The 227858-nt window shown below is 68.8% G+C and carries 193 protein-coding genes, 12 tRNA genes and 1 other RNA gene (1 of these 206 only partly in view); 127 read left to right on the forward strand and 79 right to left on the reverse strand.

Going from position 1 to position 227858, the window contains the following annotated elements:
• Window positions 1-277: 277 nt before the first annotated feature.
• Window positions 278-3742: a transcription-repair coupling factor gene (gene mfd, locus ASD69_RS01720; protein WP_056173186.1), complete on the reverse strand. Its 3465-nt coding sequence runs from the start codon at window positions 3740-3742 to the stop codon at window positions 278-280.
• A gap of 573 nt (window positions 3743-4315) precedes the next feature.
• On the opposite strand from mfd, the gene ASD69_RS01725 reads away from it, so the two are divergent.
• Together ASD69_RS01725 and ASD69_RS01730 are read left to right on the forward strand one after the other, a co-directional pair.
• Window positions 4316-4789: a MarR family transcriptional regulator gene (locus ASD69_RS01725; RefSeq protein WP_056173191.1), complete on the forward strand. Its 474-nt coding sequence runs from the start codon at window positions 4316-4318 to the stop codon at window positions 4787-4789.
• A 128-nt stretch (window positions 4790-4917) separates the two neighbouring features.
• Complete coding sequence (locus ASD69_RS01730; protein WP_056173195.1) at window positions 4918-5343, forward strand: organic hydroperoxide resistance protein; 426 nt, start codon at window positions 4918-4920, stop codon at window positions 5341-5343.
• Window positions 5344-5405: 62 nt separating this feature from the next.
• On the opposite strand, the gene ASD69_RS01735 is transcribed toward ASD69_RS01730, so the two are convergent.
• Together ASD69_RS01735 and ASD69_RS01740 are read right to left on the reverse strand one after the other, a co-directional pair.
• Window positions 5406-6455: a class I SAM-dependent methyltransferase gene (locus ASD69_RS01735; RefSeq protein ID WP_056173199.1), complete on the reverse strand. Its 1050-nt coding sequence runs from the start codon at window positions 6453-6455 to the stop codon at window positions 5406-5408.
• A gap of 156 nt (window positions 6456-6611) precedes the next feature.
• Entirely contained in the window at window positions 6612-7166 is a 555-nt protein-coding gene (locus ASD69_RS01740) for a GNAT family N-acetyltransferase (RefSeq protein ID WP_056173204.1), read from the reverse strand.
• A 50-nt stretch (window positions 7167-7216) separates the two neighbouring features.
• Between ASD69_RS01740 and ASD69_RS01745 the strand changes: the two genes are divergently transcribed.
• The 4 genes from ASD69_RS01745 (at window position 7217) to ASD69_RS01760 (ending at window position 10109) form a co-directional block, all read left to right on the forward strand.
• Window positions 7217-7567, forward strand: a complete 351-nt coding sequence (locus ASD69_RS01745; RefSeq protein ID WP_056173206.1) for an MmcQ/YjbR family DNA-binding protein — start codon at window positions 7217-7219, stop codon at window positions 7565-7567.
• A 91-nt stretch (window positions 7568-7658) separates the two neighbouring features.
• Window positions 7659-8573 (forward strand): cation diffusion facilitator family transporter, encoded by a 915-nt coding sequence (locus ASD69_RS01750; protein WP_056173211.1) that lies wholly within the window; start codon window positions 7659-7661, stop codon window positions 8571-8573.
• Window positions 8574-8682: 109 nt separating this feature from the next.
• A complete protein-coding gene (locus ASD69_RS01755; protein WP_056173213.1) occupies window positions 8683-9663 on the forward strand; it encodes a DUF1963 domain-containing protein in 981 nt (326 codons plus the stop codon).
• A complete protein-coding gene (locus ASD69_RS01760) occupies window positions 9663-10109 on the forward strand; it encodes a GNAT family N-acetyltransferase (RefSeq protein ID WP_056173216.1) in 447 nt (148 codons plus the stop codon). Before ASD69_RS01755 ends, ASD69_RS01760 begins: the two co-directional genes overlap by 1 nt.
• Before the next feature lie 19 nt (window positions 10110-10128).
• On the opposite strand, the gene rlmJ is transcribed toward ASD69_RS01760, so the two are convergent.
• Window positions 10129-10992, reverse strand: a complete 864-nt coding sequence (rlmJ, locus tag ASD69_RS01765; RefSeq protein WP_056173218.1) for a 23S rRNA (adenine(2030)-N(6))-methyltransferase RlmJ — start codon at window positions 10990-10992, stop codon at window positions 10129-10131.
• A 189-nt stretch (window positions 10993-11181) separates the two neighbouring features.
• Between rlmJ and creB the strand changes: the two genes are divergently transcribed.
• The 5 genes from creB to ASD69_RS01790 all read left to right on the forward strand — a co-directional run bounded on the left by creB (window position 11182) and on the right by ASD69_RS01790 (window position 16494).
• Entirely contained in the window at window positions 11182-11859 is a 678-nt protein-coding gene (creB, locus tag ASD69_RS01770; RefSeq protein ID WP_056173221.1) for a two-component system response regulator CreB, read from the forward strand.
• 9 nt (window positions 11860-11868) lie between these two features.
• Window positions 11869-13317: a two-component system sensor histidine kinase CreC gene (gene creC / locus ASD69_RS01775; protein WP_056173224.1), complete on the forward strand. Its 1449-nt coding sequence runs from the start codon at window positions 11869-11871 to the stop codon at window positions 13315-13317.
• A gap of 183 nt (window positions 13318-13500) precedes the next feature.
• On the forward strand, window positions 13501-14877 hold the full coding sequence (gene creD / locus ASD69_RS01780; protein WP_056173226.1) for a cell envelope integrity protein CreD: 1377 nt from the start codon (window positions 13501-13503) through the stop codon (window positions 14875-14877).
• A gap of 127 nt (window positions 14878-15004) precedes the next feature.
• Window positions 15005-15613 (forward strand): GNAT family N-acetyltransferase, encoded by a 609-nt coding sequence (locus ASD69_RS01785; RefSeq protein WP_056173229.1) that lies wholly within the window; start codon window positions 15005-15007, stop codon window positions 15611-15613.
• Complete coding sequence (locus ASD69_RS01790) at window positions 15610-16494, forward strand: carbon-nitrogen hydrolase family protein (protein ID WP_056173232.1); 885 nt, start codon at window positions 15610-15612, stop codon at window positions 16492-16494. Before ASD69_RS01785 ends, ASD69_RS01790 begins: the two co-directional genes overlap by 4 nt.
• A gap of 139 nt (window positions 16495-16633) precedes the next feature.
• Here ASD69_RS01790 and ASD69_RS01795 read toward each other — a convergent pair whose 3' ends face one another.
• Complete coding sequence (locus ASD69_RS01795) at window positions 16634-17176, reverse strand: phosphatase PAP2 family protein (RefSeq protein WP_157499095.1); 543 nt, start codon at window positions 17174-17176, stop codon at window positions 16634-16636.
• Between the two features lie 5 nt (window positions 17177-17181).
• Window positions 17182-18363: a glycosyltransferase family 1 protein gene (locus ASD69_RS01800; RefSeq protein WP_056173238.1), complete on the reverse strand. Its 1182-nt coding sequence runs from the start codon at window positions 18361-18363 to the stop codon at window positions 17182-17184.
• Window positions 18364-18557: 194 nt separating this feature from the next.
• Between ASD69_RS01800 and ASD69_RS01805 the strand changes: the two genes are divergently transcribed.
• The 6 genes from ASD69_RS01805 (at window position 18558) to mdoH (ending at window position 27923) form a co-directional block, all read left to right on the forward strand.
• Window positions 18558-18968 carry a GntR family transcriptional regulator gene (locus ASD69_RS01805; RefSeq protein ID WP_056173241.1) on the forward strand — a complete coding sequence of 137 codons (411 nt, stop codon included), beginning with the start codon at window positions 18558-18560 and terminating at the stop codon, window positions 18966-18968.
• A 36-nt stretch (window positions 18969-19004) separates the two neighbouring features.
• Complete coding sequence (locus ASD69_RS01810; protein ID WP_056173244.1) at window positions 19005-19934, forward strand: ABC transporter ATP-binding protein; 930 nt, start codon at window positions 19005-19007, stop codon at window positions 19932-19934.
• A 28-nt stretch (window positions 19935-19962) separates the two neighbouring features.
• The gene (locus tag ASD69_RS01815) at window positions 19963-21780 is read left to right on the forward strand and encodes a hypothetical protein (RefSeq protein WP_056173246.1); all 1818 of its coding nucleotides are present in this window, start codon (window positions 19963-19965) and stop codon (window positions 21778-21780) included.
• 82 nt (window positions 21781-21862) lie between these two features.
• Window positions 21863-24028 (forward strand): prolyl oligopeptidase family serine peptidase, encoded by a 2166-nt coding sequence (locus ASD69_RS01820; protein WP_157498900.1) that lies wholly within the window; start codon window positions 21863-21865, stop codon window positions 24026-24028.
• 473 nt (window positions 24029-24501) lie between these two features.
• On the forward strand, window positions 24502-26022 hold the full coding sequence (locus tag ASD69_RS01825; protein WP_056173252.1) for a glucan biosynthesis protein G: 1521 nt from the start codon (window positions 24502-24504) through the stop codon (window positions 26020-26022).
• Window positions 26019-27923, forward strand: coding sequence for a glucans biosynthesis glucosyltransferase MdoH (gene mdoH, locus ASD69_RS01830; protein WP_056173254.1), 1905 nt, complete (start codon window positions 26019-26021; stop codon window positions 27921-27923). The genes ASD69_RS01825 and mdoH overlap by 4 nt, the downstream gene beginning before the upstream one ends.
• 48 nt (window positions 27924-27971) lie before the next feature.
• On the opposite strand, the gene ASD69_RS21635 is transcribed toward mdoH, so the two are convergent.
• The 7 genes from ASD69_RS21635 to ASD69_RS01865 all read right to left on the reverse strand — a co-directional run bounded on the left by ASD69_RS21635 (window position 27972) and on the right by ASD69_RS01865 (window position 36468).
• Window positions 27972-28184: a hypothetical protein gene (locus ASD69_RS21635; RefSeq protein WP_157498902.1), complete on the reverse strand. Its 213-nt coding sequence runs from the start codon at window positions 28182-28184 to the stop codon at window positions 27972-27974.
• Between the two features lie 240 nt (window positions 28185-28424).
• Entirely contained in the window at window positions 28425-28799 is a 375-nt protein-coding gene (locus ASD69_RS01840) for a hypothetical protein (protein WP_056173259.1), read from the reverse strand.
• Window positions 28800-28895: 96 nt separating this feature from the next.
• Window positions 28896-30425 (reverse strand): exopolyphosphatase, encoded by a 1530-nt coding sequence (gene ppx / locus ASD69_RS01845; RefSeq protein WP_056173262.1) that lies wholly within the window; start codon window positions 30423-30425, stop codon window positions 28896-28898.
• Window positions 30422-32521, reverse strand: coding sequence for a polyphosphate kinase 1 (gene ppk1 / locus ASD69_RS01850; RefSeq protein WP_056173265.1), 2100 nt, complete (start codon window positions 32519-32521; stop codon window positions 30422-30424). Before ppk1 ends, ppx begins: the two co-directional genes overlap by 4 nt.
• Window positions 32522-32561: 40 nt before the next feature.
• A complete protein-coding gene (gene phoR, locus ASD69_RS01855) occupies window positions 32562-33911 on the reverse strand; it encodes a phosphate regulon sensor histidine kinase PhoR (RefSeq protein WP_056176400.1) in 1350 nt (449 codons plus the stop codon).
• An 11-nt stretch (window positions 33912-33922) separates the two neighbouring features.
• Entirely contained in the window at window positions 33923-34630 is a 708-nt protein-coding gene (gene phoB / locus ASD69_RS01860) for a phosphate regulon transcriptional regulator PhoB (protein WP_055909545.1), read from the reverse strand.
• 194 nt (window positions 34631-34824) lie between these two features.
• Window positions 34825-36468 (reverse strand): M48 family metalloprotease, encoded by a 1644-nt coding sequence (locus ASD69_RS01865; protein WP_056173268.1) that lies wholly within the window; start codon window positions 36466-36468, stop codon window positions 34825-34827.
• A gap of 231 nt (window positions 36469-36699) precedes the next feature.
• Between ASD69_RS01865 and grxC the strand changes: the two genes are divergently transcribed.
• The 3 genes from grxC (at window position 36700) to ASD69_RS01880 (ending at window position 38781) form a co-directional block, all read left to right on the forward strand.
• A complete protein-coding gene (gene grxC, locus ASD69_RS01870; RefSeq protein WP_056173270.1) occupies window positions 36700-36987 on the forward strand; it encodes a glutaredoxin 3 in 288 nt (95 codons plus the stop codon).
• A gap of 191 nt (window positions 36988-37178) precedes the next feature.
• Entirely contained in the window at window positions 37179-37514 is a 336-nt protein-coding gene (locus ASD69_RS01875) for a carboxymuconolactone decarboxylase family protein (RefSeq protein WP_223621702.1), read from the forward strand.
• Window positions 37515-37767: 253 nt separating this feature from the next.
• Entirely contained in the window at window positions 37768-38781 is a 1014-nt protein-coding gene (locus ASD69_RS01880) for an isocitrate dehydrogenase (protein ID WP_056173276.1), read from the forward strand.
• 93 nt (window positions 38782-38874) lie between these two features.
• On the opposite strand, the gene ASD69_RS21640 is transcribed toward ASD69_RS01880, so the two are convergent.
• Complete coding sequence (locus ASD69_RS21640; RefSeq protein ID WP_157498904.1) at window positions 38875-39465, reverse strand: hypothetical protein; 591 nt, start codon at window positions 39463-39465, stop codon at window positions 38875-38877.
• A 178-nt stretch (window positions 39466-39643) separates the two neighbouring features.
• On the opposite strand from ASD69_RS21640, the gene ASD69_RS01885 reads away from it, so the two are divergent.
• Window positions 39644-40987: a Na+/H+ antiporter NhaC family protein gene (locus ASD69_RS01885; protein WP_056173281.1), complete on the forward strand. Its 1344-nt coding sequence runs from the start codon at window positions 39644-39646 to the stop codon at window positions 40985-40987.
• Window positions 40988-41051: 64 nt separating this feature from the next.
• Here the strand turns inward: ASD69_RS01885 and ASD69_RS01890 are convergent, their stop codons facing one another.
• Complete coding sequence (locus tag ASD69_RS01890) at window positions 41052-41810, reverse strand: Bax inhibitor-1/YccA family protein (RefSeq protein WP_056173284.1); 759 nt, start codon at window positions 41808-41810, stop codon at window positions 41052-41054.
• A 155-nt stretch (window positions 41811-41965) separates the two neighbouring features.
• On the opposite strand from ASD69_RS01890, the gene ASD69_RS01895 reads away from it, so the two are divergent.
• The 4 genes from ASD69_RS01895 to ASD69_RS01910 all read left to right on the forward strand — a co-directional run bounded on the left by ASD69_RS01895 (window position 41966) and on the right by ASD69_RS01910 (window position 42402).
• Window positions 41966-42042, forward strand: a tRNA-Pro gene (locus ASD69_RS01895).
• Window positions 42043-42083: 41 nt separating this feature from the next.
• Window positions 42084-42160, forward strand: a tRNA-Arg gene (locus ASD69_RS01900).
• A 39-nt stretch (window positions 42161-42199) separates the two neighbouring features.
• Window positions 42200-42276: transfer RNA gene (locus tag ASD69_RS01905), tRNA-His, on the forward strand.
• A gap of 50 nt (window positions 42277-42326) precedes the next feature.
• Window positions 42327-42402, forward strand: a tRNA-Lys gene (locus ASD69_RS01910).
• Window positions 42403-42666: 264 nt separating this feature from the next.
• Here ASD69_RS01910 and ASD69_RS01915 read toward each other — a convergent pair.
• The gene (locus ASD69_RS01915) at window positions 42667-43989 is read right to left on the reverse strand and encodes a VCBS repeat-containing protein (protein ID WP_162250598.1); all 1323 of its coding nucleotides are present in this window, start codon (window positions 43987-43989) and stop codon (window positions 42667-42669) included.
• A 1011-nt stretch (window positions 43990-45000) separates the two neighbouring features.
• On the opposite strand from ASD69_RS01915, the gene ASD69_RS01920 reads away from it, so the two are divergent.
• Window positions 45001-45489, forward strand: a complete 489-nt coding sequence (locus ASD69_RS01920) for a hypothetical protein (protein ID WP_157498906.1) — start codon at window positions 45001-45003, stop codon at window positions 45487-45489.
• A gap of 1265 nt (window positions 45490-46754) precedes the next feature.
• Here ASD69_RS01920 and ASD69_RS21645 read toward each other — a convergent pair.
• Entirely contained in the window at window positions 46755-46949 is a 195-nt protein-coding gene (locus tag ASD69_RS21645; protein WP_157498908.1) for a hypothetical protein, read from the reverse strand.
• A gap of 156 nt (window positions 46950-47105) precedes the next feature.
• Here ASD69_RS21645 and ASD69_RS01930 point away from each other — a divergent pair, with 156 nt between their 5' ends.
• The 6 genes from ASD69_RS01930 to ASD69_RS01955 all read left to right on the forward strand — a co-directional run bounded on the left by ASD69_RS01930 (window position 47106) and on the right by ASD69_RS01955 (window position 53068).
• Window positions 47106-49190, forward strand: a complete 2085-nt coding sequence (locus tag ASD69_RS01930) for an alkaline phosphatase D family protein (RefSeq protein ID WP_056173294.1) — start codon at window positions 47106-47108, stop codon at window positions 49188-49190.
• A gap of 126 nt (window positions 49191-49316) precedes the next feature.
• Window positions 49317-49832: an HIT family protein gene (locus ASD69_RS01935; protein WP_056173297.1), complete on the forward strand. Its 516-nt coding sequence runs from the start codon at window positions 49317-49319 to the stop codon at window positions 49830-49832.
• Window positions 49833-49956: 124 nt separating this feature from the next.
• Window positions 49957-50412 carry a hypothetical protein gene (locus ASD69_RS01940; protein ID WP_157498910.1) on the forward strand — a complete coding sequence of 152 codons (456 nt, stop codon included), beginning with the start codon at window positions 49957-49959 and terminating at the stop codon, window positions 50410-50412.
• Between the two features lie 177 nt (window positions 50413-50589).
• Window positions 50590-51225, forward strand: a complete 636-nt coding sequence (locus tag ASD69_RS01945) for a GNAT family N-acetyltransferase (RefSeq protein ID WP_056173303.1) — start codon at window positions 50590-50592, stop codon at window positions 51223-51225.
• Window positions 51226-51436: 211 nt separating this feature from the next.
• The gene (locus ASD69_RS01950) at window positions 51437-52054 is read left to right on the forward strand and encodes a hypothetical protein (RefSeq protein ID WP_157498912.1); all 618 of its coding nucleotides are present in this window, start codon (window positions 51437-51439) and stop codon (window positions 52052-52054) included.
• Window positions 52055-52171: 117 nt separating this feature from the next.
• A complete protein-coding gene (locus tag ASD69_RS01955; protein ID WP_056173309.1) occupies window positions 52172-53068 on the forward strand; it encodes a sterol desaturase family protein in 897 nt (298 codons plus the stop codon).
• On the opposite strand, the gene ASD69_RS01960 is transcribed toward ASD69_RS01955, so the two are convergent.
• The 4 genes from ASD69_RS01960 to ASD69_RS01975 form a co-directional block, all read right to left on the reverse strand.
• On the reverse strand, window positions 53065-53748 hold the full coding sequence (locus tag ASD69_RS01960) for an AraC family transcriptional regulator (RefSeq protein ID WP_056173312.1): 684 nt from the start codon (window positions 53746-53748) through the stop codon (window positions 53065-53067). The genes ASD69_RS01955 and ASD69_RS01960 overlap by 4 nt on opposite strands.
• Window positions 53749-53954: 206 nt before the next feature.
• Window positions 53955-54959 (reverse strand): NADP-dependent oxidoreductase, encoded by a 1005-nt coding sequence (locus tag ASD69_RS01965; protein ID WP_056173315.1) that lies wholly within the window; start codon window positions 54957-54959, stop codon window positions 53955-53957.
• Window positions 54960-55073: 114 nt separating this feature from the next.
• Entirely contained in the window at window positions 55074-55898 is an 825-nt protein-coding gene (locus ASD69_RS01970; RefSeq protein ID WP_056173317.1) for an oxidoreductase, read from the reverse strand.
• 91 nt (window positions 55899-55989) lie between these two features.
• Complete coding sequence (locus tag ASD69_RS01975) at window positions 55990-56571, reverse strand: TetR/AcrR family transcriptional regulator (protein ID WP_056173320.1); 582 nt, start codon at window positions 56569-56571, stop codon at window positions 55990-55992.
• 362 nt (window positions 56572-56933) lie between these two features.
• Between ASD69_RS01975 and ASD69_RS01980 the strand changes: the two genes are divergently transcribed.
• From ASD69_RS01980 to ASD69_RS02040, 13 genes are all read left to right on the forward strand, one after another.
• Window positions 56934-57821 carry a methyltransferase domain-containing protein gene (locus tag ASD69_RS01980; protein WP_056173323.1) on the forward strand — a complete coding sequence of 296 codons (888 nt, stop codon included), beginning with the start codon at window positions 56934-56936 and terminating at the stop codon, window positions 57819-57821.
• Window positions 57822-58015: 194 nt separating this feature from the next.
• Window positions 58016-58330 (forward strand): hypothetical protein, encoded by a 315-nt coding sequence (locus ASD69_RS01985; protein WP_056173326.1) that lies wholly within the window; start codon window positions 58016-58018, stop codon window positions 58328-58330.
• 89 nt (window positions 58331-58419) lie between these two features.
• Window positions 58420-58505: transfer RNA gene (locus tag ASD69_RS01990), tRNA-Leu, on the forward strand.
• A gap of 35 nt (window positions 58506-58540) precedes the next feature.
• A complete protein-coding gene (locus tag ASD69_RS01995) occupies window positions 58541-59170 on the forward strand; it encodes an alpha-ketoglutarate-dependent dioxygenase AlkB (RefSeq protein WP_056173329.1) in 630 nt (209 codons plus the stop codon).
• Window positions 59171-59341: 171 nt separating this feature from the next.
• Window positions 59342-60640 (forward strand): trigger factor, encoded by a 1299-nt coding sequence (tig, locus tag ASD69_RS02000; RefSeq protein WP_056173332.1) that lies wholly within the window; start codon window positions 59342-59344, stop codon window positions 60638-60640.
• A gap of 166 nt (window positions 60641-60806) precedes the next feature.
• A complete protein-coding gene (gene clpP, locus ASD69_RS02005; RefSeq protein WP_056173335.1) occupies window positions 60807-61433 on the forward strand; it encodes an ATP-dependent Clp endopeptidase proteolytic subunit ClpP in 627 nt (208 codons plus the stop codon).
• Between the two features lie 186 nt (window positions 61434-61619).
• Window positions 61620-62912 (forward strand): ATP-dependent Clp protease ATP-binding subunit ClpX, encoded by a 1293-nt coding sequence (clpX, locus tag ASD69_RS02010; RefSeq protein ID WP_056173339.1) that lies wholly within the window; start codon window positions 61620-61622, stop codon window positions 62910-62912.
• A 247-nt stretch (window positions 62913-63159) separates the two neighbouring features.
• Window positions 63160-65592 carry an endopeptidase La gene (gene lon / locus ASD69_RS02015; RefSeq protein ID WP_056173342.1) on the forward strand — a complete coding sequence of 811 codons (2433 nt, stop codon included), beginning with the start codon at window positions 63160-63162 and terminating at the stop codon, window positions 65590-65592.
• Window positions 65593-65813: 221 nt separating this feature from the next.
• Entirely contained in the window at window positions 65814-66086 is a 273-nt protein-coding gene (locus ASD69_RS02020; protein WP_056173345.1) for an HU family DNA-binding protein, read from the forward strand.
• Window positions 66087-66097: 11 nt separating this feature from the next.
• Window positions 66098-66172, forward strand: a tRNA-Val gene (locus ASD69_RS02025).
• A gap of 80 nt (window positions 66173-66252) precedes the next feature.
• Window positions 66253-66329, forward strand: a tRNA-Asp gene (locus ASD69_RS02030).
• 109 nt (window positions 66330-66438) lie between these two features.
• Window positions 66439-66515: transfer RNA gene (locus ASD69_RS02035), tRNA-Asp, on the forward strand.
• A 196-nt stretch (window positions 66516-66711) separates the two neighbouring features.
• Window positions 66712-68703, forward strand: coding sequence for a peptidylprolyl isomerase (locus ASD69_RS02040; RefSeq protein WP_056173348.1), 1992 nt, complete (start codon window positions 66712-66714; stop codon window positions 68701-68703).
• A gap of 942 nt (window positions 68704-69645) precedes the next feature.
• Here ASD69_RS02040 and ASD69_RS02045 read toward each other — a convergent pair.
• The 3 genes from ASD69_RS02045 to gloB all read right to left on the reverse strand — a co-directional run bounded on the left by ASD69_RS02045 (window position 69646) and on the right by gloB (window position 72561).
• Window positions 69646-70437, reverse strand: a complete 792-nt coding sequence (locus ASD69_RS02045) for an enoyl-ACP reductase (protein WP_056173351.1) — start codon at window positions 70435-70437, stop codon at window positions 69646-69648.
• A 127-nt stretch (window positions 70438-70564) separates the two neighbouring features.
• Entirely contained in the window at window positions 70565-71785 is a 1221-nt protein-coding gene (locus ASD69_RS02050) for a lytic transglycosylase domain-containing protein (RefSeq protein ID WP_056173353.1), read from the reverse strand.
• The gene (gene gloB, locus ASD69_RS02055) at window positions 71782-72561 is read right to left on the reverse strand and encodes a hydroxyacylglutathione hydrolase (protein ID WP_056173356.1); all 780 of its coding nucleotides are present in this window, start codon (window positions 72559-72561) and stop codon (window positions 71782-71784) included. The genes ASD69_RS02050 and gloB overlap by 4 nt, the downstream gene beginning before the upstream one ends.
• A 122-nt stretch (window positions 72562-72683) precedes the next feature.
• On the opposite strand from gloB, the gene ASD69_RS02060 reads away from it, so the two are divergent.
• Genes ASD69_RS02060 through dnaQ form a run of 3 tightly spaced genes read left to right on the forward strand, consistent with a single transcriptional unit; the run spans window position 72684 to window position 74627 of the window.
• The gene (locus ASD69_RS02060) at window positions 72684-73385 is read left to right on the forward strand and encodes a methyltransferase domain-containing protein (protein ID WP_162250599.1); all 702 of its coding nucleotides are present in this window, start codon (window positions 72684-72686) and stop codon (window positions 73383-73385) included.
• A 44-nt stretch (window positions 73386-73429) separates the two neighbouring features.
• Window positions 73430-73888: a ribonuclease HI gene (gene rnhA / locus ASD69_RS02065; RefSeq protein ID WP_235567166.1), complete on the forward strand. Its 459-nt coding sequence runs from the start codon at window positions 73430-73432 to the stop codon at window positions 73886-73888.
• Between the two features lie 19 nt (window positions 73889-73907).
• Window positions 73908-74627, forward strand: a complete 720-nt coding sequence (gene dnaQ / locus ASD69_RS02070; protein ID WP_056173365.1) for a DNA polymerase III subunit epsilon — start codon at window positions 73908-73910, stop codon at window positions 74625-74627.
• A gap of 299 nt (window positions 74628-74926) precedes the next feature.
• Here the strand turns inward: dnaQ and ASD69_RS02075 are convergent, their stop codons facing one another.
• Window positions 74927-75631 carry a PP2C family serine/threonine-protein phosphatase gene (locus tag ASD69_RS02075; RefSeq protein ID WP_056173368.1) on the reverse strand — a complete coding sequence of 235 codons (705 nt, stop codon included), beginning with the start codon at window positions 75629-75631 and terminating at the stop codon, window positions 74927-74929.
• A 270-nt stretch (window positions 75632-75901) separates the two neighbouring features.
• A tRNA-Ser gene (locus ASD69_RS02080) sits at window positions 75902-75992 on the reverse strand.
• Window positions 75993-76088: 96 nt separating this feature from the next.
• On the opposite strand from ASD69_RS02080, the gene ASD69_RS02085 reads away from it, so the two are divergent.
• From ASD69_RS02085 to ASD69_RS02095, 3 genes are all read left to right on the forward strand, one after another.
• Entirely contained in the window at window positions 76089-76499 is a 411-nt protein-coding gene (locus ASD69_RS02085) for a DUF6165 family protein (protein WP_056173372.1), read from the forward strand.
• A 13-nt stretch (window positions 76500-76512) separates the two neighbouring features.
• Window positions 76513-77181 (forward strand): hypothetical protein, encoded by a 669-nt coding sequence (locus ASD69_RS02090; RefSeq protein ID WP_056173375.1) that lies wholly within the window; start codon window positions 76513-76515, stop codon window positions 77179-77181.
• Window positions 77182-77555: 374 nt separating this feature from the next.
• The gene (locus ASD69_RS02095; RefSeq protein WP_157489220.1) at window positions 77556-78566 is read left to right on the forward strand and encodes a hypothetical protein; all 1011 of its coding nucleotides are present in this window, start codon (window positions 77556-77558) and stop codon (window positions 78564-78566) included.
• A 248-nt stretch (window positions 78567-78814) separates the two neighbouring features.
• Here the strand turns inward: ASD69_RS02095 and ASD69_RS02100 are convergent, their stop codons facing one another.
• Window positions 78815-79879, reverse strand: coding sequence for a glycosyltransferase family 9 protein (locus tag ASD69_RS02100; RefSeq protein WP_056173381.1), 1065 nt, complete (start codon window positions 79877-79879; stop codon window positions 78815-78817).
• A 22-nt stretch (window positions 79880-79901) separates the two neighbouring features.
• On the opposite strand from ASD69_RS02100, the gene ASD69_RS02105 reads away from it, so the two are divergent.
• From ASD69_RS02105 to ASD69_RS02130, 6 genes are all read left to right on the forward strand, one after another.
• Entirely contained in the window at window positions 79902-80651 is a 750-nt protein-coding gene (locus ASD69_RS02105) for a 3-deoxy-D-manno-octulosonic acid kinase (protein ID WP_056173383.1), read from the forward strand.
• Window positions 80651-81409 (forward strand): MBL fold metallo-hydrolase, encoded by a 759-nt coding sequence (locus ASD69_RS02110; protein WP_056173386.1) that lies wholly within the window; start codon window positions 80651-80653, stop codon window positions 81407-81409. Before ASD69_RS02105 ends, ASD69_RS02110 begins: the two co-directional genes overlap by 1 nt.
• Window positions 81410-81432: 23 nt before the next feature.
• Entirely contained in the window at window positions 81433-82437 is a 1005-nt protein-coding gene (gene moaA / locus ASD69_RS02115; RefSeq protein WP_157499097.1) for a GTP 3',8-cyclase MoaA, read from the forward strand.
• A gap of 74 nt (window positions 82438-82511) precedes the next feature.
• Window positions 82512-83024, forward strand: a complete 513-nt coding sequence (gene moaC / locus ASD69_RS02120) for a cyclic pyranopterin monophosphate synthase MoaC (RefSeq protein WP_056173391.1) — start codon at window positions 82512-82514, stop codon at window positions 83022-83024.
• A complete protein-coding gene (locus ASD69_RS02125) occupies window positions 83021-83263 on the forward strand; it encodes a MoaD/ThiS family protein (protein ID WP_056173394.1) in 243 nt (80 codons plus the stop codon). Before moaC ends, ASD69_RS02125 begins: the two co-directional genes overlap by 4 nt.
• 15 nt (window positions 83264-83278) lie before the next feature.
• Window positions 83279-83698, forward strand: coding sequence for a molybdenum cofactor biosynthesis protein MoaE (locus ASD69_RS02130; protein ID WP_235567127.1), 420 nt, complete (start codon window positions 83279-83281; stop codon window positions 83696-83698).
• A gap of 582 nt (window positions 83699-84280) precedes the next feature.
• Here ASD69_RS02130 and ffs read toward each other — a convergent pair.
• Together ffs and ASD69_RS02135 are read right to left on the reverse strand one after the other, a co-directional pair.
• An RNA gene (gene ffs / locus ASD69_RS21005) (signal recognition particle sRNA small type) lies at window positions 84281-84377 on the reverse strand.
• Window positions 84378-84458: 81 nt separating this feature from the next.
• Window positions 84459-84551, reverse strand: a tRNA-Ser gene (locus tag ASD69_RS02135).
• Window positions 84552-84772: 221 nt separating this feature from the next.
• Between ASD69_RS02135 and dnaX the strand changes: the two genes are divergently transcribed.
• From dnaX to ASD69_RS02160, 5 genes are all read left to right on the forward strand, one after another.
• On the forward strand, window positions 84773-86668 hold the full coding sequence (dnaX, locus tag ASD69_RS02140; protein WP_056173400.1) for a DNA polymerase III subunit gamma/tau: 1896 nt from the start codon (window positions 84773-84775) through the stop codon (window positions 86666-86668).
• 89 nt (window positions 86669-86757) lie between these two features.
• Window positions 86758-87078, forward strand: a complete 321-nt coding sequence (locus tag ASD69_RS02145) for a YbaB/EbfC family nucleoid-associated protein (protein WP_056173402.1) — start codon at window positions 86758-86760, stop codon at window positions 87076-87078.
• A 19-nt stretch (window positions 87079-87097) separates the two neighbouring features.
• Window positions 87098-87334 carry a hypothetical protein gene (locus tag ASD69_RS02150; RefSeq protein WP_056173406.1) on the forward strand — a complete coding sequence of 79 codons (237 nt, stop codon included), beginning with the start codon at window positions 87098-87100 and terminating at the stop codon, window positions 87332-87334.
• 10 nt (window positions 87335-87344) lie between these two features.
• Window positions 87345-87941 carry a recombination mediator RecR gene (recR, locus tag ASD69_RS02155; protein WP_056173409.1) on the forward strand — a complete coding sequence of 199 codons (597 nt, stop codon included), beginning with the start codon at window positions 87345-87347 and terminating at the stop codon, window positions 87939-87941.
• A 101-nt stretch (window positions 87942-88042) separates the two neighbouring features.
• On the forward strand, window positions 88043-88396 hold the full coding sequence (locus ASD69_RS02160) for a histidine triad nucleotide-binding protein (protein ID WP_056173411.1): 354 nt from the start codon (window positions 88043-88045) through the stop codon (window positions 88394-88396).
• Window positions 88397-88636: 240 nt separating this feature from the next.
• Here the strand turns inward: ASD69_RS02160 and ASD69_RS02165 are convergent, their stop codons facing one another.
• The 4 genes from ASD69_RS02165 to ASD69_RS02180 are packed head-to-tail and all read right to left on the reverse strand — an operon-like array spanning window position 88637 to window position 93003.
• On the reverse strand, window positions 88637-89137 hold the full coding sequence (locus ASD69_RS02165; protein WP_056173413.1) for a Slp family lipoprotein: 501 nt from the start codon (window positions 89135-89137) through the stop codon (window positions 88637-88639).
• Window positions 89134-91113, reverse strand: a complete 1980-nt coding sequence (locus ASD69_RS02170; RefSeq protein WP_056173415.1) for a DUF3488 and transglutaminase-like domain-containing protein — start codon at window positions 91111-91113, stop codon at window positions 89134-89136. The genes ASD69_RS02165 and ASD69_RS02170 overlap by 4 nt, the downstream gene beginning before the upstream one ends.
• Window positions 91106-92071, reverse strand: a complete 966-nt coding sequence (locus tag ASD69_RS02175) for a DUF58 domain-containing protein (RefSeq protein WP_056173419.1) — start codon at window positions 92069-92071, stop codon at window positions 91106-91108. Before ASD69_RS02175 ends, ASD69_RS02170 begins: the two co-directional genes overlap by 8 nt.
• Window positions 92072-92076: 5 nt before the next feature.
• The gene (locus ASD69_RS02180) at window positions 92077-93003 is read right to left on the reverse strand and encodes an AAA family ATPase (protein WP_162250600.1); all 927 of its coding nucleotides are present in this window, start codon (window positions 93001-93003) and stop codon (window positions 92077-92079) included.
• Window positions 93004-93250: 247 nt separating this feature from the next.
• Between ASD69_RS02180 and ASD69_RS02185 the strand changes: the two genes are divergently transcribed.
• A complete protein-coding gene (locus ASD69_RS02185) occupies window positions 93251-95083 on the forward strand; it encodes a glycosyltransferase family 39 protein (protein WP_056173426.1) in 1833 nt (610 codons plus the stop codon).
• 46 nt (window positions 95084-95129) lie between these two features.
• Here the strand turns inward: ASD69_RS02185 and ASD69_RS02190 are convergent, their stop codons facing one another.
• The 3 genes from ASD69_RS02190 to ASD69_RS02200 all read right to left on the reverse strand — a co-directional run bounded on the left by ASD69_RS02190 (window position 95130) and on the right by ASD69_RS02200 (window position 96713).
• A complete protein-coding gene (locus tag ASD69_RS02190; protein WP_056173428.1) occupies window positions 95130-95648 on the reverse strand; it encodes a tetratricopeptide repeat protein in 519 nt (172 codons plus the stop codon).
• 94 nt (window positions 95649-95742) lie between these two features.
• Complete coding sequence (locus tag ASD69_RS02195) at window positions 95743-96336, reverse strand: Maf family nucleotide pyrophosphatase (RefSeq protein WP_056173431.1); 594 nt, start codon at window positions 96334-96336, stop codon at window positions 95743-95745.
• Between the two features lie 11 nt (window positions 96337-96347).
• On the reverse strand, window positions 96348-96713 hold the full coding sequence (locus tag ASD69_RS02200) for a hypothetical protein (RefSeq protein WP_056173434.1): 366 nt from the start codon (window positions 96711-96713) through the stop codon (window positions 96348-96350).
• Window positions 96714-96839: 126 nt separating this feature from the next.
• On the opposite strand from ASD69_RS02200, the gene ASD69_RS02205 reads away from it, so the two are divergent.
• The 13 genes from ASD69_RS02205 to ASD69_RS02265 all read left to right on the forward strand — a co-directional run bounded on the left by ASD69_RS02205 (window position 96840) and on the right by ASD69_RS02265 (window position 108095).
• The gene (locus ASD69_RS02205; protein WP_056173437.1) at window positions 96840-97367 is read left to right on the forward strand and encodes a YceD family protein; all 528 of its coding nucleotides are present in this window, start codon (window positions 96840-96842) and stop codon (window positions 97365-97367) included.
• A gap of 85 nt (window positions 97368-97452) precedes the next feature.
• Window positions 97453-97647 carry a 50S ribosomal protein L32 gene (gene rpmF / locus ASD69_RS02210; protein WP_056173439.1) on the forward strand — a complete coding sequence of 65 codons (195 nt, stop codon included), beginning with the start codon at window positions 97453-97455 and terminating at the stop codon, window positions 97645-97647.
• A 205-nt stretch (window positions 97648-97852) separates the two neighbouring features.
• Complete coding sequence (locus ASD69_RS02215) at window positions 97853-98848, forward strand: beta-ketoacyl-ACP synthase III (RefSeq protein WP_056173443.1); 996 nt, start codon at window positions 97853-97855, stop codon at window positions 98846-98848.
• A 188-nt stretch (window positions 98849-99036) separates the two neighbouring features.
• Complete coding sequence (gene fabD, locus ASD69_RS02220; RefSeq protein ID WP_056176403.1) at window positions 99037-99984, forward strand: ACP S-malonyltransferase; 948 nt, start codon at window positions 99037-99039, stop codon at window positions 99982-99984.
• Window positions 99985-100092: 108 nt separating this feature from the next.
• Window positions 100093-100839, forward strand: coding sequence for a 3-oxoacyl-ACP reductase FabG (gene fabG / locus ASD69_RS02225; RefSeq protein WP_056173446.1), 747 nt, complete (start codon window positions 100093-100095; stop codon window positions 100837-100839).
• Between the two features lie 117 nt (window positions 100840-100956).
• Window positions 100957-101196, forward strand: a complete 240-nt coding sequence (gene acpP, locus ASD69_RS02230; RefSeq protein WP_031373652.1) for an acyl carrier protein — start codon at window positions 100957-100959, stop codon at window positions 101194-101196.
• A gap of 162 nt (window positions 101197-101358) precedes the next feature.
• Window positions 101359-102597, forward strand: a complete 1239-nt coding sequence (gene fabF, locus ASD69_RS02235) for a beta-ketoacyl-ACP synthase II (RefSeq protein ID WP_056173449.1) — start codon at window positions 101359-101361, stop codon at window positions 102595-102597.
• A gap of 193 nt (window positions 102598-102790) precedes the next feature.
• On the forward strand, window positions 102791-104146 hold the full coding sequence (locus ASD69_RS02240; protein ID WP_056173452.1) for an aminodeoxychorismate synthase component I: 1356 nt from the start codon (window positions 102791-102793) through the stop codon (window positions 104144-104146).
• On the forward strand, window positions 104143-104985 hold the full coding sequence (gene pabC / locus ASD69_RS02245; RefSeq protein WP_056173455.1) for an aminodeoxychorismate lyase: 843 nt from the start codon (window positions 104143-104145) through the stop codon (window positions 104983-104985). The genes ASD69_RS02240 and pabC overlap by 4 nt, the downstream gene beginning before the upstream one ends.
• Window positions 104982-106127 (forward strand): endolytic transglycosylase MltG, encoded by a 1146-nt coding sequence (gene mltG, locus ASD69_RS02250; RefSeq protein WP_056173459.1) that lies wholly within the window; start codon window positions 104982-104984, stop codon window positions 106125-106127. The genes pabC and mltG overlap by 4 nt, the downstream gene beginning before the upstream one ends.
• Window positions 106124-106762 carry a dTMP kinase gene (tmk, locus tag ASD69_RS02255; RefSeq protein ID WP_056173462.1) on the forward strand — a complete coding sequence of 213 codons (639 nt, stop codon included), beginning with the start codon at window positions 106124-106126 and terminating at the stop codon, window positions 106760-106762. Before mltG ends, tmk begins: the two co-directional genes overlap by 4 nt.
• A complete protein-coding gene (locus ASD69_RS02260; RefSeq protein ID WP_056173464.1) occupies window positions 106759-107733 on the forward strand; it encodes a DNA polymerase III subunit delta' in 975 nt (324 codons plus the stop codon). The genes tmk and ASD69_RS02260 overlap by 4 nt, the downstream gene beginning before the upstream one ends.
• Window positions 107730-108095 (forward strand): PilZ domain-containing protein, encoded by a 366-nt coding sequence (locus ASD69_RS02265; protein ID WP_055909722.1) that lies wholly within the window; start codon window positions 107730-107732, stop codon window positions 108093-108095. The genes ASD69_RS02260 and ASD69_RS02265 overlap by 4 nt, the downstream gene beginning before the upstream one ends.
• A 632-nt stretch (window positions 108096-108727) precedes the next feature.
• Here ASD69_RS02265 and ASD69_RS02270 read toward each other — a convergent pair.
• A complete protein-coding gene (locus tag ASD69_RS02270) occupies window positions 108728-110779 on the reverse strand; it encodes a 3-hydroxyacyl-CoA dehydrogenase NAD-binding domain-containing protein (protein WP_056173466.1) in 2052 nt (683 codons plus the stop codon).
• Between the two features lie 240 nt (window positions 110780-111019).
• On the opposite strand from ASD69_RS02270, the gene rpoE reads away from it, so the two are divergent.
• The 9 genes from rpoE (at window position 111020) to recO (ending at window position 119849) form a co-directional block, all read left to right on the forward strand.
• Window positions 111020-111622 carry an RNA polymerase sigma factor RpoE gene (rpoE, locus tag ASD69_RS02275; RefSeq protein ID WP_056173469.1) on the forward strand — a complete coding sequence of 201 codons (603 nt, stop codon included), beginning with the start codon at window positions 111020-111022 and terminating at the stop codon, window positions 111620-111622.
• Window position 111623: 1 nt separating this feature from the next.
• On the forward strand, window positions 111624-112490 hold the full coding sequence (locus tag ASD69_RS02280) for a sigma-E factor negative regulatory protein (protein ID WP_056173472.1): 867 nt from the start codon (window positions 111624-111626) through the stop codon (window positions 112488-112490).
• A gap of 142 nt (window positions 112491-112632) precedes the next feature.
• Entirely contained in the window at window positions 112633-114147 is a 1515-nt protein-coding gene (locus ASD69_RS02285) for a DegQ family serine endoprotease (RefSeq protein ID WP_056173474.1), read from the forward strand.
• Between the two features lie 107 nt (window positions 114148-114254).
• Window positions 114255-116048, forward strand: a complete 1794-nt coding sequence (gene lepA, locus ASD69_RS02290) for a translation elongation factor 4 (protein ID WP_056173477.1) — start codon at window positions 114255-114257, stop codon at window positions 116046-116048.
• Window positions 116049-116153: 105 nt separating this feature from the next.
• The gene (gene lepB, locus ASD69_RS02295) at window positions 116154-116939 is read left to right on the forward strand and encodes a signal peptidase I (RefSeq protein ID WP_056173480.1); all 786 of its coding nucleotides are present in this window, start codon (window positions 116154-116156) and stop codon (window positions 116937-116939) included.
• A gap of 64 nt (window positions 116940-117003) precedes the next feature.
• A complete protein-coding gene (locus ASD69_RS02300; RefSeq protein WP_056173483.1) occupies window positions 117004-117387 on the forward strand; it encodes a DUF4845 domain-containing protein in 384 nt (127 codons plus the stop codon).
• A complete protein-coding gene (rnc, locus tag ASD69_RS02305) occupies window positions 117374-118042 on the forward strand; it encodes a ribonuclease III (protein ID WP_235567167.1) in 669 nt (222 codons plus the stop codon). Before ASD69_RS02300 ends, rnc begins: the two co-directional genes overlap by 14 nt.
• Before the next feature lie 54 nt (window positions 118043-118096).
• Window positions 118097-118993, forward strand: a complete 897-nt coding sequence (era, locus tag ASD69_RS02310; RefSeq protein WP_056173489.1) for a GTPase Era — start codon at window positions 118097-118099, stop codon at window positions 118991-118993.
• Window positions 118994-119087: 94 nt separating this feature from the next.
• Window positions 119088-119849 (forward strand): DNA repair protein RecO, encoded by a 762-nt coding sequence (recO, locus tag ASD69_RS02315; protein WP_056173492.1) that lies wholly within the window; start codon window positions 119088-119090, stop codon window positions 119847-119849.
• Between the two features lie 83 nt (window positions 119850-119932).
• Here recO and ASD69_RS02320 read toward each other — a convergent pair whose 3' ends face one another.
• The gene (locus tag ASD69_RS02320) at window positions 119933-120670 is read right to left on the reverse strand and encodes a response regulator (protein WP_056176405.1); all 738 of its coding nucleotides are present in this window, start codon (window positions 120668-120670) and stop codon (window positions 119933-119935) included.
• Between the two features lie 46 nt (window positions 120671-120716).
• On the opposite strand from ASD69_RS02320, the gene ASD69_RS02325 reads away from it, so the two are divergent.
• The 3 genes from ASD69_RS02325 (at window position 120717) to rlmD (ending at window position 124899) form a co-directional block, all read left to right on the forward strand.
• Window positions 120717-122756 (forward strand): hypothetical protein, encoded by a 2040-nt coding sequence (locus tag ASD69_RS02325; protein WP_056173495.1) that lies wholly within the window; start codon window positions 120717-120719, stop codon window positions 122754-122756.
• A 35-nt stretch (window positions 122757-122791) separates the two neighbouring features.
• A complete protein-coding gene (locus ASD69_RS02330) occupies window positions 122792-123397 on the forward strand; it encodes a YdbL family protein (RefSeq protein ID WP_056173498.1) in 606 nt (201 codons plus the stop codon).
• Between the two features lie 146 nt (window positions 123398-123543).
• Entirely contained in the window at window positions 123544-124899 is a 1356-nt protein-coding gene (gene rlmD / locus ASD69_RS02335) for a 23S rRNA (uracil(1939)-C(5))-methyltransferase RlmD (protein WP_056173500.1), read from the forward strand.
• 98 nt (window positions 124900-124997) lie between these two features.
• Here the strand turns inward: rlmD and ASD69_RS02340 are convergent, their stop codons facing one another.
• Together ASD69_RS02340 and ASD69_RS21650 are read right to left on the reverse strand one after the other, a co-directional pair.
• Complete coding sequence (locus ASD69_RS02340) at window positions 124998-126329, reverse strand: S8 family serine peptidase (protein WP_235567128.1); 1332 nt, start codon at window positions 126327-126329, stop codon at window positions 124998-125000.
• Window positions 126330-126962: 633 nt separating this feature from the next.
• A complete protein-coding gene (locus ASD69_RS21650) occupies window positions 126963-127298 on the reverse strand; it encodes a hypothetical protein (protein ID WP_157498914.1) in 336 nt (111 codons plus the stop codon).
• A gap of 21 nt (window positions 127299-127319) precedes the next feature.
• Here ASD69_RS21650 and ASD69_RS02345 point away from each other — a divergent pair, with 21 nt between their 5' ends.
• The 12 genes from ASD69_RS02345 to ASD69_RS02400 all read left to right on the forward strand — a co-directional run bounded on the left by ASD69_RS02345 (window position 127320) and on the right by ASD69_RS02400 (window position 141592).
• Entirely contained in the window at window positions 127320-127835 is a 516-nt protein-coding gene (locus tag ASD69_RS02345) for a CYTH domain-containing protein (protein WP_056173507.1), read from the forward strand.
• A 271-nt stretch (window positions 127836-128106) separates the two neighbouring features.
• Complete coding sequence (gene nagZ / locus ASD69_RS02350; RefSeq protein ID WP_056173508.1) at window positions 128107-129102, forward strand: beta-N-acetylhexosaminidase; 996 nt, start codon at window positions 128107-128109, stop codon at window positions 129100-129102.
• Entirely contained in the window at window positions 129102-129671 is a 570-nt protein-coding gene (locus ASD69_RS02355; RefSeq protein ID WP_056173511.1) for a hypoxanthine-guanine phosphoribosyltransferase, read from the forward strand. Before nagZ ends, ASD69_RS02355 begins: the two co-directional genes overlap by 1 nt.
• A gap of 1 nt (window position 129672) precedes the next feature.
• The gene (locus ASD69_RS02360) at window positions 129673-130446 is read left to right on the forward strand and encodes an S-methyl-5'-thioinosine phosphorylase (RefSeq protein WP_056173514.1); all 774 of its coding nucleotides are present in this window, start codon (window positions 129673-129675) and stop codon (window positions 130444-130446) included.
• Window positions 130447-130638: 192 nt separating this feature from the next.
• Window positions 130639-130845, forward strand: coding sequence for a cold-shock protein (locus tag ASD69_RS02365; protein WP_056176409.1), 207 nt, complete (start codon window positions 130639-130641; stop codon window positions 130843-130845).
• A 121-nt stretch (window positions 130846-130966) separates the two neighbouring features.
• A complete protein-coding gene (locus ASD69_RS02370) occupies window positions 130967-132208 on the forward strand; it encodes an NAD(P)/FAD-dependent oxidoreductase (protein ID WP_056173517.1) in 1242 nt (413 codons plus the stop codon).
• Between the two features lie 74 nt (window positions 132209-132282).
• Window positions 132283-133920 carry an acyl-CoA dehydrogenase family protein gene (locus ASD69_RS02375; RefSeq protein ID WP_157498916.1) on the forward strand — a complete coding sequence of 546 codons (1638 nt, stop codon included), beginning with the start codon at window positions 132283-132285 and terminating at the stop codon, window positions 133918-133920.
• 71 nt (window positions 133921-133991) lie between these two features.
• Window positions 133992-134450, forward strand: coding sequence for a L,D-transpeptidase family protein (locus ASD69_RS02380; RefSeq protein ID WP_056173518.1), 459 nt, complete (start codon window positions 133992-133994; stop codon window positions 134448-134450).
• A gap of 432 nt (window positions 134451-134882) precedes the next feature.
• Window positions 134883-136088: a S1 family peptidase gene (locus ASD69_RS02385; RefSeq protein WP_157498918.1), complete on the forward strand. Its 1206-nt coding sequence runs from the start codon at window positions 134883-134885 to the stop codon at window positions 136086-136088.
• 448 nt (window positions 136089-136536) lie between these two features.
• Window positions 136537-137706, forward strand: coding sequence for a S1 family peptidase (locus tag ASD69_RS02390; protein WP_056173524.1), 1170 nt, complete (start codon window positions 136537-136539; stop codon window positions 137704-137706).
• A 536-nt stretch (window positions 137707-138242) separates the two neighbouring features.
• On the forward strand, window positions 138243-139475 hold the full coding sequence (locus tag ASD69_RS02395) for a S1 family peptidase (RefSeq protein ID WP_082576216.1): 1233 nt from the start codon (window positions 138243-138245) through the stop codon (window positions 139473-139475).
• Between the two features lie 935 nt (window positions 139476-140410).
• Window positions 140411-141592 (forward strand): S1 family peptidase, encoded by a 1182-nt coding sequence (locus tag ASD69_RS02400; protein ID WP_056173529.1) that lies wholly within the window; start codon window positions 140411-140413, stop codon window positions 141590-141592.
• Between the two features lie 59 nt (window positions 141593-141651).
• On the opposite strand, the gene ASD69_RS02405 is transcribed toward ASD69_RS02400, so the two are convergent.
• From ASD69_RS02405 to ASD69_RS02425, 5 genes are read right to left on the reverse strand one after another with little or no spacing between them, the layout of a single operon-like run.
• The gene (locus tag ASD69_RS02405) at window positions 141652-142020 is read right to left on the reverse strand and encodes an MmcQ/YjbR family DNA-binding protein (protein ID WP_056173531.1); all 369 of its coding nucleotides are present in this window, start codon (window positions 142018-142020) and stop codon (window positions 141652-141654) included.
• A gap of 20 nt (window positions 142021-142040) precedes the next feature.
• Window positions 142041-143822: an ABC transporter transmembrane domain-containing protein gene (locus tag ASD69_RS02410; RefSeq protein ID WP_056173534.1), complete on the reverse strand. Its 1782-nt coding sequence runs from the start codon at window positions 143820-143822 to the stop codon at window positions 142041-142043.
• On the reverse strand, window positions 143819-144421 hold the full coding sequence (locus ASD69_RS02415) for a YigZ family protein (protein ID WP_056173537.1): 603 nt from the start codon (window positions 144419-144421) through the stop codon (window positions 143819-143821). Before ASD69_RS02415 ends, ASD69_RS02410 begins: the two co-directional genes overlap by 4 nt.
• 10 nt (window positions 144422-144431) lie before the next feature.
• Complete coding sequence (locus tag ASD69_RS02420; protein WP_056173541.1) at window positions 144432-145487, reverse strand: hypothetical protein; 1056 nt, start codon at window positions 145485-145487, stop codon at window positions 144432-144434.
• Entirely contained in the window at window positions 145484-146038 is a 555-nt protein-coding gene (locus ASD69_RS02425; RefSeq protein ID WP_056173542.1) for an RNA polymerase sigma factor, read from the reverse strand. Before ASD69_RS02425 ends, ASD69_RS02420 begins: the two co-directional genes overlap by 4 nt.
• 313 nt (window positions 146039-146351) lie before the next feature.
• Here ASD69_RS02425 and ASD69_RS02430 point away from each other — a divergent pair, with 313 nt between their 5' ends.
• Window positions 146352-149147 (forward strand): EAL domain-containing protein, encoded by a 2796-nt coding sequence (locus tag ASD69_RS02430; protein ID WP_235567168.1) that lies wholly within the window; start codon window positions 146352-146354, stop codon window positions 149145-149147.
• Here ASD69_RS02430 and ASD69_RS02435 read toward each other — a convergent pair.
• From ASD69_RS02435 to xseA, 4 genes are all read right to left on the reverse strand, one after another.
• Window positions 149137-151071 carry a VWA domain-containing protein gene (locus tag ASD69_RS02435; protein ID WP_235567129.1) on the reverse strand — a complete coding sequence of 645 codons (1935 nt, stop codon included), beginning with the start codon at window positions 151069-151071 and terminating at the stop codon, window positions 149137-149139. The two genes, ASD69_RS02430 and ASD69_RS02435, sit on opposite strands and share 11 nt — an antisense overlap.
• 352 nt (window positions 151072-151423) lie before the next feature.
• Window positions 151424-152896: an aldehyde dehydrogenase family protein gene (locus ASD69_RS02440; protein WP_056173548.1), complete on the reverse strand. Its 1473-nt coding sequence runs from the start codon at window positions 152894-152896 to the stop codon at window positions 151424-151426.
• A gap of 41 nt (window positions 152897-152937) precedes the next feature.
• On the reverse strand, window positions 152938-154584 hold the full coding sequence (locus ASD69_RS02445) for an acetolactate synthase large subunit (RefSeq protein WP_056173551.1): 1647 nt from the start codon (window positions 154582-154584) through the stop codon (window positions 152938-152940).
• Between the two features lie 299 nt (window positions 154585-154883).
• On the reverse strand, window positions 154884-156239 hold the full coding sequence (gene xseA / locus ASD69_RS02450; RefSeq protein ID WP_056173553.1) for an exodeoxyribonuclease VII large subunit: 1356 nt from the start codon (window positions 156237-156239) through the stop codon (window positions 154884-154886).
• A gap of 147 nt (window positions 156240-156386) precedes the next feature.
• Here xseA and ispG point away from each other — a divergent pair, with 147 nt between their 5' ends.
• From ispG to ASD69_RS02475, 5 genes are all read left to right on the forward strand, one after another.
• A complete protein-coding gene (gene ispG, locus ASD69_RS02455) occupies window positions 156387-157658 on the forward strand; it encodes a flavodoxin-dependent (E)-4-hydroxy-3-methylbut-2-enyl-diphosphate synthase (RefSeq protein ID WP_056173556.1) in 1272 nt (423 codons plus the stop codon).
• Between the two features lie 22 nt (window positions 157659-157680).
• Window positions 157681-158361, forward strand: a complete 681-nt coding sequence (locus ASD69_RS02460; RefSeq protein ID WP_056176419.1) for a phosphatase PAP2 family protein — start codon at window positions 157681-157683, stop codon at window positions 158359-158361.
• A 309-nt stretch (window positions 158362-158670) separates the two neighbouring features.
• Entirely contained in the window at window positions 158671-162000 is a 3330-nt protein-coding gene (locus tag ASD69_RS02465; protein ID WP_056173559.1) for a S8 family serine peptidase, read from the forward strand.
• Window positions 162001-162109: 109 nt separating this feature from the next.
• Entirely contained in the window at window positions 162110-163798 is a 1689-nt protein-coding gene (locus ASD69_RS22925; protein WP_056173561.1) for a YadA-like family protein, read from the forward strand.
• Between the two features lie 263 nt (window positions 163799-164061).
• Complete coding sequence (locus ASD69_RS02475) at window positions 164062-164523, forward strand: hypothetical protein (RefSeq protein WP_056173564.1); 462 nt, start codon at window positions 164062-164064, stop codon at window positions 164521-164523.
• Between the two features lie 131 nt (window positions 164524-164654).
• Here the strand turns inward: ASD69_RS02475 and ASD69_RS02480 are convergent, their stop codons facing one another.
• The 9 genes from ASD69_RS02480 to ASD69_RS02520 form a co-directional block, all read right to left on the reverse strand.
• Window positions 164655-165263: a hypothetical protein gene (locus ASD69_RS02480; protein WP_082576220.1), complete on the reverse strand. Its 609-nt coding sequence runs from the start codon at window positions 165261-165263 to the stop codon at window positions 164655-164657.
• A 15-nt stretch (window positions 165264-165278) separates the two neighbouring features.
• Window positions 165279-166682: a pectin acetylesterase-family hydrolase gene (locus ASD69_RS02485; protein WP_056173568.1), complete on the reverse strand. Its 1404-nt coding sequence runs from the start codon at window positions 166680-166682 to the stop codon at window positions 165279-165281.
• Between the two features lie 283 nt (window positions 166683-166965).
• Window positions 166966-167853: a DMT family transporter gene (locus ASD69_RS02490; protein ID WP_056176425.1), complete on the reverse strand. Its 888-nt coding sequence runs from the start codon at window positions 167851-167853 to the stop codon at window positions 166966-166968.
• A 20-nt stretch (window positions 167854-167873) separates the two neighbouring features.
• Window positions 167874-168920, reverse strand: a complete 1047-nt coding sequence (gene murB / locus ASD69_RS02495) for a UDP-N-acetylmuramate dehydrogenase (protein WP_056173570.1) — start codon at window positions 168918-168920, stop codon at window positions 167874-167876.
• Complete coding sequence (locus ASD69_RS02500; protein WP_056173573.1) at window positions 168917-169972, reverse strand: quinone-dependent dihydroorotate dehydrogenase; 1056 nt, start codon at window positions 169970-169972, stop codon at window positions 168917-168919. The genes murB and ASD69_RS02500 overlap by 4 nt, the downstream gene beginning before the upstream one ends.
• A 115-nt stretch (window positions 169973-170087) precedes the next feature.
• Window positions 170088-170405 carry a hypothetical protein gene (locus ASD69_RS02505; RefSeq protein ID WP_056173576.1) on the reverse strand — a complete coding sequence of 106 codons (318 nt, stop codon included), beginning with the start codon at window positions 170403-170405 and terminating at the stop codon, window positions 170088-170090.
• Between the two features lie 51 nt (window positions 170406-170456).
• The gene (locus ASD69_RS02510; RefSeq protein WP_056173579.1) at window positions 170457-171197 is read right to left on the reverse strand and encodes a metallophosphoesterase family protein; all 741 of its coding nucleotides are present in this window, start codon (window positions 171195-171197) and stop codon (window positions 170457-170459) included.
• Window positions 171198-171253: 56 nt separating this feature from the next.
• Window positions 171254-172786 (reverse strand): aldehyde dehydrogenase family protein, encoded by a 1533-nt coding sequence (locus tag ASD69_RS02515; protein WP_056173582.1) that lies wholly within the window; start codon window positions 172784-172786, stop codon window positions 171254-171256.
• 80 nt (window positions 172787-172866) lie between these two features.
• A tRNA-Arg gene (locus tag ASD69_RS02520) sits at window positions 172867-172943 on the reverse strand.
• A gap of 290 nt (window positions 172944-173233) precedes the next feature.
• Here ASD69_RS02520 and ASD69_RS02525 point away from each other — a divergent pair.
• Window positions 173234-173707: a hypothetical protein gene (locus ASD69_RS02525; protein ID WP_235567130.1), complete on the forward strand. Its 474-nt coding sequence runs from the start codon at window positions 173234-173236 to the stop codon at window positions 173705-173707.
• A gap of 673 nt (window positions 173708-174380) precedes the next feature.
• Window positions 174381-178514 (forward strand): autotransporter domain-containing protein, encoded by a 4134-nt coding sequence (locus tag ASD69_RS02530; RefSeq protein ID WP_157498920.1) that lies wholly within the window; start codon window positions 174381-174383, stop codon window positions 178512-178514.
• A 114-nt stretch (window positions 178515-178628) separates the two neighbouring features.
• Here the strand turns inward: ASD69_RS02530 and ASD69_RS02535 are convergent, their stop codons facing one another.
• The 4 genes from ASD69_RS02535 to ASD69_RS02550 form a co-directional block, all read right to left on the reverse strand.
• Window positions 178629-180467, reverse strand: a complete 1839-nt coding sequence (locus ASD69_RS02535) for an ABC transporter ATP-binding protein/permease (protein ID WP_056173590.1) — start codon at window positions 180465-180467, stop codon at window positions 178629-178631.
• An 83-nt stretch (window positions 180468-180550) separates the two neighbouring features.
• Window positions 180551-182080, reverse strand: a complete 1530-nt coding sequence (locus ASD69_RS02540) for a S8 family serine peptidase (protein ID WP_056173593.1) — start codon at window positions 182078-182080, stop codon at window positions 180551-180553.
• Between the two features lie 114 nt (window positions 182081-182194).
• Entirely contained in the window at window positions 182195-182617 is a 423-nt protein-coding gene (locus ASD69_RS02545) for a winged helix-turn-helix domain-containing protein (protein WP_056173598.1), read from the reverse strand.
• Window positions 182614-183912 (reverse strand): FAD-dependent monooxygenase, encoded by a 1299-nt coding sequence (locus ASD69_RS02550; protein WP_162250601.1) that lies wholly within the window; start codon window positions 183910-183912, stop codon window positions 182614-182616. The genes ASD69_RS02545 and ASD69_RS02550 overlap by 4 nt, the downstream gene beginning before the upstream one ends.
• A 140-nt stretch (window positions 183913-184052) precedes the next feature.
• On the opposite strand from ASD69_RS02550, the gene ASD69_RS02555 reads away from it, so the two are divergent.
• From ASD69_RS02555 to ASD69_RS02570, 4 genes are all read left to right on the forward strand, one after another.
• Entirely contained in the window at window positions 184053-184802 is a 750-nt protein-coding gene (locus ASD69_RS02555; RefSeq protein ID WP_056173603.1) for a response regulator, read from the forward strand.
• 10 nt (window positions 184803-184812) lie between these two features.
• Window positions 184813-186591: an ATP-binding protein gene (locus tag ASD69_RS02560; protein WP_056173606.1), complete on the forward strand. Its 1779-nt coding sequence runs from the start codon at window positions 184813-184815 to the stop codon at window positions 186589-186591.
• 355 nt (window positions 186592-186946) lie between these two features.
• Complete coding sequence (locus ASD69_RS02565) at window positions 186947-187894, forward strand: AraC family transcriptional regulator (protein ID WP_056173611.1); 948 nt, start codon at window positions 186947-186949, stop codon at window positions 187892-187894.
• A gap of 70 nt (window positions 187895-187964) precedes the next feature.
• Window positions 187965-190757: a TonB-dependent receptor gene (locus ASD69_RS02570; protein ID WP_056173614.1), complete on the forward strand. Its 2793-nt coding sequence runs from the start codon at window positions 187965-187967 to the stop codon at window positions 190755-190757.
• Window positions 190758-190909: 152 nt separating this feature from the next.
• On the opposite strand, the gene ASD69_RS02575 is transcribed toward ASD69_RS02570, so the two are convergent.
• Window positions 190910-191929, reverse strand: a complete 1020-nt coding sequence (locus ASD69_RS02575) for a FecR domain-containing protein (RefSeq protein ID WP_056173618.1) — start codon at window positions 191927-191929, stop codon at window positions 190910-190912.
• A complete protein-coding gene (locus tag ASD69_RS02580) occupies window positions 191926-192477 on the reverse strand; it encodes an RNA polymerase sigma factor (RefSeq protein ID WP_082576222.1) in 552 nt (183 codons plus the stop codon). Before ASD69_RS02580 ends, ASD69_RS02575 begins: the two co-directional genes overlap by 4 nt.
• A 215-nt stretch (window positions 192478-192692) precedes the next feature.
• On the opposite strand from ASD69_RS02580, the gene ASD69_RS02585 reads away from it, so the two are divergent.
• Window positions 192693-195746, forward strand: coding sequence for a TonB-dependent receptor (locus tag ASD69_RS02585; protein ID WP_056173623.1), 3054 nt, complete (start codon window positions 192693-192695; stop codon window positions 195744-195746).
• A 90-nt stretch (window positions 195747-195836) separates the two neighbouring features.
• On the forward strand, window positions 195837-196988 hold the full coding sequence (locus ASD69_RS02590) for a metallophosphoesterase (protein ID WP_056173626.1): 1152 nt from the start codon (window positions 195837-195839) through the stop codon (window positions 196986-196988).
• 21 nt (window positions 196989-197009) lie between these two features.
• Here ASD69_RS02590 and ASD69_RS02595 read toward each other — a convergent pair whose 3' ends face one another.
• From ASD69_RS02595 to rnd, 9 genes are all read right to left on the reverse strand, one after another.
• Window positions 197010-197738 carry an FKBP-type peptidyl-prolyl cis-trans isomerase gene (locus ASD69_RS02595; protein WP_056173629.1) on the reverse strand — a complete coding sequence of 243 codons (729 nt, stop codon included), beginning with the start codon at window positions 197736-197738 and terminating at the stop codon, window positions 197010-197012.
• Window positions 197739-197790: 52 nt separating this feature from the next.
• Entirely contained in the window at window positions 197791-199443 is a 1653-nt protein-coding gene (locus ASD69_RS02600) for a multicopper oxidase domain-containing protein (protein ID WP_056173632.1), read from the reverse strand.
• 289 nt (window positions 199444-199732) lie between these two features.
• Window positions 199733-200182: a DUF1801 domain-containing protein gene (locus ASD69_RS02605; protein ID WP_056173635.1), complete on the reverse strand. Its 450-nt coding sequence runs from the start codon at window positions 200180-200182 to the stop codon at window positions 199733-199735.
• A 174-nt stretch (window positions 200183-200356) separates the two neighbouring features.
• The gene (locus ASD69_RS02610; RefSeq protein ID WP_056173638.1) at window positions 200357-200575 is read right to left on the reverse strand and encodes a hypothetical protein; all 219 of its coding nucleotides are present in this window, start codon (window positions 200573-200575) and stop codon (window positions 200357-200359) included.
• A gap of 89 nt (window positions 200576-200664) precedes the next feature.
• Entirely contained in the window at window positions 200665-201075 is a 411-nt protein-coding gene (locus ASD69_RS02615) for a VOC family protein (RefSeq protein WP_056173641.1), read from the reverse strand.
• Between the two features lie 42 nt (window positions 201076-201117).
• On the reverse strand, window positions 201118-201552 hold the full coding sequence (locus ASD69_RS02620) for a helix-turn-helix transcriptional regulator (protein WP_056176431.1): 435 nt from the start codon (window positions 201550-201552) through the stop codon (window positions 201118-201120).
• Window positions 201553-203442: 1890 nt separating this feature from the next.
• Entirely contained in the window at window positions 203443-205608 is a 2166-nt protein-coding gene (locus ASD69_RS21660) for a hypothetical protein (RefSeq protein WP_157498924.1), read from the reverse strand.
• 184 nt (window positions 205609-205792) lie between these two features.
• Window positions 205793-205868: transfer RNA gene (locus tag ASD69_RS02630), tRNA-Ala, on the reverse strand.
• Window positions 205869-205905: 37 nt separating this feature from the next.
• Window positions 205906-206991 (reverse strand): ribonuclease D, encoded by a 1086-nt coding sequence (rnd, locus tag ASD69_RS02635; RefSeq protein WP_056173647.1) that lies wholly within the window; start codon window positions 206989-206991, stop codon window positions 205906-205908.
• A gap of 157 nt (window positions 206992-207148) precedes the next feature.
• On the opposite strand from rnd, the gene ASD69_RS02640 reads away from it, so the two are divergent.
• Window positions 207149-208984 (forward strand): formylglycine-generating enzyme family protein, encoded by a 1836-nt coding sequence (locus ASD69_RS02640; protein WP_082576225.1) that lies wholly within the window; start codon window positions 207149-207151, stop codon window positions 208982-208984.
• 88 nt (window positions 208985-209072) lie between these two features.
• Complete coding sequence (locus ASD69_RS02645; protein WP_056173652.1) at window positions 209073-210005, forward strand: M48 family metallopeptidase; 933 nt, start codon at window positions 209073-209075, stop codon at window positions 210003-210005.
• Between the two features lie 699 nt (window positions 210006-210704).
• On the opposite strand, the gene phbB (ASD69_RS02650) is transcribed toward ASD69_RS02645, so the two are convergent.
• From phbB (ASD69_RS02650) to gluQRS, 4 genes are all read right to left on the reverse strand, one after another.
• Window positions 210705-211445: an acetoacetyl-CoA reductase gene (phbB, locus tag ASD69_RS02650; protein WP_056176436.1), complete on the reverse strand. Its 741-nt coding sequence runs from the start codon at window positions 211443-211445 to the stop codon at window positions 210705-210707.
• 98 nt (window positions 211446-211543) lie between these two features.
• Window positions 211544-212044 carry a polyhydroxyalkanoate synthesis repressor PhaR gene (gene phaR, locus ASD69_RS02655; protein ID WP_056173655.1) on the reverse strand — a complete coding sequence of 167 codons (501 nt, stop codon included), beginning with the start codon at window positions 212042-212044 and terminating at the stop codon, window positions 211544-211546.
• Window positions 212045-212289: 245 nt separating this feature from the next.
• Complete coding sequence (gene phbB / locus ASD69_RS02660; RefSeq protein ID WP_056173658.1) at window positions 212290-213030, reverse strand: acetoacetyl-CoA reductase; 741 nt, start codon at window positions 213028-213030, stop codon at window positions 212290-212292.
• Window positions 213031-213073: 43 nt separating this feature from the next.
• Window positions 213074-213997, reverse strand: coding sequence for a tRNA glutamyl-Q(34) synthetase GluQRS (gene gluQRS, locus ASD69_RS02665; RefSeq protein ID WP_056173662.1), 924 nt, complete (start codon window positions 213995-213997; stop codon window positions 213074-213076).
• Between the two features lie 197 nt (window positions 213998-214194).
• On the opposite strand from gluQRS, the gene htpX reads away from it, so the two are divergent.
• The 4 genes from htpX to ASD69_RS02685 all read left to right on the forward strand — a co-directional run bounded on the left by htpX (window position 214195) and on the right by ASD69_RS02685 (window position 216760).
• A complete protein-coding gene (htpX, locus tag ASD69_RS02670) occupies window positions 214195-215103 on the forward strand; it encodes a protease HtpX (protein WP_056173664.1) in 909 nt (302 codons plus the stop codon).
• A 190-nt stretch (window positions 215104-215293) separates the two neighbouring features.
• On the forward strand, window positions 215294-215932 hold the full coding sequence (locus ASD69_RS02675; RefSeq protein ID WP_056173667.1) for a TetR/AcrR family transcriptional regulator: 639 nt from the start codon (window positions 215294-215296) through the stop codon (window positions 215930-215932).
• Complete coding sequence (locus ASD69_RS02680) at window positions 215929-216465, forward strand: DUF6151 family protein (protein ID WP_056173670.1); 537 nt, start codon at window positions 215929-215931, stop codon at window positions 216463-216465. The genes ASD69_RS02675 and ASD69_RS02680 overlap by 4 nt, the downstream gene beginning before the upstream one ends.
• The gene (locus ASD69_RS02685; protein WP_056173673.1) at window positions 216458-216760 is read left to right on the forward strand and encodes a hypothetical protein; all 303 of its coding nucleotides are present in this window, start codon (window positions 216458-216460) and stop codon (window positions 216758-216760) included. The genes ASD69_RS02680 and ASD69_RS02685 overlap by 8 nt, the downstream gene beginning before the upstream one ends.
• A 245-nt stretch (window positions 216761-217005) precedes the next feature.
• Here ASD69_RS02685 and ASD69_RS02690 read toward each other — a convergent pair whose 3' ends face one another.
• Window positions 217006-219081, reverse strand: coding sequence for an EAL domain-containing protein (locus tag ASD69_RS02690; protein ID WP_056173676.1), 2076 nt, complete (start codon window positions 219079-219081; stop codon window positions 217006-217008).
• 62 nt (window positions 219082-219143) lie between these two features.
• Window positions 219144-220175 carry an EF-P beta-lysylation protein EpmB gene (epmB, locus tag ASD69_RS02695; RefSeq protein WP_056173678.1) on the reverse strand — a complete coding sequence of 344 codons (1032 nt, stop codon included), beginning with the start codon at window positions 220173-220175 and terminating at the stop codon, window positions 219144-219146.
• A gap of 217 nt (window positions 220176-220392) precedes the next feature.
• Here epmB and efp point away from each other — a divergent pair, with 217 nt between their 5' ends.
• From efp to ASD69_RS02730, 7 genes are all read left to right on the forward strand, one after another.
• Window positions 220393-220959 carry an elongation factor P gene (gene efp, locus ASD69_RS02700; protein WP_055909928.1) on the forward strand — a complete coding sequence of 189 codons (567 nt, stop codon included), beginning with the start codon at window positions 220393-220395 and terminating at the stop codon, window positions 220957-220959.
• Window positions 220960-221336: 377 nt separating this feature from the next.
• Window positions 221337-222677 (forward strand): TRZ/ATZ family hydrolase, encoded by a 1341-nt coding sequence (locus ASD69_RS02705; protein WP_056173681.1) that lies wholly within the window; start codon window positions 221337-221339, stop codon window positions 222675-222677.
• Window positions 222678-222723: 46 nt separating this feature from the next.
• Window positions 222724-223473, forward strand: coding sequence for a bifunctional 2-polyprenyl-6-hydroxyphenol methylase/3-demethylubiquinol 3-O-methyltransferase UbiG (gene ubiG / locus ASD69_RS02710; RefSeq protein ID WP_056173683.1), 750 nt, complete (start codon window positions 222724-222726; stop codon window positions 223471-223473).
• Entirely contained in the window at window positions 223470-224156 is a 687-nt protein-coding gene (locus ASD69_RS02715; RefSeq protein WP_056173686.1) for a phosphoglycolate phosphatase, read from the forward strand. Before ubiG ends, ASD69_RS02715 begins: the two co-directional genes overlap by 4 nt.
• Entirely contained in the window at window positions 224153-224911 is a 759-nt protein-coding gene (locus ASD69_RS02720; protein WP_157498926.1) for a squalene/phytoene synthase family protein, read from the forward strand. Before ASD69_RS02715 ends, ASD69_RS02720 begins: the two co-directional genes overlap by 4 nt.
• Before the next feature lie 147 nt (window positions 224912-225058).
• Complete coding sequence (gene folE2 / locus ASD69_RS02725) at window positions 225059-225991, forward strand: GTP cyclohydrolase FolE2 (protein ID WP_235567131.1); 933 nt, start codon at window positions 225059-225061, stop codon at window positions 225989-225991.
• Window positions 225992-226556: 565 nt separating this feature from the next.
• On the forward strand, window positions 226557-227858 hold the 5' portion of the coding sequence (locus tag ASD69_RS02730) for a diguanylate cyclase (RefSeq protein ID WP_162250602.1). Its footprint extends 261 nt past the window's final position; only the first 1302 of its 1563 coding nucleotides appear in the window; its start codon is at window positions 226557-226559; the stop codon falls past the right edge of the window.

Here is a 227858-nt window from a genome sequence, read left to right on the forward strand (position 1 = left end):
ACCCTACGGGGGGCGTGGGGTGTGGTGGTAACCGCACCGGCGTTGAGTGCGGTGCATGGCGATGGTGCGGTTCGCCTTTGGCTCACCGCAGCCTACGGGAGGCGTGGGGGGGCGGTGGTAATCGCACCGGCGTTGAGTGCGGTGCATGGCGATGGTGCGGTTCGCCTTTGGCTCACCACACCCTACGAGGGGCGTAGGGTGTGGTGGTCACCGCACAGGCGTTGAGTGCGGTGCGTGGGCGATGGTGCGGTTCGCCTTGGCTCGCCGCGCCCTACGCTCAGGCCGCCTGTCGCAGCACCGTCAGCAAACCCTTGGCCGCGGCCAGGCGTGCGGGCGCGTCGGGCAGGTCCAGCTTGATCTTGAGTTTGTCGGCGCCGTCCATCTGATACAGCTTGGACTGCGTCTGGATCAGGCGGATCACCGCCATCGGATCCACGTTCGGCTTTTCGACGAACTGGACCCGGCCGCCCTTCTCGCCCAGGTCGAGTTTGCGGATGCCCAGCTCGGTCGCGGCCAGCTTGAGCTCGGCGACCGCGAATAGATGCTTGGCCGCGTCCGGCAGCAGGCCGAAGCGGTCGATCATCTCCACCTGCAGTTCGCGCAGCTGGTCGACGTCGCGCGCGCCGCTGACGCGCTTGTACAGGGTCAGGCGGGTGTGCACGTCGGGCAGGTAGTCGTCCGGAATCAGCGCCGGGATGTGCAGCTCGACCTCGGCGCCGCGCGCTTCGGTCGCGTCCACGTCGGGCAACTTGCCCTGGCGGATCGAACGCACCGCGCGTTCCAGCAGTTCGGTGTAGAGGCTGAAGCCGACTTCCGCCATCTGCCCGCTCTGGTCCTCGCCCAGCAGCTCGCCGGCGCCGCGGATCTCCAGGTCGTGGGTGGCCAGGGTGAAGCCGGCGCCCAGTTCGTCCATCGCCGCGATCGCGTCCAGGCGCTTGCGCGCATCGGCGGTGATCGAGCGCTTGTCCGGCACCACCAGATACGCATAGGCGCGGTGATGCGAACGGCCGACGCGGCCGCGCAGCTGGTGCAGCTGGGCCAGGCCGAACTTGTCGGCGCGGTTCATGATGATGGTGTTGGCGTTGGGGATGTCGATGCCCGACTCGATGATGGTCGAGGCCAGCAGCACGTTGAAGCGCTGCTTGTGGAAATCCAGCATCACCCGTTCCAGCTCGCGCTCGGCCATCTGGCCGTGGGCGATGCCGATGCGCGCCTCCGGCACCAGTTCCTGCAACTGGCGCTGCATGCGGCCGATGCTTTCGACGTCGTTGTGCAGGAAGTAGACCTGACCGCCGCGCGCGAGCTCGCGCTGGAAGGCCTCGCGCAGCTGGGCGTCGTCCCAGGGCACCACGAAGGTCTGCACCGCCAATCGGTGCGCGGGCGGGGTGGCGATGATGCTCAGGTCGCGCAGGCCGGCCATGGCCATGTTGAGCGTGCGCGGAATCGGCGTGGCGGTCAGGGTCAGCAGGTGCACGTTGGCGCGCAGCGCCTTCAGCGCTTCCTTCTGGCGCACGCCGAAACGTTGCTCCTCGTCCACGATCACCAGGCCCAGGTCGGGGAAGCGCACGTCCGGCTGCAGCAGGCGGTGGGTGCCGACGATCACGTCGATCTTGCCCTCGGCCAGCTTCTCCAGTTCGGACTTGATCTCCTTGGCGGTCTTGAAGCGCGACAGCACTTCCACGCGCAGCGGCCAGTCGGCGAAGCGGTCGCGGAAATTGCGGTAGTGCTGTTCGGCCAGCAGGGTGGTCGGCACCAGCACCGCGACCTGCTTGCCGGCCGCGGCGGCGACGAAGGCCGCGCGCACCGCGACCTCGGTCTTGCCGAAGCCGACGTCGCCGCAGACCACGCGGTCCATGGGTTGGCTGCTGCCCAGGTCGCGGATCACCGCCTCGATCGCGGCGTGCTGGTCCGGGGTTTCCTCGAACGGGAACGCGGCCGCGAACGGCTCGTACATCACCCGGTCCAGATCCAGCGCGAGGCCGGCGCGGGCCTGGCGCTTGGCCTGGATCTCCAGCAGTTCGGCGGCGACGTCGCGGACCTTTTCGGCGGCCTTCTTCTTGGCCTTGCTCCATTGCTCGCCGCCCAGCGAATGCAGCGGCGCGGTTTCGACCGAGGCGCCCGAGTAACGGCTGATCAGGTGCAACTGCGCGACCGGCACGTACAGACGGTCGCCCTTGGCGTATTCGATCTCGAGGTATTCGCCGGGCTGGCCGCCGGCTTCCAGCACGATCAGGCCGCGGTAACGGCCGACGCCGTGGTCCTCGTGCACGATCGGCGCGCCCTCGGACAACTCGCCCAGGTCGCGGATGATCGCTTCGGGTTCGCGCCCGACGCGCTTGCGCCGGCGCGGCTGCGAGGCGCGTTCGGGGAACAGCTGGCGTTCGGTCAGCGCGGCCAGCGCCGGATCGGTCAGGGCGAAGCCGTCGTCCAGCGGCGCCACCGCGATCGCGAAGCGCGCATCGCCGGCGGCGAACGCGCTCCAGTCGCTCAGCACCTGCGGGCGCAGCTCGGCGGCCTGCAGCAGTTCCAGCAAGGCTTCGCGGCGGCCGGCGCTGTCGGCGGCGATCAGCACGCGGCCGCGGTAGCTACCCAGGAACGACTTCAGCGCCTGCGCGGGCGCCGCATCCTTGGCCGCCAACGGCAGCGCCGGCGCCGGCTGGTCGCCCAGCGCGAGCGCGCGCTCGCGCTGCGGATGGCCTTCGCCGCAGACCTCGACGCGCTCGCCCTGGTTGAGGCGTTCGCGCAGCGCGTCCGGCGACAGATACAGCGTGTCGGGCGGCAGCAGCGGCCGTTCCAGATCGTGGCGACGCTGTTCGTAGCGCTCACCGGTGTTGATCCAGAACTGTTCGGCCGCTTCCAGCACGCCCTCGCCCAGTACCGGCAGCGCGCTCGCGCCGAGGTAGTCGAACAAGGTGGCGGTTTCGTTGAAGAACAGCGGCAGGTAGTACTCGATGCCCGACGGCGCGATGCCGGCCTTCAAGTCCTGGTACAGGCCGCTGCGGCGCGTATCCAGATCGAAGCGATCGCGCAGCGCGTCCAGCGCGCGCTTGAGCGAGGCCTCGTCCAGTGGCACTTCGCGGCCGGGCAGCAGGCGCACCGCGTCGAACTTGTCCAGCGAACGCTGCGACTCCGGATCGAAGGCGCGGATGGTCTCGATCTCGTCGTCCAGCAGCTCGACCCGGAACGGCGTGTCCGCGCCCATCGGATAGACGTCGAGCAGGCCGCCGCGTACCGCGAAGTCGCCTGGGTCCAGCACCTGCGGCACGTTGCGGTAGCCGGCCGATTCCAGGCGGCGCTTTTCCGCGTCCATGTCCAGGCGTTGGCCGACGCGCACGTCGAAACTGCCGCCGACCACATGCTTCAGCGGCGCCAGGCGTTGCAGCAGGGTCTGCACCGGCACCACCACGATCCCGCGTTGCAGAGTGGGTAGACGGTGCAGCGCGGCCAGGCGCTGCGAGACGATGTCCGGGTGCGGACTGAACTGGTCGTAGGGCAGGGTTTCCCAGTCCGGGAAGGGCAGTACCGGCAGTTCGTCGTCGCCGCCCAGCAGGGTGCGCAGGTCGGATTCCAACTGGTGTGCGGCGTGGTTGTCGCGCGCGATCGCCAGCAGCGGGCCGGCATGCGCGGCCGCCGCGGCGGCCAGGTGGAAGGCCAGCGCCGAGGGCGACACCGGCGCGCGCCACCAGGCGCGTTGTTGGCCGGCCTTGGGCAGCGGCGGAGCGGGGAACGGGAACTTGGGCATCGGGTTCGGCGGACGCTGGATCGATGAGGACGGAGGGCGAGGGCGCTCGTCGCGGCGGCAGGCCAAAACGAGTGCAGCGCCGGCAGCCTTCGCCGCCAGCGCAATGGGCGCCGAGTGTACGCGAGGGCGGTGAGCGGCCCGTGCGTATTCGGGGGACTTCCTTGTACGCGGCCGGCGTCGCAGAGCGTGAGACGGGCGAGCGCAGGCGCTGTCGTGCCGATTCGTTCCGGGGCGAGGCTGGGGCTGAGGGCCTTCTGCGGGAGCGCCTTCCGGGGGGCGGCTTTTCTTAGGACGGCTCTATGCGAGAGGGCTGTCTTTTGGAGGGCCCCTGTGGGAGGGCTCTCTAGTGGCGTGGCTCGCTGTAAGAGCGGTTCTGTGTAGAACCGGCTCTCTGTGGGAGCGGCTCTCTGTGGGAGCGGCGTAAGCCGCGATCGCGAGAACCGAGCGGCGGCGCTGCTTGGAGGGCGCAATCGCGGCTTACGCCGCTCCCACAGGAAGCGGGGGCGGGCGAAATTTATCTTTCATTCATAAAATAGCTTGCTATTAAATAGCGCGCTATGTAAATTACGCCCCATGAACACGCAGCCCGCCGCCCCGAACGCACAGCCCCCGCAGGCCGCCTCGCTGAAGCTGGACGACCAGCTCTGCTTCGCCCTGTATTCGACCTCGCTGGCCTTGAACAAGGTTTACCGCAAGCTGCTGGCGGGCCTGGGCCTGACCTATCCGCAGTACCTGGCGATGATGGTGCTGTGGGAACGCGACCAGCTGACCGTCTCGGAGATCGGCGAGCGCCTGTATCTGGATTCGGCCACCCTGACCCCGCTGCTCAAGCGCCTGCAGGCCGCCGGCCTGATCAACCGCACCCGCGCGCGCGAAGACGAGCGTCAGGTCGTGATCGCGCTGACCGAGGCCGGGCGCGCGCTGCAGGAACCGGCACGCGCGGTGCCGATGGGCATCTTCGGCGCGGCCGGCTGCGCGCCCGAGCAGCTCGGATCGATGAAGGCGCAGCTGGAATCGCTGCGCGGCAATCTCATGCAGCACCTTTGAACCGGCTAGCGGCGCGGGCGCCTGCGCGCACGTCGCCGATCGAGTCCCGCCGTACGCAACACCCGAACACCTTCGAAACCGGCGACGGTTTCGTCCACCCAACGCCCCCACCACCTAGGAGTCCGATCATGTCCCTCGACCAAGTCCTCTACACCGCCCATGCCACCGCCACCGGTGGCCGCGACGGCCGCGCCGTGTCTTCCGATAACGTGCTCGACGTCAAGCTGACCACCCCGCGCGAACTCGGCGGTGCCGGCGGCGATGGCACCAATCCGGAGCAGCTGTTCGCGGCCGGCTATTCGGCCTGCTTCATCGGCGCGCTGAAGTTCGTCGCCGGCAAGGAAAAGATCGCCCTGCCCGCCGACACCTCGATCGAAGGCGCGGTCGGCATCGGCCCGATCCCGGCCGGCTTCGGCATCCAGGCCGAGCTCAAGATCTCGCTGCCGGGCCTGCCGCGCGAGCAGGCCGAGGCGCTGGTGCAGAAGGCGCACCAGGTCTGCCCGTACTCCAACGCGACCCGCGGCAACATCGACGTGACCCTGACCATCGTCTGATCGCGTCCATCGCCCGCGACACCCGATCCCGGCGCGGCGACGCGCCGGGATTTTTTTGAGCGCTAGGGCCGCGCTTCCAGCACCAGGTTGAAGGGCGTCTGGGTGGCGCGCCGGAACTGGCTGAAACCGCCCTCGCTCATCACCTGCTGCAGGCGCGCCTGTCCGGCTTGCGCGCCCAGCGCCGGGCCGTGCCGCGCCAGCGACACCGGCACGCAGATCTGCGAGGACGCGCCGTAATAGACCCGCCCGACCGGATTGAGGTTGTCCTCGACGCGGTCGCCGGCGAAGGGTTCCACCAGCAGGCAGTGGCCGTCGGGCTTGAGCGCATCGCGCGCGTGGCGCGCGGCGCCGACCGGATCGCCCATGTCGTGCAGGCAGTCGAAGAAAGCGATCAGATCGAAATTGCGGCCGCTGTAGCTGGTGGCGTCGGCGACCTCGAAATAGGCGTTATCGATGCCGGCCTCCTGGGCGCGACGGCGCGCGGTCTCGATCGAGGCGGGGTGGTAGTCGTAGCCGATGAAGCTGGTGTTCGGAAACGCCTTGGCCATCAGGGTGGTGCTGGCGCCGTGGCCGCAGCCGACGTCGGCGACCTTGCCGCCCCGGCGCAGCTTGTCGAGCACCCCATCCAGCGCGGGCAGCCATTCGCCCAGCAGGTGCGCGTTGTAGCCGGCGCGGAAGAAGCGTTCGGTGCCGTGGAACAGGCAGGGGTGGTGCTCGCCCCATTCCATGCCGGCGCCGCTGCGGAAGTTGTCCTTGGTGCGTTCCAGCGCATGGAACGCGGCCTCGACGATGGAGTAGGCGCCGGGCAGATCGACCGGCCCGCCCGGGTCCGCCAGACACAGCGCCTGCTCCTCGCTGAGCCGGTAGCGCCCGCTCGCCGCGTCGTACTGCACGTAACCGCCAGCGGCTTGATTGCCCAGCCATTCGCGCGCGTAGCGCTCATGGGTGCCGGTGCGCGCGGCCAGTTCGGCCGGGCTCAGGGCGTCTTGGGCCAGCGCCCGGTAATAACCGAGCTGATCGCCGATCAGGACCAGGCTGGCGCTGATGGCCGCGCCCAGGTCGCCGACCGCGCGGCCCAGGAATTCGTTGAGGCGTGCTTCGTCGATGCTCATATCCGCGTCCAGCCCGGTCCGTCCGTGGATGCGCGGCACGGCCTGCCGCCAGTCCCTTGCACGCTAGCCAACGCGATGAGCGCGCAGGCACGGACAGCCACCGGTCGGTGAGGCGGGGAAGCAGGGGCGGGGGCGGCGCGACGGGCGCCGCGGGTGTCACTCCGGGCTGGGCTTGCGCAGGTCCAGCGAGACCCGGATCAGGCCGGGCGCGTCCTGCTGGAATTCGCGCTCGAAGCCCAGCGACTGCGCCAGCGCGATCATCGCGTGGTTGTGCTCGAACACGTCGCCGTAGATGCGCTCGACCTTCTTGCCGCGCGCCCACTTCACCAGCCGCGTCATCAGATAGCGGCCCAGTCCCATGTTGGCGATGAAATGGCTGACCAGGATCGCGAATTCCGCGTCCTTGCCGTTGTCGTCGATGGCCACGCGCGCCACCGCGCCGACCAGGGCTTCGCCGGGCGGCAGCGGTTCGGCCGCGACCAGGGCGAATTCGGTCTTGGGATTGATCCGGGTGAAGCGCTCGGCCATCTCCGGGGTGAGCTCCTTCAGCGCGTAAAGAAAACGCTGACGAACCTCATCGGGTTGCAATAAGCCGAAGCCCGCGCGCAGCGGCTCGGCGTCCTCCGGTCGGATCGGACGGATGAGCAACTCGCGTCCGTTGGGGAGACGCTGACGCTCGTGCCAAGGCGGGAGTCTTTCGCGCGCGGCCATGCCCGGATATTGGCACACTGGAAGCCGTTGCGGCTTCATTTCGGGATCACATGGACGAAAAAACCTTGCGCGCCTGGGTCGGCGCCTGGCCCGGGGTGGTCGAAGACCTGAAGTGGAAGGAGGTGACGGTCTTCAGCGTCGGCGGGCGGATGTTCTGTGCCTGCCGGCTGCAGGGACCGGAGCCGGGCGGGCTCAGTTTCCGGGTCGAGGACGAGCGTTTCCTGGAGCTGACCGAGCGCCCCGGCTTCCGCCCGGCGCCGTTCCTGGCCCGCGCGCATTGGGTCAACGTGCTGCAGCCGCAGCGCCTGCCGGCGGCCGAGCTGCAGGCTTTGCTGCGCCGCAGCTACGAGCTGATCCGGGCCCGCCTGAGCAAGAAGCTGCAGCGCGAACTGGCCGATTGACCGGCCGGCCGCAACCGCCACGCGCGCCTCCGGGGCGCGCAGGCGCGGATGCTAGACTCCGCCGCTTCCGAACCTCACGAGCAGGACGACCATGGCAGGTGGTGGTGATTCGACCCGCGCGATTCTGTTCGCGCTGGGCGCCAATTTCGCGATCGCGGTGGCCAAGGGCGTGGCCGCGTTCTTCACCGGTTCCAGCGCCATGCTGGCCGAGACCGTGCACTCGCTGGCCGACTGCGGCAACCAGCTGCTGTTGCTGCTGGGCCTGCGCCAGGCCAAGCGCCCGCCGTCGCCGGATTACCCGCTGGGCTACGGCAAGGCGATCTATTTCTGGTCCTTCCTGGTCGCGGTGATGCTGTTCACCGTCGGCGGCATGTTCTCGCTCTACGAGGGCATCCATAAGCTGCAGCACCCCGAGCCGCTGAAGCAGTGGTGGTGGGCGGCCGGCGTGCTCACCTTCGGCATCGCCGCCGAGGCGGTGTCGATGCGCGCCTGCCTGGTCGAGGTCAACAAGGCGCGCGGCAGCCGCAGCCTGTGGCAGTGGTTCCGCGAGAGCCGCCAGGCCGAACTGGTGGTGATCTTCGGCGAGGACCTGGCCGCGCTGCTGGGCCTGGTGTTCGCGCTGGCCGCGGTGATGACCGCGGTGATCACCGGCAACCCGATCTGGGACGCCATCGGCACCATCGCCATCGGCGCCCTGCTGATCGTGGTCGCGGTGTTCGTGGCGATCGAGGTCAAGGCGATGCTGATCGGCCAGAGCGTCGATCCGGCGCGTCAGCAGCAGATCCGCGACTTCCTCAACGGCCGCCCCGAGATCGCCCAGGTCATCAGCGTGATCACCCTGCAGCTGGGCAACGAGGTGATGGTGTCGGTGCAGGCGCGCATGCGCGAAGAGCACAGCGTGCCCGCCCTGACCGACCAGATCAACGTGGTCGAACGGGCGATGAAGCAGGCCTTCCCGGAAGTGCGCTGGAGCTTCTTCGAGCCGGATACCAAAGCCGGTCTCTGACGCCGCGACGGCTGCGAACGAAGACGCCACGGGGCACAAATCCCGTGGCGTTTTTCATGGCCGGCGCTGGGCGATAATCGCCGCGATCGGGCAGGGAAGGGACGCGGGCATGAAAACGCTGCATGCGGTGTTGTTGTCGACGGGCTTGGTGGCGGCGGTCGGCGGGGTGGTGGCGTACGCCGCCTACGCCTACACCGCGGAGTTGCGGGGGCGGATGCATGACGCGGTGAGCGCGGCCCCGCCCAAGAAAGCGGACCCCGCCGCGCAGGCGCTTAGCGAGCGTGCGGCCGAGGAGCTATTGGCCTCGCTGCGCCCGCGCCTGGCCGCGAGCGAGCGCCCGGTGCGGCATATCGCGCTGACGCCGATGGCGCAGGACCAACTCAAGGCCAGCAAGGTCGGCGGCCGCGCCTACTGGGCCGCGGGCCGCGACTATCCGCGCGATCCCGGTGGCCGGCCGCTGGTGCTGCTGGCCCAGGTCGACCTGGCCGAGGCGCGCTTGGACGGCGCGCCGCAACAGGGCCTGTTGCAGTTTTTCATTTCCGACAGCGGCGACTATTACGGCGCCAACTTCGACGACCCCAAGCACGACGGCATGGACGCGTTGAGGCAGGCGCGGGGATTTCGCGTGGTGCATTGGCCCGACGCGAGCGCACCGGCGGTGGCGCCGCCGGCTCGGCCCGGCGGCGAGCAGCGCCTGCCGTTCGAACCGGACCAACCTCGACGGATGCGCTTCATCGCCGAGCGCGAAAGCCTGGGCAGCAACGACAGCGGCTGGCCCGCGGCGATCGGCGAGTCGCTGGACGAGCGCGTCGAGGCCTACGTGCGGGCGCATCCCGAGCAGGACAGCGATGCGCTGACCGACGCCCTGTTCGAGCGCTTGTCGCGCAGCGGCCACAAGTTCGGCGGCCACCCGGACTTCACCCAGAGCGACCCGCGCGAGGCCGGCGACCGCCAGGTGCTGTTGCTGCAGCTCGACAGCGACGAGGTCATGATGTGGGGCGACTCGGGCATCGCCAACTTCTTCATCGACCCCGACGATCTCAAGCGCGGCGAGTTCGGGCGTGTCGCCTACCACTGGGATTGCTATTGATGCGATTGCGACGGTACCTGCCGGCCGATCGCGCGGCCTGCCTGGCGCTGTTCACCAGCAACGTGCCCGACTACTTCGCCGAACTCGAACGCGCCGATTTCATCCAGACCCTGGACGAAATCGACGATTACTTCGTGATCGAGGCGCCGGGCGAGGGCCTCGTCGCATGCGGCGGCTACGCGGCCCTGGACGACGCGCCCGAGGTCGCCGGCCTGTGCTGGGGGATGGTGAGGCGCGACCTGCACCGGCGTGGCTACGGCGAGCATCTGTTGCGAGAGCGTCTGCGTCGCATCGCCGCCGAGCCGGCGTTCGAGCGCATCGTGATCGAGACCACTCAATTCAGTCGCGCATTCTTCGCTCGCCACGGTTTCGTCGCCACGCGCGAGGTGGCCGACGGCTTCGCGCCCGGCTACGACCTGGTCGAGATGCAGCGGCCCGCGCGCTAGCCGACCAGCCGCGACGCGCTCAGGCGTCGGTCCGCGCCAGCCACTGCAGTTGCGAACTGGCCGCCGGGGTTTCGCCCAGAGCCTTGCTCAGCAGGGGCAGCACCGCGCCCAGGGTCTGGTCCACCTGATACGGCGGATTGACCAGCAGCAGACCGCTGCCGTTCATGCGCAGCGGCGAATCGTCGGCGCGCACCAGCAGCTCGGCGGCCAACACCGACTTGGCCGGCAGCGCGGCCGCGCGACGATAGAACGGCTGCAGCGAGCGCCGCAGCTTGATCGGATACCACAACGCGTAGCAGGCCTGCGGCCAGCGCCCCAGACCCTCACGCAGGGCGCCGATGGCGGTGTCGAACTCCTCCAACTGCGCCTCGTAGGGCGGATCGATCAGGACCAGACCGCGGTTGTAGCGGGTGGCGCCGATCTTGGGCGGCAGCAGAGCCTTCATCGCGGCGTAGCCGTCGCGCTGGTGCACGGCCATGCGCGGGTCGCGGGCGAAGTTGTGTTCGAGCTGGGAGGCTTCCTCGGGTTGCAGCTCGCAGGCGGCGATGCGGTCGTCGGCGCGCAGCGCGTGCGCGAGCAGCCAGGGCGAGCCGGGGTAGGCGGCGCTGCCGTGCTCGGCGCGACAGGCCTTGACCGCACCCAGATAGCGCGCGATCGCCGGATGCTTGGGCGCCTCGGCCAGCAGGCGGGCGATGCCGCCCTCGGCCTCGCCGGTGCGCAGCGCCGAATTGCCGTCCAACGGGTAGAGCCCGCGCCCGGCATGGGTGTCCAGCGCGAACAGCGGCGCGGGCTTGACCGCGAGAGCGTCGCACAGCACCAGCAGGGCGACGTGTTTGAGCACGTCGGCATGGTTGCCGGCATGGAAGGCGTGGCGGTAGTTCATTGGAGCCGGGATTCGGGATTCGGGATTGGGGATTTGGGATTTGGGATTCGCAAGAGCCAAGTCGGGCGGCAAGGGCTGCTGAGCCTGGGCGGCGACTCGCACCATACAGAACCGGCACCCGCTGAGCCTAGCGATTATGCTTTGCCGTAACGAATCCCCAATCTCCAATCCCGAATCCCGGCCTTCCACATGCCCCGCATCCTGCTGGTCGACGACGAACCCGCGATCGCCGCCACCGTGCTCTACGCGCTGCGCGCCGAGGGCTTCGAGGCCGAGCACTGCCTGACCGGCGGCGAGGCCCTGCGCGAAGCCCAGCGTCAGGCCTACGACCTGGCGGTGCTGGACGTCGGTCTGCCCGACATCGGCGGCTTCGCCCTGTGCCGCGAGCTGCGCCGCGAGCGCGACCTGCCGGTGATCTTCCTGACCGCGCACGATGCCGAGGCCGATCGCATCCTCGGCCTGGAGATCGGCGCCGACGACTACGTGACCAAGCCGTTCTCTCCGCGCGAACTGGTCGCGCGCGTGCGCGTGGTGCTGCGGCGCGGGCGCGCCCAGGCCGAGGCGCCGGCCGCGGCCGAGGGCGCGTTCCGCCACGATCCGGAAGGCAAGCGCATCCGCTACCGCGGCCAGCCGCTGGACCTGACCCGCTACGAGTACGGCCTGCTGGCCGCGCTGCTGCAACGGCCGGGCGCGGTGCTGTCGCGCGCGCAGCTGATGGACCGGGTCTGGGGCGACGCCCTGGACAGCGGCGACCGCACCGTCGACACCCATATCAAGACCCTGCGCGGCAAGCTGCGCGAGATCGACGGCGAGTCCGATCCGATACGCACCCACCGCGGACTGGGCTATTCGCTGGATGCGAACTGAGCCGCGCGCATGAAGATCGGGTTGCGCATTTTTCTGGGTTACTTCTGCATCGTCGCGCTGGCCGCGCTGCTGCTGACGCGGGTGTTCCTGGCCGAGGTCAAGCCCGGCGTGCGCCAGGCGATGGAAGACACCCTGGTGGATTCGGCCAACGTGCTGGCCGAACTGGCCACCGACGATTTCATCGCTGGGCGCATCAACGACGGCGCCTTCGCCCGGCGCGTGCGCGAGCTGCGCGGGCGCGACTTCGGCGCCGAGATCTGGGGCTTCGGCAAGCGCGCCACCAACTACCGTCTGTACATCACCGACGCGCGCGGCATTGTGGTGTTCGACAGCGACGGCCGCGACCTGGGCCGCGACTACTCGCGCTGGAACGACGTCTACCTGACCCTGCGCGGGCGCTACGGTGCGCGCTCCACGCCCAGCGATCCGGACGATCCCAACTCCAGCGTGATGCACGTGGCCGCGCCGATCCGCGACCCGGCCGGCCGCATCATTGGTTCGCTGACCGTGGCCAAGCCCAACCGCACCATCGCGCCCTTCATCGAGCGTAGCCAGCGCGTGGTGCTGCGCTGGGGCGGCGTGCTGATGGGCACCGCGCTGCTGATCGGCCTGTTCGCGGCCTGGTGGCTGTCGCGCCAGCTCAACGGCCTGCGCCGTTACGCGCACGCGGTCAGCGCCGGCCGCCGCGCCGAGCTGCCGGCCTCGGTCGGCGAGTTCGGCGAACTCGGGCGCGCGCTGGAGAGCATGCGCACCCAGCTCGAGGGCAAGCAGTACGTCGAGCAGTACGTGCACACCCTGACCCACGAGATGAAGAGCCCGCTGGCGGCGATACGCGGCAGCGCCGAGCTGCTGGAAACGCGGCCGGGCGAGGCGCCGATGGCGGAGGAGGACCGCGCGCGCTTCGCCGCCAGCATCCGCCGCCAGAGCGACCGGCTGGCGCAGATGATCGACAAGCTGCTGGCGCTGGCCGCGGTCGAGCACCGCCAGCGCCTGGACAACCCCGAGCCGGTGGACCTGGCCGCGATCGCGCGCGAGGCCGCCGAACAGTGCGCGCCGCGCCTGGCCCAGGGCGGCTTGCGCCTCACGCTGGACCTGGCAGAAGACCTGCCCACCCTGGACGGCGACCCCTTCCTGCTGCGCCAGGCCCTGGTCAACCTGATCGACAACGCCGCCGATTTCTCGCCCGCGCAAGGCGAGATCGCGCTGCGCCTGTACCGCGACGGCGAGGCCCAGCGCGTCGACGTCGGCGACCGCGGTACCGGCGTGCCCGAATACGCGCTGCCGCGCGTGTTCGAACGCTTCTACTCGTTGTCGCGCCCGGCCGGCGGCAGCCGCAGCAGCGGCCTGGGCCTGTGCTTCGTGGCCGAGGTCGCGGCCCTGCACGGCGGCCACGCCGCGCTGAGCAACCGCGATGGCGGCGGCGCCCTGGCCAGCCTGGTGCTGTCGCGCGGCCTGTAGGCCGCGCGAGGAGTGAGCTTAGAGGAGTGAGGAGTGAGCGAAAGCCGCTAGCGCACTCGCTCGCTCCTCACTCATCCACGCTCACTCCTAGCCCCAACACTTCACCATCGCTTCACCGTTCCCCCATCCTCCCCACCCAGGCCGCGCCCATCCTGCCGTCACCGCAACGACAGGAGAGGGGACATGCGACTTTGGTTGAAAATATTCTTGGTGCTGGGCATGACCCTGGCGATCCTGATTCCGCTGCTGCTGATCCGCGGCGTGATCAACGACCGCCAGAGCTATCGCAACCAGGCCGTGGCGACGATCGCGCGCAGCTACGCCGGCGCCCAGGCCTTCACCGGCCCGGTGCTGGTGGTGCCGTACACCGACTTCATCGAAACAGACGAGAAGGACGAGAAGGGCTTCGTGCGCCGGGTCGTGCGCGAGGAAAGCAGTCGCTGGACCTATTTCCCGACCACCCTGGACGTGCGCGGCCCGCTCAAGCCCAGCACGCGCCGGCTGGGCCTGCACGAGGTGCGGGTGTACGAGTGGCAGGCCCAGGCCAAGGCCGACTTCCGCGCCGAGCTGCCCAAGACCGCGCTGCCCGCCGGGCATACCCGCAAGATCGGCCGGCCCTGGTTGAGCTACGGCTTCGCCGACGTGCGCGGCCTGCTGTCGACGCCGGCGCTGCGCATCGACGGCGCCGCGGTCGAGGTCGAGGAGGGCATGGGCAGCCGCGACGGCGGCGGCGTGCACGCGCGTCTGGCGGTGCCGGAGCCCGGCCAGGTGTTGAACCTGCGCACCCAACTGGACTTCAACCTCGGCGGCACCGAGTCGCTGGCGCTGGTGCCGCTGGCCAAGAGCAACCGCTTCGCGATCCAGTCCAGCTGGCAGCACCCGCGCTTCGGCGGCAGCTTCCTGCCGCGTACCCGCGACATCGGCGCCCAGGGTTTCAACGCCGACTGGCAGGTGTCTTCGCTGGCCACCAGCGCGCAGCGCCAGTTCCTGGACGGCAAGACCGTGCCCAGCGTGGAAGGCGGCGAGATGAGCGGCGGCGAACGCGCCGACACGGTCGCCACCGGCGGCATCGATGCGGTCGCCGTGGCCCTGGTCGATCCGGTCAACGTGTACTCGCAGGCCGATCGCGCCAGCAAGTACGGCCTGCTGTTCGTGCTGCTGACCTTCATCGGCTTCTTCATCTTCGAACTGATCAAGCAACTGCCGATCCACCCGATCCAGTACGGCCTGGTCGGCCTGGCGCTGGCGATCTTCTTCCTGCTGCTGGTCAGCCTCAGCGAGCACATCGCCTTCGCCTGGGCCTATCTGGCCGCGAGCGTGGCCTGCATCGGCCTGCTCGGCTTCTACCTCAGCGCGGTCTTGCGCAGCGTCGGCCGCGGCCTGGGCTTCGCGGCGATGCTGGCGACCTTGTACGCGGCGCTGTACGGCCTGCTGGTGTCGGAGGACAACGCGCTGGTGATGGGCGCGGGCCTGCTGTTCCTGATCCTGGCCGCGGTGATGGTGATCACCCGCAAGGTCGACTGGTACCAGCTCGCCGGCTCGCGCCCGCTGGCGCGCTGATTCGGCGATATCGCGGCCGCGGGCAGACGCCCGCGGCCGCACTTTGTGTCATGGCCGCCGATCGGGTCGCTGCTGCGCCGGTCGGCCGCCGAGTGTCCCGTGCTGCGCTTGGCCTAAACTGCCTGTCATGAATGCGTCCCCGATCGAAATACGTTGCGTCGTAGGCGAGGCGATCGCCCCCTACCTGGACGATCTCGCGCGGCTGCGCATCGCGGTGTTCCGCGAGTGGCCGTATCTGTACGACGGCGACAGCGACTACGAAGCCCAGTACCTGCAGACCTATCTGCGCTCCTGGCGCAGCATCGCGGTGCTGGCCTTCGACGGCGACCAAGTGGTCGGCGCGTCCACCGGCCTGCCCCTGAGCGACGAGTCCGACGCCTTCCGGACGCCGTTCGCCGACAGCGCCTTCGATCCCGAGCGCGTGTTCTATTGCGGCGAGTCGGTGCTGCTGCCGACGTATCGCGGGCGCGGCCTGGGTCATCGCTTCTTCGACGAGCGCGAAGCGCATGCGCGCTCGCTGGGCGGCTACGACTGGACCGCCTTCTGCGCGGTCGAACGCGCCGCCGACGACCGCCGCCGGCCGCCGTTTCAGCGCGACAAGGACGAGTTCTGGAGCAAGCGCGGTTACCGTCGGCAGCCGGAACTGCGCGCGAGCCTGGCCTGGCGCGAAGTCGGGCGCGGCGAGGTCGCGCACACGCTGGGCTTCTGGCTGCGTGCGCTGGAGCGTCAGCGTTGAAGGTCGCGGTCGCCAAGTACCGCATCGGCGCGCCGCGCAGCTTCGCCGAGTTCGCCGACAAGCAGGCGCGCTGGCTGGGCGAGGCCAGGCGCGCCGGCGCCGAACTGGCGGTGCTGCCCGAATACCTGGCCCTGGAGCTGGGCGCGAGTTTCGGCGCCGCCACCCAGGGCGATCTGCACGCCTCGCTGATCGCGATCCAGACCTATCACGACGCCTGGCGCGAGCTGTACGGCCTGCTCGCGCGCGAGCTGCGCATGCACGTGGTCGCCGGCAGCTTTCTGCTCGACAACGGTCGCGGGCGCTATCGCAACCGCAGCTATGCCTTCGCGCCCGACGGCGGCGTGCTGTGGCAGGACAAGCTGCAGCTGACCGGCTTCGAGAAACGCGCCGCGGTGATCGAGGGCGGCGATGCCTTGCGCGTGTTCGCGCTGGGCGAGACGCGCGCGGCCATCGCGGTCTGCTACGACATCGAGTTTCCGCTGCCGGTGCGCGCCCAATGCGAAGCCGGCGCGCGCGTGCTGATCGCGCCCAGCTGCACCGACACCGAGGCCGGCGCCACCCGCGTGCGCGTGGGCTGCCTGGCGCGCGCGTTGGAGAACCGTTGCTTCGTCGCCCAGGCGGTGACCGCGGGCGACGCGGCCTGGAGCCCGGCGCTGGACACCAACACCGGCGAAGCCGCGATCTATGCGCCGATGGACGTGGGCCTGCCCGCGGACGGCATCGTCGCGATCACCCGCGGCGATCAGGCCTGGGCGGTGGCGGACCTGGATTTCGCCGCGCTGGACGCCAGCCGCGCGCAGGCGCAGGTGGCGAACGATCGCGACTGGGCGGGGCAGAGCGCGCCGGCGATCGAGCGGGCGGCCTTGATGGAGTGGGGTTGAGGCCTAGAGGCTCTCCGGGCCGCCCCTTTTCCCCCGCGCGCTTCTAGCCCCTCTCCCGCCTGCGGGAGAGGGGTTGGGGTGAGGGCCGCCGCAAGCGAACGAACGCACAGCCAATGACGCGCGAGAGAAGCGCCCCACCTCAACCAAACAACGACACCCCAGGCACCAACCACAACGACAGCCCCGCCAAGGCACTCCCGATCGCCGTCGCCGCCAATACATCGCTGGGGTAATGCAGCCCCAGCACCACGCGCGACAAGGCGACGCTGGCGGTGAACGGCACCAGCAGCCAGGCCAGCACCGGGTAATGCGCCATCGCCACCAGGCTGAAGGCGACCGCATGCAAGGTATGCCCGGAGGGGAAACTGAATTCGTCCAGCGGCGCGACCCAGGCGTGGATGCGGGTGTCGGACGCGAACGGGCGCGGCCGCCGCGTCCAGCGCTTGAGCAGCTTGTATAGGGTCAGCGCGATCGCGCCGGTGGCGGCCAGATGGGCGGAGGCCAGCAGGCCGGCGTAGCCGTCCACCACCACCAGCGTGCCCATCAGCAGGTACCAGAACACCCCGTCGCCGAGGCGGCTGATCGCGGCGAAGTAGGCGCGCGAGCCGCTGCGCTCGCAGACCCGGTTGGCGCGCAGGCACCAGCCCGAATCGCCGGCGTTGAAGCGTTTGCGCAAGGGCATGCGGTTCATACGACCTCCCGTTCGTCTTGTACGGCCAGGGTGTTGCCGTGCCGCGGCGGGCGGCGTGGCGCGGTCTCGGCCAGTCCGCTCAGCAAGGCATCGAAATCGGCGGCGACCTGCTCGGGTCGCAGGCCGGCGATCGCGGCGCGGCCGGCGCGCGCCATCGCCGCGCGCAGCGCGTCGTCGCCGCCGATGCGCGCCGCGGCGGCGATGAAGCCGGCCTCGTCGCCGTCGGCGATCGCGGCGCCATGCTCGCCATCGCGCAGGTGCTCGTGCGCGGCGCCGTAATCGAACGCGACCGTGGGCACGCCGCTGGCCATGGCTTCCAGGGTCACGTTGCCGAAGGTCTCGCTGCGGCTGGGGAACAGGAACAGATCGCCGCTGGCGAAATGCGTGGCCAGATCGGCGCCGCGCTGCACGCCGCAGAACGCGAAGTCGGGTTGCTCGCGTTGCAGCCTGGCGCGCTCGGGGCCGTCGCCGACCCAGACGAAGCGCGCCTCGGGCCGCTGTTGCTGGAGCGCGCGGAACGCGCGCACGGCCAGGTCCAGATTCTTCTCCGCTGCGATCCGGCCGACGTAGATCGCGGCCACGCCGCCGTCGGGGATGCCCCAGGCGCGACGCAGCGCCTCGCTGCGCCGGCTTGGCTCGAACAGCGCGGTGTCGACCGCGCGCGGCAGCCGCACCACATTCTCGAAGCCTTGCGCGCGCAGGAACTCGGCCAGCTCGCGGGTCGGCACCAGGGTGGCGTCGGCGTCGTTGTGGAAACGCCGCATCCAGCGCAGCGCGGTGCCGACCAGGAACGGCGCGCCGTAGTCGCGCATGTATTCGTCGAAACGGGTGTGGAAACCGGTGGCGACCGGAATGCCCAGGCGCCGCGCCGCGCGCAGCGCCGACCAGCCCAGCGGACCCTCGGTGGCCACATAGATCGCGTCGGGCGCCTGCGCGCTCCAGGCCTGGATCAGGCGCCGGGTCGCCGGCAGGCCCACGCGCAGACCGGGGTAGCGCGGCAGCGGCAGGCTGCGCAGCAACAGCTCGTGTTCGGCGCCGCTGCGTTCGTGGGCCTGGCGCGGGCGCACCAGGTCGACCCGATGCCCGCGCGCGCGCAGACCCTGTTCCAGACCTTGCACGGTCAGGGCCACGCCGTTGATCTCCGGCGGGTAGGTCTCGGTGACGATCGCGTAGCGCATGCGCGGCTCCCGGTTTGGGCAAGCCTGTTGGAAAGGCGTTAAGCGGCCATGTCAGGGCCATGACCGCGCCATGACGCGCGATGGCCGGGGTTTGCGACGAAACGCCGGATACGCCGACGAAGCCGATTGACAGGGGAGGTCGTTTCGACTGTACTAGTCACAACAGTACAGTTAGTACAGTCCAGGAGCGCCCCATGGCCCGCACCCGCCCGCTGATGATCCAGATCGCGACCGGCGATCCGCGCCCGATCGGCAAGCAGATCGCCGACGCGGTGCGCATGAAGATCGCCACCGCCGAACTCGCGCCCGGCGACCAACTGCCCAGCGTGCGCGGCCTGGCCCAGCAGCTGACGATCAACCCCAACACGGTCGCCAAGGTCTACGCCGAACTCGCCGCCGAAGGCTGGCTGGAGGCGCGCCAGGGCCTGGGCCTGTACGTGGCGCCGGTGCGCCAGCGCCTGAGCGAACCCGAGCGCGAGCGCCGCCTGGAAGAAGCCGTGCAGCGCTTCATGCAGGACGTGATCGGGCTGGGTTATGCGCCGGAGGAACTGCAGGCGCGCCTGCAGCGGGAGTTTCTCGCGCTGGTTCCGCGCAAGACCGCCTGACCCCCGATGCCCGCCTCCGATCCCAGGCCCGCCGCCATGTCCGATAGCCACGACTACGTGATCCAGACCCGGGGGCTGAGCAAGCGCTACGGCCGCAAGCTCGCCCTGGACCGCCTCGACCTGTGCATCCCGCGCGGCCGCATCCACGCCATCGTCGGCGCCAACGGCGCCGGAAAATCCACCTTGTTCCGGATCCTGCTCGGCTTCCTGCCGCCGACCGCCGGCTCGGCCAGCATCCTCGGCCGCGACAGTCAGCGGCTCACCCCCGGCGACCGCGAGCGCATCGGTTTCGTCAACGAAGAGCACACCCTGCCGGGCTGGATGCGGGTCGCGGCGGTGGTGGACATGCACCGCCGCCAGTACCCGCGCTGGAACGAAACCGCGTTCCGCGGCGTGCTCGATCATTACCACGTGCTGCCCGAACAGAAGGTCGGCCAGCTCTCGCGCGGCGAGCGCGCGGGTCTGAACCTGGCGATCGCGTTGGCGCAAGGGCCGGAACTGCTGGTGCTGGACGAACCCACCCTGGGCCTGGACGTGGTCGCCAAGCGCGCCTTCCTGGAGTCGCTGATGTACAGCAACGCCAGCGACGATTGCACGGTGGTGTATTGCTCGCACCAGATGGAGGAGATCGAGCGCGTCGCCGACAACCTCATCATCCTCGAGCGCGGTCAGCTCAAGAACATGTCGGCGCCCGAGGACTTCTGCGCGCGCGTGCGCCACTGGGTCGCCGACATTCCGTTCAAGGGCCCCGATCCGCGCACCGTGCCGGGCCTGCTGCAGTCGCAGCGCCTGGACGGCCTGCACCACTACCTGGTGCTGGACCAGGACGAGGACTTCGCTGAATTCCTGCGCGCCAGCGGCGCGCGTTCGGTGCAAAGCATGCCGGTCAGCCTAGACCGCGCGGTCAACGGCTTCCTGGCCAAGAACCACGCCGCACCGGCCGCCGCCGCGGACGCGGCGAGCTGACGCGGCCGCCATATTCGGGGACTACGCCATGTGGGATTTGTTCAAGGCCGAACTGCTGCGCTTCCGCGCCTGGGCCATCGCTTACGCCGCCGTGCAACTGGTGGTGCTCGGCTTCATGAGCCGGGTCGTCGATCTGGCGCAGCAGTCCTACCTGGTCTACCAGGTCATCGGCATCGTCTACGCGGTCAGCGGCTTGCTGCTGGGCCTGTACCAGATGGGCGGCTACCGACGTCCGAACGCCTGGTTGAACCTGCTGCACCGGCCGCTGCCGCATGCGCGCGTGGCCTTGGCCCTGGTCGGCGCCGGCGCGCTGCTGCTGGCGATCGCGGTGCTGCTGCCGTTGCTGCTGGTCGCGGCCTGGCAGGAATTCATGACCGCGCGCGTACTCGATCTGCGTCACCTGCTGCTGGCCGCCTCCGGCCTGCTGCTGGCGCTGTGCGCCTATCTGGCCGGCGGCTACGCGATGCTGGCCGACAAGCGCTACGGCTGGTCCGCGCTGGTGCTGGTGTTCGGCTTGCTGATCGCGCGCGCCACCGGCCTGGGCGCGATCGCGCTGCAGCTGTACCTGCTGATCGTGTTGGCGGCGATGTTGCTGATCGCGTTCAAGCCCGACCTGAGCGCGCCGCCGCGCAACGCCGCCGCCGCCTTGCTCACCGCGATCCCGCTGCAGTTCGCGCTGTGGTTCGCGCTGGTGATCGTCGGCTTCGGCGTCGAGTTTGTATGGATCGCGCAAGGCTCGCATCCCAACAACATGGCGGTGGCGCCGCCGGGCGGCGAGAAGGAAGCCGAATTCTCCGAAGGCAGGGACCTGATGCGCATGGGCCTGGCCGGCAGTCGCGACCCGCAGGCCGAACTGTGGCGCGAGCAGGCCCTGATCTCGGAGATCTACGGCACCGGCCCCGGACTGCGCGGCTTGCCGCAACGCAACCAACTGACCAACCGCGAGCCGATGGAGTTCGACGACGAGACGCAGCGGCAGCGCTGGGTATTCAGCCACGACCGCATGCGTTTCGAGGGTTACAGCCTGGTCGACAAGCGCGCGGTCGGCAGCCTCGGCGTCGACGGCGACGCCGCCTTCCCGCAACCCGCGCAGCCCGGTCCCGAGGGCCTGTTGGTCGCGCGCGATGCGGTCTATCAGTACGACAGCGACGCGCGCCGCGTGTTGCCGCGCGCGCGGCTGCCGCGGGGCGAAGTTCTGACCGGCCTGGACAAGGTCGGCGACAGCGCGGTCCTGTTGAGCGATCGCGCGCTGTACTTCTACGACCTGCGCGAGCTGGACAACGACGACGGCGTGCTCAAGCCGCGCCAACGCGTGGCGCTGCCGGGACGCAGCGGCGATCTGGTGCGCATCGATCTGATGGAGCTGCTGGACGGCTATCTGGTCTCGTTCCTGTTTACCTACGCCTCGCACAACGCCGAGGGCGTCTTGCCCTACCAGCAGTTGCTGCGCGTGGACGACGCCGGCCGGACGACGCCGGTAGCGCGCCGACAGCTGAGCCTGGATTACCCGATCGCCTGGCGCTACCAGAACTGGTACACCTCGCCGCTGTTGTATCGCGCGCAGAAGGCGCTGCTGGCTCTGCACTCGGGCTATCTGCCCGAACGCGACATGGCGACGCCGCAAGCACCGCGCACGGCCCAGTGGATCGCCGGCGCCTTGTTGCTGCTGTCGGTGTTGGGGGCGCTATGGCGCCTGCCGCGCACCGCCTTGTCGCGGCCGGCGCGGATCGCCTGGCTGGCGGCCTGCGCGGCGCTCGGCCTGCCGGCGCTGATGAGTTTGTGGCTGATCTACCGGCCGCGCGAAACCCTGGACGAGTTGCCATCGGCGCAAGCGGCGATGGCCTAGGCCGTCGCTCGCCGAGCCAGCACCGACCGATCAAGAACATTCAACCGTGGGCCTGCCCAGGCGGGCCCCGCAGGAGAGGCCCATGAGCCCCAGTACGATCGCGCCGTCGGCGCGAACGCGCCCGCCTGCGCGTGCGCCTCACCCACCCTGGTGGCGCACCGTGCTGCGCGACGCGCTGATCATGGCGTTGCTGTGCGTGTGCGCACGCGCGCATGCCGACGAAGCCGCGCAGCTGCGCGCGGCGGTCGCCGTCGAGCGCGCACGCAGCCCGGCACCGAGCTACGCGCGCGCGGAGTTCCTGGCCCGCCCGGCGCTGCTGGGCGCCTGGCTGGCGCCGGACGGTCGCAACGTCGCCTACCTGCTCCAGGGCGAGCGCAACCGCGGCGTCTGGCTGCTGCCGACCGCGGGCGGCGCGCCGCGACGGTTGCTCGCGCACACCGAAGCCCAGGCGCTGAGCTGGTCGCGCGACGGGCGCTGGTTGTTCCTGCAGTCCGCGCAGCAGTTGTACGCGTTGGCCACGGCGGGGCAGCGCGGCTCGGGCGCGATCGCCAAACTCGGCGGCCGCTGGGAACGCAGTTTCGAAGCGGTGGACCCGGCCCTGCCGGCCGCCGCGATCGTGTTGGAAAGCCCGCCACGGGTGTCGCGGCTGGCCAAGCGTTGGCGGCTGTACCGCGTCGACACGCAAGGCCGCCAGACCTTGCTGCACGAGTCCGTCCAGGAGATCGTCGACAGCACGTACGACAGCGACGGGCGCCTGCGCTATCTGACCCTGGTCGAAGGCGAGGGCTATGCGCTCTACCGCAAGGAAGGCGCGCGCTTGCGCGTGGCGATGCGTTGCACGCGACTGCAGCGCTGTTCGCCCTTGGCCAGCGACGGCGCAGGCCTGTGGCTGAACACCACGGTCGGTCATGGCTATCTGCGGCTGGCGCGCCTGGGCGGCGACGGTGTCGTGCGCACCGTGCATGCCGATCCGCGCGGCGAAGCCGACCTGGATCAGGTCGTGCTGGATCCGCTCAGCGGACTACCTTTGATCGCCAGCTATCGCAGCACGGTGGCGGCCAACTACGGCCTTACCGCCGAGGCGCAACGCCGGGTCGCGGCGATCGAGCGCCGCTATCCGGGGCGCAACCTGCGCATCGAAGTCGGCAGCGGCGCCGGCGCGCACTGGCTGGTGCACGAGCGCGCGGGCTCGCAGAAGGGCGAACGCCTGCATCTGTACGATCCCGCCGGCGCAAGCTTCCGCGAAATCCTCGCCGACGCCGGGTTCCGTCATGGCCGCCAGACGGTGGCGCGAATCCCGGAGTCCGCCTTGGCGCGCAAGATCGCCTTCGCCTACCGCGCCTCCGACGGCATGCGCCTGCACGGTTTCGTGTCGGTGCCGCCGGGCGTGGACGTCGCGCGCGCGCCCTTGGTGGCCAATGTGCACGGCGGTCCCTTCAATCTGACCCGGCCGGAGTTCAGCGCCCAGACCCAATTGCTGGTCAATCGCGGCTATGTGGTGTTCGAGCCCAATTTCCGCGGTTCCACCGGCTACGGCCTGGACTACATGACCGCCGGCCGCGGCGACTTCGGCAATGGCCGCGTGCAGCGCGACATCGTCGAGGGCGTGCGCTATCTGCTCGCTCAGGGCATCGGCGACGGCGAGCGCGTCGGCATTGTCGGCGCTTCCTTCGGCGGCTACTCGGCCCTGCAGGGCGTGACCTTCCAGCCGGAGCTGTTCAAGGTCGCGGTGGCCGCGGTGCCGCCGGCGGACTTCGGCTGGGTGCTGCGCTGGTACGCGCGCAGCCAGGACCAGTTCGCGCGCGGCATTCCGATGTCGACCACCATGCGCTTGCTGGCGCTGGATCCGGCCGACGCCGCGATCGCCGAACGCCTGCGCGCGCAATCGCCGGTCGCCAACGCGCAACGCCTGCGCCGCCCTGTGCTGCTTTTGGCCGGTGGCGACGACGAGCGCGTGCCGATCCGCAGCGTGCTGCATTACGCTGCTACGCTGCGCGCCCTGGACAAGGACGTGAGCCTGTTCGTGGACGCGCAGGGCGGCCATCAGCTGGTCGATCCGCGCACGCGCGAAGCCTATCTGTTCCTGCTGGAAAGCCTGATGCACCGTCGCCTCGGCGGCGCCGCGCCGCGCGCGCCGGATGCGCAGCTGCGCGCGCACCTGCGCAAGAACCTGCGCCTGGCCGGCTCCGATCTGGCCGAGCTGGGCGCCGCGACCGCCGCGTCAACCGCCGTCGCCAGCGCGCGTTGACGCCAGGTCGCCGATTTTTCGAACCGACGCGAAATCGTCTTGGTTCGTCCCCCAAACCCCAGCGCAAGCCGGGGTTTTTTTATATCTCGCCTTTGGGAAGGGTGGATCAACGGACGAGCGCCACATCCATGTCTCCCCCTTTGAAGAGGGGGGATTAAGAGGGATTCGCTCCGGCTCCGCAGCACAGCCACGCCAGCACCGCCTCAAAACCAACAAGCGCCACGCCCATATCTCCCCCTTTGAAGAGGGGGATTAAGGGGGATTTGCTCTAGGCTCCGCGGCGCGCCCACGCCAGCACGTGTTCAAAACGAACCACCGCCATGCCTGCGTTGCTCTTGCGCGCCGCCGCGCACCCTGTAAACGATTACTTGCAATCGAAGGCACATTTCGAGGCTGAAACCCGCCACAAATCGCGGTGGCCTTAACAACTCACTCCCTACAATCGCGTCCAGACGCTATTGGAAGGAGCGCGCATGCGCCGAAGAGAAGTGATCCTGGCCGGATTGTCGTGGCCCGTGCTGGGCCTGTGGGGCGCGAACGCGCTGGCGGCCGAACCCGCCGCGACGCCCGCCGCCGCATTCGGCGAGGACACCGTGCCGGCGCTCGCGCGCGCCCTGGCCGCGCAGCCGTTCAAACCGCAGTCCAAGCAGCTGCCGGCCTCGCTGGAGAAGATCGGTTACGACCAGTACCGCGGCATCCGCTACAACCCCGATCAGGCGCTATGGCGCGGTCTGGGGCTGCCGTTCCAAGCCCAGTTCTTCCATCGCGGCTTTTTCTTCCGCGACCGCGTCGACGTGTACGAGGTCGAGAACGGCCGCGCCCAGCCGGTGATCTATAAGCCCTCGCAGTTCCGCTTCGAGGGCGTGAGCGCGCCCAGCGAGAACGATCTGGGCTACGCCGGTTTCCGCCTGCACGCGCCGCTCAACCGGCCCGAGTATTTCGACGAAGTCTGCGCCTTCCTCGGCGCCAGCTACTTCCGCGCGGTCGCCAAGGGCCAGGCCTACGGCTTGTCCGCGCGCGGCCTGGCGATCAAGACCGCCGATCCGGCCGGTGAGGAATTTCCGGTATTCCGCGCGTTCTGGCTGGAGCGGCCGGCGCGCGAGGCGCGTCGCGCGGTGGTGCACGCGCTGATGGACAGCCCCAGCGCCGCGGCCGCATTCCGCTTCGAGATCGTGCCCGGTGTCGAGACCGTGTTCGACGTGAGCATGCGCCTGTACCCGCGCGTGAGCCTGGACCGCGCCGGCATCGCGCCGCTGACCAGCATGTACCAGTTCGACGCCAACGACCGCAACGGCATCGACGACTACCGCCCCGCCGTGCACGACTCCGACGGCCTGGCCTTGATCAACGGCCGCGGCGAACAGATCTGGCGCCCGCTGCACAATCCCGCGGTACTGCAGGAAAGCGCGTTCGAGGACCGTGCGCCGCGCGGCTTCGGCCTGATGCAACGCAAGCGCGAGTTCGCCGACTACGCCGACAGCGAAGCCCACTACGAGCGCCGGCCCAGCCTGTGGGTGGAGCCGGTCGGCGATTGGGGCGAGGGCAGCGTGCGCCTGATCGAGATTCCGACCGCGGACGAATTCCACGACAACATCGTCGCCTACTGGCGCCCGACGCAGGCCCTGGCGCCCGGGCGCGAGCACCGTTTCGATTACCGCCTGCATTGGTGCGACCGCCACGAATGGCTGCCGCAGCTGGCAACGGTTACCGGCACGCGCATCGGCGCGGGCGGCAAAGGCGCGCGCCGGATCGTGATCGATCTGGCCGGCGGCGCGCTGGCGCGATTGCCGGCCGGCAGCGAACCGCGCGCGGTGGTGTCCGCGTCCAAGGGCCGGGTCGCCAACGTGGTCGCGCACGCGATGCCGGCGCCCGGCAGCTGGCGCGTGGCCTTCGAGCTCGAACCGGGCCAGGAGCGCAGCGTCGAGCTGCGCATGCGCCTGGAAGACGCGCGCGGCGCCTTGTCCGAAATCTGGCTTTACCGTTGGACCGCATGAGCACGACGGGCATGCACGCGAGCGTCGCCGACGTCGCCCCCATCCTGCCGCCGGAAACGCCGCTGGAGATGCCGATCCAGTCGCTGGGCGAGGGCGCGCTGGCCAATCCGCGCCTGCCGACCGAACCGCGCGGCATGGCCTGGCGGCGCGCCTACATCGTCGGCGGCTCGGCGCTGCTGACCCTGATCGCGGCCTACCAGATCTGGTGGGTGCTGCGCGGCAACGGCATCAACGTGCTCGAGGCGCTGCTGCTGGTGCTGTTCGTGGCCTTGTTCGCCTGGATCGCGCTGGCCTTCTTCAGCGCCCTGGCCGGCTTCGTCCAGATCGTCTCGCGCCGGCGCGCGCGCCTGGGCCTGGGCGACGGTGGCGCCTTGCCCGAACCGGGCGTGCGCACCGCGCTGCTGATGCCGACCTACAACGAGGATCCGCAGCGGCTGATGGCCGGCCTGCAGGCGATCTACGAATCGGTGGCGGCGACCGGCCATCTGGACCGCTTCGATTTCTTCGTGCTCAGCGACACCACCCGCGAGCCGATCGCACAGGCCGAGCGCGAGGCCTTCGCGGCCCTGCGCGAACGCACCGGCGGGCACGCGCGCCTGTACTACCGGCGTCGCGACGACAACGCCGAGCGCAAGGCCGGCAACATCGCCGAATGGGTGCGCCGCTACGGCGGCGCCTATCCGCAGATGCTGATCCTGGACGCCGACAGCCTGATGACGGGCGAGGTGATCGTGCGTCTGGCGGTGGCGATGCAGGGCCATCCCGACGTCGCCCTGATCCAGACCCTGCCGATGATCGTCAACGGCAACACCCTGTTCGCGCGCATGCAGCAGTTCGCCGGACGCGTGTACGGGCCGGTGATCGCGCACGGCGTGGCCTGGTGGCACGGCGCCGAGAGCAACTACTGGGGCCACAACGCGATCATCCGCACCGCCGCTTTCGCCGCCCACGCCGGCCTGCCCGAACTGCGCGGCTATCGGCCGTTCGGCGGCACCGTGCTCAGTCACGATTTCGTCGAGGCCGCGTTGCTGCGGCGCGGCGGCTGGGCCCTGCACATGGTGCCGGGACTGGCCGGCAGCTACGAGGAGGGCCCGCCCTCGCTGACCGACATGCTGGTGCGCGACCGCCGCTGGTGCCAGGGCAACCTGCAGCACTCGGCGGTGCTGCCGGCCAAGGGCCTGCACTGGGTGAGTCGCTGGCACCTGCTGATCGGCATCGGCCATTACTTCACCGCGCCTATGTGGGCGATGCTGATGCTGATCGGCCTGGCGATTCCGCTGGAGCGCGCCGGTTTCGTCTGGGGCACGCTTTCGCTGCCGGGCTTCTCGCCCACCCGCTACTGGCGCGAGCAGGATCCCGAGCGCTTCACCTGGGTGTTCGTGGCGACCATGGCGGTGCTGCTGGCGCCCAAGCTCATGGGCTATCTGGCCTCGATGACCGACGGCGCGACCCGGCGCGGTTGCGGCGGCGCGCTGCGCGCCCTGCTGAGCATGCTGCTGGAAACCCTGCTGGCCGCGCTGATGGCGCCGGTGACCATGTACGTGCAATCGCGCGGCATCGCCGAGGTGCTGGCGGGCAAGGATTCGGGCTGGGAATCGCAGCGCCGCGACGACGGCACCTTGCCGCTGTCGGGGCTGGTGCGCAGTTACGGCGGCTCGACCCTGCTGGGCGTGCTGGCGCTGGGCATGTCCTATGCGGTGTCGCCGTCGCTGGCGGCGTGGATGTCGCCGGTCATCGCCGGCTTGCTGTTGGCGATCCCGATCGTGGCCCTGACCTCGGCGCGCGCGCCGGGGCGCTGGTTGCGCCGCGTCGGCATCTTCCGCACGCCCGAGGAGATCGCGCCGCCGCAGGTGCTCAAGCGCGCCGCGGAATTGCGCAAGGCGATAGCGCCGCAGGCCTGAGTCGCGGACGGCGCGCCGCTGCGGCGGCGCGCGGCCGCGCCGCGGGACTCAGGACTTGCAGTCGGTGCTGTCCCCTACCGCCATCGTCGAGCGTTCGTAGCCGGCCTTGCGGATCGTCGCGTACGCCTGCGATACCTGCTCGAACTGAGCGCCGTGCGCGCACAGGATCACCTGGGTGGTCGCGGCGGGCCCCAGCGTTTTCATCGCGGTCGCCAAGTCGATCGTTGCATCCGTGCCGCGAAAGCGGCCGTCGGCCAGCATGTGCAAGGTCTGTGTTTTCAGCGCAGGCCGTGGCGCGCTAGCGGTCGGAAGCTTCACTTCGACCTGGCCGTCGCCGCAGCCGGTCAGCGCGACGGCGCAGCCCAGCAGCGCGAGGGCGAAAACGCGAGAGTATCGATTGGACACCCGGATCCCCGATTCGTTGAGCTCGTCGCGATCCTGTCATCCGGACTTGGGCCCGCGCAAGCGCGCGGTCGGGCCGGTCTGCGCGCTGTGGCGCCGTTAGCCGCAATCCGCGCCGCCGCCCTTGAGGGTGATGCGTTCGTAGCCGCCGGCTTTGAGCGTGCGCAGGGCGAAGGTGATGTAGCGGTAGTCGATGTCGGCCTTGCAGCCTTGCAGGATCACTTCGGTGGTCGCGGCCGGGCCCAGAGCGCGGATCGCCAGCGGCAGTTCGACCGGGCCCTGCGGGCTGTACACGCGGCCGTCGTCGAGCAGGAGCAGGGTGCGGCTGGCGGTCGCCCCGTCCGCAGCCGGTGCGGTGGTCTTGGACGGATCGGCGTCGCCGACTTTCTGTTGAGCGTCGCAGGCGCCCAGCGCGGAAGCGACGAACATCAGCGTGCCCCAGGCCAGGGCGGAACGAAGGCGGGAAGGCTGCATGGGCGGATCCGGGGGGCGCTGACGGTCGGCATCATCGGCGAGCGCCGCCGCGCACGCAATCGCGCGCGCGTGATCGCGTTCGCAATACCGATAGCCTCAGGCCGCCAGCAGCTTCAGCGCGATGCCCAGCCCGGCCGCGTCCTGCGGCTCGCCCTCGAGGTCGGCGCGCACCAGCGGGCGCGAATCCAGCCAGCGCTTGGACACGGTCAGGGTCAGGGTGTTGCCCTCGGCGTGGGCGTCCAGCTGCGGGATCGGATCGCCCTCGTGGGCGCGGTGCAGCAGCACCGCCAGACGCAGCAGGGCGGCGCTGCGGCGTGCCGGAGCCAACAGGCGATCGGGCAGGGCGTCGAAGGCGCTCTTGGGGATGCCGCGGCGATGCGTGCGCATCAGCGCGGCCAGGAACTGCTGCTGCTGGCGCGAGAAGCCGGAGATGTCGGAGTGCTCGACCACGTAGGCGCCGTGCACGTGGTACTGGCTGTGCGCCAGCGCCAGGCCCAGTTCGTGCAGGCGGGCGGCGCGTTGCAGCATCAGGCGGTCGTCGGGATCCAGCGCCCAGGCGCCCGCGACCTGATCGAACAGGCGCAGCATGGTCGCCTCCACGCGCGCGGCCTGGCCCTCGTCGATGCCGTAGCGCTGCATCAGCGCGGCCACCGAGGCGTCGCGCGGATCGTCGGCGCCGCCGCGGCCGAGCATGTCGTAGAGCACGCCTTCGCGCATCGCCGCCTTGCTCACCGCCATCCGGCTCAGGCCCAGGGCGTTGAACGCGGCTTCCAGCACCAGGATGCCGCCGGCGATCACCGGGCGGCGGTCGGCGGACAGGCCGGGCAGGTCGATCAGCTCGATGCGTTCGGCCTGCAGCAGACGGTCGCGCACCTGCGGCAGGGCCTCGGCGGTGACCGCGCCCTTGGTCAGCTTCATTGCCGCGCAGATCTCGCCGATCGCCTTGTTGGTGCCCGACGAGCCCAGCGCTTCCTGCCAGCCCAGCGCGCGGTAGGTGCCGGCGAACTGCTGGAACTCGGCGGTGACTTCGGTCAGCGCGTCGCGCCACTTCTTCTTCGACAGCTTGCCGTTCTCGAAGAAGCGGCGGGTGGTGGCGATGCAGCCCAGCTGCAGGCTTTCGCGTTCGATCGCCTCGAAGCCGGTGCCGATGATGCACTCGGTGGAGCCGCCGCCGATGTCGATCACCAGGCGCAGCTCGCCGGGCTTGGACGGCTGGGCGTGGGCGACGCCGAGGTAGATCAGGCGCGCCTCTTCGCGGCCGGCCACCACTTCGATGGCGTGGCCCAGCGCGGTTTCGGCCGGCATCAGGAAGCTTTGCGGCGCGGCCAGGCGGCGCACGGTGTTGGTGGCGATAGCGCGCACCCGTTGCGGCGGCACGTCGCGGATGCGCTGGCCGAAGCGCGACAGGCATTCCAGCGCGCGCTGGCGCACTTCCGGGGCCAGGCCGCCCTTGCGGTCCAGGCCCTCGGCCATGCGCACGGTCTCGCGCAGCCGATCGACGATGCGCAGCTGGCCCAGCACGTAACGCGCGACCACCATGTGGAAACTGTTCGACCCCAGGTCGACGGCGGCGAGCAGGTCGCCGTCCTGGAGCGGCAGGGCGGTGGTCGGGTAGGCGTCGTTCATCCGCAGATTTTCGCCAATAAAGTGGCTTGTGCGGAATGGGGCATGGCGTCGCCTTGCGGCACGACCCGCTCGTACTCGCCGTCGGCGCGCAGTTCCCAGGCGCTGAGGTTGTCGGCCAGGTAGTTGCTCAGGGCTTCGTCGTAGACGCGCTCGGCCAGGGCCGGGTCGAGGATGGGGAAGCCGGTCTCGACGCGGCGCAGCAGGTTGCGTTCCAGCCAGTCGGCGCTGGAGCAGAACAGGTCGGGTTCGCCGTCGTTGCCGAACCAGTAGACGCGGTGGTGTTCGAGGAAGCGCCCGACGATGGAGCGCACCCGGATATTGTCGGACACCCCGGGCACGCCCGGGCGCAGGGTGCAGGCGCCGCGCACGATCAGATCGATCTGCACGCCGGCCTGCGAGGCCTGGTAGAGCGCGCGGATCACCTGCGGCTCGTTGAGGGCGTTCATCTTGGCGACGATGCGGGCGGGGCGGCCGGCGCGCGCGTGCTTGGTCTCGCGGTCGATGCGCTTGAGCACACCCGCGTGCAGGGTGAACGGCGATTGCAGCAGGCGCTTGAGCTTCAGCGACGGCGCCAGGCCGGACAGCTGCTGGAAGATCAGGTGGACGTCGTTGCCGATGTCCGGGTCGGCGGTGATCAGGCCGAAGTCGGTGTAGGCGCGCGCGGTGCCGCTGTGATAGTTGCCGGTGCCCAGGTGCACGTAGCGGCGCAGCTTGCGGCCCTCGCGGCGCACGATCAGCAGCATCTTGGCGTGGGTCTTGTAGCCGACCACGCCGTACACCACCTGCACGCCGGCTTCCTGCAGACGATCGGCCAGGCCCAGATTGGCCTCTTCGTCGAAGCGCGCGCGCAGCTCGACCACCACGGTGACGTCCTTGCCGTTGCGCGCGGCCTGGACCAGCTGCTCGACGATGGGCGAGTCCTTGCCGGCGCGGTACAGGGTCTGCTTGATCGCCAGCACGTTCGGGTCTTCGGCGGCCTGGCGGATCAGCTCCAGCACGGGCGTGAACGCGTCGAAGGGATGGTGCAGCAGCACGTCGCCGTTGCCGACCTTCTCGAACATGCTCTCCACGCCGGGCAACTGGCGCTGCTGGTAGGGCGGGAACTTGAGTTCGGGGCGCTGGACCAGATCGTAGACCTGGATCACGCGGTTGAGGTTGACCGGGCCGTTGATGCGGTACACCGCGTTCTCGGGCAGATCGAAATTCTCCAGCAGGCTGCGCACGATCGGCTTCGGGCACTGCTCGGCGATCTCCAGGCGCACCGCGCGCAGGTAGCCGCGGCCGACCAGCTCGTCGCGCAGGGCCAGGGCGATGTTGTCGACCTCTTCCTCGTCCACCAGCAACTCGGAGTTGCGGGTCACGCGGAACTGGTAGGCGCCCTTGACGTCCATGCCCGGGAACAGCTCGTCGACGAAGGTCGACAGCACCGAGGACAGGAACACGAAGTCGTGCTTGCCGCCGGAGACGTTCTCCGGCATCTGGATGATGCGCGGCAGGGAGCGCGGCGCGCGCACGATGGCGAGGTTGCCGGCGCGCCCGAACGCGTCCTTGCCTTCCAGCACCACCACGATGTTGAGCGACTTGTTGAGGATTTTCGGGAACGGATGCGCCGGGTCCAGGCCCAGCGGCGACAGCACCGGCATGACTTCCTCGCGGAAGTAGTTGCGCAGCCAGCGGGTCTGGGCGGCGTTCCAGGAGTCGCGGCCGAGCACGCGCACGCCGGCGTCGCGCAGGGCCGGGCGCACCACCTCGTTCCAGCACTCGTACTGGGCCTTGACCAACTCGGCGGCGCGGTCGTGGATGCGCGACAGCACGGTCGCCGGCGGCAGGCCGTCGGCGCCGGGGATCAGGCCCAGGTCCTGGGCGTGGCGCAGGGTGCCGGCGCGGATCTCGAAGAACTCGTCGAGGTTGGTGCAGGAGATGCACAAGTACTTCAGGCGCTCCAGCAGCGGCACCTGCGGATCCTGCGCCTGCGCCAGCACGCGGAAGTTGAAGTCCAGCTGCGACAGCTCGCGATTGAAGTACAGGCTGTGATCGCGCAGCGGATCGCCGTCGTGATTGGCGTCGGGCGGCGCGGTGGTGAGGGCGGCGTTCATGGCGGACTCGAGGTTCACGGGTGGGGCGCGCTGGGAAAGATCAGGGCAGGGCGTCGGGCAGGGTATCGAGATAGGCGAGGTCGCGGCTGCGCACGCGGTCGACGCCGAAGTGGCAGGCGAAGTTGCTGCCGCGGCCGACGTCGCTGGCGATCTCCAGGCGCGCCTGGTGCAGGTTGAGCACGTGCTTGACGATGGACAGGCCCAGGCCGGTGCCGCCGCTTTCGCGCGAGCGGCTGGTGGACACGCGGTAGAAGCGTTCGGTGATGCGCGGCAGGTGCGCGGCCGGGATGCCGTAGCCGCTGTCGATCACTTCCAGCACCACCCCGCGTCCCATGCCCTGGTCCTCGGGGCGGAAGCGGATGCGGATCGAACCGCCGGCCGGGGTGTAGCGGATCGCGTTGCTGACCAGGTTGGAGAAGGCGCTGTGCAGTTCCTTGTTGGAGCCCCACAGATCGACCCCGGCCAGGTCCTCCATCGCGATCTCGTGGCGGCCCTGGCTCAGCGCCATCGCCTCGCGCTTGAGCGTGGACAGCATCGACGACATCGACACGGTCTCTTCGGCCGGCAGGCTGTCCTGCGACTCCAGCCGCGACAGCATCAGCAGGTCCTCGACCAACTGGGTCATGCGCTGCGACTGGCGCTGCATCTCGGCCAGCATCGGCGCCCAGTCCGGGTGTTCGCTGGGGTCCAGCATGTCCAGGTAGCCGTGCACCACGGTCAGCGGCGTACGCAGTTCGTGGGAGACGTTGGCGACGAAATCGCGGCGCATCTGCTCCAGCTGCAGCAGGCGGCTGACATCGCGCGCCACCAGCAGCCACAGGTTTTCCGAATAGGGGATCAGGCGCAGGCTCAGGGTCGCGGCCGGATTCCATGGCGAGGCTGCCTCCAGCGGTTCGGCGTTACGGCCCGCGGCCAGCCAATGCGCCAGCTGCAGCGGCTGCAGCTTCTGCGACAGCGAGCCGCCGATATCGCGCGGGTAGCGCAGGCCGAGCAGGCCGTTGGCGGCTTCGTTGAACCACTGGATGCGCTGGCTGTTGCGCTCCACCACCACGATCGCGTCGGGCAGCGCGGCGGCGGCGGCGCGGTAGGCGCGCAGCATTTCGATAAGGCGCCGCTTGCGCCCGCGCATCTCGGCCTGGCTGCGGTGCAGCAGGCGGTCGAGTTCGTTCCAGATGCCTTCGCCCAGCGGCGGGGTCAGGCGCTGGCGCGCGGTCAGCCGGATCAGCACGCTGCGCAGGCGCCAGTAATGCCAGGCGACCACGCCCAGCGCGGCCAGGGTCACGACCGGCCAGGGCTGGCCGATCAGCAGCCCGACCACGGCCGCGGCGACCAGGATCAGCAGCAGCTGTCCCAGGGTGCGGAACCAAGCGGATCGGGCGCGGGGTGGCATACCCGCCAAGCTTACGCGGCGAGTGAGGCAGAAAAACGATAACCGGCGCCGCGTACCGTCTGGACCATGCCGTCCAGGCGGTGCGGTTCCAGGGTTTTGCGCAGGCGGCGGATATGCACGTCGACCGTGCGCTCTTCCACGTAGACGCTGCCGCCCCAGACGTGGTCGAGCAGCTGGGTGCGCGAATACACGCGCTCCGGATGGGTCATGAAGAAGTGCAGCAGGCGGTACTCGGTGGGGCCGATCTGCACCGCCTGGTCGCCGCCGTCGCCCTGGGCGAACACGCGGTGGGCGGCGCCGTCGATGCGCAGCGGGCCGATGCCGACGCTGCCGTCCTCGTCGTCCTCGCGCGAGCGCCGCAGCACGGCGCGGATGCGCGCCAGCAGTTCGCGCGCCGAGAACGGCTTGACCACGTAGTCGTCGACGCCGGCTTCGAGGCCGCCGACGCGGTCGTTTTCTTCGCCGCGCGCGGTCAGCATGATGATCGGGATCTCGCGGGTCAGCGATTCCTTGCGCCAGCGCCGGGCCAGCTCCAGGCCGCTGGTGCCGGGCAGCATCCAGTCCAGCAGGATCAGGTCGGGGACGCGGTCGGCGATCGCCGCCTGGGCCTCGCGCGCGTCGCCGGCATGGATGGGGTCGTACTCGCCCTTGCGCAGGGCGAAGGACACCATGTCGCGGATGGCGGGTTCGTCTTCGACTATGAGAATGCGCTTCTGCACGCGGTCACCGGGGGAGTGGAGGCGGGGCTTGGAACAGCCGCTGCAAGCAGGGCTGCCTGAGACCGCGCCAGTACACTACCGTTTTGTGACGTCCGCGTGACACTGTCTTAAAGGCCGGGATTCGAGATTCGGGATTTGGGATTTGGTGGGCAAATCGTCACGGCCGGCGGTTGCGAATCCCGAATCCAGGCGCGTCAGCGCCTGCGTAGGTCCTCGTCCTTCACGCCTTGGCGCCGCAGCTCCAGCACGGTCGGGGTGATCGCGGCGATGCGCGCCTCGATGCGGGCGCGGGCGTAGTAATCCAGCTCGGGGCGCTTCTTGAGCGTGTTCAGCTGGACCAGGGCCTGCTCCGGGCGTCCGCCCAGGTAGGCGGCTTCCGCGTAGGCTTCGCCGGCACGGACCGGGTCGCCCGCGATCTCACAGGCGCGTGCGAACGCCTGCTGGAACAGGGCGTCCTCACTGGCGCTGCCCAGCAGCGGGCGCAGCACGGCCTGGGCGCGCTTGCCGGATTCCAGGGTGTTGCGCTCCGACAGGGTGCGCGCATAGGTCAGGGCCACGGCGCGGTTGTTGGGCATCTGCCGCAGCAGGGATTCGAAGCGGGCGTCGGCGGAGGCGACCTTGCCGCTCTGCGCCTCGGCCTCGCTCAGGGCCAGGCTCAGCCACAGGTGGCCGGGGTACTTGTCCAACAGCTCGGCGAACACCGGCGCCGCGGCGCCGGCCTGGTTGGCGCGCATGCGCGCCACCGCCAGCCCGTAGCGCTGGGCCTCGTCGAGCTTGGCGCCCTTGCCCAGACGTTCGTACTCGGCGATGGCGTCGCGCGCCGACTCGGCGCTGAGCACGCGCATGCGCTCGCGCGCGAATTCGAACAGGCCGGTGTCGCCGCCCGACAGCGCATAGCCTTGCAGGCGCAACGCACTGGGCAGCAGCGGGTTGTCCAAGCCGCGCGCGTCGCCGGGCAGGCTGTAGCCGTTCTTGGGGATGCGCTCGCTGCGGGTCGCGTTCGGGGTCGAAGTGGTCGCGATCACCGTGCTTTGCGCGATCTGCTCGGCGCGCGCCTTGGCCTCGCTGATGCGAGTGGTGGTGACCGGGTGGGTCAGCAGGTAGTCGGGGGTGGGACCGAAGTAGCCGGCTTTGTTGCTGCGCGACTTGGCCTGCATCTTGGCGAAGAAATCGGCCATCGCGGTCGGGTCGTACTGGCTGCGCGACAGGGTCTGGATGCCCAGGCGGTCGGCCTCGGACTCGTTGGAACGGGTGTAGTCGATCTGGCGCTGCTGCATCAGGCCCATCGCCGACACCATCGCCGCCTGGGCGGCGTCGTCGGCGGAGTTTCCGCCGGCGGCCTGGGCGGCGACGATCGCGCCCAGCATGGCCAGCAGGATCGGCAATTGGTCGCGCTGGGCGCGTTCGACCCCGCGCAGCACGTGCTGCTGGGTGACGTGGGCGATTTCGTGCGAGAGCACGGCGGCCACCTCGTCCTCGCGCTCGGCCGCCAGCACCAGGCCGACGTTGACGCCGATGTAGCCGCCCAGGGTGGCGAAGGCGTTGATCTGGCGCTGGCGCATCACGAAGAAGGTGAAGGGCTGGCGCGGGCGGTCGCTGCTGGCGGCCAGGCGGGTGCCCAGGGTGTCCAGCCAGCTGTTGATCAGCGGGTCTTCCAGCAGATAGTCGTAGTGGCGCAGCTGGGCCAGCATCATCGCGCCGTATTCGCGCTCCTGGGCCGGGGTCAGCAGTTCGCCCGCGGACGAGCCGATGTCGGGCAGGCTCGATTCCTGGGCCGGCGCGCAGAGGCTGGCGACGGCGATGGTGATGGCGGCGGAAAGCAGGGCGATGCGGCGCAAGCGGGTGTTCCTCGGTCGCGGGGTGGTCGCGGGCGGCAAGTGCACGTTCGCACGGCAGAATGCGGCCCGCCACGTCCGGCGGTGTGAATCATCCATTAATTCGCTACCGTCCGAGGGCGCATGGAGGGGGGCGGTGGACGACAGCGTTCCGCAGGCGCGCTTTAATGGCGCACCCTGCGGGCCCATAGTCAGACCGCAACCCCCCCGCCGAGTTTCATCAGGAGAACCGTCTTGAGCGTCACCGATACTGCGCCGTCCGAAGCGCCCGAGAAGATCGTGATCTACACCACCGCGATCTGCCCCTATTGCGTGGCCGCGAAGAACTTCCTGAAGAGCAAGGGCGAGTCGTGGACCGAGGTCCGGATCGACCTGGACCCGGCCCAGCGCGAGAAGATGATGAGCCTGACCCGGCGCACCAGCGTGCCGCAGATCTTTATCCGCGGCACCCACGTGGGCGGCTACGACGACATGATCGCCCTGCATCGCGCGGGCGGGCTGGAGCCGCTGCTGGCGGGGTGAGTGGGCGCGATCGGGCGGCGCTGCCGCCTACGCCCGCGAACACCCGCCCAGGGATGGACGGGCCGGACCATCCGCAAGCCGGACCATAACGCCATGAACGGCAAGCGCGCCCCATCATCGAAGGAGTTTCCGTGAGCAACGACAGTACCGAAAGCGACCGCGTCGCCGAGTTCACCGCGTTCCGCAAGCGCATGAACGAACGCATCCTGGCCGAGCCCAACCAGGTCGTGCGGCGCTTCTTCGCCCTCGACACCCAGACCTATCAGCCCGGCGCGCTGGACCTGAAGACCAAGGAACTGCTGGGCCTGGTCGCCTCGATGGTGCTGCGCTGCGACGACTGCATCAGCTACCACGTCGCCCAGTGCAAGGACGCCGGGGTCAACCGCGACGAAATGTTCGAGGCCTTCTCGGTCGGCCTGGTGGTGGGCGGCTCGATCGTGATCCCGCACCTGCGCCGCGCGGTCGATTTCCTCGACCGGCTGGAGCAGGGCGAGGCCGCGGCGCCGGCGGGGCACGATCACGGCTGAGGCCCGTCCATTACCTGACCTGTGGGAGCGGCGTAAGCCGCGATTGGGCCTCCAGCTTGCGTCGCAACCGGCGGCCTATCGCGGCTTACGCCGCTCCCACAGGGGCGGTGCGCGCCGGATCGGGCCGTCCGCCACCCCGACCATCGTCCAATACGCCGCCGAATGCAGGGACGGGCCGCTTCCGGCATAATTACGGGGCTCAACCTTGCGCCGCGCCGCTTGCGCCGCGCCCTATCGCTGGAAGAACTCCCTCATGACGCAAACCATTACGGTCATCCGTGGCGACGGCATCGGCCCGGAGATCATGGACGCCACCCTGCACGTGCTCGACGCCATGAACGTCGGCCTGTCCTACGAATTCGCCGATGCCGGCCTGGTCGCCCTGGAGAAGCACGGCGAGTTGCTGCCGGCCTCGACCATGGACTCGATCCGCAAGAATCGCATCGCCCTGAAGAGCCCGCTGACCACGCCGGTCGGCGAGGGCTTCAGCTCGATCAACGTCGAACTGCGCAAGCGCTTCGACCTGTACGCCAACGTGCGTCCGGCCAAGTCGTTCCCGAACACCAAGTCGCGCTTCCCCTCGGGCGTGGACCTGATCACCGTGCGCGAGAACACCGAAGGCGCCTACATCGGCGAAGGCCAGTCGCTGACCGCGGACGGCGAAACCGCCACCCTGGTGCAGAAGATCACCCGCCGCGGCTCCGAGCGCATCGTGCGCTACGCCTTCGACCTGGCCCGCAAGACCGGCCGCAAGAAGGTCACCGTGGTGCACAAGGCCAACATCCTGAAGTCGACCTCGGGCCTGTTCCTGAAGACCGCGCGCGAAGTGGCGCAGCAGTACCCGGACATCCAGTGCAACGAGATGATCGTGGACAACACCTGCATGCAGCTGGTGATGCGTCCGGAGCAGTTCGACATCATCGTCACCACCAACCTGTTCGGCGACATCATCTCCGACCTCTGCGCCGGCCTGGTCGGCGGCCTGGGCCTGGCCCCGGGCGCCAACATCGGCACCGACGCGGCGATCTTCGAAGCCGTGCACGGCACCGCCCCGGACATCGCCGGCCAGGGCAAGGCCAACCCCTGCGCCCTGCTGCTGGGCGCGGCGCAGCTGCTCGACCACATCGGCCAGCCCGAGAAGGCGACCAAGCTGCGCGAGGCCATCATCGCCACGCTGGAAGCCAAGGACTCGCTGACCCCGGACCTGGGCGGCGAGGGCAACACCATGTCCTTCGCCAAGGCGATCGCCAGCCGCGCCATCGCCTGATCCAGGCCGACGCGGTACCGCCACGGGGCGCCTTCGGGCGCCTCGTTGCGTTTGCGGCCAAGTATTTCAGGGTGCTAGCAGAAGCTCTGCGTTCTAAACAATTCGTTGTCCCGCAAGATCTAGGGTGTCTAGAAGGAACATTATCCTATTAACTTTTACAGACAATCCACTTTTGTTTTCGTATGCATACCTCCACTCGACGAACGCGTCATTTATCTCCGTGAGAAATAGCTCTATGTCCGGTTGCGCCCCCTCTAAGTCATGGCGTGACTCCACGGCTAGGTATGCTATTGCGATTTCTTCAATTGCCGCCTGTGGGAGGCCTCTGTACAGATCAGCCAGTTTGTGTCCGCGGAGGCTTGTCCCATGTTCGCGAGCAAGGGCCTTTATGTAAAGTTCGAGTGCGAATGCCGCATTCGTAACAAAGGGGGCTAGATATGCTGCAGATTGGGTGCGAAGAAGGCCGATCGTATCGTAGATGTGGTGAGTTACCTTCGAGAATGATCGGGCTTGCTTTCTAATGCTAAGGGCTGCGCTGTCCTTCTTTGTTCCTAATCCAAGATTATTGAAAAGCTCGTCAGCAAGTTTTGCATCTTCAAGCGGGTCGCCAGTACTTGTGATTTCCCCAATAACGTCGCCGTTCGCCGTATGCACTTTAAGAATTTTTCCCTTGTAAGCGCTCAAATTGGCTCCTCCAGCTGATGGATTGATCGTAGATGGGCTGAGCGTGCGGGGCGGGAGGCAATTTTGCTCCTGTTCAGGTACTAACTAAGCCCATCTTGGCACGCGAGCATTGGCACTCGACATCGGTGATGTTGCACTGCAAAATTAAGTCGATTATTTGCTCCATACGGATGAAGCGATGAATGCCCCGGTCCGCCCCAGCGCGCTCGCGCTGACGCCGCTGCTGCTGTTCCTGGCGCTGTTCTTCGGCGCGGGGATCTACTTCACCACCCACGGCGAGGCGATGGGCTTCTATCAGTTGCGCGCGCCGGTCGCGATTCTGCCCGCGCTGGCGCTGGCGGCGTTCATCGCCTGGCGTCGCAAGCTCAAGCCGCTGGAAACGCTGCTGGAGGGCATGGGCGACAGCAATGTCGTGCTGATGTGCCTGATCTTCCTGCTCGCCGGCGGTTTCGTCGAAGTCTCCAAGGCGATCGGCGCGGTCGACGCGATCGTCTCGCTGGGCATCGGCCACGTGCATCCGGCCCTGCTGCTGCCCAGCCTGTTCCTGGTCGCCGGCTTCATCTCGCTGTCGCTGGGCACCTCGATGGGCACCATCGCCGCGGTCGCGCCGATCGCCCTGGGCGTGTCCGACGCCTCCGGCCTGGATCGCGCGCTGGTGCTGGGCGCGGTGATCGGCGGCGCCACCTTCGGCGACAACCTGTCGGTGATCTCCGACACCGCCATCGTCGCCACCCGCACCCAGGGCTGCACCATGCGCGAGAAGTTCCGCGAGAACTTCAAGCTGGCACTGCCGGCCGCGTTGCTGACCCTGATCGTGCTCGGCTTCGTCGGCGAAACCGCGCCGGTGGCGCCGCTGGAGCCGGTTTCGGCCTGGCTGATCCTGCCCTACCTGATCGTGCTGGGCATGGCCCTGGCCGGCGTCGACGTGATCGTGGTGTTGAGCGTGGGCCTGCTGGTGGCCGGCGGCTTCGGCTTCTTCCTGGCCGACGACTTCGGCCTGGCCGCCTACGCCGGACACATCTGGGACGGCTTCGAGAGCATGATCGAGATCACCCTGCTGTCGCTGCTGGTCGGCGGCCTGGGCGCGCTGATGAAGGCCACCGGCGGCCTGGCCTGGCTGGCCCAGGTGATCGGCAAGTTCGCGCGCGGCCACAAGAGCCGGCGCGCGGGCGAGGTCAGCATCGCCGCGCTGTCGGCCACCACCGACGTGTTCACCGCCAACAACACCGTCGCGATCCTGATCAGCGGCGGCCTGGCGCGCGACATCGCCCAACAGCACGGCGTGCCGCCGGCGCGCGCGGCCAGCGTGCTCGACATCTTCGCCTGCGTGACCCAGGGCATCCTGCCCTACGGCGCGCAGATCCTGCTGGCCGCCTCGCTGGGCGCGGTCTCGCCGCTGGCCCTGGCCGGCAGCGTGCACTACAGCTGGCTGCTGGGCGGCATCACCATCCTGGCCATGCTGTGGTCCTCGCGTAAGCGCGCGCCGCAACCCTTGCCGCAGGCGGCCGAAGAGCGCGGCTGAGGGCAGGGCGGAGGCGAAAAAAAGGGGCGCGATCGCGCCCCTTTCTCGTTTCCCGCGGCGTCGCTCAGTTGCGCGACTGCAGCTTCGACAGCAGACGCAGGAACTCGATGTACAGCCACACCAGGGTGACCATCAGGCCGAACGCGGCGTACCACTCCATGTACTTAGGCGCGCGCTGCTCGACGCCGGTTTCGATGAAGTCGAAGTCCAGTACCAGGTTCAGCGCCGCCACCACCACCACGAACAGGCTGAAGCCGATGCCGATCAGGCCGGACTCGTGGATATAGGGCATTTCCTTGCCGAACAGGCGCATGCCGAAGCTGACCAGATACAGCACGAAGATGCCGCCGGTGGCCGCGGCCACGCCCAGCTTGAAGTTCTCGGTGGCCTTGATCAGGCCCGAGCGGTAGGCGAACAGCAGGGCGAACAGGGTGCCGAAGGTCAGCATCACCGCCTGCATCACGATGCCCGGATAGCGCGCCTCGAACACCGAGGAGATCGCGCCCAGGAACAGGCCCTCGACCAGCGCGTACGCCGGCGCGGTCACCGGCGCCCAGGTCTTCTTGAAGATCGTCACCATCGCCAGGACGAAACCGCCCAGACCGCCGATCAGCATGAACGGCATCAGGCCGGTCGCGCCCTCGGTGGTGATGGTGATCTGGCTCCAGGCGTAGGCGGCGGTCAGCACCGTCAGCAGCAGCAACAGGCCGGTCTTGTTGACCGTGCCGTTCAAGCTCATGGCCTGACTGTCGCCCTGTACTACCGTGCCGCTGGCCAGGTCCAGGAAGGTGGATTCCTTGAGTGCCGGATTGCCGCTGCGCATGTTGGTCGCCCCTGTAGTCCTGAATGAACGGTTGTTCACGATGCCGGGAGCATACACGCAGGCCGCTTTAGCCGACGCCTCGTTGACAGCAGCGATGGCGCCGCCCAAACTAGTCGGCCTTTCGCGGCGTTGGCGCGCAACGAGAGTCCCGGCTTCGGGGTATAGCTCAGCCTGGTAGAGCGCCAGCTTTGGGAGCTGGATGTCGTGGGTTCGAATCCCTCTGCCCCGACCATCCGCTACCGGGCTGGGGCGTCAGTTAAGATGTTTGGACTGGCGCCCGTAGCTCAACTGGATAGAGCACCGGCCTTCTAAGCCGGTGGTTGTGGGTTCGATTCCCGCCGGGCGCGCCAAATTCGCAAGCGATTTACGTTGTATGTCTACGTTTTACGGTGGCTGTAGCTCAGCTGGTTAGAGTACTGGATTGTGATTCCAGATGTCGGGGGTTCGAGTCCCCTCAGCCACCCCATTGTTGTAAGGACCGAAAAGCTTCTGCTACAATTTCGCTCCTGATGTATCGGGCCGTTAGCTCAGTTGGTAGAGCAGTTGACTCTTAATCAATAGGTCCAAGGTTCGAATCCTTGACGGCCCACCAATACAGAAAGCCCCAGCGGAAACGCTGGGGCTTTTCTTTTTCCTGTGTGGGGAGCGCAGTCGGGCGTGCCCGGCAAGGCGCTTGCGGACCTTGGGTTCCGCGCCGGGGCAGTTGATCGAGCGCGTGACAGAGAGGGCGGCACTTGTGTCCGCTCCAACCCAAAGCGGACATCCAGAGGATGTCCGCCTCTGACGCTCAGCCCATGTCCAGCCGTGACCGTCCTACGTGCCGATTGCTCCGCATGGGCGCAGATCAAGGTGGTGCCTACGGATCCCGAACAGGTACGCCTGCCCGGTTCGGCAGCGGCGCGCCACGGACACGGTATCCATTGCCTTCAAAGCGCGCGCGAACACCTCGTATCACGCCTTCTCCGACGTTCGCGCTCACATCGCTGTTGCGCTGAGGTGCAAGCGGAGACGCCAGTCCCGCCACCACGAGCCCCGAACCTTCCACCGCGACTGCCGGCAACCGGCAATCGGCAATGCGTGGGCGGACGATGCAACCTTGACCGTACAGCAGCACGGGCGACTGGCTCCATCGAGAGACCACCAGATCGCCACACCCGTCATGGTTGAGGTCGCCTGACGCAAAGTAGTTGGACCGGCCCATGTACTGATAGGCGTTGATGAGGGTCTCGGGCGCGAGCCCAGTGCCAGTTTGAAGGTAGTACCCGACGTAGTCCCATCCGCTGTGCGCGATCGCTAAGTCGGTCCGGCCGTCACGGTTGAGGTCGCTAGCAATCAGGGGGCCGGGAGCGGTGAGCCTGGCGACGCCAACGCTCGACATGAGGTTGCCGTGCGAATCTTGTAAATACAGGCGCAGGTTTGCTTCATTCTTTGCTTCGTCCAACATCAGGTCACCGCGACCATCCGCGTTGAAATCGCCAACAGCGAGTGATGCGGCAGGGTTGGAGCCCAGCGGCAGGGATAGCACCACCGGTGCGGCGTACCCCCCTGATGCAAGCGCTGGGTAGATCCGGAATTCCTCCAGCGGTCTGTTGAAGATCGTGGCGAGAATGAGATCGTCCAAGCCGTCGCCGTTGACGTCGCCGGTCGTGCGAACGGCGGACGAGGGCAATGACAGTGTCGAAGTGCGGCCAATGCCGCCAGAACCGCCATGGACGACCGTGGCCGAGGTGTCGCTTGAGTCGACGAGAACGTCGAGGTAACCATCGCGATCGACGTCAGTCACGACCAGTTCGTGGGGGTCGCCGGCTGCGGCCGCGCTCGAGGTGAACGTGCCATCTGCATTCGAGCGAAGCATCATGACGTCATTGCGAGCGGTAGTAATGATGTCGCCTACACCGTCGCGGTCCAGGTCGGCGATCAGGAGCTGGTAGTCGAATTCGTTGCCCCACTCCGTGATCTTGACTGCCGCGTCAAGGCGGCCGTCGCTGCGCTGGTACGCGACGTAAACCCGCATGCGGCTATCCGCCGAGTTGGGCGCAACGCGCGGGGAAAGGAACACGAGGTCGTCCCGTCCATCGCCGGAGACGTCGCCCACAGCGATGGACTGCGCCGTAGAGGTCGCCGGATCCGAGAGGAATTCCGGCGCAGTCATCGAGTAGGACTGCTGCTCGAGGGACATCGTCAGCATTGAAGTAGAGGCGGCGCCTACCCGGTGGTACGGGCGTGCGTTAAGCGTCGCACCTGCCCTCGGGCGCACCCTGGTCGTCGGATCTATCCATGGATGGGCGCTAGGGGGCGCACTTGCCCACGGGCCTGGGCTAGAGGTCGCGTCTGCCCGCGAGCGCGCGTTAGACGTCGCGCCTGCCAGAACGCTGGCCCATGAGGCGGACGGCCGGCGGACAAGGTCGGCCAAACCCTGTGAAGCCCAGACCAAGCCAGCGCATAGACCGCAGGCCACGATCACCAACACCGCACCCGATCGCTTGTGCATTCCCATCCCCATTGTCATCTGGGCCGAGTATATCGGCTGGTATTGGAGGCGACCGCATCAATCTACTGTCGTCGCTGTTTCCAGATCTGCGGCCCCTGTCGCCGTCTAGGCGCGTGCCTGCGCGGGATGGTGCTGCATAGCGACTATGCAGACATCACTCCAGTGCCTCTCTTGCGCCCCGTTTGCGGCGTCGTCTGGCTGTTCCCCTAGACCACAGACTGGTTTCTGGGAGACGTTGCGCCAGGCTCTCCAGCGATGCAGGCTGCGCCCCAATAGCTCATTCAAGCCGACACCGCTTCGCGGCTCGTCTTAATGAGGGTTTTGTCCGGTGTCTGCTTCTTGCCGATAGCGCATGGCCGGGAAAATGGTGAGTACGATGCTGATCTGGGGCGCCACTGGTGGATGCTACCGGAGAATTGGAGTGGCTTAAGCCATTGATTGAATAGCAAGGTTGCCTGAACTCTTAATCAATAGGTCCAAGGTTCGAATCCTTGACGGCCCACCAAATCGAAGAAGCACTTGGACGCGAGTCCAGGTGCTTTTTTCTTTTCAAGGCTCGGCGCCGAGAATGCCGGCTCGGTGGATCGTTCGCCGGCGCCGCGCATCCGGTTGTCGCCCCGGCAGCGCGTCTGCTCCGTCTCGTGTGTGGCCTTGCTACAGTGGCTGCGTCGCAGGGACGCCGCTGGCGCGGGGAGGGGCATGAAAGGGCTCACGGGATTCGTTCTGGTCGCCACGCTCTGCTCCTGCACGCTGGTGCGGGCCGATGAAACGCCGCCGCTGCCGCCGCTTTTGCCTTGGTACGTGAACGCTTACTTCGGCTTCGAACGCGCCGCGGAGTTCGATCAGGCGGGCATGCCCGAGCGCTGGTACTACCAGAACGCGCTCCAGATCGAAGGTGCGCGCGTGAAGTTGCATAAGCAGACGGTGGTCTGCAAAGCAGGCCGTCTTTACTCTTCCGAGGGCGACGGTGGTGCGATGTTTTACGAGGGAGAGATGCTGGGCTCGCTCGAAGAAGGCCGGGCGGTCCTGCGTTACGCAGGATGCGACCAATGCATTCCTCCGAAGACAGCGCCGGAACCGCTCAATTTGCCAATTCGTCGGCTGTCGCCGAGCGTGATCCTGCTAGGGTCGGTCTCGTACAGCCGCGAGGCCGAGCCGTATCCGAAGCACTGCCCGTCCGGCATCTAGGTATGCAGCGCCGGCCGGTGCGATCGTCCGGATCGCAAGGTTTGCGCGGCAGGCCATAGCGACGTAGCAGCGGCGCTAGTCGCCTCACAGGCTTAGACCACAACGTCGTGCTCTGCCTTCCTGATCCCCTGCAGGTTTGCGCCTTCAGCCGTCGCATCCACTCGGGAGCACTTTGCGAATTCTCCGGCCATGCGGGCACTGTCGTTCGATACGAATTTATCTTCGCCAGTTCTTGCTGCCAGGGCCGCTGCGTCAGGATGATCCGCCATGAATTAGTACTCTGGCCCCTGTTCTCTGGGAAGTGGCCCGAGCATGGCGGAGCGCGGCCCCTGCGGCCCGTGCGTTTCCGGGAAGTGGGGCAGTTGATCGAGTGGCCGGGGGGGCGCTTCCGGGCCGGCGGTGCTAATGTCCGCTTCCGACCCAAAGCGGATACCAGGCGAATGGGAGTTCGAGCATACGAAACGCCCTTCACGGCGCGCCTGCGGATCGCCTCCACAGGTCTTTTCGCCATCAGCTTCGGCTCGTGGGCGGCGGCTTTCGGCAGCTCATTGGCGGGCGCCAACGAGGCAGGCAAAGGGCTGATCCTTGCGTTCGCAGTTGCAGGGTTCCTCGGCGCTTCGACGTGGATTCTCTACTGCGTCGTCGCAGGCCCTCGCTGGGCCCGACACATCGCTGACCGCGTCCGGCGCGTCCGGAAGGCGTGACAAACGTGCGACGTCCGCTTCTGGCCTATTCCGTTGAAAAACTAGGTCAGAAGACCCCGGATAGCCCAGAGGCCGCCCTTCATGATTCCGTGCTCCGCCCAGCGGGCGCAGGTCGACCGCTTATAGACTGCAAGCTGCTTCTGGATTGAGGGGGGCGCTTTGACGGCAGCTTCGTTCGATTTCGTCGAATTTGCACGCTCAGGCCAGCTCGGTCGCGTGGGCATTGGCTCTTCGCGCGAGCTTGTCCGCTCTGAGCTGGGAGACCCCGATGACTGGGTGCCTTGCGGCAAGGACGGGATGCTGAAGGATGAGGCGAGGGCTTACGAATACGGCCTGTTTCACGTCTTCTTTCAGGGGGCCATAGTCTCGGGCTTAGGGCTCTGCTACACGCTTGAAGATCACTATGGGCTTCCGAGCCAGTTCGTGCTTCGCGAGGCATTTCCAAGAGGGCCTAAGTGGGATGTCTTCAAAGAATGGCTTTCCTCTTACGATTTACTGTCTGGATCGACGGAAAGATCAAGACCGCGCAGCCAGCCTGGAGAGCGCGAGATCGTTCTCGTGTCAGGCGTAGTCGTTTTCGGAAGAGATCGCGTAATAAGCGTGCGTCATTTCAAGAACGAGTAAATCGGAAAGCCCCGGCGGAAACGCCGGGGCTTTTTCTTTTCTGCTGCGCGAGAAACGAGACCGGGTGCGCTCGGCCTGTTGGGCGTTTGCTGTCATCGCAGTGCGGCGATCACCGGTACCAAGCGGTCGCATGCGGCCTGCCGGATGCAAGCGTCCGCATGCCGCGGAAGCCTATTCGCATCGCCTCTCGAGGGGGCAGGCGCGCACCGCAGTACTTCCGGCACGCTCACCCGCGCAGGCTGCGGGTCTAGCGTTGCGCCGACTCGACACCGCAACCGGTGGGCCGACATGCCGACACTCAGCCGTCGCAAGTTTCTGAAGCTCGCCGCTGCACTGGGCGCGACCCTGGCCTGGGGCTGCGCGACGGTGCGCCCTTCCTCCAGCGGCTGGCGCGAGCGTCGCGACCTGTTTCCGCAAGGCGTCGCCTCGGGCGATCCCGATCACCACAGCGTCCTGCTGTGGACGCGGCGACCCTATGCGGATGGCCGCGAGCGCGCCACGCTGCGGGTCGAAGTTGCGCTAGACCCGGCGTTCGCGCGCGTGATCGCGACCGCGACGGCACCGGTGCTGGCCCAGTCCGACTGGACCTGTCGCGTGCTGGTCGGCGATCTGCCGCCGGCCGGCGAGTACTGGTACCGCTTCGTCGACGAGGACGGCAACGGCAGCCGGATCGGCCGGACGCTGACGGCGCCTGCGCCCGACGATGCGCGCCCGGCGCGCTTCGCCTTCGTCAGCTGCCAGACCATCTGCGAGGGGGCCCAGAACGCTTATCGACGGATGATCTGGGAAGACGAGCGCGCCGCGCCCGCGGACCGGCTCGGCTTCGTGCTGCACCTGGGCGATTTCGTCTACGAGGTCGTGCAATACCCGGACCAGGTCAAGAACGGTCATCGCTACGACCGTCTCATCAAGTTTCCGATCACGTTTCCCAAGGGCAAGACGGTCGCCAAGAACCGCTTCTGGGTGCCGGACTCGCTGCAGGACTATCGCGTCCTCTACCACGCCTACCTGCAGGATCCCGACATCCAGGATGCGCGTGCGCGCTGGCCGTTCGTGGCGATATGGGACAACCACGAATTCTCCTGGCAGGGTTGGCAGTCGATCCAGGAATTCCCCGGCGGCGAGGGCTGGGTGCCCGCGCAGACGCTCAAGGTCGCGGCGAACCAGGCCTGGTTCGAATACCAGCCGGCGCGCGTGTTAGCGCCGGGCGCCGCGCTGGAGGCCTTCGATGCGCCGAACGTCGTCGACACGCTGGTCCATGACTTCGACGACGACGGGCTGGGCACCGAAGCCAACAACCTGGCCGCGATCAACAGCCTGATCGCGTATCGCGGCTTGCGCTGGGGCCGGCACATCGACCTGCTGGTGACGGACCAGCGCAGCTTCCGCTCGCGCGATCCGGGCAATCACGACGAAATCAATCCGCTGTTCGAGGACGACACGCTGGGCTTCGTGCCCGAGGAATTGATGCGGCAACTCGACGGCGGCCGCGACTACGCCGACGGCCATCCACCGGCGAAGTTGTCCTTCGGGGCCAAGAGCGTGGCCAATTACCGCGTGGCCGAAGCCGCGCAGACGATGTTGGGGGCGAAGCAGAAAGCCTGGTTCCTGGCGCGCCTGCGCGGCGCGACGGCGACCTGGAAGATCTGGGGCAATTCGCTGGGTACCCCCGACTGGCGCGTCGATCCGCAGAACCTGCCGGCTGCGCTGGGCAAGTATCCCGAGGGTGCGGGTTTTGCCCTCATGGCCACCGGCGACTGGGGTTGCGCCTACCACGAGCGTGCCGAGATCTTCGACGCGGTGCGCGATGCCGGCATCACCGGTTTCGCCATCGTGTCCGGCGATCGCCACAGCTTCTGGGCGGGCTACGCGGCCAAGGCCTTGCCGCCTGCGGCGTTCGAACCGGTGGGGGTGACCTTCGTGACCGGCTCGATCTCCGCCCCGGGCATGGCCGAAGCCAACGAGCACAACCAGAAAAAGGAAAATCCGCTGCGCCCGCTGTACATCGCCAACCCGGGCGACGGGGCGCCGCAGCCCACGGTCAATCTGCTGTTGCAGCACGGCGTGCGTTCGGCGCTGGAGTTCGCCAGCAGCGGCGACCTGCGCAAGGCGCACGCGGCGAGCAATCCCGACCTGGCGCCGCATCTGTCCTTCGTCGACATGGGCGGACACGGCTACACCACCGTGCGGGTCGATGCCGGCACGATGGCGACCGACTTCGTCTGCATCCCCAGGCCCCTCGAGCGCAGCCCCGGCGCGGACGGCGGGCCCTTGCGGTATCGCGTCCGCCACGAGGTGTCGCTGTGGCGGCCGGGCGAACGTCCGCGGATGCGGCAGACGATATTGGAAGGCGATCCCGGACTGGCGGTGTGAGGCGCGCCGTTGCGCTGATGCCTGCGCTGGCGACGGACTGGGCCCGTCTCAAAGACAGCTCGCCAGCCGCAACGTAGCACTACAATCGTTCCTGCATCGATCCGCCGACTGGATGGGAGTAGGAAATTGATCGAACTACCGATCAGAGACCCTTGCGACCTGTGCGAGGGGATGGCGGGGCGCGAAGAACGATGGGCGGTCGTGGATGAGGGCGAACATACGCTCACCGTGATCAATCCCTGGCAGTTCGAGGTCGGCCAGTGTTGCGTCATTACACGCAGGCACGTCGCGACGCTGCTGGATCTTTCCGAGCCGGAATGCGGCGCGGTCATGGCCGCGGCCAAGCGAGTCGCGGAGGCGTTGGTCAGGGCGTATCGGCCGCTCGGAATACTCACGTTTCAAAACAACGGGGTCTTCAGCGGGCAGGAGACGCCGCACTTCCATTTCCACGTCGTGCCGCGCCAGCGCGGCAGCGATTGGGGCGTAGGCCCGCCTCAACTCGCCACCTTCGATGGCGCCGGACGTCAGAAGGGAACGCCGCACGATCCCGGCGAAGATGCGCAGCGCCGGGAGCGGGTCCGCGTTCCTGCCGCCCAGCTGATTGCGACCGCGAAGCTGATTCGTTCGAATCTGCCTGAGTAGCTGGGCTTGCGGTTGAGGATCTGCTTCTTCTGGCCGATAGTGGCCTTAGGGGCAGGGCCATGAACGGTGCCGATGCTGAGGCGCACCGGTCCAAGCGAGCATTGCCTAAGAGCGCGGAAGCGGCGTGATCCGGCAGCGCGATAGTCAGACTGAAGGACAGGAGTTCGGAATTCCAATGGAACACCCACCGCAGGAGCCGGCGCCGCAGGTCAGCCTGGACACGGCCGTTACGCTGTCTTTCGACTACCTCAAGCAGCTGGGCACGATCGCCATGACCGCTGCCGCCGGCCTGATCGCTTTGGTCCAGTTCGTCGACGGCGACAAGAAATTCTTCATCAAGATCATGGTCGCGGCCGCGCTCATGTTCCTGTCGGCGCTGATGGCCTTCTTCGTGCAGTTCTCGCTGATGGATCGGATCAGGCAGCGGCATGAGCTGTTGCGCACGCGCGAACGGGTCGGTTATTCCCAGAAAGGCGCGAAGCGGATCGAAGGTATCTTCGAGGGTGCGGCGCTGTGGCTGCTGTCCATCAGCATGGGCATCGCGTTCCACGCATTGATCAGTGCCGGCATGCCGGCCTAGCGATGACGTGGCCGAAGTCGCCGCGCAGTTTGGCGGCTCCATGGCTGCCGTCTTAGGCCTTGAGACGGTCCGATGCTCTAGTTGCGGACTTGCAAGCGTACGCGGCCATGCGTCCGCACTACACCGCCCGTCGCGAAGCATGCATCGTGCGGGCGCCACCTACGATCGGTTACCCCCTTGTCCCTTATCGACCCCGAACTCGTTTTCGCCTGGCAGACAGCGCATTCCATCGCCCGAGGGGCCCCGGCCCCGGTGCGCGATCGCGGGGGCTATCGGGTGGATACCCACTCGGAAAAGGAAACCCGGCGCTGGGTATTCCCGCAGCTGTGCGATGGCCTGCGGGAGCTCGCGCACGAACTTACGGCGCCACGCCATTACTTGAAGCTGTGCGGCACCGATGAAGCGTTGCGCAGTGTGCTGCCGGCGCGGTGGGAGATGCAGCCGGCGAACTATTTCATGACGACGGTGGCCGTCGGCCCGGAGCCCAAGCCCCTGCCGGATGGCTACCGGATGGAGCTCCATCGCACCGGCCCGGTCACCCGCGCCTGCGTCCTGGCGCCGGATGGCGGCCTGGCCGCGAGCGGCTGCGCGGCGGAGACCGCGGAGGTCTTTATCTACGATCGGATCGAAACCGACCCGGATCACCGGCGCAAAGGATTGGGCATGGCGGTCATGAGCGCGCTGGGCGCCGCGCGAACATCCCTTGCGAGCCGGCCATTGCTGGTGGCCACGGCGGACGGCCGCGGCCTCTATGCCAACCTGGGCTGGACGGTGTTGGCGCCCTTCGCCGCGGCGACCATTCCGGAAAGGTGAGCGCCAGGCTGGGCGGTCCGGTCTGGCGATGTTTGGCCATACAGGGTGGCTGAGCCGGAGGCGCTAGGCCGCTACAACGGACAAGGCGTCTACCCATACGAGGCATGCGGAGTCTGGCGCCCTGTGCCGGCCGTGCGGTCGCGCGCCGAACCGGTGCCTAGCGCTCGCGTAGCCGCCCTAGAATGCGGCTACGACGGACAAGGAAGGTGTTATGCCTAAGCTGCAAGGAATCGCGGCCGTTGCCGCACTGGTCGTGGGGTTCAGCGGCGTCGCGGGCGCCATCGATAGCCGCGGGGCGGTGCGCGCGGCCAATATCTCGGCGGAGGCCCAATCGGGCGACGACATCCAGTTCGACTATGCGGCGCGCCACGTCCAGATCGCGGACTTCGATCGCAACGGTGTGGACGAGGTCGTCTATCTGCAGACGGCGACCTGCCTCGGCGCGAACTTCGACTGCGAGAACGACATTATCGTAATGACACCGATGCGAAAGGACGATTCGTTCTGGCGTCCCAGTTCGCTCGATAACGACTATATAGCGGATCTGAAGCGACGTGGCCGCCAGAGCGGATACGCATGGAATGCGTCCTTGCACGTGCCCGGCGAGGTGCGTGCCTTGGCGATCGTCGGCGACCGCATCCAGGTCACCTTCGACGTCCTCCGCGATTCGCCGATCTGCAAGCGCTCGATAGAGCGTGAGGCCAGCAATCCCTGCCCGGAGCCGGGTCGCTACCGCTGGAGCCTGTCGTGGCGTCCCGGTGAGGTCTCGAAAACGCATGAGGTCGCCTTGGGCGGCGGCGGGAAGACCGCGACTCGAGGAACTCGCTAGACGCCGTCGGTTCTTCTCCCTGCCGGAGGATCCGCGCGCGCAGGATGCGCGGTTTGTTCAAGCCGCGCGCGCGGCGCGGGCGTGAGCATGCGCGCTCCATGATCGTCTGGAGTGAAGATGAAACGCTGGATCCTGCGCCTGTACGCCCCGGTGTTCCTGCTGGGCTTCGTAGGCACCGCCGCGTGGTGGGTGGGGCAGCGCCACGGCGATGCGCTGTGGTTGCTGCCGCTGCTGAGCCTGGCGGCGTTGCTGTCCTTCCTGGCCGAGCAGTTGTGGCCTTACGACGTCTGCTTCAACCGTAGCCATGGCGATCGCGGTCGCGATGTCCTGCATGCCTTGGTCAACGAGGGCGCGAACGTGCTGTCGATCGGTTTGGTGCCGCTGCTGGCGGGCTGGTTGCCCTGGCAGTGGTGGCCGCTGCAGTGGCCGTTCGCCGCGCAGTTGCTGCTGGCCATCGTGGGCGCCGATCTGGGCATCACCCTGATGCACTACGCCAGTCATCGCATCGGCTGGCTGTGGCGCCTGCATGCCGTGCATCACAGCGTGACGCGCATGTACGGGCTCAATGGGTTGATGAAGCATCCGCTGCATCAGGCCGTCGAAGCGGTAGGCGGGGTGTTGCCGCTGCTGTTGCTGGGCATGCCGTATCCGGTGGCGGCGGTGCTGGCCTTCGCCATCGCCGTGCAACTGCTGCTGCAGCATTGCAATGTCGCCATGCGGCCGGGCCCGCTCGGGCGGATGATGGCCTGGGCGCCGCGGCATCGCTTCCATCACCTGCGTTACGGCCGCGCCGGCGACGTCAACTTCGGCTTGTTCTTCACGGTCTGGGACCGGCTGCTCGGCACCGCCTTCGATGCGCCCGGCTATCGCATAGGTAGCCGCGACCTGGGGATAGGCAGTCAGCCGGACTATCCGCGCGACTACTTTGGCCAACTGCTGGCGCCGTTCCGCGACCTGTCCTCGGGCGACACGCCGCCGATGCCGGCGGCGCTGACGACGGCCGCCAGGCGTTAGGTCTGTAAGCGCAACCCGCGCAGTTGCGCGGCGCCGATCCCGAACATGCGCCGCAAGCTGCGCGACAGATGCGCCAGGTCAGCGAAACCGGCAGCGTGCGCGCTGTCGGTGAGGCTGTCGCCGGCGAGCAGGCGCAGCAGGGCCTGGTGAAGGCGTCGCCATAGCACCCAGCCGCGCAGGGTCACGGCCAGGTCGGATTGGAAGCGCCGCTGCAGCTGGCTGGTCGACCAGTGCGCGGCCTGCGCGATGTCGGCGGCGGACACGCTGTCGGGCAGGCGCGCGCCGATCTCGGCGATGGCCGCCTGCAGGCGGCGGTCCAAGGGCCGGGCCCGGCACAGGCCAGACAACAACGGCTGCAGTGCCGACAGCTGGGCCGGCAGGTTCGGCAGTTGCGCCAGCACCGCGTCGACATCGACGTGGCTGGGCTCGAGGAAGATCGTGCAGCCCTCGGCCGGGGCGGCGAGCACCGCATGCGATTGGAACGAGGGTAGCCACAGGCGATGCGCTTGCCTGCGTTTGCCGTCGACCTCCACCAGCCAGGGCTCGGCATCGCTGAGCAGCAATTGGTGGGCGTAGTGCGCGTGGCGCAGGCTGCGGCCGGAGCGGCCCTGCAGCGCCGCCACGTGCTCGCCCAGCAATAAGGTTCCGATCCAGGCGCTGGAGGAGGGCAATGCAGGCATGCGGATGTCGGCGAAAACTCGCTACCGTTCGTGCAAGAGCGATTGTGGCCGAAATCGAAGCTCGGCAATCGCAGGTCCGACAGGCGGTCGAGCTGGAGTTCCCGCGCCGATCGGACTGCCGCCTGTCCTCGCTTCCTGCGCGGGCAGCGAGCCTGTGATCGATCGTGACCCGAAGCGGCTATGAAGGCCGTCGGCGTTCGCGACCGCTATCCGACCATCTTGACGACGACCTTGCCTTTCGCGCGCCCTCTGGCCAGATAGTCCATCGCGTCGTTGGTGGCTGAGAACGGGAATACTTTATCCACGATCTGTCGGACGGCGCCGGATTCGATGAGCGCAGTGATCTTGCTCAGTTGCTCGCCATTGGCCTGCATGAAGACGAACGAGTAGCCGACGCCCTGCCGCTTGGCCTTGCGCCGAATGTCGAAACTCAACAGGCGCATGACTTGCTGGAGTGGCCAGCTCAAACCGCTGTGCTTGGCGAATTCCACATCCGGCGGGCCGGAGATCGAAATGAGTTTCCCTCCGGGCTTCAGCACCCTGAGGGACTGTTCCAGTGTGTCCTTGCCCAGGCTGTTCAGGACCACGTCGTAGCCACGCAGGACCTTTGTGTAGTCTTCATTCTTGTAGTCGACGACGACGTCCGCACCGAGGCTTCTGACCAGACCGACATTCTCCGTGCTGGTGGTCGTCGCCACCGTCGCGCCGAGGTGTTTCGCCAGTTGGATGGCGAAGGTGCCAACCCCGCCGGAGCCGGCATGGATCAGGACCTTCTGCCCCGTCTTCAGCTTGGCGCGTTCGACCAGCACCTGCCACGCGGTCAGGCCGACCAGCGGGATGGAGGCGGCTTCCGTCATGCTGAGATTCCTGGGCTTCAGCGCAACATCGGCTTCGTCCATCGCGATGAGCTCGGCGAACGTCCCGATGCGGCCCTGGTCCGGCCGCGCATACACTTCATCGCCGGGTTTGAAGCGGCGGACCTTGGCGCCGACGCGAACCACGACCCCGGCCACGTCGTTGCCCAGGATCAGCGGCAGTCGATAGGGCAGGATGAGCTTGAACTCGCCATCCCGGATCTTGGCGTCCAGTGGGTTCACACCCGCCGCATGGACGGCGACCAGGACATCCTGCTCGCGCACTTCCGGTTCCGGCATTTCTTCCAGGCGCAATGGGCCGTTGCTCTGGTAACGGTCGACGATGAAGGCCTTCATGACTGCTGCTCTCGGTGTATGGCCCGGGCCGACTTGAAGCGGACGGTGTCGGCAGGGGCGGTGGTTCGCATGGCGGTGCGTCGAGGGTTGTGGACCGCCCGGTAGGCGTGGCGGCTAGGCCTTGGGACTGTCGAGCCGCAGATCCTTTCGAATGCCGGCGTCCACCCACCGGGTCGGCGCGAACCTGCGCAACAGCCTCAGACGATTCGCCAGCCCGCCGGCCGTGTAGCGGAGTTTGGGTTGCGCGGCCGTGGCCGCTTTCAGGACGACCTCGGCCACGATGCTGGGTTCGTCGGCGCGGGCCATGACCTGCTCGAGTACCTTGTCCAGAAGCGCGCGAACTTCCCGATACTCATCGAGTTTCGAATCCGGAGCCAGAAAGTTCGAGTCGAACCGGGTCCTGGTGTAGGCGGGCTCGATCACCGAGACCCGGATGCCTCGTGTGCGCAACTCATGATCGAGCGACTCCGAATAGCCTTCGATCGCATGCTTGGTCGCGGCATAGAGGGCCCCATAAGGCATCGGAAGGAAACCCAGCACCGAGCCGATGTTGATGATGCGGCCAATGCCTTGGCGACGCATGTGAGGCACGACGGCACGGGTCATGCGGATGAGCCCGAAGAAGTTGGTTTCGAAGATCGCCTTGGCCTGCTCGATCGAGCTCTCCTCCGCTCCGGCGGGCGCGACGCCGAAGCCGGCGTTGTTGACGAGCAGGTCGATACGGCCCTCCTGTCGTATCAGCGCGCTCACGGCGGCTTCGACCGATTCGTCGCTGGTCACGTCCAGCGACAGCATCGCGAACGAGCGTTGTATCGACTGAGCGCCGTGCCGGCTGGTGCCGTAGACCTTGTAGCCCGCCATCGCGAGCCGCTGCGCCGTGGCTTCGCCGATGCCGGATGAGGCGCCGGTTACGAGTGCGATGGATTCCTTGATCTTCATGAGCGGCCTTCAGTCGGTGGGGTGGGCGTGCATTGAATATGATGTTCGTCATATTCGAGGTCGAGCGCATCGGCATGAGCACGCATTGCGCTCAGTCCTGGGAGGGCGTGAGCTGCTTCAAGGCAGCCTCGCGCAGGCCTTCGGATAGCTTGGGGTCGTCGACGGCGCGCGCCAGCACCAAGGTGCCGACCATCGCCGCGATGGTGAAGAGGGCGTGCTCGTGCGCGCTGGGCTGTCCCCAGTCGGGCGACTGGCGGGCGACGAGATCGATCATCTCCTTGATCCGCCGCGTGGCGGCACGTCTGACCTCGGGCGCCTGGCGCGGCATCTCCGATCCGAGCGCTGCGGTCGCACATCCCGTCTCGATGCTTGCCAGGTGTTGCTCGGAGAGATAAGCCCGCATCATGGCCGGAAGCGCCTGTTGCGGCGGCAAGCTGGCGGCGATCTGCTCCATCATCGCCACGCTTTCGCCGCCGGCGCGGTCCGCCGCCTCGGCGAGCATTGCCTCGCGCGACGCGAAATGCGCATAGAAGCCGCCGTGCGTCAGACCGGCGGCTTTCATGATGTCCGCGACGCCGGTGCCGTTGTAGCCGCTGCGCCGTATGGCGCGTGCGGCGGCGTCGACTATCCGATCGTGGGTGGCTTCTTTGGAGCGGGTGGCGGCTCGTTTCATATGATGGTCATCATATTTAGTTTGAGCGCACGATGCAAACGGCTTTCCGGAGCCGGTCGCCGCCGTTGCGGGGCAGGGTTTCGACGGCACGCCGACGAGCGTGCTTATGCGCCGATTTTCTGCAGAGAGCGAACGGTGTCGCCGTTGCCTTTTGCGTAACCGATTGATTTGTAATTGAACTATGCCGTTCCCCTAGCCTTGCCGGGCTAGCCGACCGATGCGGAAAGCAAGCGCGCGCGGCCAGGGGCTGTCGCGTTGGGCAGCCATGGACGACCCACTTGGATTCGTCCAAGGTAATCGCCCGAACGCGTACGGCGCCGCGACCGCAGGCCTTCGCGATAAGGATCTGGGCAACGACAGCGATGGCGGACCGCAACATCGAACTCGAACTTTTCGCACGATCCCATCCAACCACCGCATTGCAGGGGCTGCTCGAGCAACTGGAGGGCGATCGGGCGCTACTCGAACCCGAGGCGCTGCCGGCGCGCTCGCGTGCACTGGACGGGCTCGAACGCGCCCTGGGCCTCGATGTCGGCGACGATGCCGAACGCGCGCGCGCCGACGCATTGCGGGGCTGGCTGGAGGCATTGGACCGTGCGCTCTGCGACGGGCTGCGCGAGGACCTGCGTCGCGGCGGCGGAGGCGCCGGATTGCTGGACTGGGCCGCCCGCTGCTTCATCGCCGAAACGGAGACCGGCGAACACTACGATCCCCTCGACGAACTCGTCAGCGGCGTGCTGCGCCTGCCTGCGCCCGGCGACGAGATCGGCGCGCTGGCGGAGGAGATGGTGTTCTATCAGCCCACGCCGGCGCGGCATGTCTTCGATCTGCTGCGGCGTCTGTCGCTGTGCGCCGACGATGTGGTGCTCGACCTCGGCGCCGGCCTCGGCCATGTACCGCTGCTGGTCGCGGCCTGCACCGAGGCGCGCGCGCACGGCGTGGAGATCGAGCCGGCCTATGTGGCCAGTGCGCAAGCCTGCGCCGCCGAGCTGGGGCTGAGGCGCGCCACGTTCGCCTGCGCGGATGCGCGCGCGGTCGATCTGGGCCAGGCGACAGTCTTCTATCTGTACACGCCGTTCACCGGCGCGATCCTGCGCCAGGTGCTGGACGCGATCGCGCAACAGGCGCGATCGCGCGCGATCCGCGTCTGCACGCTGGGGCCCTGCACCGCGGTAGTCGCCGCCGAGCCTTGGCTTGCGGGCGACGCGCGGCCGCCTAGCGACCGGATCGCGGTGTTCCGCAGCCGCTGACTGCAGCGGTCGCCGCTGTCGCGAGCGAGTCGCGCCTGAGGCGATATCGGGAAATGAAGCAAACGGAGGCGGCAGAGGCCCGCTAGTCCGGAGCGCTCGGTCGGCAACCGGTTCGTCGCATCGCGAGCAGCGGTTAAGCCCGCGCTAGGGTGGCGTGGGTAGCCTGAAAGCATCCACGGAAGAGGAGGGCGGTCATGCGCAAGCTAGGGTGGGGGCTGATGGTGAGTCTGGCTTTGTCGACGCCGGTTTGGGCCGCCGACACGGTCGCGTTCGGCAATCGGGTGCTCGTAACCGGCGATGGGGTGGGGCAGGTCTATCAGGTCGCCGGCGCGCCCAGCCGGATCAAGAAGATCGAGAATAAACGCGGCGCCGAGGTCGGCGAGCGTTTCGAGTATTACCGCGACGGCAAGACCACGCTGATCACGATCAAGGACGGCAAGGTCGCGGCGATCGAGGAGGTCTACGGCTCCGCGCCCGTCGCCGCGCCCCCGATTCAGGCCGAGGACTGAGCGTCGGGCACGCGTCGCGCGCGGCCGCTTTGCGCAAGGCGCCGCCGCGCGCCTAGAATGCCCGGCCCGCGTTGCGGGTCGGCGCGAACGCGAAAGTGGCGGAATTGGTAGACGCACTGGATTTAGGTTCCAGCGGGTAACCCCCGTGCGGGTTCGAGTCCCGCCTTTCGCACCAGCCCCGGCGCCGGCCTTGAGGAGCGCCCACCGCGCATGCAGGACCTGTTCGCCCCGGCCGACGGTTTCCAGACCCTGACGATGGACGGCGCCGATGTGGCGCTGCTGGCGCGCCTGGACCTGGGGCGGCCCGACGCCGAGGTGCTGGCCGAGCTGATCGCGGAGGTGCCCTGGCGCGCCGAGCGCATCGTGGTGTTCGGGCGCGAGGTCGCGCAGCCGCGCCTGAGCGCCTGGTACGGCGATGCCGACGCCGCCTACACCTATTCCGGCCTGCATCTGCGGCCGCGCCCCTGGACGCCTTTGCTGGCCGACCTGAAACAGCGGGTGGAGCGGGCCAGCGGGGCCGAATTCAACAGCGTCCTGCTCAACTACTACCGCGATCACCGCGACGGCATGGGTTTTCACGCCGACGACGAGCCCGAGCTGGGCCCGGCGCCGACCATCGCCTCGCTAAGCCTGGGCGAGCGCCGGGTGTTCGTGATGAAGCGCCGCCTCGCGCGCGGGGCGGCGCCCAGCGCGGTCGCGCCGGTGCGCATCCCCCTGGACTCCGGCAGCCTGCTGCTGATGCGCGGCCAGACCCAGCGCCACTGGCTGCACGGCATCGCCAAGCTCGCCCGGCCCTGCGGACCGCGGGTGAACCTGACCTTCCGTCGCATCCTGCGCTGAGCCGGCACCCGTACGATCCGTGCCGCCAGGCGACCTTCGGACGCCCGGCTGGCAGCGCGGCCCGTAATCGGCGAAACTAGTAAGTTCCGCTGGAGGGCCTAGACCCGGCCAGCGGTCGGACAGGTCTTCAACATCGTGCCGCGACGGGCCGTCGCGGTAGCAGGAGTGGATATGCAAGTTTCGGTCGAATCGCTGGGTAATCTGGAACGCCGTCTGACCTTCAGTCTCCCGGCGGATCGCCTCGAGAGCCAGGTCGGCGGTCGCCTGCGCGAAATCGCGCGCGGCGCCAAGATCAAGGGTTTCCGTCCCGGCAAGGTGCCGGCCAAGGTGATCGAGCAGCGTTTCGGCGAGCAGGTCCGCGCCGAAGTGCTCGACGGCCTGCTGCGCGAAGGCTTCAGCAATGCCGTGCGCCAGGAGTCGCTGCAGATCGCCGGTAACCCGATGATCGAGCCGGCGGCCGCCGAGGGCGGCGAGCTGGCCTACGTGGCCACCTTCGAAGTGGTCCCGGATTTCGGCGACATCGACGTCGCCAAGCTCAATGTCGTGCGCCACACCTCCGACGTCGCCGATGCCGACATCGACGCGATGATCGAGAACCTGCGCCTGCAGCGCCGCACCTGGAACCCGATCGAGCGCGCCGCCGCCGCCGGCGACGCGGTCGAGATCGAAACCTGGTCGCAGGTCGGCGACGAGCGCATCCCCGCCGAGGGCGTGGAGCGCGGCGCGACCGTGATCGGTTCGGGCGCGATGTTCCCGGCGATCGAAGAAGCCCTGGTCGGCCTCAAGGCCGGCGAAGAGAAGGTCGCCCCGATCGAGTTCCCCGCCGAATGGCGCGTGCCGCAGTTCGCCGGCCGCACGGTCGAGGTCCACCTCAAGGCCACCACGGTGTCCGAGCCGGTACTGCCTGAGGTCGACGCGGCCTTCATCAAGAGCTTCGGCATCAAGAGCGGCGACACCGAGCAGTTCCGCTCCGACATCCGCAGCAACCTGGAGCGCGAGCTCAAGGGCGCGCTGATGACGCGTCTGCGCCGCGAAGTGGGCGAGCAGCTGATCGCCGCCTACCAGCACGTGGAAATGCCGCCGAAGCTGGTCGAGGGCGAGGCCCGCGACATGGCCCGACAGACCGTCGAGCAGGCGCGCCGCCAGGGCCGCAACATCGAAGCCCCGGCCGACGCCTACCTGACCTTCATGGACAGCGCGCAGAAGCGCGTGCTGGTCGGCCTGCTGGTCGGCGAGATCGCGCGCCGCAACCAGCTGATGCTGGACCCGCGCCGCGTCAACGAGACCCTGAAGCTGATCGCCTCGACCTACGAGGAACCGCAGCAGGTGATCGAGCTGTACCGCAACGACCCGCAGCTGATGAACAGCCTGCAGGGCCGGGTGATGGAAGAGCAGGTGATCGACTGGATCGCCGAGCGCGCCCAGCACACCGAGCAGCCGCTCTCGTTCAGCGAAGCGATCCGCCAGTAAGTCCAGGCGGCGATCCCGCAGGAAGCGAACGCGCCAGGCCGGCGTCCCGAACCCGGGACGCCCTTGCGTAGAGGCCCGGCAGGCCCCAAGTTGGGCCTACCCGGGAACCTTCGGTACCGCCGAAGGCTCTGCAAAGCATTCAACGTCAGCCATAGGTGCCGTCGAGATGGACAACCGAATCCAAGCCCTGAACCTCGTACCGATGGTGGTCGAACAGACCAGCCGCGGCGAGCGCGCGTACGACATCTATTCGCGCCTGCTCAAGGAGCGGGTGATCTTCCTGGTCGGCGGCGTCGACGATCATGTCGCCAACGTCATCGTCGCCCAGATGCTGTTCCTCGAGGCCGAGAACCCCGAGAAGGACATCAGCTTCTACATCAACTCGCCGGGCGGCGTGGTCACCGCGGGCATGGCGATCTACGACACCATGCAGTACATCAAGCCCGACGTGAGCACGATCTGCATCGGCCAGGCCGCCAGCATGGGCGCGCTGCTGCTCGCCGCCGGCGCCAAGGGCAAGCGCTACGCGCTGCCGAATTCGCGGGTGATGATCCACCAGCCCTCCGGCGGCTCGCAGGGCCAGGCCACCGATATCGAGATCCAGGCGCGCGAGATCCTGACCCTGCGTCAGCGCCTGAACGAGGTGCTGGCCAAGCACACCGGCCAGCCGATCGAGACCATCGCGCGCGACACCGAGCGCGACAACTTCAAGAGCGCCGAGGCTGCGCGCGAGTACGGTCTGGTCGACCAGGTGCTCGAGCGGCGTCCGGAAGACTCGATCCAGGCCGCCTGAGGCCGGGCCCGAGCCCGCGCGCAAGCCGTTGATCGAACTCCTGTTTTCGGCAGGCAGTGAACATGGCGACCGGCCCGGGGACGGGCCGGAGCGCTGTGTTATCCTCGGGCCGACAACGCACCACGTAACTGCGGACGCGGCCCGAGCGGGCGCGCTCCGAGAACACCGCACCATTTGGGCAAAAGCATGAGCGACGATCGACAGGGACGCAGCACCGGCGATAGCAGCAAGATTCTCTATTGCTCGTTCTGCGGCAAAAGCCAGCACGAGGTCCGCAAGCTGATCGCGGGCCCGAGCGTGTTCATCTGCGATGAGTGCGTCGAGCTCTGCAACGACATCATCCGCGAGGAGCTCGAGGAGAAGGCGCAGTCGGCGCGCAGCCACCTGCCCAAGCCGCGCGAAATCCTCGAGGTGCTGGACCAGTACGTGATCGGCCAGCAGCGCGCCAAGCGCACCCTCGCGGTGGCCGTGTACAACCATTACAAGCGCATCGAGAGCCGTCAGAAGAACGACGACGTCGAGCTCGCCAAGTCCAACATCCTGCTGGTCGGTCCGACCGGTTCGGGCAAGACCCTGCTGGCCGAGACCCTGGCGCGATTGCTCAACGTGCCGTTCACGATCGCCGATGCGACCACGCTGACCGAGGCCGGCTACGTCGGCGAGGACGTGGAAAACATCATCCAGAAGCTCCTGCAGAAGTGCGACTACGATGTCGAGAAGGCGCAGCAGGGCATCGTCTACATCGACGAGATCGACAAGATCTCGCGCAAGAGCGACAACCCCTCGATCACCCGCGACGTGTCGGGCGAAGGCGTGCAGCAGGCGCTGCTGAAGCTGATCGAAGGCACGGTCGCCAGCGTTCCGCCGCAGGGCGGCCGCAAGCACCCGCAGCAGGAATTCCTGCAGGTCGATACCCGCAACATCCTGTTCGTGGTCGGCGGCGCGTTCGCGGGGCTGGACAAGATCATCCAGCAGCGCAGCACCGAGGCCGGTGGCATCGGCTTCGGCGCCAAGGTCAAGAGCAGCGAGCGCAAGATCGAGGTCGGCAAGATCCTGGCCGAGGTCGAGCCCGAGGATCTGATCAAGTTCGGCCTGATCCCCGAGTTCGTCGGCCGCCTGCCGGTGGTCGCGACCCTGGAGGAGCTGGACGAGCAGGCCCTGGTCACCATCCTGACCGAGCCCAAGAACGCGATCACCAAGCAGTTCAAGAAGCTGTTCGAGATGGAGAACGTCGAGCTGGAGTTCCGCGCCGACGCGCTCACTGCGATCGCGCGCAAGGCGCTCAAGCGCAAGACCGGCGCGCGCGGCCTGCGCACCATCGTCGAGTCGGTGCTGCTGGACACCATGTACGAACTGCCTTCGCTGGAGAACGTCAGCAAGGTGGTCGTGGACGAGTCGGTGATCGACCACAAGTCCGAGCCTTACCTGATCTACCAGACCCCGCCGGCCGCCGCGCCCAAGGTCGCCGCCGCGGACTGAACGCGGCCCCAGCGGCGTTCCCGGACGGGCGCCGCATATCGGCTGTAACCGGCTGATTCCATGACGGTTTTTCTGCACGGCCCGCGCTGCGAAGCGCGGGCCGCTTGCATCCTATGGCGCAGGCCCCCATAACCGTCGCAAGGGGCTGCATCGCCCGCGATCCCGGTCGGGGACGCCATCGACGGCGTCCGGTTCTACCTGCCGGATTTCCAGTATTTTTCAAGTGTTTTCTCCCCCCGGAGCTGTCATGACCGAACCCACCGAACGCGACGTGCTGGATCTGCCGGTGCTGCCGCTGCGCGACGTCGTCGTGTTCCCGCACATGGTCATCCCGCTGTTCGTCGGCCGCGACAAATCGATTCGCGCCCTCGACCTGGCGATGGAGTCCGATAAGCGCATCCTGCTGGTCGCCCAGAAGTCGGCCGAGACCGACGATCCCGGCGCCGAGGACCTGTACGCGATCGGCACCCTGGCGCATGTGCTGCAACTGCTGAAACTGCCCGACGGCACCATCAAGGTGCTGGTCGAGGGCGTGTCGCGCGTCGAGGTCGACGCCGTCGCCGAGCGCGATGGCGCCCTGGCCGGCCAGGCCCACGTGGTCGAGCCCGCCATCGACCGCGAGGAGCGCGAGATCGAGGCGATCGCGCGCTCGCTGATGACCCTGTTCGAGCAGTACGTGAAGACCAACCGCAAGCTGCCGCCGGAGCTGATGCAGACCCTGTCGGGCATCGACGAGCCCGGCCGCCTGGCCGACACCATCGCCGCCCACCTGGGCGTGCGCATCGGCGACAAGCAGAAGCTGCTGGAGACGCACGCCGTGGGCGCGCGCCTGGAACAGCTGGTCGGCCTGGTCGACGGCGAAATCGACGTGCAGCAGCTGGAGAAGCGCATCCGCGGCCGGGTCAAGTCGCAGATGGAGAAGAGCCAGCGCGAGTACTACCTCAACGAGCAGATGAAGGCGATCCAGAAGGAGCTGGGCGAGATCGACGACGCGCCCAACGACATCGACGAGCTCACCCGCAAGATCGCCGAAGCCGGCATGCCCAAGCCGGTCGAGACCAAGGCCCGCAACGAGCTCAACAAGCTCAAGCAGATGTCGCCGATGTCGGCCGAGGCCGCGGTGGTGCGCAATTATCTGGATTGGCTGCTGGGCGTGCCGTGGAAGAAGCGCAGCAAGGTGCGCAAGGACCTCAAGGCCGCGCAGGACGTGCTCGACGCCGACCATTTCGGCCTGGAGAAGGTCAAGGAACGCATCCTCGAATACCTCGCGGTGCAGACCCGCGTGAAGAACATGAAGGGCGCGATCCTGTGCCTGGTCGGCCCGCCGGGCGTGGGCAAGACCTCGCTGGGCCAGAGCATCGCCAAGGCCACGAACCGCAAGTTCGTGCGCATGTCGCTGGGCGGCGTGCGCGACGAGGCCGAGATCCGCGGCCACCGCCGTACCTACGTCGGTTCGATGCCGGGCCGGATCGTGCAGAACCTCAACAAGGTCGGCAGCAAGAACCCGCTGTTCGTGCTGGACGAGATCGACAAGATGTCGATGGACTTCCGCGGCGATCCGTCCTCGGCGCTGCTGGAGGTGCTGGACCCCGAGCAGAACAATTCCTTCAACGATCACTACCTCGAGGTCGATCTGGACCTGAGCGAGGTGATGTTCGTCGCCACCTCCAACTCGCTGAATATTCCCGGCCCGCTGCTGGACCGCATGGAAGTGATCCGGATCCCGGGTTACACCGAGGAGGAGAAGCTCAACATCGCCATGCGCTATCTGCTGCCCAAGCAGATCAAGGCCAACGGCTTGAAGGTCGACGAAATCAAGATCGCCGAGTCGGCGGTGCGCGACATCGTGCGCTACTACACGCGCGAATCCGGCGTGCGCAATCTCGAGCGCGAGATCTCCAAGATCTGCCGCAAGGTGGTCAAGGAAATCGCCCTGGCCGGCCCCAAGGCCAAGAAGAGCAAGGACGGTTCGGTCAACGTCGGCTCGAAGAATCTCGACAAGTACCTGGGCGTGCGCCGCTTCGATTACGGCCGCGCCGAGGAGCAGAACGAGGTCGGCCTGGTCACCGGCCTGGCCTGGACCGAAGTCGGCGGCGATCTGCTGCAGGTCGAAGCCACGCTGGTGCCGGGCAAGGGCCAGCTGCTGCTGACCGGCCAGCTCGGCGACGTGATGAAGGAATCGGCCTCGGCCGCCCTGTCGGTGGTGCGCGCGCGCGCCGAACGCCTGGGCATCGACGTGGAATTCCTGCAGAAGCACGACGTGCACGTGCACGTGCCCGAGGGCGCCACGCCCAAGGACGGCCCCAGCGCCGGCATCGGCATGGCCACCGCGCTGGTGTCGATGCTGACCAAGAATCCGGTCAAGGCCGATGTCGCCATGACCGGCGAAATCACCCTGCGCGGACGCGTGCTGCCGATCGGCGGGCTCAAGGAAAAACTGCTGGCCGCGCTGCGCGGCGGCATCCGCACCGTGATCATTCCGGACGAGAACAAGAAGGATCTTGCCGACCTGCCCAAGAGCGTGACGCAAGGCTTGAAGATCGTGCCCGCGCGTTGGATCGACGAGGTCTTGGACATCGCGTTGGAACGTCCGGTGACGCCGACGCCGGTGGCCGGTCCGGCCGAAGTTCCGGTGCGCGATGGCGGACAAGCATCGCCTCAGCCGGACGTCAAGCATTGACGGAATCCGTTGGTCGGAAAGCGGTCCAATCGGCTGGAAGGCCCGTCGTTATTAGCTTTCAGGCTTGCACCCCCAAAATGCCGCTGGTATAACGACCGCAACCGCGCGAAAGCTGCCACAGACGCAGTAGGCGCGGCAAACTCGATCGGCGTGGCCCGCTCGCGCAGCGCGCCACGCCGATTCTCAGAACACGCGGTAACACCGCACAGGGAGTCCAAAGAATGAACAAGGGTGAATTCATCAGCGCCGTCGCCGATGCTGCCGAGCTGTCCAAGACCGACGCAGCCAACGCCGTCGACGCCGTTATCGGCGTGATCACGAAGGCGCTGAAGAAGGGCGACACCGTCACGCTCGTGGGCTTCGGTACGTTCCAGGTCCGTAAGCGCGCCGCGCGCCAGGGCCGCAACCCCAAGACCGGCGCCACCATCAAGATCAAGGCCTCGAAGAACCCGGCGTTCAAGGCTGGCAAGGCGCTGAAGGATGCTGTAAACTAAGCGACTCGCTCGGGTGCTTAGCTCAGCGGTAGAGCGTCTCCTTTACACGGAGAGGGTCGGGGGTTCGAAACCCTCAGCACCCACCAGATCAAACTGGCCCTACTGCTAAGCCGCCCGCCGGAAACGGCAGTGCCGCGAGGCGAAAGGCCAAAAGTTTCAAAAGTGCGGAGTGGTAGTTCAGTCGGTTAGAATGCTGGCCTGTCACGCCGGAGGTCGCGGGTTCGAGTCCCGTCCACTCCGCCAGTTTCGCCAAAAGCGCCGGAAACGGCGCTTTTGTTTTATATAAGTGAGGGTCCTCGATTTTGTTGCATAGCGGTAGAATCGTCGGCTCGAGTTTCCAGGTTCAAACAGCGGAGTGGTAGTTCAGTCGGTTAGAATGCTGGCCTGTCACGCCGGAGGTCGCGGGTTCGAGTCCCGTCCACTCCGCCAGTTTTGCCGAAGGCGCCGGAAACGGCGCCTTCTTTTTTGCCCGCGCTCCGGGATCCGGGTTCCAGGCCGGTCGCTTCGACGCCGTTCGCGATTTCGCCCCGGTCCGGAACCGGCGGCCCCGCCCGGGCCGGCCAGGCCCGCGCGCCCGGCCTCAAGCGCGCTAAACTGTCCGGCTTACGACCTACGCGACCCGGATATGCTGCAGAAACTTCGCGACAAGACTTCCGGCTGGATCGCCACCGCGATCCTCGGCCTGCTGATCATTCCCTTCGCCTTCGTCGGCATCGAGCAGTACATGGGCGCGCGCACCGACACCTCGGTCGCGCATATCGATGTGCCGCCCTCGTACTGGCAGAGCGCGCCGTCGTGGTGGCCGGTGTCGATGCTGTGGCAGCACGAGAAGATCGACTCCACCGATTTCCGCACCGCTTTCGAACAGGAGCGCCAGCGCCGCCGCGCGGCCGAGGGCGAGGCCTTCGATGCGCGCGATTTCGAGAGCAAGGAAAACAAGCTGGCGATCCTGGACCTGCTGATCGATCGGCGCGTGCAGGAACTGGCGTCCAAGAGCGAAGGCCTGGTGGTCAGCGACGCGCTGGTCAAGAAGACCCTGGCCGAAGTGCCGGCGTTCCAGGTCGACGGCAAGTTCAATCTCGATCGCTACCGTCTGGCCCTGGCCTCGCAGGTGCCGCCGCAAACGCCGACCCAGTTCCAGGAAACCGTGCGCCAGTCGCTGCAGCAGTCGCTGCTGGCCGGCGGCCTGGTCGAGAGCGAGTTCGTGACCTCGGCCGAGCTGGACCGCCTGATCCGCCTGATGGGCGAGACCCGCGACGTCGGCCTGGTGATGCTGCCGCAGCCGGCGCCCGACACCGGCGCGGTCAGCGCCGCCGAACTGCAGTCCTGGTACCAGGGCCACAGCGCCGATTACCGCGCGCCGGAAACCGTGACCCTGGAATACGTGGAAGTGAACGCAGCCAGTGTGCCGCCGCCGGCGCCGGCCGACGAGGACACCCTGCGCAAGCGCTACGAGCTGGAAAAGAGCCGTTTCGTCGCTCAGGAGCAGCGTCTGGCTTCGCACATCCTGGTGCGCGTGGCCGACGGCGCCGACGCCGCGGCGCAGAAGGCCGCAGAGCAGAAAGCGACCCAGTTGACCGCACAGGCCAAGGCCGCGGGCGCCGACTTCGCCGCGCTGGCGCGCGCCAACAGCGACGACACCGGCTCCAAGGCCGGCGGCGGCGATCTGGGTTGGGTCAGCAAGGGCATGATGGTGGCGCCGTTCGAGCAGGCGCTGTTCGCCGCGCCGCAGGGCGCGATCGTGGGCCCGGTCAAGACCGACTTCGGCTGGCACGTGATCCAGGTGCGCGAGGTCAAGGCCGGCCAGCCGGAGACCTACGAGCAGGCACGCGAAGCCCTGGCGCGCGAGCAGGCCGAGGCCGACAGCGAACGCGTGGTCAGCGACTTCACCGGCCGCCTGGTCGATCTGGTCTACAAGAATCCGTCCTCGCTGGGGCCGGCCGCGCGCGAGATGAAGCTGCCGGTGCAGAAGCTCGGCCCGCTCACGCGCAATGGCGCGCGCAGCGGCGCCCAGGGCCTGGCCGCGAACCCGGCGCTGTTGCGCGCGGCGTTCTCCGACGCCCTGATCCAGGGCGGCACGGTCAGCGATCCGATCGAGATCGCTCCCGGTAACAGCGTGCTGATCCGCGTGACCGCGCATACGCCCGAGCGTTCGCAGCCGCTGGCGCAGGTGCGCGATCAGGTGATCGCGGCGGTGCGCGCCGACCGCGCCACCAAGGCCGCGACCAAGGAAGCCGACGCGCTGCTGGCGCGTCTGCGTGGCGGCGAGACCCTGGAAGCGGTGGCGACCTCCAAGCAACTGCCGGCGCCGCACGCGATCCCGAACCTGCCGCGCGGCGCGCCGATTCCGGACCCCAGCGTGAGCGAGGCCGTGTTCGCGGTCGCGCCGCCCGCGGCCGGCAAGGTCACCCCGGGCAGGGCAATGCTGCCGGACGGCCGCGCGGTGCTGTTCGCGGTCAGCAAGGTCACCCCGGGCGATCTGGCCCAGGTTCCTCCGCCGCAGCGCGAACAGATGCAGACCCAGCTGGCCCAGATCAGCGGCGCCGACGACATCAAGGCGCTGGTCGCCGCGCAGCGCAAGCGCATGAAGGTGACGGTGGTCGATCAGAATCTCTGATCGGTACTGGCGTTATCGCAACAAAAAGCCCGGCATCTCGCCGGGCTTTTTGCTTTTGGATTCTTGATGGCGCCTCTTGCGATTCCCCTCTCCCGCTTGCGGCCACCGAAGGAACCGCAAAGCCGATAAGGTGCCCGGAGGGCGGACGTGTGCAGCGCGTGAGGTTGGGCTGCTGCGCGCTTGCGGCGACGACTCGCACCTCAGCCCGATCGCACAGCGATCGGGCTGAGGTGCCGCTCAAGCCGATGGCTCGCAAGGCCGGCCCCTCACCCCGCAAGCGGCAGAGGAGCTAAAGCGCTGAGGCGACTTCGCTATCCCTTCTCCCGCCCGCGGGAGAAGGTGCCCGAAGGGCGGATGAGGGCAGCGCTTGAGGTTAGTGCTGCGTGCTTGGGGGGCCGCGCGAGCCGATGACTCGCAAGGCGTAGCTCCTCACCCCGCCAGCGAAAGAGGGGCCAAAGCTCTGAGACGACTTCGCTGTTCCTTCTCCCGCGTGCGGGAGAAGGTGCCCGAAGGGCGGATGAGGGCAGCGCTTGAGGTTAATGCTGCGCGCTTGGGGCGCCGCGCGAGCCGATGACTCGCAAGGCGTAGCTCCTCACCCCGCCAGCGAAAGAGGGCCAAAGCTCTGAGACGACTTCGCTATTCCTTCTCCCGCGTGCGGGAGAAGGTGCCCGAAGGGCGGATGAGGGCAGCGCTTGAGGTTAGTGCTGCGTGCTTGGGGTGCCGCGCGAGCCGATGACTCGCAAGGCGTGGCTCCTCACCCCGCAAGCGAAAGAGGGGCTAAAGCTCGAGGCGACTTCGCTGTCCCTTCTCCCGCGTGCGGGAGAAGGTGCCCGAAGGGCGGATGAGGGCAGCGCTTGAGGTTGGGATGGCGCAAAGAAAAAGCCCGGCATCGCACCGGGCTTTTCTGGCTTTGTCGCTCGCGCGCCTAAGCGCAGCCCCCACTCACTCGCTATCGATCCCCGTCATACCCAGGATGTTGTACCCCGAGTCGACATAGGTGATCTCGCCGGTCACGCCCGAGGCCAGATCCGAGCACAGGAAGGCGGCGACGTTGCCGACCTGTTCGATCGTAACCGTGCGGCGCATCGGCGCGTTCTCCTCGACGTGGCCGAGGATCTTGCGGAAACCGGCGATGCCGGCCGCGGCCAGGGTCTTGATCGGGCCGGCCGAGATCGCGTTGACGCGGGTGCCTTCCGGGCCGAGGTTGTAGGCCAGGTAGCGCACGGTCGCTTCCAGGCTGGCCTTGGCCACGCCCATGACGTTGTAGCCGGCCAGGGCGCGTTCGGCGCCCAGGTAGCTCAGGGTCAGGATCGAACCGTTGCGGCCCTGCATCTGCGGGCGCGCGGCCTTGGCCATCGCGGCCAGCGAATAGGCCGAGATGTCGTGGGCGATGCCGAAGTTCTCGCGGGTCAGGCCGTCGAGGAACTGGCCGGCGATGGCTTCGCGCGGGGCGTAGGCGATCGCGTGGACCAGGATGTCGAAACCGTCCCAGTGCTGGCCGAGCTGCGCGAAGCAGGCCGCGATCTGCTCGTCGCTGGTGACGTCCAGCGGGATCACGATGTTGCTGCCGTACTCGGCGGCGGCCTTCTCCACGCGGGTCTTGAGCTTCTCGTTCTGGTAGGTGAACGCCAGTTGCGCGCCTTCGCGGTGCATGGCCTCGGCGATGCCGCTGGCGATCGAACGCTCGCTGGCGATGCCGGTGATCAATGCGCGCTTACCTTGCAGGAAACCCATGTGCACTCCCTAAAACTTGCGGTGGACGCGGCCGTCGTGGGCCGCGCGTCGGAACCGCCCGACCGGTGCGCGGTCGAGCAAAGACTCTAGTGTACCCGCGCGATGGCGACGGACGATCCGGTACGGTTCACGGCGCTTTCGCCCCGGGCGTATCGATCAGCAGGGCCTGGCCGGGCTTGAGCACGGCGTTGGCGCCCAGGCCGTTGCGTTGCAGCAGGTCGGCCACGCGGATGCCGTAACGGCGCGCGATGGTCCAGGCGTTGTCGCCGCGGGCGACGGTGTGGCGGCGCGGCTCGCCGGCGCTGCCGGTGTCGGCGGCGGGCGCCTGCTCCGTCGCCGCGGCCGGCACGCTGGCGGTGCTGGTGGCCTGCGCCTGGTCGCCGTCGACGCCGCCGATCGCGCCCGCGGGCACCGCCAGCAGCGGCGCGCGCGCGGCGCCGGCCTGGCCGATGCGGCCGCCGGCGAAGACCGGGTTGAGGCGTTGCAGTTGGGCCGCGTCCTGGCCACTGCGGCGCGCCCAGGCGGCGATGTCGGCGACGTCGTCGGGCACGGTCACCGCTTGCAGGCGCGGCACCGGGCGGTCCAGCGCGCGCAGCCATTCCTCGCGATCGTCGGCCTGCTCCATCAGGCAGGACAGCGCATGCAGTTTGCGCACATAGGCCTGGGTGATGTCGGACAGGCCGGTCAGCTGTTCGGGCTTGGCGTTGCGCGCGACCTGGCCGTTGCGCTTGAGCGCGCCCAGGATGCGGTATTCGCCGGCGTTGTAGGCCATCACGGTCAGGCGCCAGTCGCCCGCGAACATGCCGTGCAGAGTCTTGAGGTAGCGCACCGCGGCCTGGGTCGAATCCACCGGCGACAGGCGGCCGTCGTAGCCGGCGCGGATCGGCACGCGGTGATTGCGCGCGGTCAGCGCGATCATCTGCCATAGCCCGGCCGGCCCGGCGGCGCTGCGCGCGCCCGGCTTGTAGCCGCTTTCGACGAACGGGATCAGCGCGTACTCGGTGGGCAGGTGGGCCTCGCGCAGCGCGTCGACCACGTAGCCGAACAAGGGCAGGGTGTCGTCGTTGCTGGCGGCCAGGCGCTTGGGCGCGGTGGCGAAGTGCTGGCGCCAGCGTGTGCTGGCGCCGGCTTCGCAGGTCGGATCGGCCAGGCCTTCGCGGAAGCGCTGGTAGATCTCGCGGCCGTTGCGGGTCGGGCCGGGGATCGCGGCTTGCGGCGCGGGCTCGGCGGCCGCGGCCGGCGTGGATGCGGCAGCGGCGGCGGATTGAGCGAACGCGGGCGCGCCGCATGCGGCCGCCAGCGCCAACGCGACCGCGGCGAGGCGACCGGCATTGCGGGCCCGGCTCATGCCTGGAACCCGTCTTTCCAGCGCCGCAATTCGGCGAAGGTGTCGATGTCGTCCTCGGGTTCGCGGCGCAGGCGCCGGGCCACGGCCGCGCGTACCTCGGGCTGATGCACGCGCAGGAAGGGATTGGCTGCGACTTCGTCGGCCAGGGTGCTGGGCAGGGTCGGACGTCCGGCGTTGCGCATGGCCTGGGCTTCCTCGATGCGGCGCAGCAGCGCCGGGTTGGACGGCTCCACCGCGCGCGCGAAGGCGGCGTTGGACAGGGTGTATTCGTGGCCGCAGCACAGGCGGGTGTCGCCGGGCAGGGCGGCCAGGCGCGACAGCGAGGTGTGCATCTGCGCCGGGGTGCCTTCGAACAGACGGCCGCAGCCCAGGCTGAAGAGGGTGTCGCCGCTGAACAGCAGGCCGTGGCCGCCCACGTCCTCCAGGTGATAGGCGATGTGGCTGAGGGTGTGGCCGGGCACGGCGAGCACGCGCGCGCTCCAGCCGCCCAGGTGCAGGCGCACGCCGTCGCCGACGCGCGCGGTGGCGGCGCCGATGCGGTCGTCGTCGGGCGCGAACACCGGGATGCCCGGCCAGTGGGCGAGGATGGCCTCGACCCCGCCGATGTGGTCGTTGTGGTGGTGGGTCAGCAGGATCCCGGTCGGGCGCAGGCCATGCACGGCCGCGCCCAGCACCGGCGCGGCGTCGCCGGGGTCGACGATCAGCGCCGACTCGTCGTCGGCCGACAGCGCCCAGATGTAGTTGTCGTTGAGGGCGGGCAGAGCCAGCAATCGCATTCGTTGAGCTCCTGGGCGGCCGGCCGCGCCGCGCTCCGCTGAACATGCAACTGAACAGGGCCGCGCCGCCGGGCCTGCGAAGGACCGCGCTTTCAAATGGATGTTCCGACAGAATGGCGACCATGCCCGCCCTGTCCACCGGCCGTCAACCCAATGCCGCCCTCGCCTGGTTCGGTGGGGTCGCCGGCCAGGGCCTGCTCGATGTCGAATCCGCGGCGATGGCGCGGGTGCTGGCCGGCTGTCAGGCCATGCCCTGGGCCTGGATCGGCGTCGACGCGACCTCGCCGCCGGGCGGCACCAGCACGCGTGGGGTGCGCCTGCGCCGCCAGGGCCAGGGCTTCGACGGCGCCTTCCGCAGCGCGCTGCCGCTGCCCCTGGCCAGCGAGGCCTTGGGTGCGGTGCTGCTGCAGCACGTGCTGGACGACGGCATCGACCCGATGCCGCTGCTGGACGAATGCGCGCGGGTGCTCGCGCCCGGCGGCACCCTGTGGCTGGCCGCGCTCAATCCCTGGAGCCCCTACCGCGCGCGCTGGGCGCGTTCGGGCCTGCACGCCTACAACACCGGCGCCTGGCAGGCGATGTTGCGCGGCGCCGGCTTCGCCTCCGACTCGGTGAGCCTGCAATGGCTGGGCCCGCTGTGGCGGCCCGCGCACGGCGCGGTCGGTATCGGCGCCGCCGACCGTCTGCGCGCGGGCATCGGCCTGACCGTGTCCAAGCGCGTGCATGCCCTGATCCCGCCGGCGCGGCTGCGCAATTTGCGCTGGCAGGCCGGCGGCGCGATGGTCGGAACGAATGCGCGCCGTTGCGCGCCGCAGCGGCGATAATGCGCGGCCCTCAGACAGGACCGCAGGCTTTGCAAGATCACGCACTGGCGACCGAAACCAAAACCGTCGACATCCACACCGACGGCGCCTGCCTCGGCAACCCCGGGCCCGGTGGCTGGGCCGCGCTGCTGCGCTACAAGGGCCGCGAGCGCGAGCTGTCCGGCGGCGAGCCCGACACCACCAACAACCGCATGGAGCTGATGGGCGCGATCATGGCCCTGGAAGCGCTGATCGAGCCCTGCGTGGCGACCCTGCACACCGACTCGCAGTACGTGCGCAAGGGCATCACCGAATGGATGGGCAACTGGGTGAGGCGCGGCTGGAAGACCGCCGGCGGCGACCCGGTCAAGAACCGCGATCTGTGGGAGCGCCTGCACCAGGCCAACCTGCGCCACAAGGTCGAATGGAAGTGGGTCAAGGGCCATTCCGGCGACCCCGACAACGAGCGCGTCGACGTGCTGGCGCGCACCCAGGCCCAGCGCTACCGCAGCGTCGCGCGCTGAGTTCGGCGAGAATCGACCCATGCGCCAAGTCATCCTGGATACCGAAACCACCGGCCTGAGCTGGGAGCGCGGCAACCGCGTGGTCGAAATCGGCTGCGTCGAGTTCGTCGAGCGCCGCCCCACCGGCCGGACCTTCCACACGTATTTGAACCCCGAGCGCGAATTCGAGCCCGGGGCGCAGGAAGTCACCGGCCTGACCTTGGAGTTTCTGGCCGACAAGCCCAAGTTCGAGACCATCGTCGACGAGTTCCTGGCTTTCATCGACGGCGCCGAGCTGGTCATCCACAACGCGGCCTTCGACGTCGGCTTTCTCGACAACGAACTGGCGCTGGCCGGGCCGCAGTACGGCAAGCTCGGCGACCGCGCCACCATCGAGGACTCGCTGCTGCTCGCGCGCCAGCGTTTTCCGGGCCAGCGCAATTCGCTGGATGCGCTGTGCAAGCGCCTGGGCGTGGACAACGCGCACCGCCAGCTGCACGGCGCGCTGCTCGACGCCCAGTTGCTGGCCGAGGTCTATATCGGCCTGACCTCGGGCCAGAGCGATCTGGGCTTCGGCCAGGGCGAGGACGGCGGCGGCCAGTCCGCGGCGGCGGTGTTCGATCTGGACGCCAGCGCGCCGCGTCCGCGCGTGCAGATCAGCAGCGAGGAACGGGCCGCGCACGAGGCGCGCCTGGAGAAGCTGCGCAAGAAGGCGGGGAAGTGTTTGTGGGATGCGATGGAGGCTCCCGCGACGACGTAGGGGCGCCTCGCTGCTTTGCGCAGGCACGAGAGGGTGCAAGGGTAGGGGGCGGTGGTAACCGCACCCTCGTCATCCGGCCTGCTACGTGGCGATGCGGTTCGCCTGTGGCTCACCATATCCTACGAGTCGAATCGGAATGAGGTGGCGGCCGTAGGGTGCGGTGGTAACCGCACCATCGTCATCCGGCCTGCTACGTGGCGATGCGGTTCGCCTGTGGCTCACCACATCCTACGGGTCGAATCGGAATGGGGGGCGGCCGTAGACTGCGGTGACAGCCGCAGCATCGCCATCGGCGATGCCTAGTGGCTGCGGACCAGGATCACCGTGACGTTGTCCGAGCCGCCGCCGTCCAGCGCGGCCGCGACCAGGCTGTCTACGCATTCCTGCGCGCTGCAGTCGTTGTGCGCGAGCACGCGCGCGATGCTGCGGTCGTCGACTTCCTCGGTCAGGCCGTCGCTGCACAGCAGCAGCTGCATGCCGGGGCGGAGCTCGCCGGTCATGGTCTCGACGTTCAGATTGCGCGGGTCGGTCACGCCCAGGGCCTGGGTCACCACGTTGCGATGCGGATGGCTGCGCGCCTGCTCGTGGGTGATCGCGCCGTTGGCGATCAGTTCCTGGACGTAGCTGTGGTCCTGCGAGAGCTGGGCCAACTGGCCGTCGCGCCACAGGTAGACCCGGCTGTCGCCCACCCACGCAACCTCGAATCGGTTGCCGTTGACGCGCGCGGCGACCACCGTAGTGCCCATGGGCAGGGCGTCGTTGCGGCGGCGCGAGGTGCGGATGATCTCCTCGTCGGCGATCCGAATGGCCTGGGCCAGCGGGGTGCCGTCGCGGACTTCGCGCACGATGGCCTCGCGCGCTAGCGCGCTGGCGACCTCGCCGTACTCATGCCCGCCCATTCCGTCGGCGACCAGCCACAGGCCCAGTTCGCTGTCACCGTAATAGGTGTCTTCATTGAGCTCGCGGCGCAGGCCGACATGCGTCAGGTGTCCGAATTCGATCATGAGTCGATCATGCCGGTCGCGTTTGTCGGAGGCTCTTCGAGTAGTAAACGGAATCATCGGGGCGTAGCGGCCGTGCGGCAAGCGACGGTCGCATTCCCCCTCACGACCATGCCCGGTGTTGCAGTAACGAAACATGACCGGAGCCGCGCATCATCGCGTAAAAAACATGCTGTGCGGCACGGTTCGGCGCTATTCCCGCACGATCCGGCGCCGCCGGCAGGGCCGCGGCCAACAAAAAAGCGGGCCCGGTCGGGCCCGCTTTGCATAATCTGGCGGAGAGGGGGGGATTCGAACCCCCGGTACGCTATAAACGTACGCCTGATTTCGAGTCAGGTACATTCAACCACTCTGCCACCTCTCCGGGTGCAGTGAGCCGGGAATGATACGGGGCGCGAAGCCTTCCGACAAGGCATGCGTCCGGGCGGCTACACTGTGGCCCCCTGAACGAAACGCTGCCATGTCCGAAATCCTGGTTCCGGTGTCCTTCGGCGAACTGCTGGACAAGATCGCCATCCTCCAGATCAAGTCCGAGCGCATGAGCGACCCGGCCAAGCTGGCCAACGTGCGTAACGAGCTGTCGGCCTTGGAGCAGACCTGGATGGCCCATCCGGCCGCCGGCCACGACATCGTGCGCCTGCGCGCCGAGCTCAAGGCCGTGAACGAGCGCCTGTGGGTGATCGAGGACGACATCCGCATCAAGGAAAAGGCCCAGGCCTTCGACGCCGAGTTCGTGCGCCTGGCGCGCAGCGTCTATTTCGAGAACGACGAGCGCGCCCGGATCAAGAAGGACATCAACCTCGCGCTGGGTTCCAGCTACGTCGAGGAAAAGTCCTACGAGGACTACAAAAGCGGCGCCGCCGCGCCCTGAGTCGGTCCGGCGCATGCCGACCTCGCCGCAGGGACGCGAACCCGGGCCGCGCGCCGCCGGCGCCTGGCTCTACGACGACTTGCTGGCCTGGCTGTGTCCGGGCGGCCTGCTGCTGACCGCGCTGGCCCTGCGTTACCCGGATAGCCTGCGCCTGCTGCGCGCGCAGGCGCCGGAACTGACCCTGCCGACCTGGTTCGCCGGGGCCTATGTGCTGGGCTTGGCCTTGAGCCCGCTCGGGCGTCTGGTCTATGCCTTCGCCCAGGCCATCGTCTGGCCGCGGCTGCGCCAGGCCTGGGCGCCGGCGATCGCGTTCCTGGCCCAGCGCCTGCAGCGCGACGAGGGCCTGACCCTGCCCGACGCCGCGCACATGTCGACCTCGGTGTTCCACGACGTCGACCGGCGCATGCGCGAGTATCTGGAGGCGGTCGATCCGTCCTCGCGGCAGGCGCTGAACCGCATGAAGGTGCTGTGCAGCCTGGCCTGCAACGCGGCGGCCGCGGCCCTGGTGTTCGTCGCGATCGACGCGGCGCTTGGCGGCTACCGCTACTGGAGCAACGCTCAGGTCGGCATCGCCGCGCTCGCGATCGCGCTGGCCCTGGTCGCGGCGGTGTACCGCGAACGCCGGCGCCAGCGCACCCAGTTGTCGATCTGGCGCCGCCTGCAGGTCGGCGCGAACGACTGATCGCCGGCAGGCGCCGGCGGCCTGCACACGCGGGTTGGCGCGCGTCGCCAGCCTGCGCCGGATGCCGCGGGCCCGACGCAACCCAGAGTGCCCCGGCGAGCGCGAGTCTCGTCAGCCTGCCCGCCATCGGTAGCGCCGCACGCCGCCGGCCTGCCGCAGCCGACCTTCACGCGCCGGGCCGGCCAACCGGATTGGCCGGGGCGCGGAACCGCAGCCCATTTTTCGCCAGCGACTGCCGCTAGGGTGGCCGCGCGTCGTTCCGGTCCGCGTCACGCGTGCGAACCGGACGGTGCGACAGCGGGCAGGTCTGGATGGCCTCTCGCCCACGGACCGGCCCGATCGATCAATGGATGGACGAATCAAGGAGCAACAACGTGAAAAAGGAACACGTGTTAGGGACGCTGTGCATGACGGTGCTGTTGGCGATGTCGCCGCTGGTGGCGATGGCCGACCAATCCGAAGAGGAAACTCCCAAGGAAGAGCAGGAGTTCAAGCGCAACGAGCCGCCGGTGTCGGAGGCGGTGAAGCAGCACCTGGCCTACATCGAGGACCTCGATAAGCGCTATCCGGACACCTCCAAGGTCGATCCCGAGCGCTTCATGGCCGAGGAAGGCGAGAAGGCTGCGCTGATCTACTGCCGCGCACTAGGCTTCGACGGGCCGTGCGAACCGGCCAAGGACGGGCAGTCGGCGCAGGCGCGTTCGGGCTTCGTCGCCATGAGCGTCGAGCGCGCGGCGGCCAAGGTCGGCCGCTACGGCTGGTTCGACTGGCTGTTCAATCTGCTCTACAGCGTCGGCGTGATCCCCGACAAGGCCTCGTGCCCGTCGCCGCACGTGCTGGTGCAGATGCACATGGACGACGAAGACCGCCGCAACGCCAATTCGCGTTGGGGCTGGATCGGCGCGACCGTGTCCAACAGCAACACCACCTGGCGCTTCTGCCGCCTGAGCTGGGATGCCTCGTTCGCGTTCAAGCCGCTGGCGAACTGGGGCAACCAGTACGACTACGCGGTGCAGAACCTGGGCATGTTCTGCCCGCCGGGTTCGCGCCGTGTGCTGCGCCGTCACGACAACGAGGATTGGGCCAACGCCAACTGGTCCAGCGGCGGCGTGTTCCCCAGCTTCAACCTGGGCGGCAACTGGTGGACCTACACCTGCCAGTACGACGGCGGCACGCCGACGCCGCTGATGTCCTCGTTCCCGACCCTGGGCTTCGGCTACGGCGTGTTCTCGCCGACCAATCTGCCTTGGCCCTATGCGCTGGCTAACGGCTACGTCTACCAGGACGACGAGGACTTCTTGAACCTCAACTTCTGGATCGGCTCGCCCGACGCGGCGATGGGCGGCGGCAACAACACCTGGCGCGGGCTGTCGCGCGTCAAATAAGTCGCTGGTTTCAAGCCCCTCTCCCGCTAGCGGGAGAGGGGTTGGGGTGAGGGCGCCGCTGCCGCGGCGCTGCTTGGGCTGCGCAGATCGAGCCGATGCATATTCGCAAGCCGGTCCGATGGGAACGCAGCAGCGCGCGGCTAAACGCGCCCGCATCCATACAGCGAAGCCGAGTAGATTCAGCTCATGCCATCGCTCAGGCCGACTCGTGTCATTCGTAGCGAAACTGCGGCTCTTGTGCCGCGGTCTCAGCCCGCCGAATGATCGGCGACATAACGTTCGAACGCCGCGACCCCATCCTCCACCGAGATCAGATCCATGACCCCGTCGTGCTCGATCTTGGTGCCCCACTTGAGTTCGCTCGCAGGCTTGCCGAGGTACTTGCGCGCCGCGTCGTCGTAGCGGTCGGCGCAGTAGCGGCGGTCGCTGTAGGGGCCGCTGCGTGCGGGGTTGCTGGCCGCGTGCAGGCCCAGCACCTTGGTGCCCATGGCGTTGGCGATGTGCATGGGCCCGGAATCGGGCGTCATCAGCAGCTGGCCGCGCGCGAGCAGGGCCGGCAATTGCTTGAGGGTGTCCTTGCCGATCAGGTCCAGCGCGGGCGCGCTCATCGCCGCCAGGATTTCGTCGCCGGTGCGGCGCTCCAGCTCGCTGCGGCCGCCGCACAGCACCACCCGCCAGCCGCGCGCGGCCGCGTGGTCGGCGACCGCGGCATAGCGTTCGCTGCGCCAGTTGCGCAGCGCGTGGCTGGAGCAGGGCGAGATCAGCAGGGTAGGGTGGCCGTCGTCCGGCCATTGCGCGCGCGCCCACTCGTAGGCCTCGGCCGGCACCGGCAGGTCCCAGCGCACCTGGGTCTGGCGCAGGCCCAGCGGCTCGCAGAAGCTGCCGATCGCGTCCAGCACGTGGATGCCGGGGCGGTCGGGGATGCGTTCGTTGACGAACAGGCCGTGCAGGTCCTTGGCGCGCGCGCGGTCGTAGCCGATCCGGCGCCGCGCCGGCACGAACGCCGACAGCAGGTTCGCGCGCGCGGCCACCTGCATCTGCAGCAGGGCGTCGTAACGCCGGCGTTCGCCCAGCCGCGCGCGCAGCTCGCGGCCCAGCGCGCGCATGCCGGCCAGGCCGGCCTTCTTGTCGTATTCGACGAAGTTCACGTTTTCCAGGCCGTCGAGCAGGCGGCGCTCGCCCTTGCCGATCACCCAGGTCAACTCCAGCCGCGGCCAGGCCTCGCGCAGGGTGCGCACCAGCGGAACCACATGGGTCACGTCGCCGAGGGCGGAAAGCCGCAGCAGGCAGATCGAGTGGGGTGCGTTGTTCACGTGACTTGTTAGACTCCGGCGGATGACGGGCTACGACGCCGCCGAAGGATTGACGCCGTTCCGCGACGACAGCGGCTACGGCGCGATTCTGTTCGACCGCACCCGGGTGCGGCAAGCGAGCCCGGAATGGTTCTCGCCTGCCTTCTGGGGCGAACGCGCGCGCCCGGTCGACAGCGGCGGTCGCGGCGGCGCCTGGTTCGTCGACGCGCCGTTCGGCCCCAGCCTGCTGCGACGCTACCTGCGCGGCGGCCTGGTCGCGCGCTTCAACCGCGACCGTTACTGGTGGCGCGGCGCCAACGAGACGCGCAGCTTCGCCGAATTCCGCCTGACCCGCGCGGTGGCCGAGAAGGGCCTGCCGGTGCCGCGTCCGATCGCCGCCTACTATCGCCGCGACGGCTTCTACTACTACGCCGCGATCCTGCTGGAGCGCCTCAACGACGTGCGCTCGCTGGCCGATCGCGCCGCGGTCGCCGGCGACGGCGCGCCCTGGGAGGAGGCCGGCCGGCTGATCGCGCGCTGCCATCGCGTCGGCTTGGACCACGCCGATCTCAACGCCCACAACCTGCTGTTCGACCCGACCGGGCGCGGCTGGGTGATCGATCTGGACCGCGGCCACCTGCACATACCGGCGACCGGTTGGCGCGAGCGCAACCTGGCCCGCCTCAAGCGCTCGCTGCTGAAACTGCGCGGCGCGCGCTCGACGGAAGAGGTCGAACGCGACTACGGCCGTCTGCGCGCGGCCTACGAGCGCGCCTGGGACAAGGGATACTGATGAGCTGGCATCTGCGCCTGCACGGCGTCGGCAACGCATCCGCGGTGGAGCTGGGTTCGGCGATGGCGACCATCGAGCGCGACGGCGCGCCCTGGCTGACCATCGACTGCGGCGGCGAGGGCCTGACCGCCTACCTCGCCCACTACGGGCAGGCGCCGCAGGCCTTGTTCATCACCCACACCCATCTCGACCACGTCGCCGGCTTCGAGCGCCTGTTCGTCTCGACCTATTTCGACAGCGAGCGCCGCGGCCGGGTCAAGCTGTACGTGCCGGCACCGGTGGTGCCGCTGCTGCACCAGCGCGTGGGCGACTATCCCAACGCGCTGGCCGAGGGCGGGGTGAATTTCTGGGACGCGTTCCAGGTGATCCCGGTCGGCGCCGCGTTCTGGCACCAGGGCGTGCGCCTGGAAGTCTTCGCCACCCGCCACCACTGGCCGGACACCGCCTTCGGCCTGCGCCTGCGCGGCAGCGTGGTCTGGACCGGCGACACCCGGCCGATCCCCGAGGCCCTGGCCAAGTACGCCGACGCCGGCGAGCTGATCGCCCACGATTGCGCCCTGCACGGCAACCCTTCGCACAGCGGTATCGAGGACCTGGAGCGCGAATATCCGCGCGAACTGCTCGCGCGCTGCCTGCTCTACCACTACGCCAGCGCCGGCGAAGGCGACACCCTGGCCGCACGGGGGTATCGTGTGGGTCGACCGGGCGAATGCGTCGCCCTGGCCGAATCCAGCGCAGAGCAGGTGCCGCCGTCGTGAGCGCGTTGCCGGATCCGAAGCAGATGCCATGGGCGCAGGACGTCTACGGGCGTCCGCTGCGCGACCTGCGTTTGTCGGTGATCGAGGCTTGCAACTTCCGTTGCCCCTACTGCATGCCGGCCGAGCGCGTGCCGGACGACTACGGCCTGGACGCCGCCTCGCGCCTGAGCTTCGACGAGATCGAAACCCTGGTGCGCGGCTTCGTGCGCGTGGGCGTGCGCAAGCTGCGCCTGACCGGCGGCGAGCCGCTGCTGCGCAAGAATCTGCCGGAGCTGATCGCGCGGCTGGCGGCGATCGACGGCCTCGACGATCTGGCCCTGACCACCAACGGCTCGCTGCTCGCGCGCCAGGCGCGCGCCCTGCGCGAGGCCGGCCTGCGCCGGCTCACGGTCAGCCTGGACGCGCTGGAACCCGAGATGTTCCGGCGCCTGTCCGGCGGCCGCGGCGAGGTCGCCCAGGTGCTGGCCGGCATCGACGCGGCCCAGGCCGCGGGCTTCGACTCGATCAAGCTCAACTGCGTGGTCCAGCGCGGCGTCAACGACGACCAGGTGCTGCCCCTGGCCGAACGCTTCCGCGGCAGCGGCCATGTGCTGCGCTACATCGAATACATGGACGTGGGCACCTGCAACGGCTGGGACGCCGCGCGCGTGGTGCCTTCGGCGCAACTGCGCGACCGCCTGCACCAGCGCTGGCCGCTGCGCGCGCTGGACGCGCACTACCGCGGCGAAGTCGCGGCGCGCTACGCCTACGCCGACGGCGCCGGCGAAGTTGGCTTCGTGTCCTCGATCAGCGCGCCGTTCTGCGGCGACTGTCACCGCTCGCGGGTGTCCGCCGACGGCCGCCTCTACACCTGTCTGTTCGCCGCCGACGGCGTCGATCTGCGCCCGACCCTGGCCCAGGGCGAGTTCGGCCTGGCGCAGCGCGTGGCCGAGCTGTGGTCGCGCCGCGCCGACCGCTACAGCGAACTGCGCGCCGCCGACGCGCCGCGCCCGAGCCGGCACGTGGAGATGTTCCTGGTCGGCGGTTGAAGCGCGCGGCGTATCATGGCCGCTGCCCGATCCACCGATACCGCTAGGCGTCCCGTCCTGCCGGAGCCCATCGTTTGAAAGCCCGCAAAGCCAAGCCCGCACCGACGCGTTCCGCGCTGACACATCTGGACTCCGACGGCCGCCCCGCCATGGTCGACGTGTCCGCCAAGGCCACGACCGCGCGCGAGGCGCAGGCCGAGTGCCGGGTGCGCTTTCCGGCCGCGGTCGCCGCGCAATTGCGCGCCAACGGGCTGCGCAGCGCCAAGGGCGGCATCGTCGATACCGCGATCGTGGCTGGCACCCTGGCGGTCAAGCGTACCGCCGAGCTGATTCCGTTCTGCCATCCGCTGCCGATCGACGGCTGCCGGATCGCGATCGACTGGCTGGACGAAAATTGCCTGCGCATCGAATGCCGGGTGCGCACCGTCCATCGCACCGGCGTCGAGATGGAGGCGCTGACCGGCGCCACCGTGGCGGCGCTGACCGTCTACGACATGTGCAAGGCCTTGTCGCACCGGATCGTGATCGGGCCGGCCAAGCTGCTCGCCAAGTCCGGCGGCAAGCGCGACTTCGGGAGCGCGGCGTGAACCGGCTCACCGTGCTGTATTTCGCCAGCCTGCGCGATGCCGCCGGCCGTGCCGACGAGAGCGTGGACACCAACGCCGCCGATCTGCGCGGCCTGTACGCGACGCTGCGCGAGCGCCATGGTTTCGCGCTGCCCGCCGAGCGCTTGCGGGTCGCGGTCGACGGCGCGTTCGCGCACTGGGACGACGCGCCGCGCGCCGGCAGCGAAGTGGCCTTCATTCCACCCGTGTCGGGGGGCTGAGCGATGCGCTTTCGTTTGTCCGAAACCCCGTTCGACCCGGCCGCCACGCGCGAATGGCTGATGCGCGACGAGGCCGGCGCCTACGCCAGTTTCGAAGGCTGGGTGCGCGACCATCATCAAGGGCGGGCGGTGCTGGGTCTGCGCTACGAGAGCTATGCGCTGCTGGCCGAACGCGAGGGCGAGAAGATCATGGCCGAGGCGTTGGAGCGCTTCGCGATCGTCGAGGCGCGCTGCGTGCACCGCGTCGGCGAGCTGGGCGTGGGCGAACTGGCGGTATGGGTCGGCGTCAGCGCCGCGCATCGCGATGCCGCGTTCGCCGCCTGCCGCTACATCATCGACGAGACCAAGGCGCGGGTGCCGATCTGGAAGCACGAGCGCTACGCCGAGGGCGACGCGGGCTGGCTACATCCGGAGCCGCCGCAGGCGCAGGGGTAGGGCGCGTTGTTCGTCGCAAGTACGAAGGTGCGGTCGCGGCTGACGCCGCTCCTACCCCAACGCGACGAGATTCGGATCATGGCGGAGAGGTGGACGATGCGATGCCGCCAGCCACCAGCCGCTGGCGACGGTCGCGCTGAACGCGCTGGCGCTGAAGGCGCCCCGGCATCCGCGCTTTCTTACTCAAGCAGGCCTGTGCCTGGAGCTGCGCGGGCTCGCCGTCCATGGTTCGACAGGCTCGCCGCCAACGGCTATCGGAGTCGCGAGCGGCTTTGCTTGTCTTCCCCCTTTGGAAAAGGGGGATTGAGGGGGATTTGCTTCTGCCACCGCGCGAATCCGCGGTCCAGGTTCGACCCGCTCACCACGAACGGCTGTCGGAGTCGCGGGCGGCTCTGCTTGTCTTCCCCCTTTGGAAAAGGGGGACTGAGGGGGATTTGCTTCTGCCACCGCGCGAATCCGCGGTCCAGGTTCGACCCGCTCACCACGGACGGCTCCGGGACGGCTTAAGGCGCCACGGTTCCCGTGCGCAAAAGCGCTGAACCGCTCGGAATCGCCCCATGAGGCCGCCCCGAAAAGGTGGCGGCCCCGCCGGCTAACCTCGGCGCCCGCATCAGTCGATACCGTTGCTGCCTTCCGGCCCTGGCGGGATTTTCGACCTAGCGTCGCGAGGGGCCGACGGGGCCACCATAGGACGTGCGCATCTGGCGCGAGACGTGTCGCATGACGCGGCGACAGAATCTGAACGACATAGCTGGAAATCTGGCGGAGAGAGCGGGATTCGAACCCGCGAAGCGGGGTTTAGCCGCTTACACACTTTCCAGGCGTGCTCCTTCAACCACTCGGACACCTCTCCGGGCCTGGGCTGACAGCGACATCCGGTCGGGCTCAGGGCCGGGAATTCTAGCCGTCGCGGCGGTTGTCCACAAGTCGCGGCGTCGCGGTGGCGGCCGTCGCGAACGTCCGTGGCACAATGGACCGATCCGTTCCTGCGCCGCGCCGGCCGCTGCGACAGGGCCTACGGCCGCGGCGCGCGGCGGTACCGACGCAAGCAAGCACACGCAACCAAAGGGTCCGATGTCCTACCTCGTCCTCGCCCGTAAATGGCGCCCCAAGCGTTTCGCCGAACTGGTCGGGCAGGAGCATGTGGTGCGCGCGCTGACCAATGCGCTGGATTCCGGCCGCGTCCACCACGCCTTCCTGTTCACCGGCACCCGCGGCGTGGGCAAGACCACGATCGCGCGCATCTTCGCCAAGTCGCTGAACTGCGAGCGCGGCACCTCGGCCGACCCCTGCGGCGAGTGCAACTCCTGCCGCGACATCGATGCCGGCCGCTTCATCGACCTGCTCGAGATCGACGCCGCCAGCAACACCGGCGTCGACGACGTGCGCGAGGTGATCGACAACGCCCAGTACATGCCCAGCCGCGGGCGGGTCAAGGTCTACCTGATCGACGAAGTGCACATGCTGTCCAAGTCGGCCTTCAACGCCTTGCTGAAGACGCTGGAAGAGCCGCCCGGCCACGTCAAATTCCTGCTCGCCACCACCGACCCGCAGAAGCTGCCGGTGACGGTGCTGTCGCGCTGCCTGCAGTTCAACCTCAAGCGCCTGGACGAGGCCCAGATCTCGGGCCAGATCGGTCGCATCCTCGAGGCCGAGGGCATCGCCGCCGAGCCCGGCGCGATCCGCCAGCTCAGCAAGGCCGCCGATGGCAGCCTGCGCGACGGTCTGTCGCTGCTGGACCAGGCCATCGCCTACACCGGCGGCCAGCTCAGCGACGGCGCGGTCGCGACCATGCTGGGCACGGTCGACCGCACCCGCGTCGGCGCGCTGCTGCAGGCCCTGGCCGACGGCAACGGCCACACGCTGCTGGCCGAGGTCGCGGCCCTGGCCGAATTCTCGCCCGACTGGGGCGGGGTGCTGGATACCTTGAGCGAGGCCCTGCACCGCGTGCAGGTGCGTCAGCTGGTGCCCGAGGCGCCGATGGAGACCGACGGCGTCGACGTCGACGCGCTGGCCGCGCGCCTGCGTCCCGAGGTCGTGCAGCTGTGGTACCAGATGGCGCTCAACGGCCGTCGCGATCTGCCGCTGGCGCCCAGCGCGCGCGCCGGTTTCGAAATGAGCGTGCTGCGCATGCTGGCCTTCCGTCCCGCCGCCGCTGGCGAAGACGGACGCGGCGCCGCGCCCGCGGCCTCCGGCGCGGGCGAGAGCGCGCGCGGCTCCGGCGCCGCCGCGGCGGCCGCCGCCCTGGCTGCGCCGCAAACCCGCGCCGCACCGCCGCCGTCGCCGTTCGACGATCGTCCCGCGACGACTTCGCGCGCCGAACCGGTGCGCACCGAAGCGCCCCGAATGGAGGCGCGCCCGGTAGAAGCGCCCCGAATTGAAGCGCCTCGCATCGAAGCGTCGCGAGCCGAAGCGACCAGTGCACCGGTTGCGCGCAACGACGTGCCCTGGGCGGAGCCGCCCGAGGCAGTCGCACCGCCGCGCCGTCCGCCCGCGCCGCCGGAACCGGTCGCGGCGCGCGACGCCGCGCCCGCGTATACCGCGCCGCCCGCGGCCGCGTCGCACAGTGGTGGCGCCGGCATCGCCGATGCCGAGGCCTGGCACGACCTGGTCGCCAGCAGCGGCCTGCGCGGTCCGGCCCGTTTGCTGGCCGAGCACGCCGGCTTCATCGCCTACGCCGACGGCGCGCTGCGCCTGTCGCTGTCCGCCGACGACGATCACCTGCGCGCGCCGGCCCTGATCCAAATGGTCGCCGACGCCTTGGCGCCGCGCCTGGGCGTGGCCCCGCAGATCCGTTTCGAATCCGCCCAGTCCAGCGAGTCGCTGCGCGAGCGCAACGAGCGCGCGCGCGATCAGCGCCAGTCCTCGGCCGAGGACGCGTTCATGAACGATCCCGACGTGCAGCGCCTGATCTCGCAGCACGGCGCGCGTGTCGTACCGGATTCGATCCGTCCCTTCGACGAGGCTTGAGGACGGCCCCGGCCGGCCCTATTCCAGTGTCATCGCGTCGCGCCCGCGCGCGACGCGGTTCCCCATCACCACGAGACAGGTAGACCACCATGCGCGGCAACATCGCCCAACTCATGCAACAAGCGCAGAAGATGCAGGAAAACGTGCAGCGCGCCCAGGAAGAACTGGCCAAGATCGAAGTCACCGGCAACGCCGGCGGCGGCATGGTCAGCGTGACCATCACCGGCCGCATGGAGTGCCGCAAGGTGCGCATCGATCCCAGCGTGCTCAGCGATCCGGAAATGGCCGAGGATCTGGTCGCGGCTGCGTTCAACGACGCCGTCAACAAGGTCAACGCCGAATCGCAGGCCAAGATGTCCGCAGCCACCGCCGGCATGCCGATTCCGCCCGGCATGAAGATGCCGTTCTGAGTCGCCGGAACGCATCTCCATGAACCTGCATCTGGGTATCACCGCCGGCTTGATCGCCTCGGGCCTGCTCGGCCTGGACCTGTACACGACCTGGGCGATCTGGCGCGAGCCGGACCTGACCGGCGCGCAGAAGGGCCTGCAGTCGGCCTTCGTCTGGCTGCTGCCGCTGTTGGGCGCGATCGTCTGCCTCAACGTCGTGCGCGCGATGAATCGCGAGCCGACGCCGCGCAGCACTTCGTTCACGCCGTCCGAGTGAGTTCGCCGGCATGAGCAGCGCGCTGCTGGAGCAACTGATCGAGGCCTTCCGGGTGCTGCCCGGCGTGGGCCAGAAATCGGCCCAGCGCATGGCCTACCACGTGCTCGAGCGCGAGCGCGCCGGTGGTCAGCGGTTGTCGAACGCGCTTGCCGCGGCGATCGAACAGGTCGGCCATTGCCAGCGCTGCCGCGATTTCAGCGAGACCGAAGTCTGCGCGACCTGCGCCAGTGCCGCGCGCGACGCGCATCTGCTGTGCGCGGTGGAATCGCCGGCCGACCGCCTGGCGATCGAGCAGGCCACCGGCTACCGCGGCCTGTACTTCGTGCTGCAGGGCCGTCTCAGTCCGCTCGACGGCATCGGTCCGCGCGAACTCGGCCTGGACGGCCTGGCCGCGCGCCTGGCCGAGGGCGAAGTGCAGGAACTGATCGTCGCCACCAACCCCACCGTCGAAGGCGAGGCCACCGCGCACTACCTGGCCCAGCTCGCGCGCCAGCACGGCGTGCGCCCCAGCCGGCTCGCGCATGGCGTGCCCTTGGGCGGCGAACTCGAATACGTCGACCGCGGCACCCTGTCGCATGCGTTCGGCAGCCGCAGTGAGATGGGTTGAGAGCCGGGATTCGGGATTAGTGATTCGGGATTGGACGTAGCCGAAGCGAAAACCACCGGGTCCGTGTACCGTAATCCCGAATCCCGAATCCCGGCCTCCCAATGACCGACCCCACCATCTTCGGCAAGATCATCCGCCGCGAAATTCCCGCCGATATCGTCTACGAGGACGACGACCTGATCGCGTTCCGCGATATCGCTCCGCAGGCGCCGGTGCACGTGCTGTTCGTGCCCAAGACCCACGTGCCCACCCTCAACGACCTGCAGCCCGAACAGGCCGAAGTGGTCGGCCGCCTCGCGCATGCCGCGGCCGCCTACGCCCAGCGCGAAGGCTTCGCCGAAGACGGCTATCGCATCGTCATGAACTGCAACGGCGACGGCGGCCAGACCGTGTTCCAGATCCACCTGCATCTGCTGGCCGGCGCCCAGCTTGGGCGCTTCGGTACGCCGCGCTGACGGAAAGATCCTGGCGCTCTGTGCGAGCGGCGTCAGACAGGGATTTGTTTCGACCCCAAGCCGCGATCGCCGTGTCGGGCATGCGTCGTGGTTTGGGGCTCAATCGCGGCTTACGCCGCTCCCACAGTGCGTGCGGACGCGATCATCGCCGCGACTTGGGCGACGTGCATCGTGCGAAGACGCAAACGAAAACGCCCGGAAATCCCGGGCGTTTTCCTTATCCGCGCGATGCGGCTGGGTTCACCACCAACCCCACCACGGCCACGGCGCCGGACGCGTCATCACCACGTCGACCTGTTCGCGCACCGGCCACAGGTAGACCACTTCGGCGTCGACGATCGGGAAGCGGTAGTCGTACTGGCCGATGCGGCGGTTCTCGTAGCCGCTGATGCGACCGGTGAAGGTCACTTCGCGGTTCTTCTCGAACAGCGCCGGATCGTAGAAGCCGGTACGGCAGGCCAGGAAGCGGCCGCCGATGTCGTCGTTGGCCCAGTAAGGGCGTCCGCTGCTGCCCAGGCGGGTGGAGATCATCACGAAGCAGGTGCGGTTGGCCTGCGGGTCGACCTCGACCACGCGGCCGCCCCAGCGCACGGTCGCGCCGGTGCTGTCGTTGGCGGTGGCGTCGGCCGGTGTGATCGGATTGAACGCGCCCTGCAGCGGTTGCGGCTGGGTCGCGCAGGCGGCCAGCAGGCCGACGCTCGCGGCCAGCAGGACCAGGCGGGGGGTAAGACGGATGCTCATCGGCCTTCTCCATTAGGGCCCGGGCGATGCGCGCGCAGCGCCCTGATCAATTCGCGCTTCTCACGGGCGTCGCGCCGCCCGGGTTCCGCAACAGCGTACCGCCAATCGGCGAAACGGTGGCTGAGCGCCGCCAGCGCCAGGGCCAGGTCCGGTCGGCTGCGGGCCACCCGGTCGGCCCAGTCCTGGGCCGGCTCGTGCGGTTCGCGCGCCAGACCCAGGCGGTCGTAGCGGCGGCCCAGCGCGTGCCAGGCGCGCAGGACCGGGTCGCGTTCGCGCTGGCCACGGCTGCTCAGCCACACCATCCACAGCAGGGTCAGGCCTGCCGCCACGCCGAACAAGGCTACCAAGCGGCCCGTGTCGAGCCTGTCGATGCCGAAGGGGCGCAGCAGGTTCTGCTGGCGGTTGGCGTCGAAGCCGAGCACGAAGTCGTTCCAACCGCGCCGGGCCCAGTCGCCGAGATTGAAGATCGGGGTGGCCGTGAGCCCGCCGAGCAGGTTGGCGCCCGGGGCGCGGTCGGCGAGGGTGTCGTAGACGCGCTCGGGCGCGACCGCGGCGGTCGGATCCACCCGCACCCAGCCGCGCTGCGGCAGCCAGACTTCGGCCCAGGCGTGCGCATCGGAGCGTCGTACCAGCCAATAGTCGCCGATCGGATTACGATAGCCGCCGGCATAGCCGGTGACCACGCGCGCCGGAATGCCGGCGTTGCGCATCAGCACCACGAAGGACGAGCTGAAGTGTTCGCAGTAGCCGGCTTTGTAGTCGAACAGGAATTCGTCGACCGCATGCCGCCCGGGCAGGGGCGTGTCCAGGGTGTAGGCGAATTCGCGATGGACCCAGTCCAGCGCGCGCTGCACCAGCGCCGCGTCGTTGCTGCCCAGCTCGCGCCGCCAGCGCAGCGCGAGCGTGCGGGTGCGCGGGTTGTAGCCCTCGGGTAGGCGCAGCGCAGCCTCGCGCAGCACGCTTTGCAACTGCGGCTGATAACTCAGCGGCGGCGCTGAGCGCAGGCGCCAGCGGCTGAGCGCGGTCATGGGGCGCGCGGTGAACAAGCCGTGATCGATCGACAACCGGGTATCCGGCGGCGCCGCCAGCGGCAAGTCCAGCGCGACCAACTGACGGCCGTCGGTGGGTTCGAGTTCGATCTCGTAGTCCCAGCGCGCGTCGCCCGGTTGAGTTTGGGCCGGCGGTAGCCCGCGATACCACCGCGGCTGGGTCCATTCGCGGCCGTCGAAGTCCCACAGCACCGGGCCGCGCCAGTACATCTGCGAGGGTCGCGGCACCGCGCCGTTGAAACGCACGCGCAGGGTCGGCGTTTCGTCGTTCATCAGCTCGGCCCAGCCGCCCGGGGTCATGCTGCCGGACAGGCCGGGGCGGCTCAGCGAGCGGTCGGGCACGCCCCACAATGGGGTGCCCAGGCGCGGAAACAGCCAGAACGCCGCCAGCGCCAACGGCAGGCCGATCGCGACCAGACGCGCGATCCCGGCCAGGCGCTGCCAATGGCCGAGCCGACGCACGCGTTCGCCGGATTCGAACTCGGCCAGGCGTTGCAGCGTCGCCAGCGCCAGCAGCGCCGCGATCAGGCCCAGCACCAGCGACAAGGGCCCCTGGTCGAGCAGGAAGGTACCGAACGGCGCGAACAGGGCGAAGCCGATCAGGCTGCGTGCATCGCGCAGGGTCGAGGTTTCGGCGGGCTTGATCGCGAGCATGGCCGCGAGCAGCGCGCAGCCGGTGTCGCGGCCGATACCGAAGTTCATCTGCATCATCACCGCGCCGATCAGCACCAGCGCCAGCAGCGCGCGCACCACGAAGTTGAGCGGGCGGCGCCAGGCCAGCAGCGCGATCGCGATGCCGCAGGCGGCGATCAGCGCGGCCAGCAGCGGCGTGAGCTGCAACAGCAGCGGCAGCATGCACGCGGCCGCGGTCGACAGGGTCCAGGCCCGGCTGCCCGAATCCAGCAAGGGCGAGCTCGACTTAGGCATGCGGCATCAGCGCGAGCGCGCGCAGGCAGGCATGACGATGCGCGCCGCCGCTGCTGGGGCCCAGCTCGGGCTGCCCCGGCAGCATCAGACGGTAACGGCGGCCGTCGCGTTCGGCTTCGTCGACCCAACGCGCCAGGCGCGCGATCCGCGCCTCGTAGCCCAGCGCGAGCACCGCGCGCCAGTCCAGCACCACATCGGCGCCCAGCGGCTGTTCGTATTCGCGCACCAGCAGCGCGTCGCGCCGCGCCGAAGGTTTCCACGCGATCGCGCGACGCGCGTCGCCGCTACGGTAGCCGCGCAGGTGATGGACGTCGTCGCCGCTGGGATGCAGGCGGGTCTGGATCTGATCGCCGCTGCCGGTCGGCAGCGGCGGGCCGTGCGGTTCCGGTGCCGGATACACCAGCAAGGGCGCATCGGGCCAGACGTAGGCCCAGGCGCGCGCCAAGCCGAGCGGACGTGTGGTCGATACGCGCAGGCGCGGCAGCTCGAACCAGCCGCGCTGGCGCGTGGCGAAGCTGAGTTCGGCCTCGCCGCTGCCGGCGTCCAGGTCCAACGGCGCTAGCGCATCGCTGTCGCCGTCGTCGTCCACGCGCAGGCCGCGACGCGCGCGTTCGGGCGGCGCCTTGGCGTGCACGCGCACGCGCAGCGGCTGGCCGGCGGCGATCGGTTCGGCGTCGATCGCAACCACGCTCAGGCCGGTGAGCTGCATCTGCGCCGCGATCAGGCTGGCCAGCCCGGCGCCGGACAGCAGCAGGGCGAGCAGCAGCGCGGGATTGTTGTTGTAGTTCAGCGCGCCCAGCAGCATCGACATCAGCGCGACCGCGAAGAACAAGCCGAAGCCGGTCGGCAGCACGTACACGCGGCCACGGTGGAAGGTCGCCGGCAAGACCTCCGGATCGCGCGGTCGCGCGAACTTGCGCAGGCGCGCGCGCAGGCCGGGGCGCGGACGGTCCGCCATCGCGCTCAGTCCACCGGCACCGCGTGCAGAATCGCCTTGGCCAGGGCGCCGTCGTGTCCGGCATCGGCGTCGGCGACCAGGCGGTGCGCGGCGACCGGCGCGAACAGCGCCTGCACGTCCTCGGGCAGCACGTGCGCGCGGCCCAGCAGCAGGGCGTAGGCGCGCGCGGCGCGCAGCAGGGCCAGGCCGGCGCGTGGCGACAGGCCCACGCGCACGCCCGGATGGCGGCGGCTGCGCGCGAGCAGCGCCTGCACATAGCCGATCAAAGCGTCGCTGGCGTGCACCGCGTTGACCGCGCCGCGCGCCGCGATCACGTCCTCGCTGCCCAGGATCGGCAGGGTCTGGGCGATCAGGTCGCGGCGATTGGCGCCGGCCAGCAGGTCGCGTTCGGCGGCCTCGCCCGGGTAGCCCAGCGCCAATCGCAATAAGAAGCGGTCGAGTTGCGAGTCAGGTAGCGGATAGGTGCCGGCCAGGTCGACCGGGTTCTGGGTCGCGATCACGAAGAACGGATCGGGCAGGGCATGGGTGGTGCCGTCGACGGTGACCTGGTGCTCGGCCATGGCCTCCAGCAACGCGCTTTGGGTGCGCGGCGGCGCGCGGTTGATCTCGTCGGCCAGCAATACCTGCGTGAACACCGGGCCCGGATGGAACTGGAAACTGCGCGCCTGCGGATCGAACACCGACACGCCGACCACGTCGGCCGGCAACAGGTCGGAGGTGAACTGCACGCGCTGGAACTCCAGCCCCAAGGTCGCGGCCAGGGCGTGCGCGAGCGTGGTCTTGCCCAGTCCGGGCAGGTCCTCGATCAGCAGATGGCCGTCCGACAGCAGGGCCACGAACGCGAGCCGGACTTCGTGCGGCTTGCCCAGCACCAGGCCGTTGACCTGCGCCTGCGCGCGATCGAGGGCGTCGCGCAGGCCATCGGTTAGCATGGATGCCGTCGTGGGGGATGCCGCCATCGTGCTCGTCTCCTGAGAATCGCGTCGAAAATCCGGAGCGCGCCGCATCGCGGCCGCTGCGTCCGGTGCGCGACGGGCAGGGCGCCTATGCGCCACGTCCGCCCGCGTCGAGTCCATCAGAGTGTAACGAGGTCGCGAGTCGATGCGGGATGCGGAACAGCTTGCTGCAAACCAGGCGGATGCGAACGAGGTCGATGTCGATGTCCATCGGGACCTTGTGATGCGCCGCACTTTTTGGGTTCTGTGGACGCTGGTCCTGTCGCTCAAGTTGCTGGTCGCCGCGCGCCTGCCCTTGTTCGTGGACGAGGCCTTCTATTGGTGGGAAGGGCGGCATCCGGCCGCGGCCTATTCCGACCTGCCCGGTCTGACCGCCTGGCTCGCGCGCCTGGGCACCACCATCGGCGGCGAACACACCCTGGCTTTGCGCGCGCCGTTCCTGGCGATCGCCGCGCTGCTGCCCTTGCTGGTGCAACGCATCGCCGCGCGCGAATACGGTATGCGCGCTGGCTGGCAGGCGGCCTGTTTCGCGCTGCTGCTGCCCTTGGGCGGCACGCTGGGCCTGCTGGCCTTGCCGGACGCGGCGATGGCGCTGGCGACCTTGCTGTGCATGGACGCGGGTGCGCGCCTGCTGCGTCGCGTCGATGCCGCCACCGCGCTGGAACTGGCCGCCGGCCTGAGCATAGGCGCGCTCAGCCATTACCGTTTCATCGCCGTGATCGGCGTGGGTTTCCTGGCTTTGCTGATGTTGGCCGATGGCCGCCGCGCCTTGCGCGACGTGCGCACCCTGACCGCGATCGCAATCGGCGCTTCGGCCTGGGCGCCGCTGGTGTTCTGGAACGTCGAGAACGCCGAGGCCGGCCTGCGTTTCCAGTTGGTCGATCGCCATCCCTGGGCCTTCCACGGCGACGGCCTGTGGTTCGTCGCGATCCAGGCTCTGCTGGTCACGCCACCGCTGTTCCTGGCGCTGATGCTGGCGGCCAAGCGCGGTTATCGCGCCCACGCGCAGGCGACGCGCTACTTCGCCCTGCTGGGCGGTCTGCTGGTGTTGGGTTTCTTCGCCCTGGGTTTCTTCGCCGACACCGAGCGCGTGAGTTTCCACTGGCCCTTGCCCGGCTATTTCGCACTGCTGCCCTTGTTGCCGGCGCTGCTGGCACAGTGGCCGCGCTGGGCGCGGCGCCTGACCTGGATCGCGGCCGCGCTGGGCCTGTTGTCGATGCTGGGCTACTACGTCGCGGTGTCGGTGCCGCAGGTGCGCGCGCTGAGCGCGGCGCAGAAGTGGTATCCGAGCAACTTCGCCGGTTGGGACGAGCTGGCCGCGAGCGTGCGCGCGCGACGCGCGCGCATGCCGGCCGGCACGCGCCTGATCGCCGACAACTTCAAGGTCGCCGCCGAGCTGGGTTTCGCCCTGCGCGATCCGCGCATCGCGGTGCTCGATCATCCGCTCAATCACAAGCACGGCCGCGCGCCGCAGCTGCGACTGTGGGGCCTGAGCAGCGCGGGGCGCGCCGACTGGGGCGATGCGCCGGTGCTGCTGGTGGTGGGCGCCAGCGAGGTCGAGTACAAGAACCTGCTCGATCGCTACCAGGCCTTGTGCGCGATGGTCGGGCCGCTGCCGCCGCCGCAAGTGCTCAACGTCGATCACGGCCGCCAGCGGTTCCTGCTGTTCGCGCTGGACCGTCCGCGCACGGGCGCGTGCACGACGCCGGCGATGGCCTGGATCGACACGCCCGAATCGCGCGCGCGCATCGGTCGCCGCTTCGACCTGCGCGGTTGGGCGTTCAAGGACGGGGTCGGATTGGATGGCGTCGAGGTCACCCTCGACGGGCGCGTGGTCGCGCAGGCGCGCTACGGCCTGGAGCGCCTGGACGTGCAGGCCTATTGGGCGCGTTCGCGCGATCCGCGGCAGCCGCAGGTGGGGTTCACCGCGCAGGTCGCGCTGGACGCGGGCGTGGCGCCGGGCCGGCATTGGCTGGGTCTGCGCCTGCGCGGGCGCGACGGCAGCGTCGAGACCTGGTCGGAGCAGCCGGTCGAACTGGTCGACGCGGCGCCCTGAGTCGGAACCGCGCCGACGCGCTGCGCGCGCGTCGACGCGCGTGCGCTCACTCCTGCGGCGCGACGTCCAGATAACCGCCGGCGGCGGCCACCGTGGCCCACAGATCGGGCTTGGCCTTGAACGAACGGTCGAACAGACGTTCTGCGCCCGCGCGATCGCCCTGGATCAGGTAATACGCGCCGATCTCGGCCAGCTTGGTTTCGTCGCCGTCGTTCACGCTCAGGAAGCGATCGAACATCGCCTTGGCCTTGTCCCACTCGCCGGCCTCGCGATAGACGCGGGCGATGCGGTAGAAGTCGGTGTCCTCGGGCTTGCCGGCCAGCACCTGGTCGAACAGCGCCTGGCCTTCGGCCTTATGGCCGCCGAGGTAGTAGACGCGGCCGACCGCGATGCGTTCCCAGCTGCCCTTGCCGGCCAGCGCGGTGGCGGTCTGCAGCAGGGCCATGGCGGCATCGGGCTTGGGTTTGTCGCGGTAGGACGGCGCCGCGACCTTCTGCGCGGCGGTGCCCACCGCGATACCGGAGACGAACAAAACTCCCGCGACGGCTGCGGTGCGAATCTTCATGCTGGTTTTCCCCCTGGATAGTGCCGCGAGCATAGCCAAGGTCCGCTCGCCCGTGAGGCGCGCGTGGCTGCGTTTGCGTCGAAGCGGTGCCGGACTAGGGCAGGGCGTAGCCGGCCGCGCGCAGCAGGCGCGCGGTTTCGATCAGCGGCAGGCCGATCAGGGCGCTGGGGTCGCGGTTGTCGATCGCGTCGAACAAGCTGATGCCCAGTCCCTCGGATTTGAAGCTGCCGGCGCAGTCGTAGGGCTGCTCGGCGTCGACGTAGCGTTCGATTTCGGCGCGGCTCAGTGCGCGGAAGCGCACCACGGTGACGTCCAGGGCGCCCTGCGTGGCCTGGCCGCAGCGGGCCAGGCTCAACGCGGTCAGGAAGCGCACCTCGCGCCCCGACATCGAGGCCAGCTGGGCGATCGCGCCGGCGCGGTCGCCGGGCTTGCCGATCGGGCGGCCGTCGAACTCGGCGACCTGGTCCGAACCCAGCACCCAGGCCCCTGGCCTGCGCGCGGCGACCTCCTCGGCCTTGGCCCGGGCCAGGCGCTGGGCCAGGTCCAGCGGCGATTCGCCCGGGCGCGGGGTCTCGTCGACCCGCGGACGCTCGCAGTCGAAGGGCAGGCGCAGGCGCTGCAGCAGCTCGCGCCGGTAGACCGAGGTCGAGGCCAGCACCAGCGGCGCCGGGGGCGGTGAGGCGGACATGGCGGCCGCGTTCAGGCCAGCGGCGCGCGCGCGCGCTCGATCTGCGACAGCTGCTGCTCGATCCGGCCGCGCGCGGCGTCGATCGAGGCCCGGACCTCGGCCAGCTGCTCGGGGCTGGCCGAATTGCCGTGGTCGCGCAGCCACAGGCGCTGGCGCAGCATTTCGCGCATGGCGTCGCCGACCGGGTCCAGAGTCAGGTCGCCGGCGACCGCCTCGATCTCGGCCCGGGCCGTGCGCAGGCGGGCTTCCAGGGCATCGGCGGCGTCCAGCAGCTCGCGCACCGCGCGCTGGTGGCGGCCGGAGCCGCGGCGCAGGCCGAACGCGACCACGGCGGCGGCCGCCAGCGCGGCCAGAAGCAGGATCAGGGTGGTGGTCACGGCGGAGTCGGCTGAACGCAGGGAAAGCCGAAGTCTGACCCGAGGGCCCAGCCGGCGGCAAATCCCCGCCAGGCCTGGGTTTCCGGTTTGACATCAGGGGGTTGGGTCTCTAACATTCCGCGGCTTATGTCAGCGGACGTGCCAGCCGGGCGGGTGCCCGAAGTACTCGATGCCTGGCGCCTGGTGGCCGCAAGGCGCGGCGTCGAGGGGCGCGTGCCGTTGTCGTCGTTCAAGCGGCTGCAGGACAGTCTGCTCGATACCGAGGGTGACGTGACGTTCTCGTTGGATTTCGCCAACGACGAACTGCAGGTGCCCTACGTCGAGTTGAAGATCGATACGGCGTTGCCGCTGCTGTGCCAGCGCAGCCTGGAGCGGTTCCTGCTGCCGGTGCAGATCGTGCAGCGCCTGGGCTTGATCCGCGAGGAAGCGGACGAGGCCGGGCTGCCGCCGGGTTACGAACCGCTGCTGATGCCGGAAGACGGCCAGCTGCGGACCATCGAACTGGTCGAGGACGAACTCATCCTCGCCGTGCCGGTGGTGCCGATGGCTCCGGGCACGGAAGCGATGGAGCGGGACTGGCCGGCCACCGAGGCCGAACAGGAACGCACCCATCCCTTCGCGGCGTTGTCGGCGTTGAAGAACAAATCGAACTGATCCACCGCGGCGCTCCGCAAGACGCGCCCGGGCAGTACCGCAAACTCTCAGTTTCAGTTTCCACAGTTTCTCTTGGAGCAAGACCATGGCTGTCCAGAAGTCCCGCGTTTCCCCGTCCCGCCGCGGCCAGCGCCGCGCCCACGACGCGCTGACCAGCAAGCAGCTGGCCACCGACCCGACCACCGGCGAGACCCACATCCGCCACCACGTCACCGCCGACGGCTACTACCGCGGCAAGAAGGTGATCAACACCCAGTCCAAGGTCGCCGACGAAGAGTAATCTTCGCTTCGCCCGTCGCGCCGCGCGCACGCACCAGCGGCGCGCGGGGCCGTCGCCGATCCGGCCGCCGCTGTCATAGCGCGCGGAACCAACACGTGCTTACCCAGCACGCGGGACCTGCGGCCGCCACGGCGGGGTTCCGCCGCCAGCGCGTCTGGCGGAATGGCCCGATCGGGCCTGGCTACGGTTCCGCAGCGGAGTGGTGATGACTGAGCAGCGCAAGCAAGACCGGATCTATTCGCGTGTCGCGGGCACCGGCAGCTATCTGCCGGAAAAGATCCTGACCAACGACGACCTCGCCAAGATGGTCGACACCAGCGACGAGTGGATCGCGGCCCGTACCGGCATCCGCGAACGCCACGTCGCCGCCGAAGGCGAAACCACCTGCGATCTGGCCTACCACGCCTCGCTGCGCGCGCTCGAAGCCGCCGGCGTCGCCGCGCAGGACCTGGACCTGATCGTGCTCGGCACGACCACGCCCGACCTGATTTTCCCGTCCACCGCCTGCCTGTTGCAGCACCGCCTGGGCGCCAACGGCTGCCCCGCGTTCGACGTTAACGCCGCCTGCTCGGGCTTCGTCTATGCGTTGACGGTGGCGGACAAGTTCATCCAGTCCGGCGCGGCCAAGACCGTGCTGGTGGTGGGCTCGGAAACCCTGACCCGCATGATCGACTGGAGCGACCGCGGCACCTGCGTGCTGTTCGGCGACGGCGCCGGCGCGGTCGTACTCAAGGCCGACAGCGAAACCGGCATCCTCAGCACCCATCTGCACGCCGACGGCGGCAAGAAGGAACTGCTGTGGAACCCGGTCGGCGTCTCGGTCGGCTTCAAGCCGGAAGAGCACAACGCCGGCGTGAAGGTGATGATGACCGGCAACGAGGTCTTCAAGCACGCGGTCAAGGCGCTGGATTCGGTGGTCGAGGAGACCCTGGAAGCCAACGGCCTGGACCGCCACGACATCGACTGGCTGATTCCGCATCAGGCCAACCTGCGCATTATCGAAGCCACGGCCAAGCGCCTGGACATGCCGATGGAGCGCGTGGTGGTCACCGTCGACAAGCACGGCAACACCTCCTCGGGCTCGGTGCCGCTGGCGCTGGACGAAGCGGTGCGCGACGGCCGCGTGCAGCGCGGCCAGCTGGTGCTGCTGGAGGCCTTCGGCGGCGGTTTCACCTGGGGCTCGGCGCTGCTGCGCTACTGACCGGCTCGGTCTTCGCCGCCTCATCCGACGCGCCCGGCTTGCCGGGCGCGTTCGTTTTTGCGCCCGAATTCGCGTCTTTGGAAACTGTCGCAATGCGTCACGATACGCGCGAGTACAGACGATGACGCGGTTTGCCTCGTATCATGCCGGTCCTTGACGAACTGGACCGGCGTTCGCGCCACGACTCGATGAGCCACGACTCCCTCGCTTTCGTGTTTCCCGGACAGGGCTCGCAATCGCTGGGCATGCTCGCCGAGCTGTCCGAGCTGCATCCGCTGATCCGCGACACCTTCGCCGAGGCCAGCGACGGCGCCGCGACCGACCTGTGGGCGCTGAGCCAGGGCGGTCCGGAAGAAATGCTCAACCGCACCGAATACACCCAGCCGGCGCTGCTCGCCGCGGGCGTGGCGGTGTGGCGCCTGTGGCAGGCCCAGGGCGGCGCGCAGCCGGCGCTGCTGTCGGGCCACAGCCTGGGCGAGTACACCGCCCTGGTCGCCGCCGGCGCGCTGTCGCTGAAGGACGCCGCCCATCTGGTGCGCCTGCGCGGACAGTTCATGCAGGACGCCGCGCCCGCGGGCACCGGTGCGATGGCCGCCGTGCTCGGCGCCGAGGACGCGCTGGTGCAGGAAGTTTGCACCGCGGTGTCCGGCAAGGACGTGGTGGTGCCGGCGAACTACAACTCGCCCGGCCAGATCGTGATCGGCGGCCATGCCGCCGCGGTCGACGCCGCGCTGACCCTGCTGGCCGAACGCGGCGTGCGCAAGGCGGTCAAGCTGGCCGTGAGCGTGCCTTCGCACACCCCGCTGATGCGCGACGCCGCCAACCGCCTCGGCGAGGCGATGGCTGGCCTGAGCTGGCGCCAGCCCGCGCTGCCGGTGGTGCAGAACGTCGACGCCCAGGCGCATGCCGAGCTCGACGCGATCCGCGACGCGCTGGTGCGCCAGCTCTATCTGCCGGTGCAGTGGACCGGCTGCGTGCAGGCCCTGGCCGCGCGCGGCGCGACGCGCGTGGCCGAATGCGGCCCCGGCAAGGTCCTCAGCGGCCTGGCCAAGCGCATCGACAAGTCGCTGGACGCGCGCCCGCTGGGCACGGTCGGCGATTTCGAGGCCGCCTTGGCGGACTGGTCGCAGGCCTGAGCCCTATCCTGGTCAGGCTGGCTGCGCGCTCCGCCCGTTTCGGGTGATGATCGCGCCGACGCCGCACCGAACCGTCGCCGCAGCGAATAGAAAGAAACGGAGCATTACATGAGCACTGGACCCCTCGCGGGCGAAATCGCCCTGGTCACCGGCGCCAGCCGCGGCATCGGCGCGGCGATCGCCGACGAACTGGCCGCGCAAGGCGCGACCGTGATCGGCACCGCCACCAGCGACGCCGGCGCCGCCGCGATCGGCGAGCGCCTGGCCGCGCACGGCGGCCACGGCCGCACCCTGGACGTCGCCGACCCGGCCTCGATCGAGGCGGTGATCGACGCGATCGGCAAGGACATCGGCGCGATCTCGATCCTGGTCAACAACGCCGGCATCACCCGCGACAACCTGCTGATGCGCATGAAGGACGAGGACTGGCAGGCCATCCTCGACACCAACCTGACCAGCGTGTTCCGCACCAGCAAGGCGGTGATGCGCGCGATGATGAAGGCGCGCAAGGGCCGCATCGTCAATATCGCCTCGGTGATCGGCGTGACCGGCAACGCCGGCCAGGCCAACTACGCCGCGGCCAAGGCCGGCATCATCGCCTTCAGCAAGTCGATGGCGCGCGAGATCGGCAGCCGCGGCATCACCGTCAACGTGGTCGCGCCCGGTTTCATCGACACCGACATGACCCGCTCGCTGCCCGAGGACGCGAAAAACGCGATGCTCGGCCAGATCGCGCTGGGCCGTTTCGGCGAACCGGCCGACATCGCCCGCGCGGTGGCGTTCCTGGCCGGCCCCAGCGCGGCCTACATCACCGGCGAGACCCTGCACGTCAACGGCGGCATGTACATGCCATGAGCCGTCGTTGCCAAGCGTAAACGATTGAACCAAAAGGGGTTTCGCGCATGCTCGCGAACGCCCCCGATTCCATTAGACTATTCCATCGAAAACCCCTCACGGGAGGAGCACAAACTCATGAGCAGCATCGAAGAACGCGTCAAGAAGATCGTGGTCGAACAGCTTGGCGTTAAGGAAGAAGAAGTCACCAACAACGCTTCGTTCGTCGACGACCTCGGCGCTGATTCGCTCGACACCGTCGAGCTGGTGATGGCGCTCGAAGAAGAATTCGAGTGCGAGATCCCGGACGAAGAGGCCGAGAAGATCACCTCGGTGCAGCAGGCGATCGATTACGTCAAGGCGCACGTCAAGTCGTAATCGGCGTAGGCGGCGCGGCGGCCAGCGCGAGCGGACCGCCGGCGTCGTCGGCAAAACCAAACCGGGGCCGCATTGCGGCCCCGCGTTTTTAGGGCCGGTGGATACGCCGGCGTAGCGTCAGCAACCCGCGTCAACAATCGCGTCAACAGTACGGAGTGCTCCATGTCCAACCGTCGCGTAGTGATCACCGGCCTCGGCATCGTTTCCCCGCTTGGCAACGATCTGGCCAGCAACTGGGACGGCATCGTCAACGGCCGCTCCGGCATCGGTCCGATCACCTGGTTCGACGCGTCCAACTTCACCACCCGCATCGCCGGCGAAGTCCGCGACTTCGACATCGGCAAGTGGGTCGGCCCGAAGGACGCCAAGAAGATGGACGAGTTCATCCATTACGGCGTCGCCGCCTCGATGATGGCGATGGAGGACGCGGGCCTGGTCGTGGACGAGTCCAATGCCGAGCGCATCGGCGCGCTGATCGGCTCGGGCATCGGCGGCCTGCTCGGCATCGAGGAGCAGACCATCAAGTACCACGAGGGCGGCCCGCGCAAGATCTCGCCGTTCTACGTGCCCAGCACCATCATCAACATGCTGCCCGGCCAGGTCTCGCTGCTGACCGGCATCAAGGGCCCCAATTTCTCCGCCGTCTCGGCCTGCGCCACCTCCAACCATTCCATCGGCATGGCGATGCGCATGATCCAGTACGGCGATGCCGACGTGATGATCGCGGGCGGCGCCGAGCGCGGCGCCTCGCAGACCTCGGTCGGCGGTTTCTGCTCGATGAAGGCGATGTCGACGCGCAACGACGATCCCACCCGCGCCTCGCGCCCCTGGGACAAGGACCGCGACGGCTTCGTGCTCGGCGACGGCGCCGGCATCCTGGTGCTGGAGGAGTACGAGCGCGCCAAGGCGCGCGGTGCGCGCATCTACTGCGAGCTGGCCGGTTTCGGCGCCAGTTCCGACGCCTTCCACATGACCGCGCCCAGCGAGAACGGCGAAGGCCCGGCGCGCTGCATGGCGGCCGCGTTCAAGGACGCCAAGATCAATCCCGAGGACGTGGCCTACCTCAACGCCCACGGCACCTCGACCCCGCTGGGCGATCTGGCCGAGACCCTGGCGATCAAGCGCGCGCTCGGCGACCACGCCTACAAGACCATGGTCAGCTCCACCAAGTCGATGACCGGCCACCTGCTGGGCGCGGCCGGCGGCGCCGAGGCGATCTACTCGGTGCTGGCGCTGCACCACGGCATCATCCCGCCGACCATCAACCTGGACCAGCCGGGCGAGGGTTGCGACCTGGACTACGTGCCCAACGTGGCGCGCGAGAAGAAGGTCGACGTCACCGTCTCCAACGGTTTCGGTTTCGGCGGCACCAACGGCACCCTGGTGTTCAAGCGGATCTGATCCGCGCACCCTCGGCGCTCGCTGCGGCGAGGTCCGGTCGCCTCTGCACCGGACCTGTCGCCGTGCCCGCCGGATTTCCGCGCGTATCGGCTTTGCGCCGCGACGACGCCGCGAGCGGATCGCCGCTCGCGGCCGGTTCGCTTCCGCGTCGCGCTCGCACGCTCGCGCCGCGCCGGTATAAGGTTCGACCATCATGCTGCTGACCCGCGCGCTGCCCGCCACCGTCGATCTGTTGTCGCTGCAGCGCCTGGCGCCGCAGCGCTATCCCATGCTGCTGGAATCCAGCGCCGACGGCACTGCCCAGGGCCGCTGGGACCTGTTGCTGGCCGCTAACGGCGCGTCGCTGCAACTGGACCCCGACGGTACCGTGCGCGACCAGGACGGGGGCGCGCGCGCCGGCGATTTCCTGTCCGCGCTCGACGCCGACTGGCGCGCCCAGCGGGTCGCGCGCGACGAGCCGCGCTGGCCGTTCCGCGGCGGCTGGGCGCTGCTGTTCGGCTACGAGCTGGCCGCGCAGGTCGAGCCGGTGCTGCGCCTGCCGGCGGCGCCGGGCGGCCTGCCGGTGGCCTTGGCCCTGCGCTGCCCGGCCGCGCTGCTGCGCGACCGCGCCAGCGGCGACTGCATCGTGCTGGCCGAGACCGATCACGCGGACATGCTCGACGCGATCGTCGCCGACATCGAGCGCGCGGCCGCGCTGGCGCCGCTGCCCGAATGGCAGCCGCCGCAGACGATCGAGGAAGATGCCCCGCAGCGCTACACCGACGGCGTTGCGCGCGTGCTCGACTACCTGCTCGCCGGCGACGTATTCCAGGTCAATCTCTCGCGCGGCTGGCGCGCGCGCTTCGACGCGCCGCTGGCGCCCGCGGCCCTGTTCCAGCGCCTGCGCCAGCACAATCCGGCGCCGTTCGCGGGCCTGTTCGCCGGCTCCGACTGGGCTGTGGTCAGCGCCTCGCCCGAGCGCTTGGTGTCGGTGCGCGGCGACGTGGTCGAGACCCGGCCGATCGCCGGCACCCGCCCGCGCGTGGCCGGCGACGACGACCTGGCGCGCATCCGCGAGCTGGTCGCGCATCCCAAGGAACGCGCCGAGCATGTGATGCTGATCGATCTGGAGCGCAACGACCTGGGCCGGGTATGCACGCCGGGCAGCGTCGAAGTCGACGAACTGATGACGGTGGAGAGCTACGCCCACGTCCACCACATCGTCAGCAACGTGCGCGGCCGCCTGCGCACGGACGCGAGCCCGGGCGAGACCATCCGTGCGGTGTTTCCGGGCGGCACCATCACCGGCTGCCCCAAGGTGCGCTGCATGCAGATCATCGCCGAGCTCGAAGGCGGCGGTCGCGGCGTCTACACCGGCGCGATGGGCTGGCTCAACCGCGACGGCGACCTCGACCTCAACATCCTGATCCGCAGCGCCGAGCTGGAAGGCCAAGAGCTGCGTTTCCGCACCGGCGCCGGCATCGTCGCCGACTCCGATCCGCAGCGCGAGCTAGACGAGACCCGCGCCAAGGCGCGCGGCATGCTGCGCGCGTTGGGCGTGGCCGGATGAATGCGCGCGTCTACGTCGGCGAGCGAGCCGCGCAGGCGCTGCCCTTGCTGGACCGCGGCTACGCCTATGGCGACGGCCTGTTCGAAACCCTGCGCGCGCATCGCGGCCAGCTGCCGTGGTGGGACGCGCACTGGCGGCGCCTGAGCCGCGGCGCGGCGCGCCTGCGCCTGCCGCTGCCGCCTCCCGACTACGTGCGCGCCGAGGCCGAGCGCCTGCTCGACGGCGCCGATGCGGTGCTGAAGCTGATCGTGAGCCGGGGAGCGGGCGGGCGAGGGTACGCGCCGCCGACCGATGCGCCGCCGACGTGGTTGCTGTCCACCCATCCGCTGCCGCCGCCGGCACCGGCCGAGGGGCTGCGTCTGCGTTGGTGCGAGACTCGCCTGGCGACGCCGTCGGCGCTGGCCGGGTTGAAGCACTGCAACCGCCTGGAGCAGGTCCTGGCGCGCGCCGAATGGGACGCCGCCGAGATCCATGAAGGCCTGATGCGCGACGGCGAAGGCGCGGTGGTGTGCGCGACCGCGGCCAACCTGTTCGTGCTGCGCGAGGGCCGCTGGTGGACGCCCCGCGTGGACCGCTGCGGCGTCGCCGGGGTGTGCCGGGAGCAGGTGCTGGCGATCCTGGGCGAAGCCGCGGCCGAAACCGCGACCCTGTCGCAAGACGCGTTGGAAAGCGCGGACGCGGTTTTCCTGTGCAATGCCGTGCGCGGTATCCTGCCGGTCGCCCGCCTGGGCGAGCGCGTCTGGCCCTCGCATCCCGCGGTGGCCGGCCTGCAGCGCCGCCTGGCCGAGTCGCATCCCGCATTCGAATCTGCAGCCCTGCCGGGCTCGGAGGTGTCGTGAGTCGTAAAACCAAGCGCCGTGTCGGCGGTTTCTTCCTGCTGCTGGTGTTGGCCGCCGTGGTCGCGGGCGGCTGGCTGTTCCAGCGCTACGTGCGCTTCGCCGACGCTCCGCTGTCCGGCCTGCAGGCCGGGCAAAGCCTGATCGTCGAACGCGGCGACTCGCTGCCGGTGGTGCTGCGCAAGCTGCGCGAGGCCGGCGTGAGCGGCGGCGACGCGCTGGAGTGGCGCGCATTGGCCAAGCACCTGGGCGCCGCCGGCCGCCTGCAGGTGGGCGAGTACGCGCTCGAGCCCGGCACCACGCCGCGCGAGCTGCTGATCGCGATGCGCGACGGCCGCGTGGTCAGCCATCGTTTCACCGTGATCGAGGGTTGGAACCTGCGCGATCTGCGCGCGGCGCTGGCGCGCAAGCAGGACCTGAAGCAGGAAGCCGCCAAGCTCGACGATGCGGCGCTGATGAAGGCGCTGGGCCGGCCGGGCCAGCATCCGGAAGGGCGCTTCCTGCCCGAGACCTATCTCTACACCGGTGGCGACAGCGACCTGGACGTGCTCAAGCGCGCCTGTGACGCCATGGACAAGGCGCTCGATGCGGCCTGGGAAGGCCGCGACAAGAACAGCGTGCTCAAGAGCCGCGAGGAAATGCTGATCCTGGCCTCGATCGTCGAGAAGGAAACCGGCATCGCCTCCGAGCGCCCGCAGATCGCCGGCCTGTTCGAGCGCCGACTCAAGCTGGGCATGAAGCTGGAAACCGACCCCACCGTGATCTACGGCCTGGGCGCCGGCTACGACGGCAACATCCGCAAGCGCGACCTGCAGACCGACACGCCTTACAACACCTACACCCGCACCGGCCTGCCGCCGACGCCGATCGCGATGCCGGGCGCGGGCGCGCTCAAGGCGGTCGCCAATCCGGCGCCCGGCGACGCGCTGTTCTTCGTCGCCTCCGGCGACGGCAGCGGCAGCAGCCTATTCGCGGCCACCTACGCCCAGCATCAAGCCAACGTACGCCTGTACCTGCAGCGCTACCGCGCGCAGCGCCGCGGCGGCCAGCCCGAGGAGGGCAAGGCGGTGCTGGAAGAAGCGCAAGAGGCCGAGACCGCGCCCACTCCCACGCCGCCTACGCCGGCGCAGAGCGCGCGCCGATGAACCTGCAGGTCCAGCCGCGCCTGATCACCCTGGAGGGCGGCGAGGGCGCGGGCAAATCCACCGTGCTGGCCGCGCTGCGCGATGCGCTGGAAGCGACCGGCGTCGAAGTCGTGTGCACGCGCGAGCCCGGCGGCACGCCGCTGGCCGAACAGATCCGCGGCCTGCTGCTGGACCCCCATCACGAACCCGCCACGCCCGAGGCCGAGCTGCTGCTGGTGTTCGCCGGCCGCGCCCAGCACGTGCGCGAAACCCTGTTGCCGGCGCTGCGTCGCGGCGCCTGGGTGATCAGCGACCGTTTCACCGACGCCAGCTACGCCTACCAGGGCGAGGGTCGGGGTCTGGATGCGGCGTTCATCGCCGAACTCGAACGCCGCGTGGTCGGGATCGAGCCCGCGCTCACGCTGCTGCTGGACGTGCCGGTCGCGATCGGCCTGCAGCGCGCGCGCGGACGCGGCGCCGTCGATCGCATCGAAGCCGAGCGCGAGGACTTCTTCGAGCGCGTGCGCGCCGGCTATCGCGCGCGCGCGCAAGCGCAGGCGCATCGCTTCCATGTGATCGACGCCAGCCAGCCCGCCGATGCGGTCGCCGCGCAGGCGGTGGCGCGCTTGCGGCAATTGATCGAGGCGCAGTCGTGAGCGCGCCCGCGTTCGCGCCCTGGCAGCGCCGGGTCTACGAGCAGGCCACCGCCGCGCTCGACGCCGGCCGCCTCGGCCACGGGCTGCTGTTCTGCGGCCCGGCCCAGTTGGGCAAGCGCGCGGTCGCCGAGCGTCTGGCCCAGCGCCTGTTGTGCCGCGATCGCGACGCCCAGGGCGAGCCCTGCGGGCATTGCCGCGGCTGCCTGCTGTACGCGGCGGGCACCCATCCGGATTTCCAGACTGTGTCCTTCATTCCGAACAAGGAAGGCACGCGCCTGCGCACCGAGATCGTGATCGAACAGATCCGCAGCCTGTCCGAGCGCCTGTCGCTGACGCCGCAGTACGGCGGCGCCCAGGTCGCGATCCTGGACCCGGCCGATGCCATCAACAACGCCGCCGGCAACGCCTTGCTCAAGACCTTGGAAGAGCCGGTGCCCGGCCGCTACCTGTGGCTGGTCAGCGCGCATCCGCTGCGTTTGAGCGCGACCATCCGCAGCCGCTGCCAACGCCTGGAGTTCCGTTTGCCGCCGCAAGACGAGGCGCTGGCCTGGCTGAAGGCCGCCGGCCACGCCGAGACCGCCGCGCGCGAAGCGCTGGAGGCCGCGCGCGGCCATCCGGGCCTGGCCCACGAGTGGTTGCAGGGCGACGGCCTGAAGCTGCGTCGCGACGTCGCCGCCGATCTGAGCAAGCTCGCGCGCGGCGACGCCTCGCCTTCGGAAATCGCCGCGCGTTGGGTCGGCGACGAGCACGCCGCGCTGCGTCTGCGCCATGCTGCGGATCTCGCCCTGGCCGAAGCCTCCGGCTTGACCGACCCGGTGCGAACGCGCAGTCTGGCGGCCTGGTTCGATCGCGCCAATCGCACCCGCGATCTGTTGCGGACGACGGTGCGCGCGGACCTGGCGGTAGTCGAATTGTTGATGGCTTGGCGCGCGCCCGACGGCGCGCGGGCCGCTGGAGGACATCGGGGATGAGCGGAGCGGCAGGCGCGGGCGCAGCCAGGCAGGGCATCCTGTCGTTGGCGATCAAGGACAAGGCGGCGCTGTACGGCGCGTACATGCCGTTCCTGAAGTACGGCGGCATTTTCGTCGCCACCCCCAAGCGTTACTTCCTCGGCGACGAGGTGTTCCTGCTGTTGACCCTGCCCGAATCCACCGAGCGTCTGCCGGTGGCCGGCAAGGTGGTGTGGGTCACGCCCACCGGCGCCCAGGGCAATCGCCCGGCCGGTATCGGCGTGCAGTTCGCCGAGACCGCCGAAGGCGATGCGGTGAAGGGCAAGATCGAAGCGCTGCTGGCCGGCTCGCTGACCGCGGATCGCGCCACCCACACGATGTAACGCGTCGTCTCTGCATCCGCTCCGTGCAGGAGCGGCGCCAGCCGCGACCGCGAGTCCTCATTCGCATCGAGGGTCCGTTTCCTCCGGGAGCGGCACCGGCCGCGATGTGCGTCCGCGTGTGAATACCCCTGAATCGGGACCGCGACCGCAAAGGCCAGGTTCGGGATAAAGCGCATTCGCGCTTCGCGCTCATCCCTCACCCTAGCCCCCTCCCGCAAGCGGGAGAGGGGACCCATTCGACGCCGCCTTCAGCCCTCTCCGCAAGCGGGAGAGGGGACATATTCGACGCTGCCTTCAGCCCCTCTCCGCAAGCGGGAGAGGGGACCCATTCGACGCCGCCTTCAGCCCCTCTCCGCAAGCGGGAGAGGGGACCCATTCGACGCCGCCTTCAGCCCCTCTCCCGCTGGCGGGAGAGGGGTTGGGGTGAGGGCGCGCGAGGTTACGAATTCGCGCCGTCAGCTCGTACGCTGCGATGGGCCCAAGACGAACCGTACCGTCGCGCCGCCACAGCGGCCCGCGTCGATGCGGTGGTCAGCGCATGCTGTGAAGCACCCACTCGGGTTTGTGCCGCGGTGCGGCGAGGGCCATGGCAGCCTCGGCAACGCAGGCTGCTGACGCCAGCGCCGCGCCCCTCACGGACGCAGCGCCGGCGAATCCCAACCCGGACGCGGCGCGAAGCGATCGCCGTAGCGCGCGTGCAGGGTCTTGAGGCGTTCCAGCAGCGCATCGGCGCCGGTTTCGCGCACGTACTGGATCGGGCCGCCGCGGAACGGCGCGAAGCCGGTGCCGAAGATCACGCCCGCATCCAGCAGGTCGGCATCGCTGACCACGCCATCGTGCAGACAGGCCACCGCCTCGTTGACCAACGGCAGAATCAGGCGATCCTCCAGGTCCGACGGGGTCTGATAGTCCTTGGGCAGTTCGGGCTTCTGGGCGCGCCCGTTCTCCCACTTGTACAGGCCCTGGCCGTCCTTCTTGCCGCGCTTGTTCGGCTCCACGCCGCTCAACGCCGCCGGCACGCTCAGGCCCAGGAACGGCGCCAGTTCCGCGCCCACGCCCGCGGCCACGTCCAGGCCGACGGTGTCGATCAGTTCGATCGGCCCCATCGGCATGCCGAACTTCACCGCGACCTTGTCGATGGCGGGGCCCGGGATGCCCTCGGCGAACGCGGTCGCCGCTTCCAGCATGTACGGGAACAGCACGCGATTGACCAGGAAGCCGGGCGTACCCGCCACCGGCACCGGCAGCTTGTCGATGGCCTTGCAGAACGCCGCCAGGCGCTGCTCCGTCTCCGCCGCCATCGCGTCGTGGCGGATGATCTCGACCAGCGGCATCAGCGCCACCGGATTGAAGTAGTGCAAGCCGCCGAACTGAGCCGGACGGCGGATGTGGTCGCGCAGTTCGACCAGCGGGATCGACGAGGTGTTGGTGGTCAGCAGCGCGTCGGGCTTCATCTTCGGCTCGACCTGATCGTAGAGCTCGCGCTTGGCCTCGGGCTTTTCGATGATCGCCTCGATCACCAGATCGGCCTGCGCCGCACCTTCGCCGGCGAGGTCGCCCTTCAAGCGCGCCGCCACCGCCGGACGCTTGCTCTCGTCCTTGACCCGCTTGGCGAACAACTCCTGGGCGCGGGTCAGGGCGCCGTCGATGAAACGCTGTTCGCGATCGGACAGGGTGACTTCGAAGCCCTTGTAGGCCGACCAGGCCGCGATATCGCCGCCCATCACGCCGGCGCCGACCACGTGCACGCGCTGAATCCCATGATCCTTGCCGCCCTGGCCCTTGAGCCGCTCCTGCAGGAAGAACACCCGGATCAAATTGCGCGCGGTCGGGGTGGAGGCCAGCTTGACCACCGACTTGCGCTCGGCCGCCAGGCGCGCCTGCACGCCGCCGCTGCTGCGCGCCCAGGTGTTGATCAGCGCGTACGGAGCGGGGTAGTGCTCCTTGCGCGCCTTGCGCGCGACCTGCTTGGTCAGCATGCCGGGCAGGATCTTGCGCGCCAGCCAGCTGTTCGTCGCCCAGCCCATGAAGCGCTGCTTGAACGGACGCTGGGTGCCCTTGAGCGCCAGCGCGACCGCGGCGTCGACCAGCAGCGGCGCTTCCACCACCTTGTCGACCAGGCCGATCGCGCGCGCGTTCGATGCCGACAGCGCGCGGCCGGTGAGCATCATGTCGAACGCGGCCGGCGCGCCGACCAGGCGCGGCAGGCGCACGCTGCCGCCCCAGCCCGGGTAGATGCCCAGCTTCACTTCCGGCAGGCCGATCCGGGTCGAGGGATCGCTGCTGGCGACGCGGTAGCGGCAGGCCAGCGAGATTTCGGTGCCGCCGCCCATGCAGAAGCCGTGGATCGCCGCGACCGTGGGGCAGGGCAGTTCGGCCAGACGCTGGAACACCTGCTGGCCGCGCCGGATCGCGTCGCCGACCGTGCCCTTCTCGTCGAAGGTCTGGAATTCCTTGATGTCGGCACCGGCGATGAAGCCGGAGGCCTTGGCCGAACGCAGCACCACGCCCTTGGGCGGGTCCAGCGCCAGCCGCTCCAGCAGCGCGTCGAGCTCGATCAGGACGTCCTGTCCGAAGGTATTGACCGACGAGCCGGCGCGGTCGAACGACAGCAGCAGGATGCCGTCCTCCCGCAGCTCGGTCTGCCAATGTTGGAAACGAAGTCCGTCGAGGCCAGCCATCATGACTGCACCATCCGTTCAGGTATGGAATATCCCGCTATCATCCCGAGGTTGTTTCGTCGCCGTCAAATCGGCGGCTCCCAGGCCTCGGTTCCGAGCGGCCCCCGGCGCACGCCGCGGCGTGACCCTTGGCGGTTGCGCCGGCGCGGCCCCGGCCCCATTTATGATCGTGATTGAACTTTCTCCCGACAGGGTTGTCCCATTGTTCGGCCACGGCCGAGCTGACAGGAGTGCCGGCGCGGCATGGCCGAGAATGAGTTGGACCAAGAGCTGGTCAGGCGTGTCCAGCGTGGCGATAGCACGGCCTTCGATGCCCTGGTGCGCAAGTACCAGCATCGGATCACCGCGCTGATCGGGCGCTACATACCGGACTGGAGCGAATGCCAGGACGTTGCCCAGGAAACCTTCCTGCGCGCTTACCGCGCGCTGCCGAACTTCCGGGGCGATGCGCAGTTCTATACGTGGTTACACCGGATCGCCGTGAACACCGCCAAGAATTACCTCGTCGCGCAGAACCGCAGGCCGCCGACCGACGACATCGACGCCGGCGACGCCGAACAGTTCGAGACCGGCATCCGCTTGCGCGACAGCGACACCCCGGAACACGAGTTGCTGCGCCAGGAGATCGAACGCACGGTGATGCACGCGGTCGAATCCCTGCCGGAGGAACTGCGGGCCGCGATCACCCTGCGCGAGGTGGACGGCCTGAGCTACGAGGAAATCGCGCAGAAGATGGGCTGCCCGATCGGCACCGTGCGTTCGCGGATCTTCCGCGCCCGCGAGGCGATCGACATCGAGCTGCGGCCCCTGCTGGATAACCAAGACACCCGCGAGCGCGCCCACTGATATGACGTCCAACGCAGCCTCCAACGAGCACGGCATTCCCACCGACCGCGAAGCCCTGAGCGCACTGTTCGACGGCGAGCTCGACGGCGATGCCGCCCGCTTCGCCCTCAAGCGCCTGAGCCACGACGCCCAATGGCGCCGCGCCTGCGGCAGCTGGCAGTTGTGCGGCGATGCCCTGCGCGGGCAGGCCGCCGGCATCGCCGCGCCGGATTTCGCCGACCGCGTCGCCGCGGCGATCGCCGCAGAGGCCGCGACCGCGCAGGCCGCCGCACCCGCGGCCGCCCCGGCCAGCCGTCGCGGCTGGATCGGCGGCGCCCTGGCCGCCTCGGTGGCGGTGGCGGCCCTGTTCGTGGCGCGTCCGTTCGCCAACGACAGCGCCCCCGATGCGGCCGCGCCGCAGACCCAGGTCGCCAGCGCCGATGCCGGCAGCGCACCGGCCGCGCCGTTGCCGCAGAGCCCCGAGCAGCAGGCCGCCGGTCTCGGTGCTGCCGCGGTCGCGGTGGCCGAAGTGCCGCGCCGCATCGCCGAACGCCGCAGCTCGCGCGGGCAGACCCAGCGCGCCGCCCTGCGTCGCCAAACCCAAACCCAGACCCAGGCCGTCGCCGCCGCGCCCGCGATCGAAGTGGCGGCCGCCAGCGCCGGCGCCGCCGCCAATCCGTTCCGGCCCCAGCACAGCGACGCGCCGTCGCGGCCGTGGCCACGCGCGGTGTTGCCGAACTATCCGGCCACCGGTGGCTTCACCGCCAGCTACGGCAGCAGCAGCGCCAGCGCGCGTTCGTTCTATCCCTTCGAGCCCAGCGCGTCCGACTCGGCGCCGGTGCAGCCGCCGCCGGCGCCCGAACCCGAAAGCCGGATGCCGCAGCCGTAAGCGGCCGCGGCGGCGGAGCGCGAAGCGCGCGTGCCTGACTCGCCGCGCTGCGCATCCGCTCGCACTCTCTCAGTAGTTCCCCCGATCACGCGCGGCCCGGCGGCCGCGCGGCCAAATCTCCGCAACCTTCGAGGCCGATTCCATGACTCGTCCGCTTCGCTCTATCGCCTTGACCACTGCCCTGGTCGCCCTGCTGCCGGCCGCCTGCACCGCGCAGACTCCCAGCACTCCGATCGCGCCGCCGCCGGCCGCGACGCCTTCGGCGCCGCTGGTCAGCGGTCTGCCCGATTTCACCGCCCTGGTGCAGCGGGTCGGTCCGGCCGTGGTCAACGTGCGCGCCGAGATCGCGCCGCGCCGCGCCAGCCGCGGCCAGGGTCAGATGCCGAACGAGGAGGAGATTCCGGAAATCTTCCGCCGCTTCTTCGGCCCCGACATGCCGGGCGGTCCGCAGGGCCCGCGCGGTCCGCGCGGCGGCGGCAATTCGCTGGGCACCGGCTTCCTGATTTCGCAGGACGGTTATGTGCTCACCAACCATCACGTGGTCGACGGCGCCGACACGGTCAAGGTCACCTTGTCCGATCGCCGCGAGTTCACCGCCAAGGTGGTCGGCAGCGACGAGCAGTCCGACGTCGCCCTGCTCAAGATCGACGCCAAGAGCCTGCCGTTCCTGCGCCTGGCCAACGCCAGCCTGACCAAGCCCGGGCAGTGGGTGATCGCGATCGGTTCGCCGTTCGGCCTGGATCACTCGGTCACCGCCGGCATCGTCAGCGCGGTCGGCCGTATGAATCCTTACGCCGACCAGCAGTACGTGCCCTTCATCCAGACCGACGTCGCCATCAACCAGGGCAACTCCGGCGGCCCGCTGCTCAACACCAGCGGCGAGGTGGTCGGCATCAACTCGCAAATCTTCTCCAACTCCGGCGGCTACATGGGCGTGAGTTTCGCGATCCCGATCGACGTGGCGATGAACTCGGCCGAACAGCTGCGCGCGACCGGCAAGGTCCAGCGCGGTTTGCTCGGCGTGGGCGTGCAGGCGATCACCTCCGAAAGCGCCAAGGGCCTGGGCCTGTCGGATTCGCGCGGCGCCCTGGTCAACAGCGTGCAGGCCGGCGGCGCGGCCGAGAAGGCTGGGATCCAGCTCGGTGACGTGATTCTGGCGGTCAACGACCGCCCGGTGAACACCTCCAGCGACCTGCCGCCGCTGATCGGCGCACTGGCGCCGGGGGCCAAGGTCAAGTTGGAGATCAACCGCGGCGGCAAGGTCCTGACCGAGCAAGTAGTGCTGGGCGCCCTGGGCGCCGAGGTCGCCGGCGCGCCCGGTCCGGCCGCCAACGACGACAGCGCCGTGGCCCCGGGCCGCGGCGGCAGCAACGCGCTGGGCCTGGTCGGCCAGGATTTGGCCGCGAACGCGCGCCAGCGCCTGGGCCTGAAGGTGGGCGAGGGCGTGCTGGTGCAGACGCCGGGCGAGGCCGCGGGCGAGGCCGGGCTGCGCCCGGGCGACGTGGTGCTGTCGGTCGGCCGCACCGCGGTCGGCAGCGCCTCGGCGCTGAACCGCGAGCTGGCCGGGGTGCGTCCGGGCGACACCGTGATGCTGCTGGTGCGCCGCGGCGCGGCGACCCAGTTCATCGCGGTCACCGCCGAGGCGAAAGCCGGCTGAGGTGGGCACGCGCCCGTCCTGGGGCGGGCGCGTGGGCGTGGGTACGGCGCGGTATGCGATAATCTCCCGTTAACTCTCTGGAACCGGTGAGCTTCGCGCCGTCCCGCATGCAGCAGATCAGAAACTTCTCCATCATCGCTCACGTCGACCACGGCAAATCGACCCTGGCCGACCGCATCATCCAGCTCTGCGGAGGCCTGGAGGCGCGCGAGATGGAAGCGCAGGTGCTCGATTCCAACCCGATCGAGCGCGAGCGCGGCATCACCATCAAGGCGCAGTCCGTGTCCTTGCCCTATAAGGCGAAGGACGGTCAGGTCTACCAGCTCAATTTCATCGACACCCCCGGCCACGTCGACTTCAGCTACGAAGTCAGCCGCTCGCTGGCCGCCTGCGAAGGCGCGCTGCTGGTGGTGGACGCCGCCCAGGGCGTGGAAGCGCAGTCGGTCGCCAACTGCTACACCGCGGTCGAGCAGGGCCTGGAAGTGGTGCCCGTGCTCAACAAGATCGACCTGCCCACCGCCGACATCGCGCGCGCCAAGGCCGAGATCGAGGCGGTGATCGGCATCGACGCCGAGGACGCGGTCGCGATCAGCGCCAAGACCGGCCTCAACGTGGTCGACGTGCTGGAAGCGATCGTGCATCGCATCCCGCCGCCCAAGCCGCGCGACACCGACAAGCTGCAGGCGCTGATCATCGACTCCTGGTTCGACAACTACCTGGGCGTGGTCTCGCTGGTGCGGGTCATGCAGGGCGAGATCGTGCCGGGCAGCAAGATCCTGGTGATGTCGACCGGCCGCACCCATCTGGTCGACAAGGTCGGCGTGTTCACGCCCAAGCGCAAGGACCTGCCCAAGCTGGGCGCCGGCGAAGTGGGCTGGATCAACGCCAGCATCAAGGACGTGCACGGCGCGCCGGTCGGCGACACCCTGACTCTGGCCTCCGATCCGGCCAGCAAGCCGCTGCCGGGCTTCCAGGAGATGCAGCCGCGCGTGTTCGCCGGCCTGTTCCCGGTCGACGCCGAGGACTACCCGGACCTGCGCGAAGCGCTGGAGAAGCTGCGCCTCAACGACGCCGCGCTGCGCTTCGAGCCGGAAAGCTCCGAGGCCATGGGCTTCGGCTTCCGCTGCGGCTTCCTGGGCATGCTGCACATGGAGATCGTGCAGGAGCGCCTGGAGCGCGAGTACGACCTCAACCTGATCAGCACCGCGCCGACGGTGATCTACGAAGTGCTCAAGACCGACGGCACCACCATGCCGCTGGACAATCCGGCCAAGCTGCCTCAGGTCAACATGATCGAGGAGATCCGCGAGCCGATCATCCGCGCCAACATCCTCACGCCGCCGGACTACGTCGGCAACGTGATCACCTTGTGCGAGGAAAAGCGCGGTAGCCAGATCGGCATCACCTACATGGGCAACCAGGTCCAGATCAGCTACGAGCTGCCGATGGCCGAGGTGGTGCTGGACTTCTTCGACCGCCTCAAGTCGGTCTCGCGCGGCTACGCCTCGCTGGACTACCAGTTCCTGCGCTTCCAGGCCGGTCCGTTCGTGCGCGTGGACACGCTGATCAACGGCGACAAGGTCGACGCGCTCAGCATCATCACCCACCGCGCCCACGCCGATCGCCGCGGCCGCGAGATCTCCGAAAAGATGCGCGAACTGATTCCACGCCAGATGTTCGACGTCGCCATCCAGGCCGCGGTCGGCTCGCAGATCATCGCCCGCAGCACGGTCAAGGCGATGCGCAAGAACGTGCTGGCCAAGTGCTACGGCGGCGACATCAGCCGTAAGAAGAAGCTCCTCGAGAAGCAGAAAGAGGGCAAGAAGCGCATGAAGCAGGTGGGGCGCGTGGAGATTCCGCAGGAAGCGTTCCTGGCGGTATTGCAGGTGGACAACAAATGAAGCCGGGATTCGAGATTCGGGATTCGGGATACGGCCGAGTGGACGTTTCCTGGCTATCCCAAGCTCCAATCCCTAATCCCGAATCCCCGCTCCGAAGGAGCTTGCATGCGCTGGTTTGAAATCGCACTGGTATCGCTGACGTTGTTCTCGGGCGCCGTCTGGCTGCTCGACAAACTGTTCCTGGCCAAGCGCCGCGCCGCGCGCGAGGGCTTGCTGGACGACGGCAAGGAGCCGGTCCTGGTCGACTACTCCAAGGCCTTCTTTCCGGTGCTGCTGGTGGTGCTGGTGCTGCGCAGCTTCATCGCCGAGCCGTTCCGGATTCCCTCGAACTCGATGATGCCGACCCTACTGACCGGCGATTTCATCCTGGTCAACAAGTTCACCTACGGCCTGCGCCTGCCGATCAGCAACCAGAAGGTCGTGTCGCTGGGCGAGCCCAAGCGCGGCGACGTGGTCGTGTTCAAGCCGCCGCACCACCCCGAGCAGGACTGGATCAAGCGCGTGGTCGGCCTGCCCGGCGACCGCGTGAGCTATCACGACAATCAGGTGACGGTGAACGGCGAGGTCCTGAAGTACACCCCGATCGGCACCTACGAGGGGCACGGCAACGGCACCGAGATGACGGGCTCGCAGGAACTGGCGGAGAATCTGCTCGGGCGCGAGCACCGCGTCCTGGAGCGGACCAATTTGCCGTTGCTCGATCAAGGAGAGGGCGATTGGGTGGTTCCGGCCGGTCACTATTTTGTGATGGGCGACAATCGTGATAATAGCGAGGACAGCCGATACTGGGGCTTCCTGCCGGAGCGGAACCTGAGGGGCAAGGCGTTCCTGATCTGGATGAACGTCGATGGGGGCGTGGATTTCTCGCGTATCGGCAACAGTATTCCGTGACGGCACCCGCCGTCGCGGTAGGGTGACAATCAACAAATCGCGTCTTACGACGGGGGATGATCGGATGAAGCGTAATCAGAGCGGCATGACCCTGATCGGGTTCATCATCGTGCTGGCGGTGGTCGGTGTATTCGTCTACATGGGCATGAAGCTGATCCCGATGTACACCGAGTATTACGGGGTCAAGCGGGCTCTGACGAGCCTGGCGGCCGAGCCGGGCATCGCCGATCGCGATCCGGCGAAGATCGAGGATCTGTTCTTCCGCCGTCTGTATGTGAGCTACGCAGACAACGTGAAGCATGAGCACGTGAAGATCCAGCGCAAGGACGCGGGTTACGAAATCCTGGTGAGTTATGAAGTGCGGCGTCCGCTGATCGCCAATCTCGACGTGGTCGGCCGTTTCGAGGCCAAGCAGGATATCGTCCGTGGTAGCGGTGGTGCCGACTGATCGCATCGAACACCGGTTCGCGAATCCGGGCCTGCTCGAGCAGGCCCTGACCCATCGCAGCGCCGGTGCGCCGCATAACGAGCGGCTGGAGTTCCTCGGCGACTCGCTGGTCAATCTGATCGTCGCCGAAGCCTTGTACGTGCGTTGGCCGCAGGCCGACGAGGGCGCGCTCACGCGCGCGCGCGCCGAGCTGGTGCGCGAATCCGCGCTGGCGCCGATCGCACGCAGCCTGGAACTGGGCGCGCGCCTGACCCTGGGCCCCGGCGAGATGAAGTCGGGCGGCCACCGTCGCGACTCCATCCTGGCCGACGCGCTGGAAGCGGTGGTCGCCGCGATCTACCTCGACGCCGGTTTCGAAGCCTGCCGGGCGCGCGTGCTGCCCTGGTTCGAGGCCGCGATGGCGGCGCTGCCGCCGCCGCACAAGGTCGGCAAGGACGCCAAAACCCGCTTGCAGGAGTGGCTGCAGGGCCGGCAGAAACCGCTGCCGCTGTACGCCCTGCTGTCGGAGTCCGGCGAGGACCACGCCAAGAGCTTCCGGGTCAGCTGCAGCATCGCCCAGCCGCCGATCGCCACCGAGGGCGAAGCCGGATCGCGCCGCGCCGCCGAGCAGCTGGCCGCCGAGGCCGCGCTGCGCCAACTGGACCCGAATTACTGAATCCCGGCCGCCGGCCGGTTTGCCCTCGGGCCCGCACACGCGGACAATCCACGCATGAACGCATCCCCTTATCGCGCCGGTCACGTAGCCGTGATCGGCCGCCCCAACGTGGGCAAATCCACCCTGGTCAACGCCCTGGTCGGCGCCAAGGTCAGCATCGTCTCGCCGCGCCCGCAGACCACCCGGCATCAATTGCTCGGCATCGCCACCTTTCCCGAAGGCCAGCTGCTGCTGGTCGATACCCCCGGCATCCACCGCGAGCAGAAGCGCGCGATGAACCGCATGATGAACCGCGCCGCGCGCGGCGCGATCGAGGGCGTCGACGTGGCCCTGCTGGTGGTGCGCGCGGGGCAGTGGGACGACGAGGACGCGCTGGCCTTCGACGCGCTGCGCAAGGCCGGCATGCCGGTGGTGCTGGTGGTCAATCAGATCGACCGGCTCAAGGACAAGACCGCGCTGCTGCCGTATCTGGCCAAGATCAGCGACGGCCGCGAATTCGCCGGCGTGCATCCGATCTCCGCGCTCAAGCGCAACGGCTTGGAGGCGCTGGTCAAGACCGTGCTGGGCTACCTGCCCGAGCAGGACGCGCTGTACGGTGAGGACGAGATCACCGACAAGAGCCAGCGCTTCCTCGCCGGCGAAATGGTGCGCGAGCAGTTGATGCGACAGCTCGGCGAAGAGCTGCCGTACGCGACCACGGTGGAAGTAGAGAAGTTCGAAGTCGACGGTACCATGCTGCGCATCGGCGCGGTGATCTGGGTCGAGCGCGACGGCCAGAAGGCGATCGTGATCGGCAAGGGCGGCGAGCGCCTGCGCGAGATCGGTTCCAAGTCGCGCATCCAGATGGAGCGTCTGTTCGGCGCCAAGGTATTCCTGGAAACCTGGGTGCGCGTGCGCGAAGGCTGGTCCGACGACGAGGCCGCGCTGCGCTCGTTGGGGTATCACGATTGAAGCAGGAGTGAGTGCACAGAAGTGAGGAGCGAGTCAAAGCGCATGCTCTTCGCTCCCTCTCACTCCTCACTTCTCTGCGCTCACTCCTAGCCCCATGCGCTACACCGCCGAACCCGCCTTCGTCCTGCACACGCGCCCCTGGCGCGAGACCAGCTTGCTGGTCGAGGTGTTGAGCCAGAACCACGGCCGCATCGGTCTGGTCGCGCGCGGCGTACAGGGAGCGAAGAAGCAGTTGCTGCGCGCAGCGCTGCAGCCGCTGCAATGGATCCGCTTCGAGGCGGTGCAGATGGGCGAGCTTGCGCGCTTGACCGCGGCCGAGGCGCTCGACGCCGCGCCGCGCCTGTCCGGCGACGGCATGCTCGCCGGCTTCTATCTCAACGAACTGACCCTGCGCCTGGCCCCGCGCAACGATCCGCTGCCCGATCTGTTCGCGGCCTACGAGCAGGCGCGCGCGCGCTTGGGCGGCGACGTGTCGCCGGGTTGGACCCTGCGCCGGTTCGAACGCGATTTGCTCGACGCGCTGGGCTTCGGTTTCGACTGGCACCACGACGGCGACGGCGCGGCCATCGACCCGGCCGCGCGCTACCGCCTGGATCCCGAGCACGGCCCGCGCCGTCTGCTCAGCGATCGCGGTCGCGCCGACCGCAGCGGCGCGGCCACCGGCCAGGCCCTGCTGGCCCTGGCCGACGACCGTTTGCCCAGCGCCGACGATCTGGCGGGTCTGCGCCGGGCGATGCGCGGCGTGCTCGCGCACCACCTCGGCCCGCGCGGGCTTAAGTCCTGGGAATTGCTGACGGAACTGGCGCGCGTCGCCCCGCGTACCAAACCGACGCGCGAACACGGCATCGAAGGCTAGCGCCACCACGCCGTTCGTAGGATGCGCTGAGCCGCAGTCCAGCCGCATCGTCGCTCGCGCGACGATGCCCTACTCGCCGCGATCTAGCTTTCCACCGGCAACCCAGTCGCCAGCGTGTCCTGCACCGCATCGTCGAAACGCGCCAGGCGCTCGCGCGAGTCCGGCTCGTTCTGCAGCGCCCGCACCGCATCGCTCAGGCGCGCTGCGCCGACGAAGCCGCAGCTCGCGCGCAGCTTGTGCAGTTCCGTGCGCACGGTATCCAGGTCCTCGCGATGGGCGGCGGCCAGGATGGCTTCGTGGGTGGTCGGCAGCTCTTGTACGAACAGGCCGCGCAAGGTGTCCACGTGCGCGACGTTGCCGTTGAGCGCGCTGGCGGCCGCCTCGTCGTCCCACACCGGCCGCTTGGCGCCAGTCGCCACGCTGGCGACCGCGCGCTGATCGTGGCCTTCCAGGCCCAGCGTGCGCGCGATCGCGGCGCGTACCGCCGCCGCGGGCAGGGGCTTCACCAGCACCTCGGTGAAACCGACCGCGATCAGGCCTTCCAGCACCGAGGCGTCCGCCGCGGCGGTGTGCGCGAGCGCGGGCGTGCGCGGATGGCGCGCGCGCAGGCGTGCGAGCAGTTCGATGCCGCTGCCGTCGGGCAGATTGGCGTCGAACAGCCACAGGTCGTAATTCTGCGCATTGCCCAGGGCGACCGCGGCGGCGACGCTGTCGGCGCCGTCGATGTCGGCGGGCAGGGCCTGCGCGGCGGCGGTGAGGAAGGCGCGGCTGGTCGGATCGTCTTCGACCAGAAGCAAACGGGGGATCCGCGGCGAATTCATCGTCGGTTCCATCGGGTCGGGGGCTCCGCTGGTTATGCTGCCGGCTATGTCGTCTCCGATAGTACGCCTGCTGCTGTGGATGTCGCTTCCGGGTTTTTGCCTGGCCGGCGACGCCGGCGCGCGCAGCCTGAACGCGAAGATAGGCCGGATCGAGACCGCCGTCGCAAGTTTGCGCGAGGTGCAGGTGTCGCTGGACTGGCCGGCACAGGCGACGCAGGGCGAGTTGCGCCTGCGCGCGGCCAGCGTGGTCGCGCCCGACCTGGGCTACCGATTCGCCGACGTGAGCTGGCGCTGCCCCTTGCAGCGCGACGGTCGCGGCGGCTGGCGTTGCGAGGGCGAGCTGCGCTCCGGGCGCGCCGCGCCCTTGCGGCTGGCGTTGGACTTGGGCGTGGCGGTCACCGACGCGCGTCTGTCGCGCGGCGCGGCGGTGGTCGCGCTGCACCGCAATGCGGCCGCGCCCGACGCGACCCGGATCGATCTGACCCGGGTGCCGCTGGCCTGGACCCAGGCCCTGGCCGCGCAGGCCTGGCCGGAGGCGCGTTTCAAGGGCGGCGAGCTCGACGCCCGCCTCACCGTCACCGCCGCCGAGCGCCAACCGCTGCGCGTGGCCGGCCCGATCAGCCTGCGCGGCGGCGCCTTCGATACGCCCGACGGCACGATCGCGGCCGAGCACCTGGGCGCCGAACTCGCCCTGGACGCGCGCTTCGGCGAACTCACCCGTTTCGACCTGGACGGCCGCCTGCGCGGCGGCGAATTGCTGTTCGGCAACGCCTACCTGTCGTTGCAGCAACGCGAGGTCGCCGTGGAGCTGACCGCGCAGCGCCAGGGCGCGCAGGGTTGGCAGCTGCCGCGCCTGCTGTGGCGCGACGAAGGCGTGCTCAGCGCCGAAGGCCGCGCGGCGCTCACGCCCGACGCCGGCCTGGACGCGCTGGAACTGGATCTGCGCAGCGCGAACCTGACGCCCCTGCGCGACGGTTATCTCACCGGTTTCCTGGGCCTGGCCGGCCTGGGCCAGTTGCAGCTGCGCGGCGCCATGCAGGCGCGCGTGCGCGTGGCCGGCGGCGAGCTGCATGCGGCCGACGCCAGCCTGCAGAGCGCCGCGATCGACGATCCGCAGGGCCGCTTCCGTTTCGACGGCCTGGCCGGCAACCTGCGCTACTCGGCCGACGCGCCGGTCGCCAGCGCGCTGAGCTGGAGCGGTGGCGCGCTGTACGGCCTGGACTTCGGCCCCGCGCAGCTGCCGTTCACCAGCGGCGCGGGCGAATTGCGCCTGCAACGCACGGTGAGCTTCCCCATGCTGGGCGGGCAGGTGAGTTTCGACGGCCTGCGCCTGCGTCCGCCAGCGGGAGAACACGGGCTCGACATCCGCTTCGGCCTGGGCCTGGACCGGCTCGACATCGGCCGCATCGCCAAGGCCGTGGACGGCCCGGCCTTCAGCGGCGAGCTCAGCGGGCGCATCCCGCAGGCGCACTACGCCAACGACCGCCTGGATTTCGACGGCGGCCTGACCATGCAGCTGTTCGGCGGCAGCGTGAGCGTGTCCTCGCTGGCGATGGAGCGTCCGTTCGGCGTCGCGCCCACGCTCTCGGCCGACATCGCGCTGGACGATCTGGACCTGGAATCGCTGACCGGCGTGCTCGGTTTCGGCAGCATCACCGGCAAGCTCGACGGCCGCATCGACGCCCTGCGCCTGGTCGACTGGCAGCCGGTCGCGTTCGACGCCCACCTGCGCACCGAGCGTAAGCGCGGCGTCCGCCAGCGCATCAGCCAGCGCGCGGTCCAGGACCTGTCCAGCGTGGGCGACGCCTCCTTCGTCGGCAGCCTGCAGGGCATGCTGATCGGCTTCTTCGACGACTTCGGCTACGCGCGCCTGGGCATCTCCTGCCGGCTCGCCGACGAGGTCTGCCATATGGACGGATTGGGCCCGGCCAGTAAGGATTCAGGCGACAAGGCCTTTATTATCGTCCAGGGCGCGGGACTGCCGCGGCTGGACGTGGTCGGCATCAACCGCCGGGTCGACTGGCCGACCTTGCTGGAACGGCTGGAAGCCGTCGGCAAGGGCGACGTCAAACCCGTCGTCGAATAATCCCGTCGTAGAACATTCTTCAGAAGGAAACGAACATGCGCCGTTGGATGGGTTTGCCGGTCGCCGCCGTGATGCTCACGGCCTGCGTCACGATCAACGTGTACTTCCCGGCCGCCGAGGCCAAGGAAGCGGCCAAGGAGTTCGTCGAAAAGGTGATCGGCGACGACACCCAGCCGGCCACCACGCCGGCTCCGGCGCCCAAGCCGGGCGGGCAGAGCGCCTCGCTGGGCCCGCGCATCGACTGGCTGTCGCTGGTCGGCATCGGCAGCGCCTATGCGCAGTCCTCGCCGGACATCACCATCAAGACGCCGGCGATCCAGGCCATCCAGGCGCGCATGAAGGGCCGTTTCGACGGTCAGCTGCGCGCGCACTTCGATTCCGGCGCGCTCGGCTTCGGCAACGACGGCAGCATCGACGTGCGCGACGCGGCCAAGATTCCGCTGGCCGAGCGGGTCGGCGTGAACCAGGCGGTGGCCGACCAGAACCGCGACTCTGCCGCGGTCTACCGCGAGGTCGCGGTGGCCAACGGCCATCCGGAATGGGAGCCGCAGATCCGCAAGGTGTTCGCGCGCCAGTGGACCGACAGCGCCCGCGCCGGCTGGTGGTACCAGGACGCCGGCGGCGGCTGGAAGCAGAAGTAATCGGGGCTGGAATTCGGGGTTCGGCACTCGAGGTCTCGGTTCAATCCTCCTACGGATCGCTTGCCGCTGCGTTGCCGCCTGAACCGAATCCCGAATCTCGAATCCCTAATCCCGGCCTTTCTGCGACAATGCGCGGCCTTTGATTCCTGCCAGCAGCTGTGGCCCGCATCGATCAAACCCCCTTCGAGGCCGCCATCGGCGGCCTCACCCATGATGGCCGCGGCGTCGCCCGGCGCCCGGACGGCAAAGCGGTGTTCATCGCCGGCGCCTTGCCCGGCGAACGCGTGATGGCCAAGCAGACCGCGCGCTCGCGCAGCTACGACGAAGCGGTCACGCTGGAGGTGCTGGAAGCCTCGGCCGATCGCGTGGTGCCGCGCTGCCAGCATTTCGGCACCTGCGGCGGCTGCGCCCTGCAGCACATGGCCGAGGATCGGCAGATCCTGGCCAAGCAGAACGTGCTGTTGGAAAACCTCGAGCGCATCGGCCACGTCACGCCCGAGCGAGTGCTGCCCGCGCTCACCGATTCGGCCTGGGGCTACCGCCGCAAGGGCCGGTTCTCGGTGCGTCGGGTCGAGAAGAAGGACAAGACCCTGGTCGGCTTCCGCGAGACCGATCCGCGTTTCGTCGCCGACATCGTGCGCTGCGAGACCGTGATCCCCGCGATCGGCGACAAGATCGCCGCGCTCGCGGCGCTGGTCGATGGACTGCAGGCGCGCCGCGAGATTCCGCAGATCGAGTTCATCGCCGGCGACGCCATGCTCGACGACGGCGACAACGCGCACGGCGGCGTGGCGCTGACCTTCCGCCATCTGGCGCCGCTGTCGGACTCCGACCGCGAGGCCATCGTCGCGTTCGCGCGCGAGCATCGGTTCGCGGTGTTCCTGCAACCCGGCGGCGTCGACAGCGTGCATCCGCTATGGCCGGCCGAGCCGCGTCTGGCGTTCTCGCTGCCGGAGTGGAATCTGGAGCTGGCGTTCCGCCCGCTCGACTTCATCCAGGTCAACGCCGGACTCAATGGCCGCATGATTCAGCATGCGCTGGACCTGCTGGCGCCGCAGCCGGACGACCGGGTGCTGGATCTGTTCGCGGGCCTGGGCAATTTCACCCTGCCTCTGGCGCGCCAGGTGCGCGAGGTGGTGGGCGTGGAAGGCGAGGCGGGCTTGGTCCAGCGCGCACGTGAGAACGCCGAGCGCAACGGACTGACCAATGCGCAGTTCTATGCCGCCGATCTGGGCAAGGACCTCAGTGGCGAAGCCTGGATGCGCGAGGGCTTCGACCGCCTGCTGCTGGATCCGCCGCGCTCGGGCGCCGATTTCGTGCTGACCCAGCTGCCCTTGAAGCAGTTCAAGCGCATCGTCTACGTGAGCTGCCATCCGGCTTCGCTGGCGCGCGACGCCGGCTATCTCGTGCGCGAGAAGGGCTGGAAGCTGCGCGCGGCGGGGGTGATGGACATGTTTCCGCACACCGCGCATGTGGAGTCGATCGCGCTGTTCGAGCCCTGATGCCTAAGCGGTGGCCTGACACTGCCTTTTCCGCAAAAAAGAACCCGGCCTAGGCCGGGTTCTTCCGTATCGCTAACGCGCTGGGTTGCTGCTGCGGTTCAGAACCCGCTGACGTCCAAACGCCCGCCGGTGACCGTCTTCCCGCTCAGCGACGGCGTGGGCACGGCCGCGTTCATGATCGCGGCCTTGATCTGCTGCGCCGTCGAGCCGGGATGGCGCGAGGCGTAGAGCGCGGCGGCGCCGGTGACGTGCGGGGTCGCCATCGAGGTGCCGTTGTAGCTGGCGTAGCCCGACACCAGCTTGCCCTTCGAGCTGACCGGCACCGTCGACGGAATCGCGTAGCCGGGCGCGCCGATGTCGACCGTGGTGACGCCGTAGTTGTAAACCAGGGCGCCGGTGTTGCGCAGCGCCGCCACCGACAGGATGTTGCTGTTCGGATACGCGGCCGGGTAGCACGCGCCGGAGGTGTTGCCCTCGCAGTTCACGCTGTCGTTGCCGGCGGCCACCACGAACAGGATGTCGGCCTGACCGGCGCGGTCGATCGCATCGCTGAGCGATTGCGAGAACGGACCGCCGCCCCAGGAGTTGTTGGTGGCCACGATGTTGAGGCCATGGCGGGTCTTGAGGTCGTTGAAGTAGTCGATCGCGCGCACGGCATCGGCGGTGCTGCCGCTGCGGCGGCCGAGGAACTTGGCGCTGATCAGCTTGACGCCGCTCCAGCACACGCCGGCCACGCCCTTGCCGTTGCCGCCGACGCCGGCGATGGTGCCGGAGACGTGGGTGCCGTGATCGTCGCTGGCGCCGCCGGAGTTGATGTCGTTGGTATTGCCGTTGAAATCCCAGCCGTGCACGTCGTCGACGAAACCGTTGCCGTCGTTGTCGATGCCGTCGGCGGCGTCGTAGGGATTGGTCCAGATGTTGGCGGCCAGATCCTCGTGCTGCCAATAGATGCCTTCGTCGATCACGCCGACGATCACGTTGCCGCATGCGGTCGAGCCGGTGTTCCAGGCTTCCGAGGCCTGCGAGCCGTACTGGTTGTTGGGGCTGCCGACGTCGCCGTACATGCCCCACAAGGTGCCGTTGGTGTAATACGTATCGTTGGAGAACGCATCGTGGTGCAGGAGCCAGTTCGGCTCGGCGTATTCGACGTCCGGGTCGTTGCTGAGCGCGCTCACGGCGGCGGCGAGGTCGACGTTGGCCGGCAGTCTGAGCAGCGACAGCTCGCCGCGCCCGCCCTTGCCGGGGCGCACGGTCTGCACCTTCTGCGCGCCGAGGCCGCGCTGTACCGCATCGCTCGCGCCGGCATTGGCGCCGTCGCGGTACTTCACCAGCAATTCGCCGCTCGCGTGCGCGCGACCTTCCTTCAAACCTTTCAGCGCCAGATCGGGCCGTCCGCCCGCTTGCGCGACGAAGGATGTTCCCAGTGCCATGGCTACTGCGCCTGCGATCAAACCGACGCGGATACGCTTGTTCATAAGGCTAAAGACCCCCGGTAAGACCGCCCAGGCAGTGGGCGGCTGCGGGCGAATGTAGCGGGAAAATCCGAGGATGCTTGCTGCATCGCAGCGCGTAATGCCGCGGCAAGCTGGGATTGCTGCCAAGTAGGCACATTAAGAGTGCCATTGAGGATCAAAATCGCTCTTATGTGCGGCTATTCATAAAAATTCTGGCCAGGTCCGGGCTGCCGCGATCGCGTCTGGGCGGGGCTAAGGGCGCGGAAGTGTCGCGGGTGAGCTTTTAGACCCTGGCTTCTTCATTTGCGGGCGAAATCGTGCGTTTACGAGCCGCAGATTCGTGCACGGCTGAGCGCAAGCGGGTTCTTGCTCCTGGCTCCCTCCTTTGGAAAAGGGTGAAGCCGTGCGGCTTACGAACCGCAGGTTCGTGCACGGCTGAGCGCCGGCAGGCTCTTGCTCTTAGCTCCCTCCTTTGTAAAAGGAGGGTTGGGGAGGATTTGCTGTTACTTTGCTTTCGTCTTTTCTGGCCGAAGGTCAAAGGCTTCCGCCTGCTGCGCATGCGGGTCACTTTCTCTTGCTAGCCCAAGAGTCCGCCTGGATTCCCTTCGGTCAAAAGTAACCAAAGAGAAGGGCTAGCGTGACCAAACCTCCCCTGCGGGTTCGGAGCTGGCGCGGGGATTTTTCGAATGGACGTCCCTGTCCATTCGAAAAACGGCGCGCGTCCTGCGCGCCGCCCTTCGGGTCTACGGGTGGTCGAGTGAGTGCGTTGCTTTTGGATTTCAATGCCGCGGCAACGGCAACGGCAACGGCAACGGCAATGGCAACGGCAATGGCAACGGCAATGGCAATGGCAATGGCAATGGCAATGGCCGATTGGGGCGACGGTTGGGCCGATTGACGGTATCGTTGCGCGGTCTGATTTGAACAAGACGGCTGTGCGGTCATGGCCGGCGCTACGGGGCATGCATGGGTATCGAAATCGAACGCAAATTCCTGGTCTCGGGTGACGGCTGGCGCGCCGCGGCGCGTGAAGTCGTGCCGATGGCGCAGGGGTATCTCAACGATCTGGCGATCCTCGACAGCGGTGCGATGAAGGCGTCGGTGCGGGTGCGCATCGCGGGCGATGCGGCGTATCTGAACTTGAAGTCGCGCGAGCTGGGTCATACCCGGCAGGAGTTCGATTACCCGATTCCGGTCGCCGATGCGCGCGCGCTGATGGCCTTGTGCACCGGCGGCACGATCGACAAGCGTCGCCACTACGTCGAGCACCAGGGTCACCTGTGGGAGGTCGATGAGTTTCTGGGCGACAACGCCGGGCTGGTGGTGGCCGAACTGGAGCTCCAGCACGCCGACGAGGCCTATGCTCGCCCGGACTGGCTGGGCCGCGAGGTGACCGACGCGGCGCGCTACTACAACCTGGCCCTGGCCACGCGCCCCTACGCCGACTGGAGCGCCGACGAGCGCTCCGGCCAGGCGCCCTGAATTTGGCCTCCCTCTTTGGACAGGGGAGGGTGTGTGTTTAGGAACCGCAGGTTCGTGCGCGATTGAACGCCGGCGGGCTGTCCGCTGGCCGGCGGGTTCAGAGCGACGCTCTCCAGGCGCAAAGCCGGATCCAGCCATCGTTGCCATTTCGTGAAACGCCCCGAAACCGCCGCCGCCGCGCCCGCAGGGGCCCCGGGCTACGCCTGTAGCGGCTTCTGCGAGACAATGGCCCCGCGCAGTCAGCGCAGCCATACCCGCTAGGAGTCCCCGCATGCTCGTGATCGGCGTCGCCGGTACCGAACTCACCGCGCAAGAGCGCGACTGGTTGCAGCACGATGCCTGCGCCGGCGTGATCCTGTTCACCCGCAACTTCGCGTCCAAGGCGCAGGTCGCCGAACTGTCGGCCGCGATCCGCGAGGCCGCGCCGCGTCCGCAGCTGATCTGCGTGGACCAGGAAGGCGGGCGCGTGCAGCGCTTCCGCGAGGGCTACAGCGCGCTGCCGGCGCTGGAAGGGTTCGGGCGCCGCTACGCGAGCGATCCCGCCGCCGCGCTCAAGCTGGCCGAGGAACACGCCTGGCTGATGGCGCAGGAAGTGCAGGCCAGCGGGGTCGACCTCAGCTTCGCGCCGGTGGTCGATCTGGGGCGCGGCAATCGCGCCATCGGCGATCGCGCCTTCGACGCCGATCCGCGGATCGTCGCCGAATTCACCCGCGCCTACGTGCGTGGCATGCATGCGGCCGGCATGGCCGCGACGCTCAAGCATTTCCCGGGCCACGGCTCGGTGCTCGAGGACACCCATTTCGACAACGCCGTCGATCGCCGCAGCCTGGACGAGATGCGCGCGACCGATCTGATTCCGTTCGTCGCCGGCATCGAGGCCAAGGCCGATGCGGTGATGATGGCGCACGTGGTCTATCCGGAGATCGCGCCGGAACCGGCCGGCTATTCGCCGCGCTGGATCGAGGAGATCCTGCGCAAGGACATGGGCTTCCGCGGCGTGGTCTTCAGCGACGACATCGGCATGGCCGCCGCGTTCTCGGTCGGCGGCGTCAAGGCGCGCATCGACGCGCACCTGGACGCGGGCTGCGACGTGGTGCTGGTCTGCCATCCGAACCTGGTCGACGAATCCTTGGCCGCGGTCGCCGGCCGCAAGCTCAACACCATGGCGCTGACCGGCCTGATCGGCCGCGGCGCGATGGGTTGGGACGGCCTGATCGCCGATCAGCGGTACGGCGACAGCCGCGGTCGCGTCGAGGGCCTGGCCTGATGAGCGCAAAAACCGGCAACGGCGCCGATCTGGCCGCGGCGCTGCGCAACGCCGATCTGCTGTTCGACCGCAAAACCCTGGAGCAGGCGATCGCGCGCATGGCCGACGGCATCCGCGCCGACTACGCCGGCGAGCGGCCGGTCTATCTGACCGTGATGCATGGCGGCCTGCCGTTCGCGGCGCAGTTGGCGATGGAACTGGGCGAGCGCGGCCTGGATCTGGAATTCGACTACCTGCACGCCACTCGTTATCGCGGCGCGACCTCAGGCGGCGAGCTGGTCTGGAAGCATCGTCCGGCGACCGCGCTGAGCGGGCGTCGCGTGCTGCTGGCCGACGACATCCTCGACGAGGGCCACACCCTGCATGCGATCCGCGAATGGTGTCGCGAGCAGGGCGCGAGCGAAGTGCGCATCGCCGCGCTCGCGGTCAAGGCCCACGATCGCTGCGTGCCGGGCATCTGCGCGGATTACGTCGGCATCGAAGTGCCGGACCGTTACGTGTTCGGTTACGGCATGGACTACCACGAGCAGGGCCGCAACCTGCCCGCGATCTACGCATTGAAGGACTGAGATGGGCGAGGCAAGCATCGATCTGGCCGTCATCGGCGGCACCGGCCTGTACAAGCTGGCCGAGCTGGCGGACGTGGAAACCCATCAGCCGCTCACGCGCTACGGCGCGCCGTCCGGTCCGATCCGGATCGGCACGCTGGGCGGGCGTCGGGTCGCGTTCCTGGCCCGCCACGGCGAAGGCCATTCGCTGCCTCCGCACGCGATCAACTACCGCGCCAATCTCGCCGCCCTGCAGGCGCTGGGCGCGCAGCGCGTGCTGGCGCTCAACACCGTCGGCGGCATCACCGAACGTTTCGGCCCGCGCGTGCTGGCCTGTCCGGATCAGCTGATCGACTACACCTGGGGACGCATATCGACCCTGTGCGAAGTTGATGCCGAAGGCCGCGGCGGCGGCGAAGTGCTGCACGTGGATTTCGGCGAGCCGTATACGCGCAGCCTGCGCCAGGCGGTGATAGCGGCCGCGCGCGAGGCCGGCGTCGCGATGGTCGGGGAGGGTTGCTACGGCGCCACCCAGGGACCGCGTCTGGAGACGCGCGCCGAGATCGCGCGCATGCGTCGCGACGGCTGCGATCTGGTCGGCATGACCGGCATGCCCGAGGCCGGACTGGCGCGCGAGCTGGGCCTGGATTACGCCTGCCTGGCCATCGTCGCCAACTGGGCCGCCGGCGCCGGGCCCGATCCGGACGAAATAATCACGCTGCAGGACGTGCTCGATCATGTCGCCGCGGCGACCGCGGAACTGCCGAAATTGCTGGCGACACTGCTGGCAAAGTGATCTGCATCGCAGTTTTTCTGACGCTCAGCGTCAGTCGGCCATTGCGTCGCGGTTTCCTGCGTCGCGACCTCCGTATTCGTCCGCCAGATGCTTGTCATCATCCTGTTCAGTTTGCATATACTCGCGATGCGTCTCGGTCGCCCCGACGCGATGGCGCACGACAAACGCATCCAGCATGAGGTCAATAAGGATATGCAGTACGGCACCGTGAAATGGTTCAACGACGCCAAGGGCTTCGGCTTCATCTCGCCCGAAGACGGCAGCGCCGATGTATTCGTCCACTTCTCCGCCATCGTTGCGAAGGGATTTCGCAGCCTGCAGGAAGGCCAGCGCGTCAGCTACCAGCTGACCCAAGGACCGAAGGGCGCGCAGGCGTCCGAAGTGACGCCCGCGGCGTGATCGATTTGCTGGGTCGACGCTTGCGGATGCGCTGCTCGCAGCCGCGATCCGGCCCGGTCTGTGTTCCAGGCCCCGCTACGGCGGGGCTTTTTTCTTGGCGCCATGCGCTTAGGAGTCGCGCATGAGTACCCCGTTGCGCATCGGCATCGTCGGCTACGGCAGCGGCGGCCAAGCCGCCGCCTTGCTGCTCAGTCGCGACGGCCACGATGTCGAAGTGTTCGAGCGCGCACCGGTGCTCGGCCCGGTAGGCGCGGGCTTCCTGCTCCAGCCCACTGGATTGGGCGTGCTGTGGGAACTGGGCTTGCTCGACGCCGCGCTGCGCTACGGCGCGCGCGTGCGACGTCTGTACGGCGAGACCGTGGCCGGGCGCGCGGTGATGGACATGCGCTATCGCGAATTGCACCCGCGCTATTTCGGCCTGGGACTGCAGCGCGGCGCGCTGTTCGCCCTGCTGGACCAGGCCTGGGACGAGGGCCGGCGCGTGCACTGCGGCCGCGACATCGTCGCCCTCGATCACCCGCGCGGCCTGCTGCGCGACGCCGGCGGCGACGAGCACGGGCCCTACGACCTGATCGTCGTCGCCAACGGCGCGGCCTCGCTGCTGCGTGCGGGCGTGGCAGTGCCCGCGCTGGACCGCCCCTATCCCTGGGGCGCGCAATGGTGTCTGGTCGAGCGCGGCGATTGGGCCTGGCAGGACGAACTGCGCCAGCGCTATGTCGGCGCGCGCCGCATGATCGGCATGCTGCCGGTCGGCAGCCGGCCTGGCGACGCCAGCGAACGCTTGAGCTTCTTCTGGAGCCTGCCGGTCGCGGCCTTGGACAGCGACGCGGTACGGGACGAGAGCGCCTGGCGCGGCGCGGTCGCGGCGGTGTGGCCGGAGGCGGCCGCGCGCCTGCGCGACACCGCCGTGCCGCAGGGACTGGCGCAGGCGCGCTATCGCGACGCGGTCGCGCGGCGCTGGCATCGCGATCGCGCGGTGTTGCTGGGCGACGCCGCGCACGCCATGAGCCCGCAACTGGGGCAGGGCGTGAACATGGCGCTGCTGGATGCGCTGGCGCTGCGCGACGCACTGCGCACGCAACCGGACATTCCGCACGCTCTGGCGCACTACCAGAGTCAGCGCCGCAAGCACGTAGGCGTCTATCACTTCTGGAGTCGCTGGCTCACGCCGCTGTTCCAGTCCGATTACGACCGCATCGCCGCGCTGCGCGACCGGGTGTTCCATCCGATGTCGCGGGTGCCGGGCGGGCGCGGGCAGATGCTGCGCGTGCTCACCGGCCTGCGCAGCGGCTGGTTCGGCGCGCTGCCGTTGGCGCCGACCTTCCTGGAGGCGCTGGAGCAGCGCATGGGCGAGCAGCCCTGAGCGAGCGCGGCGGTCGCGATCGGCGCGCCGGACGCTCTAGAATCGAAGCTCGCGCCGTTCGCAGGGAGTCGACGATGTCCGAGCTGCCGCCGTTCGCGACCCACCGGGTCGAGAATCAACCGCCGCCGTTCGCGCCGCGCGATCTATGGCGCGACGACGCGGCCTTGCGCGACGCGGTCGCGCGCGAGGGCGGCGGCGACCACGTCGCCCGGCTCTCGGCGTATGCGGCCTTGGCCGGCGACGCGCTGTATGCGCTCAGCTTCGACGCCCACCGCGATCGGCCGCGTCTGCGCAGCCACGACCGCTATGGCCAGCGCATCGACCTGGTCGAGTTTCATCCCAACTATCACGCCCTGATGCAGGCCGCGATCGAGCATGGCGTGGCCGGCTACTCCTGGCATCACGGCGGCGCCGGCGCGCATGTGGCGCGCGCTGCGCTCAGTTACCTGCACCATCAGGTCGAACCGGGCACGAGTTGTCCGCTGACCATGACCCACGCGGCGATGCCGGTGCTGCGCCATGCGCCCGCGCTGGCGGAGTGGGCGCGCAAGGCCGCCGCGCCGCACTACGATGGCCGCGACCTGCCGATGCGCGACAAGGCCGGCGTGACCCTGGGCATGGGCATGACCGAGAAGCAGGGTGGCTCGGACGTGCGCGCGAATCAGACCGTGGCCACGCCGCTGTCCGGCGACGAGTACCGGCTGGTCGGGCACAAGTGGTTCTTCTCGGCGCCGATGTCGGATGCGTTCCTGGTGTTGGCGCAAGCGCCGGCCGGGCTGAGCTGCTTCCTGCTGCCGCGCTGGCGTCCCGACGGCAGCCGCAATGCGCTGCATCTGATGCGGCTCAAGGACAAGCTGGGCGACTGGTCCAACGCCTCGTCCGAGGTCGAGTTCGAGGGCGCCTGGGCCCAGCGCATCGGCGACGAGGGCCGCGGCGTGGCCACCATCATCGAGATGGTGATGCTGACCCGTCTGGATTGCATGCTGGGCTCGGCCGCCGAGATGCGCATGGCGTTGGCGCAGGCGCTGCATCATGCGCGCCATCGGCAGACGTTCGGAAAGCTTCTGGTTGAGCACGCGCTGATGCGCAACGTGCTGGCCGACCTGGCGATCGAGGCCGAGGCGGCGTTGCAGTTCTCGTTGCGGGTCGCGCGCGCGGTCGATCGTGCGTCGCTGGATGCCGGGGAGGCCGCGTACGCGCGCATCGCTACGGCGGTGGGCAAGTACTGGATCTGCAAGCGCGCCCCGGCCTTCGTCAACGAGGCCCAGGAGTGCCTGGGCGGCGCCGGTTACGTCGAGGAGTCGCTGCTGCCGCGGCTGTACCGGCAGGCGCCGCTGAATTCGATTTGGGAAGGCAGCGGCAACATCCAATGCCTGGACGTGCTGCGCGCGCTGGCGCGCGAGCCGGAGGCGGGGCATGCGGTGCTCAACGCGTTGCGCGGCCACCTCGGTGCCGACGCGGCGCTGGATGCGCGCATCGCCGAACTCGAACCGGTGCTGGACGGCCGCGTGCGCATCGAGGAAGGTCAGGCACGGCACTGGGTCGAGCGCCTCGCGCTGGCGATGCAAGCCGGCGTGCTATTGGACGCGCGCAGCCCCTGCGCCGAAGCCTTCTGCCGCAGCCGACTGGGCGGCGCGCACGGTCTGGCTTTCGGCACCCTGCCGGGCGATGTCGACTACGCGGCGATCCTGCGGCGGGCGCTGCCGGAATGAACCTGCCGCTGCGGACGTCGTTGTGGCTTGCGTTGTTGGCGACAGCGGGTTGCGCCTAGGACGACGACCGCATGGCGCCGGTTGCGCGTACGGGCGCGAACGCGCCGGCCCTGCTGCCGTCCGCGCAGCGCGCCGACCGCATCGTGATCGACAAGTCCGAGCGCCGCATGGAGCTGCTGCGCGAGGGCCGGGTGATCGGCCGGTACCGCATCGACCTGGGCGACGCGCCGCAGGGCCACAAGCGGCGGCGAGGCGACGAGCGTACCCCCGAGGGCGAGTACCGCATCAGCGATCGCAATCCCAACAGCGCCTTCCATCTGTCGTTGCGGGTGTCGTATCCGAACGAGCGCGATCGTCGGTGGGCGCGCGAGCACGGCGTCGACCCCGGCGGCGACATCATGATCCACGGCGGCAGCGCACGCTGGTGGCGCGAAGACTGGACCGACGGCTGCGCCGCGGTCAGCGACGGCGAGATCGAGGAAATCTGGCGTCGAGTACCGACGGGCACGCCGATCCGCATCCAGCCATGAACGCGATTTCGAGCCGATAGTGCCTGCAAACGCAGCAATCGGCGCTATCGAAATGCGGTCGTATCACCCACAAAGTGCCGCGCGCGTGTAGCAGCGCAAGTATCGGTTGCGTTCGTCGCTGCGCCCGCATGACGCGCGCGATTTTCGCTCGAGTTTTCCGGCATCCCCATCGATCGCATCCGACGATGCGCGACATCGCATACGCATATCCATTCCTGTGATCCGCTTCCAACTTTTATGCGGACCGAGTCGATGCGTGCGGCTTGTTGCGCCGTTCGCGGCTCTGTTGTCGTGGACGCGCCTGCCAACGAATCGTACCTAACGAGCATTCGACGGCAGACGGCCGATGCGACGCGCCGCGTCGCTTCGATCCACCGATCCGAACGGGTCGTCCACGCTACGAGCAATCGCTCGTCAAATGAGGAAGTCGTCATGAAGGGATCCAAGGTAGGTCGTTCATTGTTGTCGTTGGTCGTCGCTTCCGCCGCGCTATCGGGCCACGCCATGGCCGCCGAGGAGCTCGATCCGGGCCTGAAGCTGGCCATGCAACGCGACCTGGGCGTGGCGCCGCATCAGCTGGCGCAGCACCAGAAGGCCGAGCGCCTGGCCGAGGGTCAGGCCCAGGCGATGGAGCGGAAACTCGGCGCCGGCTTCGCGGGTAGCTGGATCGAGCGTCGCGCGGACGGCAGCTTCGCCGCGGTCGCCGCGACCTCCGGCGCGGGCAAGGTGCTTGCTGCGCCCGGCGTCGAAGTGCGTCGCGTGCGTCACAGCCTGAGCGCCTTGCGGTCGGCGATGTCCTCGCTGGACGCCAGCGCGCAGCGTCGCATCCCGGGCATCAGCAAGCCGATGACCGGCGTGCATTCCTGGTACGTGGACCCGACCACCAATTCGGTCGTGGTGAGCGCCGCACCGGACGCGCTCGACCAGGCGATCGATTTCGTCGCAGCCAGCGGCGCCGACGCCTCGACGGTGCGGGTTGTGCAATCCGCGACCGTGCCGCGCCTGGCCGCGACCATCCGCGGTGGCATCGAGTATCAGATGCCGACCTCGGGCGGCACCTTCCTGTGCTCGGTGGGCTTCCCGGTGACGCGCGGTAGCGTCAAGGGCTTCGCGACCGCGGGCCATTGCGGCGGGCAGGGCCAGACGGTGCGGATCGGCGGCGCCACCGTGGGTTCGTTCACGCAGTCGCATTTTCCGGGCAACGACCGCGCCTGGGTGACGGTCGGCAACAGCCACACCTTGGTGGGTCAGGTCACCAACTATGCCGGCGGCTACGTCTCGGTGCGCGGCAGCACCGAAGCCGCGATCGGCGCTGCGGTGTGCCGCTCCGGTCGTACCACTCAATATCGCTGCGGCACGATCACGGCCAAGAACGTCACCGTGAACTACCAAATGGACGACGGCTCGATCCTGACCGTGCGCGGCCTGAGCCAGGGCAATGCCTGCGTGGGGCGCGGCGATTCCGGCGGCTCCTGGATCACCACCGCCGGTCAAGGCCAGGGCGTGAGCTCGGGCGGCGAGCTTGCGGACGACGGCACCGACAGCAATTGCAACATTTCGGCTTCGCAGCGGGTCAGCTGGTTCGAGCGTTTGAATCCGATCCTGAGCCAGTACGGCTTGACTCTCGTGACGCAGTAAGCGCCCAGTAGCGCAAGCGACCACGAACGCTCCCGCCCGTGGAGCGTTCGCGGTCGCGATGTTTCTTCGAACGCTTTAGCTGCTCCGGTCGCGCCCGCATGAGCCGCCCGATTGGTTGGGATATTCCGCCCGCAGCGTCGTTGCCGTGCGACTCGGCTGGGTCGGTTGGCGTGCGTCCTTACGCGCGTATGTCCGTCGTGACGCGACCTTCACCGCGATGAACGTCGCGCGGGAGCGTTGCGGTCTTGTGATTCGATTCAAGCTTCCGCTGTGATCCCGGCCTGTGCATGCCGATTGCCGTGGACGCGCGGCTTTGCTTCCTTGAGCAGGCCTGTTCTCACGTCGTGGCACGGAACGCGCCCGAGTTCAGGCCGCCGCCGATACGCGGCGCCGCGGCCCACCCCGGGCCGTCCCCGAGCGCATACGCTCACTCAAGGAGAAATTCGCCATGCAAGGTACCAACGTACGTCGCTGCCTGCTCTCGCTCGCCATCGCCAGCGCGGCATTCAGTGCCATCGCCGCAGACCCGACCGATCCGGTCCTGAAGTCGGTTCTGCAGCGCGACCTGGGCGTGATGCCGGCGCAGTGGTCGCAATACCTGAAGACCGAACGCATCGCCGAACAGCAGGCTGCCGTCGCGCAACGCCGCTTCGGCGCGGGCTATGCCGGCAGTTGGATCGAACAAAAGAGCGACGGCTCGTTCGCCTTCGTCGTCGCCACCGCAGGCGCGGACGCCTCACCGGTGGCCGGCGCCGAAGTGCGGCGCGTGCGCTACAGCCTGGGACGGCTGCAGTCGGCGATGGACCGGCTCGACGGCGGCGCCCAACAGCGCGTGCTGGGAATCAGCAAGCTCTACGGCGGCGTGCATTCGTGGTACGTCGATCCGAAGAGCAACTCGGTGGTGATCGCGGTGGCGCCAGGCGCGACCGACGAGGCGGTGGACCTGGTCGCGGCCAGCGGCGCCGACGCCGGTGTCGTGCGGTTCGTCGAATCGGTGGGCGAACCGCGTCTGACCGCGACCATTCGCGGCGGCATCGAATACACCATCAACAACCAGTACCTGTGCTCGGTCGGCTTCTCGGTCACGCGCGGCGCGACCAAGGGTTTCGTCACCGCCGGCCATTGCGGTTCGGCGGGCGCGACGGTGCGGGTGGGCGGCGCGGTGGTGGGCTCGTTCGCGCAATCCAACTTCCCGGGCACGGATCGCGCCTGGGTCCAGGTCGGCTCCACGCATACGCTGCAGCCGCAGGTCAGCAATTACGCCGGCGGCAACGTGATCGTGCGCGGCAGCACCGAGGCGGCGACCGGCGCGGCGGTCTGCCGGTCGGGCCGCACCACCGGCTATCGCTGCGGCACCATCACCGCCAAGAACGTCACCGTGAATTACGCCGAGGGCACGGTGCGCGGCCTGACGCGCTCCAACGCCTGCATCGGCGGCGGCGACTCCGGCGGCTCCTGGATCACCACGGCCGGGCAGGCCCAGGGCGTGAGTTCGGGCGGGCAGATTCCGCAGGGCAGCACCAACAACTGCAGCGTACCGCAGGCGCAGCGGGTGACGTTCTTCGAACGCCTGACGCCGATCCTCAGCCAGTACGGCTTGACCCTGCTGACGCAGTAAGCGTTCGTCAGCGCAACCGACCCGGACGCTCCCGCCCAGGGAGCGTCCGCGGTCGTTCGGCGGCTTGCGCCGAGTGATCGCAGTCGCATAACGCGATTTCGATGGCGGCGCGCATCTTATGCTTTGGTCGTAGGCGTGGGATCGCGCTGCGCACACAAGCGCCAATGAAGTGTGCGGATCTCCTACCGTTCGCCGGCCCGATATCTCACCGTTTGCGTAGCCGCGGCGTGTGCGTGATGCATTCAGTGCCACGCAGGCGCAGGCTCGTGCCCGAGAGTTAAGCGCGCTGTAGCGCACGTGGTCGTTGTACTCGCCGAATTTCGTCGCCACCTGTCCGCACCGCGAGCGCGCTTTGCGCCATCGCACCCGAGGCGCGGGCGCGGCCGCGCGTCCAGGCACATTCCTGCCGTCTTGCGGGACCCGCATGCGATTGCTTCTCTGTTTTCGTCGCGGCGCCCAAGAGCGCGCGACGGCCGGCACTCGCATCTTCGTGGGTGCGCAGCGGTGCTCTCTTCCTCTCGCCTGGAGTACTCCGTATGCCTGTTATCTCCGCCAAAACCCGAAACCTGCCCCTGCGCGCGATCGCATGCGCAGGCTTGACCCTGCTGGCCAGCGGCGGCGCGGTCGCCGCCGACGAATTATCCAGCGAAGTGAAGAATGCGATGCGGCGCGATCTGGGGCTGAGTTCCCAGCAGCTGGGCCAGTATCTGAAGTTCGAACGCGCCGCCGCCACCGAAGAAGCCGCGGCCAAGCGCGCCCTGGGCGCCAGCTATGCCGGCAGTTGGCTGGAGCGCGGTGCCGATGGTTCGTTCCGTCAGGTGGTGGCGACCTCCGGCAGCGGCAAGGCCCTGGCCGGCCGCAAGGGCATCGAGCTGCGTCGCGTGCGCCACAGCCTGTCGCATCTGAACGACACGATGGCGTCGCTGGACCGCGGCGCGAAGTCGCGCATTCCCGGCATCAGCAAATCCCTGGACGGTGTGCGTGCCTGGTACGTCGATCAGGCGACCAACAGCGTGGTGGTCGAGTTGGCGCCCGGCGCGACCGACGCCGCGGTCGACTTCGTGGCCGCGAGTTCGGCCGACGCTGGCGCGGTGCGCTTCGAGACCAGCCAGGGCGAGCAACAGGCGATGGCGGCGATCACGGTCGCCGGCGGCTTCGAATACACCTATCCCGTCGGTCAGTACACCTCGTACTGTTCGGTGGGCTTCATGGTCATGCAGAACGAGCACAAGGGCTACGCTACGGCCGGACATTGCGGCAAAGCGGGCCAACAGGTCTGGATTGCCGGCAATCTGACCGGGCATTTCGTGTTGTCCGATTTCCCGAAAAGCGACAAGGCCTGGGTCACGGTGTACCCGGAGCATACGATCGCGCCTTGGGTGGTGGACTACAACCACAACAACTTCATCACGGTGAAGGGATCGGTTCCGGCGCCGGTCGGTGCGGTGGTCTGCCGTTCCGGCAGAACCACCGGCACCCGCTGCGGCACGATTACGGCCATCAACGTCACCACGCAAGCCAATACCAGCGCGGGCGTGGTCACCTGGAGCGGCGTGACCCGCACCAATGCCTGCGGCGGCAAGGGCGATTCGGGCGGCTCGTTCTTCACCCCGGCCGGACAGGCCCAGGGCGTGACCTCGACCGCGAATCTGTTGGGGCCGGAGCCCTTCGCCCACAACTGCATGCATTCGCAGAACAAGGTTCAGACCCATTTCACGCCGATCAACCCGATCCTCAGCACCTACAGCCTGACCTTGGTGACCGGCTAATCGCCATCGCAAGCACGGCCCGGAGCTCCCGTCACGACGGGAGCTCCGGGTTTTAGGTCTGCTTGCGTGCATGCGATGACGCCAGCGCATGGCGGTACCGACCTCTTTGCCTGGGCGGCCATCGTGGCCCGCGCAGGCGCTCTTGCGCGCCGACAGTAGCGTTGCTCGCGACGTTGCATGCCTACTGCAGGTCGCTGTCCACATTCCAGTTGCCGTCGCTATCGATGACGGTCGCGGCAGCAGCTGCGCCGAGTGCAAGGCGTGTGCCTTTGAGTCATGGTGGATTGCCAAATAGTCCATGCGAAAGTCATGCGCCCTGTGTGCCGCATTTTTTCGGGTATCGAAACGGGTGCGAATATTTTCACGCGCGCACGCAGATCTCGATGTCGTTCCTGTGATTGCAGTCCTGTTTTCAGCGGTTCGCGCTCTTGCGATCGGCTTGTACGGACTGTCGTGCAGTTGATCTTCTAAAAGCGTCCGCAATCGCGATGTCGATTTCGACGCAGTCGGTTCCATCCCGACGGTCATGGCGGTGCTGACGATGAGATTCAGCAATCCCACCGGTTTTCGCACATTCGAGTAACGGCCATTTATCAGGAGGAAATCGCCATGCAAGCCTCTTCCGTTCGCTGATCGCCACCGCCGGGCACGGTCAATGCATGAGTGCGAAGGCGATATGCCGAATCGGCGGAACGACCAGTGCGAGGTCGTGCAAGCGCAGCACGCGAGCTGTTTTTGACGTCGCGATCCTGTCCCCGGTCATGACGGCTCGACTTTGTTCACGCAGTTCGTTCGCGCGAAGCGTTCCCGTCTCTCGTGGGAAAGCTCCGCCGCGTCACCAGGCAATGCCCGCCACGTTCGTGTTTACCCATCGTGGTGGTTCCGACGATGTCAATTCCCCCGAGCCGAAACGCTCAACGCATCAGGAGTTCTCCATGAAGCATTCCAAACCCAACCGTTCGCTGCTGCCGCTGGTCGTGGCTGTCGCGGCCATTTCTTGCGGCAGCGCCATGGCCGCGGACGAAGTGTCGCCGGTGCTGAAGGCGGCGATGCAGCGTGATATGGGCGTCAATGCCCAGCAGATGTCGCAATACCTGAAAACCGAGAGAGTGTCGCAATCGCAGGAGGCGTCGGCCCAGCGCCAGCTCGGCGCCGGCTATGCCGGTAGTTGGATCGAGCGTAAAGCCGACGGCAGTTTCGTTTTTGTCGCCGCCACCGCCGGTGCCAAGGCGCTGGCGATACCGGGCGTGGAGTTGCGCCGCGTGCGTTACAGCCTGAGCCGGCTGCAGTCGTCGATGAGCCAGCTCGACAGCAGCGCCCAGCGCCGCGTATTGGGCATCAGTAAGCTCTACTCCGGCGTGCACTCGTGGCATGTGGACCCCACGAGCAACAGCGTGGTGGTGACGTTCTCCCCCGGCGCCAGCGAGGAAGCGATCGACCTGGTCGCGGCCAGCGGCGCCGATGTCGCGACCGTGCGCTTCGTCGAATCGGCGGACAAGCCCAGCCTGGTCGCCACCATCCGCGGCGGCATGCTGTATGGGTTCAGCCCCGGCGCCACCCTCGGCTGCTCGGTCGGCATCCCGGCCAGGCGTAGCGGCATTGCGGGCTACGCGACCGCCGGGCATTGCGGTTCGGTCGGTACCCGCGTGTATGTGGGCAATTCGACGTTGGGATCGTTCACGCACTCGAACTTCCCCGGCACCGATCGTGCGTACGTCCAGGTCAGCACCGCCCATACCGTGTTGCCCGAAATCACCGACCACAACGGCGGCGTAGTGCCCGTGCGGGGCAGCGTCGAGGCGGCGATCGGTGCGGCGGTCTGCCGCTCGGGCTATCGCACCGGGTACCGCTGCGGCTCCATTACCGGCAAGAATGTCACCGTGAACTACCAGGAAGGCACGGTGAGGGGCCTGACCCAGTCCAGTGCCTGCGCCGGTAAAGGCGATTCCGGCGGCGCTTGGATCACCCCGGCCGGTCAGGCGCAGGGTGTGACCTCGGGCGGTAACGTGGGCGCGGACGGGACCAACTGTTCGCTGCCTACGTCGCAGGTCAGGATGTACTTCGATAGGCTCAACCCCATCCTCAGCCAGTACGGGCTGACGTTGATGACGCGGTAAGCGTCGGCCAGGGAACGCCTCGCTCCGGCGGGGCGTTCTCCTCGCGGCTCAGGTTACGGTCACGGGTCGATGCCGTTCAGCACCAGCGCACGACGCTTGCGGCTGAGTTTGCCCAGCGCTTCCCGATACGACCACTCCACCAGCTCGCGCAGGTAATCGGCCGGCACGCTGCGCACGTCGACGATGGTGATCCAGCGGAAGCGGCCCATCCAGCGTGCGGGCTTGATCCCGGGCACGCCGGTCAGCTCCAGGAAGCGATCGGGCGTGACCTTGATGCTGAAGCGCCAGCGCTCGGGTTCGCTGGTCTTGAAATAGGCGAAGGTCTTGTCGCCGACCGCGTAGGTGAGGATGTTGGACGGGTGGCCGTGCAGGGTGGACACGGCGCCGGGGAGCTTCGCGCAGAACTTCTTCAGCTGGGTCGTGTCCATGCCGGCGCGCGTCCTCGGGCTCAGTCCAGGAACTGCAGCTTCGCCAGTTCCGCGTACAGACCGTCCTGAGCCAGCAATTGCTCGTGGCTGCCCTCGGCGACGATGCGGCCGCGGTCCATGACCACGATGCGGTCGGCCTTGAGCACGGTGGCCAGGCGATGCGCGATCACCAGGGTGGTGCGGCCTTCCATCAGGGTTTCCAGCGCCTGCTGCACCGCGCGTTCGCTCTGCGCATCCAGCGCGCTGGTGGCCTCGTCCAGCAGCAGGATGGGCGCGTCCTTGAGCAGGGCGCGCGCGATCGCGATGCGCTGCTGCTGGCCGCCGGACAGGCGTGCGCCGCGCTCGCCCAGTTCGGTGTCCAGGCGCTCGGGCAGGGCGTCGATGAAGTCGGCGGCGTGGGCGGCGCGCACCGCGGCTTCGACCGCGGCATCGTCGGCTTCCAGGCGGCCGTAGCGGATATTGTCGCGCGCCGTGGCGGCGAAGATGGTCGGTTGCTGCGGCACCAGGGCGATGGTTTCGCGCAGCGCCGACGGGTCCAGCCGGCGCGCGTCGATGCCGTCGACGCGGACCGCGCCGGCCTGCGGATCGTGGAAGCGCAGCAGCAGCGAGAACACCGTGCTCTTGCCGGCGCCCGAGGGGCCGACCAGGGCCACGGTTTCGCCCGGACGCACGCGCAGGGTGAAGTCGTCCAGCGCCGGCAAGTCCGGGCGCATCGGGTAGTGGAAGGTGACGTCGTCGAACGCGATCTCGCCGCGTACCGGTTGCGGCAGCGCCTCCGGCTGCGCGGGCGCTTCGATCGCGCTGTCCTCGTTGAGCAGTTCGCTGATCCGGCCCATGCCGCCGGCCGCGCGTTGCAGGTCGTTCCAGACTTCGGCCAGGGCGCCGACCGAACCGCCCGCGATCAGGGCGTAGAGGATGAACTGGCCCAGGGTGCCGGCGGTCATGTGGCCGCGCGCGACTTCGTGCGCGCCCGACCACAGCACCAGGGTGATCGCGCCGAAGATCAGGGTGATCGCCACCGCGGTGACCAGCGATTGGATGCCGATGCGCTTGCGCGCGGTCGCCACCGCGATCTTGAGCGCGGCGTCGAAACGGCCGCGTTCGTAGGGTTCGCGCGCGTGCGCCTGTACGGTGCGTACCGCGCCCAGGGTTTCGCTGGCCAGGGTGTTGGCGTCGGCGACGCGGTCCTGGCTGGCGCGCGAGATCTTCTGCAGGCGGCGGCTGCCGATCACGATCGGCAGCACCGCCAGCGGAATGCCCAGCATCGCGTAGGCGGCCAGACGCGGTTCGGTGATGAACAGCATGGTGATGCTGCCGATCACCGTGATCGAGCTGCGCAGCGCGACCGACATGCTGGAGCCGACCACGCTGCGCAGCAGCTCGGCGTCGGCGGTCAGGCGCGAGACCAGCTCGCCGCTGCGGCTGCGGTCGTGGAAGCCGGCGTCCAGGCCGATCAGGTGCGTATACAACTGCTGGCGCAGATCGGCGACCACGCGTTCGCCCAGCAGCGAGACGAAGAAGAAGCGCGCGGCGGTGGCCAGGGCCAGCGCGACCGCGACACCGAACAGCAGCACGAAGGCCTGATCGATCGCGCCGCCGCCCTGGGTGAAGGCCTGGTCGATCATGGTCTTGAACGCCGGCGGCAGGCTCAGCGTGGCGGTGCTGGACGCGGCCAGGGCGACCAGCCAGGCGATGAACAGCCCCAGGTGCCGGCGCACGAACGGCCACAGGGTGCGCAGGCTGCCGATGGGCGCCTTGGCGGCAGCGGTCGGAGCCGGCGGGGTGTCGGCGGTGTCGGTCATGGGGTATCGGCGTCTTCGGCGCGCAGGCGTACCCGATCACGAGTGGCGTCGCGCAGCTGCGCTTTCAAGGCGTCGAGGCGGTTTTCGGGCAGGCGAATGCGCATGCGGGCGCCCGTGGCGTCGAAATCCTCGTCCAGCTTGTCGGCGCCGTGGGCGGCCAGGGCTGCGTGCACGGCGCCGGTGTCCTCGAAGGCGTAGCTCAGGCTCGCGTTGCGCAGCACGATCAGTTCGCGCCGCTCGGCCCGGCGCAGGCACTCGGCCGCGCAGCCGCCGTAGGCGCGCACCAGGCCGCCGGCGCCGAGCTTGATGCCGCCGTACCAGCGCGTGACCACGGCCACCACGCGGTCGTAGCCCTGGCCCTCGATCGCGGCCAGGATCGGCCGGCCGGCGGTGCCGGCCGGTTCGCCGTCGTCGTTGAAGCGGTACTGGGCGCCGATCCGGTACGCCCAGCAGTTGTGGGTGGCGGCGGGGTCGGCGACGCGGGCGAGGAAGGCCAGCGCGGCCTCCGGCGTGTCTACCGGCGCGGCCAGGGCCAGGAAGCGGCTGTGCTTGACCTCGATTTCGTGCGAGACCTCGGCCGCCAGCGTGGCCGCGCTCAAGGCGCGAACCTCATCGCTGCAGCGGACGCAGGTCGTCGGGAATGCGCACGCGCGGATAGGTCTTGCGGAACAGCTTGAGACTGGCGCGGGCGTCGTCGACGTCGCCAGCATCGCGGCGGGCGCGGATGCGTTCCAGCCATTCGGCGCGTTCCAGGCGCGCGTCCTCGCGCAGCGGCGGCAGCACGATCGCGACGTCCTGCGCGCTCTCGATGTCGGCGCGCTTGATGCGCGAGCCGGTGACCTCGATGCGGTCCAGCGTGGTTTCCTGCTTGGCCTCGGCTTCGCGGCGCTGTTCGGCGGCTTCGGCGGCGCGGCGCGCCTTGGAGGGGCTGAGGCTGAAGGGGTCCGAGTCCTGTCCCGGCTTGGCGGCCGGCGCAGGCGGCGCGTAGTCGGGCGCCCTGTAGAAACCGGACATGTTGCCCGCGGCGTCGGCGGCTGCATCGGCCGGCGCGGCCGCGTTGGCAGCGACGCCCTTATCGGTGCGTTGGCGACGCGCGCTGGGCGCGGCCGGCGAGGGCGCGTCGCTTTCGTAGAAGGTGTAGCCGTCGGCGGCTTGCGCCGGCGCTTCGGCGGCCGGCTTGGCGGCGGAGGCCGCGAGCGGCGGCGCCGCAGCCACCGACGCGGCGGCCGCATCGGCGGACGCCTGCGGCGCGGGCCGGCTCATGTTGGCTTGCGGTAGCGCGGGCGCGGCCGGCGGAGGCGGCGGCGCGATGGTCTGGCGCGGGCGCGCGATCATCTCCGCGCTGGTGAAGGCGCCGTCGGCGGGCTCGTGGATCGGCGCCTCCCGCGAGGGGCTGATCGGGCGCAGCTGCCAGACCACGCCCACCGCCAGGGCCATGGTCGCGGCCACGCCGACGCCGGTGATCAGGCCGCCCGGGATCGCGCTCAGGGCCCAGCGCCGCCGCGTACGCTGCGGCGGGCGCGAACCTGCCGCAGCGGCATGCGCCGCGGCCAGGATCTTCGCGTCCAGCGCGGGCGAGGGGCCGTCGTGCGGCCCCAGCCGCGCCAGGCGGTCGGCCAGGGCGCGTTCTTCGGGCGACAACGGATCGGGGGTGTTGCGCTTCATTCGTTCAGCCTCAGCCGCAGCTTGTCCATCGCGTAGCGCAGCCTGGATTTAACCGTTTCGCGTCCGGCGCCAGTGATGTCGCCGATCTCTTCGAGGCTCAGCTCCTGCTCCAGCCTCAGCAGCACCACCTCGCGCTGCTCTTCGGGCAATTCCTCGATCGCGCGCTGCAAGCGGCGGCGCTGTTCGAATTCGGACAGTTCGCGCTCGGGCGTGGTCGGATCGGGCACGCGCGCGGCGCGCTCGTCGCCGTCCTCGGGGGCGGCGGGGCGGTGCTTGAGACCGCGCCAGTAATCGTTGAGCCGATTGTGAGCGATCCGGAACAGCCAGGTGCTGAACGCGGCGTCCGGCTTCCAGCCGTGGCGCGCGGCGATCACGCGCTGCCAGACGTCCTGGAAGAACTCGTCGGCCAGCGCCGAATCGCGCACCTGGCGCAGCAAAAAGCGGTACAGCGGGCCGCGGTGGCGGGCGTACAGGGTCTCGAACGCCGTCGTATCGCCGCCCGTCCAGGCCAGCATCAATACGTCGTCGCTCGCGTCCGCAGCCGAATTCATCCGCGGCAGGGTACGGGTTGGCGCCGCCGACGGGAAGCCATGGGCCTCCCTCCGGACGGCCCCAGGGTGGGGGGCGATCGCCAGGTGCATGTCCAGACGAACGGCCCAAGGGCCGCGACGGGGTTGGCGGTTCGCGGCCGTCCGCTCAGGCTATCCTGCGCCCTGCGTTGTAGAAACATGAACGATCCAGAGGCCTGTAGCGGTGCAGACAACCGGAAGGCCAGCAGCAGGCGTCCACGCGGGGGCGCCTGGAACCGGCGATGAGCTGGCGGGCGCGCTGTGCGACGGCCTGCCGGCGGGCTCGCGGGTGGCGGTGCGCTGGCTGGACGCGCGCGGCGTGGTCGGCGGCTCGGCCGCGAGCGCGGCGCCGGAATCGGCCGCGATCGCCGAACGCCTGCTCGATGGCCACGGGCCGGAGCCCGAACACCCCGACCGCGTCGCGGCCGCCTGGACCCTGGACGACGGCACTCGTGCGGCGCTGTGCGCGCAACTGGGCGCGCCGTTGGAGCAGTCTGCGCGCGAGCCCTGGCTGGCGCTGGCGCAGCGCCTGGTGGCGGTGCAGCTGGCGGCGGCGCGCGCGCAGGCGCGGGTCGAGTCGCTGGAAAAGTCCGAGCGCCTGCAGCAGGCCTTGTACGAGATCGCCGACCTGGCCGGCTCGGATCTGGACATGGTCGACATGCTGCGCCGCATCCACGGCGTGGTCGGCGGCCTGATGTACGCCGAGAACTGCTACATCGTGCTCTACGACGACGTGCGCGACAGCCTGCGCTTCCTGTACTTCGCCGACCGCATCGATACCTACATCGCCGAGCCCGAGCGCGAGATCCGCGGCGACGAGATGCCCAACAGCCTGACCCTGGCGCTGCTGCGCCACGGCGAGCCGCTGCAGGGGTCCTCGGCCTCGATACGCGAGCAGCTCAACGTCACCCAGGACCTGACCCACGGCCCCGACAGCCAGGACTGGCTGGGCGTGCCGATGCGCCGCGACGACCGCGTCTGCGGCGCGATCGTGGTGCAAAGCTACGACCGCCCGGGCCTGTACGGCGACGAAGAGCGCGCGCTGCTGGCATTCGTGGCCCAGCACATTCTGACCGCGCTGGATCGCTACCGCGCCCGCGAGGAGCTCGAACGCCGGGTCGCCGAGCGCACCCAGGCGCTGCAGCTGAGCAACCGCGATCTGCAGGCCGAGATCATCGAGCGCCAACGCGCCGAGCGCCTGCAGCGCGCCTTGTTCCGGATCGCCGAACTGTCGATCACCTCCGAAACGCTGGAGCGCTTCTACGCCCAGGTCCACGACGTGGTCAGCGAACTGCTGTACGCGCGCAACTTCTACATCGCCCTGATCGCCGACGACGGCGAGCACCTGGAGTTTCCGTACTCGATCGACGAGCGCGACCCGATCCGCGAGAGTCGGCGCCTGGGCGTGGGCCTGACCGAATACGTGATCAAGCGCGGCCAGGCCTTGCTGGCCGACCGCAACCGCATCGCCAGCCTGGCTGCGGCCGGCCTGGTGCGCAGCCTGGGTTCGCAGGCGCACTGCTGGTTGGGCGTGCCGCTGTTCCGCGGCGACCACGTGGTCGGCGTGATCGCGGTGCAGAGCTATTCGCCGGCGATCGCCTTCACCGTGCGCGACCAGGAACTGCTGACCTTCGTCGCCCACCACATCAGCAACGGCCTGGCGCGCAAGCAGACCCAGGACCGCCTGGTCACGGCGCATTCCGAACTCGAGCAGCGCGTGGCCTCGCGCACCCGCGAGCTGGCCCAGGCCAACACCGAGCTGCTGTCGCAGATCGGCGAGCGCCTGCGCGCCGAGCAGCAGCTCACCCATCAGGCCCTGCACGACGCCCTGACCGGCTTGCCCAATCGCGGCCAGCTGCTGGAACGGCTGGAGACCGCGATCGCGCGCGCCCAGCAGGATCCGCGCCGCCAGTTCGCGGTGCTGTTCCTGGACCTGGACCGCTTCAAGCTGGTCAACGACAGCGTCGGCCACTCCGCCGGCGACGAATTGCTGATCGAAGCCGGGCGCCGCATCGTCGCCGCGGTCCGCACCGACGACACGGTCGCGCGCCTGGGCGGCGACGAATACGCGATCCTGGTCGACAACATCGACGGCCTGCGCGTGGCCGAGGAGCTCTCGCACCGGATCCTGCGCGCGCTAGGCGAGCCGTGCTGGGTGGCTGGGCGCGAGGTGTTCCCCTCGGCCAGCCTGGGCATCGCGATGTGGCACCCGCGCTACCGCACCGGCGCCGAGCTGCTGCGCGACGCCGACGCGGCGATGTACCGCGCCAAGTCCGCCGGCCGCGACCGCTGCGCGGTGTTCGACGAGGCCATGCGCGAACAGGCGGTACGCATCCTCGACCTGGAAGCCGACCTGCGTCGCGCCATCAACGGCGACGGCTTCATCGCCTACTACCAGCCGATCGTGCGCCTGAGCGATCACAGCGTGATCGGTCACGAGGCCCTGCTGCGCTGGCGCCACGAGCGCCGCGGCCTGCTGCTGCCCAGCGACTTCATCGGCCTGGGCGAGGACAGCGGTCTGATCGAGGAGGTCGATTGGCTGCTGTACGCGCAAGTGATGCGGCAGCTGGCCGAAGGCGGCGAGGGTTACGTGTCGGTCAACGTCTCGCCGCGGCATTTCCGCGCCTCGGACTTCGCCGACCGCTTGCTGCGCATGATCGACGAGGCCGGCGCCGACCCGCACCGGCTGCGCATCGAGATCACCGAAGGCGCGCTGCTGGACGACGTGCCGCGCGCGCTGCGCATGCTGCGCACCTTGCGCGGCCACGGCGTGCTCGCCCAATTGGACGATTTCGGTACCGGCTTCTCGGCGCTGTCCTACCTGCATCGGTTCCCGATCGAGTGCCTGAAGATCGATCAGAGTTTCGTCGCCGGCCTGGTCGGCGAAACCCGCCCCGAGAGCGTGGCGGTGGTGCGCGCGATCCAGGCGCTGGCCGGCACCTTGGGCATCCACACCATCGGCGAAGGCGTGGAAAACGAAGCCCAGCTCGCGGCATTGCGCGAACTGGGCTGCGCCTACGGCCAAGGCTATCTGTTCGGGCACCCGGCCGAGCGCGCGCAGGCGCCGCTGCGGCAGGCGCTCACTCGCTGACGCTGACCGCGGTGGAGGGCGTGTCGCCAGCGATCTGGCGGCGCGCGCGTTCGATCAACTGCAACAGCTCGCGGCGCTGACCCCAGCGATCGTCCAGCTTGCTCGCGCGCGCGGTCGCCTCGATCTTGTCCCAGCCCCAGCCGTCGGAACGGCTGCCGCCGCGCAAGGCGTCGGCGAACGCGGCCACCGCGGCGGCGAAGCGCATCGACTCGCCGGGCTGGGCATGCAGCTGCGAACGCAGGATCGGGGTTTCGATCAGGCGGCTGGCGTCCTGGCCGGGGCGCTTGTAGCGCAGCTTGAGGTTGGCGATCTCGCCGCTCTTGCCGGCCTGCGCGGCGGGCGCTTCGCGATAGCGCAGCGCGGGCAGGCGCGCGGCGGTGGAGCCGACCGGCGTGAGTTCGTATAGCGCGGTGACCTCGTGACCGGCGCCGATGTCGCCGGCGTCGACCTTGTCGTTGTTGAAATCCTCGTGCTTGAGCACGCGGTTCTCGTAGCCGATCAGACGGTACTCGGACACCAGGGCCGGGTTGAACTCGACCTGGATCTTGACGTCGCGGGCGATGGTCAACATGGTCGAACCCATTTCCTCGACCAGCACCTTGCGCGCTTCCTGCAGGGTGTCGATGTAGGCGTGGTTGCCGTCGCCGACATCGGCGAGTTTTTCCGACAGCGCGTCGTTGTAGTTGCCCTGGCCGAAGCCCAGCGTGGTCAGGGCGATGCCGCTCTTGCGCTGATCGGCGACCAGCGTCTCGAGCGCGCCCTGGCTCACGGTGCCGACATTGAAGTCGCCGTCGGTGGCCAGGATCACCCGGTTCACGCCGTCCTTGACGTAGGCCTGCTTGGCCATGGCATAGGCCAGGCGGATGCCGTCGCCGCCGTTGGTGCTGCCGCCGGCCTGCAGGCGGTCCAGCGCCTCCAGGATTTCGCTCTGGCGATCGCCGGGCGTGGGCGGCAGGACCAGGCCGGCCGAGCCGGCGTAGACCACGATCGAGATGCGGTCCTGCGGGCGCAGCTGTTTGGTCAACAGGCCGAAGGCGCTCTTGAGCAGGGGCAGCTTGTCGGGCTGATCCATCGAGCCGGAGGTGTCGATCAGGAACACCAGGTTGGCCGGCGGCAGGGTGGCCTTGGGCACGTCGTAGCCCTTGATGCCGATCATCAGCAGCTGGCGCTGCGCGTTCCACGGCGCCGGCGCGAGTTCGGTGGTGACCCGGAACGGCGTGTCGCGCGACGTCGGGGCGGGGTGGCCGTAGTCGAAGTAATTGATGAACTCCTCCGCGCGCACCGCGTCGGCGGGCGGACGCACGCCCTGGTTGAGCATGCGGCGCACGTTGCTGTAGCTGCCGGTGTCGACGTCGATCGAGAAGGTGGACAGCGGTTCGTCGGCGGTGCGGCGCACGGGGTTGTCTTCGCGCGCGGCGTATTTTTCGGTGTTGGCGGGTTGAAATTGCGCATCGCCCAAGAAGCCCACGGACGGCGCCGCCATCACCGGCGACGCGGTGCCGATCTGAGCGCGCTTCATGCGGCTGCCACTGACGTTGATGGCCTCCAGCGTGGAAGCCGGTGCCAGCTGCTTGGACTCGGTGACGTAGGCCATTGCCGGAGCCGGCGGAGGCGGCGGCGCGCCTGGCGCGCGGCGCATGGACAGATTGGCTTCCGGCAACTCGACGCTGGCGTTGGCGACCGAGTCGGCGGCCGCCTTGGCGGCGTCCGCGGCCGCCACCGCGCCGGCGGCCTGGTCCCGGATCGCGACCACGTCGGCTGCGGACGGCGCGGTCTGCGCCGTCTGGCGTTCGCTGCGCGCATCGGCCTTGTCGGCGCTGGGCGCGTCGTTGCGGGTGCTGGTGTGACAGGCGCTCAGCGCGAGCGCACTGAGCACGGCGACGAACAGGAGGGAGCTGGGGTAGGGCTGCGGCTTGGCGTTCATGCGGGCGGTTCCCAGGGAGGTCCTGGGTCGAAACGCATGGCTTGGCGAAGCGGGGTTAAAGGCGTCTCGATCGCGTGTGGGGGGCGCTCACCCCAAGCCCCCTCAGCCTTGCCCACCCTTCGTGCGCCGCGCGCGCGAGGGGCCATAGGTAGGGTGTGGTGAGCGCAGCGAACCGCACCATCGCGACGGTGCGGTTGTCACCGCACCCTACGTCGCCTTAAGCCTTCTCCCGCTCGCGGATGAGGGCGCCGTGCGAGGTTGGAGTGGAGTGCTCGCGCCGGCCCTCACCCCAACTCCTTTCAGCCGTGCATACCCTTCGGACATCGCCAGCCGGAGAGGGACTAAAACAGCGTTACGCCACCGGATCCCGAATCACCAACAGCCGCTGCTCGGTCATGTCCTCGATCGCGTAGCGCACGCCCTCGCGGCCCAGGCCCGAATTTTTCACGCCGCCGTAGGGCATGTTGTCGACGCGGAAGCTGGGCACGTCGCCGACGATCACGCCGCCGACCTCCAGGCGGTCCCAGGCGCGCATGGCGTGGTCGAGGCGGTCGGTGAACACGCCGGCCTGCAGGCCGAAGTCGCTGTCGTTGACCTGGGCCAGGGCCTGGTCGAAATCCTCGAACGGGGCCATGAACGCGACCGGGCCGAACACCTCCTGGCGGAACAGCTCACTGTCGCGCGGCACCCGTTCCAGCAGCGTGGCCGGCAGCATGTTGCCGCGGCGTTCGCCGCCGGCGATCAGCTTGGCGCCGCCCTTGCGCGCGGCCGTCACCCAGGATTCGATGCGCTTGGCCGCGGCCTCGTCGATCACCGGGCCGATGAAGGTGCGCTCGTCGCGGGGGTCGCCCATGCGCAGCTTCGACACCGCCGCCTTGAGCTTCTTGCGCAACTGGTCGTAGATCGCCGCGTGCGCGTAGATGCGCTGCACGCTGATGCAGCTCTGGCCGCTCTGGTAATAGGCGCCGAACACCAGTCGCTCGACCACGTGGTCCAACGGCACGCCCGGGTCTTCGTCGATGATGCAGGCCGCGTTGCCGCCCAGCTCCAGGGTCACCTTCTTGCGGCCCGCGCGCGCCTTGAGCTCCCAGCCGATCAATCCGCCGGTAAAGCTGAGCAGGGCGATGCGCTCGTCCTCGGTGAGCGCGCCGGCGTCCTCGTTGGAGCAGCAGATCACCGAGAACGCGCCGCGGGGCAGGTCGGTCTCGGCCAGCACCTCGCCGATGATGAGCGCGCCCACCGGGGTCTTGACCGCGGGCTTGAGCACGAAGGGGCAACCGGCGGCGATCGCCGGCGCGACCTTGTGCGCGACCAGGTTGAGCGGGAAGTTGAACGGGGTGATGAAGCTGCAGGGCCCGACCGGTACGCGCTTGACCATGCCGCGGTAGCCGCGCGTGCGCGGGGAGATCTGCAACTCGATGATCTCGCCGTCCAGGCGCGTGGCCTCGCCAGCGGCGATGCGGAAGGTGTCGATCAGGCGGGTGACTTCGCCGCGCGCGTCCTTGATCGGTTTGCCCGCCTCGATGCACAGGGCCAGCGACAGTTCTTCATGGCGCTCGCTGAAGCGATTGACGCAGTGTTCGAGCACGTCGCGGCGCGCGTCGGGCGGAAACGCGGCCATGGCCTCGCGCGCCTTGTGCGCGGCGACGATGGCCTTGCGCACCACCGAGGCATCGGCGAAGGCGACGCGGGTGGCGACCTTGCCGCTGTACTTGTCCAGCACTTCCAGGTCGGTGTTGGCCGCGACCGGGCGGTTGGCGAGGTAGTAGGGATAGCTGCTCTTGAGTCCGGAGGCGGTCTTGGACTTGGAGGGGGACTTGGCCATGGCGGATTCCGGTTGCGTACGGAGGTGGTGGGCGTCGGCGCTCAGCGCACCGCGGCGCTCAGGCGCGGGATGTCTTCGTTGAGGATACGGTCGTCGTCGGCGTAGTCGATCGGCACTTCGATCAGGTCTACCCCGGGCGCGTCCAGCGCGCGTCGCAGCAGCGGCAGGAACGCGTCGCTGCTGGCGGGACGGTGGCCACGCGCGCCGTAGCTTTCGGCATATTTCACGAAATCCGGGTTGCCCAGGTCCATGCCGAAGCTGGGGTAGCGCTCGTGGGCTTGCTTCCACTTGATCATGCCGTAGGCATCGTCGCGCAGCACCAGCACGGTCAGGTCCAGGCCCAGGCGCACCGCGGTCTCCAGTTCCTGCGAGTTCATCATGAAGCCGCCGTCGCCGCAGACCGCCAGCACGCGCCGGTCCGGATGCACGATGCGCGCCGCCATCGCCGAGGGCAGGCCCGCGCCCATGGTCGCCAGCGCGTTATCCAGCAACAGCGTGTTGGGCCGGCGGCAGCGATAGCCGCGCGCGAACCAGAGTTTGTACAGACCGTTGTCCAGGCACACGATGTCGCGTTCGCCCATCGCGGCGCGCACGTCGGCGACCAGGCGCTGCGCCACCAGCGGATAGCGTGGGTCGGCGTTGCGCTCGTCGATCTGCGCTTCCATCGCGGCGCGCACGCGATCGAAGAAGGCGAAGTCCCAGTGCGGCTGCGGCGCGATCGCCTCCGACAGCTGCCAGACCGCGTTGGCGATGTCGCCCACCACTTCGATCTGCGGGAAGTACACCGCGTCGACTTCGGCGCTGGCGTAGTTGACGTGGATCACCGTGCGCCGGCCCTCGCGCATGAAGAACGGCGGCTTCTCGATCACGTCGTGACCGATGTTGACGATGCAGTCGGCGGCGTCGATCGCGCGGTGCACGAAGTCGTGATCGGACAATGCCGCGTTGCCCAGCCATAACGGGTCGGTTTCGTCGACCACGCCCTTGCCCATCTGGGTGGTGAAGAAGGGGATGCCGAGTTTGGCGATCAGGGCGCGCAGCTGGCGCGCGGTGGTCTTGCGGTTGGCGCCGGCGCCGATCATCAGCAGCGGATGGCGCGCGCGCATGATCGCGGCCGCGGCGTGCGCGATGGCCTTGTCCTCGGCCAGCGGGCGGCGCGAGTACGAAGCGGGGATCAGCCGGGCCTCGGTCGGATCGGCGGCGATGTCCTGCGGCAGCTCCAGGTGGGTGGCCCCGGGGCGCTCCTCCTCGGCGCGGCGGAAGGCCTCGCGCACGCGCGCCGGGATCGCGTCTGCGGACACGATCTGGCGGGTGTACTTGGTCAGAGGGCGCAGGGTGTCGACCACGTCGACGATCTGAAAATGGCCCTGTTTGCTGGTCTTGATCGGCTTCTGGCCGGTGATCATCAGCATCGGCATGGCGCCGAGCTGGGCGTAGGCGGCGGGGGTGACCAGGTTGGTCGCGCCCGGGCCCAGAGTGGACAGGCAGACGCCGGCCTTGCCGGTGAGGCGGCCGTAGGTCGCGGCCATGAAACCGGCGGCCTGCTCGTGACGGGTCAGGACCAGTTTGATCGTGGAGGTGCGCAGCGATTCCAGCAGGTCCAGGTTTTCTTCGCCCGGAATCCCGAACACGTACTCCACGCCTTCGGCTTCGAGCGCGGCGACGAACAGATCGGACGCCTTGGTCATGCGGGACTCCGTGGTGGGCTGCGCCCGAGTCCTGCGATCGTCGCTCAGATCGTGTTAGCGATGGGCGATGGCGGGGCGCCTTGGGCGGAACGGTGCGTCGCGTGGGTAGGGGCGTCGGCCGTTGACGCCATCGTCGGGTGCGAGGTGGCGTTATCGCGGCTTACGCCGCTCCCACAGGCGCAGCGGCGGCGCTGCGGAGGGGCCTTCGCAGGCCCTGAGTTTCTGGTGCCCGCCGCCTGTGGGAGCGGCGTCAGCCGCGATGAATCCCGTTTGCGGCGCAACGCGTATCGAGCCGTGTCTCAGACGGCCGCGCCGTCGTCCCCGCCCTCGACCTTCACCCGCAGCCGCCCGTCCTGGACGCGCGCGCTCAGGCGGTCGCCCGGTGCCGCATCCAACACGCTGCGCACGACCTGGCCGTCCTCGCGCTGCAGGATGGCGTAGCCGCGCGCGACCGTGGCCAGTGGGCTGACCGCTTCCAGCGAGCGTGCCAGACCGCGCAGGTGCAGGCCCTGGTGGGCGAGCCGGCGCGCCATCGCGGCGCGCGGGCGCGACGCGAGCGTGCTCAGACGTTCGCGTAGGGCCGCGATGCGGCGTTGCGGGTGATTGGCGCGCAGCACCGCATCGGCGTGGCGCAGGCGCGCGCGTTCGCGTTCGAGTTGGCGCTGCCAGGCCGCGCTGAGCCGGCGCAGCGCCTCGGCCTGGCGCAGGCGCAGGGCCTGCAGGCGCGCCTGCGGCCGCAGCGCGTTGAGCCGCAGCGCGGCGCGGTCGGCGCGTTGCATGGCCTGGCGCAGGCGCTGCAGTTGCAGGTTGCGCAGGCGCGCGTCGAGCTGGCGCAGGCGGCGCAGCAGTTCGTCGCGGTCAGGCGCGATCAGTTCGGCCGCGACCGAGGGGGTAGGCGCGCGCAGGTCGGCGGCGAAGTCGGACAGGCTGAAGTCGGTCTCGTGGCCGATCGCCGAGACCACCGGCACCTCGCAGGCCGCGATCGCGCGCGCCAGGCGCTCGTCGTTGAAGGCCCACAGGTCTTCAAGCGAACCACCGCCGCGCGCCAGCACCAGCACGTCGTAGCGGCCGGACGCCGCCGCGCGCTGCAGCATGCTCACGATCTGGGCCGCGGCGCCTTCGCCCTGCACCGGCACCGGCAGCACTTCCGCCTGGATCAGCGGGAAGCGCCGCGCGAACACGCTGAGCACATCGCGCACCGCCGCGCCGCTGGGCGAGGTGATCACACCCACGCGCGCCGGGTAGCGCGGCAGCGGGCGCTTGCGTTCGGGGTCGAACAGGCCCTCGGCGCTCAGGCGCGCCTTGAGTTCCTCGAACGCGCGCCGCAGCGCGCCTTCGCCGGCCTCCTCCATGTGGTCCAGCACCAGCTGGTAATCGCCGCGCGCCTCGTACAGGGTCAGACGGCCGCGCGCGAGCACGCGCAGACCCTCGCGCGGGACGAACTTCAGCCAGCTGCTCTTGGGCTTGAACATCGCGCAACGCACCTGCGCGCGCGCGTCCTTGAGGGTCATGTACAGATGCCCGGACGACGGCCGCGACAGATTGCCCAGCTCGCCCTCGACCCAGACCAGCGGGAAGGTGTCCTCCAGCAGATTGCGCGCCAGGGCGTTGAGCTGGCTGGGCGAGAGGACGTGGTCGGGCGCGGCGGCGTTCATGTTCGGGCGGGCGTTACGGCCCGATACCGTACTGCTTTTAGGGCCGGGATTGTGGATTCGGGATTCGGGATTCGTTAAAGCTGGGGCGCCTCTATGCCTTACGAATCCCAAATCCCCAATCCCAAATCCCGGCTTTACAATAGAGGCATGAATTCCGACGCTCCCTTGCCCTGCGCCCATCCCGGTTTCGGGCCCTTGCCGCGTCGCCTGACCCGCAGCGTCCGCATCGGCGCGGTCGAGGTCGGCGGCGGCGCGCCGGTGGTGGTGCAGTCGATGACCAACACCGACACCGCCGACGTCGCCTCCACCACCAAGCAGGTCGCCGAGCTGTGGCGCGCGGGCTCGGAGCTGGTGCGGGTCACGGTCAACACCGTCGAGGCCGCCGCGGCGGTGCCGCGCATCGTCGACAAGCTGGCGATGATGGGCATCGAGGTTCCGATCATCGGCGACTTCCACTACAACGGCCATCAACTGCTCACCGCCGAGCCGGCCTGCGCCGAGGCCCTGGGCAAGTACCGCATCAACCCCGGCAACGTCGGTTTCGGCAAGAAGAAGGACAGCCAGTTCGCGACCCTGATCGAGTTCGCGATCAAGCACGGCAAGCCGGTGCGCATCGGCGCCAACTGGGGCTCGCTGGACCAGGCCCTGGCGGCGACCCTGATGGACGAGAACCACGCCCGCGCCGAACCCTGGGACGCCGGCCGGGTGCTGCGCGAGGCCCTGATCCGCTCGGCCCTGGACTCGGCCCAGCGCGCGGTCGAGATCGGCCTGCCGGCCGACCGCATCGTGCTCAGCGCCAAGGTCAGCGGCGTGCAGGAGCTGATCGCGGTCTACCGCGAGCTCGCCAACCGCGGCGATTTCGCCCTGCACCTGGGGCTGACCGAGGCCGGTATCGGCAGCAAGGGCATCGTCGCTTCCTGCGCCGCGCTCGGCGTGCTGTTGCAGGAAGGCATCGGCGACACCATCCGCATTTCGCTCACGCCCGAACCCGGCCAGGCGCGCAGCAACGAAGTCGTGGTGGCGCAGGAACTGCTGCAAACCATGGGCCTGCGCGCGTTCACGCCGATGGTCACCGCCTGCCCGGGCTGCGGCCGCACCACCAGCACCTTCTTCCAGGAACTCGCGCAGAAGGTGCAGGAGCATGTGCGCGCGAAGATGCCGGAGTGGAAGATCAGCCACCCCGGCGCCGAGAACCTGACCCTGGCGGTGATGGGTTGCGTGGTCAACGGCCCCGGCGAATCGCGTCACGCCAACATCGGCATCTCGCTGCCGGGCACCGGCGAAGCGCCGTCGGCACCGGTGTTCGAGGACGGCGAGAAGACCGTGACCCTGCGCGGCGAACGCATCGCCGACGAGTTCGTCGACCTGATCGACCGTTACGTCGACCGCAACTATGGCGCTCGCGCAGCGGGTGCCTGAGCCGCCGCTCCACGATGCCGCGCTGAAGCAGGAGGCCCGCTTCGGCGTCGCCTTCCTGCGCCGTCACGGCCTGCGCCTGCTGCTGGTGTTCGCCGGCCTGCTGCTGCCGCTGTGGGCCTTCGTCGAGTTGGCCGACGAGATCCACGAGCAGGACATCATTCCGTTCGACGTACCGATCCTGCAATTCGCCCATTCGCTGGCGCGCGAGGGCTACGACCGCTTCTTCGTCGCGATCAGCCAGCTGGGCTATCTCTACGGCGTGGTCCCGTTCGATATCGCGTTCGTGCTGGCGCTGAGCCTGCTGCGGCGTTTCCGCGAGGCCACCTACGCCGCGATCGCGTTGGGCGGCTCGGCCCTGCTCAACATCGCCGCCAAGCAGGCGTTCGCGCGCGACCGGCCGTCGTTGTGGGAATCGATCGCGCCCGAGCACAACTACAGTTTCCCCAGCGGCCACGCCATGGGCTCGGCGACCCTGGCCTGCGTGCTGACCCTGCTGGCCTGGCACACCCGCTGGCGCTGGCCGGTGGCGGTGATCGCGGCCGCCTTCGTCCTGCTGGTCGGCCTGTCGCGGGTCTACCTGGGCGTGCATTACCCCTCCGACATCCTGGCCGGCTGGTCGGTGGCCACGGCCTGGGCGGTGGCGGTGTATCTGCTGGCGTTCCGGGGTGGGGTGGGGCCCTGGCGGGGCACTCCGCGGGCCTAGCCACGGGGTAGCGGGCCGCCAGCGCGTGGTGCCTGGGTCTCGATTCTGATCCCTGGGGCACCTTCCGGGTGCCAGGTCCGTGATTTCAATGTGCCTAATGGGGTAGGGCAATCCGTATCCGTCGCCGTTATGGTTAGGGTCGGCGCTGGGGGAAGGCGCCGGACGGCGCATCGGAGGGGCCTGCGTACGCGCGGCTGTTCCGGCTCCGCATAAGGCAAGACGAGAACTCCCAATTGGGCCTGCCGGGCCCGGCGATCGCGCCGGCCGGTGGGCGAACGCTTTGCGGTCATCGCACTAGGGGACGTTGCAATGTCTATACGATTCAACCGATGGACGATCGGGCTGGCGCTGGGTGCGCTGGCCGCGATCGCCGGCGCCACCGTCATGCTCGGCGGCGGCGTATCCGACGCCGGTGCGCCGATCGGCGGCGCGCCGCCGGCCAGTGCCGGCGCCAATAACAATTTGCCGGAACAACAGGTCCGCAAGTACATCGTGGTCTACCGCGAGGCGCCGCTGGCGACCTACCGAGGCGAGGTCCAGGGTTTGCCGGCGCCTGAGCGCATGGTGGGCCAGCCCGGCGTGCCGCAGATGGCGCGCGCCGCCGCGACCGCGGCCGGCGAAGGCCGCGTCGATGTGCGCAGTTCGCGCGCCCGCGCTTATGTGCGCCACCTCGAAGGCGCGCAGCGCCAGCACGAGGCCGGCATCGCCGCCGCGATCGGTCGTCCGTTGCGGATCGAGCGCCGCATGCAGCATGCACTCAACGCGGTGGTCACCGACCTCAGCGAGGCCGAGGCGCAGCAGGTGCAGCGCCTGTCCGAGGTGCAGTTCGTCGAGGAATACCGCGAGTACGAGCAGGACACCGACGTCGGCCCGACCCTGATCGGCGCGCCGCAGTTGTGGAATTCGCCGACCAGCCCGATAAAGGGCGAGGGCGTGGTGGTCGGCATCATCGATTCGGGCATCAACTTCGGCAGCCCCTCGTTCGCAGCCACCGATGAGCAGGGCTACACCCACGTCAATCCGCTGGGCGCCGGCACCTATCTGGGCACCTGCGCGGCCGGTGGCGTCGATGCGGGTCGCTGCAACGAGAAGCTGATCGGCGGTTACGACTTCGTGTGCGCGGCACCGGGCAACACTTGCGGCGCGCCCAATATCCGCGAGGAACCGGGCTTCGGCGACACCAACAGCCACGGCAGCCATACCGCCGCGACCACGGCGGGCAATTTCCGCACGGTGAACTTCAAGGGCCGCAACAGCCTGATCTCGGGCGTCGCGCCGCACGCCAACATCATCGCCTACGACGTGTGCTACACGAACACGGCGACCGGTCGCGGCCTGTGCCCGAACACCTCGTCGGCCGCCGCGGTCGACCAGGCGGTCGCCGACGGCATCGTCGACGTACTGAACTTCTCGGTCGGCGGCGGCGAAAACCCGTGGAGCGATTCGGTCTCGCTGGCCTTCCTCAACGCGGTCAACGCCGGCATCTACGTAGCGACCTCGGCTGGCAACAGTGGCCCGGGCCCGAACACCATGGGCCATCTCGAGCCCTGGACCGGTTCGACCGCGGCGGCGCAACACGGCCGTCAGGATTTCAATCCGGTCCTGCAGGTCACCGGCCCCGGCGCCGTGCCGGCCGCGCTGAGCGCGATCGTGCTCAACGAAGGCACCGGCGGCGTCGCGTTCACCGCTTCGATTGCGCCGACCACGCCGCTGCGCGTGAGCCCGGGCATCGACACCGTCGACGACGGCTGCGCCGCGTATCCGGCCGGTACCTTCGCCGGCGCGATCGCGGTGATCCGCCGCGGTACCTGTTCGTTCACGATCAAGTCGGGCAATGCGGCCGCCGCCGGCGCGGTGGCCGTGGTGATCGCCAACAACGCCGCCGGCGGCCTGATCCCGACCATGACCGGCGCGACCATCCCCGGCTTCGCGATGCTGCAGACCGACGCCAATGCGGTGCGCGATTTCCTGGCCGGTAATCCCGGCACCGCCGGCATCAGCGTGCTGCCGATCCCGAACACGCCCGACGTGCTCGCCGATTTCAGCTCGCGCGGTCCGGCCGGCACTTACGATCTGCTCAAGCCCGACGTCACCGCGCCCGGCGTCAACATCCTGGCGGTGGTCGCCGGCACCGCGATCAGCGGTTCGGAGAACGCGGTCGGCCTGATGAGCGGTACCTCGATGGCGTCGCCGCATCACGCCGGCGCCGCCGGTCTGCTGCGTCAGGCGCGTCCGACCTGGACGGTGCCGGAAGTGAAGTCGGCGCTGGTGATGACCGCCGAGCAGCAGGTGTTCAAGGAGGATTCGATCACGCCGGCGACGCCGTTCGATCGCGGCGGTGGCCGTCTGCGCGTCGACCTCGCCTTGCGTGCCGGTCTGGTACTCAACGAAATCCGCGCCAACTACCTGGCCGCTGATCCGGCCATTGGCGGCGACCTCGCCAACCTCAACCAGCCCAGCCTGGCCAAGGCGCGCTGCGTCGAGCGCTGCGTGTTCACGCGTACCTTCCGCAACACCCAGACGGTGCGCCAGGGTTGGACGGTGAAGCTGACCGGTCTCAGCGGCACGATCACGCCGGCGCTGTTCACCCTCAATCCGGGCGAGAGCAAGGCGGTCAAGGTCACGGTCAACAGCTACCAGCTGCCGGCTGACGGTTCCTGGAACTTCGGCACCCTGGTGCTGACCCCGACCTCGATCGGTACGCTCGACCAGCCGACCCTGCGCCTGCCCGTGGCGGTGTCGGTGCCGCCGCCGGTGATCGCGCTCAACCCGCTGCAGATCGCGGCGACCTTGCCCGTGGGCGGTACCGGTTTCGCCAACTTCCGTATCGACAACCTCGGCGGTTCGCGTCTGGATTACACGATCGACAACACCGGGCAGGGCCTGCGCACCTTGCTGGATGCGCCGCGCGGCGCGGTCAGCAGCGGTTTCCGCGCCACCACGTACACGGATCCGGCGACCGCCGGTTCGGCGGCGCAGTTCAGCGCCGACGACTTCACCGTGACCGAGGCCACGCGCATCGTCACGCTGTACACGGAAGGTTTCGTGTCCAGCGGTCAGCCCTTGGCGACCACCGCGACCAGCCTGACCTGGACCCTGTTCCGCGACAGCGGCGGCAATCCGGAAGGCAATCCGCAAGCGTCGCCGGGCGTGGCCGTGTGGAGCTACACCGCCGCACCGACCGCCGCCGGCGTGACCATCACCGGCGCCAACATCGGCCTCAACCTGACCACCGCCGGCCAGAACGTGGATCTGCTGCCGGGCCGTTACTGGCTGGTGGTGAGTGCGCGTTCGAGCTTCGCCAACCGCTGGGTGTGGTTCGCTTCCAACACGGGCGACACCGTGTTCCGCACCATCACGGTGACCACCGCCGGCGCCGGTGCCTGGACCGCGGCCACCGGTTTCGCGGGCCTGGCCTGGAACGTGGGCGCGTCCAACGCCTGCGGCGCGCCGTGGATCGGTGCACCGGTGAGCGCGATGGGACGCGTGAACCCGGGCGCGGTGGGCAACAACGCCCAAGTGCAGCTCAACGCGGCCGGCCTGAGCGCGGGCACGCACGTGGGCTACATCTGCGTGGCGAGCAACGACCCGGTGAAGCCCAAGGTCGCCGCGCGCGTAACGCTGACGGTCACGCCGTAACGTTGGCTCGCTAACTTCGCCGGGCCCGGCAACGGGCCCGGCGATTTCTCAGATACCGGTACGGGCCGCGTTGCACGGCCCATCCAATCGATTCCTTAGGGGGAACGCAATGAAGCAGATGCACTCCACGCTCCTGTCGTCCGCGCTGTTGCTCGCGCTGGCCCTGCCCGCCACCGCGATGGCGGGCGAACCCTGCCTGCTCGACGACGGCCTGGGCGGCACCACCACCGGCGGCGCGACCGCGGCCGGCGGCGGCGCCACCGCCTGCGGCAGCGGCGCGACCGCCAGCGGCGACGGCAGCACCGCGGTAGGCGCGGCCAGCACCGCCAGCGGCACCGGCAGCACCGCGGTGGGCGCCGACAGCAACGCCGGCGGCGATCAGAGCACCGCGGTGGGCCAGGGCGCGCAGGCCGGTGGTTTTGGCGCCACCGCCTCCGGCAGCGGCAGCAACGCCAGCGGCGAATTCGCCACCGCCACCGGCACCGCCAGCGAAGCCACCGGCCAGTTCAGCAGCGCCAGCGGCGCCGGCGCACGTGCGACCAACGACAACGCCACCGCCACCGGCGCCTTCAGCGAAGCCAGCGGCCTGGGCAGCACCGCGCACGGCTACAACGCCATCGCCAGCGGCGAGCTCAGCAGCGCCAGCGGCAGCGGTTCGGTCGCCTCGGGGGACGCCAGCACGGCCAACGGTGCGGGTTCCACCGCCAGCGGCAAGGGCAGCACCGCGACCGGCGCGCACAGCGTCGCCAGCGCCGACGGCGCCACCGCCAACGGCGGCTGGGTCGACAAGGACGGCGACGGCGTGGTCGATCCGGACGAAGTGACCACCGCCAGCGGCCTGGAATCCAGCGCCTACGGCGGCGGCGCGCAGGCCACCGCGGACCAGTCCAGCGCCTTCGGCGGCCGCAGCGTCGCCAGCGGCATCGGCAGCAGCGCGTTCGGTTACGGCGCGCAGGCGACCGTGCAGAACGCGACCGCGATCGGTCAGGGCAGCAACGCCAGCGCCACCAACAGCGTCGCCCTGGGCGCGGGCTCCAACGCCAACCGCGCCAACACGGTGTCGGTGGGCGATACCGGCAACGAACGCCAGATCACCAACGTCGCCGCCGGCACCCAGGGCACCGACGCGGTCAATCTGACCCAGTTGCAGGACGGCAACGCCGCCACCTTGAACGCGGCCAACACCTACACCGACACCGTCGCGGCCAACACCTTGAATGCCGCCAACACCTATACCGACACGGTGGCGGCCACCACGCTCAATAGCGCCAATACCTACACCGACACGGTCGCGGCGGGCACTTTGGCCAGCGCCAACAACTACACAGACTCGCGCGTGACCAGCAACAACGCGGTGGTGCTGAACCAGGCCAACGCACACGCCGACGCAGGCGACGCGGCCACGCTCAACGCCGCCAACACGCACGCCGACGCCGGCGACGTGGCTACGCTGCGCACCGCCAACACCTACACCGACACCCGCTTCGCCCAGGCGATCGCGGCGCCGATGGTGGCGATCGACGACCTGCGCAGCGACATGCAGTGGGGCTTCGACCGCACCGATCGTCGCATCGATCGCGCCGGCGCGATGACCGCGGCGATGGTGCAGATGGCGACCTCCGCCGCGGGCATCCACACCAAGAACCGCGTCGCGGTCGGTGCGGGCTTCCAGAACGGCGAGCAGGCCCTGTCGATCGGTTATCAGCGCGCGATCAACGAACGCGCCACGGTGACCTTCGGCGGCGCTTTCAGCAGCTCGGAGAGCTCGGCGGGCGTGGGTGTGGGTTTCGGTTGGTAAGGCTTCCCTGGGAATGTGCGACACATTGACGGCGCCTCCGGGCGCCGTTTTTTTTGGCGAGGCGGGTCGTCGCGCAGCGGCGTGTCGAGCTGGTCTTGCTGTCGCACGGTATACGACGCGGCCGCGGGCGCGCCCAGGCGAGGTCGGCTTGGGGCGCGTGTTGCACCGCGACTTGACGACGCAGCACCCGCGCCACAGTGTTTGCGCGCCGGCGAAGGACTTGGCCGGGATTTGGCGCGACGCGCCAATACAGGGGAAAGGACATGGCCGACAACAGCAATGCGCGCGCCTGGTTCGGCGCGCCGATCGTGATCATCCTGCTTTCGCTCTACGTCTACATCTTCTTCCGCTACGGAGTGACGGCGAACTGCGAAACCGACGAGCCCAACTGCGGTTTCACGCCTGCGATGTCGCAAGCCTTCTCCTGGATCGCAGGGCTGGTATCGGCATTGGTCATCGCGCAGCTCGCCATCGCCGAGCCGGGCGACGTGCCCTCCTTGCTGGGCGTGCGTTCGCAAACGCCAGGCAGCTGGCAGTCCATCATGCAGTCGTCGATTTCGATCGTCTGCATGCTGGTGTGGACCTCGGTGGGCCTGTACGCCTTCATCCTGGGGCTGGACCGCAATCCGACCCTGCCTAAGGAACTGGTGGCGTACGGCCAGTCCTGGATCGGCCTGGCGATCTCGGCCGGTTACGCCTATCTGGGGATATCCAAGGTCAAGTGAACCTGTCTCGCAGGATGCGCTGATAGCCGCATCGCTGCGTGCTGGGCTGCTCGCGTGGGGCGATGCGGTGCGCCTTCGGCTTACCGCATCCTACGAGTGTCGTCGCGTGTGGAGCATCGCGCGCCGCGACGCTATCGATACGCGCGTTCGCGTTCGGTCTGCAGGCGCTGGCGCAGGTACTCGTCGCGGGTCAGGCCGCCCGGGATCTTGCTCAGCGCCGCCACTTCGGCGACCACCTGGGCCTCGCGCTGCTTGTAGGACTGGAAGCGCGGGTCGTTGCGTTGCTGGGCCAGCCACTGCGCGTTGCGCTGGTCGGCGATGGCGCGGTAGCGCGTCGCCATGGCTTCGACCTGACGCATCTGCTCGGCCTGGTCGGGCACGGTGGCCTGGATCAGGGCCACGCGCAGCAGCATGGTTTCGCCGGCCGACAGTTCGCCGGCGCGCTCGTATGCGTCGACGTCTTGTTCCAGCGCCTGGGCCTGGCGCATGCGTTCGGCCGCGCTTAGTGCGGCGGCGTCGCGGAAGTAGCGCTGCGCCTGGTCGCGAAAGTGTTGCCGATCGCGGTAGGCACGCGCTTGCGGCGTGGCCAGCAGCGCGGCTTGCCTGGCGTCGGTCGGGCTGGCCTGCGCGCCCGCGACGGCGGCGACGCTCGCGCGCGCCTCGCGCGAGCGCGCCACCAGCACCGCCGCGGCCAGGGCCGCGACGGCGAGGGCGATCAACAACAGCTTGGTGCGGCTCATACGCGCGGCCGCGCCTTAGCCCAGCAGCTGGTCGACCAGCCAGTACAGCAGGTTGAACGGCTTGGCGCGGTCGGCCTGGTCGTTGGCTTCGCTGGCGTCGACGACCTTGCCGTTGCCGTCGAGCACGCTGTCGATGAACTGCTTCAGCTGCAGGTTCTGCGCCTGCACGTCGCCGTTCTTGAAATCGACGATGGTGGTGCAATGGCTTTCGTTGAGCGCGCGGTACTGCGGGAAATAGCCGCCGAAGTTGTCCAAGGTGTTGAGGCGCGCGGACAGGCGCTGGGTGTCGGTGCCCCACTTGGCGTGGATCAGCGCTTCCTTGGCGGCCTGGTTCGGCGCGGCCTGGATATCGGCGTGGAAACGCTCGTAGGAATACGAGGAGTAGTTGAGGTCCTGCCAGAAATGGGTGGCGCCCAGGCGATCGCCGCCGTGCTTGTTGGCGAGCGCGGGATACAGCGATCCCAGTTCGTTGAGATCCAACTGCGGCAGGCCGCTGGCGAGGTAGGCGAGCGGGCCGTTGGGCGCGTCCAGGCCCCAGGCGCCGCGGATGTGCGCCATCAGCGGTTGCGAGGGATATTGCGCGGGATCGCCGTTGCGCGGGGTCGGGAAGATCGGGCCGGAATCGTCGATCAGGAAGCTGCGTGTGGGCGCGAGGTCGCGACGCAGCGGGTCGTAGTTGATCAGGCTGCCCGCGCCGCCGGCGCTGCAGCCGGTGCTGAGCATCTGGCCCGGACGCGGCAGGTTGTCCTTCAACCAGGCCACCACCGCGCGCGAGTTGCGCAGGCCGTTGTGGTGCCACACCAGCGGCGGGGCCTGATTGCTGGGATCGTTGTAGACCGCGACCTTGTCGCCGCCGTAGATGTCGCCCGTGCAATAGGGCACGTAGACCATGTTCCAGTTCTGGGTCTTGACCGCATCGAAGGGGCTGACGCGGGTCACGAACGGGCTCACCAGGCTGGCGCCGGGATTGAGCAAGCTCATGTAGTCGTCGGGAATGCCGTTGGGATTGCGCGCGCCGCGGATGCCGCTTTGGCCCGAGCAACTGGCGTAGTCCCAGCACGCGCCGCCGCCTTCCATGTAGATGATGGTGTTGGTGGTGTTGGGCACTCGGTTGACGAAGATCTTGTACGGCGAGCCGTCGCCGCAGACCGCGCCGGTCTCGGCCGGCAGTTGCACGGTCTGCCATTGGTAGTAGGCGCCGGGGCTGAAGCCGTCGGCCTTGGCCGCATCCTTGCTCAGCAGCGGGTACTGGCCCTGGCGCTGGGCCGGCTGCACCGGGTTGTTGGCGCGCGGCGGCGAGACCAGGTTGCCCAGGGTCTGGAAGAAACCGTAGTCGCCTTCTTCGGCCAACAGCGGCGGGCTGGCCAGCGCGATCGCGCCTCCCAGCAGGACGACGGCGACGGAACGGGTATTGGCCATGGCCTAGCTCTCCTTTGCGTGCGATGTGTGCGGGCGGTGCCCGCGCGACGCGACGTGTTCTCGGTCCCCCCGGTCCGATGCCGTCGCGGCAGCCCCCTGTCCATACTGCTGCGTCTGGATATCGCCGCGAGCGCGGCACCGTCAATGCGTATCGCGCGCACACGGCCGATTGGCCGCAAACGCAGCCCTGCGTGTCCGTTTATGCCCGGAATCCGGTCACGGAACCGGGGCATGGGCGGCTGCGATTCTTGCGCCGCAGCATGGCGCTGCGGCGATGCGGGGCCTATTCGCCCGGTGCCGCCGCTTCGCTGGCCGCGTTGGAGGCCGCGCGCCGCGCCAGCACCGCCTCGCGGTGGGCGATGTAGGCGTTGGAGGCCAGGATGATACTGGCGCCGATCACGGTCCAGCGGTCGATGGATTCGCCGAACCACAGCCAGCCGGCCACCGCGACCAGCGGCAGCTGCATGAAGCTGATCGGGGTCAGCGCCGAGACCTCGCCGAGTTTGAGTGCGTGCGTCCACAGCACCTGACCGCCGGTGCCGAGCACGCCGGCGGCGACCACCCACACCCACATCACGCCCTGCGGCCATTCCCACACGAACAACGCGGGCAGCAGCGACATCGGCACCCAGAACAGATAGGTGTACAGCACGATCGTGTTGGCCGAATCGACCCGCGACAGCTGCTTGATCTGGATCGCGACCACGCCGCTGAGCACCGCCGCCAGCAGGGCGATCAGGGTGCCGGCGGTGAAGTCGGCCGAACCCGGGCGCACGATCACCAGCACGCCGACGAAGCCCAGCGCGACCGCGGCCCAGCGCCGCGCGCGCACCTGTTCGCCCAGGAACAGCACCGCGGCGATGGTCACGAACAACGGGGTGGAATACGACAGCGAAATCGCCTGCGCCAGCGGCAGGTGGCCGATCGCCCAGAACCCGGCCAGCATCGAGCAGATGCCGATCGCGCAACGCACGAAATAGCGCGGCAGCTGCTGGGTGCGCAGGGCGGCGCGGTTGGCGCCGGCCAGCAGCGGCAGCACCGCGAGCAGGCCGAAGAAGTTGCGGAAGAACGCGATCTCGAAGGTGTGCAGCTCGGCCGAGGCGATCCGGATCACGATCGCCATCGCGCCGAAGCACAGCGTGCTGGCCAGCATGTAGGCCGCCGCGCGCATCGGTTGCGACAGCGGGGCGCTCACCAGCGTGCGCCGATCAGGCGCGGCTCGGGTTCGATCGCGACGCCGAAGCGGGCCCGCACCGAGTCGGCGATGCGGCGCGCCAGATCCAGCAGCTGCGCGCCGCTGGCCTGGCCGTGGTTGACCAACACCAGCGCGTGCGAGGCGGCCACGCCGGCGTCGCCGTCGCGGTAGCCCTTCCAGCCGCAGGCGTCGATCAGCCAGCCCGCCGACAGCTTGCGGCTGTCCTCGTCGGCGCCGCGGAACACCGGCAGCGCGGCGTGTTCGGCCAGCAGCGCCTCGGCCTGCGCGCGCGGCACGATCGGATTCTTGAAGAAGCTGCCGGCGTTGCCGAGCACGGCCGGGTCGGGCAGCTTGCGGCGCCGGATCGCGATCACCGCCTCGGCGACCGTGCGCGGCGTTGGTGCGTCCACGCCCATCGCCGCCAGTTCCTCGCCCAAGCCGGCGTAGTCCAGCTTGAGCGCGGGCGTGCGCGGCAGCGCGAACTCGACCGCGGTCACCAGGTAACGGTCGGGCGCGTGCTTGAACAGGCTGTCGCGATAGGCGAAGCGGCAGGCGGCGGCGTCGAAGCGGTGCAGGGTGGCGGTGGCCGGTTCATAGGCTTCGACCGCGTACACGAAGTCGCGCACCTCCACGCCGTAGGCGCCGATGTTCTGGATCGGCGCGGCGCCGACCGTGCCCGGGATCAGGGCCAGGTTCTCGAGGCCGGCGTAGCCGGCTTCCAGTGTGCGCATCACGAAGCCGTGCCAGGGCACGCCGGCGTCGGCGCGCAGGATCGCGCCGTCGCCCGTGGGCGCCTCGCCCAGCACCTGCACGCGCTCGCCGGTCAGGGCCAGCACCGGGCCGGCGGGATCGCCGGCGAACAACAGATTGCTGCCGCCGCCCAGGATCAGGGCGATGCCGCCCTGCAGTTCGGGCAGGCGCAGGACCTCGTCCAGGCGCGCGGCGTCGGCGACTTCGGCCAGCACCGGCGCGGTCGCGGCCACGCCGAAGGTGTTGCGTCGGGTCAGCGCGGCCTCGCGCAGGAGGCGGACGGCGTCGCTCATGCCGGCGGGACGTTGCCGCGGCTCGGGGCTTCCTTGCGGCGACGCATCGCTTCCACGCATTCGTTGACCAGCGCCGGCCCGCGATAGACCAGGCCGGTGTAGCACTGCACCAGGGCCGCGCCCGCGGCCATCTTGGTTACCGCGTCGGCGCCGGACAGGATGCCGCCCACGCCGATCATCGGGATCGATTCGGGCAGGCGCGTGCGCAGCATGCGCAGCACGGTGGTCGACTGGCCCATCAGCGGGCGTCCGGACAGGCCACCCACCTCGGTCGCGCGCGGCGAGCCTTCGACGGCGATGCGCGAGACGGTGGTGTTGGTGGCGATCACGCCGTCGACCTGCAATTCGCTGAGCACGCGCGCGGCGGCCTCGATGTCGTGATCGGACAGGTCGGGCGCGATCTTGACCAACATCGGCACGCGCTTGCCGTGCAGGCCGGCATATTTCTCCTGCGCCTCGCGCAGGGTGCCGATCAGGCGGCGCAGGGATTGCTCTTCCTGCAGCTCGCGCAGGCCGGCGGTGTTGGGCGAGGAGATGTTGACCGTGATGTAGTCGGCCAGCGGATACACCCGCTCCAGACACAGCAGGTAATCGTCCTCGGCCGACTCGTTCGGGGTGTCCTTGTTCTTGCCGATGTTGATGCCGAGCAGGCCGTGGCGGCGCTGGGCGCGCTCGACGTTGCGGACCAGGGCATCGACGCCCTCGTTGTTGAAGCCCAGCCGGTTGATCACCGCCTCGTGCTCGGGCAGGCGGAACATGCGCGGCTTGGGATTGCCTTCCTGCGGCCGCGGCGTGACCGTGCCGACCTCGACGAAGCCGAAACCCAGCGCGAGCAGGGCGTCGATATGCGCGCCGTTCTTGTCCAGGCCGGCGGCCAGGCCGACCGGATTGGGGAAGGTCAGGCCGAAGGCCTTGGTCGGAAACGGCTTGGGCCGTGTGGTCAGCAGCGGGTTGAGGCCGGTGCGATAAGCCGTTTCCAGCGCCGTGAGGCCAAGGCCATGCGCTCGTTCGGCATCCAGTCCGAAGAGAAAGGGGCGGGCGAGGCTGTACACGGGATCGCAGGCGTCCGCTGTAGAACGAATACGCATTATCGCCTATGCGGCGCTCATCAGGCGAGCGCGGATCGTCCGCGGGGGCGCCGGACGCGTCCCGCCGCGGCCTATCCCACTACGCCGCAGCAGAGGAAAAACACCACGAAACCAGCGCTGGAAACAGGGTCAGCAGCACCGGATAGCCCCGCCACAGGGCGGCCGCGGCCAGGCCGCCGCCAGCCGGCTCCTCGCGGCGACGGATCGCCGCGCGCGCCTTATGCCCGCAGATCACCGCCAGCAGGGCGACGAACTGCGCGGGCAGCACGCGACCCAGGTGTTCGTGGAGCTGGGCGGTGGCGAGCCAGGTCCAGACCGCCAGGGCCCAGGCCAGGGCCGCCAGGGCCTGGCCGATCAGCGGCCAGGCGCCGACGTCTTCGAGTTCGGGACGGTTCACGGCGCGGTCCCGGTACCGACCCACGACAGCGGCCGCGTTGCGACAGCTCGCTCAGCCGGCGACCCGGCCGCTGCGCAGGGCCCGCGCCCAATCCGCGCGTCCGTTGCGCAGCGCCAGCGCGGCCGCGGCTTCGTGGTCGTAATCCACCGCGATGAGCTCCGCCTGCCAACGCCCGCTGGCGTCGTCGACGATGGCGTAGCGGGCGCGCGGGTCGCCGACCTCCATGTCGTGCGGGCTGGGGTGTTCGCTGTGATAGGCCTGCAAACCGACGCTGCCGGGATTCAAAAGCAGGCGGCCGTCGTCGAGGCGGGTGGCGCGCGGGATGTGGGTGTGGCCGCACAGGATCAGCGCGTGCTGGATGTCGCCCGCGCGCTGCCGCGCCTCGTCCTGGTTCGCCGCGCGCGGACCGCCGTCGTCCAGATGTTCGAGGAAGTATTCGAGATCGTCGCGCGGCGTGCCGTGGCAGAGGTAGACGGACTCGCTCAGGGCCAGCGTCGCCGGCAGCGAGGCGATCCAGGCCAGTTGGTCCTCGCGTAAGACGTCGCGCGCGTACGCGTCGGACTCGCCCATGCGCGCGCGCGGCGTGTCCAGCAGCTGGCGTTCGTGGTTGCCGCGGATGGTGGGCAGGTCCAGGCCGATCAGCAGATCGGCGGTGGCCACCGGTTGCAGCGGGCCGGACAGGATGTCGCCGAGATTGACGGTGAGATCGCAGGCGCGCGCGCGGATGTCGGACAGGACCGCGCTGAGCGCATCCAGATTGCCGTGGATATCGGAGACGACGGCGATACGCATCGCGTGCTCCCGCAGCGGGCCCGCCTGGGCAGGCCCGCTTGTTTACGGTTGCGACCTCAGAGGTCGAACTTGATGCCCTGGGCCAGCGGCAACGCGTCGGAGTAGTTGATGGTGTTGGTCTGGCGGCGCATGTAGGCGCGCCACGCATCCGAACCCGACTCGCGACCGCCGCCGGTTTCCTTCTCGCCGCCGAACGCGCCGCCGATCTCGGCGCCGGAGGTGCCGATGTTGACGTTGGCGATGCCGCAATCCGAACCGGCCGCCGACAGGAAGGCCTCGGCCGCCTTGAGGTTGGCGGTGAAGATCGACGAGGACAGGCCCTGCGGCACGTCGTTCTGCAGCGCGATGGCTTCATCGAGCGTCTTGAACTTCATCACGTACAGGATCGGCGCGAAGGTTTCGGTCTGCACGACTTCGGCGTCGTTGGTCAGGCCGGTGACGATGGTCGGCAGCACGAAGTTGCCGGGGCGCTCGATCGCCGCGCCGCCGGTGGCGACGGTGCCGCCGCTGGCCTTGGCCTTCTCGACCGCGTCCAGATACGCCTGCACGGCATCGCGGCTGTTGAGCGGGCCCATCAGGTTGGTCGGGTCGGTCGGGTCGCCGATCTTCTTCTCGACCTGCTTGAACGCCGCGACCAGCTTGGCCAGCACGTCGTCGTGGATGGACTCGTGCACGAACAAGCGACGCGTGGTGGTGCAGCGCTGGCCGGCGGTGCCGACCGCGCCGAACGCGATCGCCGGGATCGCCAGCTTCAGGTCGGCGCTGGCGTCGACGATGATGGCGTTATTGCCGCCCAGTTCCAGCAGCGAACGGCCCATGCGGCGCGCGACGCGCTCGCCGACGTGGCGGCCGACCTTGGTCGAACCGGTGAAGCTGATCAGGCCGATGCGCTTGTCGTCGACGAAGTTCGACGCCAGCTCGGTGCCGGCGTCGTTGAACAGGAAGAAGATGTCCGGGAAGCCGCCGGCGCGTAGCGCTTCGTTGCAGATCTTCATCGAGGCCACCGCCGACAGCGGGGTCTTGGGCGAGGGCTTCCAGATCGTGATGTCGCCGCAGATCGCCGCGATGAACGAATTCCAGGCCCACACCGCGACCGGGAAGTTGAAGGCCGAGATCACGCCGACGATGCCCAGCGGATGCCACTGCTCGTACATGCGGTGACCGGGACGCTCGGAGTGCATGGTCAGGCCGTACAACTGGCGCGACAGACCGACGGCGAAGTCGCCGATGTCGATCATTTCCTGCACTTCGCCGTCGCCTTCCGGCTTGGACTTGCCCATCTCCAGCGCGACCAGCGAACCCAGCGCGTCCTTATGCTTGCGCAGCGCGTCGGCGCACAGGCGGATGGCTTCGCCGCGGCGCGGGGCCGGAGTGGTCCGCCACACCGCGAACGCGGCCTGGGCGCGCTCGACGATGGTGTCGTAGTCGCTCTGCGAGGACGCCTGCACGCGCGCCAGCACTTCGCCGTCGGTGGGGTTGATCGATTCCAGCACGCCCGCGTCGCGCGTCGCGGCCCATTCGCCGTGGCCGAGATAGGTGCCGGACTCCAGGTCTTTCAGGCCTAGGGCGGTCAAAACTGCGTGCGTCATCGAAAAAACTCCGGAGTCAAAAGCATTGAAAAATCCGCACATGGATGTGCGGGATTGCGTACATGGATGTGCGATCCATTTGGCGACCCCGACACGATTCGAACGTGTGACCTTCCCCTTAGGAGGGGGATGCTCTATCCAGCTGAGCTACGGGGCCGTGCAATGAAATCAATCGCTTGCGTGGCTTGGCGCCCCGTGTGGCAGACCGGGTGAGGCGACTAAAGCCGGCGAATCAATCCGCCAATTGTACTCGGCCCAGCGCGAGCGCCGCCATGTTCGCCGCGCCGTCTTGGCGGGGCGGCGCCTCACCGAACGCTCACATTCGCCTCGAACCGCCCGATTACTCTGGCCATGACCGTTGCGCCGTACGCGGCGTCGAACGAGCTTCCGCCTGCGCCACGGTCGCGTCATCGCGGTATTTCCGACATGGATAAAGGAGCTTCACGCATGCGTATCGATCCCAACTGCAATCGATGGATGTTCCAGGGCGGCGTCGCGGCCGCTCTGGCCCTGGCCGCCACGGGCGCTTGCGCCCAGTCCGACGCCCAGGTCTACGAAGCGGCGATCGCCGAAGCCGCGCGGCTGTGCCCGGGGCATTCCAAGGAACGCACCACGCCCGGCGTGCGCGCGGTTCCGGTGGGCGCATTGCGGGTGCTGGCCCAGCGCAGCTACATCCTGTGCCCGGATCGCCGCCTGGACGCCGCCACTCCCGCGGTCTGGTACGGCGCGGCCGGCGTGTTCGCCTGGAACCCCGACGCCAAGGGCGCGGCCAAGCTGATCGCGGCCAAGGTCGATGCGATGACGCGCAAGGAGGAGTTCCCAGCGCAAACCCTGGTCTGGAAAGCCGACGGCAGCCCGGTCACCGGCGCGGCCGTGCCCATGTTCGAGCGCCGTCCGCTGCCGGCGGGCGCATCCTACTGATGCCGACCGGGGCCGCCGCTGCGGCCCGACAGGCGTCGATCGGCCCCCGGCCGATCCGATGACGCCGCGGCGCGCACGCCTGCGCGCGCCGCCCCGGGGCCCGTCCGGCCCCGATCCTGCCCGCTGAGCGCCTCGTCGCCGGCTCCGTCCCTGGGGGGGCGTGGCCGCTCATCCCTGTGACTACCGTTGATGACCTTAATTGTGCCGTTAAGCGGGAGTCAGGACACACGGGCGATCGAGGTCGTCCGGGGGGAATCAGGGAGATGTAGCACCGACGCCGCGCCCACGGCAGCGCAGCGTGGCTAGCGTGGACGCGCTGAATTCCAGGGGTTTGGCGTGTTCGCGTCGGTTGGGGAGCGGGCGTTGCGACGCCCGGCGTCGCCGCGGCGACGCCCCCGCGCCGAGGGGGCGGCCCTGCCGCCCGACCGGCCCGGTCCAGCCGGCTACCCGATCCCGGGGATTGCCCCCTAAGCGACGACATGCAATCTTTGCGCGGGGAAATTGTGCGCACTGTCACACACTAAAGTGTGCCGTGAGTACACACATTTTGCGGACGCGTCGATGCGATCCGTACTAGGGGGCGGTAATGAATCGTTGTGCAGGCAAGGCGTTAAACGCCGGTGTGCCGGTGTCCGCTTGCGCTGATCCGCTGACGCGGATGGCGCGCAAATCCATGGCGTTTTTGGGGGCGGTGCTGCTGACGGGCCTGGCCCTGATCGGCCCGGCGCGGGCGCAAAGCTGTGCGGTCGGGGAGACCCCGGCGGCGTTCGGCTTCACCGGCGGCGAGCAAACCCTCGCGGTGCCGGCCGGCGTGCATTCGCTGACCGTCTACCTCAGTGGCGCCCAGGGCGGCGCCGGTCGCAGCGGCGCCGGCAGCATCGGCGGCAGCCCGAATTCTCCGGGCGGCACCGGCGGTCTGGGCGGACGCGTGCGCGGCACCCTGGCGGTCACGCCGGGCGTGATCTTGTCGATCTGGGTCGGCGGACAGGCCTCGCAGGCGGTCAATCCCGGCGGCCTCGGCCAAGGCGTGGACGGCATCGGCGGCGGCGCCACCGATCTGCGCGTGGGCGGCAACGGCGTCGGCAACCGCGTCGGCATCGCCGGCGGCGGCGGTGGCGGCGGCAATGCGGGCTGGAGCACGTCCAACGTGATCGCCGGCGGCGCCGGCGGCGTGGGCGGCGGCGGTGTCGGCGGCGCGGGCGCGGACGTGCCCGGCGGTCCCGGTCCGTTCGGCGGCGGCGGCGGTTCGGTCGGCACCGGCGGTGCGGCCGGCGGCGGCTGCGGCGGCTTCCCGGCGACCGCGGGCGACGCGGCCAACGGCAACGGCGGCGATTCCTTCAATTTCTCCGGTTCCTTCACCGGCGCCGGCTACGGCGGCGGCGGTGGCGGCGGCGCCACGATCGGTGCGGGCGGCGGCGGTGCCGGCGTCGGCACCACCGGCTGCCAGCAGAACTGGAACGGCGGCGGCGGCGGCGGCGCGGGCGGCAGCTCGGGCGCGACCGGCCTGACCGCGGTCACCATCAACAACGGCGTGCAGGCCGGCAACGGCGCGGCGCTGATCTGTTTCGCGCCGACCCAGTTCGCGGTCGGCGGCCCGGCCAGCGGCCAGACCGGCGCGGTCACCCTGCAGCTCAGCGCGACCAATCCGGTCAGCACGCAGCAGGTGGTGGTGGCGCAGGCCGCCAACAGCTATGTCTTCCCGACCCGTTTGCCGAGCGGCGCGAACTGGACCATCAGCGTGCTTTCGCCTCCGGCGGGGCAGTTGTGCAGCGTTACCCCGAGCAGCGGCAACGCGATCGCCGCCGACGTGACCAGCGCAGCGTTGGTCTGCACCACGGTGACCACGACGGTCGCGCCGGCGACCTTGCCCAATCCGGTCTACAACGTCGCGTACTCGCAAACCATCACCGCCAGCAGCGCCAACGGCGGCACCGCGCCGTACACGTTCTCGTTGAGCGCCGGGGCCTTGCCCACGGGGCTGAGCCTGAGCGCGGCGGGCGCGTTGTCCGGTACGCCCACCGCTACCGGCACCTACAACTTCACGGTCCAGGCCACGTCCAGCAACGGTTTCAGCGGCACCCGCGCGTACAGCCTGACGGTAGCCACGGTCGCGCAGGCGATCACCGCGTTCGTCGCCAACCCCGCCGCGCCGACGTATACGCCGGGCGGCACCTTCACGGTTTCGGCCAGCGGCGGCGCGTCCGGCAATCCGGTGGTATTCGCCAGCACCACGCCGGCGGTGTGCACCTTGGCCGGCAGCACGGTGACGATGCAGAGCGCGGGCAGCTGCGCGCTGACCGCCAACCAGGCCGGCAACGCCAACTACAGCGCGGCGCCGCAGGCTACTTTGAACGTCAACATCGCGGCCGCGACGCAGACGATCACCGGCTTCGCCGCCAACCCGGCGTCGCCGGTGTACGCCTCCGGCGGCACCTTCACGCTCTCGGCCAGCGGCGGCGCGTCCGGCAATCCGGTCGTGTTCGCCAGCACCACGCCGGCGGTGTGCACCGTCGCGGGCAGCATGGTGACGATGCAGAGCGCGGGCAACTGCGCGCTGACCGCCGACCAGGCCGGCAACGTCAACTACAGCGCCGCGCCGCAAGTGGCTTTGAACGTGAACATCTCGGCTGCGACGCAGACGATCACCGGCTTCGCCGCCAACCCGGCCGCGCCGACGTATGCGCCGGGCGGCACGTTCACGGTCTCCGCCAGCGGCGGCGCCTCGACCAGCCCGGTGGTGTTCGCCAGCACCACGCCAGCGGTGTGCACGGTCAGCGGCAGCACGGTCAGCATGCTCGGCGGCGGTACCTGCTCGCTCACCGCCAATCAGGCCGGCGACGCCAACTACAGCGCCGCGCCGCAGGTCGGTTTGAACGTGACGATCGCCGCGGCGACCCAGGCCATCACCGGTTTCGCCGCCAATCCGGCCGCGCCGGTGTACGCGCCCAACGGCACGTTCGCGCTCTCCGCCAACGGCGGCGGCTCGGGCAACCCGGTGGTGTTCGCCAGCACCACGCCGGCGGTCTGCACCGTCGCCGGCGGCACCGCGACGATGGTGTCCGCGGGCACCTGTTCGCTCACCGCCGACCAGGCCGGCAACGCCAGCTATAGCGCGGCGCCGCAGGTCAGCTTGAACGTGACGATCGCGGCGGCCCCGCAGACGATCAGCAACTTCACCGCCAACCCGGCCGCGCCGACCTACGCGCCCAACGGCACTTTCTCGGTCTCCGCCAGCGGCGGCGCCTCGGGCAATCCGGTGGTGTTCGCCAGCACCACGCCGGCGGTGTGCAGCGTCGCCGGCAGCGTGGTGACCATGTTGGCCGCGGGCAACTGCGTGCTGACCGCCAATCAGGCCGGCAATACGAGCTACACCGCCGCCGCGCAGGTCACGCGCACCGTCACCATCGGCGCCGCGACGCCGGTGCTGAGCTGGATCGGCAACGTGGTCAAGACCGTGGGCGAGCCCGCGTTCGATCTGCCCAATCCGACCAGCAGCAACCCCAGCGGCGCCTTCACCTTCACCAGCAGCAACACCGCGGTGGCGACGGTGAGCGGACGCCGGGTCACCATCGTCGGTCCCGGCACGGCCACCCTGGTCGCGACCCAGGCGGCGACGGCGAACTATGTGCAGGCCTCGGTCAGCACCGGTCTGTCGGTCACCGCGCGTCCCGACCCGACCCGCGATCCGGGCGTGGTCGGTCTGCTGCAGGCCCAGGTCGATACCAGCGTGCGCTTCGCGATGGCGCAGCAGTCCAACATCCGCGATCGCCTGCGTCAGCTGCGCCACGGCAGCGGCAACCGTTCCAGCAACGGCTTGAGCTTGAACGTGGCCAGCGGCCGCAATAACAGCCTGACCTTGCCGGCCGCGCAGCTGGTGTCCGACGATGCGCTGCGCCTGCCGCCGGGTTGGGGCGTGTGGACCGCGGGTACCGTGACCGCCGGCGACCGCGAGGGCCGCAGCGGCAGCGAGGGTTACAACTTCCGCAGCGACGGCATCACGGTCGGCGCCGACTGGCGCATCAACGAGCAGTTCCTGTTCGGCGTGGCTGGCGGTTTTGCCTGGAACGACACCGACCTGACCCGTTCGAGCTCGCGCCTGGATGCCGATCAGCGCTCGCTGTCGGTGTACGGCCTGTGGCGCCACGGCGAGCACCTGTTCGTCGACGGCACCCTGGGCTGGGGCCGCCTGGGCTTCGACATCAAGCGCTGGAGCGATCCGGCCGCCGCGATGGGCACCGCCGAACGCGACGGCAGCCAGTCCTTCGGCGCGTTGACCGTGGGCTACGAGCGCACCGGCGATCGCATGACCCTGACCAGCTACGGCCGCTTCGACGCCAGCCGCACGCGTCTGGATGCGTACCGCGAGTTCGGCCTGGGCATCTACGACCTGGCCTACAGCTCGCAGACCGTGAAGAACAACGGTCTGGCCGTGGGCCTGGAAGGCAGCTACCTGGTGCAGGGCGCGAAGGGCCTGTTCCGGCCCTACTGGATGCTCGAGTACCGCGACGCGATCAGCAACAACAGCAACGTCGATCTGAACTACGTGGTGATGCCGGTCGCGAACGACTACACGCTCGGCCTGCGCAGCTACGGCAACAACGCGCTGATGTACGGCGGCGGCGTGGACCTGGATATCGCCAGCGGCTGGAAGCTGTCGGTGCTGCTGCGTCGCGAGCACGCCTCGGGCCAGGACCCCAGCACCAGCTTCGGCCTGCTGCTGTCGTTCAACCCGCGCGCGCAACCGATGTCGGCGATGGCGCCGGATCTGAGCGACGAAGCCCAGGCCACCGCCAAGACCGGCGACTGAGGCCGGTCACGGCCGGCGCCGCAGGGCGCCGGTCGCGGGCGGATCGCCAACGCTGCATGCAACGGGCCCGCTGGCGGATGCGCCATGCGGGCCTGTCGTTTTATCGGCCGTCGATCATACGACCGCGGCCGGCTCGCCGGCTTCCGGCCCGGCTTCCGCCTCGCGCTGCTGCAGCATCCACATCTGCGCGTACACGCCGCCGCGACGCAGCAGTTCGCCGTGTTCGCCGCGTTCGACGATGCGGCCGGCGTCCATGACCAGGATCTGGTCGGCGTCCATCACCGTCGACAACCGGTGCGCGATCACCAGGGTGGTGCGGCCCACGCTGATCCGGTCCAGCTCGGCCTGGATCGCGCGCTCGGACTTGGAGTCCAGCGCCGAGGTGGCTTCGTCGAAGATCAGGATCGAGGGGTTCTTGAGCAGGGCGCGCGCGATCGCCACGCGCTGCTTCTCGCCGCCGGACAGCTTCAGGCCGCGTTCGCCGACCGGGGTGTCGTAGCCGTCGGGCAGAGCGGCGATGAAGTCGTGGATGTGCGCCGCGCGCGCGGCCGCTTCGACTTCCGCGCGCTCGGCTTCGGGGCGGCCGTAGCGGATGTTGTAGTAGATGCTGTCGTTGAACAGCACCGTGTCCTGCGGCACGATCGCGATCGCGCCGCGCAGCGAGGACTGGGTCAGTTCGCGCAAGTCGTGGCCGTCGATGCTGATGCGGCCGCTGTCGACGTCGTAGAAGCGGTACAGCAGGCGCGCCAGGGTCGACTTGCCCGAGCCCGAGTGCCCGACCACCGCCACCGTGCCGCCGGAGGCGATCTCGAAATCGATGCCGCGCAGGATCTCGCGGCGCGGATCGTAGCCGAAATGCACCTGCTCGAAGCGCACGCGCGGCCGGCTCGGCGCCAGCGCCACCGCGCCGGGCGCATCGCGCACGTCGTGGCGCTCGTCCAGCAAGCCGAACAATCGCTCCATGTTGGTCAGCGACTGCTTCACTTCGCGGTACATCATGCCCAGCATGTTCAGCGGCGCCGACAGCTGCAGCAGGTAGGCGTTGACCAGCACCAGGTCGCCCACCGTGAGTTCGCCCGCGACCACGCCGCTCGCGGCCAGCCACATCATCGCGGTCACGCCGATGGCGACGATCGCGCTCTGGCCCAGGTTGAGGATCGCCAGGGTCTTGGTCGACTTGACCCGCGCGTTCTCCAGCGAGCGCAGGTTGTCGTCGTAGCGCGCGGCTTCGTGGGCCTCGTTGTTGAAGTACTTGACGGTCTCGTAGTTGAGCAGCGAATCCACCGCGCGTTCGTTGGCGCGGGTGTCGGCCTCGACCGCGGCGCGGTAGTAGCGCGTGCGCCACTCGGTGACCGCGAACGTCCAGGCGCCGTAGGCGACCAAAGTGACCAGGGTCACGCAGGCGAAGCGCCAGTCGTAGGTCCAGACCAGCACCGCGGTGACCAGGCTGACTTCCAGGATCACCGGCACGATCGAGTACAGGGTCCAGTCGAGCAGGTCAGTGATCGCGGTGCCGCCGCGTTCGACGTCGCGGGCGACGCCGCCAGTGCGGCGACCGAGGTGGAACTTCAGGCTCAGCCCATGCAGGTGGCGGAACACGCGCAGGGTGACTTCGCGCGAGGTCCGCGCCATCACCCGCGCGAACACGATCTGGCGCAGCTCGCCGAACAGGGTGGTGCCGACGCGCGCCGCGCCGTAGGCGACCAGCAGGCCGACCGGCAGCACCAGCAGGCTGGGGGCGACGTTCAAACCATCGACGATGCGCTTGAGCACCATCGGTACGGCCAGGTTCAACAGCTTGGCGGCCAGCACCATGCCCAGCGCGATCAGAATGCGGCCCAGATACGGGCGCAGGTAGGGCAGCAGTTCGGCGACGACCGAGTAGTCGCCGCGCGAGCCGGCGGCGCGTGCGACCGGCACGACCTCCGTGTCGACGGGGGCAGGGGTGTTCATGCAGAAACCGGTGGGGGAATGGCGTGGAGGATAGGACCTCAAGGCCGCTTGAGGTCAAGTCGCGGTGGGCGCGGACACGGCGTTCAGCGCAGGCGCAGGGCCCCGCGTACCCGCGATTCGCGCGCCTCGCGCACGGGGGCGACGCGAGGCGCGGGCGGCAGTGGCGCCGATGTCGGCGTGGGCTTGGGCGCGCCGCTCAGGCCGGCCGGCGGATCGGCCGGCGGGATCAGCGGCTGCGAGCCGTTCATCGGCAGCGGGCCGAACACCTCGGGATTGAGCAGGCCGAAGGCGTCGCGGCAATCCAGCAAGGGATAACTGCGCCCGCTGGCCGGGTCCTGGATGCGCGTGCGCGACAGGCTCATCGCGTCCATGCGCTGGGCCACCGTGCTGGCCGGCGCCGCCTGTTTCAGCGCGATCGCGCAGGCGCAGGCCTGCGGCGCCGCTTGCGAGGTGCCGCCGAAGGTGGAGCTGCCGCCGTTGATGCCGGCCGCGGTCACGAACGCGCTGGCGCCGAACAGATCGGTGCTGGCGCTGCGGTTGGCGAAGCAGGTCGGCTGCAAGGGCGCGGTCGAGGTTTCGCTGCAGCCCAGATAAGTGATCGCGCCGCCGTGGAAGTCCCAGGTCGCACCGGTGGACACCGCGTTGCGCACGCAAGCCGGTGCGGCCATCGCGTTGAGGCTGCCCTGGTTGCCGCTGGACACCGTGACCACTGCGCCCTGGGCGTTGAGGTTACCGATCGCCACCGCCATCGCCTGGGTCCAGGCGGTGGCGCTGTCGCAGTCGCCGGCGAACTGCGCATCGGTGCCCAGGCTGAGGTTCACCGCGTCGACGTCGGGATGATTGGCCGCGACCCAGTCCAGCGCGGCGACGATGTCGGCGCTGCAGCAGAAGCGGTTGTTGCGATCCAGCACCTTGACCGCGACCAAGCTCACCTGCGGCAAGGCGCCGCGCGGCGCGACCGTACCGTTGCCGCCGATGATGCCGGCGACGTTGGTGCCGTGGCCGTGATCGTCCTCGGCCGCACCGGCACCGCTCTGGCTGGCGCCGCCGTTCGGGCAGCAACCGCCGCCGACACCGCAGAAGCAGGCCTGGCCGACGATGCGGCTGGCGAAATCGGGGTGGTCGCTGTCGATGCCGGTGTCGATCACCGCGACCTTCATGCCGGCGCCGGAATACCCGGCGCCCGCGACTTCGTGCAGGTTGTTGAGGGCCAGCGCGTTGTCCGGGGCGAGCGCGCCGCCGGAGCCGCCGACGTCCAGATCCACCCGCGCCACGCGCGGGTCGCGCGCCAGCGCGGCCAGGGTCGCGGCGTCGGCGCGCAGGGCGAAACCGGGCACGCGCTGGTAGCGGCGCAGCACGCGGCTCTGCGCGTGCCGCGGCAGCGCCGCCAGCACTGCGTCCACGTCCGGGCGGACCTGCGGATGCAACCGCGCCGCCGAGGCGCCGCGTGCGGCGGGCGCGGCGGCGGAGGTTTTCAGCAGCACGAACACCGGCGCCTCGCCCTGGGCCTGCGCACGCGCCAGCGCGGCCGCGGCCACCTTGGGCGTCTGCGCCAGCGCCGGCCAGGCGATCAGGCACCACAACACGAGGACGCAACGCAGAGAGAAGGGCATGGCGGCTGTCCGATACCGGGCACGGCAGCGGTCAGCGTACTGCGTTCTCCGCGCAAGGCATGCGGCGGCGCAGCGCGCGCGCCTGGCCGGGCGCGCGGCCGTCGTTGCGGGCGGCTAGCGCTCGCCCACCGCCCGCAGCGGCGCCATCGGCCCGAGTTCGTCGGCCATCGCGCGCAGGGTTTCGATCGCCAGGCGCCGGCTCTCGTCGGCCACGCGCACGCGCCGACGGCGACCGTCGCTGATCACCGCCAGCCAGCCCTGATGTTCCAGCTGCGCCACGTACTGCGAGGCCAGCGACACGCTGCAGCCGAGCAGGCTGGACAGGTCGCCGATGCTGAGCCCCGGCGCGCTGGCGGCGTAGAACAGGATCTGGCCGCGCTTGGGATTGCCGAAGGCGTCGGTCAGGGCCGAGGCCAGGGCCGCGGTGCGTTCAGTCGCGGCGGCGGCGTGGGCGGTGATGCCGCGGCCGCGCCCGCCGCTCGACGCAGAGGCGCTGTCGGGCAGGGCCTGCAGGGGCCAGGTGCCGGTCAGATTCATCGCGGCAGCCAGCGGCCGGCGAAGCTGCCCAGGCTGCGCGCCATCGACCGCCACGAGCGCGCCGGCCCGATCACGCTGGGCTGCGGCAGCAGCGCGGCGAGCACGCGCTGGGCGGCGCGGCCTTCGTCGACCGCGCGCGTCAGCAGGCCGCGTTCGTAGTCGGCCAGCGCGGCCGCGATCGAGTCGCGATGGCGCGGCGAGGTCAGCGCCTGCGCGAGTTCCCGTGCGTCCTGCAGCTCGCCGTTCTTGCGGTCGTTCAGCAGCATCGGCGCCATGCGCGCGGACGCGCCCAACAAGGTCATCGCGCCGCGTTCGGCCCAGGCGCGGTCGGGCGCGCTGGTCAGCAGCGCGCGCGCGGCGAAGCGCGGTTCGGCGGCGTCGATCAGGCGCAGGAACTTGGGATCCCAATGCGCGAGTTGTTGCCGCAGCAGCCCGCGCGCCTGCGCCGAATCGTTCCAGTCCACGCCGCGCAGCGACCAGTCGCGCGGCACCCGCAGGGCGATGCGCAGGTCCATGCCGCGCTGGCTGTTGCGCTGCGCGATCAGGGCCGCGTCGGCGTCGCGCACCGCCAGCCGGTCCTGGTCCAGCCACAGGGCGATGCGCGGCACCCGCAGTTCCGGCAGCGGCACCTGGGCCTCGACCAGGGTCACGCCGGAATAGCGCAGGCCGCTGGGCGTCGCATACGGACGCAGCAGCGAGCAGGCGCCGTCGGCGCCGATCACCAGGTCGGCGCTGCCGCGCGCGCCGTTGGCGAAGTTCAGGCGCTGGCTGCCGTCGGGCGCGCTGGTCAGGGAGGTGAAGCGCCGACCCCAGATCACGCTGCCGGGTTCCAGGCTGTTCAACAGCAGGTCGCGCAGCAGGCCGTACTCGATCCGCCATTGCGACAAGGCGCGCACCGGCAGGGCGCGGTCGCGCTGGCGCCGGCCCTGGGCGTCGACCAGGCGCGTGTAGGCGCGCTCGCGCTCGCAGCAGCGCTCGAACAACGGGCCCAGTTCGGCCGCGCGCAGGGCCTTGAGCGCCGGTTCTCGGTCGATCGCCAGGGTGCGTCGGTACCAGGCCGGGTCGCTGGCGCTGCGCGCCTCGTGGACCTCGACCTCGACGCCCTGGCGCTGCAGCAACCGGGCCAGGCACAGGCCGCCCAGGCTGGCCCCGACCACCGCCACCTTGCGCCCGCGCAGCGGGTGGCGGGCCTGGGCGGCGGCGCGCGGCGCCGCGTGGGACTGGCCAAGGGGCGCGGCATCGGCCGGGATGGCGCGGCGCGAAGCGGGGGAGAGCTGCAACGTCGAAGAAGACATGCGCGGCATTCGGACCGTGGGGGCGGCGACCCTTGAATCCTAGGCAGCGCGCGCCCCCGGGCGATTTCGGCTATCCATCGTTTTGTTTCACTGTGTTACAGAGCATGGGCCGCCCCCGGCCTTCGTTTAACCTGCGCCCCATGGGATCCGCCTACGCCAGCGCCGCACCTACCGTATTGGTCGTCGACGACGACGACACCATCCGTTCCATGCTCGCGCGCTTCCTCGGCGACCACGGCATGCGCGTGCTCGAGGCCGGCGACGGCGTCGGCATGGCCGAGCGCATGGCCGCCGAACCGGTCAGTGTGGTGCTGCTGGACGTGATGATGCCCGGCGACGACGGCTTCACCCTGTGCCGCAAGCTGCGCAGCAGCAGCCAGGTGCCGGTGATCCTGCTGACTGCGATGAACGGCGACACCGACCGCGTGGTCGGGCTGGAGCTGGGCGCGGACGACTACATCGCCAAGCCCTTCAATCCGCGCGAGCTGCTGGCGCGCATCCGCGCCCTGCTGCGCCGCGCCGATGCCGACTGGCGCGGCGCCGCGCGCGGCGGTTCCGAGTACGCCTTCATGGGCTGGAAGCTCAACGCCCGCCACCGCAGCCTGGTTTCGCCGCAGGGCGCGCTCACCGATCTGACCAGCGGCGAGTTCGACCTGCTGCTGGCGTTCCTGGAACACCCGCAACGCGTGCTCTCGCGCGATCAACTGATCGACCTGGTCAAGGGCCGCGTGCTCACGCCCTACGACCGCAGCATCGACGTCCAGATCAGTCGCCTGCGGCGCAAGATCGAGGACAGTCCGCAGCGCCCGAACCTGATCAAGACCGTGCGCAACGAAGGCTATATCTTCGCCGCCGACGTCAGCGTCGCCGGCGAGGCGCGCGCGCGGTGAGGCTGGGCCTATGAAAGCGCGCCTGTCCCTGTCGCGGATGCGGCTGGCGCCGCGGATCGCGATCGTGGTGCTGTCGACCATGGCCATGACCTTGCTGATCGATATCGCGATCGGCATGGCCCTGCGTTCGGCCGGCCCGACCCTGGTCGACGAGCAATCGCTGGTGGAGCAGGCGCTGGACGTGCGGGCGATGATCGCCGCGCTGCCGAAGGGTCAGCGCGCGGCCGCGGCCGAGGAAGCCACGCACCGGCGCAAGCTCGAGTTCGCCTTGCTGCCGCCCAGCGACGACCGCCACGGTCCGCCGCTGTCGGGCCTGATCGAGGGCATGCGCCGGCGCCTGGTCGAAAACCCCGACACCAGCGGCGGCGCCTACGCGGTGTCGATGAACGTGCTGCCCGACGAACACGGCGGCGGCGTGCGCCAGGTGACCGTGGTGGTGCCGCGCCAGGGCGCCGAGCGCGGCGAGATTCTGTCGGTGGCCGCGCGCCCGGCGGCCGGCCTGGTCACCATCGCCGCGCTGCCCAGCACAGGCGTGGTCGCGCCGGTGCCGACCTTGCCGGCCGGCAGCGAAGACGCGTCCGAATTCGCGCCGGCGCCGCTGGAGCGGCAGGGCGTGGTCGCGCTGCGGCCGCGCATGCCCGACGATACCGAGCCGGCCTGGGCGCCGCCGTTGCCGCAGACCCAGCCGCGTGTGACCGCCTTGCGCGACCCCGCCGGCGTGGCCTTGCCGCCGAACATCGCACTGCGCCGCGTCGACGCGGCGCCCGCGACCACGCCGATGGGACGGCTCGGCATGGTCCTGGGTGCGGTCGTGGGGCCGCCGTTCCTGGACGGCCTGCGCGCGGAGGAGGCGCTGCCGCGCATGTCGGTGGCGATCGAGTTGCCCGATGGCGGTTGGTTGCTGGCCAGTCCCGGCCGGCCGAGTCCGCGCTGGCTGCACCATCTGTTCAAGCTCAGCGGCATGGCCCTGCTGATCGTCGCGGTCGCGGGGCTGTCGGTATGGACCGCGCGCAGTTTTCTGCAGCCGCTGACCAAGCTGTCGCAGGCCGCCGAGCGCCTGGGGCGCGAGCGCGAGCCGACCCCGATCGAGGGCATGACCATCCCCGAGTACGCCGCGATCGCGCACAAGTTCAACGAAATGCAGGTGCGGCTGAAGCGTTTCGTCGACGATCGCACCCAGCAACTGGCTGCGATCTCGCACGATCTGCGCACGCCGCTCACGCGCATGCGCCTGTACGCCGAATACGTCGACGACGGCCACCGCGAGCGCCTGCTGGCCGAGATCGCGCAAATGGAGACCATGATCTCCGGCTGCCTGGCCTTCGCCGGCGAGGACGCCAGCCTGGAGCCGCATCAGACCGTCGATCTGGCCTCGCTGCTGATCAGTCTGTGCGACGACGTCGCCGACGCCGGCGGCGACGCGCTCTACGACGGTCCCGATCACGCCTATCTGCCCTGCCAGCCGATCGCGATGCGGCGCGCCTTCGCCAATCTGATCGACAACGGCTGCCGCTACGGCGACCGCGTGCGGGTCTCGCTGCAGGAAACCGAGCAGGCCCTGCGCGTAACCGTGGTCGACGCCGGGCCCGGCATTCCGCCCGAACAGTACGAACATGCGTTCGCGCCGTTCCGGCGCTTGGACGACGCGCGCGCGCGCCACGCCGGCGGCTCCGGCCTGGGCCTGTCTATCGCGCGCAGCGTGATCCGCGGCCACGGCGGCGACATCGCGCTCGCGCCGGGCGTGCAGGGCGGCCTGCAGGTGCGCGTGGAACTGCCCAGGCCAGGCTGAGCGGCGACATCGCGATGTCGGCCGCGATACGCGATGTTGCGGATCGTGTCTTCAGCGCGTTCGCAATCGCGCATGAACCTGTGCGCAATCCATACGCGACATGAACGCGATCTCGATCGTTCGAATCAATTCGAACCGTGCGCAAGCGCGCATCGCAACACTCGACGGCGTCGCGACACCACAGCGCGACGGTACGCGCCACGCAGCCGATCGCGCTACGCACGCGTAAACGAACCACGGGCCGGATCGCCCTTCCACCTCACCGCAGGCGCAGCTCGCCCGCGCCGTCGGCGCGCGCGCCGGCGTCCTGCGCCCGATGCCGCGCGATGCGGCCAGGCCGACAGGGGCAGCGACGATGCAAAGCGAATACCACCACTACGGCAGCCAGGAAGGCTGGGAAAGCGTCGAATCCGGTCAGCTGATCGACAGCGACCGGGCGCCGTCAAACGACGGCTTCCAACTCTATCTGGTGCGCGATTTCGGCAGCGTGCGCGTGTCCGGAACCTCGCCTTCGTACTGGTTGCAGCTGCGCGGGCGCTCGCAGATCGAGAGCCGCGAGGGGCGTTTCGCCCTGAGTCGCAATCAATGGATCGCGTTCGATCGCGACAGCGCGCCGCGCATCGACACAGAGCGTCGCGGCCTGGTCATCGGCTTCAGCTGCAAGCCCGCGCTGATGCGCGAGATCGAACGCCACACGCGCATCGACCTGATTCCCGGCGAGGGCCGCGTCGACGCCGCCCAGCGACGCGCGCTGGTCCGCCTGTGGCGACGCAGCGCGACCGCCGCCTCCGGCCAGGGGCTGACCAACGAGCGCCTGGCCGCGTTCCGCATGCTGCTGGCCTATGTGCACGAAACCCAGCACGAGCTCGACGAATTGCTGGAGCGCTGCCCGGGCCGCCGTCGCGCGCGTCAACGCCAGGTGCTGGGACGTCTGCAGCGCGCGCGTTTGTACCTGCGCGGAAACGCGCATCGGGTGGTGCTGATGGACGAGCTCGCGCAGCTCACCAGCTTTTCGACCTGGTGGATCTCCAAGACCTTCCACGCCGTGTACGGCGTCACCGTGCAGTCCGCCTGCGTGAACCAGCGCGTGCAACAGGCCTGCGAATTGCTGCGCGAAAGCCGTTTGTCGATAGGCGAGGTCAGCCACGCCTGCGGCTTCGATTCGCCGTGCAGCTTCGCGCGTACGTTCCGGGCGCGTATGGGCTGCACCGCCAGCGAATATCGCAGCCTGCAAGCCAGCGGCCAGAAATCCGCAAGCCCCGCGCCCGTATTGCGCACCCAGCTAAGACTCGCCGCGCCGTAGTTTGGCCTGCGTTTAACGCGCCTGTAACAAGACGCGAAACGCAACCACCACTACGAGGGGACTTGTCTAGATGAAGCAGTACGCCACCACCTCCGCCGCGCGCCGCGCGCGGCTGCCGCTGGAAATCGCCATCGCGCTGGCGGTCGTCGCGCCGGTCGCGCAGGCTCAGGACGCGGCCGCCGCGCTCGACGAGAAGGCGCCGACCGAAATCGATCGCATCCAGGTCACCGGCTCTCGCATCAAGCGCGCCGACATCGAGACCTCGCAGCCGATCTTCACCCTGACCCGCGCCGAGATCGACAAGCAGGGCGTGACCTCGGTCGCCGACGTGCTGCAACGCATCTCGACCAACGGCGCCGCGCTCAACACCACGTTCAACAACGGCGGCGACGGCTCGGCCGGCATCAGCCTGCGCAACCTCGGCAGCGGCCGCACCCTGGTGCTGGTCAACGGCCGCCGCTGGACCACCCAGCTCGACGGCACCGTCGACCTCAATACCATCCCGGCTTCGATCATCGAGCGCGTGGAAGTGTTGAAGGACGGTGCCTCGACCATCTACGGCTCCGACGCCATCGCCGGCGTGGTCAACATCATCACCCGCAGCAATTTCGAGGGCGCCGAGGCCGGCGCCTACATTGGCCAGTTCGGCCAGGGCGACGGCATGCGCCAGGCCTACGACTTCTCGCTGGGCGTGAGCAACGATCGCTCCTCGCTGTTGATCGGCGGTTCCTACGTCAAGGAAGAGCAGGTCATGGCCGGCGATCGCAAGATCTCGTCCGGTGGCGCGCCGTTCTTCGGCGGCCAGAGCAATACCGGCTTTCCGGGCTCGTTCGTCGACCCGCGCGACAACAAGCGCTACGTGCTGGGCAACAACAACAGCTTCGTGCCGTTCAGCTCCAACACGCACGGCTACAACACCGCCCCGGACAACTACCTGCTGACCCCGCAGGAGCGCAAGTCGCTGTTCGCGCAGGGCACCTTCGACATCGCCGATAACCTGACTTTCCGCGTCGAGACCCTGTACAACCAGCGCCTGTCCGAGCAGTTGCTCGCGGCCATGCCGGTCACCGGCCTGACCCTGAACAAGGACAGCATCTACAACCCGACCAAGGGCACCGCCGGCGCGCGCGACCTGATCAGCGTGAGCCGCCGCTTCCAGGAATCGGGTGGCCGCTCGTTCAACCAGGACGTCAAGAACTTCCACTTCTACGGCGGCCTGGAAGGCTACTTCAACTTCGGCGAGCGCACCTTCGACTGGGACGTGGGCTACCGCTACGACCGCAGCGACGAGAACACCCTGACCTACGGTCTGTTCAACCTGGCCGCGCTGCGCAACGCCTACGGCCCGTCCTTCGTCGACGGTGGCGGCGTCGCCCGCTGCGGTACGCCCACGGCGGTGATCGCCGGCTGCGTGCCGATCAATCCGCTCGGTGGCCTGGGTTCGATCAGCAAGGAAGCGCTGGACTACGTGTCCTTCACCGCCCACGACTCGCGCAAGGTCGAGTCCAAGAGCTACACCGCCAACATCAGCGGCGAGCTGTTCGACCTGCCGGCCGGTCCGCTGGGCTTCGCCGCGGGCTACGAGCACCGCACCGAGAGCGGCCAGTTCGATCCGGACGCCTTCATCGCCGCCGGCCTGAGCACCGGCAACGGCAGCAAGCCGACCCGCGGCGACTACTCGCTGGACGATCTCTACGCCGAGTTCGCGGTGCCGGTGCTGGCCGACCTGCCGTTCGCCAAGCTGCTGGATTTCTCGATCGCCACGCGCTATTCGGACTACAGCAACTTCGGCGACACCCTGAACAGCAAGTTCGGTTTCCGCTGGAAGCCGTTCGACGATCTGCTGATCCGCGGCAACTGGTCGGAAGGCTTCCGCGCGCCCAGCATCACCAACCTCTACGCCGGCGACGCCGACACCTTCGTCAGCTACGCCGATCCCTGTTCCAGCCACTCGGGCAAGCGCAGCGATCCGGCCGTGGCCGCGCGCTGCGCCGCCGACGGCGTGCCTAACGGTTACACCCAGTCCGGCAGCGGCTCGTCGCGACAGACCGTGGAGCCGTTCACCAACAAGTCCAACCCGGACCTGCAGCCGGAGACCTCGATCAGCAAGACCCTGGGCTTCGTCTACAGCCCGAGCTGGCTGCAGGGCTTCGACATCGCGGTGGACTGGTACCGGATCACCATCGAGAACGCGATCACGCGGCCGACCGCGCAGTTCGTGCTCGACAAGTGCTACTCCGGCACGCCCGGCGAGCGCGCGGTGTACTGCGCCCTGTTCAAGCGCGACAACGCCTATCCGGGCAACCCCGGCACCATCACCGACATGGACCTGCCGCTGTTGAACCTGGCCGAGTACGAGGTCGAGGGCTACGACGTCACCGTCAACTACCGTCTGCCGGAAACCGCCTACGGCAAGTTCTCGGTCACCTGGGACACCAGCTACACCGCCAACTGGGAAGCCAAGACCACCAAGGACTCCAAGCCCGAGCAACGCCAAGGCCTGTACCTGCCGCAGGATCCGTACTGGCGCATCAAGTCCAACCTGTACCTGGATTGGAGCAAGGGCGACTTCGGCGCGACCTGGGGCATGCGCTACAAGTCGGGCATCGACGAGACCTGCCCGGCGGCGTTCAAGGCCTACTGCTCCAGCCCGCAGACGCTGGAGAACCACCTGGGCGCGGTCACGTACCACGACCTCCAGTTCCGCTACAACACGCCCTGGAACGCGACCGTCTCGATCGGCGCCAACAACGTGTTCGCGAAGGACCCGCCGCTGGCCCTGACCGCGCCGTACAACCAGTTCGACCAGCAGTACGACGTGCCGGGCCGGTTCTACTACATGCAGTACCGCCAGCGCTTCTGAGCGAGGCGGGCGCACGCCCGCCAGGATCGCCGCGGCCGTTACGGCCGCGGCGGATCGATGCGACACGACCCCGGTACCGACGGTGCCGGGGTTTTGCGTTGAGGGAGGTCGCGACGCCGCGTGCGGCGTTGCGAAACGAAAGCGCGGACGCTTTAACGCCGGTCGCTGAGCAGCAGGTCGCCGCTGGGTGAGGCCGACACGGCCACCGGGTACAGTTCCTGCAAGGCCTCGACGAAGGCATGCGGATCGTCGCTGCGGAACACGCCGCTGACCCGGATCCGCGCCACCGCCTCGCCCTGCAGCACGATGCGGCGATGGCTGTAGCGATTGAATTCGGTGACCGCCGCCGGCAGGGCCTGGTCCTCGAAGGCCAACTTGCCCGACAACCAGGCGGGCAGGGCGGCGTGGCGATCGGGCTGGATCATGCGCAGCGGCTTGCGCTGGCCGAAGCTGGCCTTCTGTCCAGGGTCCAGCGTCGCCAACTGCACCGGCGCCGCGCCGTCGGCCGCGGCGGCCAACAGCAGCACGCGGCCTTCGATCAGCGCCACTTCGATCTCGCCCTCGCGGCGGTAGACCTCGAATTCGGTGCCGACCGCCTTGACGCTGCCGTCCTCGGTCTGGACCAGGAACGGGCGCGTTTCCTTGGCGACGCGGAAGAAGGCGCGGCCGCGCACCAGCGATATCCGCCGTTGTTCGCCGGAGAACCGCACCTGCAGGCGGGTGTCGGTGTCCAGGCTCACGCGCGAGCCGTCGTCCAGCGCGATCGTACGGCTTTCGCCGACCGCGGTGACGTAGTGCTGTTCCGGCACGGGCGGCGCCGGTTGTAAGCGCCAGCCGATCACCGCCAGCGCGACCAGCGCGGCGGCCGCGCCAGTCCACCAGGCTGCGCGCGCGCGGCGCTTGCGTGCCGACGCGGGCACGGCCGGCGCCGGGGTTTCGGCGCGAATGCGCAGCGCGACCTCCGGATGCGGCGCGTGCTCGCCCAAGGTCGACCACATGCGCTCGATGCGTTCGTAGGCGGCGCGATGACGCGGGTCGGCGTCCAGCCACTGCCGGCAGTCGCGACGCTCGCTTTCGCTGACGTCGTCGGCGCGCAGCCGCGCGAACCAGGCCGCGGCCTGGCGCCGGATCGGATCGCCGCCTTCGACGACGTTAAGACGGGTGGTGCTCACGGATCTCCCAATCGCGTATCGAAATGCAGCAGGGCGCGCATCATCTGTTTTTCCACGGCGCTCACGCTGATCTCCAGTCGCCTGGCGATCGCGCTGTAGGTCAGACCTTCGTAGCGCTGCAGCAGGAAGACCTGCCGGCAGCGCGGCGAAAGTTCGTCCAGCGCCGTCAGGAACAACTGCAGGCGCTTGTTGCCTTCGTAGACGCGCTCGCCGTAAGGCACCTCACTCGGCCAGTCGCCGGTCAGCTCGTCCAGCGATACGTGCTGCTGGGTGCAATGGCTGACGTCGCGCCTGAAACGGTCGCGCACCAGATTGGAGGCGATGCGCAGCAGGTAGGCTTCGACATTGAGCACATCGGCGGTGGAGGGCATGCGCATCAGCCGCACCAGCGCTTCCTGCGCCAGGTCCTCGGCGTCGTCGGCGTTGGGCAGATGGCGCAGGAAATAGCGCACCAGCGCGGGCCGGTGCTGCTCGATCATGCGCGGCAGGTCGGCGCGGCCCGATGCAGGACCGCTCAGCTCCGCTGCGTCTATCCCGCCCTCGTTCATCGCCTTGCAGCCTCCGCCAGGTGGTCGCACGCTAAGTGATGGCGGGCGCGACGGCAAGTGCGATGCGGTCGACTGAGGGATCGGTGCGGCGCTGCGTCTGCATCGGTCAAGGGAGCGCAAATACTCAAGTCAGGGACGGCTCCATCGTCAGCCGGGGGAAGGTTTCAATGGGAACAGTTTCGAGGGGAGCGAAGCCGTGGCGCACGCGGCATCCGTTGACGGTCGCGCTGAGCGTCGCGCTCGGCTTGTCGGCCTGCATCGGTGCGCATGCCGCGCAGGCGCAGACGCAAGGCGCCGCGCACGACTACGCACTGCCGGCGCAGCCGCTGGGCGCCGCGTTGAACCAGCTGGCCGCGTCGGGGGACGCGCAGATGCTGGTGCCGCCGGAGCTGGTGCGCAATCGCGCCGCGCCGGCCTTGTCCGGCCGTTACACGCTCACGCAGGCGCTGGAGCGCCTGCTCGCAGGCAGCGGCTTGAGCTACCGGGTCACCCGCAGCGGCGTGATCACCATCGTCGCCGCGCCGGCCACGCCGCGTCCGCGCCAGACGCCGACCGCGCCGCCGCCCAAAGCCAAGGCGGCCGCCGCCGAACCCGACCCGACCGACCTGGCCACCGTCCAGGTCACCGGCTCACGCATCAAGCGCGCCGAGATCGAAGGCCCGTCGCCGATCACCGTGATCAGCGCCGAGCAGCTCGAACGCGAAGGCCACGCCACCGTGTTCGAGGCCCTGGACACGCTGGTCATGGCCAACGGCGCGGTCGAGACCGAACTGTCCGGCGGCTTCTCCGCCAACGCCCATCCGCTCAACCTGCGCGGCCTCGGCCCCGGCCGTTCGCTGCTGCTGATCGACGGCCGCCGCGCCGCCGACTATCCCTTTCCGTACGAAGGCCGCAGCAACTTCCAGAACTTCGGCAACATTCCTTCCGGCGCGGTGGACCGCATCGAAATCCTGGCCGGCGGCGCCTCGGCCATCTACGGCGCCGACGCGGTGTCGGGCGTGGTCAACGTGGTGCTCAAGCGCGATTACCAGGGCGACGAGATCAAACTGCGCACCGGCACCAGCTCGATGGGCGGGCGCGACCGCTTCGACCTGCAATGGACCGGCGGACGCACCGGCGAGAACTGGGGCGTGACCTATGCGTTCCAGTACTACAACCAGGAACTGCTGTACGGCTTCCAGCGCGACGATTGGGACCTGCGCAAGAATCCGGTGGTCGACCCGCGCCTGGGCGTGCAGCCCGACGCCGGCCTGCGCATCCGCCGCGGCAGCACCAGCAGTTCCAGCCCGCTGATCGCGCCGCCGGCCGGCACCTGCGAGCGCTGGGGCGGCGAGTTCGTGCGCCATACCTACAAGCGCATCAGCTCCAACAACGTCCAGACCCTGGGCGACGGCTGCGGCACCTGGAACGACGCGCGCTACCAGCATCTGAGCAAGGGCAAGGACGAACTGGCCGGCTACGTGTTCGGCACCTGGGACTTCAGCGACGGCCTGCAAGGTTGGGCCTCGGTGCAGGCCTGGCGCTCCAAGGTCGAATCCCTGGGCGGCTTCGAAAGCATCACCGGCCCGCACACCGACGGTGTCGGCCGTCGCGGCGATTTCTACGACCCGCAGTTCAATAGCGTGATCGCGCCCAATCGCCTGCTCACGCCGGTCGATCTGGGCGGCGTGGAGCAAATGAATCAGCACTATTACGAACGCTCGCTGGACGTGGCGGTGGGTCTGCGCGGCAGTTTCGCGCAGCGCTGGGACTGGGACCTCACCCTCAGCCGCGCCGACTACTACTTCGAGCGCACGCGCAGGCGCATGGTCGGCAACCTGGTCAACGACTACTTCTTCGGCCCGCAACTGGGCACCCGTCCCAACGGCGTGCCGATCCATCGCCTGAATCTGGACCGTTGGTACCGGCCAATGACGCCGGAGGAATACGCCTCGATCTCGACGCTGGCGCGCTATGAAGCCGAGTCCTGGGTCAATACCGCCAGCTTCGTGGTCACCGGCGAACTGTTCGATCTGCCGGCCGGTCCGGTCGGCGTGGCCGGCGTGGTCGAAGCCAGCTCGCAGGGCTACGACCTGTCCAGCGACCCGCGCGTGCAGCCGGGCGTGGTCCAGCTGTACAACCTCACCGGCACCAACGGCGGCGGCGAACGCGACCGCTACGCGGCCGGCATCGAGTTCAGCGTGCCGATCACCCAGACCATCAAGGCCAGCCTGGCCGGGCGCTTCGACAAGTACGACGACATCACTGCCGTCGACGACGCGCGCACCTGGAACGTCGGCCTGGAATGGCGCCCGACCGAGTCCCTGCTGATACGCGGCGCCTACGCCACCAGCTTCAAGGCGCCCGACCTGCATTGGGTGTTCAGCGAGGGCAGCGGCAGCTTCGGCAGCAACACCGATGTGTGGCGTTGCATCGCCGCCGGCGCCACCCCGGGTTGCTCGGGCTACAGCTACAACATGTTCAGCCTCAGCCAGGGCGATCCGAATCTCGAGGAAGAGACCGGCAAGTCCTGGAGCGCGGGCGTGGTCTGGGACGTGGCCGACGGCGTGTCGATCACCGCCGACTACTGGAACATCGAGCTCAACGGCGCGATCGAACGCCTCAGCGTAGGCAGCATTCTGGCCGGCGAGGCGGGCTGCCGCACCGGCAAGATGCTCAATGGCCAGCCGTTCCAGTTCGCACCGGGCTCGGGCTACTGCCAGGCGGTCACCGCGCTGGTCACGCGCCGCCCGGAAGGCAACGAAGCCATCGACCGGGTGGTGGAGATCCGCTCGGCGCCGATCAACCAGTCCTACCGCCGCGTCGCCGGCATCGATGCCGGCATCAACTGGCGGCTCAAGACCGAGCGCTACGGCGACTACCGTTTCGATCTGAACTGGTCGCACACGCTCAAGTCCGAGCAGCAGGTGTTCGCCACCGACGGCGTCGACCGCGACTGGCGCGACGATCCGGACAACCTGGATTTCCGCAGCCGCGTGCGCGCGGGCGCCAGCTGGCGTCGCGGCGACTGGTCGTCCAGCCTGTTCATGACCCGCTACGGCAGCCTGCCCAAGTTCGGCGGCGTCGGCCGCACCGGCGTGCACTTCATCTGGAACGCCAACATAGGCAAGCAGATCACCGAACAGGCCGCGCTCAAGTTCTACGTCAACAACCTGTTCAACAACCTGCACCCCGACGACGAGACCAACAACAGCTTCCCGTACTTCTACGACGCCTACAGCCCGATCGGGCGCGAGCTGGCGCTGCAGTTCGAGTACCAGTTCAAGTAAGGTCGTAGCCGACGATGGGGCCCGGCGCGCCGGGCTCCATCCTCTTCGGGCCGCCTCGCGCGGCGGACGGACGAATCGGGAAGACGAAGCATGAGCAACGGGCTGCACCGAACGCTGGCCTTGGCCGCGTGCCTGGCCTACGCGGGTGCCGCGCAGGCGCAAGCCGGCGACGGCCAGCCGCGACCCGCCGACACCAAGGTCGCGGCGCCCGCGCCGGCCTTGGACGACGGCCCTTATCTGAGCTACGAGCCGGGCCAGGTGTCGGCGCGCTGGGTCTGCGGCGGCAAGCTCATCGAGCGCAAGATCCCGGCCCCGCGCTGGCCGGTCGAGGTCAAACCCGAATGCGGCTATCCGCGTGCGATCGAGGTCTCGGCGCCGGCCACGCCCGACTCGGGCGCGCCGGTGAAGCGCGTGTCGCGGATCGCGGCCCTGTCCGACGTGCACGGCCAGTACGAGATCATGGTGCAACTGCTGCGCGCCAACGGCGTCATCGATCAGCGCCACGAATGGCGCTACGGCAAGGGCCATCTGGTCATCGTCGGCGACGTGTTCGACCGCGGCCCGCAAGTGAACCAGGCGCTATGGCTGATCTACGAGCTGGAGCGCCAGGCGCGCAAGGCCGGCGGCGGCGTGCATCTGCTGCTGGGCAACCACGAGATCATGGTGCTGGCCAACGACCTGCGCTACGTCAACGACGGTTACAAGACCAACGCGGCGCTGCTGGGCAAGCCCTATCCCGAACTCTACGGCCCCGACACCGTGCTGGGGCGCTGGCTGCGCAGCAAGCCGGTGATGGCGCAGATCGACGACCTGCTGTTCGTGCACGGCGGCATCGCCGAGGAATACCTGGCGCTGGGGCTGGAGCGCGGCGACGCCAACGCGCGCTACCGCGCCTCGCTGGGCACGCCCAAGGCGGTGTGGTCGCAGGACCCGGTGCTGAGCGGGCTCTACAACGGCAAGACCAGCCCGATCTGGTACCGCGGCTACTTCACGGACCCGCAGCTGGATCAGGCGCGCGTGGACGCGATCCTGCACCGCAGCGGCGTCAAGCGCATCGTCGTCGGCCACACCTCGATGAAGACGGTCGGCCTGTATTTCGGCGGCGCGGTGATCTCGGTCGACAGCAGCATCAAGAACGGCGAGTCCGGCGAACTGCTGATCGTGGAGGACGGGCGTTTGAGCCGCGGCACCCTGGACGGCACGCGTCTGCCCTTGACCCAGGCCGCAAGCGCCGAGGATTGAGCGCTTGCGACGGAGCGCGCCTCAGCCGGCGATCTCCAGCAGTTCGACGTCGAACACCAGGGTCGCATTCGGCTCGACCTGGCCGGGCACGCCGGCCTCGCCATAGCCCTGTGCGGCCGGCACCCAGAACCGGTACTTGCTGCCGGTCGGCATCAGCATCAGCCCTTCGCGCAGGCCGGGCATGATCTGGCTGAGCGGAAACTCGGACGGGTGGTCGATCGCGTAGGTGTTCTCGAACTCCTTGCCGTCCAGCACCGCGCCGATGTAGTTCACCCGCACCGTCGCGTCGGCGGCCGGCTTGGCGCCCTTCGCATCGCGCACGACCTGATACTGCAGGCCCGATGCGGTCTTGACGATGCCGGGCTTGGCGCCGTTCTCGGCCAGGAATTCGCGGCCGCGTTCGAGGTTTTTCTTGGCCAGCGCCGCCTGCTCGGTCTTACGCTGGTCCTGCAGCTGGCGCACGAAGTCCTTGCGGATCTGCGCGACCTGGGCCTCGTCCAACCGCGGCTTCTGGCCGGCGTGGGCGGCGCGCAAGGCGGCGACCACGATGTCGATATCGACCTCATTGCGCACCGTCGCGATCTGCTTGGCCAGGTCCAGGCCGACCATGTAGCTGGTCTTGGCGCGGGCGTCGTCCAGGCGCAGAGGCGCCGCGTCCCGCGATGCGGGCGCATCGCCGCTGTTGGACTGACAGGCGCTCAGCGCCATGGGCAGCAAGGTGAGCAGACAGAGGTGCGCGACACGGTTCATGACGGGGGTTCTCTCGTGAGTTGGACATCCCATGGGCAAGCGCGGCCTCGCGTCAGTCCTCGACGGCGAAGCTCACCATCATGCCCATGTCCTCGTGTTCCAGATTGTGGCAATGGAGCATGTAGCGCTGGGTGCCGGAGAACGGCTGCGAGAAATCGATCGCGATGCGCACGATCTCGCCCGGCCAGACCACGACGGTGTCGTTCCATCCCAGATCCTGTGGCCCCAGGCCTTGCGGCGTGACCTTGCGGCTGCGCACGTCGGGCGGGCTGATGCTGCGCGAGACCACGCGGAACTGAAACCCGTGCAGATGGATCGGGTGCGGCATGCTGGTCATGTTGTTGCGGATTTCCCAGACCTCGCGACTGCCGCGCTTGACGCTGAAGACCGGCGCGTGGCCGACCTGGTGGTAGTTCCAGTCGTTGATGAACCAGGTGCCGTCGCTGTCCATGCGCAGACGGATCGGCCGCACCGGCCAAGCCGCGGTGTCCGGCGGCGCGGGCAGCGCGCTCAGCGCAGCCGGCACATTGGCCGACGCCAGCCTGGCCTGACGGCGCTGGCTGTCGCTGCACGCGGCCACGCAGAACTGCATCAGGTCCAGCGCATCGCCCATCGGCGCCGCGCCCGGGTGATCGCCCATGGGATCGGGCGCGAACGCGCCGGACTCGTCCTCGTTCTCCATCGCCACGTATTCCAGGCTGCGCAGCAGCACGCGCGCGCCGGGCGGCAACGCGCCGAAGTCGACCAGGACGTCGATGCGCTGCGCCGGCGCCAGGAACACGTCGTCCATGCTCCAGGCCTGCGCCAGCAAGCCGCCGTCGGTGCCGATCAGCCGGAACGGCAGCGGCTGGCCCTGGTGGTCGAACGCGATCCGCAGCATGCGCGCGTTGCAGCCGTTGACCAGGCGCAGGCGGTACAGCGCCGGCAGCACCTCCAGGAAGGGCTCGGGCGTCCAGTTCACCAGCACGCGATTGCCGATCCAGTCGTCGGCGCCGATGCGATAGACGATGGCGTTGTCGGCGTCGACCTGCTTGTCGGCGATGAACAAGGGCAGGTCGCGCTCGCCCCAGCGCAGGCCCAGGCGCTCGCCCAGCGCGCGATCTTCCTCGTCCTCGACCCGCAACAACCCGGCCAGCCCGCGCTGCAGTTGCAGGCCGGTGCGCTCGTGCGGATGCGCGTGGTACCAGTACAGGCCGGCGCGGTTGTCGATGCGATAGCGGTAGGTCTGGCGCGCGCCGGCCGCCACCGGATGCAGGCCGCTGCCGTCGTTGGCCTCGTCGATGCTCAGGCCGTGCCAATGGATAGTGGTGGCTTCGGTCAGCTCGTTGGCGAGCACGACTTCGACGCTGTCGCCCGTGGCGGCGCGCAGCAGGGGATTGGCGACGGCGCGCCCCTCGACGCTGCCGGTGTAGTGCCAGACCGGCGTCGGCTTGCCGGCGAAGATCGGGAACGCCGCCGCGCGCGCGCTCAAGGCCAGCGGCGCGGACAGCGCGACTTCCGCGAACAGGCCGTCGCGGCCGGGCAGGCGCAGCGGCGTCTGGAACGGTTGCGCGTTGGGCAGGCCGGGCGCCGTGTGCGCGTCCGCCGCCGGGTTCGTGGCGTGGTCGTGCTCGCGCCGGCGCTTGAACAGCCAGGGCGTGGCGGCCACCACCGCGGCCGCGGCGGCCAATCCGACGAACAGGCGGCGACGCGTGATGTCAGTCATGCAGCCTTGCCCTCACGCCGCGCGCTCGCGGCTCCCCAAGCCGCCGGATTCTGTCATGGAATCATTGCCGTAAAACCGCGGTGTATCCCACATTCGCGCGCGCGGCGGCTGTCGCGAAAACGCATAACGGCTATGGCTGGCAGGGCGTCCGCGCGCCAGCGTTCCACTGGCGAGCGGACTGGCGAAACGGCCGCGGTGAGCTGAGGACATCGCTCGATGCTGCGTCTGCCGGGTTCGGCCCCCCGTCGCGGGCGCGGTGTCGGCGCGCTTCGAGGGTTCGACGATGGGCTCAGCCCAGGGCTTTCTTCAGCAGTGCGCGGATCTTCTTTTCCTCGGCGGCGTCCAGCGACTTCAGCGCGAACGCGGTCGGCCACATCTCGCCGTCGTCGAGCTGAGCCACATCGTTGAAACCGAAGGTCGCGTAGCGGCTGCCGAACTTGGACGCGGCCTGTAGGAAGCACAGGATCTTGCCGTCCTCGTTGGCGTAGGCGGGCATGCCGTACCAGGTCTTGGGGAACAGGTGGGGCGCGACCTCGGTGACGATGCCGTGCAGCTTCTTGGCGATGGCGCGATCGGCGGGCGGCATCTCCCCGATCTTCGCGATCAGGTCCTTTTCGCTCTCGGCCTTGCTCGCCTGCGCCTTCAGTTCCTTGGCGCGTTCCTTCATCGCGGCGCGTTCTTCGGCCGAGAAGGCCTTGGACGGGGTCTTGCTGGCGGCGGCTTTCTTCTTCGCGGTCATGAGGAATCTCCTAATGCGATCGGTGGCCGTGGAGGCAGGCGGCGTCAGCGGGCGCTGCCGGATCGGGCCGGGGCAGGGTAGCGGCGTTGGGGGAGGTCAGGCCAGCGCCACCCGCTGGGCGAGTGGCGCTGGCCCGGAGAGCATCGGACGCGGCCTAGGGCGCGCCCGCCGGGTTCACGCGGAGCCGGCACCGGAGCGCCTGCGCCACTGGCTCAGGTATGGCAGCGCGAACAGGTACAGGCCGGTGATCGTCAGTAGAGCCAACGGCGCCAGCGGCACGTAGGACACCCAGACCAACGGCTGCTTCTGCGCCAGCGCGATAAAGGTCGCGATCACGGACAGGGTGAAAATCATCGACATCCAACGGTGGAATTGCCGTATCCACTGATTCATGCAGAGCTCCTTTGACGATGGGCGCCCCGGGACGCGGCGAGCGGCCAGCCGTTACCCCTAGGCGGTTGCGAACATCGAAAGCGAATGCTTCAGCGCACTTCGTTGATGCGGACGTGATTGCCGGCGGGGTCGCGGAACGCGCAGTCGCGCACACCGTAAGGCTGCACCGTCGGCTCGTGGATCACCTCGGCGCCGGTGGCCTGCACGCGGTCGAAGGTCGCGTCCAGGTCCGGGCTGGCCAGGATGATCATGGCGTAAGTGCCCTTGGCCATCATCTCGGCGATGACGCGTTGCTCCTCCGGGGTGACCCCCGGCGTGGCGCTGGGCGGGAACAGCACGATCGACACCTCGGGCTGCCCGACCGGGCCGACCGTGATCCAGCGCATGCCGTTGTAGCCCACGTCGTTACGGACCTCGAAGCCCAGCGCGTCGCGGTAGAAGGCCAGCGAGGCCTCCGGATCGGTGTGGGCGAGAAAGCTGGAGTGAATGCTGAGGTTCATGGCAGTCCTGCGTTTGGGTAGGAGCCGTCATGCTAGCCGCGCCTAGTCGCCCGGCGCTTCTCGATTCCTGATCGGTCTGGTCACTTGCTTGGCCACGCACGCCGGCATCCCCTCGGTGGCGGCCGCCGCCTCGCGCCGATACACGCTGGGCGACACCCCCACCAGCTCGGTGAAGCGGGTGCTGAAGGTCCCCAGCGACGAACACCCGACCGCGAAACAGACCTCGGTCACGCTCATCTCGCCGACCCGCAGCAACGCCATCGCCCGCTCGATCCGCCGCGTCATCAGATAGCTATACGGCGACTCACCGTACGCAGCGCGAAACTCCCGACTCAGATGCCCACCCGACATATGCACCCCACGCGCGAGCGCCTCCACGTCCAGCGGCTGCGCGTATTCGCGATCGATACGATCGCGGACGCGGCGTAGACGGGCTAGGTCGCGGAGGTGGGTTGGGGTGGCTGGGTTGTCGGTCACCTGTGGGCTCGCGCTGGTACTGGTCGGAGTCTTGTAAATGCACCGAGGGCAAGGCTTGGCCCCGGGGCTGAGCTGGCGCCTGTAGCCGAACATCTGTGAGCGCTTGCCGATGATCCTAGAAATCCAAGGACTTCTTGCGGCTGGAGAGCTCGTAATTTCACTCGCAAAGTAGATGGTTGAAAAGAGTTCAGCCGTTCAGCCAAGTCACTAGCTCTTGTAGTGACACGCAGGTACGCAGTTTGGGCTGCGCGAACGAAAGGCTTTGGGCATTGTCCGAGTAGGCAACAAATGGGGTGCACACCACTCCTATGATTTGATTGAACTCCGAGAAGTCAAAATTGTCCCCTGTAGGGCTGCTTCTCAAGTCTGCAAGGATAGATTCCCAAGTCGCGACAGCATCATCAACTGTAGTTTGGATGTTTCGAACCACGCGGAAGTCGCCCCTGTCGTATGCGCGATCATAGATGATGCTCTTGCATGAGACGATTAGCAGGGATCCTCCATTGGCTCCAATTGCATCGATATCAGTCAGGGCTAGCCCGTTTCGCCGTAACGTTCGTCCACGAAGATTACTAATGCTAGGCGCTGGAGCCCAGTGCGTGGAGTCTATGGCGGTTTGGCATTGCCTCTCAAAGAGAAGGGCTCTCGGGTTCCCGTGCAGCGGCGATCGGCCTAGTTCGGTACGGCTTAGCAGTGCCTGAGAAGCACAGGTGGTGTCGATGAGTACGCGTCCATTGAATCTACGCAGAACGCTTCCGCTGGATAACGGCCATGAGGTAGCTGTCACTGCTTGTAAAGCTTCAAACAATTCATCGAATCTTTGAGGCCACATATGACTATGAGTCAAGGAGCTGAGCTGAGAAGCGATGGGTGGGAGCTCGCGATCTATAATGGCGCGGAGGCTGCCTTCGTCCACGAATGCGTAGCCGTACTGGACAATCGAGCTCAATGCCCAAGGTGCTTTCGAGCAAATCGCGGGTACCAGCATCAGAAGTTCTACGAGTGCTGCAATGTTTTCTAGGTAATCAGGAGCTTCCGAGTCGGCAAATGGGCGCAGAATCGCACTCAGCTTCTGCGCCCTAATTACGTGGCGAACTCGGGCAGTCACGACTGTGAGCTCGCCGTTGCCGTTGGGAAAGGTTACCGGGGCTGTTGTGCTTGGCGAGCATGGCATCGAGAGGAGTGCGACTGGATCGCCTGGGGTTCCGCTGCTGGCTAGTGTTCGCACGTCAGGTGCCGGGAGGGCTAGACCTAAGCCTGGAAAAGTGAGCTCTTCGGAGCGATCGTGCCTTTGATCGTAAATTTCTATCGCGTGCGCGACTGAATCACTTGAGTCGGCAGTGAATATTGGTTGGCTGACATCAAGCGTAGCTCCTTTGCCAGCCCTTCTATAGAGCATGTGTAGCTGGGAAAGGAGCTTTATGCGCCCAACATATCTGGCTAAGTGACGAAATGCGGCCTCATCGACGCGGAAGCTCACGCGATTGATAGAATCACTTATGTCGGAGACAGTGAAGAATGATGAGATGGCCTCAGCCAGTGCGCGGTCGTAGCCCAGTGTGGTTCCATAAGTCCCTTCGAAAAGAAGGTCAGGCGCTCGGCGCAGATACCAAAGCCAGCGAACAGGGCCGTACCCGTCGTGTTGCGCTAGTAGATCAGCTTCAACAAGGGGTATAAATGACTGCAGATAGGTGGCCGCATCAGCGCCTGCCAAAGTGGGGTTTGACGGCAGGCATCTGGCGTAAGTTCCCTGAGCAGTCTGTAGTGCGCCACGCGCGGCAAGCGACTGCCAGTCGATGTATTCAGCAAGCTCCTGGAGCTTCTGAGTAGCTGGGTCAACTAGTATGGGAGGGGGCGTCGCAGTGCTCAAAAAGTTGTGCATGGGTGCCTCTAGTTTATTGGCACGTCGCCTAACCAAATCCCAAGAGTTTCTGGTCTTCCGATTTGGCAGTAGTACATGGTCTCTAGAAGCGGCGAATCGTTTTCAATCGCCGATAGGACCTCATCTCTGCTTTTTCGCGAGGCCCAAGCAATCCTACGTACGAGTCGTTCATGCCAGTCGCTTCGGAGTAGATTTATGTCCTGGTTCGCCATGGGCCCAATCCGCATGAACATTGCCTGCTCCAGCCAGTTCTTGTCGTCGATGAAGAATTGCAACAAATCGGTTGCGTAGGACATCCGCAGGAACGTACTGACCAGGGATCGCCAGGTAAGATAGTTTTTGTCCAGGGCCTTCAATGCTGGAAGAAACACGTCAATTCGATACAGTAGGCGTGCTACGAATGCGGCGGAACGCAGTGCATTTACCGGAAGAAAGGTTCCGACTACCGTTATCGCGCCTGAACGTATCAGTCCGTTCGCGACAGAAGCATGAGACCCGGCTAGTGCGAAGGTCGAGCAAGCGCTGAGGACCACGATTGGAGGTATTCGTGTGATGTGCGCGAGCTGCCATGTGTCGACTCTTTCGTTTCCGATCTTTAGCCAGCCATGGCTTTCGTCGCCGCCGTGTCCGCCGTGACAGTCAAAGATTGCGATCGCTCCCTGGTAGCTGTTCAAACAGGAAATCAGTTCGGTCTGACTTGTAACGTCGACAAAGCGGACCTTCACCCTTGCCAAATTGAAAATCTGGATCGCATCTTCCAATGAGTTTCGGATAGGGTCATCGTGCGCGAATGAGCGCACTACGATAACGTCGTCGAGCGCGCTTGCAGGAAGGCTGTGCATGCCTGATTCGGCACATAGCGCCAGCATCAAGTTTCCGGGTGTCATGCCGATACGCGATAGTTCGTGTCGAATCATCAACGGGATGCCGTCGATCCTTAGCCATTCGATCGGGGCGTCCGCGACTAGCGTAATAGCTTCTGTTCTCTGTGAGAGCTCTTCGATGATGCGCGTGTCGATAGCCGACAGCATTTCATGAGAAAGCCTTTTATAGTTGAGCTGTAAGATCTTGCGGTTGCGTTCGTTGACACGCTCCGAGTGTCGCTCGATCTCGCGTAGGGTAGATGCGTGAAAGTTGACAGAGTTCGGAAGCCGTATTGCGGGCTGGGTTCCGCTGGTCGCTAATGCGGATATGCCGGCTGTCATCAGTCTGAGTTCCGATTGTCGTAAGGACAAGATCGGTCCAGCAATGGGGTCCTCGTACGGGTTTCTGGGTTCCCTGTTCTTCAGTTTGAGCGAGAATCCCGAGTAGTTCGGATTCCTGAAGAGTCCGTCCTTGACGATTTCGCGGAGCTCTCGCGGGATATTCCGTAGTAGGTTATTCCAGAATGAACTACCAAATGCATAGAGGCGGCGAACGATAGACGGGGCGTATAGGACGATGTTCGTTGAGGTTTCGCCAATGATTCTGCGTGCGCAGTTGGCGGAATCAATAATTGCGTCTACATACGGGCTTGCCTCGCCTGAAAGGATGTTATCCGAGCCGTTGTATGCGTGACCAAGCGATACCGAGAGGAGCTCGTTAGGCATGGTTACGCCGGAGCCTCGCGAAGGCAGAGAGCCTTCTGGGAATGGTGCCCTAAGCGGAGTAGCTAGAAAGGCGTCCTGCATTTCGTTGGGTAGAAGGGCGGCAGCCGCGTCTCGAATGACAACATCGATTGCCTGCGCTAGATGACCTTTGTAACCACTCAGCGATACGGCCCCAGGAGGTCCCTTAGTTGTCAAAAAGATGGTATTGGCATCGTGCGGCAATGCCATTGCGGATGTGATTTCGGACGGGAAGCCGATGACCACAGCGATGCGATCGCGCGTGGGCTTGTGCTCACTCAATACACGATAAGTCGGCATTCCAGCGATCGTCGTGTTTTTTTGAGGCAGGGGTCGCCTTAAGGCTGGTAACACGTTTGGCGGGGCAAAGATCTCCAGGACGCTTGCCGGTAGCACCGCCATGAGTTCGACTAACGGAGCAAGTAATGGCTTCACTACATCGGCGCTGAAACCTTGGAATGGCGTGAAGCCTAGGTCTGACGCTGGCGTAAGTACCAGGTAATGGAGGGCAGGTAGCTGGTCGTAGAGAGCGGCGATCTGTTGGGGGAGTGGCTCGATGTCTTCCATGAGTATTTTGAGTTCCTGAGCTCAGCACTGGCCACCATGTTTCGACCCCTGCCATGAGTTCAGAAGGCCCGCAGCCGCGCGGCCCATCGTATGGCTGCTTGCTGCTATAAGAGCCGCAGTGCGCTCCAAAACAAAACAGCGCGTCACACCGCAAGGCGTAACACGCTGTTCTGGTTGGACTAATTGGTGGAGCGGAAGGGGATCGAACCCTCGACCTTCGCATTGCGAACGCGACGCTCTCCCAGCTGAGCTACCGCCCCACGTGCTTAAAAGTGTAACGGCCCGGCGGCGGGGGCGCTAGTCCTGGGCGGCCAGCAGCGGGGCCAGGCCGGGTTCGAGGGCGGCGCGGCGCCAGCCGGAGAGGGCGTCGGGCCAGTCGCCGTGGTCGAGCAGGGATTCCAGCCAGCGCCGCGAGGCGAGTACGCCGTCGGGCAGGCCGAGTTCGGCGCTGCGCGCGGCGACCACGTCCTGCAGCTTGCGCAGACGCTGTTTGTCGCGGGTTTCGCCTAGCGAGGCGTCGGGGGCGTGTTCTTCGTCGGGCAGCGGGGTGCTCAGGGCAGTCCAGACCACGTCGCCCAGCTTGCGCGGGGCTTTGGGGTGGGCGTCGAGCTGCGCTTGCAGCAGATCGCGGTCGGCCGGGTTGGAACGCGCGATCGCGACGGCGAGTTCGTTGTCGAGGATCCAACTGCGCGGGCGGTCGTGGTCGCGCGCGTAGGCGTCGCGCCAGCGAAGCAGGCGCAGCAGGCGGCGTTGGGCGTTGCGGTCGAGGAACTGGGCGCTGCGCATGCTCAGGTGCGGCCAGCGTTCCAGGCCTTCGTGTTCGGCGTTGTGGACGGTGCGCTGGGCGTCCTCGGCCAGCCATTCGCGGCGGCCGAGCTGGCCGAGCTGGCCGTCCAGCGCGTCGTGCATGGCGAACAGATGGCGGACGTCGTCGGCGGCGTATTCCAGCTGCGCCGGCGACAGCGGGCGGCGCAGCCAGTCCGAGCGCGTCTCGCCCTTGGCCAGGGTCACGCCGGTGAGTTGTTCGACCAGTTTTTGATAGCCCAGGCCGCCGCCGATGCCGGCCAGCGCGGCGGCCTGCTGGGTGTCGAACAGCGGCTTGGGCACGACCTTGCAGGCATGCATGAACGCGACCAGGTCTTCGCTGGCGCTGTGCATGATCTTGAGGATGGCGGTGTCGGCCAGGATCGGCGCCAGCGCCTCGGCGATGCCGGGCTTGAGCGGGTCGACCAGCAGGATCTCGTCGCCGACCGCGATCTGCACCAGCGCCAGCTGCGGCCAGTAGGTGCGCTCGCGGATGAACTCGGTGTCCAGGCCGATGCGCGCGGGCCGGGAGGCGAAATATTCCTGCAGCGCGGCAGGCTGGGAGATCCAAATGGGCATGATGATCTGAACGTGTGCGGGACGGTGCGGCGGTGCCGGCGCGACGAAGTTGCCGCGGCGGGCGACAATAGCCTACTTTCGCCCGGTCCGGGCCCGCGCCGTCGGCGCCGGCCCGGGGCGGTCCCGTAGGATCGATGGATTAGGCTGCGGAGGACGTTTGCGCGCACAGGCATGGGCAGGTTTGGCGGTGGCGGTGCTGCTTGCGGCGTGTACGCGCGAGCCGTCGACGCCTGCCACGCCGAACCCGGCCGCCGGACGCACGCCGATCGTGACCATCAGCGCCGACCAGGCGGTGTCGCCGGTGCCGGCCTGGCAGCCGCCCGCGATCGCGGTGGACGAGGCCAACGCCAAGGCGCTCAAGAGCCGCGCCGACGCCGCGCTGGCGGCCGGCCAGCTGTACGCGGACGCCGACTCGGCGATTCCGCTGTATTACGCGCTGCTGCAGTACGCGCCCAACGACGTTAAGGTCGCCGCCGGCTTCGAGCGCGCGCTGGCGATGCTGATCGTGCAGGGCGATCAGGCCCTGGACGGGATCGACGACGATCCGCTGCAGCTGCGCGGCGCGCACGAGGCCGCGGCGGTGGCGCGCGCGGTCGCGCCGGAGAACAAGAAGGTCGGCGCCTATCTGCAGCGCGTCGACCGCGCCGATCAGGCCCAGGAGGCCAATCGCCTGGGCGAGGGCGAGCTCAACGCCGGGCGCATCGGCGAGGACGGCAAGGGCGGGGCGCTGGGTTATTTTCGCGAGGCGCTGGAGCTGCGCCCCGGCGACGTGCGCGCCAGCCAGGGCATCGCCGCGGCCGAGAGCGCGCTGATCCGGCGCGCCGAGGTCGCGGCCGACCGCGACGACTACGCCGGCGCCGAGCGCTGGCTGGCGCTGGCCGCGCAGGTGCGGCCGAAGATGAGCACCGCCGCCGACGCCCAGGGCCGCATCGCCACGCAGCGCGCCGCGCGCGTGGGCCGCTTGCGCGATCTGGGGCTGGCCGCGTTGCCGCGCCCGCGCGGGATCGAGGAGGCGCGGGTGCTGCTGGCGAACCTGCTGCGGATCGCGCCGTCCGGCGACCCGGCCGCGGTCGAGCTGCGCGAGCGCATCGAACTAGCCACCCACTACGGCCTGTTCCGCCCCGGCCAGGCCTTCACCGAGGCCATGCAGAGCGGCGGGCGCGGGCCGACCATGGTGGTGATCCCGCACGGCGCGTTCCGCATGGGCGCCGAGGCCGAGGAGGCCGGCTCCAGCGACGCCGAGCGCCCGACCCGCAACATCCGCTTCGACCGTGGCCTGGCGGTGTCGCGCACCGAAATCACGGTCGGCGAGTTCCGCCGTTTCATGAACGCGACCAAGCACCGCGCACGCGCCAGCCGGCGCGGCTATTCCACCGCCTACGACGAGCGCAGCGGCAACCTGGTCCGGCGCGGCAACGTCGACTGGCAGTCGGACTACGCCGGCGCCAAGGCCGGCGACGATCTGCCGGTGGTGCACGTGAGCGCCAAGGACGCGATGGCCTACGCGGCCTGGCTGTCCAAGCAGACGGGGCATCACTACCGGCTGCCCAGCGAGGCCGAGTTCGAATACATGCTGCGCGCCGGCAGCGCCCAGGCCTATCCCTGGGGCGAGGGCGCGCCGCTGACCCGGGTCGGCAACCTGACCGGCGCCCTGGACGCGTCGCCGACCGGGCGGCGCTGGAACAACGCTTTCGCCGGCTACGGCGACAACGCCTGGGGCCCGGCGCCGGTGGGGCGCTACCGCGCCAACGCCTTCGGGCTGCACGACATCGCCGGCAACGTCAGCGAATGGGTGGGCGACTGCTGGCACGACAGCTATCGGCGCGCGCCGCGTAACGGCGAGGCCTGGGTCAACCCGGGCTGCCGCACGCGGGTGCTGCGCGGGGGCTCCTGGGCCAGTTCGCCGGCGCAGACGCGCTCGGCCTGGCGCCAGGGTAGCGACGCCGACACCACCAGCGCGCGCATCGGCTTCCGCGTGGTGCGCGATATCTGACAGGATGGGCGGCAGACGGGCCGTGCGCCCGTCCGGAGCCGGCAGCGCCGGCGCAGGCGGCAAGACCAGGCAGGGCGGAGGACTACAGATGCGGATCGACCCCTTCGGGAACGCGCAACAACGTCAGGGCGGCCAGCGCCGCGGTTTCGGCGGCATACGCTGGTGGATCCTGATCCTGTTCGCGGGCTACGCGGCCTGGTCCTGGTTCGGCAGCGCCCAGACCGATCCCTACACCGGCGAGCAGGCCCACTACGGCGCCAGCGCCGACGAGGAAGTGCAGTTGGGCGCGCAGGCGTTCCAGCAGGTGCTGGGCGACGCCAGCCAGCAGGGCGCGCTGGTGCCGGCCGACAACCAGGTCAGCCGGCAGGTGCGCGAGATCGCGCAGCGCCTGATCAACCGCGTGCCGCAGGTCACCGCCGATCTGGCCGCCCAGCATCAGCAGCAGGCGCCCACCGACTATCAGGGTTTCAAGTGGGACGTGGCGGTCATCAATTCCAAGGAAGCCAACGCGTTCTGTCTGCCCGGCGGCAAGATGGCGGTGTACACCGGCCTGCTGCCGATCGCCGAGAACGAAAGCGCGCTGGCGGTGGTGATGGGGCACGAGATCGCGCATGCGCTGTTGCGCCACGGTTCGCAGCGCATGGCGCAGCAGAAGTTGGTGCAGATGGGGCAGATGGCGGCGGGCGTGGCGCTGGGCGGCATGGACCCGCAACAGCAGCAGGCGGTGATGGGCGCGCTGGGCGCCGGTGCGCAGTACGGTTTCGTGCTGCCGTACGGGCGCAACCACGAAACGCAGGCCGATCAGGTCGGCCTGATGCTGGCCGCGGCGGCGTGCTACGACCCGCGTCAGGCGATTCCGCTGTGGCAGCGGATGGAGCAGTTGGGCGGCGGGCAGCGTCCGCCGGAGTTCGCGTCCACGCATCCGGATCCGGCCAATCGCATCCAGGTGCTGCAGGGGCTGATGCCGCAGGCGGAGGCGTATTACCAGAAGTATTGCGCGGGGCAGCCGCCGTTGAAGTGAGGCGGGGAGGGTTCGCCGCGCCCTACGGCTTCGCCGCGCCTTTGTAGGATGTGGTGAGCCGAAGGCGAACCGCATCATCACGCAAGCCCGAGCCATCGCGACGGTGCGGTTATCACCGCACCCTACGATGTCGCCGCCTTCTGTGGGAGCGGCGTGAGCCGCGATGCTTTGGGAGCACTCCCAACCCCCATGGTTCGTAGGGTGTGGTGAGCCAAAGGCGAACCGCACCATCGCGCACGTTCGAACCATCGCGACGGTGCGGTTACCACCGCACCCTACGACGCCGATGCTTTCTGTGGGAGCGCCATGAGCCGCGATGCTTTGGGGAGGATTGCGCCCTCCCAACCCCATCGTTCGTAGGGTGTGGTGGGCCAAAGGCGAACCGCACCATCGCGCACGTTCGAGCCATCGCGACGGTRCGGTTATMACCGCACCCTACGGCGCCGATGCYTTCTGTGGGAGCGGCGTGAGCCGCGATGCTTTGGGGAGGATTGCGCCCTCCCAACCCCATCGTTTGTAGGGTGTGGTGAGCCGAAGGCGAACCGCACCATTGCGCACGTTCGAACCATCGCGACGGTGCGGTTATCACCGCACCCTACGGCGCCGATGCTTTCTGTGGGAGCGGCGTGAGCCGCGATGCTTTTGGACCGAGCACCACGAAACCGAGCCTCGTGCGCGCGCTACCCGCACGCGACGCCCTCAAAAGCTCATGAACAAGCCGCCATTCACCGGAATATTCGCGCCGGTGATGAACCCGGCGTCCTCCGCGGTCAGGAACTCGACCGTGCGTGCGATTTCGCTGGGCTTGCCGAGGCGGCCGACCGGGACGCTGTCGACGATCTTGGCGCGGATGTCTTCGGGCACGGCCATCACCATCGCGGTCTCGCAATAGCCGGGGGAGACCGAATTGACGGTCACGCCCTTGCGCGCGACTTCGCGCGCCAGCGCCATGGTGAAGCCGTGCATGCCGGCCTTGGCGGCCGAATAGTTGGTCTGACCGAACTGGCCGGTCTGGCCGTTGACCGAGCTGATGTTGACGATGCGGCCGAAGCCGCGCTCGGCCATGCCGTCGACGGCATGCCGGCACAGGTTGAACACGCCGTCCAGGTTCACGCCCAGCACCTCGTCCCACTGGCGCTTGTCCATCTTGCGCAGGCTGGTGTCGCGGGTGATGCCGGCGGCGTTGACCAGGATGTCGATTGCGCCCTCTTCGCGGTGGATGCGCTCGACCGTGCCCGCGCAATCGTCGTAGTCGGCGACGTTGGCCGCTTCGAAGCGCACGTCCAGGCCGCGCACTTCGTCTCGGAACGCAGCGATGCGTTCCTCGCGCGAGGCCAGGTCGATCGCGATCACGCGCCGGCCGGCGCGGGCCAGGGTCTTGCAGATCTCGCTGCCGAGACCGCCGATGCCGCCGCTGACGACGGCGATGCGTTTGCTCATGTGGTGTTCCCCCTGCGCCGGCGCGGGCCGGTTACGCGCACGCGCCGGCGGCGCGCGCGGATGCGCGCGAGCCGCGCGGTCGGTGATCGATACGCGGCTCAACGCTCGCGCTTGGTGTCGCCCTTGGGCTTGGTGCCGGCGCCGGAGGCCGGGCTCTGGCCGACGCTGCCGGACAGGTTCTGCTGGAATTCCTTCCACAGGGTCAGGTTGCGCTCGGTGAGCTGGTTCATCATCGCCCACGGGGTCTGGCCGAGCATGCCGCCCACCTGATTGCGGAACTGCGCCTGCTGATCCAGGAACGTCTGCATCGAGCGCTCCAGGTAGTTGCCCATGAAGCCCTGCAGCGAGTCGCCGTAGAAGCGGATGATCTGGCTCAGCAACTGGGTCGAGAGCACCGGTTCGCCGTCTTGTTCGTGCTCGGCGATGATCTGCAGCAGCACCTGACGGGTCAGATCGTCGCCCGAGCGGGCGTCGCGGACCTCGAAGTCCTCGCCGTCGACGATCAGCTGACGGACGTCCTCGATGGTGATGTAACTGGAGATCTCGGTGTCGTACAGACGGCGGTTCGGGTACTTCTTGATGACTCGGGTCGAGGCCATGGAGCTTTGGCTCTAAAATCGTGGTGCCTTGCAGCATGGCGCAGGCCGAGGGGGCTTGCAACAGGCAAGGTCGGACCCGGCCGCAGGCCGAGCCGCGGGGCAGGGAGCGTGGTGGATTCGATGTGCCAGCGGCGCCGGCTGCGCGACCGTGCAGGCGGGGGCTGCACGACGTATACGGCACGGCCGGGCGCCGAGGGCGCCCGAACCGGGGGCGCCGCGCCTGCCGGCGCGGCGCGTATGGGGCCTTACCAGCCCATGTACTGGCCGCCGTTGGCGGACAGGTTGGCGCCGGTGATCCAGCCGGCCTCGTCGGGGATGAAGAAGCCCACCGCGTAGGCGATTTCCTCGGGGTTGCCGAGGCGGCCGGTCGGGATCTGCGCGACGATCTTGTTGCGCACTTCCTCGGGCACCGCCATGACCATATCGGTGGCGATGTAGCCCGGCGAGACCGTGTTCACGGTGATGCCGAACTTCGCGTTCTCCTGCGCCAGCGAAATCGTGAAGCCGTGCATGCCAGCCTTGGCCGCGGCGTAGTTGGCCTGGCCGTACTGGCCCTTCTGGCCGTTGATCGAGCTGATCTGCACGATCCGGCCCCACTTGCGCTCGCGCATGCCCTCGATCACCGGGCGGGTGACGTTGAAGCAGGAATTGAGGTTGGTGCCGATCACGTCGGTCCACTGCTCGGGGGTCATGCGGTGGAAGGTCGAGTCGCGGGTGATGCCGGCGTTGTTGACCAGGATGTCGACCGGACCGAGCTGGCTTTCGACGTTGCGTACCAGCGCTTCGGCCTGTTCGGGGGAGGACACGTCGCCTTGCGCGAGCGCCACGTCGATGCCGAGTCCTTTCATCTGCGCCTGCCAGGCGCGTCCTTTGGCCTCGTCGCGATAGTTAGTCGCGACCCGATGACCCATCTGGGCCAGGCGTTGGACGATCGAGGTGCCGATGCCACCGGTACCGCCGGTGACCAATGCGACGCGTGACTGCATGTCTTCCTCTCCACGGCCGCGACGGTGCGGCCCTGACCCGATTCTAGTCAGCAAATATGAAATCGCCGTTGTGCATCGCGGCGAGCGAAACGGTCGGTGTGGACGCAATGCGACCGGGGTCGAACTCTGCCTGCGCGCGGTTGAGCAATTGCGGCACCGTGCCGGCGCCCGACAAGGCCGCCGGCGCCTGGCCCAGGGCCTGCCAGGCCGCGCGCAGCGCCGGCAGCGGGCGTTGCGGATCCACCGGCAGCGCGGCATCGGACTTGGACAGCTTGCGGCCGTCGCTGCCCAGCACCAGCGGCAGATGGGCGTAATGCGGCGTGGGCAGGCCGAGCGCGCGCTGCAGCAGGATCTGGCGCGGGGTCGAATCGAGCAGGTCGGCGCCGCGTACGACGTCGCTGATGCCCTGGGCGGCGTCGTCCACCACCACCGCCAGTTGGTAAGCCCAGTAGCCGTCGGCGCGGCGCAGGACCACATCGCCGACGTCCTGCGCGACGTCCTGGCTCTGCGCGCCGCGGATGCGGTCCTGGAACGCGACCACGCTGTGGTCGGCCACGCGCAGACGGATCGCCGGCATGCGGCCGGGGCGTTCCGGCGCGGCCACGCAGCGGCGGTGGATGCCGCCGACCGCGGCCAGGTCGCTGCGGCTGCAATGGCAGGCGAAGGCGAGGTCGCGCGCTAGCAGCTCGTCCAGCGCTTGGCGGTAGAGCTCGCCGCGTTCGCTCTGGCGCAGCACGGGTTCGTCGGATTCCAGGCCGAACGCGCGCAAAGTGCGCAACTGGCGCTCGGCCGCGCCGGCGACTTCGCGTGGCGGATCGAGGTCTTCTATGCGCACCAGCCAGGTGCCATTCGCATGCCGCGCGAGCAGCCAGCTGCCGAACGCGGCCAGCAGCGAACCGAAGTGCAGGTCGCCGGTGGGCGAGGGCGCGAAACGGCCGCGGTAGCTGGGAACGGGGGGCGTGGGCAAGGGCGTGCGGGCGGCTGGTCTTGGGGCGGGGCGGTACGGCGGGCGCGAGCCTTGGGCCGATCGGGCGCGGAGAGCGTAGTTAAACCGACTCGCCGGGCAAAGCCGCGCGGGGCTGGGTTTCACTTGAATTCACGGGGAGCCTGCCACATTTTGTTCCGGACCGCGCACGGTGCGCGGGTACGGTTAACCCCACGACCATGTTCAAACGCATCGCTCTATTCCTCGCTACCAACCTGGCCGTCCTCGCCCTGCTGAGTATCGTCCTGGCGGTTCTGCAGTCGTTCGGCATCACCACCGGGCGCAATGGCTCGCTGCTGATCATGGCCACCTTGTTCGGCTTCGGCGGCTCGTTCGTGTCCTTGTTCCTGTCCAAGTGGATGGCCAAGCGCAGCACCGGCGCGCACGTGATCGAGCAGCCACGCAACGAAGCCGAGCAGTGGCTGGTGAACACGGTCCGCCGTCAGGCCGAAGCGGCCGGCATCGGCATGCCCGAGGTCGCCATTTACGACGCGCCCGAGATCAACGCTTTCGCCACCGGCGCCAACCGCAACAACGCGCTGGTCGCGGTATCGACCGGCCTGCTGCGCTCGATGAGCCGCGACGAGGCCGAGGCGGTGCTGGGCCACGAGGTCAGCCACGTCGCCAACGGCGACATGGTCACGATGGCGCTGGTCCAGGGCGTGCTCAATACCTTCGTGATCGTGCTGGCGCGCCTGGTCGGCCGCGTGATCGACGGCTATCTGTCCGGCAACCGCGACGGCGGCCCGGGCCTGGGCTACTACGTGATCGTGTTCGTGCTGGACATGGTGTTCGGCCTGTTCGCCAGCATGATCGCGATGTGGTTCTCGCGTTACCGCGAGTTCCGCGCCGACGCCGGTGGCGCGCGCCTGGCCGGTCGCGACAAGATGATCGGCGCGCTGGAGCGCCTGGCCCAGACCTACGGCGAGAGCACCCTGCCCAAGCAGGTGCAGGCCTTCGGCATCAGCGGCGCGGTCGGCCACGGCCTGTCCAAGCTGCTGCGCAGCCACCCGCCGCTGGAAGAGCGCATCACGGCGCTGCGCAATGCGCCGGTCGAGACGGTGCGCGGATCGGTGGTGGCGCGTTGATCTAGCGCGGCCGAGCAGTCAGGAAGAAGCCCGCCGAATGGCGGGCTTTTTCTTTGGGGCTGGGGGGGGTGGGGTTCGTGCGCGGGTGGGTCGCGGCTTGCGCCGCTCCTACAAGGGGGGCGTGGGGGCAGAACGCGTCTGTCTTTAGATGGAGGGTTGACACATACCGACTATTTGGTATGTTTGGTCCATGGCCAGACCTACCAAGCAATCGCCCGAGCGCGGCGGCGCACGAATCCGGCTCCTGGAAGCGGCGCGGGACGTGATCCGCGCCAAAGGCTACGCGGCCACCACCGTCGACGATTTGTGCGCGGCGGCCGGGGTGACCAAGGGCGCGTTCTTCCATCACTTCGGCAGCAAGGACGCGCTGGGCGTGGCCGCGGCCGAGTTCTGGGCCGAGACCACCACCGCCTTCTTCGCGGCCGCGCCGTATCACCAGCCGGCCGATGCGCTGGACCGCGTGTTGGCCTATGTCGCGTTCCGCAAGGCGATCATCGCCGGCGACCTGGCCGAGTTCACCTGCCTGGTCGGGACCATGGCGCAGGAGGTGCACACCAGCGCGCCCGAGATCCGCGACGCCTGCGGCCGCAGCATCTTCGGCCACACCGCCACGCTGGAAGCCGACATCGAGCGCGCGCGCCGCGATCGCGGCATCGACGCGCACGATTGGAGCGCCGCCAGCCTGGCGCGGCATACCCAGACGGTGATCCAGGGCGGCTTCGTGCTGGCCAAGGCCGGCAACGATCCCGAGCTTGCGCGCGAAGCGCTGGATCATCTGGACCGGTATATCCGGCATCTGTTCCGCGTCGAGCAGGAGCAAGCGGCATGAATCGGCCCATCACACTGGCCTGCGCCTGCGGGCGCACCCGTCTGGAAGCCAGCGGCGCGCCGATCCTGGTGTCCGAATGCCTGTGCGACAGCTGCCGCGAGGCGGCGGCGCGCCTGGCGACCTTGCCCGGCGCGCATAGCCTGCTCACGTCCTACGGCGCCACGCCCAGCGCGGAGTACCGCAAGGACCGCATCCGCATCCTCGCCGACGCCGCGCAGCTGGCCGAGTTCCGCCTGAGTCCCGGCGCCGGTTCGCGCCGCGTGGTCGCGACCTGCTGCAACACGCCGCTGTTCCTGGAGATGAAGGGCGCGCATTGGCTGAGCGTGTACTCGCACTTGTGGCCGGCGGCGACGCGGCCCAAGCCGCAGATGCGCACGATGGTGGGCGACCTGGCCGATGCGTCCCGGGTGCCGGACGACATCCCCAACCTGAAAACCCACACGGTGCGCTTCTACGCCAAGTTGCTGGGCGCCTGGGTGGCGATGGGGTTCCGCAACCCGAAGGTCGAGGTGGGAGGGAAGGTCGATGCCTGACGACAAGATCGAGATCGAGAACGTCAACACGCCCGGCAAGACCGAGCGGGTGGATCGCGCCAAGTACACGGCGATGCGCAAGGCGCTGCTGTCGGTGCTGCCGAAGGCGGCGCCGGGGTTGAAGGTGGCGGAGGCGAAGGAGGCGTTGCTGCCGCGGTTGCCGGAGGCGCTGTTTCCGCAGGGCAAGACGGCGGGGTGGTGGCTGAAGGCGGTGCAGCTGGATCTGGAGGCGAAGGGCGTGATCGCGCGGGCGGAGATCAAGCCGGTGCATTTGTATCGGTTGGGGGCGGGTTGAATGCGTAGGTAGCGCGCCTGGGTAAGCTCAAAAGCAAATCCCCCTCAGTCCCCCTTTTTCAAAGGGGGAAGAAAAGCGGGGTTTGCTCGGCTTCTCAGTTTTTGACTTCGGCTTCGAATGCGGGATGGCCGTGACTAAGCCGACTCGGTGCAACGAAGGCGGCCGTAGCCTTTCCCGATTCCCGATTCCCGATTCCCGATTCCCGATTCCCGATTCCCGATTCCCGATTCCCGATTCCCGACGCCTTACTGGAAGTCGTAATCCATATCCGGGCCCGCCGCGGCCAGGAAGTGGCCCTGGGCGTAGTCGATGCCGGCGGCGAACAGGAAGGACATGCTGGCTGCGTCCTGGACGAATTCGGCGATGGTCTGCTTGCCCAGTTCGCGCGCCTTGCTGGCGATCTCGCGGATGCGCTGCTGGTGGTCGGCGCTGCTAGGCAGGTCTTCCATGAAGGCGCGGTCGATCTTCAGGAACGAGGCGTCGAAGTGGCTGAGCATCTGGAACGAGTTCAGGCCCGAGCCGAACTGCTCCAGCCCCACGCGCACGCCGTAGCGGGCGACCCGGGCCTGGAACTCCTGCGCCGCGCGCAGGTGGGTGAAGACCTTGGACTCGGGCAGCTGCAGCACCAGCAGGCTGCCTTCGGCGTTCTGCCGCGCCAGCTGCTCTTCGATGTGCTGGAGCAGGCTTTCGTCCTGCAGCGAGGCCTGGGTGATCTTGACCAGCAGCGTGGTGCGCTTGCCGGCGCGCAGGCGGTCGCCGATGACCTGGATCGCCTTGCCGACCACCCAGCGGTCGATTTCCCACAGCAGCCCGTGTTCCTCGGCGATCTGCAGGAAGCTCAGCGGCTGCACCAGTTCGCCCGGCTCGCCCTGCATGCGCAGGTAGGCCTCGTACATCTCCATCGGCTCGCCGTGCAGATTGATCAGCGGCTGGTAGTTCATCAGGAAGCGGTCGGCGTCGAGCGCGTCGCGGATGCGCGTGACCCAGGCTTCGACGCGCTCGGACTCGGCGCGGTCGGCCGCGCCCGGATCGAACAGCTCGGTGCGGTTGCCGCCCACGCCGATGCTGGACAGCACGCACTGGCTGGCCTTGCCCAGCACCGCGGTGACGCTGGCGATCTTCTCGCCGATCTGCACGCCGCCGATGCTGACGGTGGTGTTGAGCGAACGGCTGGGGGTTTCCAGCACGTGGTCGGCGAAAGCGGTGCGCAGGCGGTCGGCCAGGGCCGAGGTCGCGTGGTAGTCGCAGTTGGGCGTGAGCACCGCGAACTGGTGCTCGGAGAAGCGCGCGGCGACATCGTCGGGGCCGATCGCGGTGCGCAGGCGCTCGCCGAACGCGGCGATCAGCTCGTCGGACGCGTCCAGGCCGATTTCCTGCAGCAGGCGCGCGTAGTGATCGGGCTCGATCAGCAGCAGGCCGTGGTGGGCGTTGTTCTGGGCCGTGTCGGACACGGCGTCCTCGAGCGCGCGCAGGAAAGTGGCGCGGTTGAGCAGGCCGGTGACCTGGTCGCGCTGGCGCAGGGCCTCGACCTCGCGCGCCAGTTCGGGGTCGAACTCCTGGCGGCGCAGGATCACCTGCAGGCACTGCTCGCCCTCGTAGCTGGCCGGGGTGAATTCCATGACCGCGGCGAAATGGCTGCCGTCGAGCGCGCGCGCCTCGGTTTCGTAGCGCGGCGGCGGCGCCTCGCCCTTGGACAGCTGCTTGAGCAGTTGCTTGAAGCCGTCGACCTGGCCCGGTGCGACCAGGTCCAGCAGCGACATGCCCTCGATCTCTTCGAAGGATTCGAAGCCGAAGATCTCCAGGTAGGCCGCGTTGGCGCGGATGTGCATGCCTTCGTGGATGTAGGCGATGGGCTCGCGCGAGGAATCGATCAGGGTGTCGCAGCGGCGTTCGGTCTCGCGCACCTGGGCTTCCAGGCGGCGCAGCGAGCGGCGCGCTTCCAGGTCGGCCCATTCGGCGCGGACCACGTTCTGCACGTGGTCGGTGTGGCCGCGCAGGATCACGCTGCGCGCGCCCATCGACAGCACTTCCAGCAGGCCGGTGTCGTCGACGCTGTCCAGCAGGACCAACACCGGCAGGTCCTTGCCGGTGCTGTCGACCTGCTGCATGACCTTGGGCAGCGGCAGATTGCGCGCATCGCGCGCGGCCAGCACCAGGTCGGGCTGCTGCAGGACCTGCGCGGCCAGCTCGGTTTCGTTCTCGGGACGCGACGGCCGCACGGCGATGCCGCTGTTGCGTAGACCGCTGACGATGGCTTCCGCCGCCTCGACGCTGTCGTCGACGATCAGCAGGCGCAGCACCATGTCTTTGCCGAATTGCATTCACCACCTCCGTGGCCCGCGTTTATGACACGAAGGCCGGGCCGGAGTCCATGCGAACCGCGTTACAGCGGTCGCTTTCCGGGATCTCCGGCGATCTCGCGCACCAGTTTTGGAACCAGATAGCCAGAAAGCCGAGCGGCCAGCGCGCGATGCAGCGCGCGGGCGCGTTCGTCTTCGATTTCGAAGTGCGCAGCCCCCTGCACACGATCGAGTTGATGCAGATAGTACGGCAGGACGCCGGCACGGAAACCGCGTTCGCTCAAATCTGCGAGCGCCTCGACGCTATCGTTGACGCCGCGCAGCAGCACGGCCTGGTTGAGCAGGGTCGCGCCGGCCGCGCGCAGGCGGGCCAGGGCGGCGTCGACGGCGTCGTCGAACTCGTGGGCGTGGTTGGCGTGCAGGACCACGGTGACCGGCCAGGGCAGGGCGCGCAGCCAGGCCAGCAGCGGGGCGTCGACGCGCTCGGGCAGGACCACCGGCAGGCGGGTGTGAACGCGCAGACGCTTGAGATGCGGCACCGCGGCCAGGGCCTGGGTCAGCTCGGCCAGCTTGGGCGTGGCCAGCGACCAGGGGTCGCCGCCGGACAGGATGACCTCGTCGATCTGCGGGTCGGCCGCGATCAGGTCGATCGCGGCGCGCCAGCCGGCCGCGGCCGCGGTTTCCTCGGCATAGGGGAAGTGGCGGCGGAAGCAGTAGCGGCAGTGGATGGCGCAGCTGCCGGTGGTCACCAGCAGGGCGCGCCCGCGGTACTTGCGGATCACCCCGTCGCCGGCCTTGGCCAGGCCGTCGCCGACCGGGTCCAGGACGTAGCCGGGCATGGGCCGCAGCTCCTCGTCCAAGGGCAGGACCTGGCGCAGCAGCGGGTCGTGCGGGTCGCCGGCGCGCATGCGGGCGACGAAGCCGCGCGGCACCCGCAGCGGGAACTGCGCGGCGGCCGCGTCGGACACCCCGGCGGCGATGCCGTCCAGCCCCAGCAGGGCCAGCAGCTCGCGCGGATCGCGCACCGCGTCGCGCCACAGCGCCTGCCAGCGCGCGGACGCGCCGGGGTGCGGGAGGGGCTGCGGCTGTATGGAGGCCGGGGCTGCGGGTATCATGCGGGGCTAGCTTGTATGGATCCGGTTTCGTGGGCCCGGCGCCCTGGGGTTTCCCCGGCTCCGGTCCCGTTCGCGTCCCGCCCGGCCTTTCGGCGGCGGTGGCTGGCGCAGCCCGACATTCTAGCCTCCCGCCGTCGGTACGGCGGCCCCTATCCGTCGGGGCCCCGCGTACCGGCCGGCGCAACCGCTTCATTCTTACATTCGCAGGAGTTTCAGCATGGCCAGCTTGGGCATGAACGACGTCAAGACCGGACAGAAGATCCTGGTCAACAACGACCCGTGCATCATCACCGAGACCGAGTACGTCAAGCCGGGCAAGGGCCAGGCCTTCACCCGCATCAAGTACCGCAGCATCAAGTCGGGCCGCGTGGTCGAAATGACCATGAAGGCCACCGACAGCGTCGAACAGGCCGACGTGGTCGATACCGATATGCAGTACCTGTATTCGGACGGCGAGTACTGGCACTTCATGAACCAGGAATCCTTCGAGCAGGTCCAGTCCGACAAGGCCGGCATGGGCGGTTCCGAGAAGTGGCTCAAGGGCGAGGAAGAGTGCGTGGTGACGCTGTGGAACGGCGTGCCGATCGCGGTCCAGCCGCCGAACTTCGTCGAGCTCAAGATCACCGAGACCGACCCGGGCGTGCGCGGCGATACCTCCGGCGGCGGCGGCAAGCCGGCCACCCTGGAAACCGGCGCGGTCGTGCGCGTGCCGCTGTTCGTGGGCCAGGACGAAATCATCAAGGTCGACACCCGCTCGGGCGAGTACGTCAGCCGGGTGAAGTGACGCATTGGCCCGTGGCCGCACAGCGGCCACGGCTTTGCCAATGCGTCACCCCCGCGAAAGCGGGGGTCCAGTGCCTTCAGCGCCATGCTGAATTCTCTAGGCTCCCCGCGATCGCGATGCAATTGCGTCACCCTTGCGAAGGGGATCCAGAGACTTCAGCGCCACGCTGAATTCCCTCGACCCCCACATCCGCGATCGAATCAGGATCCTCCCGCGCAAGCGGGGTATCCACCAAAGCCCAGGCGCCACCGCCTGAGCCGGGCGGTCCGAACGCCACCCCGCGCCTAGCCATCCGCGCGTAACCGCAATCGGCCCCCGACCCGCTACGCTATCGATACGCGCCGCCGTTGCGCGAAAACGAAGGGCCGAATACGCGAATGACGACCGATACCGAAACCCAATCCTGCGACCTGTTGATCGAAGCGGGCTGGGTGGTCCCGGTCGAACCGCATGCGGTGGTGCTGGAAGACCACGCCGTGGCGGTGCGCGGCGGGGTCATCGTCGACGTGCTGCCCACCGTCGAAGCGCGCGGCCGCTACCGCGCCGCCGAGACGGTATCGCGCCCGCAAGCGGCGCTGATTCCGGGCATGGTCAACGCCCACACCCACAACCCGATGACCCTGCTGCGCGGCATCGCCGACGACCTGCCGCTGATGGAATGGCTGCAAGGCCATATCTGGCCGGTCGAGGCGGCGGTGATCGGGCCGCAGTTCGTCGAGGACGGCGTCACCCTGGCGATCGCCGAGATGCTGCGCGGCGGCACCACCTGCGCCAACGAGAACTACTTCTTCCCCGACGTCCAGGCCGCGGTCTACAAGCGCCACGGCTTCCGCGCCCGGGTCGGCCTGCCGGTGATCGATTTCCCGACCGCCTGGGCCCAGAGTTCGGACGAGTACTTCGACCGCGCCGGCGAGGTTCACGACCTGTGGCGCGACGATCCGCTGGTGGCGACCGCGTTCGCGCCGCATGCGCCGTACACGGTCAGCGACGCGAATTTCGAACGCGTCCGCATGCTCGCCGATCAGCTCGATCTGCCGGTGCACCTGCACACCCACGAGACCGCGCAGGAAGTCGCCGACTCGATCAAGCTGCACGGCCAGCGCCCGCTGGCGCGGCTGGACCGCCTGGGCCTGGTCACCGACCGTCTGATCGCGGTGCACATGACCCAGCTCACCGACGCCGAGATCGAGTTGTGCGCGCAGCGCGGCGTGAGCGTGGTGCATTGCCCGGAATCCAATCTCAAGCTGGCCTCGGGTTTCTGCCCGGCCTGCAAGCTGCACCACGCCGGGGTCAACCTGGCGATCGGCACCGACGGCTGCGCCAGCAACAACGACCTGGACATGTTCGGCGAGACCCGCACCGCCGCGCTGCTGGCCAAGGCCGTGGCCGACGACGCCTCGGCGCTGGACGCGTTCAGCGCGTTGCGCGCAGCCACCCTGGGAGGTGCGCGCGCGCTCGGCTTCGAAACCCGGGTCGGCTCGATCGAGGTCGGCAAGCAGGCCGACCTGGTCTGCGTCGATCTGGACCAGCTCGAAACCCAGCCGCTGCACCACGTGGTCTCGCAGTTGATTTACGCCACCGGCCGCCATCAGGTCAGCGATGTCTGGATCGCCGGCGCCGCCAAGCTGCGCCAGCGCGTGCTGGTGGATATGGACGTCCAGGCCCTGATCGCCAACGCGCGCCAATGGCGCGGCCGGATCGCCGCGCTCGGGCGCTGAGCCCGCCGCCGTCCCCCTTTTCACGTACGCACAGGCAGATTCTCCCATGAGCGCACACGGCACCGCGTCCGAGCCGACCCCGGCCGGCGGCGACGACAACTACAGCCAGGCCGAACTCGACAAGTTCGGCGCCCTGGCCAACCGCTGGTGGGACCCGCAGGGCCCGCAGAAGGCGCTGCACGCGCTCAACCCGGCGCGTCTGGGCTATGTCGCGCAGCGCAGCACCCTGAGCGGCGCGCGCGTGCTCGACGTCGGCTGCGGCGGCGGTCTGCTCAGCGAGGCCCTGGCCGGCGAGGGCGCCGACGTGGTCGCGATCGACCTGGCGCCGGAACTGCTCAAGGTCGCCCGCCTGCACAAGCTGGAAACCGGTGTGCGCGTGGACTATCGCCAGCAATCGGTGGAGTCGCTGGCGGCCGAGCAGCCGGGCAGTTTCGACGCCATCACCTGCATGGAAATGCTGGAGCACGTCCCCGACCCCTCCGCGATCGTGCGCGCCTGCGCCAGCCTGCTCAAGCCGGGCGGGCGTCTGTTCCTGTCCACGCTCAACCGCACCCCGGCCGCGTTCGCGCTGGCCATCGTCGGCGCCGAGTACGTCGCCCGCGTGCTGCCCAAGGGCACCCACCAGTACCGCGATTTCATCAAGCCCTCCGAGCTGGCGGCGTGGCTGCGCGCGGCCGAGCTGCAACTGGAGGACGTGAGCGGGCTGATGTACGAACCCTGGCGCAACGCCGCGCGCGTGATCGCGCGCACCGACGTCAACTACCTGGCCTGCGCGCGCAAGCCGGAAAGCGCATGAACCGCGAGGCGGCGACGGCGTTTCCCAAGGCGGTGCTGTTCGATCTGGACGGCACCTTGCTCGACAGCGCGCCGGACATGCTGGCCGCGCTGAACGTGATGCGCGCCGCGCGCGGCGATGCGCCGATGCCGCTGTCGCAGCTGCGTCCGCACGTGTCGCGCGGCGGCCAGGCCATGCTCGCGGCGGCGTTTCCGCAGGTGCCGGCCGAGCAGCGCAGCGGCTGGCTGCAGGAATTTCTCGACCACTATCAGCGCGAACTCGGCCGCCACGGCGGACCGTTCGACGGCATCGAGGCGATGCTGGCCGAACTGGAAGCCGCCGGCAGCGTCTGGGGCATCGTGACCAACAAGCCCGAGTATCTGGCGCAGCTGCTGATGCCGCTGCTGGGCTGGGAATCGCGCTGCGCGGTGCTGATCGGCGGCGACACCCTGGCCAAGCGCAAGCCCGATCCGCTGCAACTGCTGGTGGCCGCCGAGCGCATCGGCGTGGCGCCGGCCGATTGCGTCTACGTCGGCGACGACGAGCGCGACATCATCGCCGCGCGCGCGGCCGGCATGCCGTCGGTGGTCGCGCTGTGGGGCTACCGTCTGGCCGAGGACGATCCGCTGGCCTGGCAGGGCGATCGCCTGATCGAACAACCCGATACCTTGTGCGCGGCGGCGGCGTGGCCGCCCACGCGATGAGCGAACCGCAGGCCGATCAGGCGCGCGACGGCGGCCACGGCGCGGCCGCGCCCGAGGACGCCCTGGCCAGCTTCATCGGCAAGTGGCGCGCGCGCTGGCCGGAATGGGCCTTGGCCGAAACCTTCGTGCCGGCCGCGCAGCGCCAGACCGCGCTGGCCTGGGCCGCGCTGCAGCAGGAGCTGGCCGATGCCGCCTGGGGCGGACGCGATGCCCGGCCCGGCGAGCTCAAGCTGGGCTGGTGGCTGGAAGAGCTGCAGGGCTGGTCGCAGGGCCGGCGCCGGCATCCGCTGGGTCAGGCCTTGCAACGCCAGGCGGCGCCCTGGGCGGCGTTGGCGACGGCGTTGCCGACGCTGCTGGAAACCCGCGAGCGTCCGCTCGACCGCGACGACGCGAGCGCCTCCCTACAGGCCTACGCGGCCGCGCTGGCCGCGGTCGATGCGGCCCTGTTCGGCGTCGCGGCCGGTCCCAGCGATATCGCCGCGACCGGCGCCGGCCTGCTCCACGCGCGCCTGGCCCACGAGGGCGAAAGCGCCGTGCCGCTGGGCGTGCTGGCACGCGTGGGCGAGGCCGGTGCGGTCGCCGCTTGGGCGCAGGAACTGCGCGCGCACTGGCCCGCCGAGCCGGCCGCGAGCCTGCCCAGGCGGCTGTGGGCCGCGCTGGCGCTGGCGCGCCTGCGCGCCGGCGACGCCGCCCGGCCGCTTTCGCCCTGGCGTGCGCTGCTCAGCGCCTGGCGCGGCGCGCGCGGCCGCCGCTAGGCCGCGCCGGCACATAGGCGCGGCGCGTACACGGCCCAATCGCGGCCGCGCAGACACAGCGTTTCAGCCCCGGACAGGGGCGGGCCCGGCCCGGCCGGTAGAATGGCCTGCGTTGCGGTCCCCCACGCCGCCCTTATCGAAGCTGTCGTGACCACCCATTCCAACACCCCGCGTCGCCTCCCCGATGTCGCCTTCGACGCCGCCGCCGCGGCGCGTCCGCTGGACTGGGTCGGCATGTCCAACATCGCCCTGCCGCTGCGTGTGGCCTCGGGTAACGGCGAGGCGATCCAAGTCGCGGCCTCGGTCGACGTCTCGGTCGATCTGCGCGACGCCGACGCGCGCGGCATCCACATGTCGCGCATGTACCTGCAACTGCAGGACGCCTTCGCCAGCGAGACGGTCACTCCGGCCGGTCTGCGGCGCGTGCTGCAGGCGCTGATCGAAGGTCAGGGCGGACTCTCCAGCGCCGCGCGCCTGCTGCTGCGCTACGAGCAACTGCTGCTGCGCCCGGCCCTGGCCAGCGCCAACGCCGGCTGGAAGCGCTATCCGGTCGAGATCGACGCGACCTTGCTGGACGGTCATCTGCATCTGGGCCTGCGTTTCTCGGTCGAGTACTCCAGCACCTGTCCGGCCTCGGCGGCGCTGTCGCGCCAGCTCAACGCCGAACGCTTCGTCGAGGACTTCGCCGCCGCCCGTCCGCTGTCGACCGCCGTGGTCGGCGAGTGGCTGGCGTCCGAGCGCGGCTTGGCCGCCACGCCGCACGCGCAGCGCAGCCGCGCCGATATCCGGGTCGAACTGCGTCCGGCCTTCGACGAGCTGCCGCTGAACGCGCTGATCGATGCCATCGAGCAGGCCCTGGGCACGCCGGTGCAGACCGCGGTCAAGCGCGAGGACGAGCAGGCCTTCGCCCGCCTCAACGCCGAAAACCTGATGTTCTGCGAAGACGCGGCCCGCCGGGTCGCCGCGGCGTTGTCGGCCGACCCGCGCATCGACCGCTACGATGCGCAGGTCGCGCATTTCGAAAGCCTGCATGCGCACGATGCGGTCGCACGTGTGAGCGGGCAGGGCGCGCGCGACTGAGCGGCTACTGAGGGACCGCGCGGCGGGGCCGCCGTTGGTTCCGCGAACGCACCGCGAGCGGCTGGCGACGTCGCCAAGCGTCGGCGCCAATGCAATCCGTCATTGCCGCGAAAGCGGGTTGCGCTTTAGGTCTGTGCAGCCGACGGTGCAGCGACTTCCGCGTTATTTGGCGATCGCGGGGCGCGCCACGCCGAGCGCCTGTCGGCCGCCCGGCCGACTCGCCACCCATCGTTCCAGCCGCGTCCCGGAGAGGGCTGGCCCGGTCGCCGGCCCCGGCTAACCGCCCCGTCCAGAGCGGCACGCGGCGGGCATCCGAAAGCCACCACCCACCCTCGCTTCAAGCACCTCAACCGGCCGTCTAGAGCACCTAAACGGCCGTCAAACCGTGCGCGTGGTCACGCTCGTTGGGCTATGCTCAAAGCGTTGCAGCGTACCGGGGCGGGTTATGGGGAGACCCTCGCGTCGTAGGTGGCAGGCCGTCATGGTCTGGTTGGGGATGCTAGTGGCGGCCGTCGCGCCGGCGCAGTCGCCATCCTTGCAACTCTCGCGCCTGGGGGCCGACCCCTTGCCTGTACAGGTCATCGCCGGCGACTTCGACGACCGTTTCGTCCCCGTGTCCGATCTGTCCGTGCGCGAACGCGAACGCGCGCCGCGCTGGTGGCGGTTGACCGCGACACGCGATCGCGCCGCCGCCGATCAGCCGCAATTGGTGCTGCGCTCGCCGCACCTCAATCGCGTCGAAGTCTGGCTGCCGAATTCGCCGCTGCCGGTGCCGCGCGCGTTGCTGGGCAACGGCGCCGACCGCACCGCCTCCACACGGGCGTTGGTGGTGCCCTTGAGCCACGGCCTGGCCGCCGGCGAATCGGTGTATCTGCGCGTGCAATCGCTGACGCCGTTGCCGATGACGGCTTCGATCGAGCCTTTGGCAGTGGTGCACGCCAAGGACATGACCCATGTCGCCTGGCGCACCGCCGTGCTTACCACGATGGTGGTGTTGACGATCCTCGGGTTCGGCTTCTGGGCCGGGATCGGCGAGCGCAGCTATCTGATGCTCAGCCTGACCCTGCTGGCGCAGCTGCTGTACCTGATCTGCTACGGCGGCGAAGCGCGTTCGATTCCGTTCCTGGCGATGCTGGTCAGCGACGACGCGCGCGCCGGGCGCATGTTCGGCTTGATCGCGGTGCTGGCCAGCAACGCCTTCATGGCCCACTACCTCAGTCTGCGCCAGACCCAGCCGCGGCTGATGCGGCTGCTGATGGTCTGCAACATCTCGATCGTGTTGCTGATGCTGGTGACCCTGGCCACGGTCGCGCCGCTGGTCGCGGTGGCGGCCAACCTGGTCCTGCTGATCGGCTACGGCATCGTGATGGCGGCCGGCGCGATCGGCGCGCTGCGGCGCCAGCGCGAAGCCTATTTCCTGCTGCTGTCGTGGGCGCCGATGTTCGTGCTGACCGGCCTGCGTTTCGCTGGTTTATTGGGTTGGTGGGGCAATCCGGAGTGGATGGACTACGCCTTCCCGGTCGGCTTCGCGATGGGCGGACTGGTGTTGATGATCGGGTTGTCCGACAAGCTGCAGCAGCTGCGCCGCGATCGCGACCAGGCCAGCCGCCAGGCGACTTACGACGCCCTGACCGGCGCGATGACGCGGCCGGCGATCGAGGCCCGCCTCAAGGCCGCGGTGGAGTCCGCGCACAAGAGTCGGCGCCCGCTGTCGGTGGTGTTCTTCGACGTCGACCACTTCAAGCGCATCAACGACGAGCACGGCCATCGGGTCGGCGATCAGACCCTGCGCATCATTTCGCTGCGCACCCGCAACCGGCTGCGCACCTACGATTTGTTCGGCCGCTACGGCGGCGACGAGATCCTG

The sequence above is a fragment of the Lysobacter sp. Root604 genome, from assembly GCF_001427505.1.
GTDB lineage: Bacteria > Pseudomonadota > Gammaproteobacteria > Xanthomonadales > Xanthomonadaceae > Lysobacter.

Bases quoted from the DNA above. Each gene is read 5' to 3' on its own strand.
- ASD69_RS02370 (WP_056173517.1), top strand. From the start codon at position 130,967: ATGAGTACCCCGTTGCGCATCGGCATCGTCGGCTACGGCAGCGGCGGC.
- ASD69_RS01725 (WP_056173191.1), top strand. From the start codon at position 4,316: ATGAACACGCAGCCCGCCGCCCCGAACGCACAGCCCCCGCAGGCCGCC.
- ASD69_RS02435 (WP_235567129.1), bottom strand. From the start codon at position 151,071: ATGAACGCCAAGCCGCAGCCCTACCCCAGCTCCCTCCTGTTCGTCGCC.
- ASD69_RS01975 (WP_056173320.1), bottom strand. From the start codon at position 56,571: ATGAAACGAGCCGCCACCCGCTCCAAAGAAGCCACCCACGATCGGATA.
- ASD69_RS01885 (WP_056173281.1), top strand. From the start codon at position 39,644: ATGAATGCCCCGGTCCGCCCCAGCGCGCTCGCGCTGACGCCGCTGCTG.
- ASD69_RS21660 (WP_157498924.1), bottom strand. From the start codon at position 205,608: ATGGAAGACATCGAGCCACTCCCCCAACAGATCGCCGCTCTCTACGAC.
- phbB (WP_056176436.1), bottom strand. From the start codon at position 211,445: ATGAGCAAACGCATCGCCGTCGTCAGCGGCGGCATCGGCGGTCTCGGC.
- creC (WP_056173224.1), top strand. From the start codon at position 11,869: ATGAAGATCGGGTTGCGCATTTTTCTGGGTTACTTCTGCATCGTCGCG.
- ASD69_RS02145 (WP_056173402.1), top strand. From the start codon at position 86,758: ATGCGCGGCAACATCGCCCAACTCATGCAACAAGCGCAGAAGATGCAG.
- murB (WP_056173570.1), bottom strand. From the start codon at position 168,920: ATGAGCGACGCCGTCCGCCTCCTGCGCGAGGCCGCGCTGACCCGACGC.
- ASD69_RS02060 (WP_162250599.1), top strand. From the start codon at position 72,684: ATGCCCGCCCTGTCCACCGGCCGTCAACCCAATGCCGCCCTCGCCTGG.
- ASD69_RS02690 (WP_056173676.1), bottom strand. From the start codon at position 219,081: ATGCAATTCGGCAAAGACATGGTGCTGCGCCTGCTGATCGTCGACGAC.
- ASD69_RS02390 (WP_056173524.1), top strand. From the start codon at position 136,537: ATGCAAGGTACCAACGTACGTCGCTGCCTGCTCTCGCTCGCCATCGCC.
- ASD69_RS02705 (WP_056173681.1), top strand. From the start codon at position 221,337: ATGACGACCGATACCGAAACCCAATCCTGCGACCTGTTGATCGAAGCG.
- mfd (WP_056173186.1), bottom strand. From the start codon at position 3,742: ATGCCCAAGTTCCCGTTCCCCGCTCCGCCGCTGCCCAAGGCCGGCCAA.
- ASD69_RS02190 (WP_056173428.1), bottom strand. From the start codon at position 95,648: ATGAAGATTCGCACCGCAGCCGTCGCGGGAGTTTTGTTCGTCTCCGGT.
- ASD69_RS02270 (WP_056173466.1), bottom strand. From the start codon at position 110,779: ATGATGGCTGGCCTCGACGGACTTCGTTTCCAACATTGGCAGACCGAG.
- ppx (WP_056173262.1), bottom strand. From the start codon at position 30,425: ATGAACGACGCCTACCCGACCACCGCCCTGCCGCTCCAGGACGGCGAC.
- dnaQ (WP_056173365.1), top strand. From the start codon at position 73,908: ATGCGCCAAGTCATCCTGGATACCGAAACCACCGGCCTGAGCTGGGAG.
- efp (WP_055909928.1), top strand. From the start codon at position 220,393: ATGGCCAGCTTGGGCATGAACGACGTCAAGACCGGACAGAAGATCCTG.
- moaA (WP_157499097.1), top strand. From the start codon at position 81,433: ATGCCATGGGCGCAGGACGTCTACGGGCGTCCGCTGCGCGACCTGCGT.
- ASD69_RS02550 (WP_162250601.1), bottom strand. From the start codon at position 183,912: ATGTCTTCTTCGACGTTGCAGCTCTCCCCCGCTTCGCGCCGCGCCATC.
- ASD69_RS02160 (WP_056173411.1), top strand. From the start codon at position 88,043: ATGACCGACCCCACCATCTTCGGCAAGATCATCCGCCGCGAAATTCCC.
- ASD69_RS02580 (WP_082576222.1), bottom strand. From the start codon at position 192,477: ATGAACGAGGGCGGGATAGACGCAGCGGAGCTGAGCGGTCCTGCATCG.
- creB (WP_056173221.1), top strand. From the start codon at position 11,182: ATGCCCCGCATCCTGCTGGTCGACGACGAACCCGCGATCGCCGCCACC.
- ASD69_RS02105 (WP_056173383.1), top strand. From the start codon at position 79,902: ATGACGGGCTACGACGCCGCCGAAGGATTGACGCCGTTCCGCGACGAC.
- ASD69_RS01920 (WP_157498906.1), top strand. From the start codon at position 45,001: ATGAAAGGGCTCACGGGATTCGTTCTGGTCGCCACGCTCTGCTCCTGC.
- tmk (WP_056173462.1), top strand. From the start codon at position 106,124: ATGAACCTGCAGGTCCAGCCGCGCCTGATCACCCTGGAGGGCGGCGAG.
- ASD69_RS02570 (WP_056173614.1), top strand. From the start codon at position 187,965: ATGAAGCAGTACGCCACCACCTCCGCCGCGCGCCGCGCGCGGCTGCCG.
- xseA (WP_056173553.1), bottom strand. From the start codon at position 156,239: ATGAACGCCGCCGCGCCCGACCACGTCCTCTCGCCCAGCCAGCTCAAC.
- ispG (WP_056173556.1), top strand. From the start codon at position 156,387: ATGAATTCCGACGCTCCCTTGCCCTGCGCCCATCCCGGTTTCGGGCCC.
- ASD69_RS01785 (WP_056173229.1), top strand. From the start codon at position 15,005: ATGAATGCGTCCCCGATCGAAATACGTTGCGTCGTAGGCGAGGCGATC.
- ASD69_RS01730 (WP_056173195.1), top strand. From the start codon at position 4,918: ATGTCCCTCGACCAAGTCCTCTACACCGCCCATGCCACCGCCACCGGT.
- ASD69_RS02375 (WP_157498916.1), top strand. From the start codon at position 132,283: ATGTCCGAGCTGCCGCCGTTCGCGACCCACCGGGTCGAGAATCAACCG.
- rpmF (WP_056173439.1), top strand. From the start codon at position 97,453: ATGGCTGTCCAGAAGTCCCGCGTTTCCCCGTCCCGCCGCGGCCAGCGC.
- creD (WP_056173226.1), top strand. From the start codon at position 13,501: ATGCGACTTTGGTTGAAAATATTCTTGGTGCTGGGCATGACCCTGGCG.
- ASD69_RS02400 (WP_056173529.1), top strand. From the start codon at position 140,411: ATGAAGCATTCCAAACCCAACCGTTCGCTGCTGCCGCTGGTCGTGGCT.
- ASD69_RS02445 (WP_056173551.1), bottom strand. From the start codon at position 154,584: ATGACCAAGGCGTCCGATCTGTTCGTCGCCGCGCTCGAAGCCGAAGGC.
- ASD69_RS02300 (WP_056173483.1), top strand. From the start codon at position 117,004: ATGAAGCGTAATCAGAGCGGCATGACCCTGATCGGGTTCATCATCGTG.
- ASD69_RS02285 (WP_056173474.1), top strand. From the start codon at position 112,633: ATGACTCGTCCGCTTCGCTCTATCGCCTTGACCACTGCCCTGGTCGCC.
- ASD69_RS02610 (WP_056173638.1), bottom strand. From the start codon at position 200,575: ATGAATCAGTGGATACGGCAATTCCACCGTTGGATGTCGATGATTTTC.
- ASD69_RS02175 (WP_056173419.1), bottom strand. From the start codon at position 92,071: ATGGCGGACCGTCCGCGCCCCGGCCTGCGCGCGCGCCTGCGCAAGTTC.
- era (WP_056173489.1), top strand. From the start codon at position 118,097: ATGAACGCATCCCCTTATCGCGCCGGTCACGTAGCCGTGATCGGCCGC.
- ASD69_RS02485 (WP_056173568.1), bottom strand. From the start codon at position 166,682: ATGGCCAATACCCGTTCCGTCGCCGTCGTCCTGCTGGGAGGCGCGATC.
- ASD69_RS02020 (WP_056173345.1), top strand. From the start codon at position 65,814: ATGAACAAGGGTGAATTCATCAGCGCCGTCGCCGATGCTGCCGAGCTG.
- ASD69_RS02205 (WP_056173437.1), top strand. From the start codon at position 96,840: ATGTCAGCGGACGTGCCAGCCGGGCGGGTGCCCGAAGTACTCGATGCC.
- rlmJ (WP_056173218.1), bottom strand. From the start codon at position 10,992: ATGAACTACCGCCACGCCTTCCATGCCGGCAACCATGCCGACGTGCTC.
- ASD69_RS02360 (WP_056173514.1), top strand. From the start codon at position 129,673: ATGGGCGAGGCAAGCATCGATCTGGCCGTCATCGGCGGCACCGGCCTG.
- ASD69_RS02405 (WP_056173531.1), bottom strand. From the start codon at position 142,020: ATGGACACGACCCAGCTGAAGAAGTTCTGCGCGAAGCTCCCCGGCGCC.
- ASD69_RS01915 (WP_162250598.1), bottom strand. From the start codon at position 43,989: ATGTCCCTCGAGCAGCAGTCCTACTCGATGACTGCGCCGGAATTCCTC.
- ASD69_RS02410 (WP_056173534.1), bottom strand. From the start codon at position 143,822: ATGACCGACACCGCCGACACCCCGCCGGCTCCGACCGCTGCCGCCAAG.
- ASD69_RS01950 (WP_157498912.1), top strand. From the start codon at position 51,437: ATGCCTAAGCTGCAAGGAATCGCGGCCGTTGCCGCACTGGTCGTGGGG.
- ASD69_RS02465 (WP_056173559.1), top strand. From the start codon at position 158,671: ATGTCTATACGATTCAACCGATGGACGATCGGGCTGGCGCTGGGTGCG.
- ASD69_RS01740 (WP_056173204.1), bottom strand. From the start codon at position 7,166: ATGGCCGCGCGCGAAAGACTCCCGCCTTGGCACGAGCGTCAGCGTCTC.
- ASD69_RS02540 (WP_056173593.1), bottom strand. From the start codon at position 182,080: ATGCCCTTCTCTCTGCGTTGCGTCCTCGTGTTGTGGTGCCTGATCGCC.
- ASD69_RS02265 (WP_055909722.1), top strand. From the start codon at position 107,730: ATGAGCGGAGCGGCAGGCGCGGGCGCAGCCAGGCAGGGCATCCTGTCG.
- epmB (WP_056173678.1), bottom strand. From the start codon at position 220,175: ATGATACCCGCAGCCCCGGCCTCCATACAGCCGCAGCCCCTCCCGCAC.
- ASD69_RS01930 (WP_056173294.1), top strand. From the start codon at position 47,106: ATGCCGACACTCAGCCGTCGCAAGTTTCTGAAGCTCGCCGCTGCACTG.
- ASD69_RS01810 (WP_056173244.1), top strand. From the start codon at position 19,005: ATGTCCGATAGCCACGACTACGTGATCCAGACCCGGGGGCTGAGCAAG.
- ASD69_RS02090 (WP_056173375.1), top strand. From the start codon at position 76,513: ATGCCGACCTCGCCGCAGGGACGCGAACCCGGGCCGCGCGCCGCCGGC.
- tig (WP_056173332.1), top strand. From the start codon at position 59,342: ATGCAAGTTTCGGTCGAATCGCTGGGTAATCTGGAACGCCGTCTGACC.
- ASD69_RS01880 (WP_056173276.1), top strand. From the start codon at position 37,768: ATGACGCAAACCATTACGGTCATCCGTGGCGACGGCATCGGCCCGGAG.
- ASD69_RS02420 (WP_056173541.1), bottom strand. From the start codon at position 145,487: ATGAAGCGCAACACCCCCGATCCGTTGTCGCCCGAAGAACGCGCCCTG.
- ASD69_RS02685 (WP_056173673.1), top strand. From the start codon at position 216,458: ATGCCTGACGACAAGATCGAGATCGAGAACGTCAACACGCCCGGCAAG.
- nagZ (WP_056173508.1), top strand. From the start codon at position 128,107: ATGCTCGTGATCGGCGTCGCCGGTACCGAACTCACCGCGCAAGAGCGC.
- ASD69_RS02085 (WP_056173372.1), top strand. From the start codon at position 76,089: ATGTCCGAAATCCTGGTTCCGGTGTCCTTCGGCGAACTGCTGGACAAG.
- ASD69_RS02075 (WP_056173368.1), bottom strand. From the start codon at position 75,631: ATGATCGAATTCGGACACCTGACGCATGTCGGCCTGCGCCGCGAGCTC.
- ASD69_RS02590 (WP_056173626.1), top strand. From the start codon at position 195,837: ATGAGCAACGGGCTGCACCGAACGCTGGCCTTGGCCGCGTGCCTGGCC.
- ASD69_RS21635 (WP_157498902.1), bottom strand. From the start codon at position 28,184: ATGCTGGCCGACGGCCGCTTTCGCGGCACGGATGCAACGATCGACTTG.
- lepB (WP_056173480.1), top strand. From the start codon at position 116,154: ATGCGCTGGTTTGAAATCGCACTGGTATCGCTGACGTTGTTCTCGGGC.
- ASD69_RS02560 (WP_056173606.1), top strand. From the start codon at position 184,813: ATGAAAGCGCGCCTGTCCCTGTCGCGGATGCGGCTGGCGCCGCGGATC.
- ASD69_RS01820 (WP_157498900.1), top strand. From the start codon at position 21,863: ATGAGCCCCAGTACGATCGCGCCGTCGGCGCGAACGCGCCCGCCTGCG.
- ASD69_RS02425 (WP_056173542.1), bottom strand. From the start codon at position 146,038: ATGAATTCGGCTGCGGACGCGAGCGACGACGTATTGATGCTGGCCTGG.
- ASD69_RS01970 (WP_056173317.1), bottom strand. From the start codon at position 55,898: ATGAAGATCAAGGAATCCATCGCACTCGTAACCGGCGCCTCATCCGGC.
- ASD69_RS02480 (WP_082576220.1), bottom strand. From the start codon at position 165,263: ATGAGCCGCACCAAGCTGTTGTTGATCGCCCTCGCCGTCGCGGCCCTG.
- ppk1 (WP_056173265.1), bottom strand. From the start codon at position 32,521: ATGAACGCCGCCCTCACCACCGCGCCGCCCGACGCCAATCACGACGGC.
- ASD69_RS02680 (WP_056173670.1), top strand. From the start codon at position 215,929: ATGAATCGGCCCATCACACTGGCCTGCGCCTGCGGGCGCACCCGTCTG.
- ASD69_RS02325 (WP_056173495.1), top strand. From the start codon at position 120,717: ATGTCGTCTCCGATAGTACGCCTGCTGCTGTGGATGTCGCTTCCGGGT.
- ASD69_RS02180 (WP_162250600.1), bottom strand. From the start codon at position 93,003: ATGCTAACCGATGGCCTGCGCGACGCCCTCGATCGCGCGCAGGCGCAG.
- mdoH (WP_056173254.1), top strand. From the start codon at position 26,019: ATGAGCACGACGGGCATGCACGCGAGCGTCGCCGACGTCGCCCCCATC.
- ASD69_RS02515 (WP_056173582.1), bottom strand. From the start codon at position 172,786: ATGACGCACGCAGTTTTGACCGCCCTAGGCCTGAAAGACCTGGAGTCC.
- ASD69_RS01815 (WP_056173246.1), top strand. From the start codon at position 19,963: ATGTGGGATTTGTTCAAGGCCGAACTGCTGCGCTTCCGCGCCTGGGCC.
- ASD69_RS21645 (WP_157498908.1), bottom strand. From the start codon at position 46,949: ATGCGACCGCTTGGTACCGGTGATCGCCGCACTGCGATGACAGCAAAC.
- ASD69_RS01795 (WP_157499095.1), bottom strand. From the start codon at position 17,176: ATGCCCTTGCGCAAACGCTTCAACGCCGGCGATTCGGGCTGGTGCCTG.
- rnd (WP_056173647.1), bottom strand. From the start codon at position 206,991: ATGCCCATTTGGATCTCCCAGCCTGCCGCGCTGCAGGAATATTTCGCC.
- ASD69_RS02365 (WP_056176409.1), top strand. From the start codon at position 130,639: ATGCAGTACGGCACCGTGAAATGGTTCAACGACGCCAAGGGCTTCGGC.
- ASD69_RS02645 (WP_056173652.1), top strand. From the start codon at position 209,073: ATGCGGATCGACCCCTTCGGGAACGCGCAACAACGTCAGGGCGGCCAG.
- ASD69_RS01760 (WP_056173216.1), top strand. From the start codon at position 9,663: ATGCGATTGCGACGGTACCTGCCGGCCGATCGCGCGGCCTGCCTGGCG.
- ASD69_RS01755 (WP_056173213.1), top strand. From the start codon at position 8,683: ATGAAAACGCTGCATGCGGTGTTGTTGTCGACGGGCTTGGTGGCGGCG.
- ubiG (WP_056173683.1), top strand. From the start codon at position 222,724: ATGAGCGCACACGGCACCGCGTCCGAGCCGACCCCGGCCGGCGGCGAC.
- ASD69_RS02110 (WP_056173386.1), top strand. From the start codon at position 80,651: ATGAGCTGGCATCTGCGCCTGCACGGCGTCGGCAACGCATCCGCGGTG.
- clpX (WP_056173339.1), top strand. From the start codon at position 61,620: ATGAGCGACGATCGACAGGGACGCAGCACCGGCGATAGCAGCAAGATT.
- ASD69_RS02510 (WP_056173579.1), bottom strand. From the start codon at position 171,197: ATGCGTATCGCCGTCGTCTCCGATATCCACGGCAATCTGGATGCGCTC.
- gloB (WP_056173356.1), bottom strand. From the start codon at position 72,561: ATGCGATTGCTGGCTCTGCCCGCCCTCAACGACAACTACATCTGGGCG.
- fabG (WP_056173446.1), top strand. From the start codon at position 100,093: ATGAGCACTGGACCCCTCGCGGGCGAAATCGCCCTGGTCACCGGCGCC.
- ASD69_RS02240 (WP_056173452.1), top strand. From the start codon at position 102,791: ATGCTGCTGACCCGCGCGCTGCCCGCCACCGTCGATCTGTTGTCGCTG.
- lepA (WP_056173477.1), top strand. From the start codon at position 114,255: ATGCAGCAGATCAGAAACTTCTCCATCATCGCTCACGTCGACCACGGC.
- ASD69_RS02675 (WP_056173667.1), top strand. From the start codon at position 215,294: ATGGCCAGACCTACCAAGCAATCGCCCGAGCGCGGCGGCGCACGAATC.
- ASD69_RS01995 (WP_056173329.1), top strand. From the start codon at position 58,541: ATGCAGGACCTGTTCGCCCCGGCCGACGGTTTCCAGACCCTGACGATG.
- ASD69_RS02490 (WP_056176425.1), bottom strand. From the start codon at position 167,853: ATGCGCGCGGCGGCCTACATGCTGGCCAGCACGCTGTGCTTCGGCGCG.
- ASD69_RS02525 (WP_235567130.1), top strand. From the start codon at position 173,234: ATGCGTATCGATCCCAACTGCAATCGATGGATGTTCCAGGGCGGCGTC.
- ASD69_RS02600 (WP_056173632.1), bottom strand. From the start codon at position 199,443: ATGACTGACATCACGCGTCGCCGCCTGTTCGTCGGATTGGCCGCCGCG.
- htpX (WP_056173664.1), top strand. From the start codon at position 214,195: ATGTTCAAACGCATCGCTCTATTCCTCGCTACCAACCTGGCCGTCCTC.
- ASD69_RS02440 (WP_056173548.1), bottom strand. From the start codon at position 152,896: ATGGCCAAGTCCCCCTCCAAGTCCAAGACCGCCTCCGGACTCAAGAGC.
- ASD69_RS01875 (WP_223621702.1), top strand. From the start codon at position 37,179: ATGAACGAACGCATCCTGGCCGAGCCCAACCAGGTCGTGCGGCGCTTC.
- recR (WP_056173409.1), top strand. From the start codon at position 87,345: ATGAGCAGCGCGCTGCTGGAGCAACTGATCGAGGCCTTCCGGGTGCTG.
- ASD69_RS21650 (WP_157498914.1), bottom strand. From the start codon at position 127,298: ATGACCGCACAGCCGTCTTGTTCAAATCAGACCGCGCAACGATACCGT.
- ASD69_RS02595 (WP_056173629.1), bottom strand. From the start codon at position 197,738: ATGAACCGTGTCGCGCACCTCTGTCTGCTCACCTTGCTGCCCATGGCG.
- ASD69_RS02530 (WP_157498920.1), top strand. From the start codon at position 174,381: ATGGCGTTTTTGGGGGCGGTGCTGCTGACGGGCCTGGCCCTGATCGGC.
- ASD69_RS01800 (WP_056173238.1), bottom strand. From the start codon at position 18,363: ATGCGCTACGCGATCGTCACCGAGACCTACCCGCCGGAGATCAACGGC.
- ASD69_RS02320 (WP_056176405.1), bottom strand. From the start codon at position 120,670: ATGAATTCGCCGCGGATCCCCCGTTTGCTTCTGGTCGAAGACGATCCG.
- ASD69_RS01890 (WP_056173284.1), bottom strand. From the start codon at position 41,810: ATGCGCAGCGGCAATCCGGCACTCAAGGAATCCACCTTCCTGGACCTG.
- phbB (WP_056173658.1), bottom strand. From the start codon at position 213,030: ATGCAGTCACGCGTCGCATTGGTCACCGGCGGTACCGGTGGCATCGGC.
- ASD69_RS02605 (WP_056173635.1), bottom strand. From the start codon at position 200,182: ATGACCGCGAAGAAGAAAGCCGCCGCCAGCAAGACCCCGTCCAAGGCC.
- fabD (WP_056176403.1), top strand. From the start codon at position 99,037: ATGAGCCACGACTCCCTCGCTTTCGTGTTTCCCGGACAGGGCTCGCAA.
- clpP (WP_056173335.1), top strand. From the start codon at position 60,807: ATGGACAACCGAATCCAAGCCCTGAACCTCGTACCGATGGTGGTCGAA.
- ASD69_RS01960 (WP_056173312.1), bottom strand. From the start codon at position 53,748: ATGCCTGCATTGCCCTCCTCCAGCGCCTGGATCGGAACCTTATTGCTG.
- ASD69_RS02565 (WP_056173611.1), top strand. From the start codon at position 186,947: ATGCAAAGCGAATACCACCACTACGGCAGCCAGGAAGGCTGGGAAAGC.
- ASD69_RS01955 (WP_056173309.1), top strand. From the start codon at position 52,172: ATGAAACGCTGGATCCTGCGCCTGTACGCCCCGGTGTTCCTGCTGGGC.
- ASD69_RS01825 (WP_056173252.1), top strand. From the start codon at position 24,502: ATGCGCCGAAGAGAAGTGATCCTGGCCGGATTGTCGTGGCCCGTGCTG.
- ASD69_RS02340 (WP_235567128.1), bottom strand. From the start codon at position 126,329: ATGGCACTGGGAACATCCTTCGTCGCGCAAGCGGGCGGACGGCCCGAT.
- ASD69_RS22925 (WP_056173561.1), top strand. From the start codon at position 162,110: ATGAAGCAGATGCACTCCACGCTCCTGTCGTCCGCGCTGTTGCTCGCG.
- ASD69_RS02615 (WP_056173641.1), bottom strand. From the start codon at position 201,075: ATGAACCTCAGCATTCACTCCAGCTTTCTCGCCCACACCGATCCGGAG.
- ASD69_RS01750 (WP_056173211.1), top strand. From the start codon at position 7,659: ATGGCAGGTGGTGGTGATTCGACCCGCGCGATTCTGTTCGCGCTGGGC.
- ASD69_RS02150 (WP_056173406.1), top strand. From the start codon at position 87,098: ATGAACCTGCATCTGGGTATCACCGCCGGCTTGATCGCCTCGGGCCTG.
- ASD69_RS02170 (WP_056173415.1), bottom strand. From the start codon at position 91,113: ATGCCTAAGTCGAGCTCGCCCTTGCTGGATTCGGGCAGCCGGGCCTGG.
- ASD69_RS02045 (WP_056173351.1), bottom strand. From the start codon at position 70,437: ATGGGTTTCCTGCAAGGTAAGCGCGCATTGATCACCGGCATCGCCAGC.
- ASD69_RS02330 (WP_056173498.1), top strand. From the start codon at position 122,792: ATGCGCCGTTGGATGGGTTTGCCGGTCGCCGCCGTGATGCTCACGGCC.
- ASD69_RS02345 (WP_056173507.1), top strand. From the start codon at position 127,320: ATGGGTATCGAAATCGAACGCAAATTCCTGGTCTCGGGTGACGGCTGG.
- ASD69_RS02195 (WP_056173431.1), bottom strand. From the start codon at position 96,336: ATGTCCGCCTCACCGCCCCCGGCGCCGCTGGTGCTGGCCTCGACCTCG.
- ASD69_RS02215 (WP_056173443.1), top strand. From the start codon at position 97,853: ATGACTGAGCAGCGCAAGCAAGACCGGATCTATTCGCGTGTCGCGGGC.
- recO (WP_056173492.1), top strand. From the start codon at position 119,088: ATGCGCTACACCGCCGAACCCGCCTTCGTCCTGCACACGCGCCCCTGG.
- rpoE (WP_056173469.1), top strand. From the start codon at position 111,020: ATGGCCGAGAATGAGTTGGACCAAGAGCTGGTCAGGCGTGTCCAGCGT.
- ASD69_RS02355 (WP_056173511.1), top strand. From the start codon at position 129,102: ATGAGCGCAAAAACCGGCAACGGCGCCGATCTGGCCGCGGCGCTGCGC.
- ASD69_RS02380 (WP_056173518.1), top strand. From the start codon at position 133,992: ATGGCGCCGGTTGCGCGTACGGGCGCGAACGCGCCGGCCCTGCTGCCG.
- lon (WP_056173342.1), top strand. From the start codon at position 63,160: ATGACCGAACCCACCGAACGCGACGTGCTGGATCTGCCGGTGCTGCCG.
- acpP (WP_031373652.1), top strand. From the start codon at position 100,957: ATGAGCAGCATCGAAGAACGCGTCAAGAAGATCGTGGTCGAACAGCTT.
- ASD69_RS01980 (WP_056173323.1), top strand. From the start codon at position 56,934: ATGGCGGACCGCAACATCGAACTCGAACTTTTCGCACGATCCCATCCA.
- ASD69_RS01840 (WP_056173259.1), bottom strand. From the start codon at position 28,799: ATGCAGCCTTCCCGCCTTCGTTCCGCCCTGGCCTGGGGCACGCTGATG.
- ASD69_RS02535 (WP_056173590.1), bottom strand. From the start codon at position 180,467: ATGAACACCCCTGCCCCCGTCGACACGGAGGTCGTGCCGGTCGCACGC.
- ASD69_RS02040 (WP_056173348.1), top strand. From the start codon at position 66,712: ATGCTGCAGAAACTTCGCGACAAGACTTCCGGCTGGATCGCCACCGCG.
- ASD69_RS02555 (WP_056173603.1), top strand. From the start codon at position 184,053: ATGGGATCCGCCTACGCCAGCGCCGCACCTACCGTATTGGTCGTCGAC.
- ASD69_RS01805 (WP_056173241.1), top strand. From the start codon at position 18,558: ATGGCCCGCACCCGCCCGCTGATGATCCAGATCGCGACCGGCGATCCG.
- ASD69_RS02395 (WP_082576216.1), top strand. From the start codon at position 138,243: ATGCCTGTTATCTCCGCCAAAACCCGAAACCTGCCCCTGCGCGCGATC.
- ASD69_RS01735 (WP_056173199.1), bottom strand. From the start codon at position 6,455: ATGAGCATCGACGAAGCACGCCTCAACGAATTCCTGGGCCGCGCGGTC.
- ASD69_RS02715 (WP_056173686.1), top strand. From the start codon at position 223,470: ATGAACCGCGAGGCGGCGACGGCGTTTCCCAAGGCGGTGCTGTTCGAT.
- dnaX (WP_056173400.1), top strand. From the start codon at position 84,773: ATGTCCTACCTCGTCCTCGCCCGTAAATGGCGCCCCAAGCGTTTCGCC.
- ASD69_RS01965 (WP_056173315.1), bottom strand. From the start codon at position 54,959: ATGAAGGCCTTCATCGTCGACCGTTACCAGAGCAACGGCCCATTGCGC.
- ASD69_RS02280 (WP_056173472.1), top strand. From the start codon at position 111,624: ATGACGTCCAACGCAGCCTCCAACGAGCACGGCATTCCCACCGACCGC.
- ASD69_RS02720 (WP_157498926.1), top strand. From the start codon at position 224,153: ATGAGCGAACCGCAGGCCGATCAGGCGCGCGACGGCGGCCACGGCGCG.
- ASD69_RS01985 (WP_056173326.1), top strand. From the start codon at position 58,016: ATGCGCAAGCTAGGGTGGGGGCTGATGGTGAGTCTGGCTTTGTCGACG.
- ASD69_RS02475 (WP_056173564.1), top strand. From the start codon at position 164,062: ATGGCCGACAACAGCAATGCGCGCGCCTGGTTCGGCGCGCCGATCGTG.
- ASD69_RS02385 (WP_157498918.1), top strand. From the start codon at position 134,883: ATGAAGGGATCCAAGGTAGGTCGTTCATTGTTGTCGTTGGTCGTCGCT.
- fabF (WP_056173449.1), top strand. From the start codon at position 101,359: ATGTCCAACCGTCGCGTAGTGATCACCGGCCTCGGCATCGTTTCCCCG.
- ASD69_RS02050 (WP_056173353.1), bottom strand. From the start codon at position 71,785: ATGAGCCGGGCCCGCAATGCCGGTCGCCTCGCCGCGGTCGCGTTGGCG.
- phoR (WP_056176400.1), bottom strand. From the start codon at position 33,911: ATGCCACCCCGCGCCCGATCCGCTTGGTTCCGCACCCTGGGACAGCTG.
- ASD69_RS02165 (WP_056173413.1), bottom strand. From the start codon at position 89,137: ATGAGCATCCGTCTTACCCCCCGCCTGGTCCTGCTGGCCGCGAGCGTC.
- ASD69_RS02545 (WP_056173598.1), bottom strand. From the start codon at position 182,617: ATGAATCTGACCGGCACCTGGCCCCTGCAGGCCCTGCCCGACAGCGCC.
- ASD69_RS02185 (WP_056173426.1), top strand. From the start codon at position 93,251: ATGCGCCGCACTTTTTGGGTTCTGTGGACGCTGGTCCTGTCGCTCAAG.
- phaR (WP_056173655.1), bottom strand. From the start codon at position 212,044: ATGGCCTCGACCCGAGTCATCAAGAAGTACCCGAACCGCCGTCTGTAC.
- ASD69_RS01745 (WP_056173206.1), top strand. From the start codon at position 7,217: ATGGACGAAAAAACCTTGCGCGCCTGGGTCGGCGCCTGGCCCGGGGTG.
- pabC (WP_056173455.1), top strand. From the start codon at position 104,143: ATGAATGCGCGCGTCTACGTCGGCGAGCGAGCCGCGCAGGCGCTGCCC.